The 181,216-nt window shown below is 56.8% G+C and carries 196 protein-coding genes, 1 tRNA gene, 3 pseudogenes and 1 riboswitch (1 of these 201 only partly in view); of the genes and pseudogenes, 89 read left to right on the top strand and 111 right to left on the bottom strand.

Going from position 1 to position 181,216, the window contains the following annotated elements; translation table 11 throughout:
• The 3 genes from FHS21_RS07045 to FHS21_RS07035 form a co-directional block, all read left to right on the top strand.
• A partial coding sequence (locus FHS21_RS07045; protein WP_183661477.1) for a GFA family protein occupies positions 1-401 on the top strand: 401 nt, incomplete at its 5' end.
• Positions 402-1,028: 627 nt separating this feature from the next.
• Positions 1,029-1,193 carry a hypothetical protein gene (locus FHS21_RS07040; protein ID WP_162701864.1) on the top strand — a complete coding sequence of 55 codons (165 nt, stop codon included), beginning with the start codon at positions 1,029-1,031 and terminating at the stop codon, positions 1,191-1,193.
• A gap of 315 nt (positions 1,194-1,508) precedes the next feature.
• Entirely contained in the window at positions 1,509-3,017 is a 1,509-nt protein-coding gene (locus FHS21_RS07035) for an AMP nucleosidase (RefSeq protein WP_112528091.1), read from the top strand.
• A gap of 3 nt (positions 3,018-3,020) precedes the next feature.
• On the opposite strand, the gene FHS21_RS07030 is transcribed toward FHS21_RS07035, so the two are convergent.
• Positions 3,021-3,788, bottom strand: coding sequence for a VOC family protein (locus tag FHS21_RS07030; RefSeq protein WP_112527607.1), 768 nt, complete (start codon positions 3,786-3,788; stop codon positions 3,021-3,023).
• Between the two features lie 90 nt (positions 3,789-3,878).
• Here FHS21_RS07030 and FHS21_RS07025 point away from each other — a divergent pair, with 90 nt between their 5' ends.
• Entirely contained in the window at positions 3,879-4,325 is a 447-nt protein-coding gene (locus FHS21_RS07025) for a MarR family winged helix-turn-helix transcriptional regulator (protein WP_112527605.1), read from the top strand.
• A gap of 2 nt (positions 4,326-4,327) precedes the next feature.
• Here the strand turns inward: FHS21_RS07025 and FHS21_RS07020 are convergent, their stop codons facing one another.
• Positions 4,328-4,684 carry a VOC family protein gene (locus FHS21_RS07020; protein ID WP_112527603.1) on the bottom strand — a complete coding sequence of 119 codons (357 nt, stop codon included), beginning with the start codon at positions 4,682-4,684 and terminating at the stop codon, positions 4,328-4,330.
• A 493-nt stretch (positions 4,685-5,177) separates the two neighbouring features.
• Here FHS21_RS07020 and FHS21_RS07015 point away from each other — a divergent pair, with 493 nt between their 5' ends.
• Positions 5,178-6,185, top strand: a complete 1,008-nt coding sequence (locus tag FHS21_RS07015) for an endonuclease/exonuclease/phosphatase family protein (protein ID WP_183661475.1) — start codon at positions 5,178-5,180, stop codon at positions 6,183-6,185.
• Here the strand turns inward: FHS21_RS07015 and FHS21_RS07010 are convergent.
• Complete coding sequence (locus tag FHS21_RS07010; protein WP_183661473.1) at positions 6,173-7,840, bottom strand: electron transfer flavoprotein-ubiquinone oxidoreductase; 1,668 nt, start codon at positions 7,838-7,840, stop codon at positions 6,173-6,175. The two genes, FHS21_RS07015 and FHS21_RS07010, sit on opposite strands and share 13 nt — an antisense overlap.
• A gap of 257 nt (positions 7,841-8,097) precedes the next feature.
• Here FHS21_RS07010 and FHS21_RS07005 point away from each other — a divergent pair, with 257 nt between their 5' ends.
• The 3 genes from FHS21_RS07005 to FHS21_RS06995 all read left to right on the top strand — a co-directional run bounded on the left by FHS21_RS07005 (position 8,098) and on the right by FHS21_RS06995 (position 10,929).
• Complete coding sequence (locus FHS21_RS07005; protein ID WP_246410874.1) at positions 8,098-8,709, top strand: hypothetical protein; 612 nt, start codon at positions 8,098-8,100, stop codon at positions 8,707-8,709.
• 51 nt (positions 8,710-8,760) lie between these two features.
• Positions 8,761-9,588 (top strand): uracil-DNA glycosylase, encoded by an 828-nt coding sequence (locus tag FHS21_RS07000; protein WP_183661471.1) that lies wholly within the window; start codon positions 8,761-8,763, stop codon positions 9,586-9,588.
• Between the two features lie 93 nt (positions 9,589-9,681).
• Positions 9,682-10,929 (top strand): MFS transporter, encoded by a 1,248-nt coding sequence (locus FHS21_RS06995; RefSeq protein ID WP_112527595.1) that lies wholly within the window; start codon positions 9,682-9,684, stop codon positions 10,927-10,929.
• 3 nt (positions 10,930-10,932) lie between these two features.
• Here the strand turns inward: FHS21_RS06995 and FHS21_RS06990 are convergent, their stop codons facing one another.
• Positions 10,933-11,847: a DMT family transporter gene (locus tag FHS21_RS06990; protein WP_112527593.1), complete on the bottom strand. Its 915-nt coding sequence runs from the start codon at positions 11,845-11,847 to the stop codon at positions 10,933-10,935.
• A gap of 263 nt (positions 11,848-12,110) precedes the next feature.
• Here FHS21_RS06990 and pepN point away from each other — a divergent pair, with 263 nt between their 5' ends.
• From pepN to FHS21_RS06970, 4 genes are all read left to right on the top strand, one after another.
• A complete protein-coding gene (gene pepN, locus FHS21_RS06985; protein ID WP_183661469.1) occupies positions 12,111-14,756 on the top strand; it encodes an aminopeptidase N in 2,646 nt (881 codons plus the stop codon).
• Between the two features lie 252 nt (positions 14,757-15,008).
• Positions 15,009-17,330: a PAS domain-containing sensor histidine kinase gene (locus tag FHS21_RS06980; protein WP_112527589.1), complete on the top strand. Its 2,322-nt coding sequence runs from the start codon at positions 15,009-15,011 to the stop codon at positions 17,328-17,330.
• Between the two features lie 83 nt (positions 17,331-17,413).
• The gene (locus FHS21_RS06975) at positions 17,414-17,887 is read left to right on the top strand and encodes a hypothetical protein (RefSeq protein WP_183661467.1); all 474 of its coding nucleotides are present in this window, start codon (positions 17,414-17,416) and stop codon (positions 17,885-17,887) included.
• Entirely contained in the window at positions 17,884-18,159 is a 276-nt protein-coding gene (locus FHS21_RS06970; RefSeq protein ID WP_183661465.1) for a cupin domain-containing protein, read from the top strand. The genes FHS21_RS06975 and FHS21_RS06970 overlap by 4 nt, the downstream gene beginning before the upstream one ends.
• 5 nt (positions 18,160-18,164) lie before the next feature.
• Here the strand turns inward: FHS21_RS06970 and FHS21_RS06965 are convergent, their stop codons facing one another.
• The 7 genes and pseudogenes from FHS21_RS06965 to FHS21_RS31150 form a co-directional block, all read right to left on the bottom strand.
• Positions 18,165-21,140 (bottom strand): bifunctional [glutamine synthetase] adenylyltransferase/[glutamine synthetase]-adenylyl-L-tyrosine phosphorylase, encoded by a 2,976-nt coding sequence (locus FHS21_RS06965; RefSeq protein ID WP_183661463.1) that lies wholly within the window; start codon positions 21,138-21,140, stop codon positions 18,165-18,167.
• Positions 21,137-22,537 carry a sensor histidine kinase gene (locus FHS21_RS06960; RefSeq protein ID WP_112527583.1) on the bottom strand — a complete coding sequence of 467 codons (1,401 nt, stop codon included), beginning with the start codon at positions 22,535-22,537 and terminating at the stop codon, positions 21,137-21,139. Before FHS21_RS06960 ends, FHS21_RS06965 begins: the two co-directional genes overlap by 4 nt.
• Complete coding sequence (locus tag FHS21_RS06955) at positions 22,534-23,223, bottom strand: response regulator transcription factor (RefSeq protein WP_183661461.1); 690 nt, start codon at positions 23,221-23,223, stop codon at positions 22,534-22,536. The genes FHS21_RS06960 and FHS21_RS06955 overlap by 4 nt, the downstream gene beginning before the upstream one ends.
• A gap of 155 nt (positions 23,224-23,378) precedes the next feature.
• A complete protein-coding gene (locus FHS21_RS06950) occupies positions 23,379-24,920 on the bottom strand; it encodes a Do family serine endopeptidase (protein WP_183661459.1) in 1,542 nt (513 codons plus the stop codon).
• 137 nt (positions 24,921-25,057) lie between these two features.
• On the bottom strand, positions 25,058-25,639 hold the full coding sequence (locus FHS21_RS06945; RefSeq protein ID WP_112527577.1) for an invasion associated locus B family protein: 582 nt from the start codon (positions 25,637-25,639) through the stop codon (positions 25,058-25,060).
• A 7-nt stretch (positions 25,640-25,646) separates the two neighbouring features.
• On the bottom strand, positions 25,647-25,796 hold the full coding sequence (locus tag FHS21_RS31470; RefSeq protein WP_376772067.1) for a YadA-like family protein: 150 nt from the start codon (positions 25,794-25,796) through the stop codon (positions 25,647-25,649).
• A gap of 320 nt (positions 25,797-26,116) precedes the next feature.
• A pseudogene (locus tag FHS21_RS31150) lies at positions 26,117-28,111 on the bottom strand (hypothetical protein); the annotation flags it as partial.
• A gap of 463 nt (positions 28,112-28,574) precedes the next feature.
• Here FHS21_RS31150 and FHS21_RS06935 point away from each other — a divergent pair.
• Together FHS21_RS06935 and FHS21_RS06930 are read left to right on the top strand one after the other, a co-directional pair.
• A complete protein-coding gene (locus FHS21_RS06935; protein WP_183661455.1) occupies positions 28,575-29,465 on the top strand; it encodes an MBL fold metallo-hydrolase in 891 nt (296 codons plus the stop codon).
• Between the two features lie 102 nt (positions 29,466-29,567).
• Positions 29,568-30,137 carry a cytochrome b gene (locus FHS21_RS06930; RefSeq protein WP_112527571.1) on the top strand — a complete coding sequence of 190 codons (570 nt, stop codon included), beginning with the start codon at positions 29,568-29,570 and terminating at the stop codon, positions 30,135-30,137.
• 3 nt (positions 30,138-30,140) lie between these two features.
• On the opposite strand, the gene FHS21_RS06925 is transcribed toward FHS21_RS06930, so the two are convergent.
• The 11 genes from FHS21_RS06925 to FHS21_RS06875 all read right to left on the bottom strand — a co-directional run bounded on the left by FHS21_RS06925 (position 30,141) and on the right by FHS21_RS06875 (position 39,999).
• The gene (locus FHS21_RS06925; protein ID WP_112527569.1) at positions 30,141-30,617 is read right to left on the bottom strand and encodes a cytochrome c-type biogenesis protein; all 477 of its coding nucleotides are present in this window, start codon (positions 30,615-30,617) and stop codon (positions 30,141-30,143) included.
• Positions 30,614-32,605, bottom strand: a complete 1,992-nt coding sequence (locus FHS21_RS06920; RefSeq protein ID WP_183661453.1) for a heme lyase CcmF/NrfE family subunit — start codon at positions 32,603-32,605, stop codon at positions 30,614-30,616. Before FHS21_RS06920 ends, FHS21_RS06925 begins: the two co-directional genes overlap by 4 nt.
• Positions 32,602-33,045 carry a cytochrome c maturation protein CcmE gene (gene ccmE, locus FHS21_RS06915; protein ID WP_112527565.1) on the bottom strand — a complete coding sequence of 148 codons (444 nt, stop codon included), beginning with the start codon at positions 33,043-33,045 and terminating at the stop codon, positions 32,602-32,604. The genes FHS21_RS06920 and ccmE overlap by 4 nt, the downstream gene beginning before the upstream one ends.
• Positions 33,045-34,214: a c-type cytochrome biogenesis protein CcmI gene (gene ccmI / locus FHS21_RS06910; RefSeq protein ID WP_112527563.1), complete on the bottom strand. Its 1,170-nt coding sequence runs from the start codon at positions 34,212-34,214 to the stop codon at positions 33,045-33,047. Before ccmI ends, ccmE begins: the two co-directional genes overlap by 1 nt.
• A gap of 103 nt (positions 34,215-34,317) precedes the next feature.
• The gene (locus FHS21_RS06905; protein WP_183661451.1) at positions 34,318-34,647 is read right to left on the bottom strand and encodes a hypothetical protein; all 330 of its coding nucleotides are present in this window, start codon (positions 34,645-34,647) and stop codon (positions 34,318-34,320) included.
• Between the two features lie 460 nt (positions 34,648-35,107).
• Positions 35,108-36,136, bottom strand: coding sequence for a hypothetical protein (locus FHS21_RS06900; protein WP_183661528.1), 1,029 nt, complete (start codon positions 36,134-36,136; stop codon positions 35,108-35,110).
• A 114-nt stretch (positions 36,137-36,250) separates the two neighbouring features.
• Positions 36,251-36,688 (bottom strand): RT0821/Lpp0805 family surface protein, encoded by a 438-nt coding sequence (locus FHS21_RS06895; RefSeq protein ID WP_112528087.1) that lies wholly within the window; start codon positions 36,686-36,688, stop codon positions 36,251-36,253.
• Positions 36,689-36,760: 72 nt separating this feature from the next.
• Positions 36,761-38,062, bottom strand: a complete 1,302-nt coding sequence (locus FHS21_RS06890) for an ATP-binding protein (RefSeq protein ID WP_183661524.1) — start codon at positions 38,060-38,062, stop codon at positions 36,761-36,763.
• A 136-nt stretch (positions 38,063-38,198) separates the two neighbouring features.
• On the bottom strand, positions 38,199-38,870 hold the full coding sequence (locus FHS21_RS06885; protein WP_112527557.1) for a response regulator transcription factor: 672 nt from the start codon (positions 38,868-38,870) through the stop codon (positions 38,199-38,201).
• A gap of 25 nt (positions 38,871-38,895) precedes the next feature.
• On the bottom strand, positions 38,896-39,147 hold the full coding sequence (locus tag FHS21_RS06880) for a hypothetical protein (protein ID WP_112528083.1): 252 nt from the start codon (positions 39,145-39,147) through the stop codon (positions 38,896-38,898).
• Between the two features lie 285 nt (positions 39,148-39,432).
• On the bottom strand, positions 39,433-39,999 hold the full coding sequence (locus tag FHS21_RS06875) for a hypothetical protein (protein ID WP_183661449.1): 567 nt from the start codon (positions 39,997-39,999) through the stop codon (positions 39,433-39,435).
• Between the two features lie 666 nt (positions 40,000-40,665).
• On the opposite strand from FHS21_RS06875, the gene FHS21_RS06870 reads away from it, so the two are divergent.
• The gene (locus FHS21_RS06870) at positions 40,666-41,091 is read left to right on the top strand and encodes a hypothetical protein (RefSeq protein WP_183661447.1); all 426 of its coding nucleotides are present in this window, start codon (positions 40,666-40,668) and stop codon (positions 41,089-41,091) included.
• A 476-nt stretch (positions 41,092-41,567) separates the two neighbouring features.
• Here FHS21_RS06870 and FHS21_RS06865 read toward each other — a convergent pair whose 3' ends face one another.
• Positions 41,568-42,200: a LysE family translocator gene (locus tag FHS21_RS06865; protein WP_112527551.1), complete on the bottom strand. Its 633-nt coding sequence runs from the start codon at positions 42,198-42,200 to the stop codon at positions 41,568-41,570.
• A gap of 268 nt (positions 42,201-42,468) precedes the next feature.
• Between FHS21_RS06865 and FHS21_RS06860 the strand changes: the two genes are divergently transcribed.
• The 3 genes from FHS21_RS06860 to FHS21_RS06850 are packed head-to-tail and all read left to right on the top strand — an operon-like array spanning position 42,469 to position 45,775.
• Positions 42,469-44,616 carry a transglycosylase domain-containing protein gene (locus FHS21_RS06860; protein ID WP_183661445.1) on the top strand — a complete coding sequence of 716 codons (2,148 nt, stop codon included), beginning with the start codon at positions 42,469-42,471 and terminating at the stop codon, positions 44,614-44,616.
• Between the two features lie 36 nt (positions 44,617-44,652).
• Positions 44,653-45,237, top strand: coding sequence for a DUF1214 domain-containing protein (locus FHS21_RS06855; RefSeq protein ID WP_112527547.1), 585 nt, complete (start codon positions 44,653-44,655; stop codon positions 45,235-45,237).
• Positions 45,230-45,775 (top strand): DUF1254 domain-containing protein, encoded by a 546-nt coding sequence (locus FHS21_RS06850; RefSeq protein WP_112527545.1) that lies wholly within the window; start codon positions 45,230-45,232, stop codon positions 45,773-45,775. The genes FHS21_RS06855 and FHS21_RS06850 overlap by 8 nt, the downstream gene beginning before the upstream one ends.
• A gap of 43 nt (positions 45,776-45,818) precedes the next feature.
• Here FHS21_RS06850 and FHS21_RS06845 read toward each other — a convergent pair whose 3' ends face one another.
• Together FHS21_RS06845 and FHS21_RS06840 are read right to left on the bottom strand one after the other, a co-directional pair.
• Positions 45,819-47,129 carry an MFS transporter gene (locus FHS21_RS06845; RefSeq protein WP_183661444.1) on the bottom strand — a complete coding sequence of 437 codons (1,311 nt, stop codon included), beginning with the start codon at positions 47,127-47,129 and terminating at the stop codon, positions 45,819-45,821.
• A 155-nt stretch (positions 47,130-47,284) separates the two neighbouring features.
• On the bottom strand, positions 47,285-47,476 hold the full coding sequence (locus tag FHS21_RS06840; protein WP_112527541.1) for a hypothetical protein: 192 nt from the start codon (positions 47,474-47,476) through the stop codon (positions 47,285-47,287).
• Between the two features lie 313 nt (positions 47,477-47,789).
• Between FHS21_RS06840 and FHS21_RS06835 the strand changes: the two genes are divergently transcribed.
• Entirely contained in the window at positions 47,790-48,749 is a 960-nt protein-coding gene (locus FHS21_RS06835) for a DUF2336 domain-containing protein (RefSeq protein WP_162701862.1), read from the top strand.
• Here FHS21_RS06835 and FHS21_RS06830 read toward each other — a convergent pair.
• The 5 genes from FHS21_RS06830 to FHS21_RS06810 form a co-directional block, all read right to left on the bottom strand.
• Positions 48,746-49,093 carry a DUF1491 family protein gene (locus tag FHS21_RS06830; protein ID WP_112527537.1) on the bottom strand — a complete coding sequence of 116 codons (348 nt, stop codon included), beginning with the start codon at positions 49,091-49,093 and terminating at the stop codon, positions 48,746-48,748. The two genes, FHS21_RS06835 and FHS21_RS06830, sit on opposite strands and share 4 nt — an antisense overlap.
• A 223-nt stretch (positions 49,094-49,316) precedes the next feature.
• The gene (locus FHS21_RS06825; protein ID WP_183661442.1) at positions 49,317-50,126 is read right to left on the bottom strand and encodes a peptidoglycan-binding domain-containing protein; all 810 of its coding nucleotides are present in this window, start codon (positions 50,124-50,126) and stop codon (positions 49,317-49,319) included.
• 37 nt (positions 50,127-50,163) lie between these two features.
• On the bottom strand, positions 50,164-51,972 hold the full coding sequence (locus FHS21_RS06820) for a PAS domain-containing sensor histidine kinase (RefSeq protein WP_183661440.1): 1,809 nt from the start codon (positions 51,970-51,972) through the stop codon (positions 50,164-50,166).
• 332 nt (positions 51,973-52,304) lie between these two features.
• Positions 52,305-52,631 carry a MocE family 2Fe-2S type ferredoxin gene (locus FHS21_RS06815; RefSeq protein ID WP_112527531.1) on the bottom strand — a complete coding sequence of 109 codons (327 nt, stop codon included), beginning with the start codon at positions 52,629-52,631 and terminating at the stop codon, positions 52,305-52,307.
• Positions 52,632-52,651: 20 nt separating this feature from the next.
• The gene (locus tag FHS21_RS06810; RefSeq protein WP_183661430.1) at positions 52,652-53,710 is read right to left on the bottom strand and encodes a fatty acid desaturase family protein; all 1,059 of its coding nucleotides are present in this window, start codon (positions 53,708-53,710) and stop codon (positions 52,652-52,654) included.
• Positions 53,711-53,839: 129 nt separating this feature from the next.
• Between FHS21_RS06810 and FHS21_RS06805 the strand changes: the two genes are divergently transcribed.
• The 3 genes from FHS21_RS06805 (at position 53,840) to FHS21_RS06795 (ending at position 55,998) form a co-directional block, all read left to right on the top strand.
• Positions 53,840-54,871 (top strand): LacI family DNA-binding transcriptional regulator, encoded by a 1,032-nt coding sequence (locus FHS21_RS06805; RefSeq protein ID WP_183661428.1) that lies wholly within the window; start codon positions 53,840-53,842, stop codon positions 54,869-54,871.
• A gap of 170 nt (positions 54,872-55,041) precedes the next feature.
• Positions 55,042-55,500, top strand: a complete 459-nt coding sequence (locus tag FHS21_RS06800; RefSeq protein ID WP_112527527.1) for a DUF5330 domain-containing protein — start codon at positions 55,042-55,044, stop codon at positions 55,498-55,500.
• Positions 55,501-55,557: 57 nt separating this feature from the next.
• Positions 55,558-55,998 (top strand): SufE family protein, encoded by a 441-nt coding sequence (locus tag FHS21_RS06795; RefSeq protein WP_112527525.1) that lies wholly within the window; start codon positions 55,558-55,560, stop codon positions 55,996-55,998.
• Here the strand turns inward: FHS21_RS06795 and FHS21_RS06790 are convergent.
• Entirely contained in the window at positions 55,995-56,645 is a 651-nt protein-coding gene (locus FHS21_RS06790) for a DUF6456 domain-containing protein (RefSeq protein ID WP_210283387.1), read from the bottom strand. The genes FHS21_RS06795 and FHS21_RS06790 overlap by 4 nt on opposite strands.
• Before the next feature lie 138 nt (positions 56,646-56,783).
• Positions 56,784-57,239 carry a helix-turn-helix domain-containing protein gene (locus FHS21_RS06785; RefSeq protein ID WP_112527521.1) on the bottom strand — a complete coding sequence of 152 codons (456 nt, stop codon included), beginning with the start codon at positions 57,237-57,239 and terminating at the stop codon, positions 56,784-56,786.
• Between the two features lie 257 nt (positions 57,240-57,496).
• On the opposite strand from FHS21_RS06785, the pseudogene FHS21_RS30585 reads away from it, so the two are divergent.
• A pseudogene (locus FHS21_RS30585) lies at positions 57,497-57,685 on the top strand (cytoplasmic protein); the annotation flags it as partial.
• Positions 57,686-57,887: 202 nt separating this feature from the next.
• Here FHS21_RS30585 and FHS21_RS06780 read toward each other — a convergent pair.
• Entirely contained in the window at positions 57,888-58,325 is a 438-nt protein-coding gene (locus FHS21_RS06780) for a Ros/MucR family transcriptional regulator (protein ID WP_112527519.1), read from the bottom strand.
• Between the two features lie 396 nt (positions 58,326-58,721).
• On the opposite strand from FHS21_RS06780, the gene msrB reads away from it, so the two are divergent.
• The 4 genes from msrB (at position 58,722) to FHS21_RS06760 (ending at position 62,441) form a co-directional block, all read left to right on the top strand.
• Positions 58,722-59,126 (top strand): peptide-methionine (R)-S-oxide reductase MsrB, encoded by a 405-nt coding sequence (msrB, locus tag FHS21_RS06775; protein WP_112527517.1) that lies wholly within the window; start codon positions 58,722-58,724, stop codon positions 59,124-59,126.
• 88 nt (positions 59,127-59,214) lie between these two features.
• Positions 59,215-61,320 (top strand): S9 family peptidase, encoded by a 2,106-nt coding sequence (locus FHS21_RS06770; protein WP_112527515.1) that lies wholly within the window; start codon positions 59,215-59,217, stop codon positions 61,318-61,320.
• A gap of 121 nt (positions 61,321-61,441) precedes the next feature.
• On the top strand, positions 61,442-61,963 hold the full coding sequence (locus FHS21_RS06765) for a hypothetical protein (RefSeq protein WP_183661426.1): 522 nt from the start codon (positions 61,442-61,444) through the stop codon (positions 61,961-61,963).
• 139 nt (positions 61,964-62,102) lie between these two features.
• Positions 62,103-62,441 carry a metallophosphoesterase gene (locus FHS21_RS06760; protein WP_112527511.1) on the top strand — a complete coding sequence of 113 codons (339 nt, stop codon included), beginning with the start codon at positions 62,103-62,105 and terminating at the stop codon, positions 62,439-62,441.
• Positions 62,442-62,558: 117 nt separating this feature from the next.
• On the opposite strand, the gene FHS21_RS06755 is transcribed toward FHS21_RS06760, so the two are convergent.
• Entirely contained in the window at positions 62,559-63,272 is a 714-nt protein-coding gene (locus tag FHS21_RS06755) for a L,D-transpeptidase (RefSeq protein ID WP_112528079.1), read from the bottom strand.
• A 411-nt stretch (positions 63,273-63,683) separates the two neighbouring features.
• On the opposite strand from FHS21_RS06755, the gene FHS21_RS06750 reads away from it, so the two are divergent.
• From FHS21_RS06750 to FHS21_RS06740, 3 genes are all read left to right on the top strand, one after another.
• Positions 63,684-64,562 (top strand): branched-chain amino acid aminotransferase, encoded by an 879-nt coding sequence (locus FHS21_RS06750; protein ID WP_112527509.1) that lies wholly within the window; start codon positions 63,684-63,686, stop codon positions 64,560-64,562.
• Between the two features lie 166 nt (positions 64,563-64,728).
• Positions 64,729-65,328 carry a superoxide dismutase gene (locus tag FHS21_RS06745; RefSeq protein ID WP_112527507.1) on the top strand — a complete coding sequence of 200 codons (600 nt, stop codon included), beginning with the start codon at positions 64,729-64,731 and terminating at the stop codon, positions 65,326-65,328.
• Positions 65,329-65,626: 298 nt separating this feature from the next.
• A complete protein-coding gene (locus tag FHS21_RS06740; protein WP_112551597.1) occupies positions 65,627-66,448 on the top strand; it encodes a hypothetical protein in 822 nt (273 codons plus the stop codon).
• 108 nt (positions 66,449-66,556) lie between these two features.
• Here the strand turns inward: FHS21_RS06740 and FHS21_RS06735 are convergent, their stop codons facing one another.
• The 3 genes from FHS21_RS06735 to FHS21_RS06725 all read right to left on the bottom strand — a co-directional run bounded on the left by FHS21_RS06735 (position 66,557) and on the right by FHS21_RS06725 (position 69,093).
• Entirely contained in the window at positions 66,557-67,591 is a 1,035-nt protein-coding gene (locus FHS21_RS06735; RefSeq protein WP_162701860.1) for an ATP-binding protein, read from the bottom strand.
• Positions 67,592-67,794: 203 nt separating this feature from the next.
• Complete coding sequence (locus FHS21_RS06730; RefSeq protein ID WP_112527499.1) at positions 67,795-68,337, bottom strand: putative pterin-binding protein; 543 nt, start codon at positions 68,335-68,337, stop codon at positions 67,795-67,797.
• Between the two features lie 111 nt (positions 68,338-68,448).
• On the bottom strand, positions 68,449-69,093 hold the full coding sequence (locus FHS21_RS06725; protein WP_112527497.1) for a response regulator: 645 nt from the start codon (positions 69,091-69,093) through the stop codon (positions 68,449-68,451).
• 511 nt (positions 69,094-69,604) lie between these two features.
• Between FHS21_RS06725 and FHS21_RS06720 the strand changes: the two genes are divergently transcribed.
• The 7 genes from FHS21_RS06720 (at position 69,605) to xth (ending at position 74,731) form a co-directional block, all read left to right on the top strand.
• Positions 69,605-69,883 carry a hypothetical protein gene (locus tag FHS21_RS06720; protein ID WP_112551595.1) on the top strand — a complete coding sequence of 93 codons (279 nt, stop codon included), beginning with the start codon at positions 69,605-69,607 and terminating at the stop codon, positions 69,881-69,883.
• Positions 69,884-70,166: 283 nt separating this feature from the next.
• Complete coding sequence (locus FHS21_RS06715; RefSeq protein ID WP_183661422.1) at positions 70,167-70,376, top strand: hypothetical protein; 210 nt, start codon at positions 70,167-70,169, stop codon at positions 70,374-70,376.
• Positions 70,377-70,815: 439 nt separating this feature from the next.
• Positions 70,816-71,061: a hypothetical protein gene (locus FHS21_RS06710; RefSeq protein WP_162701859.1), complete on the top strand. Its 246-nt coding sequence runs from the start codon at positions 70,816-70,818 to the stop codon at positions 71,059-71,061.
• A gap of 284 nt (positions 71,062-71,345) precedes the next feature.
• Complete coding sequence (locus tag FHS21_RS06705) at positions 71,346-71,792, top strand: c-type cytochrome (protein WP_112527489.1); 447 nt, start codon at positions 71,346-71,348, stop codon at positions 71,790-71,792.
• A gap of 8 nt (positions 71,793-71,800) precedes the next feature.
• Entirely contained in the window at positions 71,801-72,727 is a 927-nt protein-coding gene (locus FHS21_RS06700) for a cytochrome c (protein WP_112527487.1), read from the top strand.
• Positions 72,728-72,859: 132 nt separating this feature from the next.
• Positions 72,860-73,828, top strand: a complete 969-nt coding sequence (locus FHS21_RS06695) for an aliphatic sulfonate ABC transporter substrate-binding protein (RefSeq protein WP_112527485.1) — start codon at positions 72,860-72,862, stop codon at positions 73,826-73,828.
• 132 nt (positions 73,829-73,960) lie between these two features.
• Positions 73,961-74,731, top strand: coding sequence for an exodeoxyribonuclease III (xth, locus tag FHS21_RS06690; RefSeq protein ID WP_112528077.1), 771 nt, complete (start codon positions 73,961-73,963; stop codon positions 74,729-74,731).
• Positions 74,732-74,786: 55 nt separating this feature from the next.
• On the opposite strand, the gene FHS21_RS06685 is transcribed toward xth, so the two are convergent.
• From FHS21_RS06685 to FHS21_RS06675, 3 genes are all read right to left on the bottom strand, one after another.
• Positions 74,787-75,503, bottom strand: coding sequence for a LysR substrate-binding domain-containing protein (locus FHS21_RS06685; protein ID WP_162701858.1), 717 nt, complete (start codon positions 75,501-75,503; stop codon positions 74,787-74,789).
• A gap of 80 nt (positions 75,504-75,583) precedes the next feature.
• Positions 75,584-79,357, bottom strand: a complete 3,774-nt coding sequence (locus FHS21_RS06680) for an autotransporter domain-containing protein (RefSeq protein ID WP_183661420.1) — start codon at positions 79,355-79,357, stop codon at positions 75,584-75,586.
• 186 nt (positions 79,358-79,543) lie between these two features.
• Complete coding sequence (locus FHS21_RS06675) at positions 79,544-81,073, bottom strand: helicase HerA-like C-terminal domain-containing protein (protein ID WP_112527477.1); 1,530 nt, start codon at positions 81,071-81,073, stop codon at positions 79,544-79,546.
• A 327-nt stretch (positions 81,074-81,400) separates the two neighbouring features.
• Between FHS21_RS06675 and FHS21_RS06670 the strand changes: the two genes are divergently transcribed.
• Entirely contained in the window at positions 81,401-81,766 is a 366-nt protein-coding gene (locus FHS21_RS06670) for a DUF2267 domain-containing protein (protein WP_112527475.1), read from the top strand.
• A 53-nt stretch (positions 81,767-81,819) separates the two neighbouring features.
• Here the strand turns inward: FHS21_RS06670 and FHS21_RS06665 are convergent, their stop codons facing one another.
• Positions 81,820-82,584 carry an SDR family oxidoreductase gene (locus FHS21_RS06665; RefSeq protein ID WP_112528075.1) on the bottom strand — a complete coding sequence of 255 codons (765 nt, stop codon included), beginning with the start codon at positions 82,582-82,584 and terminating at the stop codon, positions 81,820-81,822.
• A 187-nt stretch (positions 82,585-82,771) separates the two neighbouring features.
• Between FHS21_RS06665 and FHS21_RS06660 the strand changes: the two genes are divergently transcribed.
• The 5 genes from FHS21_RS06660 (at position 82,772) to FHS21_RS06640 (ending at position 88,016) form a co-directional block, all read left to right on the top strand.
• On the top strand, positions 82,772-84,214 hold the full coding sequence (locus FHS21_RS06660; protein WP_112527473.1) for a methylmalonyl-CoA mutase family protein: 1,443 nt from the start codon (positions 82,772-82,774) through the stop codon (positions 84,212-84,214).
• A gap of 1 nt (position 84,215) precedes the next feature.
• The gene (scpA, locus tag FHS21_RS06655; protein ID WP_112527471.1) at positions 84,216-86,348 is read left to right on the top strand and encodes a methylmalonyl-CoA mutase; all 2,133 of its coding nucleotides are present in this window, start codon (positions 84,216-84,218) and stop codon (positions 86,346-86,348) included.
• A 1-nt stretch (position 86,349) separates the two neighbouring features.
• Positions 86,350-87,342 carry a magnesium transporter CorA family protein gene (locus FHS21_RS06650; protein ID WP_112527469.1) on the top strand — a complete coding sequence of 331 codons (993 nt, stop codon included), beginning with the start codon at positions 86,350-86,352 and terminating at the stop codon, positions 87,340-87,342.
• 72 nt (positions 87,343-87,414) lie between these two features.
• Positions 87,415-87,636, top strand: coding sequence for an AbrB/MazE/SpoVT family DNA-binding domain-containing protein (locus FHS21_RS06645; RefSeq protein ID WP_106715755.1), 222 nt, complete (start codon positions 87,415-87,417; stop codon positions 87,634-87,636).
• Positions 87,633-88,016 (top strand): type II toxin-antitoxin system death-on-curing family toxin, encoded by a 384-nt coding sequence (locus FHS21_RS06640; protein WP_112527467.1) that lies wholly within the window; start codon positions 87,633-87,635, stop codon positions 88,014-88,016. Before FHS21_RS06645 ends, FHS21_RS06640 begins: the two co-directional genes overlap by 4 nt.
• 54 nt (positions 88,017-88,070) lie before the next feature.
• On the opposite strand, the gene greA is transcribed toward FHS21_RS06640, so the two are convergent.
• Complete coding sequence (greA, locus tag FHS21_RS06635; RefSeq protein WP_112527464.1) at positions 88,071-88,544, bottom strand: transcription elongation factor GreA; 474 nt, start codon at positions 88,542-88,544, stop codon at positions 88,071-88,073.
• Between the two features lie 81 nt (positions 88,545-88,625).
• Here greA and FHS21_RS06630 point away from each other — a divergent pair, with 81 nt between their 5' ends.
• The gene (locus FHS21_RS06630; RefSeq protein WP_183661412.1) at positions 88,626-89,969 is read left to right on the top strand and encodes a TIGR03808 family TAT-translocated repetitive protein; all 1,344 of its coding nucleotides are present in this window, start codon (positions 88,626-88,628) and stop codon (positions 89,967-89,969) included.
• Here FHS21_RS06630 and FHS21_RS06625 read toward each other — a convergent pair.
• The gene (locus tag FHS21_RS06625; protein WP_112527460.1) at positions 89,962-90,981 is read right to left on the bottom strand and encodes an asparaginase; all 1,020 of its coding nucleotides are present in this window, start codon (positions 90,979-90,981) and stop codon (positions 89,962-89,964) included. The genes FHS21_RS06630 and FHS21_RS06625 overlap by 8 nt on opposite strands.
• Positions 90,982-91,074: 93 nt before the next feature.
• Here FHS21_RS06625 and FHS21_RS06620 point away from each other — a divergent pair, with 93 nt between their 5' ends.
• A complete protein-coding gene (locus FHS21_RS06620) occupies positions 91,075-91,815 on the top strand; it encodes a DUF3750 domain-containing protein (RefSeq protein WP_312879846.1) in 741 nt (246 codons plus the stop codon).
• A gap of 6 nt (positions 91,816-91,821) precedes the next feature.
• Here FHS21_RS06620 and FHS21_RS06615 read toward each other — a convergent pair whose 3' ends face one another.
• On the bottom strand, positions 91,822-92,988 hold the full coding sequence (locus tag FHS21_RS06615) for an acetyl-CoA acetyltransferase (protein WP_112527458.1): 1,167 nt from the start codon (positions 92,986-92,988) through the stop codon (positions 91,822-91,824).
• A 195-nt stretch (positions 92,989-93,183) separates the two neighbouring features.
• Here FHS21_RS06615 and betC point away from each other — a divergent pair, with 195 nt between their 5' ends.
• From betC to betB, 3 genes are read left to right on the top strand one after another with little or no spacing between them, the layout of a single operon-like run.
• On the top strand, positions 93,184-94,704 hold the full coding sequence (gene betC / locus FHS21_RS06610; RefSeq protein ID WP_112528071.1) for a choline-sulfatase: 1,521 nt from the start codon (positions 93,184-93,186) through the stop codon (positions 94,702-94,704).
• A gap of 14 nt (positions 94,705-94,718) precedes the next feature.
• On the top strand, positions 94,719-96,368 hold the full coding sequence (betA, locus tag FHS21_RS06605; RefSeq protein WP_183661522.1) for a choline dehydrogenase: 1,650 nt from the start codon (positions 94,719-94,721) through the stop codon (positions 96,366-96,368).
• 28 nt (positions 96,369-96,396) lie between these two features.
• Positions 96,397-97,860, top strand: a complete 1,464-nt coding sequence (gene betB / locus FHS21_RS06600) for a betaine-aldehyde dehydrogenase (protein ID WP_112527456.1) — start codon at positions 96,397-96,399, stop codon at positions 97,858-97,860.
• A gap of 10 nt (positions 97,861-97,870) precedes the next feature.
• Here betB and FHS21_RS06595 read toward each other — a convergent pair whose 3' ends face one another.
• Positions 97,871-100,117 (bottom strand): AGE family epimerase/isomerase, encoded by a 2,247-nt coding sequence (locus FHS21_RS06595; protein WP_162701856.1) that lies wholly within the window; start codon positions 100,115-100,117, stop codon positions 97,871-97,873.
• Positions 100,118-100,312: 195 nt separating this feature from the next.
• On the opposite strand from FHS21_RS06595, the gene FHS21_RS06590 reads away from it, so the two are divergent.
• A tRNA-Pro gene (locus FHS21_RS06590) sits at positions 100,313-100,389 on the top strand.
• 69 nt (positions 100,390-100,458) lie between these two features.
• Positions 100,459-100,800, top strand: coding sequence for a hypothetical protein (locus tag FHS21_RS06585; RefSeq protein WP_183661410.1), 342 nt, complete (start codon positions 100,459-100,461; stop codon positions 100,798-100,800).
• Positions 100,801-101,228: 428 nt separating this feature from the next.
• On the opposite strand, the gene FHS21_RS06580 is transcribed toward FHS21_RS06585, so the two are convergent.
• Positions 101,229-101,405 carry a hypothetical protein gene (locus FHS21_RS06580; protein ID WP_183661408.1) on the bottom strand — a complete coding sequence of 59 codons (177 nt, stop codon included), beginning with the start codon at positions 101,403-101,405 and terminating at the stop codon, positions 101,229-101,231.
• 433 nt (positions 101,406-101,838) lie between these two features.
• Between FHS21_RS06580 and FHS21_RS06575 the strand changes: the two genes are divergently transcribed.
• The 5 genes from FHS21_RS06575 (at position 101,839) to FHS21_RS06555 (ending at position 106,377) form a co-directional block, all read left to right on the top strand.
• Positions 101,839-102,165 carry a hypothetical protein gene (locus tag FHS21_RS06575; protein WP_183661406.1) on the top strand — a complete coding sequence of 109 codons (327 nt, stop codon included), beginning with the start codon at positions 101,839-101,841 and terminating at the stop codon, positions 102,163-102,165.
• A 47-nt stretch (positions 102,166-102,212) separates the two neighbouring features.
• On the top strand, positions 102,213-103,277 hold the full coding sequence (ligD, locus tag FHS21_RS06570) for a non-homologous end-joining DNA ligase (RefSeq protein ID WP_183661511.1): 1,065 nt from the start codon (positions 102,213-102,215) through the stop codon (positions 103,275-103,277).
• A gap of 625 nt (positions 103,278-103,902) precedes the next feature.
• Complete coding sequence (locus FHS21_RS06565; protein WP_183661398.1) at positions 103,903-104,331, top strand: response regulator; 429 nt, start codon at positions 103,903-103,905, stop codon at positions 104,329-104,331.
• Positions 104,332-104,663: 332 nt separating this feature from the next.
• Entirely contained in the window at positions 104,664-105,305 is a 642-nt protein-coding gene (locus FHS21_RS06560; protein ID WP_183661396.1) for a hypothetical protein, read from the top strand.
• A 4-nt stretch (positions 105,306-105,309) separates the two neighbouring features.
• Complete coding sequence (locus FHS21_RS06555; RefSeq protein ID WP_183661394.1) at positions 105,310-106,377, top strand: helix-turn-helix domain-containing protein; 1,068 nt, start codon at positions 105,310-105,312, stop codon at positions 106,375-106,377.
• 77 nt (positions 106,378-106,454) lie between these two features.
• Here the strand turns inward: FHS21_RS06555 and FHS21_RS06550 are convergent, their stop codons facing one another.
• The 14 genes from FHS21_RS06550 to FHS21_RS06485 all read right to left on the bottom strand — a co-directional run bounded on the left by FHS21_RS06550 (position 106,455) and on the right by FHS21_RS06485 (position 116,268).
• The gene (locus tag FHS21_RS06550; protein WP_183661392.1) at positions 106,455-106,658 is read right to left on the bottom strand and encodes a hypothetical protein; all 204 of its coding nucleotides are present in this window, start codon (positions 106,656-106,658) and stop codon (positions 106,455-106,457) included.
• Positions 106,659-106,805: 147 nt separating this feature from the next.
• Positions 106,806-107,291, bottom strand: coding sequence for a hypothetical protein (locus FHS21_RS06545; protein WP_183661390.1), 486 nt, complete (start codon positions 107,289-107,291; stop codon positions 106,806-106,808).
• Positions 107,276-107,557 carry a hypothetical protein gene (locus FHS21_RS06540; RefSeq protein ID WP_183661388.1) on the bottom strand — a complete coding sequence of 94 codons (282 nt, stop codon included), beginning with the start codon at positions 107,555-107,557 and terminating at the stop codon, positions 107,276-107,278. Before FHS21_RS06540 ends, FHS21_RS06545 begins: the two co-directional genes overlap by 16 nt.
• Before the next feature lie 14 nt (positions 107,558-107,571).
• Entirely contained in the window at positions 107,572-107,751 is a 180-nt protein-coding gene (locus FHS21_RS06535; protein WP_210283385.1) for a hypothetical protein, read from the bottom strand.
• 49 nt (positions 107,752-107,800) lie between these two features.
• Positions 107,801-108,226 (bottom strand): hypothetical protein, encoded by a 426-nt coding sequence (locus FHS21_RS06530; protein ID WP_183661384.1) that lies wholly within the window; start codon positions 108,224-108,226, stop codon positions 107,801-107,803.
• Positions 108,226-108,858 (bottom strand): lysozyme, encoded by a 633-nt coding sequence (locus tag FHS21_RS06525; protein ID WP_183661382.1) that lies wholly within the window; start codon positions 108,856-108,858, stop codon positions 108,226-108,228. Before FHS21_RS06525 ends, FHS21_RS06530 begins: the two co-directional genes overlap by 1 nt.
• The gene (locus FHS21_RS06520) at positions 108,755-109,078 is read right to left on the bottom strand and encodes a DUF7940 domain-containing protein (RefSeq protein ID WP_183661380.1); all 324 of its coding nucleotides are present in this window, start codon (positions 109,076-109,078) and stop codon (positions 108,755-108,757) included. The genes FHS21_RS06525 and FHS21_RS06520 overlap by 104 nt, the downstream gene beginning before the upstream one ends.
• Before the next feature lie 456 nt (positions 109,079-109,534).
• Positions 109,535-110,026 (bottom strand): DUF4376 domain-containing protein, encoded by a 492-nt coding sequence (locus tag FHS21_RS06515; RefSeq protein WP_183661378.1) that lies wholly within the window; start codon positions 110,024-110,026, stop codon positions 109,535-109,537.
• Between the two features lie 9 nt (positions 110,027-110,035).
• Positions 110,036-111,175, bottom strand: a complete 1,140-nt coding sequence (locus FHS21_RS06510) for a hypothetical protein (RefSeq protein WP_183661526.1) — start codon at positions 111,173-111,175, stop codon at positions 110,036-110,038.
• Positions 111,175-111,423 carry a hypothetical protein gene (locus tag FHS21_RS06505; RefSeq protein ID WP_183661377.1) on the bottom strand — a complete coding sequence of 83 codons (249 nt, stop codon included), beginning with the start codon at positions 111,421-111,423 and terminating at the stop codon, positions 111,175-111,177. Before FHS21_RS06505 ends, FHS21_RS06510 begins: the two co-directional genes overlap by 1 nt.
• 63 nt (positions 111,424-111,486) lie before the next feature.
• A complete protein-coding gene (locus FHS21_RS06500; protein WP_183661375.1) occupies positions 111,487-114,561 on the bottom strand; it encodes a phage tail protein in 3,075 nt (1,024 codons plus the stop codon).
• Positions 114,561-114,989, bottom strand: coding sequence for a DUF6950 family protein (locus tag FHS21_RS06495; RefSeq protein WP_183661373.1), 429 nt, complete (start codon positions 114,987-114,989; stop codon positions 114,561-114,563). The genes FHS21_RS06500 and FHS21_RS06495 overlap by 1 nt, the downstream gene beginning before the upstream one ends.
• The gene (locus FHS21_RS06490; RefSeq protein ID WP_183661371.1) at positions 114,986-115,612 is read right to left on the bottom strand and encodes a hypothetical protein; all 627 of its coding nucleotides are present in this window, start codon (positions 115,610-115,612) and stop codon (positions 114,986-114,988) included. Before FHS21_RS06490 ends, FHS21_RS06495 begins: the two co-directional genes overlap by 4 nt.
• A complete protein-coding gene (locus FHS21_RS06485; RefSeq protein WP_183661369.1) occupies positions 115,612-116,268 on the bottom strand; it encodes a hypothetical protein in 657 nt (218 codons plus the stop codon). The genes FHS21_RS06490 and FHS21_RS06485 overlap by 1 nt, the downstream gene beginning before the upstream one ends.
• A gap of 39 nt (positions 116,269-116,307) precedes the next feature.
• Between FHS21_RS06485 and FHS21_RS06480 the strand changes: the two genes are divergently transcribed.
• Complete coding sequence (locus tag FHS21_RS06480) at positions 116,308-116,676, top strand: hypothetical protein (protein WP_183661367.1); 369 nt, start codon at positions 116,308-116,310, stop codon at positions 116,674-116,676.
• Here FHS21_RS06480 and FHS21_RS06475 read toward each other — a convergent pair whose 3' ends face one another.
• From FHS21_RS06475 to FHS21_RS06455, 5 genes are read right to left on the bottom strand one after another with little or no spacing between them, the layout of a single operon-like run.
• Positions 116,677-118,896: a phage tail length tape measure family protein gene (locus tag FHS21_RS06475; RefSeq protein WP_183661365.1), complete on the bottom strand. Its 2,220-nt coding sequence runs from the start codon at positions 118,894-118,896 to the stop codon at positions 116,677-116,679.
• Between the two features lie 2 nt (positions 118,897-118,898).
• Complete coding sequence (locus tag FHS21_RS31770; RefSeq protein WP_446686526.1) at positions 118,899-119,267, bottom strand: phage tail assembly chaperone; 369 nt, start codon at positions 119,265-119,267, stop codon at positions 118,899-118,901.
• On the bottom strand, positions 119,267-119,683 hold the full coding sequence (locus FHS21_RS06465; protein WP_183661361.1) for a hypothetical protein: 417 nt from the start codon (positions 119,681-119,683) through the stop codon (positions 119,267-119,269). Before FHS21_RS06465 ends, FHS21_RS31770 begins: the two co-directional genes overlap by 1 nt.
• A 50-nt stretch (positions 119,684-119,733) precedes the next feature.
• Positions 119,734-120,225: a phage tail tube protein gene (locus FHS21_RS06460; RefSeq protein ID WP_183661359.1), complete on the bottom strand. Its 492-nt coding sequence runs from the start codon at positions 120,223-120,225 to the stop codon at positions 119,734-119,736.
• Between the two features lie 59 nt (positions 120,226-120,284).
• Positions 120,285-120,707 (bottom strand): phage tail terminator-like protein, encoded by a 423-nt coding sequence (locus FHS21_RS06455; RefSeq protein ID WP_183661357.1) that lies wholly within the window; start codon positions 120,705-120,707, stop codon positions 120,285-120,287.
• A 16-nt stretch (positions 120,708-120,723) separates the two neighbouring features.
• Here FHS21_RS06455 and FHS21_RS06450 point away from each other — a divergent pair, with 16 nt between their 5' ends.
• The gene (locus FHS21_RS06450) at positions 120,724-120,933 is read left to right on the top strand and encodes a hypothetical protein (RefSeq protein ID WP_183661355.1); all 210 of its coding nucleotides are present in this window, start codon (positions 120,724-120,726) and stop codon (positions 120,931-120,933) included.
• Here FHS21_RS06450 and FHS21_RS06445 read toward each other — a convergent pair.
• Positions 120,911-121,357 carry an HK97 gp10 family phage protein gene (locus FHS21_RS06445; protein WP_183661353.1) on the bottom strand — a complete coding sequence of 149 codons (447 nt, stop codon included), beginning with the start codon at positions 121,355-121,357 and terminating at the stop codon, positions 120,911-120,913. The two genes, FHS21_RS06450 and FHS21_RS06445, sit on opposite strands and share 23 nt — an antisense overlap.
• Entirely contained in the window at positions 121,357-122,403 is a 1,047-nt protein-coding gene (locus FHS21_RS06440) for a phage minor head protein (protein ID WP_183661351.1), read from the bottom strand. The genes FHS21_RS06445 and FHS21_RS06440 overlap by 1 nt, the downstream gene beginning before the upstream one ends.
• A 115-nt stretch (positions 122,404-122,518) precedes the next feature.
• Between FHS21_RS06440 and FHS21_RS06435 the strand changes: the two genes are divergently transcribed.
• Positions 122,519-122,734 carry a hypothetical protein gene (locus FHS21_RS06435; protein ID WP_183661349.1) on the top strand — a complete coding sequence of 72 codons (216 nt, stop codon included), beginning with the start codon at positions 122,519-122,521 and terminating at the stop codon, positions 122,732-122,734.
• Between the two features lie 328 nt (positions 122,735-123,062).
• Here the strand turns inward: FHS21_RS06435 and FHS21_RS06430 are convergent, their stop codons facing one another.
• The 10 genes from FHS21_RS06430 to FHS21_RS06385 all read right to left on the bottom strand — a co-directional run bounded on the left by FHS21_RS06430 (position 123,063) and on the right by FHS21_RS06385 (position 130,911).
• The gene (locus tag FHS21_RS06430) at positions 123,063-123,425 is read right to left on the bottom strand and encodes a hypothetical protein (protein ID WP_183661347.1); all 363 of its coding nucleotides are present in this window, start codon (positions 123,423-123,425) and stop codon (positions 123,063-123,065) included.
• A 1-nt stretch (position 123,426) separates the two neighbouring features.
• Positions 123,427-123,918 (bottom strand): DnaT-like ssDNA-binding protein, encoded by a 492-nt coding sequence (locus FHS21_RS06425; RefSeq protein WP_183661344.1) that lies wholly within the window; start codon positions 123,916-123,918, stop codon positions 123,427-123,429.
• A gap of 54 nt (positions 123,919-123,972) precedes the next feature.
• A complete protein-coding gene (locus tag FHS21_RS06420) occupies positions 123,973-124,263 on the bottom strand; it encodes a hypothetical protein (RefSeq protein ID WP_183661343.1) in 291 nt (96 codons plus the stop codon).
• A gap of 57 nt (positions 124,264-124,320) precedes the next feature.
• Positions 124,321-125,379 carry a major capsid protein gene (locus FHS21_RS06415; RefSeq protein ID WP_183661341.1) on the bottom strand — a complete coding sequence of 353 codons (1,059 nt, stop codon included), beginning with the start codon at positions 125,377-125,379 and terminating at the stop codon, positions 124,321-124,323.
• Positions 125,380-125,392: 13 nt separating this feature from the next.
• A complete protein-coding gene (locus FHS21_RS06410; RefSeq protein ID WP_183661339.1) occupies positions 125,393-125,842 on the bottom strand; it encodes a hypothetical protein in 450 nt (149 codons plus the stop codon).
• A 2-nt stretch (positions 125,843-125,844) separates the two neighbouring features.
• The gene (locus tag FHS21_RS06405) at positions 125,845-126,840 is read right to left on the bottom strand and encodes a hypothetical protein (protein ID WP_246410869.1); all 996 of its coding nucleotides are present in this window, start codon (positions 126,838-126,840) and stop codon (positions 125,845-125,847) included.
• A gap of 114 nt (positions 126,841-126,954) precedes the next feature.
• A complete protein-coding gene (locus FHS21_RS06400; protein WP_246410868.1) occupies positions 126,955-128,349 on the bottom strand; it encodes an anti-CBASS protein Acb1 family protein in 1,395 nt (464 codons plus the stop codon).
• Positions 128,346-129,698 carry a DNA-packaging protein gene (locus FHS21_RS06395; RefSeq protein ID WP_183661337.1) on the bottom strand — a complete coding sequence of 451 codons (1,353 nt, stop codon included), beginning with the start codon at positions 129,696-129,698 and terminating at the stop codon, positions 128,346-128,348. Before FHS21_RS06395 ends, FHS21_RS06400 begins: the two co-directional genes overlap by 4 nt.
• Complete coding sequence (locus tag FHS21_RS06390; protein WP_312879845.1) at positions 129,616-130,086, bottom strand: terminase small subunit; 471 nt, start codon at positions 130,084-130,086, stop codon at positions 129,616-129,618. The genes FHS21_RS06395 and FHS21_RS06390 overlap by 83 nt, the downstream gene beginning before the upstream one ends.
• Positions 130,087-130,680: 594 nt before the next feature.
• Positions 130,681-130,911 (bottom strand): hypothetical protein, encoded by a 231-nt coding sequence (locus FHS21_RS06385; RefSeq protein WP_183661335.1) that lies wholly within the window; start codon positions 130,909-130,911, stop codon positions 130,681-130,683.
• 246 nt (positions 130,912-131,157) lie between these two features.
• Here FHS21_RS06385 and FHS21_RS06380 point away from each other — a divergent pair, with 246 nt between their 5' ends.
• A complete protein-coding gene (locus FHS21_RS06380) occupies positions 131,158-131,349 on the top strand; it encodes a hypothetical protein (RefSeq protein WP_210283381.1) in 192 nt (63 codons plus the stop codon).
• A gap of 55 nt (positions 131,350-131,404) precedes the next feature.
• On the opposite strand, the gene FHS21_RS06375 is transcribed toward FHS21_RS06380, so the two are convergent.
• From FHS21_RS06375 to FHS21_RS06365, 3 genes are read right to left on the bottom strand one after another with little or no spacing between them, the layout of a single operon-like run.
• Positions 131,405-131,608 (bottom strand): hypothetical protein, encoded by a 204-nt coding sequence (locus FHS21_RS06375; protein WP_183661331.1) that lies wholly within the window; start codon positions 131,606-131,608, stop codon positions 131,405-131,407.
• Positions 131,605-131,745 (bottom strand): hypothetical protein, encoded by a 141-nt coding sequence (locus tag FHS21_RS06370; protein WP_183661329.1) that lies wholly within the window; start codon positions 131,743-131,745, stop codon positions 131,605-131,607. Before FHS21_RS06370 ends, FHS21_RS06375 begins: the two co-directional genes overlap by 4 nt.
• A 21-nt stretch (positions 131,746-131,766) precedes the next feature.
• Positions 131,767-132,147 (bottom strand): hypothetical protein, encoded by a 381-nt coding sequence (locus FHS21_RS06365; protein ID WP_183661327.1) that lies wholly within the window; start codon positions 132,145-132,147, stop codon positions 131,767-131,769.
• A gap of 46 nt (positions 132,148-132,193) precedes the next feature.
• Between FHS21_RS06365 and FHS21_RS06360 the strand changes: the two genes are divergently transcribed.
• Positions 132,194-132,418 carry a hypothetical protein gene (locus tag FHS21_RS06360; RefSeq protein ID WP_183661326.1) on the top strand — a complete coding sequence of 75 codons (225 nt, stop codon included), beginning with the start codon at positions 132,194-132,196 and terminating at the stop codon, positions 132,416-132,418.
• A 214-nt stretch (positions 132,419-132,632) separates the two neighbouring features.
• Here the strand turns inward: FHS21_RS06360 and FHS21_RS06355 are convergent, their stop codons facing one another.
• From FHS21_RS06355 to FHS21_RS06270, 19 genes and pseudogenes are all read right to left on the bottom strand, one after another.
• Entirely contained in the window at positions 132,633-133,283 is a 651-nt protein-coding gene (locus FHS21_RS06355; RefSeq protein ID WP_183661324.1) for a DUF6362 family protein, read from the bottom strand.
• Positions 133,280-133,495: a hypothetical protein gene (locus FHS21_RS06350; protein ID WP_183661322.1), complete on the bottom strand. Its 216-nt coding sequence runs from the start codon at positions 133,493-133,495 to the stop codon at positions 133,280-133,282. Before FHS21_RS06350 ends, FHS21_RS06355 begins: the two co-directional genes overlap by 4 nt.
• Positions 133,492-133,947 (bottom strand): hypothetical protein, encoded by a 456-nt coding sequence (locus tag FHS21_RS06345; protein WP_183661319.1) that lies wholly within the window; start codon positions 133,945-133,947, stop codon positions 133,492-133,494. Before FHS21_RS06345 ends, FHS21_RS06350 begins: the two co-directional genes overlap by 4 nt.
• Complete coding sequence (locus FHS21_RS06340) at positions 133,940-134,137, bottom strand: hypothetical protein (RefSeq protein WP_210283379.1); 198 nt, start codon at positions 134,135-134,137, stop codon at positions 133,940-133,942. Before FHS21_RS06340 ends, FHS21_RS06345 begins: the two co-directional genes overlap by 8 nt.
• Before the next feature lie 2 nt (positions 134,138-134,139).
• The gene (locus FHS21_RS06335) at positions 134,140-134,439 is read right to left on the bottom strand and encodes a hypothetical protein (RefSeq protein ID WP_183661314.1); all 300 of its coding nucleotides are present in this window, start codon (positions 134,437-134,439) and stop codon (positions 134,140-134,142) included.
• The gene (locus tag FHS21_RS06330; protein WP_183661311.1) at positions 134,436-135,896 is read right to left on the bottom strand and encodes a DnaB-like helicase C-terminal domain-containing protein; all 1,461 of its coding nucleotides are present in this window, start codon (positions 135,894-135,896) and stop codon (positions 134,436-134,438) included. Before FHS21_RS06330 ends, FHS21_RS06335 begins: the two co-directional genes overlap by 4 nt.
• 13 nt (positions 135,897-135,909) lie before the next feature.
• Positions 135,910-136,659, bottom strand: a complete 750-nt coding sequence (locus tag FHS21_RS30580; protein WP_246410867.1) for a hypothetical protein — start codon at positions 136,657-136,659, stop codon at positions 135,910-135,912.
• Positions 136,660-136,681: 22 nt separating this feature from the next.
• Positions 136,682-137,143, bottom strand: a pseudogene (locus FHS21_RS31465) (DNA cytosine methyltransferase); the annotation flags it as partial.
• A gap of 2 nt (positions 137,144-137,145) precedes the next feature.
• The gene (locus FHS21_RS06320; RefSeq protein WP_183661304.1) at positions 137,146-137,721 is read right to left on the bottom strand and encodes a RuvC family protein; all 576 of its coding nucleotides are present in this window, start codon (positions 137,719-137,721) and stop codon (positions 137,146-137,148) included.
• A complete protein-coding gene (locus FHS21_RS06315; protein ID WP_183661301.1) occupies positions 137,718-137,996 on the bottom strand; it encodes a hypothetical protein in 279 nt (92 codons plus the stop codon). Before FHS21_RS06315 ends, FHS21_RS06320 begins: the two co-directional genes overlap by 4 nt.
• Positions 137,993-138,565: an MT-A70 family methyltransferase gene (locus FHS21_RS06310; protein WP_183661298.1), complete on the bottom strand. Its 573-nt coding sequence runs from the start codon at positions 138,563-138,565 to the stop codon at positions 137,993-137,995. The genes FHS21_RS06315 and FHS21_RS06310 overlap by 4 nt, the downstream gene beginning before the upstream one ends.
• Positions 138,565-138,822, bottom strand: coding sequence for a hypothetical protein (locus FHS21_RS06305; protein WP_183661295.1), 258 nt, complete (start codon positions 138,820-138,822; stop codon positions 138,565-138,567). Before FHS21_RS06305 ends, FHS21_RS06310 begins: the two co-directional genes overlap by 1 nt.
• A 103-nt stretch (positions 138,823-138,925) precedes the next feature.
• Positions 138,926-139,540 (bottom strand): helix-turn-helix domain-containing protein, encoded by a 615-nt coding sequence (locus tag FHS21_RS06300; RefSeq protein ID WP_183661292.1) that lies wholly within the window; start codon positions 139,538-139,540, stop codon positions 138,926-138,928.
• A 344-nt stretch (positions 139,541-139,884) separates the two neighbouring features.
• On the bottom strand, positions 139,885-140,433 hold the full coding sequence (locus FHS21_RS06295; RefSeq protein ID WP_183661289.1) for a hypothetical protein: 549 nt from the start codon (positions 140,431-140,433) through the stop codon (positions 139,885-139,887).
• A 96-nt stretch (positions 140,434-140,529) separates the two neighbouring features.
• Positions 140,530-140,916, bottom strand: a complete 387-nt coding sequence (locus tag FHS21_RS06290) for a hypothetical protein (protein WP_183661286.1) — start codon at positions 140,914-140,916, stop codon at positions 140,530-140,532.
• Between the two features lie 138 nt (positions 140,917-141,054).
• The gene (locus tag FHS21_RS06285) at positions 141,055-141,237 is read right to left on the bottom strand and encodes a hypothetical protein (protein ID WP_183661283.1); all 183 of its coding nucleotides are present in this window, start codon (positions 141,235-141,237) and stop codon (positions 141,055-141,057) included.
• Entirely contained in the window at positions 141,234-141,431 is a 198-nt protein-coding gene (locus FHS21_RS06280; protein WP_183661280.1) for a hypothetical protein, read from the bottom strand. Before FHS21_RS06280 ends, FHS21_RS06285 begins: the two co-directional genes overlap by 4 nt.
• Positions 141,428-141,616 carry a hypothetical protein gene (locus FHS21_RS06275; protein WP_183661277.1) on the bottom strand — a complete coding sequence of 63 codons (189 nt, stop codon included), beginning with the start codon at positions 141,614-141,616 and terminating at the stop codon, positions 141,428-141,430. The genes FHS21_RS06280 and FHS21_RS06275 overlap by 4 nt, the downstream gene beginning before the upstream one ends.
• Positions 141,613-141,840, bottom strand: coding sequence for a carph-isopro domain-containing protein (locus tag FHS21_RS06270; RefSeq protein ID WP_183661275.1), 228 nt, complete (start codon positions 141,838-141,840; stop codon positions 141,613-141,615). Before FHS21_RS06270 ends, FHS21_RS06275 begins: the two co-directional genes overlap by 4 nt.
• Positions 141,841-141,943: 103 nt before the next feature.
• Here FHS21_RS06270 and FHS21_RS06260 point away from each other — a divergent pair, with 103 nt between their 5' ends.
• The 19 genes from FHS21_RS06260 to FHS21_RS06175 all read left to right on the top strand — a co-directional run bounded on the left by FHS21_RS06260 (position 141,944) and on the right by FHS21_RS06175 (position 154,073).
• Positions 141,944-142,783 carry an XRE family transcriptional regulator gene (locus tag FHS21_RS06260; protein WP_281385965.1) on the top strand — a complete coding sequence of 280 codons (840 nt, stop codon included), beginning with the start codon at positions 141,944-141,946 and terminating at the stop codon, positions 142,781-142,783.
• 620 nt (positions 142,784-143,403) lie between these two features.
• Positions 143,404-143,622 carry a hypothetical protein gene (locus FHS21_RS06255; protein ID WP_183661272.1) on the top strand — a complete coding sequence of 73 codons (219 nt, stop codon included), beginning with the start codon at positions 143,404-143,406 and terminating at the stop codon, positions 143,620-143,622.
• Positions 143,619-144,026, top strand: coding sequence for a hypothetical protein (locus FHS21_RS06250; protein WP_183661270.1), 408 nt, complete (start codon positions 143,619-143,621; stop codon positions 144,024-144,026). Before FHS21_RS06255 ends, FHS21_RS06250 begins: the two co-directional genes overlap by 4 nt.
• Positions 144,023-144,145, top strand: coding sequence for a hypothetical protein (locus FHS21_RS31145; RefSeq protein ID WP_281385964.1), 123 nt, complete (start codon positions 144,023-144,025; stop codon positions 144,143-144,145). The genes FHS21_RS06250 and FHS21_RS31145 overlap by 4 nt, the downstream gene beginning before the upstream one ends.
• Positions 144,142-144,351: a hypothetical protein gene (locus FHS21_RS06245; RefSeq protein ID WP_183661267.1), complete on the top strand. Its 210-nt coding sequence runs from the start codon at positions 144,142-144,144 to the stop codon at positions 144,349-144,351. Before FHS21_RS31145 ends, FHS21_RS06245 begins: the two co-directional genes overlap by 4 nt.
• A gap of 3 nt (positions 144,352-144,354) precedes the next feature.
• A complete protein-coding gene (locus FHS21_RS06240) occupies positions 144,355-144,507 on the top strand; it encodes a hypothetical protein (protein WP_183661264.1) in 153 nt (50 codons plus the stop codon).
• A complete protein-coding gene (locus tag FHS21_RS06235; RefSeq protein ID WP_246410859.1) occupies positions 144,507-145,550 on the top strand; it encodes a hypothetical protein in 1,044 nt (347 codons plus the stop codon). Before FHS21_RS06240 ends, FHS21_RS06235 begins: the two co-directional genes overlap by 1 nt.
• 14 nt (positions 145,551-145,564) lie before the next feature.
• A complete protein-coding gene (locus FHS21_RS06230) occupies positions 145,565-146,593 on the top strand; it encodes a PD-(D/E)XK nuclease-like domain-containing protein (protein WP_183661257.1) in 1,029 nt (342 codons plus the stop codon).
• Positions 146,593-147,282, top strand: a complete 690-nt coding sequence (locus tag FHS21_RS06225; RefSeq protein WP_183661254.1) for an exonuclease domain-containing protein — start codon at positions 146,593-146,595, stop codon at positions 147,280-147,282. The genes FHS21_RS06230 and FHS21_RS06225 overlap by 1 nt, the downstream gene beginning before the upstream one ends.
• A complete protein-coding gene (locus FHS21_RS06220; protein WP_183661251.1) occupies positions 147,282-148,400 on the top strand; it encodes a recombinase RecT in 1,119 nt (372 codons plus the stop codon). Before FHS21_RS06225 ends, FHS21_RS06220 begins: the two co-directional genes overlap by 1 nt.
• Positions 148,393-149,049: a hypothetical protein gene (locus tag FHS21_RS06215; protein WP_183661248.1), complete on the top strand. Its 657-nt coding sequence runs from the start codon at positions 148,393-148,395 to the stop codon at positions 149,047-149,049. Before FHS21_RS06220 ends, FHS21_RS06215 begins: the two co-directional genes overlap by 8 nt.
• Positions 149,046-149,324 (top strand): hypothetical protein, encoded by a 279-nt coding sequence (locus FHS21_RS06210; protein WP_183661244.1) that lies wholly within the window; start codon positions 149,046-149,048, stop codon positions 149,322-149,324. The genes FHS21_RS06215 and FHS21_RS06210 overlap by 4 nt, the downstream gene beginning before the upstream one ends.
• On the top strand, positions 149,324-149,803 hold the full coding sequence (locus tag FHS21_RS06205; protein WP_183661241.1) for a hypothetical protein: 480 nt from the start codon (positions 149,324-149,326) through the stop codon (positions 149,801-149,803). The genes FHS21_RS06210 and FHS21_RS06205 overlap by 1 nt, the downstream gene beginning before the upstream one ends.
• Positions 149,803-150,207, top strand: a complete 405-nt coding sequence (locus FHS21_RS06200; RefSeq protein ID WP_183661238.1) for an HNH endonuclease — start codon at positions 149,803-149,805, stop codon at positions 150,205-150,207. The genes FHS21_RS06205 and FHS21_RS06200 overlap by 1 nt, the downstream gene beginning before the upstream one ends.
• A 50-nt stretch (positions 150,208-150,257) precedes the next feature.
• Positions 150,258-150,551 carry a DfrB family trimethoprim-resistant dihydrofolate reductase gene (locus FHS21_RS31460; RefSeq protein WP_183661506.1) on the top strand — a complete coding sequence of 98 codons (294 nt, stop codon included), beginning with the start codon at positions 150,258-150,260 and terminating at the stop codon, positions 150,549-150,551.
• A 192-nt stretch (positions 150,552-150,743) separates the two neighbouring features.
• Entirely contained in the window at positions 150,744-152,084 is a 1,341-nt protein-coding gene (locus FHS21_RS06190; RefSeq protein WP_246410857.1) for a site-specific integrase, read from the top strand.
• A gap of 344 nt (positions 152,085-152,428) precedes the next feature.
• The gene (locus tag FHS21_RS06185) at positions 152,429-152,674 is read left to right on the top strand and encodes a YMGG-like glycine zipper-containing protein (RefSeq protein ID WP_112527454.1); all 246 of its coding nucleotides are present in this window, start codon (positions 152,429-152,431) and stop codon (positions 152,672-152,674) included.
• A 350-nt stretch (positions 152,675-153,024) separates the two neighbouring features.
• The gene (locus FHS21_RS06180; RefSeq protein WP_112527452.1) at positions 153,025-153,489 is read left to right on the top strand and encodes a mobile mystery protein A; all 465 of its coding nucleotides are present in this window, start codon (positions 153,025-153,027) and stop codon (positions 153,487-153,489) included.
• Positions 153,489-154,073: a mobile mystery protein B gene (locus tag FHS21_RS06175; RefSeq protein WP_112527450.1), complete on the top strand. Its 585-nt coding sequence runs from the start codon at positions 153,489-153,491 to the stop codon at positions 154,071-154,073. Before FHS21_RS06180 ends, FHS21_RS06175 begins: the two co-directional genes overlap by 1 nt.
• A 179-nt stretch (positions 154,074-154,252) precedes the next feature.
• On the opposite strand, the gene FHS21_RS06170 is transcribed toward FHS21_RS06175, so the two are convergent.
• Positions 154,253-155,311, bottom strand: a complete 1,059-nt coding sequence (locus FHS21_RS06170) for a LacI family DNA-binding transcriptional regulator (RefSeq protein ID WP_112551588.1) — start codon at positions 155,309-155,311, stop codon at positions 154,253-154,255.
• Between the two features lie 219 nt (positions 155,312-155,530).
• Between FHS21_RS06170 and FHS21_RS06165 the strand changes: the two genes are divergently transcribed.
• The 5 genes from FHS21_RS06165 (at position 155,531) to FHS21_RS06145 (ending at position 160,938) form a co-directional block, all read left to right on the top strand.
• Entirely contained in the window at positions 155,531-156,520 is a 990-nt protein-coding gene (locus tag FHS21_RS06165; protein ID WP_112528065.1) for an autoinducer 2 ABC transporter substrate-binding protein, read from the top strand.
• 70 nt (positions 156,521-156,590) lie between these two features.
• Positions 156,591-158,099: a sugar ABC transporter ATP-binding protein gene (locus tag FHS21_RS06160; protein ID WP_112527446.1), complete on the top strand. Its 1,509-nt coding sequence runs from the start codon at positions 156,591-156,593 to the stop codon at positions 158,097-158,099.
• Positions 158,092-159,087, top strand: a complete 996-nt coding sequence (locus FHS21_RS06155) for an ABC transporter permease (protein WP_112527444.1) — start codon at positions 158,092-158,094, stop codon at positions 159,085-159,087. Before FHS21_RS06160 ends, FHS21_RS06155 begins: the two co-directional genes overlap by 8 nt.
• The gene (locus FHS21_RS06150) at positions 159,084-160,079 is read left to right on the top strand and encodes an ABC transporter permease (protein WP_112527442.1); all 996 of its coding nucleotides are present in this window, start codon (positions 159,084-159,086) and stop codon (positions 160,077-160,079) included. Before FHS21_RS06155 ends, FHS21_RS06150 begins: the two co-directional genes overlap by 4 nt.
• Before the next feature lie 4 nt (positions 160,080-160,083).
• Complete coding sequence (locus FHS21_RS06145) at positions 160,084-160,938, top strand: sugar phosphate isomerase/epimerase family protein (protein ID WP_112527440.1); 855 nt, start codon at positions 160,084-160,086, stop codon at positions 160,936-160,938.
• On the opposite strand, the gene FHS21_RS06140 is transcribed toward FHS21_RS06145, so the two are convergent.
• Genes FHS21_RS06140 through FHS21_RS06125 form a run of 4 tightly spaced genes read right to left on the bottom strand, consistent with a single transcriptional unit; the run spans position 160,931 to position 164,275 of the window.
• On the bottom strand, positions 160,931-161,713 hold the full coding sequence (locus FHS21_RS06140; protein ID WP_112527438.1) for an ABC transporter ATP-binding protein: 783 nt from the start codon (positions 161,711-161,713) through the stop codon (positions 160,931-160,933). The two genes, FHS21_RS06145 and FHS21_RS06140, sit on opposite strands and share 8 nt — an antisense overlap.
• Entirely contained in the window at positions 161,710-162,510 is an 801-nt protein-coding gene (locus tag FHS21_RS06135; protein WP_112527436.1) for an ABC transporter ATP-binding protein, read from the bottom strand. The genes FHS21_RS06140 and FHS21_RS06135 overlap by 4 nt, the downstream gene beginning before the upstream one ends.
• The gene (locus FHS21_RS06130; protein WP_246410855.1) at positions 162,507-163,307 is read right to left on the bottom strand and encodes an ABC transporter permease; all 801 of its coding nucleotides are present in this window, start codon (positions 163,305-163,307) and stop codon (positions 162,507-162,509) included. The genes FHS21_RS06135 and FHS21_RS06130 overlap by 4 nt, the downstream gene beginning before the upstream one ends.
• An 11-nt stretch (positions 163,308-163,318) precedes the next feature.
• Entirely contained in the window at positions 163,319-164,275 is a 957-nt protein-coding gene (locus tag FHS21_RS06125; protein ID WP_376772070.1) for an ABC transporter permease, read from the bottom strand.
• 156 nt (positions 164,276-164,431) lie between these two features.
• Between FHS21_RS06125 and FHS21_RS06120 the strand changes: the two genes are divergently transcribed.
• Both FHS21_RS06120 and FHS21_RS06115 read left to right on the top strand, forming a co-directional pair.
• Positions 164,432-164,692, top strand: a complete 261-nt coding sequence (locus tag FHS21_RS06120; protein ID WP_112527430.1) for an antitoxin — start codon at positions 164,432-164,434, stop codon at positions 164,690-164,692.
• Complete coding sequence (locus tag FHS21_RS06115; protein WP_112527428.1) at positions 164,689-165,093, top strand: type II toxin-antitoxin system VapC family toxin; 405 nt, start codon at positions 164,689-164,691, stop codon at positions 165,091-165,093. Before FHS21_RS06120 ends, FHS21_RS06115 begins: the two co-directional genes overlap by 4 nt.
• A 7-nt stretch (positions 165,094-165,100) precedes the next feature.
• Here the strand turns inward: FHS21_RS06115 and FHS21_RS06110 are convergent, their stop codons facing one another.
• The 5 genes from FHS21_RS06110 to FHS21_RS06090 all read right to left on the bottom strand — a co-directional run bounded on the left by FHS21_RS06110 (position 165,101) and on the right by FHS21_RS06090 (position 174,712).
• On the bottom strand, positions 165,101-166,717 hold the full coding sequence (locus FHS21_RS06110) for an ABC transporter substrate-binding protein (RefSeq protein ID WP_112551584.1): 1,617 nt from the start codon (positions 166,715-166,717) through the stop codon (positions 165,101-165,103).
• 13 nt (positions 166,718-166,730) lie between these two features.
• Positions 166,731-167,858, bottom strand: coding sequence for a pyridoxamine--pyruvate transaminase (gene ppaT / locus FHS21_RS06105; protein ID WP_246410853.1), 1,128 nt, complete (start codon positions 167,856-167,858; stop codon positions 166,731-166,733).
• Positions 167,859-168,066: 208 nt separating this feature from the next.
• A complete protein-coding gene (locus tag FHS21_RS06100; RefSeq protein ID WP_112527424.1) occupies positions 168,067-168,945 on the bottom strand; it encodes a transglutaminase family protein in 879 nt (292 codons plus the stop codon).
• 12 nt (positions 168,946-168,957) lie between these two features.
• Positions 168,958-171,354, bottom strand: coding sequence for a circularly permuted type 2 ATP-grasp protein (locus tag FHS21_RS06095; protein ID WP_112527422.1), 2,397 nt, complete (start codon positions 171,352-171,354; stop codon positions 168,958-168,960).
• A gap of 22 nt (positions 171,355-171,376) precedes the next feature.
• Positions 171,377-174,712 (bottom strand): transglutaminase family protein, encoded by a 3,336-nt coding sequence (locus tag FHS21_RS06090; protein ID WP_112551583.1) that lies wholly within the window; start codon positions 174,710-174,712, stop codon positions 171,377-171,379.
• A gap of 536 nt (positions 174,713-175,248) precedes the next feature.
• Positions 175,249-175,462: riboswitch (cobalamin riboswitch) on the top strand.
• 273 nt (positions 175,463-175,735) lie between these two features.
• Between FHS21_RS06090 and FHS21_RS06085 the strand changes: the two genes are divergently transcribed.
• Genes FHS21_RS06085 through FHS21_RS06075 form a run of 3 tightly spaced genes read left to right on the top strand, consistent with a single transcriptional unit; the run spans position 175,736 to position 178,503 of the window.
• Positions 175,736-176,542, top strand: a complete 807-nt coding sequence (locus FHS21_RS06085; protein WP_112527418.1) for an ABC transporter ATP-binding protein — start codon at positions 175,736-175,738, stop codon at positions 176,540-176,542.
• Positions 176,542-177,489 carry an ABC transporter substrate-binding protein gene (locus FHS21_RS06080; RefSeq protein ID WP_112527416.1) on the top strand — a complete coding sequence of 316 codons (948 nt, stop codon included), beginning with the start codon at positions 176,542-176,544 and terminating at the stop codon, positions 177,487-177,489. The genes FHS21_RS06085 and FHS21_RS06080 overlap by 1 nt, the downstream gene beginning before the upstream one ends.
• 39 nt (positions 177,490-177,528) lie before the next feature.
• Positions 177,529-178,503 (top strand): FecCD family ABC transporter permease, encoded by a 975-nt coding sequence (locus tag FHS21_RS06075; RefSeq protein WP_183661500.1) that lies wholly within the window; start codon positions 177,529-177,531, stop codon positions 178,501-178,503.
• Here the strand turns inward: FHS21_RS06075 and cysQ are convergent.
• On the bottom strand, positions 178,500-179,300 hold the full coding sequence (gene cysQ, locus FHS21_RS06070) for a 3'(2'),5'-bisphosphate nucleotidase CysQ (RefSeq protein WP_183661235.1): 801 nt from the start codon (positions 179,298-179,300) through the stop codon (positions 178,500-178,502). The two genes, FHS21_RS06075 and cysQ, sit on opposite strands and share 4 nt — an antisense overlap.
• A gap of 167 nt (positions 179,301-179,467) precedes the next feature.
• Positions 179,468-181,216 carry the 3' portion of a bifunctional sulfate adenylyltransferase/adenylyl-sulfate kinase NodQ gene (gene nodQ / locus FHS21_RS06065; RefSeq protein ID WP_112527414.1) on the bottom strand. It continues 201 nt past the right edge of the window, so 1,749 of the gene's 1,950 nt are visible here — the last part of the coding sequence; its start codon lies off the right edge, out of view; its stop codon occupies positions 179,468-179,470.

The following is a 181,216-nucleotide window of genomic DNA, read 5'->3' as shown; positions in this document are numbered from 1 at the left end:
TTCATTTTGCCGCCTTCTCTACTTCGTGGGTTAACGCACCACAACATTGGCACATTGCGATGCCGTCAGGGGAGGGCGGCAACCATCCCATCTCGTTTTGCGCAAAAACTCGCTTTTGGAAGGCATTTGTTGACGAAAATGCCCTTCGGGTAACCTCCGGCTCAAATTATTTGACTGAATACCAGTTTGGCAGCGGAACCATCGTCCATTTCTTCTGCCGGACGTGTGGCGTTAAACCCTTCGGTCGTGGTGAAACAGCGGATATGGGTGTGTTCTACGCGATAAACATCGCCTGCCTGGACGATTTGATGCCTGACGAGCTGTTGAACGCTCCCGTTGAGTACCAGGATGGAAGGCACGATCATTGGGAGCGTCAACCTGCAGAAATTCGCCATTTATAAAAAAATCGCGCAATACCAGTTACGTCATGGGTTGCCCCATTTTCTTAAAATTCAATCGATTTAGACTAAGGTATAATTGCGGAAATTCGCGATATCTCTTATCAATCAGCTTTCAGCGTGTAGTTGTTTCGAAATGCCGAATATTGAAGTTCTTTTATCTTGTATTGTTGAGTCATCGTCGTTTGTGTGCATCCTCCCTGCATATAAAGCCTGAGTGAAATTCTGGGAGGCCAAGAATAGAAAAAGTATTGTCTATTTTATTCGTTGGTACGTCGCCTGCCTGGATTGAACAATGCAAGACCAAGACGCCTGGACAGATCCTTCGCTGGTCACGGGCAAAAAGACAGGCAGTCATGGTTGTCCCTCCATGGCTGCCTTTTTCTTTCAAGGTTTTGAAGAGTTGAGCAAAGATTTCCTGCCTCTCGTCGCCGTCCGAACAAGAGCCTTTCTTGCTTGGATAGAGGGCCCGCGCCTCGATTAATTCGCGAGCGGCCCCTACGAACTGAGAAATCACACTTCCGGTTGAACGCGCGATGAACGAACGCATCAGCTTTCGTTCAGACCGGTTGGGCCATTGTCTCGAAATCAACAATGCCAAGGCGCATCGGGACAGGGAGTAAGGGGATCATGATACAATTCACCGCAAATTTATCGCTGCTTTTTCTGCGTGCGCTAATTTTCTCTGCCATTCTCGTCGGTCCTGTCGTGGCTTTTGCCGCAAGCTATGAAGGGCGAAACCCATCAAATGGCGGCATAGGGCTTGTTCTCCTCGTCAGTCTGCAGAGAGTTTAGAGCGGTTTGCAATCATATTGAATCATCCTGCCGGAGGGAATTTGGTTCAAGGTCGAGGGGTTTGGCGAGGCCGATGCCTTTCCATCGGACAAAGCCAAAACCCGAAGGATTTGGAGCAAATTCACCCGGCCCTTCGGGTTTCCGGCTGGCGGCCAACCACTTTGTCAGGCGGCGTCGGACGATGGAAACACATCGACCTCACCACCTTCCGCGTGGATTGTCTCGCCATCCGAGAAACAGGATCGATCCAATATGATTGCAAACCGCTCTAAGACACCGCTTTTCAAGTGTCATGCTATGTCACTATATTGGGGCATGGACAAAAGAATCGGAACCAAGAAGCCCACCGCCATCAGCATGCCCAGCCATGTCGAAGCGAAAGAATTCATTGACGCCAAGGCAGCCGTCCAGGCGCTCAGCGTGCTGTATGAACGCAATACAAAGTTTCTACGTGATGCCTTCGATAGAGTTGCGCGAGGCGAAGAACGCGACACCATGCATTTCCGCGCTTTCTATCCGGAAGTGCGTCTTTCAACATCAAGCTATGCGCAGATCGATTCCCGCCTGGCGTTCGGCCATGTGTCGGCACCCGGTCAATATACGGCGACCATCACGCGGCCGGATCTGTTCGACAACTATCTCGAGGAGCAGATAAGGCTGTTGATCCGCAACCATGGCGGTCCCGTGACGGTACAGGAATCCACGACGCCGATTCCCATTCACTTCGCCTTCCTTGAGGGCACCCACGTGGAATCATCCGTAGCGGATGCATTCACCCGTCCGCTTCGCGATCTCTTCGACGTACCGGATCTCGCAGCGACGGATGATCGCATTGTCAACGGCGAATATGAAACGGACGACCTCGACAGTATCATGCCTCTGTCGCCGTTTACCGCGCAACGCGTCGATTATTCCTTGCACCGGCTCTCGCACTACACGGCGACGCGACCGGTGCATTTTCAGAACTACGTGCTGTTCACCAACTACCAGTTCTACATTGACGAATTTTGCGCATTGGCGCGCGGACTGATGGCGGAAGGCGGCGGCAGTTATGAACGCTTCATCGAGCCGGGTAACCTGATCACCGAAGCTGGCAATGATGCACCGACGTCGGGCGTGCCGATCGGCCGGCTGCCGCAGATGCCTGCCTATCATCTCGTGCGCGGCAATGGGTCCGGAATTACGATGGTCAATATCGGTGTAGGCCCTTCTAACGCCAAGACGATTACCGATCATATCGCCGTGTTAAGGCCGCACGCCTGGCTAATGCTTGGCCACTGCGCCGGGCTGCGCAATACGCAAGCGCTTGGCGACTATGTATTGGCTCATGCCTACGTGCGCGAAGATCACGTGCTGGATGACGATTTGCCGGTTTGGGTGCCTATCCCTGCACTTGCCGAAGTGCAGGTCGCACTTGAACAAGCAGTTGCGGAAATCACCGGGCTCGAAGGGTATGATCTGAAGCGCATCATGCGTACCGGTACCGTGGCAACGATCGACAACCGCAATTGGGAGCTGCGCGACCAGCGTGGCCCCGTTAAACGGCTGTCGCAATCGCGCGCGATCGCGCTCGACATGGAATCGGCGACAATTGCAGCGAATGGTTTCCGCTTTCGTGTGCCATACGGAACGCTGCTATGCGTCTCGGACAAACCGCTACACGGCGAGTTGAAGCTCCCCGGCATGGCAACCGAGTTCTATAAACGTCAGGTGGCGCAGCATTTGCAAATCGGCATTCGTGCTTTGGAGAAGCTGGCCGAGATGCCCCCCGAGAAACTGCACTCCAGAAAGTTGCGCAGTTTTTACGAGATGGCGTTTCAATAGAACTTATTTGCGAGGTCCAAGAAGGGCGAAAGACACGCCTTGCGGGTCGAGCGCCTGCAAAACCCACTGCTCGCCGGGAACTTCCATCGGCCCGAAGACAACCTTGCCGCCCTTGTCCTTGATCCTCGATTCAGCGGCGTTAATATCGTCCACGCAGATATAATAACACCAGGCTGGACGGGTTGACGGCTCAGGATTGTTCATCATGGCGCCAAACATTTGGCCGTCGCGCTCCACGATCTGGTATGTGCCCATGCCGCCCATGTCCATGGCTTCGCCCTTGGTCCAGCCAAATAAGCCGGAATAGAATTCAAAGGCACTCTTCCAGTTGCTGGTGTTCAATTCGTGCCAGCCAACGGTACCCGGTGCAGGGGGCTTAGGATTGTCACCGCGATCTTGCATCGAGGGCTTGAACAGAGTGAACGGCGCGCCCTGCGGATCAGCAGCGATCGCGAACCTGCCGACTTCCGGTATATCCTGCGGTTCAACCGTTATCTTGCCTCCCGCATCCCTTACGCGGGCGGCAAACTGATCGACGTCATCGACCGCAATATAGCCGGACCACATTGACTCGACGCCGGTATTGCAACCTTCCGGCGTTGTCATCATACCGGCAACCGGGGCCTCACCGACTTTCAGCAACGTGTATTTCATTTGCGGATGGCCAGCGTCTTGAGCACTCCAACCGACGACATTGCTGTAGAAGCGCTCGGCAGCTTCTGCATCGCTGGTCATCAGTTCGTACCAAACAAAATTACCGGAATTGGACATGATAGCTCCTCCTTCTCATGATCGACCGGATTGTACAGATGGCTTGTGATTGAATATTGACAATTATGTTGATATCAACATATATAGGCCATGTCAAAGCCGATTTCAGTTCCTTACGAAACAACGATCCATGTTCGCGATACGTGCCTGTGTCTTGCTGTGCAACGCGCGGCGCGCGCCCTCGCCCGGCGCTTTGATGAAGCGTTGCGGCCATATGATCTCACCAACGGACAGTTTTCGCTATTGATGTCGCTGAACCGGCCGACGCCGCCCAACCTGAGCTCCGTCGCCTCATTGCTCGCGATGGATCGAACCACACTTACCGCGGCCCTCAAGCCGCTGGAGCGCCGTGGCCTGGTGAGGGTCGTGGTCGATCCTGCTGACAAACGCGGCCGCCTCATGGCACTGACGCCGGATGGTATGCACCTGCTTTCGGAAGTCGTGCCGATATGGAAGAAGTCACATGGCAAACTTGAAGAACTGCTCACAGATGGCGAGCATGATCGACTTTTAAATGGCTTGAAGAAGCTCCTGTGATCTCAATCGACAGCATGCGTCAAGATGTTGACCAGTCGTCCGGTTGGGTCGCGGACGTAGAAACGCCGGACGCCCCAGGGCTCATCTGCGATATCATATGCGATCTCATAGCCGGCTGTTCTCGCTCGCTCATAGACCATATCGACATCGTCCACTTCGATCGAAATGTCGGGCACAGGAGTGCCTGACCCTCCTTCGCTGGCGATGCTGATCTGCGGCCTTGCCGGAATGTCGGATGCAAATGTCAGTATCCATCCATGATCCATGACGACTTTCAGTTGCAGCAAGTTTTCGTAGAATTCACGAACGCTGCCGGGATCAGGGCATGCGAAATTTGGAACGATGCGTTTTACGATCACGGGACACCCTCCTCAAGGTTGAGTCTCGTCCGAGATCTCACACTAATCATCTCTGTCATGCGCCTAAAGTCCAAAACGCCGCTGCTTGGAAATAATGGGAAAGCTGCTATATTCCATTTTGGAGTGAGGAGCGGATTTTCACCCGCCCCTCGTTTTGCTGACTAGTTGAATTGAACCCGGATGCTGAGTGACCAGCTTATCCGGGTTCTCTTCATTGTCAGTGTGACGCTAAACGGTAAAAACCGCATAGTTCACCTCCAAGTTTCAAAGGCAAGGCTTTGCCGGAGTCGGAGTAGCCAATCTTCCCCGATGTACCGGTTCACTCAATACGTGCCGCTTCTGCCTAGAGAACCCTCCACACATGGCTGGAATTGTCGCAGACCACAACGAATGCAGGGTTGCATAAGAGGCCGGTTAACGGTGCTGCGGGTTGTCCCTAGATCACTAGCGCTGCCATCTTGATTGCGTCGCAATTGCCGGTTTAATGCGGAGCATGACGACAGAGAACAAGCTATCGTGGATAAGACTTGCCGCAGTATTGATACCGGTGATGTTTTCGGTACCGCTGGTACTGGGATTTTTCGGTGCGGCCCATCCGCTGTTCGATTCCTTTGCGCATTTCCGCATGCATCTTGCAGTGCTGATGGCCATATCGGCCATCCCAGCCCTTATTCTTGGACTGTGGCGAGAAGGTTTGATGGCAATGGTGTTGGCACTGACCGCACTTGGTTCAGTGCTTGTTCCCTCCCCTGCACCTTCCGCAGAGGCTGAAACAGCCCAGCCGGAATACAAACTGATGCAACTGAACCTGCGCTATGACAATCGTCACCAGGCTGATGTCCTTCGCTTGATCGCGCAAGAAGCCCCCGATGTCATCACTTTGCAGGAAGTATCCACTGCGTGGCGCCCAAAACTGAAAGCGATCGAAGCACGCTATCCCTATAATCTTTACTGCCCTAACCGCAGCCACATTGGCGGCGTTGCAATTCTCTCCCGCCGCCCGTTCGCCCTCGGAACCACGCCACAATGTGTCGACAGTCTGATCGGTCTCGCACGCGTTGATTTCGGGGGACGCAGCGCCATTGTTACCGCCATCCACCTCGACTGGCCTTGGCCCTATGGCCAAGCCAGCAACGTTGCGACGATCGAGCCCTACCTCGAGCGGCTGCAAGGTCCAATGATCATTGCCGGCGATTTCAACGCGACATCCTGGAGCCAGACGCTGAAAACCATCACCGAAGCGAGCAAGACATTGTCAGCCGAAGGCTTACGCCCGAGTTGGCTCGTCAACGGCACATTGGCGCATGCGGCGCGCTGGGTTGGCCTGCCGATCGATCACATCCTCGTTTCGGACCGAATTATCCAAACGCGAGTCGAAACACTACAGCCTGTCGGCTCGGATCATTTGCCGCTCCTGCTTCGCTTTACGATCAGCGGCGTTGATGACAATGGCGGTCCAGATCAACAAACAGTACTGAGGCAAGGCAATTACATATTCTGATAGACCGGTCCTTCGCCGCCCTGTGGTGGCACCCAGTTGATGTTCTGATTGGGGTCCTTGATATCGCATGTCTTGCAGTGCACGCAGTTCTGCGCGTTGATCACGAACTTCGGCCCGGTTGCCTCCTCGACCCACTCATAGACACCGGCCGGGCAGTAACGTGCCGACGGTCCCGCGTAGACTTCGAGTTCAGAGCTTTTCTGCAGGTCCATATCTTTGACAATCAGGTGAACCGGCTCGTTTTCCTCATGGTTGGTATTCGACAGGAACACCGAGGACAGGCGGTCGAAGGTCAGGACGCCATCGGGCTTTGGATAGGCGATTGGAGTGTATTTGCTCGCAGGTTCGAGCGAGGCCGCGTCGGACTTGCCATGTTTCCACGTGCCGAAGGGCGACCAGCCGCCAAAGATCGTGTTGAGCCACATATCGAGACCGCCGAGCATGACACCGCCGATTGTGCCGAGCTTCGACCACATGGGCTTGACGTTACGCACACGCTTCAAATCCTTGCCGATCTCACTTGAGCGCCAAGCGTTCTCGTAAGCAATAAGCTCGTCATTGGCACGCCCGGCGGCGATCGCTTCCGCCACATGTTCGGCGGCCAGCATGCCGGAGAGCATGGCATTGTGCGAACCCTTGATGCGCGGCACGTTGACGAAGCCAGCCGAGCAGCCGAGCAGTGCTCCTCCGGGGAAGGACAGTTTCGGCACCGACTGCCAACCGCCTTCAGTGATCGCGCGTGCACCATAGCCCAGGCGCTTGCCGCCTTCGAAGAGGCCCCGGATGGACGGATGGGTCTTGAAGCGCTGGAACTCCTCGAATGGCGAAAGGTAGGGATTCTTGTAGTTGAGGTGCATGACGAAGCCGACGGCGACCGTGTTGTCCTCAAGGTGGTAGAGGAATGACCCGCCGCCCGTCTTCATGTCCAGCGGCCATCCGAACGAATGCTGCACCAGGCCCAGCTTGTGCTTTGCCGGATCAACCTGCCACAATTCCTTCAATCCGATACCGAATTTCGCCGGCTCCTTACCTTCATCGAGCTTGAATTTGTTGATCAATTGCTTGGCGAGCGAACCGCGCGCGCCTTCCGCGATCAGGACATATTTGCCAAGGAGAGCCATACCCCGCGTGTAGGCTGGTCCGGGACTGCCATCCTTCTCGATGCCCATGTCACCGGTGGCAACACCGACAACAGCGCCGTTGTCGTCGTAAAGCACTTCCGAGCCGGCAAAGCCGGGGTAGATTTCTACGCCCAGTTCTTCCGCCTTGGTGCCAAGCCAGCGGCAGACATTGCCCAGCGAGACAATGAAATTGCCATGATTGTTCATCAAAGGCGGCATAGCGAAATTCGGGAGACGCACCGAGCCGGAATGTCCGAGAACCAGAAAATGATCGGCCGTAACCGGCGTCTTGAAGGGATGCCCTTCTTCGTCGCGCCAGCCCGGCAGGAGCTTGTCGACGCCGATCGGGTCGACCACGGCGCCCGAAAGGATGTGCGCACCGACTTCGCCGCCCTTTTCCAGAATTACAACCGACAATTCCGGATTGATCTGCTTAAGCTTGATCGCTGCGGATAGACCAGCCGGCCCTCCTCCAACTATGACGACATCAAACTCCATGCTCTCGCGCTCTGGAAGTTCGGTTACCTCGCTCATGCAATCCTCCTAAGAATCATTCCCGTAAGCACTTTTGTGCAGTATTTTCCCGATTTGTAGCGCAACAATAGCCATATGACATAGACAGTCATGCATTCCAGATGCGGCCAATTGCCCCCATTTCACGACGGTTGGCGGAATCTAAATTACTTTAACGTAAACGTCAATATTTTGCACTTTCACAGATTGTTTGCACGGGATGCGGTTTCAGTCATAATTCAGCTTATTGTCTCGCATGCCAACCGATGGGAGACCTGATGAAACGATACCGCACGGACTGGATGCTGCGTGGCATGATGGCCATCTGCATGCTTTTCGTCGGTTACGTTTCGAGAGGATCGGCACAAGAAGATCCGCGGCTTTGGACTGCGGGGCCTTACTCATTTTCCGATGAGCTTGGCGGCTTCATCATTCGGTCCATCAGTGGCACAGGAACGATGCAGGATCCAATCATCCTTACGGAAGAATTCCCCTCGGTAACGCCAACCACACTCATCATTCGCACCGAAAAAGTAGCGCAACTTAACCCGAGCGAGGATGCCGGGATTCTATTCTATCTGCGCGTCCGGGCCACCAACAGCAGCGGTCATCCCTGGGTCGAGTTCGAGTTTGAACTGCAGGAACAGCTTAACGTGCCAAGCGATTATGGCGATGGTCTTTCCTTCTACCAGCCAGGTGACAAGAGGGGCATGATCAAATCGACCGGTTACGGCACTTTCAGCGACGACTTCGAGCCCTATGATCGTATGGTGTTCCGGGATGGCAAGATCGATCCCGGTTTTGGTGCGAGCTTTGATTTTCCTATTGCTGACTTCACACCCAAACGCGTGTTTTATCTGGTGCAGGAGCCACGCATTCCTTCCTCCTGACCTTGCAATTGTGCCGGCAATTTGCGACTTCAGAGACAAAAGGATTATCGCTTGACCAATTTGCGCGAACTGCTGCATTTCTATGCCGAGGCCGGCGTCGATACGCCGCTCGAAGATGCGCCGGTCGACCGCTTCTCCCAAGTCGAGACAAAGCGTGTTGCGGCTTCGCCCGCGCAGGCCGTTCGACCTTCCCAGCAGCAGCGACCTGAACAACCGGCAGCTAGCCAACCGGCTCCATCCATCCTCAGCAAGACCTCAGTCCCCGACGATGCCAAAATCGCGATGGCGCGGCAGATGGCTTCAAGTGCTGCTACGCTGGAGGAACTGCGCGAGCAGCTCGCCGCATTCGACGGCTGCAACTTGAAATTCACTGCCAAGAACCTCGTGTTCGCCGACGGCAATCCTGCGGCTCCGATCATGTTCGTGGGTGAAGCACCGGGCCGTGAGGAAGACCTCGAAGGTGTTCCTTTCATCGGCCGTTCGGGGGAACTGCTCGATCGCATGTTTGCGGCCATCGGCCTTGACCGGACCAGCGTCTATATCGCCAATACCATTCCATGGCGTCCACCTGGCAACCGCACGCCAACGCCGCTTGAAACGGAGATTTGCCGCCCATTCTTCGAGCGCCAGATTGAGCTCGCCAATCCAAGGCTGCTCGTCGCGCTCGGTGGCCCGGCCGCCAAAGCGCTTACCAATGCGACGGAAGGTATCTTGCGCCTGCGCGGAAACTGGAAAGCCCATTTGACCACATCCGGCATCCAGATTCCGGTAATGCCGACACTGCATCCTGCTTATCTTCTGCGAAATCCTGCCCAAAAGCGCTTCGCCTGGCGCGATTTCGTCAGCGTCAAAATGCGGTTGCGTGCGCTGACCGATTAGATTGGCGCAAAACTGGAATGCCGGTGTCGTAATCTTTCGCTTGTATGAGCACTGAAACCTGTAGTTTCGGGCATTGAAACGCAGGATACATATATGTTTCGCCAGCTCTTGCCGATCGCGGCGTTATTGACCAGCACCTTTCTGATGCTGACGGCAGGGGGCCTGGCGGGAATCCTGCTCCCCTTGCGCGCGGGCATGGAAGGCTGGTCGCCAACGACCGTCGGCTGGCTTGGAACCGGCTACGCGCTGGCATTCACCGGCGGCTGCATCATCGTTCCGCGCCTCGTGCGCCGCGTTGGCCATGTGCGGGTCTTTGCCGTGCTGCTCACGCTCCTCAGCATGTCGATGCTGATGCACGGTCTGATCATCGATCCCTGGGCCTGGACGCTGTTTCGGGCGCTGGCCGGTTTTTCATTGGCCGGCAGTTACATGGTGATCGAAAGCTGGCTGAACGAGCGCGTCACCAATTCGACACGCGGCATGGTGTTTTCGATCTACATGATTGTTTCCATGCTCGGACTTCTCGTTGGCCAATATATTCTGCCGTTCGGCGATCCGGCGACACAGGCTTTGTTCATGATCGGGGCGTTGATCTATGCTGGCGCCCTGGTGCCGACAGGCCTTTCAAATGCACAGTCTCCACGTCCTCTGACGCAGGTATCGCTGGACCTTCCCGGGCTCTACCGGAAGTCACCCGCCGCGTTGATTGGATCGCTGCTGGCGGGGATCATCGCCGGCGCCTGGAACTTTCTTGCGGCTATCTATGGCCGCGAAATCGGCCTGTCGACTTTCGGCATTGCGACGATGATCGCGAGTTCGATGATCGGTGGAGCGATCTTCCAGTACCCGATCGGCCGTGTCTCGGACTTCGTCGACAGGCGCTACGTAATGGTCGTCGCCGGGATCGGCGGTGTTGCGATATCGCTGACGATGATTATGGTTCAGCCCACTACGCCGTGGGTGGTCTATACATTGATGTTTGTTTTCGGGACGGTGCTGTTTCCGATCTATTCGCTCAACGTGGCGCATGCCAACGACTTCGCCGAACCCAGTGAGTTCGTCAAGATTTCCAGCGGACTGCTCATTGTTTACGGCGTTGGCAGCATGATCGGCCCGCAGATCGCCGGGCGGTTGATGGATCTGAATGGCCCTTCGGGTTTCTTTGTCACGATGGCAATCAGCTATGCGGCCTATGGTTCCTATGCGTTCTGGCGCAGCCTTCGCCGTGCGTCGCAAGCTCCCTCAGAGCGTCCCGATTTCGCCATTCGCCCGCATGACCGGCCGCATACTCCGGAAACATTCCAGCTACACCCCCTGAGCGAGGCGGCGCAGGAAGAATAGTGGTCATCCCTGCGGTGTAGAGACCTTGCGGGCGCGAGCCCGGGCGAGCCCAAGCCGATGCTCACGGTATATGATGAAGATGCCGGCGCTGATGACGATTGCTGCTCCGGTAATCATCTCCGCTGTCGGGATGTCACCGAACAGCAGATAGCCGAGGGCGAGCCCCAGCAACATGGACGTATATTCGAATGGAGCAATCGCCGACATGTCGGCATGTCGATAGCTCTCCGTGAGAAGAATTTGCGCGACACCGCCGGCTATCCCGGCGAAGATCAGACAGGTCGCCTGAAAGGCAGTCGGCCAGACCCAGCCAAACGGAAGGCTGACCAGCGCAATGACGCTTGAGGCGATGGAGAAGTAAACGACGATAGTCGGCGTGCGCTCCGTTTGAACCAGCTTGCGCACGAGCAGCATGGCAATGGCGGCGAGTCCTGCACCGCCCAGTGTCGCCAACGCGCCGACAGCCTGATCCGCGCCGAACTCGGTTTCCCCGGTAAAGAACGACATGCGCGGCCAAAGGATGATGACGACGCCGACGAGACCAAAGCACACTGCCGACCAGCGATAGAGCCGCACCGTTTCGCGCAGGAAAATTGCACTGCATACGACCGTCAGCAGCGGCGTCGCGTAACTGATTGCGATGGACTCAGGCAAAGGAAGCTTGGTCAGACCATAAAAGCTGAGGCTCATGGCGCTAACGCCGACGAAGCCGCGCCAAAAATGGCTGAAGGGCTCGCTCGTCTTGAATGCCACAGCCATCTGTCCCTGCCACGCGATGAAGGCAATGACCGGAAAAATCGCAAAGAAGGAGCGGAAGAACACCAGTTGGCCCGCCGGAATACCGTCAGATGCTTTCAAGAGGCTCGACATGCAGACGAATACGCAGACCGAAGCGACCTTGAGGCCAATTCCCAGCATGACATTGGTGCTGCGCGCACGATCTGCGACAAGTGGTTCACCATCTCGCGGGTGAACGATAGTGGACACGGTTTTACATCCTGGAAGAAAGAGTGGTCGGCGGCGGTATGGAATTGTAAACTGATATATCTTTAGGATGGTTTAAGCGGCCACACCAGTGGGCAATCATTCACGTTGCGTTTGTGAACCAAACAAATCGGCATTTGTTGTGCCCCACAAGAAAGATCGATAGGGTCCCCGCCATCAATAAGGACAGTTAGACCATGCGTACCGATACCGGCCAGGTTTTTCATCTGGAAGATTACAAGCCCACCGATTTTCTCATTCCCGAAACCCACCTCGATTTCAGTCTCCATCCCGAGCGCACAGTCGTCAAATCCACACTGCAGATCGAGCGCAGGGAGGGTGTTGCATCGGACGCTCCTCTCATTCTGGACGGCGACGACCTCAAGCTGGTTGATATCCGCCTCGACGGCGCCGTTCTCGGCGACAATGCGTACATAGCAACGCCGGATCGTCTCGAAATTCGCGGCTTGCCGGAAAATGGCGCCTTCACGCTCGAAATAACCACGGAGATCAACCCGACGACCAATCGGCAGTTGACCGGCCTTTATCGGTCGAGCGACGTTTATTGCACCCAGTGCGAGGCAGAAGGTTTTCGCCGCATCACCTATTTTCTCGACCGGCCGGACATGCTCTCCGTCTACACGGTCCGCATCGAAGCCGACAGCAGCGAAGCACCATTGCTACTGTCGAATGGCAATCCCAAAGATAAGGGCAAACTTACCAACGGCCGGCATTTTGCCGTCTGGCACGATCCGCATCCGAAGCCAGCCTATCTGTTCGCGCTTGTTGCCGGCGATCTTGGAGTGATCACCGATACCTTCACAACCGCTTCCGGGCGTCACGTCGATCTCGGCATCTATGTCGAGCATGGCAAGGAGCGCCGCGCGCTTTATGCCATGGATGCGCTGAAGCGTTCGATGAAATGGGACGAGGATGTCTTCGGCCGTGAATATGATCTCGACGCTTTCAATGTCGTCGCGGTGTCCGATTTCAACATGGGCGCCATGGAAAACAAGGGGCTCAACGTCTTTAACGACAAGTACGTGCTAGCCGACCCAGACACCGCGACCGATACGGATTATGCCGGGATCGAAGCGGTGATCGCCCACGAATATTTCCACAATTGGACAGGAAACAGAATCACTTGCCGCGACTGGTTCCAGCTTTGCCTGAAGGAGGGGCTGACCGTCTACCGCGACCATGAGTTTTCCGCCGACATGCGTTCGCGCGCCGTCAAACGCATCGCCGAGGTGAAGGGCCTCAAGGCGCATCAGTTCCCGGAAGATGCCGGGCCCCTCGCCCACCCGGTGCGTCCGCGCCAGTTCCGCGAGATCAACAATTTCTACACCTCGACCGTCTACGAAAAAGGTTCCGAGGTGGTCCGTATGATCCGTACCATTCTCGGGCCGGAACTCTTCCGCAAGGGCATGGACCTCTATTTCGAGCGCCATGATGGCGATGCCGCGACCATCGAGGATTTCATCAAGGTCTTCGAGGATGCGTCGGGCGAAGATCTCAGCCAGTTTGCGCTCTGGTACGACCAGGCCGGAACTCCCAATCTCGCCATCACCTACGACTATGATCAGGCAACCAAAACCTTCGAGATCGAGATCGAGCAGTCGCTGAAGCCAACACCGGGCCAGACTTCGAAAAAGCCGATGCACATCCCCGTGCAGTTTGCGCTGCTCGGTGCAAAAGGTCGTGAGCTCAGGCCGCGCTCAGCCAAGGGTGGTCTGGTCAAGGACGACGTCATCCATCTGCGCAAGCGAAAGGAGCGCTTCAGCTTTTCCGGTATCCTGGAACGCCCAGTCCCTTCACTGCTGCGCGGCTTTTCGGCACCGGTGACGCTTACCAGCGAATTGACCCGAACCGACCTCGCCTTCCTCGCCCGCAACGACGGCGATGAGGTGACGCGCTGGCAAGCCCTTACCCAACTGCTCAACGCCAAGCTGACGAGCAATGCCAAACGCGTCCGCGGCGGCAAGCCGGCGACAATCGAGAACTCGTCGATCAAGCTCCTCGGCGAGATCGCCTTTAACGTAACGCTGGATGAGGCGTTTCGGGCGCTGTGCCTTAGCATCCCGTCCGAAAGCGACATTGCGCGTGAACTTGGCGCGAATATCGACCCGGATGCTATTCTTGGCAGCCGTGATGCATTGATCAGCGCCGTGGCCGAAGCACATGCGGGGAAGTTCGCGCAAACTTATAGCGAGCTCGCGCAGGAGGGCTCGTTCAAGCCGGACGCGGCCGGAGCGGGCCGCAGAGCGCTGCGCAACGTGCTGCTCGATTATCTGAGTGTCGCCGAGGGTAGTTCAAAGCGGGCCGCGACGCAGTTCAAAAACGCCGACAATATGACAGATCGGGCGGCTGCGCTCGGTGTGCTCGTCCAGCGCTTTGGCGACAGCGATGCGACAAACCATGCGCTGCAGGCCTTCGAGGCGCGTTTCGGCAATGATCCGCTCGTCATGGACAAATGGTTCGTGGTGCAGGCGATGCAGCCGGGAAATGGGGCGCTGGACAAGGTGCGCGAGTTGATGACTCACCAGCTGTTTTCGCTCGACAATCCCAATCGCACCCGGGCTTTGATCGGCGCATTTTCCAGCGGTAATCAGACGGGCTTCAATCGCGCCGACGGCGCCGGCTACAAGTTCTTCGCCGAGACAATCCTGACCATCGACAAAAAGAACCCGCAGCTTGCCGCACGGCTTCTGACGGCGATGCGCTCGTGGCGATCGTTCGAACCAGTGCGACGTGAACATGCACGTGAATCACTGGCGACCATCGCTAGAGAGACGGGACTTTCGGCCGACGTGCGGGACATTGTCGAGCGGACGCTGGCCTAGAGAGGGCGTCTGCGGGTTATCCACTGCCCTGTTTATTCATCGTCCTCGGGCATCGCCCGAGGGTATCTTGAGTCATTTCAAGGAGTTATGACTCGTCGTCTGATTATAGTTTTGGCCCGCCATAAGTATTGATAAATATTTAACAAAGGGACTAGACACGCAGAATCAGTTTTGATTCACTACAGGTGCTTCGGATGTGCGGCGTGCCGAAGCAAATCACTGATTACAAAGGTAAAATGAGGGGGCCAGTCGATGGCAAATGCGGACGCGTATCGCGCGCCGACGGGGAAGAATTATGCCAAAAGCCGGAGCGATGCGCGGGGGCGCAACCGGCTTTCGGGTCACATAAAACTTCTCGCCGATCCCGCCTATGGCAAGCTGCTTGCCGCCGAACCCTATCTGCGTCGCGCAATCCCACCCCTCATCATCATCTTCCTGCTCGCACTTGCGCTCGCGCGCTCCATGTCACTTCTCAGTTGGCGTGACGACACGGAGCGCACAGCCCGCGCAGCCTTGTCCATGGCAGCAACCCATGTGGCGAGCGTTATCGACAATCGCATGAATGGCGGCCAAAAACTGAGCGCGGGTGACCTGCAGAACATCATCGGCGAAATCCGCGCCAACGATCTGATCCCATCGGGCATGTGGTTCGCAATCGCGAATGATGAAGCGAACATCGTGGTCTCATCCGATGGCGGTGACTATTGGCGCAACAAGAATCTCGAGCGTTTCGTCACCGAAGGGCAACCGCTTTTCCTCTTTGGAGACCGGGCCGGCGCAATGCCCGTAAAAGTTGAAGGCACGCCTGCCCTCGCCGCGTTCAGCCGTTCGGGCAACGGCGCCTATTCAGTCTTTGTCATGCACCCTGTCGAGGCCGTCTTCGCCGACTGGCGTCGTGTCGTCTCGATCAACGTCACGATGTTCGCCGGCACGGCAACGATTATGCTTATCGTTCTTTATGCCTATTTCAGCCAGGCGGCTCGCGCACAGGATGCGGACGAGCTTTACCAGCACACGCAAGCACGGGTGGACACGGCACTGGCGCGCGGCCGCTGCGGGCTGTGGGACTGGGACATGGCGCGCGGGCGCGTCTACTGGTCGCGATCAATGTATGAGATGCTCGGCTACGAGGCTTACGACGCCATTCTCTCGCTCGGCGATATATCGTCGATCATCCATCCAGACGACGACAAGCTGTACAGCCTTGCGGCGCAGGTGGCAGCCGGCGAAATAAGCCAGATGGACCGCGTCTTCCGCATGCGCCATGCGGAAGGTCATTGGGTATGGATGCGGGTGCGAGCGCAGGTTGCAGATGCAAATGTCGGGGATCTGCATCTCGTCGGCGTCGCCGTCGATGTCAGTGAACAGCACCGTTTCGTTCAGGCGACAGCACAGGCCGATCAGCGCATCCGTGAAGCGATCGAAAGCATCTCGGAGACCTTCGTTCTGTGGGATGCCGATAACCGCCTGGTCATGTCGAACAGCAAGTTCAACGAATATTCAGGGCTCGCCAATGAGTGCCTGCTGCCAGGCATCGGTCGCGAGGAGCTCGAGCCACGGATCCGCGCTGTCGCCCTGGAAAAGCGAATGGCCAATGAACACGGTCGCAATGGCGCGCTGACGTTCGAGCGGCAGCTGGCCGATGGCAGATGGCTACAGGTCAACGAGCGCCGCACGCAGGATGGGGGCCTCGTGTCTGTCGGTACCGATATCACCCAGTTGAAAGTGCATGAAGAACGATTGGTGGATAGCGAGCGCCGCTTGATGGCGACAATTCACGATCTGAGCCTTGCGCGCAAATCCGAGATCGAACGTACGCTGGAGCTTACGGAACTCAACAGCAAATATGCTGTCGAGAAGGAGCGTGCAGAAGCGGCAAACCGGGCAAAGTCCGAATTCCTCGCCAACATGTCACACGAATTGCGCACGCCGCTCAATGCCATTATCGGCTTCTCGGAAATCATGCATTCCGGAACATTCGGCGCGCTCGGCTCCGACCGTTATGTGGAATACGTCCACGACATCCATACCAGCGGCAACTACCTTTTGAACGTCATCAACGACATACTTGACATGTCAAAGATCGAGGCCGGGCATTTCTCGCTGGATCGCGAGGAGATCGATCTTTGCCCGCTCATCCGCGAGACCGTGCGCGTCGTGTCGCTGCAGGCACAGGAAAAGGACGTTAAGGTCGATACCAGGATCGCGGAAAGCGTTACACTCAATGCCGACCGCCGTGCCATAAAACAGATATTGATCAATCTATTGTCGAATGCCGTGAAATTCACCGATACGGGCGGGCGTATTTCCGTTCGCGCGCGAAAAGTATCGGGTGCGCTTGTCTTCACTATCGAGGATACCGGCTGCGGTATTCCCAAAGAAGCGCTGAAGAAAATCGGCCAACCCTTTGAACAGGTTGAAAATCAATTCACAAAATCCCACGCTGGTTCAGGATTGGGCCTCGCCATTTCTCGTTCGTTGACCCAACTACATGGTGGAGCATTGAAGATACGTTCCACCGAGGGTGTCGGTACAATCGTTTCGGTGCGCATTCCGGAAAGAACAGACGGGTAACCCCCGTAACTAATACTTTAGAATTAGTTGCTAGCTAGTCCTAATGAGCGTATTCTCAATCGAAATATTGAGGGAGGTGTGCCATGCCGAAGAAGTTCGCATGTATGCTTTTCTTGACGTGCGCTGTTGCCCTCCCTCCACCTATGCCGGTTGGGGCACAACAAGCAGCGCCAAGCGAAGTCATAGAAGGTGTTTGCGACGTTCCAACAGCCATTAAAGAGAATTGGGATGTCTGGTATGAAATCACTGCCGTCAAGGGAAACGGGCTGTTTCCCATCCATGTGCACGATGGCATTGAATGTGTGACGACGATCAAGGGCACCGGATTTTGGTGGACCGCCGATAAAGGCGGTACCACAACGAAGGTTCCGACGCAGCAGACCTTCTTGATACCTGACCTTACGGTTCACACCGGAGGAAATATGGATCAAGGCGAAATGCATTATCTGTCTACACACATAATGCGAGCGGGTGCACCTTTCCGCGACATTTGCACTGCGCTCGGCGCACCGACAAGCATGATCGTTAATGTCATTCGTCAAATCCGTTCAAGGTGATTTTTCGTAATCAGAAACCCATCGACGGTCCGTACAAGGTCAAGCAGAGTATCAAAACACTGCCCACGGGAGCCAGTGATACGGTTCGCGGCAACGAGCCCATTTACGTCGCTGCCGTCGATGGCGCACTTGTCTTGAAGTCGGGCAGCGATACACGAACGCTGCAAGTCGGCGAAGGATTTCTGGTTGCCGCCGGTACAACCGTCATAGTGGGTAATACGGCCGAGGGCAAAGCTCGATTGGCCATACTTGAAGTAACGCCCGCAAGCTGACGTTATTAGGTGGAGCGTGCGCGCTGTATGCGGTTTGCTGCAAGCAGAGCATCGAATGTCTTCCGCACCGATTGTGCGGTCTCCGCCAGCTGGCTTTCGACACGTTCCATATCGGGCAGATCACAGGCGCGGCAGAGCAATTCAGACAGTCCGGGCGGGAAATCCTCGCGCTTGACGTCGCCGTTCAGGCACAGGCGAATGATCTGGGTGATGCCCGTATAAAGATGAGCCGCTTCGACGAGGTTGTCGGTCACGGCTGGATCGGCGAAGTCCGGCTTCAACTTCTCAAGGACCTCTGCCGTGGGTTGCGCATTCGCTGGCCCGTCGACATTCCCCGTCAGCACGGCAAACTGGGCAATGAATTCAATATCGATGATACCGCCGGCAACGAGCTTCAAATCCCACGCATCGCTCGGCGGCTTCTCTGCCTCGATCATCGCGCGCATATCCACGACATCCTTGGCGATCTTTGCCGGATCGCGAGACATGGCCAGGATATCGCTGACGTCCTCTTCAATTTCGGCGAACAACGTCTCATCGCCGGCAACCGGCCGGGCGCGGGTCAACGCCATATGCTCCCAGGTCCATGCATCATTTAGCTGGTATTTGCGAAAGGCGTCGATGTGAGTGGCGACCGGACCCTTGTTGCCGGATGGGCGCAGGCGGAAGTCGACCTCGTAAAGCACGCCTTCCGACGTTGGCGCGGACAATGCCGCAATCAGTCGCTGGGTAAGACGCATATAGTACTGCGAGGGCGCGAGCCCCTTCTCCCCATCCGACTCCTCGGCATGCTCATCGTGGTCATAGAGCAGGATGAGATCGACATCAGACCCCGCGGTCAGTTCCCGGCTGCCAAGCTTCCCCATGCCAAGAATGGCAATGCGCCCGCCACTGATCGTGCCATGTTTGCTGGCAAATTCGTCCATGACGGCCTTGAGGGCTCTGTCGATGACAAGATCGGCCAGATGCGAGAAGGCTTTGCCGGCCCGTCCACCGCTAATCGCGCCTGTCAACAGCCGGATACCGATGAGAAAGCGATGCTCGGCCGCAAAGATACGCAGGCGATCAAGAATGTCTTCGTAAACTTTGCAGGGGCCGAGAAAGCTCTCCAGCCGTTCGGCCAAGTAGGCGCGCGTCGGTACATCGGCGAAGATTGCGGGATCGAGCATGCCGTCAAAAATATGCGGCTTGCGGGTGATGATGTCGGCGAGCCGCGGGGCAGCGCCCATGATCAGCACCAACAGGTCGAGCAGGCGTGGATTGGATTGCAGCAGGCTGAACAGCTGGATGCCCGCCGGCAGGCCCTTGATCATCCCGTCGAAACGCATCAGCGCCTCGTCGGCGCGGCTGGTCGCGCCGAAGGCCTTCAGCAGCACCGGCGTCAACTCGGTCAGACGCTCGCGTGCCTCTGCCGATTGTGTCGCGCGGTAGCGCCCGAAATGCCAGGTGCGGATCACCCGGCAGATATCGCTCGGCCGCTCGAAGCCGAATTTCTCCAGCGTCTTCAATGTATCAGGATCATCGACGTCCCCGGTAAACACCAGATTGCCCGCCTCGGCCGTCAGGTCCTGTGCCTGTTCGAACAGCGCGGCGTAGTGGGTTTCGACAGTCTTAAGGGCCGCTCGAAAATCCTCGGCGAAGGTCTCGCCATCCTTGTAACCCATCATGTGGGCGACACGCAGAAAGTTCTCGTCGTCGTCCGGCAGCATGTGCGTCTGCTCGTCGGCGATCATCTGGATGCGGTGCTCGACATCACGCAGAAAACCGTATTTCTCCGCCAGCGTGTCGCGCGCCTCCTCGCTGATCCAGCCGAGGCCATGCAGCGCGCCAAGCATATCGACAGTGCTGGAACCGCGCAGTTGCGGGAAGCGGCCACCGGCGATCAATTGCTGCGTCTGTACGAAGAACTCGATCTCGCGAATGCCGCCGCGTCCGAGTTTCACATTGTGACCGCGCACGGCAATCTCGCCATGACCCTTGTGCGCATGGATCTGCCGCTTGATCGAATGGACGTCGGCAATCGCTGCATAGTCGAGATATTTGCGCCAGACGTACGGCGCAAGCTCTGCCACGAATCGCTTTCCCGCATCGATGTCGCCTGCTACCGGCCGGGCCTTTATCATGGCGGCGCGTTCCCAGTTCTGGCCGCGACCTTCATAATAGTTGAGCGCGGCAACAACGGGGATGGCGAGCGGTGTTGAACCCGGATCGGGCCGCAGCCGCAGATCGGTGCGAAAGACATAGCCGTCGGCGGTGCGGTCCTGCATGATGCGCACCAGACGCCGCGTCAGCCGTGAAAAGGTCTCGACACATTCGTACGGATCAGTGATCGCCGGGCTCTGTTCGTCGATGAAGACGATCAGGTCGATATCCGAAGAATAATTCAACTCGAATGCGCCAAATTTCCCCATCGCGAGAATGATCCAGCCTGAACCGTTCGCCGGATGGGTCGGGTCGAGCAGGCTGAGCTTGCCCGCCTCATGGGCATCGCGCAGCAGGAGGCGCACCGCCGCGCCAAGACATTCTTCGGCAAGTCGGGAGAGCCACAGCGTCGTCTCCGAGGTCGTAAACTGGCCGGACAAGTCGCCCAATGCGATGAGCACATGGCCTTTGAGCTTTGCTTGCCGAAGCGCAGTCATCAGGCCGGCTTCGGTGACATCGTCGCCCTCGCTCGTCGCCGCAATTTCCAGCATCAGCGCTTCTAGGCGCTTGGACAGCGGCATCTCGAACAGTGGTTCGATGATTTGGGGGCGACGTAAGAGAATGGCGCGCAGATAGGGGGAGAGGTCGAGGACTGCTGCAACAAAGGCAGCGGCAGGCTTGCTGGCTGTCAATGTACCGACGCCGGCACATTCCTTTTCCGAGGCGCGCGCGAGGAGGTCGCGGAGCAAAGCTTTGGCATTCTGCGTATCCAATGGTTCCAGATCACGCAAGGTCTGCGCAAAGAAAGGTGCGTCAGCGCCCGCCGCTCCGGAACTCATGCATTCTCCTCTCCCACCGGAAAAACGAGGACAGCCCGCAGCCCCGGCGCATTGTCAGTCAACTCCAATGTGCCACCGTGCAATTTCATGACGGCCTTGGCAAGACTGAGACCCAATCCGGACCCCGGTTGCGAACGGCTTTCCTCCAGACGCACAAAGCGTTCGGTCGCTCGGGCCACCTGATCTGCGGGAATTCCTGGACCGTTATCGGCGACAGTAACCCTGACCTTGTCATCGTGCTTTTCCACTGACAGCGTTACTTCAACCGGATTATCGCTGACGCTCGCATATTTGATGGCGTTGTCGACGAGATTGGAAATGGTCTGGCCGATCAGCTCGCGGTTCGCATTGACAAGCGTTTCGTCGATCGGTCCTAGCGCAAGCTTGACGCCCGCTTCCTCAGCCGAAGGCTCGTATAACTCGAAAACGTCTTCGACAATTGTCGATAGTGCAATCCGCTCCATCGTCTCGGTCGAATAGCCGGATTCGAGGCGCGAAATCATCAGAATGGCATTGAACGTACGGATCAGCTGATCGGAGTCGCTGATCATGCCTTCCATGGCGGCGCGATAAGCCTTCGTCGTCTTGGCGCTGGAAAGCGCAGATTCAGCGCGATTGTGCATACGCGTCAGCGGCGTCTTCAGATCATGGGCGATGTTGTCCGAAACGTGCCTGACGCCTTCGTTCAATTCCTGAATGCGCGCCAGCATCCCGTTGAGATTTTCCGACAGGCGGTCGAACTCATCTCCGGATCCGCTCACGGGAAGCCGCCCGGCCAGATCGCCGCCCATAATGCGCTGCGAAGCGACCGATACTTCGTCAATACGCTGTAGCGCACGCCGCCCGACGAAGAACCATATCAAGAATGCACCGACACCCATGATGCCGAGCGCGGCCATGAGCGCGCGGCGTACGACGAGCCGGACCTGTTCCGGCTCGCCCAGATCTCGGCCCACCATGACCCTGATGCCATTTGGCATGACAATGACCCTGGCAATGGCCGTATGGACCTGCGGATCGCTACCCTCATTGTAGCGCTCATAGGTGATGGGTCGCTCTATCCAGCCCTCTGTCTGCAAAACGCCGACCTCGATGCTCTGGACATTACCGGCAACTATGCGCCCTGCGGGGTCCGTTACGAGATAGAGGTAAGCGCCCGGCTGACGTCCGCGCCGATCGATCGTTCGCACGAGGCCCACAATGCCGCCCCGTTGATAGACCTGACCGATACTCTCGATTTCTTCATTGATGGCCGTCTCCGTCTGTGTCGTCAGAAGCCGGACGGAAGAACTGGTGATATAGAATACCAGCACGAGCGCGCAGATCGTGAATAGTATGAGATACAGCGCTGACAGCCGCACGGCTGTCATTTTCATCATTGCACGAAAACGGCTCATGCATTGGTACCGGCAGCCGCCTTCAGCATATAGCCGGCTCCACGCACCGTGTGCAGAAGGGGCGTTTCGAAGCCCTTTTCGATCTTGCCCCGCAAGCGCGAGACATGCACATCGATAACGTTGGTCTGCGGATCGAAGTGATAATCCCAGACATGCTCCAGTAGCATTGTTCGAGTGACGACCTGTCCGGAATGGCGCATCAGATATTCGAGCAGACGGAATTCGCGCGGCTGGAGGATAATGACCTGACCGGCCCGCTTGGCGGTGTGCGACAGGCGGTCGAGTTCGAGATCGCCAACGCGATAGACCGTTTCCGCCTCTTTTGGGCTCGATCGCCTTTGCAGGACTTCGATGCGAGCCAAGAGCTCGGAGAAGGCGTAAGGCTTGGTAAGGTAATCGTCGCCGCCAGCCCTGAGGCCGGTGACACGATCATCGACTTGACCGAGAGCAGAGAGGATCAGCGCCGGCGTATCATTGCCTTGGGCGCGCAGAGCTGCGACCACGGATAGACCATCGCGGCGCGGCAGCATGCGGTCAACGACCAGGGCATCGTAAGTTCCCTGCTCCGCCAGTGCATAGCCGGTTTCGCCATCGCCAGCGATATCGGCCGAATGCCCCGCTTCGGCGAAAGCCTTCTCCAGGTAACGGGCCGCTTCGCGGTCATCTTCGATCACAAGAATCTTCATGGCAGTACATTAAGCCGGTTTTGGTGAATGAGTGAAGTATCGCACATCGCAGAAAGAAAAGCGGGCGGCAGATTATCGAAGGATCTGCCGCCCTTTTGTGCTTTGGCGCTAGCGGGGGTGGATGCAGCGCCGCCGCAACCCTTATCTCGTGTGGATCAACCCTGGTTGATAGGCAGAGCCACAAACCGCGACTGGTCGTTGGTCTGCACCTGGAGAAGAACGGCTTTACGCCCGGTCTTCGATGCATCTGCAATCGCCGTTTCAATTTCCGCACCGGTCTTCACCGGCTTGTTGTTGACCGAGACAATGATATCGCCTGTCGTGATACCCTTGTCGGCAGCATCGCCCTGGCGGTCGATATCCGTCACCACAACGCCCTTGCCATCATCGGATGGCATGACAGTCAGGCCGTAATCGTCGAGCGCCGAAGGTTTTGCCTGTTCTTCCTGCTGCGGAGCAGCATTGGCCTGCTGGTCGTCCTGCGGATAAGGCTTGATCGCAACATTGATCGACTTCGCCTCGCCCTTGCGCCAGACGGTGAGCTCGGCATCCTTGCCGGCAGCGATTGCCGCAATCTTCTTGGCAAGATCACGCGGATCAGAGACCTTGTCACCATTAACTGCGGTGATCACATCGCCAGCGGCGACACCGGCTTTGGCTGCAGGACCATCGGCCTGAGGCTCGGCAACAAGTGCGCCTTTTTCTTCAGAAAGGCCAAGCGATTCAGCAATTTCCTTGCTGACTGGCTGGATCTGAACACCAATCCAGCCACGCGAAACCGTGCCGGTCTTGATCAGCTGATCGACAACATTCTTGGCGGTCGTCGCCGGGATGGCAAACGCAATACCAACACTGCCACCCGAGGGCGAGAAGATCGCCGTATTGATGCCGACAACTTCACCGTTCAGGTTGAAGGCTGGACCGCCGGAATTGCCGCGGTTGACAGCAGCGTCGATCTGCAGGAAGTCATCATAAGGACCTGCACCGATGTCGCGGCCGCGGGCCGAGACGATACCAGCCGTCACAGTGCCGCCAAGGCCGAACGGATTACCAACAGCCACGACCCACTGTCCGACGCGGACCTGGTTGTCGTCACCGAAGTTTACATAGGTGAATTTGCGTTTGTCATCGACCTTGAGCACCGCGAGATCCGTGCGCTTGTCCTTGCCGATCAGCTTGGCATCAAGCTCGGTGCCGTCATTGAGGACGACGGTATATGCCGAACCATCTTCAACCACGTGATTGTTGGTGACGAGATAGCCGTCTTCAGAGATGAAGAAGCCGGAACCCTGTGCGGTCGGACGAATGCGGTCCGGGCGGTTTTGGTCGCGTTGCGACTTACGCTGTTCCATACCGCGCTTTCCCTGCTGACCCTGCTGGCCCTGGCCAAACTCAAAGAAGAAACGCTTCATGGGATTGTCATCGGGAAGCTGATCCATCCCGGGAAAGCCCGTGCCGTCATCGGCGGTATCATGGACCGCGCTCTTGACGCGAACGCTGACGACAGCGGGGCTGACCTTTTCGACAACATCGGCGAAGCCGGGCTGCTGGGGAGCATCTACACGCACGGCCTCAGCCTGCGCCGGGACAATGGCGCTGAGCGGTCCGGTCGCCAGAAGCCCCCCGACGAGAGCCGAGGACAACAGGGCGGCGGCAATGCCCGCGCGGTAAACAGAGGACTTACGAATGTTCGGCATGAATGTATCTCCTTGGACATCTGATCGATCTTGGATCGTCTTGTAATACCAGTGATACAGATAGGAAGGTTACGTCGCCATTTCCGCATTATGACAAATTTGTAAGGTTCTGCGGAAGTTGGGGCAGCTTCACGCAATCACTTTATTGCGGCAAGCGCTGCCGATAGGCCTTTCAAGGGCGCTTCGAAGACAAGGGGCACTTCCGCGGTATCTTTATAAAATACCTGCACGTTTGCCTCTTTGGCGATTTGCTCACGCAAGACTGGACCGACCGGTAAATATGTCACGCAAACATTGGCATCGCAGGCATTGGTAGCGATCATGACCGGTTCTTTTCTTGCAGGGAAGGTCAGGCTTATGGGCTTCTCAGGGCCAAGTCCTGGGCGGGTTCGCAGGATCATCATCGGTTTGCCGCCCTCGGTGGCCGCCAGCGACCAGCTAAAAACGAACCGGCCCTCGCCGTCCAGAATTGTCTGAGTGATATTGCAAATTTTCTTCTTGGCCTTGAGGTTTTCATCGCACCGCAGTTCCCAGTTTTCGAAGGGCTGGATCGTGCGGCGATAGCGACCGAGTTCTGCTCCCTGCGGAACGCTCACCTCGGACGGCTTGATGCTGTAACCGGAATTGGAGAACTCCTGTCCGGCCGCGGGTGGGCACGGCAAACCGGACAGGAGCAGGCAAGCCAGGAAAATGGGGCGTTTCATAGCTTGCCTGATCATGATGAGCTCAATTCAGCGTGAAGCTGATGCCTGCGCCGACACCGAATTCGCCGCCGCTCGCAGCGCCGGAAACGTTCGCCCGCACCTTGCCGCTTTCGCTGGTATACCCGGCACCGAATGCCGCAGCGCCCTGCCCTCGCCAGGCACCGCCGCCCATTGCGACGCTGATCTTGCCTGGCCTGTTGTCGTAACGAAGCGAGGATGCAGCCAGCCCGATCGCCGCCGCCTGCCGTGCTTCACTGCGTACCGAACCAATATCCGAGGAAAGTTCGGCAAACCTTTCGTCCGTGTATTGCTTGGACTGGTTGAGCGTGTTCGCAGCTGCACTACTGGTACGTTGTCCGTATAACTCTTCGACTGGTCCAGATACTCGTTGTATTGGTTGGTGATCTTGGCAGTTTGCTCCTGCACGGTATTGAGCTTGTACTTGGCGGTATTGTCGTCGAGCGTCTTCATCTTTTCGTTGGCGGCATTCAGCTGCGCACCATTGACAGCGTCGGTGGATGTCGCATTCACAGCGCCCTGCTGGAGATTGGTGATCTTCGTGCCGCCAGTCAGTCCGCCATCCGAGGATGTCGGACCCTCCAGCTTGATGAGCGTCTTGGGATCGCCGGTCTTGCCATCATACGTGACAGCTCGGTCAGTGACGTTTGTGATGTTGGTGATGTCAGTCCTGATATTCTTGACGTCGCCTTCAACATTCGTGACGCGAGTGTCGATCTTGGTGATGTCCGTCTTGATGTTGTTGACATCTCCCTCAACAGTCGTCACGCGGTTCTCAACACCCGTCACGCGATTCTCGACATCAGTCACTCGATTGTTCGTGTCGTTCAACTGCGAGCCATTGACGGCATCGGTTGATGTTGCGCTCACGGTACCGGCCTGCAGGTCGGTAATCCGGTTATTGCCACTAACTGCTCTGGTGGCTATGTCCGTATGGCCGGCCGTGAACGCTTTCTTGCTTTCGTCCCAGATCAGCGCGTCATTGCCCAACGCGTTGAGCTTATCAGTGATGCCGTCGGTTTTCGCGTTGACAATCCTGACGCTGTTGTCGAGCCCGCCAAGCGCATCGCCGACATTGTCGTGATCCTTGCTGGTTAGCGTCCCATCCTGGTTGATGACAGTTATTCTGTAGCTCGGGCCGGTAAACACGCCGTTTGCATTCCAGCCCGCGCCGCCGCCAAAAGAACGCGCGATGTCGAATATCTGCGAGCCGTTGATCGCCTCCATCGAGGTTGCGTTGACAGCGCCATTGCCGAGATTTGACATCACTGTGCCATTTGCCCCGGCACCGGCGAGCTTTACCTTGCCGTAATCGACAACTTCGCCTGCGTCGAGCTCACCGTTGCCGTTCTTGTCATCCCAAACGTATTTCACGGCCACATCGCCAAGCTTTTTTTCGGCGTCCGCCAGACCTTTCAACTGCCCGACATTGACCGCGTCCGTATCGTCCGTGCCCGCCTTGACATTGGCGATCTTGCTCGTCGTTTCCGTACCATGCTGTGCCGAGAACGCTCCGGCGGCCGGATCCCACTGCAGTGCATCGTCGTCCAAATGATCAACTGATTGGATAAGGTCAACAATATTGTCCTCGGCGTAGTTTATCCGTGTCTCATTCGCTGTCACCCGCCCGTCAACCGTCTTCAACTGGCCGACATTGACCGCATCCGTATCGTCGACGCCTGCCGACAGATTGATCAGCCTGCGTGGCCCTTTTTTGCCGGCGGTTGTGCCCGCAATATCGATTGCCCCACCATCGAGGCCCTTGGCAACAGTGATGTTTTCACCCCCGGCAGCCTGCTGCACGAGTCCCGCCTTCCCGTTCGTAATATTGTTGATATCGCCGGTATTCTTGCTGATATTTGTCTCGTTGACAGTCACTCGGCTCCCCAATGTGCCGAGGGCCGAATTGGTGGCAAAGAGCTGGGAGCCGTTGACGCCGTCTGTACTCACCGCATTGATCTGGCCAGCAGCCATATTGGTCAGTTGCCGCTTTTGGATTGCGTTGCCGATACTGATTTGGCTGTAGGCTGAATTGCCCGCGAAATTATATTGGTTGCCATTGATCGTCACATTTGCCGTTGAAACAGCAGCAGTGTCTGTGACCGAATTAAAGCCGATCGCCACACCACCAAGGAGATATGCTTTCGCATAGGCGCCAAGGGCGACCGCACCGGTCATCTTGTCTTCCGCGAGAGCCCCGAACCCGATCGCGATCGTGTCCTGCTCGAGGGCCTTTGTTCCTGCACCAATTGCAATTGCCCTCAGATCCGTATCCGGCTTGTCGGTTTCCAAGGCACTGCCCGCCGGTGCTACAAAACCCGCCTGCGCATCGCGGCCGATAGCAATATTGTCTTTCGACGTACTCTGTGCACCGTTGCCGACAGTGACTGAATCGAGACCTGTCCCTTTGGTATTCGCATCGCCCAATACGATAGGCTTGCTTGCTTGGGCATGCGCCGTCCCGATCATTCCCGTCATCAGGGCGAACCCCAGACTGCACGCTGCGAACGTTTCGACAAAAACCGGCAGGCACTCTGACTTCGAATATGAACTTAATCCAAATATCAATTTTCTCATTATCAATCTCTCTAAAATATTTAATGTAAATAATATGTGCGCGTTAATGGTGTAATTCCGAAATATACAACAACTCTTAGGTGTATATATCGGTGCTTACATGTTAAATCGTGATGTGAGCCGAAAAATTTTGGGCGGCTGTATATATTACTGATGTAATATTTAAACTTCTGTGTCGCTCAGATAGAGCAATCTGATATATGACGCAACGAAAATAATTAGTTTACACGCGTAATTTTTTATTTTCTGACGATATATGATCTGTTGTTGCGCCAATCCATATACTGTAGGTTGAATCCTTCGCCTTTCGCCGCGAAGTTCGGTTAGCATTGTCATCATTTGGAGTTTAATCATCATGCCGCCGCTCGGATCGACTATGCGCGTTCACCAGCCCTATCCGGGGGTTCTCGCCTTCTATGACGGCAGGATCGACGGAGCGCGGGCCTATTCCGATGCACCCAACTGGCTTGACGACGGCGCCTATTCGCTGGGCGTTTGTTCCTACGCGATCGTGTCTGGCGATGAAGCGCTGGTCTACGACACCAGCATTTCGCTGCCCCATGCGAGGATTATCCGCAAGACGCTAGAAGATCTCGGGGCCAGCAATATTCGGGTTGTGCTCAGCCACTGGCATGTGGATCACGTAGCCGGGAACGAAGTCTTTGCCGACTGCGAGATCATCGCTAACGAGTTGACCTTGCAGGCAATGAGCGCCAATCGCGACCGGCTAGAAAATGACAACCCGCCAATCAAACCGCTCATCATGCCGAACAGCACCTTTGAGACAGAACTGAACTTGGAGGTCGGCGATATCGATGTGGAACTGCGTCACGTCGACATTCACAGTCATGACGGGACGATGCTAATCCTGCCGCAACGCAAGCTGATGCTGGCCGGCGATGCGCTCGAAGAGCCGATCACTTACGTCGCCGAACCGAAACGGCTGGAGCATCATTTGCGTGATCTGGAGCGCATGGCGACGTGGGATATCGAGAAAATCCTGCCCAATCATGGTGCGGAGGAAATGATCATTGCGGTCGGTTACGGACCGGAATTGATCGCGGCCACACGCAATTACGTAACCAAGTTACTGCGCCTACGCCATGAACCGGAACTGGCAAAACAAGAGCTCCGTACCTTCGTCGCGGAGGATTTCGTCGCGGGTGTGATCAGCTATTACGCGCCCTACGAATCCGTTCACGCACGCAATGTCAGTGTGATCTTGAAGGGCTTCGAGGAAGCCTGATTTCGCCGCAAACCATTACAAATAATACATTTTACATTCTCGCCCGAATAATCGACGGTTTTAGGTGTTCTATTTTACACTGCGATTTCAGGAGTATATATCATGCCAAATCCGGGTGTCCGCACCGCAGCCGCTCAATCAACGCGGCAGGTTTATGACAGGGGGACGATAATCCTGCATTGGCTGACAGCGGTCCTGGTGGTTTCGCTTTTTGCCAGCGCCGAGACGTGGTGGTTTTTACCAAGAGGAACTGCACTGCGCGAGGAATTGCAAACGCTGCACATTTCGCTCGGGATTTCGCTCGCCGCCACTATAATCATGCGCATCGTCTGGCGCTTGGCCCAAGGACGTCGGCTGCCACCAGCAACGACCGGTCTTCAAGCAATGATTGCCAAGACTGTCCATATCGCGCTTTACATTTTGCTGTGCCTGCAAGTGGCACTCGGCTTCCTGTTCCGCTGGGTGCAGAACGAGCCTTTCGCCTTCTTTGGCCTCTTCACCATCCCACACGTCGCACTGGCGCCAGGCCTGCGGTCAACTTTTGGCTGGCTGCACAACAACGTCGCCTGGGCGATCATCATTATCGCCGGAATTCACGCCCTCGCCGCGCTATTGCATCATTACGTGCTGAAGGACCGCGTGCTAACGCGCATGTTGCCCGCGAAGGGCTGACGATCAATCGCCCGATGCAACGAAGAGCTTCTTCAGTTGCTTCTTCTCGTTCTCTGAAAGCGGCGTCGTTTCCACAGAACTCGTGCGGCGGCGCCGGATCGACAGAATGATTGCAACGCCGCCAGTCAGCAGAACGACGATAGGGAACCCCCAAAGCAACAGCGTGCTCGTCTGCAAGCGCGGCCTGAGCAGGACGAACTCGCCGTAGCGCGCGACAAGGAACTCAACTACCTGCTCGTCCGTATCGCCAGCCACCAGCCTTTCGCGAACCAGGACGCGTAGATCGCGAGCGAGATCGGCATTGGAATCGTCGATGGATTCGTTCTGGCACACCATGCAGCGCAATTCGGCGGAGATGGTACGTGCGCGCTTTTCGAGCACGGGATTGGACAGCATTTCGTCGGGCGACAGGGCTTGCGCGCCGGTCGCAGCAAAGCAAAGTGCCAGGCCGAGGGCCAGAGTTGCAAACAGCGGTCTCATGAGATGGCTCGTGCCGGTCTCGGCTTGCCCAATTTAGACTTGGCGGGTGCGCCGATGCGCAGACGCCGGTCAAGCAATGACATGCCACCACCAATCATCATTACCACGCCACCAAGCCAGATCAGCGTCACCAGGGGCTTCCACCAGATCCGGACCACGATACCGCCATCCTTGGCCGCATCGCCGAGCGAAACATAGAGTTGGCTGAACATGAATGTCTTGATGCCCGCCTCGGTCGTCTGCATCTTGCGAACGGGAAAGAAACGCTTGGCCGAGACAAGATCGGTCACCGGCTGCCCCTCGTCGTTCAGGATCGTGAACTTGCCTTGGTCCTCGGTGTAGTTCGAACCTTTGACAGCATCGACACGATCAAACCGGAGCGTATATCCACCAGCCCGAATGCCGTCGCCCGGCTTCATCACCAATACGCTTTCGGTTGCAAAGGTCGTCGTAGCAACGATGCCAAGAAGCGTGATGCCAAGTCCGAAATGCGCAAAGGCGGTGCCAAATACCGAGCGCGGCAGACCCGTGATACGCTGTGCCATCCCGCGAAGTGAGGTCTTGCCGATCCCGGCCTTGAGCGACAGATCGGTCACTGCGCCGAGCATCAGCCAAACAGCAAGGCCGATGCCGAAGGCGGCGAGCACCCCAGATGCCGAGGTCTTGTAGAGCACGAAGGCGACGACAAGCAGCGCTACGAAAAACGCCGTCATCAATCGCTGCGCTACAGCGAGGATATCGCCGCGCTTCCACGCCAGAAGCGGCCCGAATGGAACGGCCGCTAGCAGCGGGATCATCAACGGACCAAATGTCAGATTAAAGAACGGCGCGCCGACGGAGATCTTCTCGCCGGTCAGCGATTCCAGCAGCAGAGGATAGAGCGTGCCGATCAGTACGGTAGCGGCGGCGGTGGTCAGAAACAGGTTATTGAAGACCAGCGCGCCCTCGCGCGAAATCGGCTGAAACAGCCCACCGGGCGCCAGCGTCTGCGCCCGCCAGGCGAAGAGCGCCAGCGATCCGCCAATGAACAGCACAAGGATTGCGAGGATAAACAGGCCGCGTCCCGGATCGGTGGCGAATGTATGGACTGAAGTCAGCACGCCCGAGCGAACGAGGAATGTACCGAGCAGCGACAGCGAGAAAGTGAGTATGGCGAGGAGAACGGTCCAGATTTTCAGCGCCGATCGCTTTTCCATGACCAGCGCCGAATGCAGCAGCGCTGTACCCGCGAGCCAAGGCATGAACGACGCGTTTTCGACCGGATCCCAGAACCACCATCCACCCCAGCCGAGTTCGTAGTAAGCCCAATAGGAACCCATGGCGATACCGCCGGTCAGGAATATCCAGGCGGTCAGTGTCCAGGGACGTACCCAGCGTGCCCACGCCGCATCGATGCGGCCGTCTATCAGAGCTGCAACCGCAAAGGAGAAGCAGACCGAGAAACCGACATAACCGAGATAGAGCATGGGCGGGTGTATCGCGAGGCCGATATCCTGGAGGATCGGGTTCAAATCCTGACCTTCGATGGGCGCCGGATTGAGCCGCGCGAACGGATTGGACGTGCCAACGATAAACAGCAGAAAAGCGCTGCCGATCCAGGCTTGCACGCCAAGGACGTTGGCTTTTAGCGTTGGCGGCAGATTATTGCCGAAGAAGGCGACGAGCGCAGTGAAGAAACTGAGGATCAAAACCCAAAGCAGCATCGAGCCTTCGTGATTACCCCACACACCCGTGAATTTGTAGAGCAGCGGCTTTTGCGAGTGTGAGTTCTCAAAGACGTTCTGCACGGAAAAGTCGGAGAGAACGTGCGCGGAGGTCAGCGCCGCAAAAGACAGGGCAATCAGGGCAAACACAGTAAACGATGCCGGCACTGCAACAGCCATCATGCGATCGTCATTGCGGCGTGCGCCAAGCACAGGCAGGACAGCCTGGATAATCGAAAGCGCCAGTGCCAGCACCAGGGCGAAATGTCCGAGTTCGACGGTCACTGCTTGCTCCCTCCCTGCCAGACGCCCTTGGCTTTCAGACTATCGGCAACTTCCTTCGGCATATAGTTCTCATCGTGTTTGGCGAGCACACTGTCGGCCACAAACGCGCCGCCGGGCGTAAACTTGCCTTCGACAACAACGCCCTGATCTTCACGGAAAAGATCCGGCAGGATCCCATCATAGGTTACAGGAACGCTTTTGACATGGTCGGTGACGGAAAAACTGATCCTCGTGCCATCGCCGCGCACGACGCTGCCCTTTTCGACCAGACCACCGAGGCGGAAGCGCGACTCCGATTCAACATCGGACGTCTGGATGTCGGACGGCATGCGAAAGAATGCGATCTTCTGCTGCAGCGCGAATAGCACCAGCGCCGCTGCAACCGCCAGGACGAACAGCCCTCCCCCGATCACCGAAAGCCGCTTCTGTTTGCGCGTCATCAATTGTTCTCCGGTTGGTCCGGTTCGTCGGCAAGGCCAAGCTCGTTGGCCACCGCATCGAGCCGCGCAAGCTTGTCTGCACTCAGCACCTTTCTCGCCCGGCCCAGCGCTTCCAATGCATCATTGGGCCGGTTGAGAACCACATAGGATCGGACAAGCCGCTCCCAACCTTCGATATCATCAGGCGATTGTTTCAATTTTTCGGCAAGGTTCGCAACCATGCCCTCGATCATCGCAGCGCGGTCCTGGTTGTTCATGCCCGCAGCAGCCTCGACCTGCGAGGCGTCCGGACCAGTTTTCTCGACGTCGCTGACGTCCGGCGCATCGCCGGCGATCTCATGATCGAGCCTCGTCAAGGCGGCCTGCGCCTGGTCCCGCCACGGAACATCCGCGGGCGCTTCCGCCAGCAACTTGCGGATCAGGTCACGCGCCTCTGGCAGGCGGCCCTGCTGCATCCAGCCATCAATGATATAAAACTGCGGCCGCATGTCTTTTGGATCAAGCGTCATTGCGCGCTTGAAGGCTTCCTCCGCGCGGGCGGTGATCTTACCACCAGTCTCCGCAGTCAAGGCTTGACCCAGGCCGAGTTGCCGGCCTGCACTGTCACCATTCAACCTTATGGTGTTTTGATACGCGGCAACCGCATCTCCGGGCCGTCCCATACGCAAATAGATGGGCGCCAAGACTTCCCAGCCCTGCCCGTCATCGGGATTGAGCGCGAGATGCGCTTCAGCGCGTGCAATCAATTCGGCTGGCGTACTCTGATCCGCCGGCTTCGCAAGCCGTTCCGCCAGTGGTTGAGCCGGCAAATCCGGAGATCCGAGCTTGGTGTATATACCCCACGAAATCAAAGGGATGGCAAGAACTGTTGCGAGCGTGAGCCATTCGCGAGTCGCGCTTTTCGTTGGCCGGACAATCGCCTTGTCGTCCTCCACGGCCTTGGCCGATTTGAGAAGGCGGCGGCCGATTTCGGCGCGTGCCTGTTCGCTGCTGACGGGGTCGATAAGACCGCGCTTTTCATCGGCGTCAAGCTCGCGCAGCTGATCGCGATAGACCTCGACATCATATTGATTGTCCGACACGGGCGCTTGAACGCGTCGCGTCAATGGCAAAAGCACAAGCAGCGTCGCAACTACGGTCAGAACAGCAGCGGAAATCCAGAAAACCATGGCTGAGACATACCCCCACCCCCGCGTAAAATCCAAATGGATTTAAATTGATAGGGCAATTCGCCGCAAAGGTTGGCGGCGTTCATGGCTCCATCGACCCACCTCAGTCTTTGGGATCCCATTGCTCCGTCCGCAATTTCACAAAAACATCCGATCTGGATTCAACAGCAGTCAGGTACCGCGGGTAGCGGTAAGCATCAGATATGTAAAGTAATAATGGAAAGTCAGAAAAATTATACTCCATGACTTCACCATCTTCTTGATCTTCATTGTATCTTAAATAAAAATTCCTTTCAGGAAATGGTAGGCAATAATAATGCCCCCAATTAAAGCTTTCCCGCGCCTCAAGCTCTCTACCCAAAATCTCCTCAATAATTTCCTTTATTTCCTCAATGTCCTCGGAATGTATCCCAAACAAAATATCCGCTTGCACTGCGTGCCCCTTATGGCTCAATCCACAACTCTATTCTCCGCGTGGTTGCCATTGATTTGTTCGCAATTTGACGAAAACGTCCGACCTGGCCTGAATTGCAGCGAAATACTCTGGATATTTATTGACATCTTCTATATACAGAACGATAGGATACTCAGGGAATTCTTCCTCTTCAATTTCACCATCTTCGATATTCGCATTGTGTCTTAGGTATAAATAGTCATCAGGAAAAGGTAGACTGTAGTACTCCCCCCATATGAAGCCCCTCTCTCGCTTGAAGTTTTCTGCTAAGTATATCTTCAAGTATTTCCTTTATCTCCTCCATATCTTCGGTTTTAATACCAAAGAGCACGTCCGTTATCATTGCTTTTTCCTACGGTTCGATCCTCAATTCCAATCTTACATACTCGCCCGGTCGCAACGCCACATCCTGTTCCGAGCGGTAAATCATGAAACTGACTTACCGCCCTGTTTGGGCATGGAGAGAACGCTTCAGGTTTCCAATCCCCAATATGTCCAGAACCTCCTTTTTCAGTGGCGCACTCCGCGTCCTTTCCGTCCGCATTGGAACACCCAAATCGCTCAGTCTCCGCCACATGGACGGACTGACCAATGCGAGGTCGTAGTCACTACGATAGGCACCATCGAAGGGTGAATTCTGATTGAAATTTCGCCCTGTCACGGCACTGCCGCGCATAAAAACACGCACATCCTTATAGCCCGCATCGCGAAGGCCGTCTCTTATACTTTGGCGGAATCCCGTATAGTTTTGCGCAGTGCGAAAGCCATAGGGTGTCCATTCATAAACCGGTTGTGCACCGCGCCCAAGCTCCATCATCCGATAATCCGCTTCGCGGGTTATGCGCTCATTGTTACGGATTTCACCTTCGGCGCTGTCATAGAGGCCAGGTTGTGGCTTCCAGTTTGGATCGCGCTCCTGTACCCGGCGCACCGCCGCCTCAGCATTCATCGCTGAGAGTTGGATACGTGTCTCTTCCTGCGGCGTCGTTTGAATGCGCCGTCCGCCAATCATCCGGCCGGATGACGATCCGCTCCGCCGGCCACCACCACCCGTTTGCGCAAGTTGAACCGACGTCCCATCGGGCGTTGTCGGGCCGGTCTCCGGCTTCTTCGCAATCGCGCCACCAAACCGCCCGCGACCGGAGACGAGCCGGGAACCGCCCGCTGCGCTTCCCCCAGTTCCACCACTTCCTCCACCGTCGTCCGTCCACTGTCCGCCATCGGGGTTGCCGGCGGGCACGCGTGGTTGGTCCGGGCGATATTTCAATGCAAACCAGAGCTGGAAAGGCTCGTAAAGCGTCGACCAGGATTTCAGCTCACAATTTTCTGCCTCTAGATTTGCTATCCATTGCCGGTTGTCCCCGCTTGGATTTGCCAGCTTCAAGGCAGCAAGCAAAACCTCATTCGCCTTGATGTTCGATAATATGCGGAGTTGGTAGGAATACCCGTTCAATGCTGAAGCAGCCATGAATGAAGCCCTGAAATAACGGAGAAAAAGATCGAATAAATGCAATCAGCCGCGAGGGGTGCTCGCGGCTGATTTCGTCCGACTAAAAAGTGATGGACTAGGGGCGTCCGGACCTTAGGTCAGAGGCGTCCAGCTGCCGTCCTCGTTCCGGCAAGCAGTACCACGTGCTGATTGCGGTGTGCCGTCGATCCGCACCGTATGCGTGTATTGCCGGCAATTTTGCGAGCCGACCTGATATGGCTGCGCCGCGACGACTTCACCGGAGTGGCTGCCGCTGCTGTTTTTCCATTCGACCGTCTTGCCGGCAGGAGAATATTCAAGCGCCTGGTATTCGGCCTGCAGGGCCCGCTTGCGATCCGATGCATCCAGAGATGGATTGTTTCCGATCAAACCATTGCCGAGCGCTGCGAGAACCCCCGTTGTGGCGGCTTGTTTCGAGCCACCGGTCAGTTTGCTCAGCGTGCTTCCGCCATTGCTCTTGGGCGCCGACGTCGTGGAACATCCGGCTAGAACAACGACGGCAAGCAGGGAAATGACTATATGGAATTTCATCATCGGTCCGTTTAAGGTGTCCTTTATAGTGGCCTTTTATGGCCTGATTAGTCGCTCGCTTGCAAGCTCGATTCAGGTAGCCGCAACCGGAAGTGTCAGCCGCGCTGCCAGACCACCGAGCTCGGGGCTCCGCTCCAGCCGCAGCGTACCGCCATATTCCCGGACCGTGTCGTTGACGATCGAGAGACCGAGGCCTGTCCCCGGCTTGCTCTCATCCAGTCGCTTGCCGCGTGTCAGCGCGTCCTTGATCTGCCTTGGCGCAAGACCGGCCCCATCGTCCTCGACGCTGATCTCAAGCCCGCTATCCACCTTCGCGAGCGTAAGCCAGATAACACTGCGGCCCCATTTTCCTGCATTTTCCAGAAGGTTGCCGACGACTTCTTCGAGATCTTCCTGTTCACCGGCAAAAATCGCATCATCCATGTAATTGTTGAACTGAACATCCATTGAAGGATTGAGTTTCGTGGTGACCCGCACCAGGCGGGTGAGGATCGGGGTGACCGGCGCACGAAATACCACGCTGTCGCGCTGTGCGGCTATGCGCGCGCGCTGGAGATAGTGCTGCACCTGGACCTGCATCGCCTCGCTCTGCTCGGCGACAATTCGCCCTTCGCTCCCGCCGATCGTCCGGCTTTCATTTACCAGGACGGAGAGCGGCGTTTTGAGCGAATGCGCCAGATTGCCGACCTGAGTGCGCGATCGCTCCATGATGCGGCGATTGTTGTCGATCAGCGCGTTCATTTCACGCGCGAGCGGCGCGATTTCGTCGGGCAGACGTTCATCCAGCCGCGAAACCTTGCCTTCGCGGATATCGGCGAGGGAACGGCGAACACGATCGAGCGGCCGCAGACCGAACAGGATCACGGCCGCGTTGATCAGCGTGCCGCCAAGCGCAAATATACCGAGGTAAAAATAAAGCGTGTTACGGAAATGGGCAATTTCGCCTTCAACCTCGCTCAGATTTCCCATAACCCTGAACCGGGCAACGCGATTTTCCGCGTCGAGAACAACTTCGGTTTCGACGACGGAAAGCTGCTGGCCGTTGGGACCTGGTTCTATATAGGAGCGTTGAAACGACGTATCGAAGGGAACATTGAGTGTCGAGGGCGAGTCTATCTCCCTGTCACCCAGCGAGACAGATTTGAGCGAACCCTTCAGATTGTCGGCCACCGGTTCGACCGACCAATACCAGCCGGAAAGCGGGCTCGAATAACGAACCTCCCCCGGATCTGGACGGCCGGCAAGCGTGCCGTCATTGACGCTGACCGAAGCGATCACGCTGAAGAGATGGGCGGAAAGCAGCTGCTTGAAGCTCTGGAGGCGCGATTCGCCATAGATCGTCGAAATGATGGTGGCAATGGCAACGAAGGAGATAATGGTCCACAGCGTCGAGAGCATGATGACGCGCAGCGACAGGGAACGCAGGCTGGGAAGATAGCTGCTCAGCGGGATTGTCACACGTCGTCCTGCCTTTTGATGGCGTTCAGGAGGGTGGAATCGCCAAATGTCCCTATGACTTTATGTCTTGCGATTTGATCCTGTATCCCATACCGCGGATCGTCTCGATAAGATCCATACCCATTTTCTTGCGCAAACGGCCAACAAACACTTCTATCGTATTGGAATCCCGATCGAAATCCTGATCATACAGGTGCTCTACCAGCTCGGTGCGGGACACCACCTCGTCCATGTGATGCATGAGGTAGGACAATAACCGAAACTCGTGCGAGGTAAGCTTCAGTGTAGTACCATTAACTGTCGCCTTCGAGGTCTTGGTGTCGAGCCGCAGTGGCCCGCAGGTGATTTCCGACGAAGCATGCCCCGCAGCGCGCCGGATGAGAGCCCGCAAACGCGCCAGAACTTCCTCGATATGAAATGGCTTGGCGACATAGTCATCGGCACCCGCGTCGATACCGGCGACCTTGTCGCTCCAGCGGTCACGCGCGGTGAGGAGTAGGACGGGCATAACGCGCCCATCCCTACGCCATTTTTCAAGGATGGTCAGTCCATCCATTTGCGGCAGGCCAATATCGAGTACCACGGCGTCATAAGGCTCGGTATCGCCAAGAAAGTGGCCCTCCTCGCCGTCGGAAGCCTTGTCGACCACATAACCAGCATCGGTCAAAGCTTCGACAAGCTGGCGATTAAGATCACGATCATCTTCGACGACGAGTATTCTCATGCAGGATTTCCCTTGCCGGCGCGGATCAGTTTGCTGGTACGGCGACTTCCACACGGCGCGGACGTTCGCCATCCTTGCCGGGGATCAGAACCACCACGACGCAGACTTCCTTGCCGTTCTGCACAACCGAGGTGGCCCGCGCAAGTGTCCCGCCTTGCGAATCGGCCACCCGTTGTCCCACAGAGGAGCAATCTGCAGCAAAGGCAGTGCCGGCGTTGAGGACGCCAGCGACCGAGATCAGGCCCGCAAGGGGCAGGGAGATAAAGAGGTGTTTCATCATGGCGTCATTATTATCGGTTGCTGTCTGAACGATGCATGAACGTTTGGTAATGTGACTGTCAGAATTGCCACAAGTTCACGCCTTTTAACATCATATTTCTCAACAACCCCTAAAATAAAATATTTCTTTATTTCAAGACCTTGTCGGTCAGATATATCTCAAGGTAACGGTTCAAGGTAACAAAACCGCCTCAAAGCGGTGATGTTTTTGCCCCATTTCGTTACCTTCGAAACGACCATTTTGTCGCACCTTACAGCCTCGACCTATTTTGCTTTCCCCCAGTTATTCTGGATGTACGGTCGGCAAGTATGCTTTGTATGCTTCGAGGGGTGGTGGCAACCCACGGTCATAGGCGTATCTGTCGAGCACCGATTGTCCGAGCAAGCCAGAATAAAAACTATTCTCGTCAAGCGCGGTAAAGAATCGTTCCGTCTGCGCTAACTTTCCCGTTTCTGTCGAAAACCACAACTTGGTTACGGCCTTGTCGCCATAGCGCTGCCAATCGGTTTGGAAGACCGTCGTATCATTTCCGGCCATGGTCTCAGTGCCAAGTTTTGTGCAATTTTGAAAGACCGACCGTCCATCATCGGTATGATCGAGCGTTCCACGCCTGTATGAGAGCCAAGGAAAGTATGGCCTGCGGACGTAGATGGTCTGGTCATAATAAAAGGTCCGGAGCCATAGCTTCCCGCTATCCTGACCCTTTCCAGTAACGGTTGAAACCGTTTGGTAGCGTCCGGTGTTTACGGCGTGTTCGTAGGCCCCGTTTAGTTCAGCACACGTACTATCGTCCGCCCATGCGCTTGCAACTCCAGCCAAAATGCAAAGCCATACCCAAATCAATTTCATTAACTACCCCCCGCCCTATCTTTGACGACGCTTTCCTCGGCAATGATTACCTAGTTTCCCGGCGAAGACTTAGGTGAAGGCCCGATTGTGGCGAGCCAGTCGTCACGGCATCATACCGGCTCAAGAAGGCGGCCGCCGCTTTCCTTGAACCTCCCTCCCGCCGCTGTCGAGGAACCCCTCTCCCAGTGGCGGTTTTTTTGTGCAATGGTGACGTGCTTCACCTATAGCTGAGGATCACAAAGCCTGCGAGTACTTGCGTGGTCCGGTCGGTCCAACTTTTAGGGGATGTGTGTCGCCTTGACTTTCATGTGTTCCTGATTTGACCAGCGGCAAATCTGGAGATGTTCGCGGTTCGTTTGAGGATGTTCAGCGGCGGCTTACCAAAAAGGAGTAAGTTTCGGGGCAAGGCATTTTATGTTGCCGGTTCCGGCGATCTGCGAAAGAGACATGCGACAGGCTTGAAGGCCTGAGATCAGCGCTTGAAATTGTTCGGCGTCGCTTGGCATCGCAATGAGATACACCCGATGTTGAGCGGCGGCAAGCAACTGCCGCAATGAGCGGCGGCATCGGAGGAACGCTAATGTGGATTGTTCCCATATGCCACTAGACGCAGTACTCCCATTAGACCAACACTTGCGCGTCCCTCCAACAACTGAGTCGTACCCCATGACATTTCCCACGCTTCTCTCAGAGAGCGAAAAGGAAGCAGCCGCGCTGAACGCTAAACTTGTCACGGAAATGATGCTTGAGATTCAGTCGGCGGCTTTTGGACATACGACCGCGTACACGGCGGTGATCGTATTTGGCGGCTATGCCGGTATTTTCACAATCTGGTCGAATACGAAAGACCACCTTTCGCACACGCTCGCCAACTGGGTTGGTTTGCTGTTGGGAGTAAGTATCTTTTGCTTCGTACTTTTCGAAGTTTTCAAGATGCTGGCAATAGCGCGGGAAATGATGAAATTTCGAGTCCTGATTGTGAATGAGTACCCGCCAGCGGTTCTCCTAGCAAAACGAGCCGCGTTAGCCAAAGAGTCAAACATATTCTTCCAGGGGTCTTCGTTCCGATTTGGTATGCGGTCTTGGTTATAACGATTGTCACGGCCATCGGCGCAGCGGTACTGCTGTTCTGGGCTTTCGCGTCGTCTCTCTTGGGCTTCGTAGGAGATATTCCAGCCACGAAACCATAGACTCTCCCGATTCCGCGCAAGATATACTGCGATGAACAGGGGATGACGTGGTTTCCGGCATTGCGTTTGTGTGGGTAAAAACATCCAAATAACAAGGCGGCGGTGATTCTGCAAAAACCACCACCGCTTTATGTAAACCCAGCCTAGGAGGGCTTGGTCTTGGAGTACATGACCAGAACCTACAGGACAACCGTTACGCAGTCAAGGATTATTTTCCTAGTCTGGATCTTTTTCTTATTTGCGCTTGGCTGTGTTGAGATTCAGGTCAGGACGCGACGAAAATGGTGATTTTCCAGAACCGGAGCGCAGCGTACTTTAAGGTACGTGAGCACCGGATCGCAGAAAAGCGCCATTTGCAGGCCCGTCCTGGCGTGAATATCACGCTGCTGCCTTTTTCCAGCCGAGAGCCAAGAGCCCTGCCCCGATCATCAACGATCCGCCTGTCTGGTTGACGATACGCTGGACCTTCGGCTTGCGGATGGTCTGACGCGCCATCGATGCCATCACGGCGTAGGTTGCGGCATTCAGCGTTGCGAGAACGAGGAAGGTCGTTTCGAAGATCACCATCTGCGTGAATATCGGGCGGGTCGTATCGAGGAACTGCGGCAGGAAAGCCACGAAGAAAATAATGCTCTTGGGATTGAGGGCAGTGACCACGTAGGCGTGGAGAAAGATGCGGTGGGCCTTCTCGTTCTTTTCCGGCGTTTCGCCGGTTTCAGGATTGGCGATCGGCGCACGCCAAAGCTTGATGCCAAGATAGATAAGATAGGCGGCACCAACCCATTTCAGCACGGTGAAGATCGCTGCCGATGCCGCAAGCAAGGCGCCCAGGCCGAGCATGGAGGCAGTCATCGCGGTGAAATCACCGAGCGCAACACCCGCAACCGTCGCCGCTGCAAAGCGTCGGCCATGGCCAAGCGCATAGGAGATGACGAGAAGGATCGTCGGACCTGGAATAGCGAGAAGAATTGCCGATGCGGCAACGAATGCCAGCCAATGCTCAATGGACATGCCTATGCTCCCACTTGGAAAAATGACACCAATCCACCGGACAGGCGCAATTGCAAGTGGAAACTTTTTGGCAACAGTCCCGGTCAAATCTCCATATCGGAAGCGCTTGCCCTTGTGACATTAATCACAAAGGCGGTATTCTTTTTGAGGGACGAAATGACCATATTAGAGCTTAAACAGCCGCTTCAAGAAGCTGTTAAGTGATATCCGCTAAACCATGTGCCTTCAGGGGCAAGCATGGCTTAGCACAGGGCAGGCAAGAAGTTTGATGAACGCGCCAAGGCCGGACAAGAAACGCAAGCGATTCAAGGTCTCGCCGCTGCTTGGGCTTGATGCCTGGATCGATTCGACCCTTTACGAAACGCGCTTTCGCCTTGCAGAATTCTGGGAAGACACCACCATCTTCTTCCGCCGCTTCCATGTCACGGGCTGGCGTCGCACTATATTCGAAGTTCTGGGCGAAGCATTCACCTGGGGTACAGTCGGTTCCGTGCTCATGCTGACGCTGGCCATCCCGGCCTTTCACGAGACGGAAAAGAACTGGCGCACGCGCGATGACTTTGCCGTGACGTTCCTCGACCGCTACGGCAACGAGATCGGCCAGCGTGGTATTCTGCACCGCAGTGCCGTACCCATTGACGAATTGCCGGACCACGTCATCAAGGCCGTCCTTGCAACGGAAGACCGCCGCTTCTTCGACCATTTCGGCATTGATTTCCTCGGGCTGTCGCGCGCCATGACGGAAAACCTGCGCGCCAATTCCGTTGTCCAGGGCGGCTCCACCATTACCCAGCAGCTGGCGAAAAATCTGTTCCTCAACAACGAGCGGAGCCTTGACCGCAAGATCAAGGAAGCTTTCCTTGCCCTTTGGCTGGAGTCGAACCTAACCAAGAAGGAAATCCTGCAGACATATCTCGACCGCGCCTATATGGGCGGTGGAACGTTCGGCATCGCGGCAGCTTCCGAATTCTATTTCGGCAAGAGCGTCAAGGACGTCAATCTGGCGGAGGCGGCAATGCTGGCCGGGCTTTTCAAGGCGCCAGCGAAATATGCGCCGCATGTCAACCTGCCGGCAGCGCGTGCCCGCGCCAACGTGGTGCTCACCAATCTCGTCCAGGGCGGATTGATGACCGAAGGCCAGGTGGTCGGCGCACGGCGCAATCCCGCAACCGTGGTCGATCGCGGCCGCTCGGAAAGCCCGGATTATTTCCTCGATTGGGCCTTCGATGAGGTCAAGAAGGTCGCGCAGAAAATGCCGACCCATACGCTCGTCGTCCGCACTACGCTCGATACGGGAATCCAGAAAGCAGCGGAGGAATCCGCGGAATATCATCTTCGCCAGTTTGGCAAGGAATATCACGTCACCCAGGCTGCAATCGTTGTGCTTGAAAACAACGGCGCTGTCAGGGCGATCGTCGGCGGCCGCGACTACGGCGAAAGCCAGTTCAACCGCGCCACAGCCGCGCTGCGGCAGGCGGGTTCGTCGTTCAAGCCCTATGTCTATGCTGCCGCCATGGAAAAGGGCATGACCCCGAAGACGCTGGTCTCCGGTGGCGCGGTTTCATGGGGCAACTGGTCGCCGCAGAATTACTCGCGCCAGTATCTGGGCAAGATCGACCTGACCACCGCACTGGTCAAATCCATCAATACAGTCCCCGTGCGGCTCGCCAAGGACTACCTGACCACTGCCCCCATCGTAGCCTTGACCAAGGCGTTTGGCGTTGAGTCGCCGATCAGCTCGCACAAGACCATGGTGCTGGGCACCTCTGGCATGACCGTCATGGATCAGGCAACCGGTTACAACGTCTTCGCGACCGGTGGCATCGCCGGCATGCGTCATCCGTTCACGCAGATCTTAAGCCAGAATGGCGATGCCCTGTGGGATTGGAAGAAGGATGGCGTGAAACCGCACCGGGTTCTTTCGAAAACGGCGGCAGACAACATGAATATCATGCTGTCGCAGGTGCCGGAATGGGGCACTGGCCGGCGTGCCGCTTTGCCGATGACGCGCGCGGCGGGCAAGACCGGCACGACGCAAAGCTATCGCGATGCATGGTTCGTTGGTTTTACCGGCAACTACACGGCCGCAGTCTGGTTCGGCAATGACAATTTCACGCCGACCAAGGAATTGACGGGCGGCATCCTTCCGGCAATGACCTGGCAGCGCTTCATGAACTATGCACATCAGAACATCGATCTCAAAGCGATCCCGGGCATCGATCCAACCATGCCGAAGCAGGACAAGGTGGCGGCCAAAGCTGAGGAGGCCGTTGACGACGACGCGCTGAAAGCGGAAGAGCGGCCACGGGTTCTTTCAGGCGCCACCGCGACGGCCATCCGTGAAATCGGCCAGGCGCTGAAAGCCGCGCCGCAGCTCAAACTGCCGATCCTGCCCTCGAAAGTCTCCGCACTTTGATTGCATGCCCCAACACTCGCGTGTACTTCTGATTCGATGTTTCGAAATGTTCTCCTCGCCCTCATTGCGCTTGTGATTGCTGTCGGCGGCGGCACGCTGAGCGCATGGTACGCGGTCAACCGTTTCGATGGCTTTGGCGCGCTGACCGTCGGCCAATGGACCGGGCATCCGGAAGCAGGTACCCTCCTCTCCGATCCTTATGCCAAGGCGCGCGCCGCCCGCGAAGGCGCCTTTCCGCTTGGGTCCGCCGAGGGCCTCGCCTTTTACGCCTATGATGATAATCAGGGCCAGGCACTCGACCGGCGCTGCTCCTACAGGATCGAAGGCAATAGCCCCAATTCGCGTTTCTGGACGCTCTACGCGGCCGACCGATCGCTCATCGCACTTGACCCAGGTAAGGACCGCCTGCCTGCGCTGCATTCGCGGCAAATACTCCGCCAGGAGAATGGCCAGTTCGTGGTGCTCGTTTCGCCCAAGGCGCAACCGGGAAACTGGCTTGCCACGATGGGCGCCGGCCGGATGGTGCTCGTGATGACCCTCTATGATACGCCTGTCGGCAGCAATTCGGGTCTCGTCGACATGACATTTCCGGCGGTCACGAGGATCAGCTGCGATGGGTAAGCTTTTTCGCGCCCTGCTCTTTGGTCTCATCGGAGCCGGCATCGTTCACATCGCGGTTGTCCTGCTCGTGCCCTTCTATTCCGATCGCAACGCCTGGTCGCGCATTTCCGCCTATGGCGATGACTGGCAATTCCATAGCGTGACTCGGGACCGGGCGCCGGGAACCGTGCCGCTAGCCTTCGATCCACTGTTTCAGGCAGCAGCCTGCCGTTTCGATATCGAGGATCTCCCCGCCCACATCACCGGCGTCGGCACGACACCTTATTGGTCAATCTCCGTCTACAACCGCCAAGGCGAAAACATCTATTCGATCAATGATCGCACCGCGATTGCCGACCAGCTCGATCTGGTCATCGCGACACCGCTGCAGATGATCGAACTCAACAAAACCAAGCCCGCAGCGGCGGAAAACTCCGTGCTTATCGAGGCCGACATGGACGAAGGCTTTGTTGTCATCCGCAGTTTCGTGCCGGATGAGTCCTGGAAGGAAGAAGTCGGTTCCTTCCTGCAGAGTGCCAGCTGTACACCGCTGCTTTGACCGGCAGCGGCCTGAGGTCGCTGCCAGTTTCACGAAAGAAGCGCTACTCCTCCAGGGGCTTGTGGGCTGTTTCGCGCGCAAGCAACAGCACCAATCCCGTCACGCAAGCCGCACCCGCTACGTAGATCGAGATGGCGTAGGAGCTCGAATAGCTTTTGAACAGCGCCGCCATAATCAAGGGAGCGAATCCACCGCCGATAATCCCGGCAAAAGTATAAGCGAGCGATGCGCCGGTGAAGCGGATCCGGGTCGGGAATTGTTCGATGATGAATAACGCCTGCGGACCGTAAAGACACGCATGCACGATCAGTCCACCAACGGAGGCGAGCACGATCGCCAGGGTCTGCGTCGTGTCGAGCAGCGCGAACATAAGGAAAGCCCAGACTATTGTGCTCACGACACCGAGTGCGAGCACCGGTCGCCGTCCCCAATGATCGGATAAGATCGCAAAGAGCGGAACGGCCAGCGCATTGAACCCCGTACCTATCAAGAGAGCCATCAGGGCCGTGGACTTCGGTAGTTGCAGGACGGTGGTCACGTAGGTCAGCGTGAAGACAACGACCAACCCGTAGAGCACGTCGCCGCCGATGCGCGAACCGCCGGCCAGCAAAAGGCGGCGCCAATGATTGGTGACGACCTCCTTGATCGGCGCCTTTGCCTTGGTATGCGCCTCTTCGAGCTGCTTGAACATCGGCGATTCCTCGACGCCGCTGCGAACCCACAGCCCAAACGTGACCAAGGCAAGGCTGAGAAGAAAAGGGACGCGCCAGCCCCATGCGAGGAAAGTTTCGTTGTCCATGAGCGACGTAAAGCCATAGATCAGGCCGGTCCCAAGAAGGGTGCCCAGGGCGGGTCCCATCTGTGTCCACGAGGCATTGAGTCCCCGCTGGTCCTGCCGTCCATGCTCGACTGCCAGCAAGACCGCGCCCGCCCATTCGCCGCCGAGAGCAACACCCTGCACGAAGCGCAACGTTATCAGCAGCAGCGGCGCCAGTATTCCGGCGGAGCCATAGGTCGGCAGCAGGCCGATGGTCGCAGTCGTTAGCCCCATGATGATCAGCGTTATCACAAGGACGGCGCGGCGGCCGATCTTGTCGCCGAGGCGGCCAAAAAACAGGCCGCCGAGCGGGCGTGACAAGTAACCGATCGCGTAGGTGGAAAATGCCAGCATCGTGCCGACCATGGGATCGACGCTCGGGAAGAACAGCTGGCTGAAGACCAGCGCCGCCATCGTGTTGTAGATGGTGAAATCGTAATATTCCAGCGTCGTACCAACCATGCTGGCAAGGGCTAGACGCTTTGGATGAGCTGAAGGTAAGCCAATACTCTCGGCGGTGCCGGTAATTGATGACATTGAAAATCTCTCTGTTGAAATGGTGTAAGAATAAATTTAGCGCGCGTAATAATCCGCAATAGGATAGGCAGCCGCCATTCGTGTCAAGCACGCGAGTGCGATAGAAGCTGATTTAATAAGCAAAGATGCGAGTTGCTTGAATAACGAGCAGCAGTTCAGCCCGGCTGCGGCATCGTATCGAAATATCTGCGCGGTGATTTTGGTTTGACGCGCTTTGGCGCTTCCGGTGCATAACGCTCGTAGCGCACGCCGGGAAAAATCGTGATTTCGGCAGTCGTCTGCCGTTCGTTGTCTGCAATGGTGCGGCGCTTGTTTGCGCTGCCTGGAAATGTGATGACCAACCCCATATCGCCCATCCGTTTTAGGATGTGTCGAAATTCGCGATCATGACGTGGCGAAAACGGTGGTTTTCGAGAACCGGAGCGGAGCGTACTTGAAGTACGTGAGCACCGGATCGCAGAAAAATGCCGTTTGCAGGCCGTCATGGCGTGAACATCAACGCATCCGAGTTCGTTGATCTCCTTGATACGCCGATGCTTACGCGCGCACGATTTGCGCCATAATTTTCATTAGCCCACCGATGGTTAACGGGTTGCTAACGCTTCAAGGCTAATTTTAGCCATTGTTTAACCTCGTACTGCGTCTCGTGGAGTTGTGTTCGTGAAGTATCCTGAGTTTCGGGCGCTTGAAGACCGCAGTAGCGGCAGCAAGGCTGACGATCTCCTCACCGCGTCGATTACTGCCTTCTGCTGCGTCGCAAGACCGGCAAAGAGCGATGCGCAGCAGCTCGAGGATCTCGCAGTCCCGCTCCTCGCCCTCGCCTCGCAGCGTGTGCGGCGCCATGCGGCCGCCGCCCTGTCGGAATTTTCCCACGCACCGAAACGGCTTGTCATCGCGCTCGCGGAGGACGAGGTGGATATATCTGCGCCGCTTCTGCTGCGCTCGCCGGTTCTGAATACGTCTGACCTGATCGACATAATCGCGCATAAGGGCCTTGGCCATGCGCGGGCGATCGCGCGGCGCGAGATCACCGATCCCGAACTTCTGCGCGTGCTGCATGGGTTCAATGACCCGGCCATTGAACGTGCTTTGACGTCTCAATCGAATTTCGCTCATGGCAGGGAAAGCGACATGCCAGATACCCTGCCGACCCAGGAATCGCCACGCCTGCGTGAAACGCGTGAGGCTTTGAAGGCGCTGATGCGGGACAGCGATGCCGGCTTTTCCAGCGATCAGGCTTTGGCCGAACATCTTGTCGATGCGGCTCTTCTCGACCAGACGACCTTCTTCGAACAGGAATTTGCCAAGGCCCTTGACCTCGATACCGACAGTGCAAAACGGATCATCGGCCATGGCCTGAATGCAGAACTGACGATCGCGCTGGCGTCTCTCGGGCTTTCTGCCGAGGCCGCACATCTCGTCCTCACAGGGCTGTTCGGCCTCGTGCACAAGGATCTGCATTCGCTGCGCCTCTTCGTGCAATCCTATCGCCAGATTGATCAGGAAAAAGCCGAGGCGACCGTCGAGCGCTGGAAGGCCAAGGAAAACTCGCTGAAACTACGGCAGAAACTGCGCGAGATGGCCGCGGACTTCGAGAACGGCGCCCGCAAGGTCTCCTAGTCTTTCGCCACCGGAAAAAGTTCGGATCGATCCCCACGATAATCCTCGATCTCGACGATCCACAAATCCCGATCCCAGCGCTTCTGCTTTTCCAGATCGTCATTGATTTCCATTTCAGCCACGCGGGTATTCAATGGCGTAAACAGCCGCTCATCGGGCTTGGTTTCATCGTAGACCATTTGCGGTGCGGGTCCGAAGAGATCATAGGAGCCATCCGCATTGCGGAACTTGATGAAAATTGCGCCCGCTTCCGCCGCGCCCTTGTTGCTCAACGCAGCGAACGCACCTGTACCGTTGACACGCCTGACCAGTGCAGCAACCCAGAATTCAGATGTCAGGCGCATGCGGTTTCTCTCAATTCGGGCGATGCAGTCGATGCCGATTATCTCTCCCCTTGTGGGAGAGAAAGGATTTACCTGGATTTAGCCTCTTTGCTAAATCCTTGGAAAATCCAAGTGAGGGGATAGTTCAATGAAGCAAATCCCCTCTCTGGCGATTTCTAGCACTTAGCAAGGGCTAAGATGCTGAAATCGCTTTCTCCCCCACAAAGGGGGAGATAGCCAGAGCTTAATTTATTAAACCTATTTCCTGCATCTTGGCGAGCAGCTTTTGATCCGGCTCGCCGGTCACCGGCAGGCGGAACAGCTTCTGGAATTCGCTCACAGCACTTTTGGTGGAGGCGCCAACCTTGCCGTCGATCTCGACCATATCATTGCCGAATGCACGAAGGCCCGCCTGAACCCGTACAATCTCTGCGGGCGACAATCCGCCAGCGCTCGCGACGGCTGCATTGTCCTGCGCCGGACTGGTGGAAACCTTTTGGATTGTTGCTTTTTCTTGCGTCTGTTCCGGCTTTTTCTCCGGTATGGCAATGCTCGCGGTGGTTTCGCTGGCATTGTCAACAGCCTGCTCGGGCTCGATACCCATGGCAGCCGTTGCCTTGCGATAGGCATCGATAGCGGCACGAGTGCCTTTGCCGGAAATGCCGTCGACAGTGCCGCTATAAAAACCGAGCGCCAGAAGTTTCTGCTGCAGTTTGGCAACTTCCGGATCGCCACCTGGCGCGAGAACCGGGTCGCCATTGATCGCGGCGGCAATCGGGTCGGGGCTCTGCGGAATTGGAACAGATTTTACCTCGCGAATGGGCGCATCGGCTGATTGTGCCTGCGAGGTACCGCCCGGCAAGGAAATATTGCTTTGCTTGACCGGTTTGAAGACGAGTTCCGGCCGCGTGCGGAAGAACACGCCCTCGTGTACATGCGGCTGATACCAAAGCGCATTGGCGGAGATGAAGCCGAGCGTCACCAGAAAGGCCGTGGTGCCGCCGGCAATACCGGGATTGCTGGCGATCAGACTGCCGGTTGCGAAAACAGCCACGGCGAACTTGCCCCGCCTCGGGGCGCGCCGCTTTTTGCTAGGCCGACTTACGGGCTTCCCCATGGGAACCTCCCTCGATATCGCTTTCGATCTTGAATTCGACAATGTTCGCCTCGTCCGAAAAATGTTCGATCACGGGACCGTCCAGGGGAATGCGCACATCGACGACCGTGCCCTGCCCTGGAATACTTTTGATCCTCAATTCGCCGTCATGCAGCCCGACAAGACCTTTGACCGTGGCAAGGCCAAGGCCCGTACCTTCGTGGTTGCGCGTGTAATCGTTCTGCACCTGCCGGAATGGCTGGCCCAAGGTCTTCAGATCGGCTTCTGCAATGCCGATGCCCGTATCACTTACGGAGAAGGCCAGCATGTTGTCTTCGATCAGTGCATCGATGGTGACGACGCCGCCGCTTTCGGTAAACTTGATGGCGTTTGAAACGAGGTTGATCAGCACCTGATTGATGGCGCGGCTATCGGCAACGACATTGCCGATGCGCGGGCTGACACGGTCGCACAGCGTCACGCCTTTTTGCGAGGCCTGATGCGCCATCATGTCGTGCACCATGGTCACGGCATTCTTGAAGGCGAAGCTCTCCGTGAAGATCGGATAGGTGCCCGCCTCGATCTTCGACACGTCGAGAATGGCGTTGACGACCGAAAGGAGATGATTGCCTGACTGGTTTACAAGCTCCACATATTCGCGTTGACGTCCGTCCGGCAGCTTGCCGCAAATCTCCTGCAGCAACACATCGGAAAAGCCGATGATCGAGTTCAGCGGTGTGCGCAGCTCATGGCTGACCGAAGCAAGGAAACGACCCTTGGCGATTTCAGCTGTTTCGACCTCACGGCGCGCAATTATCAGCGCATTGCGGTCAGCGACAGCCTGCGAAATATCGGTCGCGACAACGACAAAACCTGTCTCCCGGCTGTGCGGAACGGCGCGCAGGCGATAGGTGGCGAAGCGCACGCTATGGGCGTGTTTCGACGTCGCGCCCGGTGCGACGCAGCGCAGCTTGATCTCGGCTGTCGCACTCGAAGCGCCGCTCTTCATATCCGACAGGAAACTCAAGAACTGCACGCGATCCGACACGTGCACGCGGTCGAGCAGAGGCGTGCCAATCAGGAGATTGCGTGCGATGCCGAACTGGTCCTGCGCATTGGGCGACAGCGAGACAATGAGCCCGTCCGCTCCGAGACTGAACACGACGCCATCGATAGCGTTCTCGAGATCGGCCACGCGATCATCGCGGCGGGCAGCAGCGGTGCGGGCAGCGAGAGTGCCAGCGGTTCTGACAATGAGCGTCGCCAGATAACCCAATGAAGCAAGCAGCACCAAGGGCGACAATGTCACGCTTTCACCTGCCCGCATCGCAACGACGAAGAGTGTTGCAAGCACCCCGGCGGCAATACCAGCCGGCAGGCGAATGGATTTCTCATTACGGCAGACAAACCAGGTTTCGAGAGGGATAGCCGCGGCCATGATCCAGAGCAGCAAATTCGTCGATGGTGCGGTGACACTGATTGCGGTGACAGACAGAGAATAGGCCAGAAGCGCGCTCACGCCGACCGATGCGCTGTTCTTCGATACTGAAAGCGCACCGCAAAAGATCATCGGAAGCGCCAGAACGCCGGCAACCAAGCTCAACATCGCGTCGAGTTCACCCGCGATCGAGTGGCTGGAGGTCAATGCGATAGCCAGCATCAGCGGCATGCCGAGAAACGCGCCGGCCATGCGCGCGTCCCGCTCGGCGGTGGCACCACCAGCAGCGGACGGACTGACCCAGCGCTTGCACAGGCGTTTGTAGCCTGCCGCAATTCTGGATTGTGTGACGGAGTGAATCGGCACCAACTTTTTCCTGCTTTCCGCGAAATCCGGCCGGAGCCGGATAAGTCGCGGTCATTTCCCGAATGTTCTCTGCAACATTCCTGTCGGCGTTAACTTTTGCAGATGAGGCTTTAAGGAAAGGATAAAGCGGGGCCGCCGGACGCCAAGCGAACCGTGTTTCAAGCGATTGTGACGGTCATGGTAAATGAAGGGTTTCGGCTTTGAGCAGCTTTGCCGTCCGAATCGTAAACCATCGGTTTCGCGAACCGCTTTTGAAAGCAGAGGGCGCCGCAGGGACTGTAGGGTTTCGTCAGGACCGACGCGGACGCTGGCCTCGCCTGGGGAAAACGTCGTTACAAGGCAATCAGGATTTTGCCGTCTTCGACTTTCACCGGGTACGTCCTCAGATTGACGCAGACGGGCGCGCCCTTGGCCTGGCCAGTGCGATAATCAAAGCGTCCATTATGCTTGGGACATTCGATGACATGATCCATCACCAGTCCGTCGGCAAGATGGACCTGTTCATGGGTACAAAGCCCATCGGTCGCATAATATTTGTCTTCTGGTGAACGATAGATGGCGAAGGTCCTGCCGTTGTAATCGAAGCGAACGACATCCTCCTCATCGATATCGTCGGCCTCGCAAGCCATAATCCAGTTTTCGGTGTCAACGCTGCTCATTATTTTCCTCCTCGGTTGTTTTATTCTGCGGCCACGGCGTGCATCGGCAGCGGACGGCGGACGTACCAGCTCGGGTCTTTCACTTGTCGCAAGACGGCTGGAATGATTTCCGCATAGCAGGCCCACAAGCCCTCGTAGGCGGGCGGGCACTCGTCCTTGATCATCTCATGCAGCTTGGGAAGATTATAGAACGGCACCATCGGGAACATGTGATGTTCGACGTGGTAGTTCATGTTGATATACATAAAGCGGAAGACCGGATTGGTTTTCCAGGTGCGCGTGCTCAGACGATGATCGCGAATATCCTCCTGCATGCCGGCGTGCTGCGTGAGGTTGAAGAACTGGGCCATGAAGCCACCGTAGAAACGGGGCAGCACCACGAACATCGCCGGCAGTATCGATTGCGTCAAAACGCATGCAACGATGACAGCAATGAATACCGCGACAAAGGCTCGCGATGACCAGAAGACCTTGCGTTTCTCCTCCTCTGGAATGAAGTGGCGTCCCTCCTCGTTCAGGTTTCCGAACGCATGACGCACGATAGAGGCGATCTGGGTCAGTCCCGACTTGATGAAGAAGAGGTCAAGGAACATGCCAAGAATGTCGGGCGGCCGTGGCACGGCAATTTCCGGGTCGCGGCCGACGAAAAGCGTTTCCGTGTGGTGGCGCGAATGGCTCCAGCGCCAGTAATGCCCCTCATGCAAGGTCATGAAGCCGTTCAGATGATAGAGAATCTCGTTGATCCGGCGCGTCTTGAACGGGGTGCCATGGGATAGCTCATGCGCATGATGGTCGGCCATGGAATAGACCAGCCCGTAGACAATGAAGGCCGGAATGCACCACCAGGTACCCCATGTCAGGTAGGCTACGATCCCGGAACCGACGAGAAGCGCCAGCCAAATTCCGAAATGTCGTAGACCTGCTGCATCGGACCGCTTGATGAGTTGCTTGAATTCCTTCCGATCCACCTTCGCCGAAAACCATTCGGCCTCGACCTTCTCCTCGAAGGCATCGCCCGTTATGACAGCGGCAGCGTCGGCGTTGCCCACCAAGGCATAACTTCGAATTTCATCACGCATTTCGGCCTCCCTGACGAACCCGGAAAATACGTCGACAGACACGCTCATACAATTGCGATGAAATATTTCCTTTCAAAAACTGTCCGGTTAAGCAATAATTACATGAAAGAATTCTTTCATTGAGGTCACATGCGCCGTCCCAACATGACCACGCTCGCAAAAGAAGCCGGAGTCGGCCTTTCTACAGTCGATAGGGTGTTGAACGGCCGTGCGGATGTGCGGGCGGAAACCGCCAGCCGCGTTTTGGAAGCAGCCGAGAGAATCGGGTTCTATGCCACGCCGCTGCTGCGCCAGCGGTTGAAGACCGACGTACCCCAAAAGACTTTCGCGTTTCTTCTCCAGCAGAAGACGACAGCCTTTTACGAACTACTGGGAACTGCACTCCGGGAGGCCGTTGAAAGCAGCCCCTCGATCCGTGGAAAAGCGATCGTCGAGTTCATGGATGACCTCACGCCCGGAGCCGTCGCCGAGACGCTAAGACGCGTTGGTCGTGGCGCTGACGGCGTCGCCATCGTCGCAGCCGACCATCCGAGCGTCACGTCCGCCATCGACGAACTGGCGGCCAGACACATCCCGGTCATCGCGATGATTTCGGATCTGACTGCTCCATCGCGCTCCGGTTACGTCGGTCTCGACAACAGAAAGGTCGGCCGAACTGCAGGCTGGCTTCTTGCCAACATGATCAACGCCCCGTCTTCGGTGGCAATTTTTGTCGGCAGTCACCGCTATCTCTGCCAGGAAGCCTGTGAGATTGGCTTTCGAGCCTTCCTGCGCGAGAATGCTCCACATCTTCATCTTCTCGAACCAGTCGCTACATTCGAGAGTGACCAGTATGCGTTCGAGGCAACCCTCGACCTCGTAAAGAAACATGAAAGCGTCAAAGGCGTCTATGTCGCCGGAGGCGGTATCGGAGGAGTGATGGCGGCAATGAAAGAGCTTGAGGCCGACAAGCGCCCTCAGGTTATCGGCCACGATCTAACGCAAGCGACAAGTGCTGGCCTCGTCAGCGGCGCGCTCAAGGCGGTCCTTTCTCATCCCATTAAAGAAATTGCCAAGGAAACTGTAGAAACCCTTATCGCCCGCACCTCAGCGGCGCTCGATGCACCAGGCATCACGCACCGAATTCTGCCGATGCAGATATTTACACCAGAAAGTGTCTAGGAACGTTGTTCCGGGCCAGATGACCTCAACCCCGCCTACCCTCAGCAGTTATTAATTGTTCGTTTCTATGATCGTTCAAATGCAGAAATGCGTTTCAACGGGTTTTTGCCGGATCTGTGTCAGTGTCCACCACGAAGGGTTGAATAGCGACGCTATAGAGGACTGCTGAAATGTTCTTTCTGATCAGGTTTGCGATCAAGTTCTGCTTCTGGATGATGCTGATTTCCTTGTTCATTCCCGTGGACTCGAAAGATCAGCCGCAGGGAGGTGCCCAGCCCGGCCCGATCGAGGCGTTACTGGCTGCGCAGGAGACGATCAGCGATCTCAGCGATTTCTGCACCCGCAAGCCACAGGCATGCGAAACCGGCAAGGCCGCACTCTCCAATGCCGGCGTACGCGCGGGCGAGGTCGCGAAGGTCGGCTATGAGTATCTCGATGCGCGCATGGGCGAGAATCCGAAGAAAACCGGCGCGCAAAACACCGACACAGAATCCGGCCAGGGAGACGCCATAAAAGCGAAACTGCGTGAAATGGCCTTGCGCGAAATTCTCGATGCCGCCACCCGCCAGCGCGAACAGGCGAACGAGGTCGACGACAAGACCCAGACCGGGACCGTTTCCCGCAAGTGATCGAGCTTTTTCGTTTCAGGCGGTGACGTAGAGCATTCAAATCACTATATGTGATGCATGGCACAGACAATTGACGATATTTTTGGCGATTTCGACTTTCTCGATGACTGGGAAGATCGCTATCGCTATGTCATCGACCTCGGCCGCGACCTGAAGCCTTACCCGGAAGAGGCGCGGGATGCCGCTCACAAGGTCAGGGGCTGCGTCAGCCAGGTGTGGCTGAAGAGCACGCTTAACAGTGACACCGATCCTGTCATCGAGTTCGTTGGCGATTCCGACGCGCATATCGTGCGCGGTCTCGTCGCCATCATGATGGTGCTCTACTCGGGCAAACGCGCTTCCGAGATCATGGCGATCAACCCCGAAGCCATATTGAGGAAACTCGGCCTCGACGAACATCTGACGCCGCAGCGGTCCAATGGCCTGCGCGCCATGATCGGCCGCATCCGCGGCGAAGCGCAGAATGCCCTCGCCCCCGCCGAGGTCACGCAGCATTAATTTCGAATCTCGGGCCGGTAATCCTCCGTCCCCCAGTGGATAACCCGCGGGTTTCTTCGTGCAAGCGCGGGCGGGTGATAGTGCCGGTCGAGTACCGCCAGCGCAGTTTTCAGGATGAGTTTTGCCGAACGCACCGGCCATCGCCGTTCGCGTTCAACAGTCTCCAGCCCTTTCAAAAAACAGCAAACGTCGATCAGCACGCCGGACAGTTCCGGTCCGACCGCCTCCAATGCCCGCTCGACACGCTGGCGGGCCGCGAGTGCCGCATCGGTGATCTCGAGCACACCATTGTCGCGTGAACCGGACCCGGTTACATCCCAGTTGACGCCGATCGAGGGCATGAGATTGCCGAGTGTAAAATCGGATCGCAGTCGCTCGCCCGCCTTGAACGCCTCATCGTCGATCAGCGGCAGACCCTTTGCATCCTTGCGATTACGCAGCAGCGACAGCGGCGACTCCGCGTCATTGCTGCGCACCCGCATCGACCCGCTCTTATCGGCAACGGCAATTATCGCTTCGCTCCGATGCTGCCAGGCGTAAGGGTCATCTGTACATTCGAGACGGCGAAGCCAGGTGCGCCCCGCATCGCTGATCGATATCTTGCCTTTGCTCAAAGCCCCGAGACCTTGGCTCAGCGTGACCTTCACAACGTTTCGTGTAGCGGAAATCGTGCCGTATGCGCCGCTTCCAGCACCAGCTTGTCAGAACTTTGTGTCTCGTCGATTTGGCGGCACCTTTGGCGATAAAACGCAGCAGCCGAGCAATCTCCTTGTTAGCTGGTTCAATCACGCGCGCAATCTCCCGCTTTCCACGTAGGCTACCCGAATGATATTTTCGATCGTCTGGATGATCCGGTCGAATTCCAGATCCTCGCGCATATCCTCGACCAGATGACAAGCATGATTGACCGTGCTGCGGTCGCGGCCGAAGGCGCGCCCCACCTCGCTCATGGTCAATGCCAGTGTGACATGCGCCACATACATGCCGACCTGCCGCACCCTTGCCACTGAACGTTCGCAGCGCGAATGAGAACGCAGATCCCGGCCGCTCACATTGAAAAAAGCCGACAGAATATCAAGGACTCCGTCGCATAGCTGAAAAAGGCGCTCATCCACCGGCGCTTCCTCATCGACGACCATCAGCGCAGGCCGCTTGAAACGGCATCGTCTCGGCTTCAGCGTATCGGTGACGGCCCGGGCTTCGGCTCCGGAGCGGATCAGACGGGGCAAACTCGAAGACATTCTCACTCCACTTTGATTATAGGAATATCTTCTTATATCGAAGTGGACAAGGGCGTGGATAAGTTTTCCCGCACCCTCTTATTAACCACCTGATATCAATTGTGTTTTTGTTTTACTATCGATTTTCATAGGACTCTTATCCTACATCGTCGGTATTTGCCCATACTGCGTCTATCCCTCAACAAGGAATGGACGCATGTGGGCAATCGATTGGACCAAAGCGCGTTTATCACGGCAAAGGATAAGTATGCCAGCGTCTGGCGCTGCAGATACTCTGCAACGCCGATCTGGATGGATTGATTGCGCAAGATGATGAGACAAAGTCTCATACATGCAGGCGGCTGAAGCGCCTGATCGAGCGTGAGCGCCTAAAAGGCGTCAAGGGCCATTGGAGCTACGATCTCAATCGCCACATTGGGTTGAAACAGGCACTCGATACGTTGAAGTCATCGATGCGGGAAGACCGCAGTCAGTCAATGATCGTCACCGGAGATCATACCCGCAAACGCGAAACGGCGCCTCTCAGCGCCGCTTCGTCATTATATCATAGACCTGCTCAGCGATCTCTTCCGCTTGCACCAAGATGCGGAAGCATCGGAAACGCGTAAAACCGGCGCATCAGATGTGCATCAGGGTTAGCAAAGGTCTTTAAGCGGCCTTCTTGCGCTTGCGACCCAGGCCCATATTCTTTGCCAGGCGCGAACGGGCTGCTGCATAATTCGGAGCGACCATCGGATAGGAAGGATCAAGGTCCCACTTCTCACGATATTGTTCAGGAGTCAGGTTGTAGTGCGTCATCAGATGACGCTTCAACGACTTGAACTTTTTGCCGTCTTCGAGGCAGACAATAAAATCATCCGCGACAGACTTTTTCGGATTGATAGCTGGCTTGGGTTTTTCCTGGATGGCAGTTACGGCTTCCAGACCACCGCCAACCCGGCCAAGGGCTGCATGAACATCAGAGATGAGACCGGGCAGATCGCCGGCCGGCACTGAGTTGTTGCTCACATAAGCAGCAACCAATTCCGCTGTGAGTTCCAGCAGCACGTCACTACCAGTTGTGTTTGAATTGTCGAACGTGGTCATCTAAGTCCAATTCCTTCGTCTAATTTGAAATCTGGATAGGTAGATTAAAATCACCAATATAAAGTCGATAACAGGCGAAGTCTCCTACGCCATTGGTAACAATCTATTCCGGATTTCGTTGAAAATGTCAAATCAATACTTTGCCTACGAAAGAAATATTTCAAATAATCCCCAAGGTAGAGATTAACCGTAAGCAGTAGGAGATAGACCCAAGAAAGCCGGAACCTGAATGCCCACGCAGTAACAAAAATGCGTATGCAAAAGGATTTGCGCCATACCACTAAGACAAAAAATGGCAAAAATGAGGAATGGGGCGCAATACTTGAAGCATTCTATAATAACAGATATTGCGATGTGTAGTGTTCATCCCTACATTTGCGTAAAAAGGAACCAACGATGAACACAAAGACATTCAAGGTCGTTAAAACGGACGCCGAGTGGCGCGAACAGCTCACGCCGGAGCAATATCAAATCACCCGAAAACACGGGACGGAGCGCGCCTTTTCAAGTCCGAACTTCGATAGCAAACTCAAGGGATTATACAAGTGCGTTTGCTGCGATCGTCCGCTCTATCGTTCTGAAACCAAATATGAATCCGGCACAGGCTGGCCAAGTTTCACTGCCCCGATCGAACCTGATGCGGTCAATGCGATCGAGGATCGCTCCTATGGAATGCTGCGCACCGAAATAAAATGTGCGGATTGCGATGCGCATCTCGGCCATGTTTTCCCGGACGGCCCTCCCCCCATTGGCTTGCGCTATTGCATGAATGGCAACGCGTTAGTCTTTGATCAGGATTGACCAGCCCGCAACTTGCTTTACACCTTTTAATGATTGCCCCCTCCGGCGGATTGTTGCATCCGCCGGTTCATCCCTTGAAAGTTTTTCCATGACCGATACGCCCCGTTTTTTGAGCATCCCTGCGCCGCAATCCGAGAAGCACCCCATATCCGATACGCGGCACGGCATCACCCGTACAGACGATTACGGCTGGATGCGCGCTGACAACTGGCAGGATGTTTTTCGCGACCCTTCCACGCTGGATCCGGCGATTCGCATCCATCTCGAAGCGGAAAACGCTTACCAGTCATCGCTGATGGCCGACACCAAGGATCTTCAGGTGAGGCTTTTTGACGAAATGAAGGGCCGGATCAAGGAGGATGATTCGTCGGTTCCATCCAAAGACGGACCTTACGCCTACGGAACCTCCTACAAGACCGGCGGCCAGCAGCCCCGCTTTTTCCGCACGCCGCGCGATGGCGGTGACGAGACCATGCTGCTTGACGGCGATCTCGAAGGCGAAGGCAAGGCCTATTTCCGCCTTGCCTCGGCGGATCACTCTCCCGATCACAGCAAGATGATCTGGGGCTTCGATGACAAGGGTTCAGAGTTCTTCACGCTGAAGGTGCGTGACCTCGCGACGCTGCAGGACACCACCGAGACGGTCAGTGATACGTCCGGTGGTGGCGTGTGGAATGCCCAGTCGAATGGCTTTTATTATACGCGCGTCGACGCCAATCATCGGCCGTCCCGCCTGTTCTACCATAAGCTCGGCCAGCCCGAGAGCGAGGATCGCCTGATCCACGAGGAGAAAGACCCGGGTTTCTTCCTCGGCGTCGGCGGCAGCACGCTCAATGATTTTGTCTTCATCGATATTCACGATCACGAAACCTCCGAAATGTGGCTGCTGCCAGCCAATGACGATACCGCCGAACCGAAACTCGTCATCGAACGGCAGACAGGCGTCGAATACGGCCTCACCGAGGGCGGCGATGTCTTCTACATCCTTACGAATGCCGATGGCGCCAAGGATTTCAAGATCATGAGCGCGCCGGTGAATGCGCCGGAAAAGGCCAACTGGACCGAGATCGTTGCCCACAAGGCCGGACGCCTGCTCCTCGGTCACTCGGCCTACAGCAATCATCTGGTCTGGCTCGAGCGTGAGAACGGACTGCCGCGCATCATGATCCGCGACCGCCATTCGGGCGAGCAACATTCGATATCGTTTGATGAAGAAGCCTATGCGCTTGGTCTGCAGGGCAGCGCCGAATATGACACGGAGATCATCCGCTTTTCCTATTCGTCCATGACCACGCCGACCCAGCTCTATGATTACAATATGCGCACGCGCGAGCGCACGCTTCTAAAAACGCAGGAAGTACCCTCCGGGCACAATCCGGACGATTACATCACGCGCCGCCTGCTCGCCCCTGCTCCCGATGGCGAGATCGTTCCGATCTCAATCGTCTATCATCGCGACACGAAGATCGATGGCTCGGCGCCATGCCTGCTTTACGGCTATGGCTCCTATGGCATCACCATTCCGGCAAGCTTCAACACCAATTGCCTGTCCCTCGCCGACCGTGGCTTCATCTATGCCATCGCCCATATTCGCGGCGGCAAGGACAAAGGCTATGACTGGTACGAAAACGGCAAGCGTCTGAAGAAGAAGAACACCTTCACCGATTTCATCGCCGCGTCCGAACACCTCGTCGCGGAAGGGTTCACCAGTCACGACCGCATCGTCGCGCAAGGCGGTTCCGCTGGAGGTCTGCTGATGGGTGCCATCGCCAACATGGCGCCAGGCAATTTTGGCGGCGTCATTGCCGAAGTGCCCTTCGTCGATGTCATCAATACCATGCTCGACGACACGCTGCCGCTCACCCCGCCGGAATGGACCGAATGGGGCAATCCTATCACCTCGGCCACCGACTACGCCTACATGGCCTCCTATTCGCCCTACGATAACATCGTCGCGCAGGATTATCCGCCGATCCTTGCCGTCGCTGGCCTCACCGATCCGCGTGTGACCTATTGGGAACCGGCGAAATGGGTGGCAAAGCTGCGGGACTTCAAGACGGACGGCAATCCGGTGCTTTTCCGCATCAACATGGATGCGGGACACGCCGGTGCCTCGGGGCGCTTCTCGCGATTGGAAGAGGTCGCCTATGTCTATGCCTATGCGCTGAAACTGGTCGGAAAAGCCGGCGTTTGAGCTGAAAGGACGTGCACGTGGCGCTCGCCGCGTCCGGCCTCTCGTAACTGTAACGTACTGTCCTTCGCCCGTCCTGCATGTCAACTTCTCCCTGGGATCGCATTCCCCAGGGAGAGGTTCGATGTTCGAAGAAACCAGAAAATGTACAGACCGCAGAGGCGGCCTGTTTATAACCATGCTTTGTATGGCCGGCGTTTTCGCCGGTGCCGCAGCTGCCCAGCAACCAACCGCAGCGCAGCAAAGCGCCATCAAATCCGCCTGCCGATCCGATTTCATGGCGCAATGTTCGGGTGTGCAACCGGGAGGCAAAGCCGCGCTCACCTGTCTGCAGCAGCATAACTCGTCACTTTCGGCCGCTTGCCAGTCGGCACTAGCGGCGCTCGGAGGAGGCAAGTCAGCGCCGGCAGCATCTTCAACCGGCACGGCAACCGCCCCAGCCGCAACCGCCCCCGCTGCTGCCGCTCCCAACCCGTCCTTCACGCCGCGTCAGGAGATGATGATCGTGCGCCAATCGTGCGGCCCTGATTTCCGGAGGTTGTGCAGCTCGGTCGCCTTGGGTGGCGGGCGCGGTATCGCATGCTTGCGGAACAATCTCGCCCGCTTGTCACCGACCTTTCAAAAGGTGCTGACAGCAGGGCGCTAGCCGTTTCACATTACCTTCACTTCGCCGTGCTGCGGCGTCCGCGCACTTACCTGCGCGTCGAAATGAGCTATAAATACACGACGCCCGCGCGGGGGATTCGGACGCTTGGTTTGTTCTTGAATAGCCTCGGAGATTATAGATGAAGAGAAGCGCGTTCGCCCTGTTACTCGGCCTTGGTTTCCTAGCGCAGCCGGTGCTCGCTCTCACGGATATGTCGCAGGTGCAGGCGGCGGTTCGCAAGAATGTCAGCGAATATGCCGGTCAGCGCTGCAACACGCCGCCGCGCGGCTCCGGGATCATCCTCGGGCAATATACTGGCACGACAGACAACCCGATCCTTTCCATGGGCGGTGACAATACGACGGTCTCGTTCTTTCGTTGCTTTACTTCCATGCAGGAGTGCCAGGGCTGGCTCTACACCTTGCGCAGCAAATATACCGATGGAAATTCAGTGCTGATCAGTTGCAAGAAAAGATAGGTTTACCGCGAGGCTCACAGCGCCAGACGTAGCTCCTCACTCCGGCATAGAGCCGGCAAAGAAAAAAGGCCGATGGAGCGATCCACCGGCCTTTTTGATCTGATATCGAGCGTAAACTTATGTCACCAGAACCGGCGTCTTGTTCGGCACACGGTCATAAAGGTCGATGATGTCCTGGTTGATCAGGCGCACGCAGCCGGATGACACGGCCTTGCCGATCGACCACCACTCCGGCGAGCCGTGCAGGCGGTAGAGCGTGTCGACGCCATCCTTGAAGAGGTAAAGCGCGCGGGCACCGAGCGGATTTTTCAGTCCCGGCTGCATGCCGCCATTTCTGGCACTGTATTGCACCAGTTCCGGCTGGCGGGCGACCATCTCATCTGGCGGCGTCCACGTCGGCCAGTGGCGCTTCCACTGGACGACGGCGCGGCCCGACCAGGCGAAACCTTCCTTGCCGATACCGACGCCGTAGCGGATCGCCTGTCCGCCTTCGCGCACCTGATACAGGAACTTGTCGGTCGTATCGACGACGATCGTCCCCGGCTGTTCGCCGGTCGGATCCTGCACGATCTGCCGAAGATAGCGCTTGTCCATCTTTTCGATCGGGATTGCCGGTAGTTGATAGCCATCGTCTTCGCGTGCCGAATACATGGATTGAAACGAAGCGAAAGCCGGGTCGACATCCATTTGCGGCGTCGAGAGGGGATTGCCATAGTCATCGACCTGGATGACTGGCCTGTCGTCGCGGATCTGTGCGCAGCCTGCGAGACCGGCTGCGGCGGTTGCAGTCAATGCAGCCAGAAAGCCGCGACGGGAAAGTGTGTTTTGCATCATTGAACCAGGTTGGTGACGGGATGGGGAAACGCGAAGTTGCGCCGCCTAAACGCACAATGAATATGGCGGCTAACCGTTGACAATAGGGCGCAAACAAGGCGGCGCGCCGACTGTTGCCGCGCCGCAACAAAAAGCCCATACGCAATGGAATTGGTCGTTCAACTTCGGATAAACACTTTGTGAGAACGCCGGTTTTCTCTCCCCTTGTGGGAGAGAAAGGATTTTCCTGGATTTAGCCTCTTCGCTAAATCCTTGGAAAATCCAAGTGAGGGGGTAGTTCAGTGAAGCAAATCCCCTCTCTTGCGATTTCTAGCACTTAGCAAAGAGGCTAAGATGCTGAAATCGCTTTCTCCCCCGCAAGGGGGGAGATAAGGTGGCAAAAATTACCAGCGGGACGGAATCAGTATCATGGCGGTTAATACTCAAGCCCAAACAGTGACATGGACCTATGTCGATGGCGACTGGTACGAAGGAAATGTTCCCCTGATCGGCCCGCGCAGCCATGCGATGTGGCTGGCCTCGACGGTCTTCGATGGCGGGCGCTGGTTCGAAGGGGTTTCGCCCGATCTCGACAAGCACGCGGCCCGGGTCAACACATCGGCGATCGCCATGGGGTTGATGCCGACCATGAGCACCGAGGAAATCATCGGCCTTGCCAAGGATGGCCTGAAGAAATTCGACGGTAACGCGGCCGTCTATATCCGCCCGATGTACTGGGGCGAGCATGGCGGTTATATGGGCGTCCCCGCCGATCCGGATTCAACCCGGTTTTGCCTTTGCCTTTATGAAGCGCCGATGATCGAGCCGAGCGGTTTTTCGCTCAGTGTCTCGCCATTCCGCCGCCCGACGTTCGAGACCATGCCGACCAACGCAAAGGCGGGCTGTCTCTATCCGAACAACGCAAGGGCAATTCTTGAGGCCCGCTCGCGCGGTTTCGATAACGCGTTGGTGCTCGATATGCTAGGCAATGTCGCCGAGACCGGCACGTCCAATATTTTCATGGTCAAGGACGGCCATATTTTCACGCCGGCGCCCAATGGAACATTCCTTTCGGGCATCACCCGTTCGCGCACGATCGATGTGCTCGCCGATTATGGTTTCCGCACAACGCAGACGACATTGAGCGTGCAGGATTTCCTCAATGCCGACGAGATTTTCTCGACCGGGAACCATTCGAAGGTCGTTCCCGTTATCCGTATTGAAGACCGCGATCTTCAGCCGGGTCCGATCGCCAAAAAAGCCCGGGAGCTTTATTGGGAGTACGCGCACTCCACTCCGAAAATTTAGCTCTCGAATTGGCCGGATCTGAAAAATTGATCCGGTTCGCATTGCTCCTGAAGAAATACGGACCTATGTAACGAACGCAGGTTTTGTCAGGATTGGCGACCATCCCATTCCGGGGCCCCTCCCGGGTAACCAATCCGGTCACAATTGAATCGAAGAGGAGACTTCCATGGCTTTCGAATTGCCCGCACTGCCGTATGATTACGATGCGCTCGCACCCTATATGTCGCGCGAAACGCTCGAATATCATCATGACAAGCACCACAAGGCTTACGTTGACAACGGCAACAAACTGGCTGCAGAAGCCGGTCTCGAAAATCTTTCGCTCGAAGAGATCGTCAAGCAGTCCTACGGCAAGAATGCCGGCCTCTTCAACAATGCCGGCCAGCATTACAACCATCTGCATTTCTGGCATTGGCTGAAGAAGGGCGGCGGCGGCAAGAAGCTTCCGGGCGCACTCGAAAAGGCTATCGAATCCGATCTCGGTGGCTACGACAAGTTCCGCACCGATTTCATCGCTGCCGGCACCACACAGTTCGGCTCCGGCTGGGCCTGGCTCTCCGTCAAGGACGGCAAGCTGGAAATCTCGAAGACGCCGAACGGCGAGAACCCGCTGGTTCATGGCGCAAAGCCAATCCTCGGCGTCGATGTCTGGGAGCACTCCTATTACATCGATTATCGTAACGCCCGCCCGAAATACCTGGAAGCGTTCGTCGATAATCTGATCAACTGGGAATATGTCGAAGAACTCTACGGCAAGGCCAAGTAAGCGGCCTCTCAATCACATAAAGGCCCCGCTTCGGCGGGGCTTTTTTATGAGCTAGTCGATTAATCGCATGCCGGCCGTCTTTGCCGCTTTTGCATCGAAGGTTGCCATATAGGTACATTTTGCATTGTCGCAACTGCGTTCGATCAAACAATCGGCAAAGTCTGCATTCGACGATGCAAATGCCCGAAGGGCTCTCCTCCATACCCCGCGTATGAGACCATTTGTTAAGAAGACAGATGCGGAGGTATGGGCTAGGTTGTTCTGGATTCTCGCCTGGAATGAGACCATTAACAAACCAATGCGCCCGGCATCAGCTCCCAAAATAGTGCTCATTCTTGGCAGCGCACCGGATGCCGTGCGATCGCGTGAGTGGCAGCGTGCGCCGTTCGATGCGATCGTCGCGATCAACAACGCCTGGCGGGTGCGCGACGATTGGAACTACCTTGTCCACGCCGGCGACTTTCCGCAGAGCGCAATGCCCGTGCCGGATTTGGCGCGCGACCGTAAGATCCACACAGCGTCCGATTATGTTCCTGCACAAAATGCCTATGGCGGCTTCGTCTATGCGGGTGCGACGATGTCCCTGACGTCAGCCTACTGGGCCTTGCACAGGCTCAAACCGGATGTACTCGCATTCCTTGGCTGTGACATGAACTACGACCAGGCGGGGCCAACGCATTTTTATGGCTATGGCAATGCGGATCCGCTGCGCCCCGATGTGACGTTGCAGAGCCTCGAAGCAAAGACGGGACGGCTGATGATCTCGGCAGCACGGCAGGGCTGCATTTGCGTCAATCTTTCCCGTCTGGACACAAGCCGGCTGGTTTTTCCACGTGTCGATATCGACGAGCTTGCAGAGTGGTCGCCGAGAGATGCACAGCTCCGCATCGACAGCGTCTTGCGGCAGGTCGATGAGGCACAATTGCTGCGTGCCGAAATCCGCGAAAGAACGCTGGGCTATTATTTCCCAAGCGGTGAGTATTGGCTGTTTTTGGACCAGATCGACGCCCGCGAACTCCGATGCCTCGATGATTTGTGGCTGGCCGCGCTTGGCCGCAAAGAGACTGCCCCTACACCTGAATGCTCAGAGACCGTTTGGAAAGTTGCTGCGGCGAGGTAGATGGCGTGGTTTTCGAGAACCGGAGCGGAGCGTACTTAAGTACGTGAGCACCGGAAGCGCAGAAAATCACGTCAGATGACCGCCGCAGTAGAGTTTCCAAACGGTCTCTCAGATTGAATAGTAGATTCTGACCGAAGTTCCCTTGCCGGGCGTTGAACTTATATCCAGCCTCCCTGCCATGGTCTTCATGAGTTCAACGCAGTTGGTGAGTCCAAGGCCAACATGTCCGCCGGCTTTGGTGGAGAAGAATGGCTGTTTTGCCTTGGCCAAGAGATCCGGGCTCATTCCTCCCCCATTGTCGCTGACGGTCAGGATCAGTTGTGAGCGGCGCAGGAACCGCCGTCGCACGGTTCCGGTGATGGCGATCATGGGGTCGGTGCGTCCGGCAACCGCATTGACAGCATTCAGTACGAGTTCGTCCAGCAGCAAGTGGAACTGCGATGCGGGAACATTAACAGCGCGCACCTCGTCATCGGCGTTTACATTCAGCGTGTTTTTGCTGTTCGTGACTATATTGTTGATGATCTGGCCGAGTGGTGCGGGCGGCACCTTGGCGCGGGCATGGCCTATCATCATCAAGCCTTCATTGATCGAATCGAGCTCCGCTATTGTTCGCACGGCAGCATTCGTCATTTCGGATGGCGGCGCCGAATGCCCGTTCAGGTAGCCCAGAAAAAGGCGCAAGGCGGCGACCCGCGTTCGGGTCATATGGGCGAAGAGTAACGAAAAAGACCTGATGTGCTGATCTTTCTCCCAACTGATTTTATTGTGTTGCCAGATGGCGATGATGCTCAGAATGAGCGCTGCAATAGCGCCAAAGAGGACGAGCATGTTGTGTGCCGCATCGGTGGCGATTTGCGCGGTCGCACTCAGACCCTGGCTATAATCGACTGTCACGCTGGCCAGGCGAACAAGATAGCCGTCGACAGTCGTGATGGATCCGAGGGCCTGTTCATAGTTCCCGCCATGCATGGCTACGGGCACGACCGTAAGGTCGATCGCTTCGATTGCATGGTGCAGGATGGCCATGTTTGGCGGCTTGATGAATGCGGCTGCGTAGTCGAGGCTTGCTATCAACTTCAGATTGAATCGCAACAATCGAAGATCTTGCAACAATCGGGGGTCATTTTTCCCCGTGCTCATGGACAGTTCCAGATAGCCGCTTATGCGGGCGGCCTTTTCTCTCGATTGCGCCAATCGCCATCGGATTTCAGAGGCTTGGCTAAGCGTGACTTCTGTTTGTTGCCTATAGGTGTCTGTGCGCAAAATCGACCAGACACTGAGACATAACGAGATGAGGAGACCTACACAGAGGAAGTACGGCAGGATCTGGCGTATCGCGCACCTCATCGGCTGGGACGCACATTTACGACAAACCACACCCAAATGGACTTGCGGCTTAGAATGTAGGAGGAGGGAAGATCGTCGAGCGGCCAGACCAGATAAAATGGCCCGCCATCGTCGATCGATAGCGGCCTGTACAATTGGCCATCCTTACAAAGACCGCTTGCCCTGTCCTCTTCGGCGCACTGCTGTTCGATGGCCACCATGGGTGAAAAAGCATCGATCTCTTTGCTCGTCACCCTTGCGATGAAGTCATTATAAGCGACAACTTCGAATTCTTTGACATCAGCAAGGTGGCTCCTGGCGAGTATGTCTTTGAGCAGAGGGCCGCGAAAGATCGTCTTTTGGCCTTTTTTGCTCCAGGGTGTCGCCGTTGTTCGCTCGTGCAGATCAAACCCGCTGCGCAGCTGCTTTTCCGTATATGTCGCGGTTTTTCCAGTTGCCTGTTCAATCGTCAGAATGTTCGGATCAGGAGATTGGGATCTCGCAATGGTGGGATGTCCAAGCAGGGCCAACCACAAAATGACTTTAAAAAAATCTTTCATAAAAATGCACCCAAACCGGTCCGCATTCTGACTATGACGGCGACTGCGAGCCGGTGCTGAAATAGACTGATAAAAATCAAATATCGAAATAACAGGTAAGAATAAGCCACACTACAGTGATTCCGGCAACTGGCCGAACTTCAAAAGTTTGGCCCGGGCGCGCTTGTAATAGCGCTCCGCAGAGGCCGCATCGATATTGAGATGCTCGCCAAGCTGATCGTAGATCGCCTTGCGGCTGATATTTGCCGGCCTTTGCATCATCCACTGGACAAGCTCCTGTTCCCTTGGAGAGAGCACCGCGTGGTAGACTTCCGGCGACATGCTGGTCTCGTGCATCAAGCCGACACAACATCCATGATCTGCTATCGACTGCAGAATCGCCGTCATGGTGCCGGGCTTGAGGCTGTTTTTGGCAATGTAGCCGGCTACGCCAATAGTCCGGACCTCTTCCCACTCCTGTGCACTCTCGGCGCCGGTAATAACGATGTGTATCGCAGCGGGCGTTCGTTCAACCACGGTGCTTATAGTCTTCAGTCGATCCATCTCGGACCGGGGATCGTAGCCTGGCAGCCCGGGATCGATGAGAATAAGTGCAAACTGATTGGCCTCGATCAGCTCCAGCGCTGTGGCGATCGTTGCGGCGGCGTGGACGACACAGGCAGGAATCGCGGCTTGCAATTCATGCACAAGTGCGAGGCGCATCAAATGCTGGTCTTCGACGATTAATACGTCCTGTAATGAATGCTTTGTTGTCAAAAAAAAACTTTCAAAATAAGTGCTTTAATTCAAAGTACTTTTTGTAGCCCGATTCGGCTTCGTGCAAATAGGGACAGCGCCGTCACTTTCGTCGCGAGACGTGTCGTGCGAAACGGTACCGATTGCGATTGACTTATTGTTAACCATCACGTAGCAGGGCATTCATCCTGACGACTTGATATGAAACACACTATTCAAACTATAACCACTGTAATATCAAAGTGTAGAGGCCGGCGAACCGGAGCATATTAAGGTATATTTTGACGCGAAAGCGTCGCGCAGAGTTTATTTTGTTTATTTTATTGGAACATTTATATGGGAATCGATCTATTATTTAACGACGTGAATTCAATTCATTGTCCTGATTTGTCCCCCGACCATGGGGACAGCGCTGTCACTTTCGCCCGCCAGCGATTCGCGTCAAGACGCCGGGATGAAAGCAAACCCCATTTTTCAAGCGCCGCGACTATCGACGCCCCCTGCCATTAACGACAACTCCACGGAGGCCAAGATGGAAAAGATTCTATTGATGATCGCCATTGATTATCATGAACAGGCTCGGGCTGAAGTCGCTCGACTTGTTCTTTCATGCACCAGACTCAAGGCAGCAGGCGTCGACACCGAGCTGCTCGATAAGCGTCTCGAGACAGCAAGGGAAGTCGAACGGTGCATCAGAGATGAAATGCTGCGCTGCCCCACAGAATATATTGAGAATGCTGCCGCCAAGGTCGTGCATCTACGCCGGACCTTTACGCAGGACCATGCGACAAGCGAGGCGGGTGGGCGCTAATTCTCCCATAACTATCCTGGCGGCAATTGTCGCTTGTTGCACAGAAGTGGCCCCGTCATTGGCGGGGCCGCTTTGCATTCATCACTTCGAAAAACGTGTGACCAATCCATTGCTGCAGTAACGAATCCCCCGCCCTATTTGAGAAACATTTCAGAAACGAAACACCACATGCGGGAAATAGCGCCGAAACATCCGCATCGGATAAAGAGGCAGGTGGAACGATTCTACACCTGCGCGTTGCAGTCCCTCCTCCTCTGTTACCCACCAAAGGAAACCCAAGGATATGAAAACGTCTCTTTACTCAGCTCTCGGCCTCGCTATCGCCCTCGCCGTCTCCGCACCAGTGCTTGCCACGAGTGCAAGCGCTGCTGAACCGATCCATCACAGGCACCACCGCGTCTATCATCATCATCATCATCATCACGTCGTGCATCATCCAAAGCATCATGCATGGCACAAGCATCATGGAAAGCCCGTCTACAAACACGCATAAGACAGAACATACAAACATATGGGCCGGTTATCAGTTGATGATGACCGGCATCTTCATTGCACACTGCCCGGAGACCATTTGGACGCTCCGGCGGCCGCAGAATCGCGAACGAACCGCCCGGATATGCGTGCTTTTTCACGCATTGGAACAACACGTTCTCAAAAGTGATCGCCCCTTTTTGATCCCTGCCCCATTGCTGACCGTTATTCATCCAAGGTTCAGAGAATTGGACTTATGTCTAATATCTCAGGGACGTTTAAGTGTTGAAAGCCTTTGGCAAAAGCGGGGGCTTTCACTGGAGGTACAATGAGAAAGTTGATTTCAGCCCTAAGCGCGGTTTTGGTGTCGATCGGGACACTTGTACCAGTCGAAACGGCCAGCGCCGCGCCTATGACCATTCAGCAGCCAGTCGAGACCTCGAAGGCTGCTCAGAACCCAAATGTCGAAACCGTCCGCCATCGTGACCGGTGGGACCGCCGGCATCATCGCCGCTGGGACCGCAGGCACTACGGTTGGGAACGCAGGCATCATCGCCGCTGGGATCGCAGGTACTATGGTGACCGGTATTACCGCCGCCCCTACTACCGTGATCGCCCATACTATCGAACCTGGGATGACCCTTACCGTTACCGCAGGAGCGGGATCTATTTACAGTTCTGACAACATGACCAGCCCCGGCGTCTGACGCCGGGGCTTTTTGCTTTAGGGGTTGTTGAGATTCATGCTATGACGCGGCGAAAATGGTGGTTTTCGAGCATCGGAGCGCAGCGTACTTCAAGGTACGTGAGCACCGGAGCGCGGAAAAACGCCATTTGCAGGCCGTCAGAGCGTGAATACCGATAGGCCCTAACTGCTGACAAACGAAAATGTGATCGAAACGACCGCGTGCTTTTCGCAATGTATAATCTAGAGTGCCCACCGGAAGCCCTTGAAGCCACAATACTTTAGCCACAAGAGTCGGAGACACCCATGAACAGACTGATTTCGTTTGCTGCGGCGCCTTTGCTTGCCATCGCACTTTCGGCACCGGCAAGCGCCGATGCGCTCGCTGACCGCCAGGCGCTCATGAAGGATCAGGGCAAGACCGTCGGCAGCATCACGCCGATCATCAAAGGCGAAAAGCCGTTCGACGCCGATGCGGTAAAGGCCGCGCTGGTACACCTGAACGAGGATGCGCAGAAGATCGATGTGGCGACGCTGTTCCCAGCGGGCTCGGACCAGGGCAAGACCACCGTTTCGCCAAAGATCTGGGAAGACAATGCCGGCTTTGTCGCCGCCGTAGCGAAATACCAGAAAGACGCAGCCGCGGCAGCCGAAGCCAACCCGACGGACCTCGATAGCTTCAAGGTCGTCTTCAACCAGGTAGCCGAGAATTGCGCTTCCTGCCACAAGGCATTCCGCATCAAGAAAGACTAGGTAAAAGGATGATGCGCAAGCTCGCATTGCTCATCATCATTCTGGCACTGATTGGCGGGGCCGGGTTCTGGCTGCTCTCGGCACCCTCCCATGTCGATCCGGCAAAGCTTGCCGCGGTAGCTCCCGGTGATCCACAACGTGGCATGGGCATCTTCTGGCAAGGAGGCTGCGCCTCCTGCCATGCAGCCCCGGGTGCCAAGGGCGATGCACGGCTGGTGCTGGCGGGCGGTGTCAACCTCGTCACGCCGTTCGGCACCTTCGTAACGCCAAACATTTCCCCATCGAAGCAAGGCATCGGCGACTGGTCCTTCTCCGATCTCGCCAATGCGATGATGGAAGGCGTCTCGCCAGATGGCAGGCATTTTTATCCGGCCTTCCCGTATACATCCTACGCGCGCATGCAGGTGCAGGATATTGCCGATCTCTACGCTTTCCTGAAGACCCTGCCGCAGTCCGACAATGTCGCCGGGCCGCACAAGCTAGGTTTTCCTTTCAACATCCGGCGCGGCATTGGTCTGTGGAAGCGGCTTTTCCTTTCGCCGCAGCCGGTCCTCACGCTGGCCAATGCCACCGATGTGATCAAGCGCGGGCAATATCTGGCGGAAGGCCCGGGCCATTGCGGCGAATGCCATACTCCCCGCGATGTCATTGGTGGGCCGGACAACACGCAATGGCTGGCGGGCGCCAAGGCGCCGGAGGGCAAGGGCGTCATCCCGAACATCACCGGCGGCGAAGGCGGCATTGATTCCTGGTCCGAAAAGGACATTTCCTATGCGCTGGAGAGCGGTTTCACGCCGGATTTCGACTCGCTCGGCGGCTCGATGACGGATGTGGTCCTCAATATGGCGCATCTCGAGCCTGCGGATCGTGACGCAATAGCCGCCTATCTCAAGGCTGTGCCCGCGCATCCGAATGGGTTTCCGGCGGCGAAGTGATTTCGCCGCCTACGCCAAAACAGGCATGATTTTCCCCATCCCCGCGATTGTTCGCACGTTCTGACGTCGCCGACGCTGATCCATTGCGCCATCCTTTGTCGGAGCCAACGTTATTGGAAAGGGATGCCTCGCATGATCAATCGCAGACAAACTCTCGCTTTTCTCGGTGCTGCCGCCGCTGCAACGACGTTGCCCTTCGCAGCACATGGAGCTTCGGAATCGCCAAAAACACTCCGCATCGGCTGGCAGAAAAATGGCGTCCTGGCACTGGCCAAAGGCAACGGCGCGTTGGAAAAACGTTTCGAACAGCGCGGCATCGATGTCAGCTGGTCGGAATTCTCTTCCGGTCCCCCGCTCCTCGAGGCACTCGGCGCCGGGGCTATCGACTTCGGCCCGACAGGCGATGTGCCTCCGCTTTTCGCGCAGGCGGCGGGCGGAAATCTGGTCTATGCCGGAACCTATCGGGGCCCACCGGCGGGTTCGGCCATTCTGGTCCACAAGGATTCACCATTGCAGTCCATAGCCGATCTCAAGGGCAAGCGCGTCGCCTTCAAACGTGGTTCCAGCGCCCACAATTTCACGGTCAAAGCTTTGCGGACGGCCGGGCTGTCCGTGACTGATATCGTTGCATCCGACCTTTCCCCTCCCGACGCGGCCGCTGCCTTCACTGCAGGTCAGATCGACGCCTGGACAATCTGGGATCCCTATTTTGCCGTGGCCGAGAAGCGTCCGGAAGCGCGGGTGCTGGCAACGGGGAAAGGCATCGTCGAGTCCTGGTCGTTTTTTCTCAGCAATGGCGAGTTTGCTGCTTCGCATGGGGATGTTCTGGCGGATGTCCTCGATGAGCTGACGCTTGTCGGCCGGTCAGCGCAAGACAATCTTGACGAGACGGTTCGGATCCTTGCGAAGATAACCGGCGTGCCGGAGGATATCCAGAAGGTTGTCCTGACGCGCGAGGGAGCGGATCTTGGCAGGGTGGCTGGCGTTACACCGGAAGCCATTGCCTATCAGCAGGCATTGGCCGATGAGTTCTTTGACCTCAAGATCGTGCCGAAGAAGCTCAATGTCAGCGATATCGTATGGCGGGCCAAGCAGGCTTGAGGAACGTCAGGCGCTCTGTGATTTGACGTGACCAGTCGGGCGCAGCTTCCATTGCGCCCGGCTTTATCTCATGATGCAGGCAACGACTCGATGCAACTATCAGAAACGTTTCCGGCTCAGAGCCCGCTCTTGATGAAGATTGCCACATTCAACGTAAACGGCATCAACGGCCGGCTCGCCTTGCTCTTGCGATGGCTTGCAGAAGCTGAGCCGGATGTCGTGTGCTTGCAGGAGCTCAAGGCGCCTCAGGAAAAATTCCCGGAGCGAGCGATCCGCGCCGCCGGATATGGTGCGATCTGGCACGGACAGAAGAGCTGGAACGGCGTTGCCATTCTTGCCAAGGGCACCGAGCCTATCGAGACCACACGCGGCCTGCCCGGAGAACCGGACGATAGCCATAGCCGCTACATCGAAGCGGCCGTGAATGGTGTCCTGATCGGATGCATGTATGTTCCGAACGGAAATCCGTCACCGGGCCCCAAATTCGATTACAAGCTGCGCTGGTACGACCGCCTTTCGCAACGCGCTCAGGAACTGCTTGCGACAGGCGCGCCCATTGTGCTTGCCGGCGATTATAATGTGATGCCGACGGATCTGGATGTTTACAAGCCCGAGCGCTGGACCGACGACGCGCTTTTCCGCCCCGAAGTCAGAGAGGCCTTCGCGAAACTTGTTGCGCAAGGGTGGACCGATGCCATTCGCCACCTGCATCCCGACGAGAAAATCTACACGTTCTGGGACTATTTCAGAAACGCCTGGGGCCGCAATGCCGGCCTGCGCCTCGACCACTTCCTGCTCAGTCCTTCAATCGCCGATCGATTGAGCAGCGCTGATGTCGATCGTCACGTCAGGGGCTGGGACCACGCAAGCGACCACGCTCCCACCTGGATCGTTTTGGATTAACCGCGTCCAAAAGGCAGCAAGCGCAAACCACCCCAGCCTAGCGATGCTGCCCGAACTACATTTGACGACACCGCGCCGTTTTCTCAACCACGCCAAAAAGCCAGGCGACACCCCTGTCCATCATTGCCGCCTTGGTCGCGACGGCGAGAATCTGATCGGGCGGGCGTCCTAGAGGAATCTCGGCAATCTCAAGGTCGAGCCGCCCTGCATACGCCTCCGCCAGGCGTCGGGGTACTGCAGTCGCGAAATTCGTCCCGGACAGCATCAGCATCGCCTGCATGAAGTTTGGTACAGTCAGAGCTACCCTGCGTGAACGGCCAAGCGCAGCGAGATAATCGTCAAACATGCCGTGACTGTCGCCTGTAAGCGATACAACGATATGCTGCATATCGCAGTACTGATCGAGGGAGGGATCTTTGGGATAACCATGTCCTGCCCTCGTCACGATCACGAAACTCTCTTCGTAGAGGGTCGACATCACAAAGCGGGCGGGTACCGATTGAAGCGGCACGATTGCAATATCAAGACTGCCGGCTTCAAGCTCATCGAGCACCGGCTCCCAAGCGGTTTGAAGGCCCCTTGCCCTGTTGGGCGGTAGAAGCTGTCGTACGCCAAGATCGATGCGGGGGGCCAATGATCGGAGAGCATCGAGCAGCGGCGGCAGTAACACTGCCGAGACACCATCCGGTGCGCCAATCGTAAAACGCCGCCGTGATGTCGACGGATCAAAGGCCTCGGCTGTCGAGACAATATCGCCAATGCGAGAAAGCACGTCCGACACCGGTTCCCGCAGGCGCTGCCAAGACGCGCCGGCACAGCCGGCGATTTTACTGGATGAGTGCCTCCATCGCTCTAGAACCTTACCGTCAGATCGGCTTTTACCGCATTGTCGCTGGCGCTGTCCGAAAACTGCCCGTTATAGGTCAGGCCGAGCGTGGTGTTCCTGCCGAATCCCCCCTTCGACGGGCTCAGGATGAAGTCGAACCCCGCCTCGACGATGCCCATATCTTGCGCGACCGGCAGGCCTTTGACGTCAAAGGGCTGGCCACCGGCAAAGGCCAAGCGCTGCTCCGGCGTCACATCGCCGAAGGCATGGCTCCAGCCAAGCAGTCCTCGCGCCGTCAGGCTGATCGTGTCGCCATAAGCAAAGTCATGCGATGCCCGAAGGCCGAGTGTCGTCGTCAGGTCGCTCGTCCCGCCAAGCCCGGTCAGATTGCTGATCCCGCCGCTTTCTTGAAAGCCGTCGCTCTTCAGATGCACGTAGCTTGCCGCGGCGAAGGGCTCGAAATCGGCATAAGCCGTTTTGACCGCATAGCCGAGCTCGCCGAATACCTGCACGGTCTTCGCATCGTAGGAAGCGCTGTGTCTGTTGAGAAGATTGCCGAACACCGCCGTGCGGTCCGTAGAGATCTCATTTTGGGTAAGGGCCGTGCCAAGGCTCAAGCGCAGATTGTCCCACGCGGTACCGCCGTAAAGCCCGATAGAATAGCTGTCGACCGAGGCATTCGAAGCTCGGCTATCGAGCGAGGTGTTGCCATAACCGGCCAGCACACCCATGCGCCAATCATCCACGATCACACCGTCGAGCCCGGTGACGAAGCCGCCGGTATTACGGCTATAGCCCGCCGCATTGCTGTCCCCGCCCGCATGCGCCCATCCGCCATAAGCCTCGCCCCACAGGGCGGTCGTGGCTGGTGCCGGGGCTCCTTCGGCAAGCTCAGGATGTGCGTCAAAGGCATCACTTGCTCTGGCTTTCTTCGACGGAGCGTAAGCCAGCGGTGACGCTATCACCGCCTGCTCCTTGACGGTGACCCCGTCGAAGGCAGCGCGGATACGGTTTTGCGCCGCATTGCCGATCACGTTTGCATCCTTGGCAAGCACGCCGGAAAGCGTCGCATGGGCTTCACCCGAGAGATTATCATAGGGCAAGACTTCGCCGATTACCGAGAACAGCACCGTGTTGAGCAGCGGGTTGCCGAGTTCAAGCTCCTTGATTGCGCCGCCGATGGCGATCTGGTTCGGCGTCTTCGCATCGACGAGAACGAGGTTTTTGACGCGCTCTTTCAGCAAGCGCAGTGCTTCTTCGCGCGCCAGCCGATCCTGTGCATCTTTTCCTTCCTTCGCCAGCCGGTCCCGTTCGTCCCGCCCTGCATCAGTCAGGCCGAAGCCGAGGGTGACTTTGTTCGCATCGCTGTAGTGCAACTCCGCTGTCACGTAATTATACTGCGGCAATACACTGTCAAACCTGCCCGTGACGCCTTTTCCGGCGTTCAGGACCTCATACGACTTGTCCAGGAAAAACCCTTCAATCGTTTTCTGACTCAGGAGCGCCACCTTATTTTCAAGGCGCACGGCAACGATGCCGCCCAGCAGGTTTGCGGTTCCATCGACTTTGAGCAGGTCGGCGCCGCTCGCGTCCCACATGATCCCGATATTCAAGAGGCTTCCCGGATGAAAGGTCGCATCGCCCGTAACGGTCAGAACGCCGATTTCCGTGCCATGGGGCGGCCAGGATTTGACCAGGCCATCATCCTGCTCCTGCGTATGGAACTGACCCGCAGGCGAAACCAAACCGTCCCGGTTGACGACAAGGCTGGCGACCGAGCCGCCCTTGCCACCAAGCTCGCCGCCAGCATTGACCGTCGCATTGCCGGTCATGCCATAGACAGCGGCAAAGCCGCCATTCAAGGTCAGATCGCCAGTTTTGCCGGTCTGGTTGACGCGCAATTCGCCGCCTTGGTTGATCGTCGCATTGGCTGCCGTGCCATCGATCGAAAGCCGACCAGTGTAATTGACAACAGCGTTCGAGGTGATCGAACCGCCCTCAGCAATGGCAAGCTTGCCGCCATCGACGATCGTATCGCCGCGATAGGTGTTCGTGCCGGCAAGCGTCAGCGTGCCCGATCCGGATTTGGTGAGCCCGGCGTCATAGGTCTTGGTTGCGAGATAGGCGGTGCGGGATTCAGTGGACGCGAATTCGGATTTGATAGCCTCTGCCGCCGGCTGAGCAATCAACCTTGCGGTAGCCAGATCATCTGTGTAGCGGGCAATGAAATCGGCATAGTCTGTTTCAGTGCTCCGACGCCGTGTCCATCGGGGATGGGACTTTGCATAGAGCGCGAGCAATACGGACGCCACGGGGTCGGCTTTGGCAGCGGCCAACGCGGCTTGCAATTTCTCGTCTTCGAAGTTTTCCTCTATATTGGCTGCGATCGCTGCCTCGAGCAGTTGTTTGCCTTCCGGTACATCATTGACGAGAGTGCCGGCAAGTGTCTCGACCAGATTGGCGGGAATCCCGTGGTTCAAACCGAGAGCGGTCTTTCTGGCACTCCACGCCGTTACCTCCTGCTGCTCCTCCTTTTGCCGCTGGTCGAGCGCGACTTGCGAAATATCGTTGGACCATGTGTCGGTAACGCCCTCTCCCAGATTGGCGTTGAACCGCGACAGGAACTGCGCCGGGCCATCCATGGCCTTGGCGATATCGATGCGGCCCCAGCCAAACTTGGCGTCGACGCCCGCCTCGCCTATGTCCGTTGCTGTAGTAAGCATGGTCTGACGAATTTCATTATTGCCGAGGCCCGGAAAACGCTGCATCAGCAAAGCCAGCGTCGCGGAAGCATGGGGTGTCGCTGACGATGTGCCGCCAGAACTGGCATACCCATCATCGAGATACGTGCTTATCGAGCCACTGCCGGTGCGGAAATACACCAGTATTTGGCTGCACCGCATTTGTTGCTGGCGCCCAGTTCCTCGGGACTCTCCAAATTGGCAAACGGCGATCCAGTTCTTTTCGAGCTCTGGCCGGTAGTAGGGCAGTATCGGCGTAATTGCGGGATTGGCTGTTCCCTCATTATAGCCAGCGACAACCTGGATCACACCAGCATTTGCGGCATCGGCCATCGCATCCAGATAGGAAGGCTTGGGCGCACGGGAATAAAACCCGTTGAGATAGTCAAAACCGCCTGTAACTCCCGGTGATTGGCCCCAGCTGTTACTGATGATGCGCACACCGGATTTGACCAGCCCTTCCTGCACAAGCTTGAAATATTCGTATGGCCTCGTCGCATATTCCAGATCGTGGCTATCGTCGAGCCCAGTGCTGCCGATCACGAGATCCGCGCTGTAGGCCAGGCCCATCATGCCAGTATGGTCACGCGCTGCGCCAAGAAGCCCGGCCATTTTTGTGCCGTGCCCATCCTTTGGATCATCGCCGCGAATGTCGAACGGTGTTCCGTCGGCATAAGTGCCCGTATAGCTGAGAACCGTGATGTTCTTGTCCCTGAATTCGGGATGACTTACCTTCGTGCCGCTATCAAGGAGGCCGATAAGAATGCCCTTGCCAGTGATACCGCGCGCAAATGCAGCTTCAGCATTGATGGCTGCGAATCCCCATGTTCCCTTGAGTTCCGGATCGTCGCGCCAGCTGTGCATGGCTGCGGCAAGATCGCTTGTGCGAGAGCCGTCCGCGTTGAAATACTTGCCCGCCTCCTGCGCCAAGGCGGGAACTGTTGGCAATGCGATAGCGATCGCAGCTACTGACACAAACGAAAGCAGTTTGCGTCGGGCGCGGTGAAATGAAGGCGATAGCGGAGAACGGGCGGAATCCGCCCCTGAAAATGCATACATGAAAAGCGTCCTTTAAAAAATCAGGCAATATGAAGTGCAATAATAGCTGGCAGATTTTGCGGTTGTATGCCGTTGTGTCAACTGCCTGAATTCGAGGCACGGTTAATTAATATGCATGTTGCAAAAAAACACACAATTTCAGGTTGTTAGATTGACAGTCTAATCGTGAAAATTGCAGACCGGCGCTCACCGTCGGCTCAGGCTACCCAATATCCCGCGCACCAGCGCGCGGCCCAGCGACCCCCCGACGGAGCGGACGACGGATTTCATCGCCGCTTCCGCCACGGTCTGGCGGCCTCTCACCTGGCCTCCACGCGGGCCGGTCTTCGGTTCGCCGCCGAGGAAATCGGGCAGCCGCCAACCGCCCGTGCTATCGGCACTGGCCTCCTGCGCCGCCTCCGCTTCGGTCTTTGTCTGCGCCGCCTTCTTCTGCAAAAGCTCATAGGCGGATTCGCGGTCGACCATCTCGTCATAGAGGCCAGCGACCGGGCTCGCATTGATCAGTGTCTGACGCTCGTCGCTGGTCAGCGGCCCGATGCGTCCTGCCGGCGGGCGGATCAATGTCCGCTGCACCATGGAGGGAACGCCCTTGTCGGCCAGCGTCGAAACCAGCGCCTCGCCGGTGGCAAGATTGGTGATCGCTTCGAACGTATTGAAGGTCGGATTGGCACGGAAGGTGTCGGCTGCGGTCTTCACCGCATTCTGCTCGCGCGGCGTGTAGGCCCGCAGCGCATGTTGCACGCGGTTGCCGAGCTGCGCCAGCACCGTTTCCGGCACATCCAGCGGGTTTTGCGAAATGAAGAACACGCCGACGCCCTTGGAGCGGATCAGGCGCACCACCTGCTCGACGCGGGTCAGCAACGCTTTCGGCGCTTCGTTGAAGAGCAGGTGCGCCTCGTCGAAGAAGAAGACCAGGCGCGGCTTTTCCGGATCGCCGATTTCCGGCAGCTCTTCGAAAAGTTCCGACAACAGCCAGAGCAGGAACGTCGAATAGAGCCGCGGGTTCATCATCAGCTTGTCGGCCGCAAGGACGCTGACCAGACCGCGGCCATTTGTGTCCGTGCGCATGATGTCAGCGATCTTCAGCGCCGGTTCGCCGAAGAATTTCGTGCCGCCCTGTTGTTCCAGCACCAGGAGCGAGCGCTGGATCGCACCGACCGAAGGCTTCGTGACATTGCCATAGCGGGCAGAGATTTCTTCGGCACGTTCCGCGATATTGACCAGCAGCGACTGCAGATCCTTCATGTCGAGGAGGAGCAGCCCCTCCTCGTCGGCGATCTTGAAGGCAATGTTCAAGACGCCTTCCTGCGCTTCCGTCAGGTTCATCAGGCGCGAGAGCAGCAAGGGACCCATTTCCGAAATGGTGGCGCGGATCGGGTGTCCCTGCTCGCCGAAAATATCCCAGAAGATCACCGGTGAGGCAGAATGCTCGTAAGGATCGAGTTTGACGTCGGCGGCGCGCTTGACGAGAAAATCCTTGTCGTCGCCCTTGGCGCCGATGCCCGAAAGATCGCCTTTGATGTCGGCGCAGAAAACCGGAACGCCAGCTTTCGAAAAGCCTTCAGCCAGTACTTGTAGCGTGACCGTCTTACCCGTACCGGTTGCGCCAGTGACCAGGCCATGCCGGTTGCCGAATTTCAGCAGCAAAGATTCCGCCTGCTGATAGGTATCGTCGGGCTTGCGGCTTGCACCAAGGAAAATACTGTCATCGGCCATGTCGTTCGTCCTCGTCGCGACGGTCACTTTATCCACGGTATAAACAGCCAAACTCCACGCGACAATGGCCAAGGCTTTATCGTCTCTGGAAAATTGCCGATGCCCGGCAAATTCCGGAATGCAAATGGAACAGAAAAATACGATTCCTGCACAAGACTTACGTGTTCCCATGCAAGAAAGTGCGAATCTGGCGCAGGAATTTCATCGCCCGATTGCAATTTGATTGTACGAGGTTGAGAGAATGATCCAAATTGACTTAGAGCTTGTGCGGAGGAATATTCCCGCATATTACGTAAACGTAATTCATATCAGACGGGAGATAGAACTATGGATGAACTTATCGCGCGTATTTCCGCCAATGTCGGTACCGATCCGGACACGGCTCGCAAGGCTGTCGGTCTCATTCTGGCATTCCTGCAGAAAGAAGCGCCAGCCGACAAGGTTGACCAGTTGATTGCCGGCGTTCCCGGCGCTGAAGCTGCCATTGCCGAAGCCAACAACAGCGGCGGCGGACTTTCCGGCCTGATGCCGGGCGTCATGGGCCTCGGTTCCAAGCTGATGGGTATTGGCCTCGGCATGGGCGAAATCACCGGCATTTCCAAGGAAACCATTGCTTTTGCTCGTGAAAAAGCCGGCAGCGGGCCAGTCGACGAGGTGGTGAATTCCATTCCGGGTCTGAGCCAGTTCGTTTAAACCGGCCTCATCGCCGATCCTGAGCGCGCGCTTTTCGGCGCGCGGTTTTGTTTTCAGGTCCGGTTGATCGAGACGCCGCCGTCCACCAGCATTGCCGAGCCCGTGGTAAAACTCGACGCATCGGACGCGAGATAGAGCACTGACCTGGCGATTTCTTCAGGCGCTGCCCGTCGCTTAAGCGCATGTAATCCCTCAACAAAAGCAAGCTTCTCCGGCGTATCGACCCAGGCCTCCGCCATGCTGGTTGCGGTTCCGCCTGGCAGAATCGCATTCACTCTGATCCCTTGTGGACCAAGCTCTGCGGCGAGCGTCTTCATCAGGCCGATGACTCCTGCCTTGCTGGCGGCATAGGCCGCGGTGCCCGGCATTCCCACCGTGTGGCCGACAAAGGTCGAAGTGAAGATCAGCGAGCCACCGCCTCGTCTCTGCATCGCAGGGATCTGATATTTCGCTCCGAGAAAAGCGCCCGTCAGATTGACGTTCAGCGCCTCGTTCCAGCCCTCGAACGAGACGTCCGGCGTCGGTCCCATTTCTCCATTTGTGCCAGCATTGTTGAAGGCGATGTCAAGCCCGCCAAAGGAGCTTTCCGCCAATTCAACCAATGACTTGGCATAGGCTTCATCACGGACGTCACCGGCCAGAGCGATGGCTTTTCCACCGTCCGATTCGATCGCCGCGACCAACTTGTCAAGCTCACGCTGGCGTCTTGCGGCCACGATGACATTCGCGCCTTCGGCAGCAAAAAGCCTTGCTGTTTCATAACCGATGCCAGAACTCGCGCCGGTCACGATGGCCGTCTTTCCCAATAGCATGTTCATTGTTTTGACCTTTCGCGTTAAACTTGACACCAGCCTTTCACGCCCGCTCCGCTCCAGCCACCCGAAACCAGACACGACGAAAAATTGGGTGTTTTCAATAAGTTGCGCCAGCGGCACTTTGCTTTGTTGCGAAGCAGCATGACTCCTCCTAAAGTCGCGAAAAGAATGCGCGCAACAGGGAGAAAGCATGGACGCGTCACTGCTCAAGCAAACTGAATTTGCGCCGATTGACCGGGATGGCTGGGTTAAACTTGCGCAAAAAGCCCTAAAAGGCGTGGATTTCGATGAATCCCTGATCTCGAAGACAGACGATGCTATCGCCATCGAACCTCTCTATGAACGCCGCCGCAACGCGCTGCTGACCCCGCGAAAAAATCCCTCGAAGCCTTGGCATATCGTCCAGCGGATCGATGATCCGGATCCGGTTCGTGCCAACAGGCAGCTGTTGGAGGAACTGGAAAACGGAGCCACCGGCATTGCTCTGGTATTCGAGGGCGCCCCGAATGCTTTCGGCTATGGCCTCCCCTCGACGCGTGATGCGGTCGACAAGGTGCTCTACGGTGTTCATCTCGACATGATCCATCTGCGCATGGACGTGCATCCGAAAAGCCGTGCCTGTGCCGACTGGTTCGTGGATTACATGCGTCCCCGGGATGTCAATCCGAAGACGCTGAGCTTCTCGCTTGGCATCGATCCCGCCGCCACTCTGGCGGGGACAGGCCGTCTGCGCATGAGCCTTGCAGCGCTGAAAGCCTCGCTGCCACAATCGCTTTCGGGCTTTTTCTCATCCGATCTGCCTGGAATCGTGCTTGAGGCGGACGGCCGCGTCTATCACAATGCAGGTGCCACCGAGGCACAGGAGCTCGGTGCGATGTTGTCCATCACCACTGGTCATTTCCGGCTGTTCGAAGAGGCGCGTCAGCCCATCGTCTACGCTGCTCCACACATCGGTTTTGCACTTTCGGTCGACCAGGATCAGTTCGTTTCGATGGCCAAGGTCCGTGCGTTACGGCGTCTGTGGGCGCGTTTGCAGGAGGCTTGCGGCAGCATGCGCCCCTCGCAGGCAACGATCCATGCCGAAACATCGTACCGTATGATCACGAGGCTCGATCCCGAAACCAATATATTGCGTAACACGATTGCAGGCTTCGCTGCAGCTGCCGGCGGTGCAGATTCGATTGCGGTTTTGCCCCATACGATCGCCCATGGCTTGCCTGATGCCTTTGCACGGCGTCTCGCCCGCAACACACAGCTTGTCATTGCGGAAGAAAGCAAGCTGGCCTTCGTTGCCGATCCGGCTTGCGGTTCAGGTGCGGTGGAAAGTCTGACGGAGAATCTGTGCGAGGCGGCATGGAAGGAATTTCAGGCGCTTGAACATGATGGCGGCATTCTACAAAGCCTTGTTGATGGCAAGTTCCAGGCCCGTATCATTGCAGCCCGGAATGCCCGAACAGAGGAATACCGTTCCGGCAAACGCGCCATCGTGGGTACGACGCTCTTCCCTGCTCGGCAAGAACGGCCGGTCACCGTGCTTGATGCACCCCACATGCCTTTGCCGACGGATGGCGTCGTTCATTGCGAACCGCTAACCTTCCCGCGCATCGATGAAACCTTGCAGGCCCCAAAATAAAATGAGAATTCCGGACTTCACGAAGATCGATTGGCAAGAGCCGAAGCCCCTCGCCCCAACGCCGGAGGCCGCAGCCTGGATCACGCCTGAGGGTATCCAGGTCAAGCGCTCCTATGGCGATGCGGCGCTGCGCGGGCTGCCGCACCTCGATAGCTTTCCCGGTGCCGCGCCGTTCATCCGTGGTCCCTACCCGACGATGTATGTCCAGCAGCCCTGGACTATCCGGCAATATGCCGGCTTCTCGACAGCCGAGGAATCCAATGCCTTTTACCGGCGCAATCTTGGCGCCGGCCAGAAAGGTCTTTCCGTTGCCTTTGATCTCGCCACCCATCGCGGTTATGACAGTGACCACCCCCGCGTCGCAGGCGACGTGGGGATGGCGGGCGTCGCCATCGATTCAATTCTCGATATGCAACAGCTGTTCGACGGTATTCCGCTTGGCGAAATGACCGTTTCCATGACCATGAACGGGGCAGTGCTGCCAATTCTCGCGCTCTACATCGTTGCGGCCGAGGAACAGGGCGTCAGCCAGAAGCAGCTCGCCGGAACCATTCAGAACGATATTCTGAAGGAGTTCATGGTACGCAACACGTATATCTACCCGCCGCAACCTTCGATGCGGATTGTTTCGGACATCTTTTCCTACACGTCGGAAAACATGCCGAAGTTCAATTCGATCTCGATTTCCGGGTATCACATGCAGGAAGCAGGGGCGACCGCCGACCTTGAGCTCGCGTATACGATCGCTGACGGCATCGAATATGCGCGCGCGGGCGTTGCAGCTGGTCAGGACATCGATAGTTTTGCACCGCGCCTCTCCTTCTTCTGGGCGATCGGCATGAATTTCTTCATGGAAGTCGCGAAGCTGCGTGCCGCGCGCCTGCTTTGGGCCGCGTTGATGAAGAAGAACTTCAATCCGAAGGACGAGCGTTCGCTCTCGCTGCGCACCCATTCGCAAACCTCGGGCTGGTCGCTGACAGCACAGGACCCTTACAATAACATAGTACGTACCATGATCGAGGCCATGGCTTCGACACAGGGGCATACCCAGTCACTGCACACGAATTCGTTCGACGAAGCGCTGGCTCTTCCAACCGATCACTCGGCTCACATTGCCCGCAGCACACAGCTGGTCTTGCAAAAGGAGTCCGGCACGACGCGCGCAATCGATCCCTGGGGCGGCTCATTTTATGTCGAGCGGCTCACGCATGACCTTGCCGCCCGTGCCCTCGCCCACATCGACGAGGTCGAAGCGCTGGGCGGCATGGCCAAGGCCATCGAACAGGGCATTCCGAAGATGCGCATCGAAGCCGCCGCCGCCCGCACACAGGCACGTATCGACAGCGGCCGGCAACCGGTCATCGGCGTCAACTCCTATCGCCCGAGCGAGGATATGGAAGTCGACGTGCTGAAAGTCGACAACGCGGAAGTGCGCGCACGCCAGCTTTCCAAGCTGCAGCAGCTGAAGGGAACACGCAACGTTGCCGCGGTCGATGCAGCCTTGTCTGCGCTGACGGCAGCAGCGAAGGCGGGCAAAGGCAATCTGCTCGACCTGGCGATCCAGGCAGCGCGGGCGCGCGCAACGGTCGGCGAGATCTCGTTGGCGCTGGAGAAGGCCTATGGGCGGCATGTAGCCAACATCCACACGATTTCCGGTGTGTACCGTAAGGAGGCCGGGAAGAACGAAGTCATAGACCGCGTTGAAGCCAAAGCGGCTGCTTACGAAAAACGCACGGGGAGGAAGCCTCGTATTCTTGTCGCAAAGATGGGCCAGGACGGCCACGATCGCGGCCAGAAGGTCATAGCAACTGCCTTCGGTGATCTCGGATTCGAGGTCATTGTTGGCGCCATGTTCCAGACGCCTGAAGAAGTTGCCGACCTCGCCATCGAGAGCAACGTCGATATCGTTGGGGTATCATCGCTGGCAGCTGGACATCTCACACTTGTACCGGAGCTTAAGCAGGCGCTGAAACGCCGCGAGCGGGAAGATACTCTTATTATCGTTGGCGGTGTCATACCGCCGCAGGACTTCGATGCAATCCTCAAGGCAGGTGCAACGGCTATTTTCCCGCCCGGCACTGTAATCGGCGAGGCTGCCGAGAAACTCATCGATACCTTGCTGGATTCATTGTGAAATGATTTATGTCTACGCGCTGCAAGACGACTATCTGATGCCCAGTGCTGCGCTTGCGGGGGCAGAGCTGCCACCCAATGCAGTCTGGATCGACCTTATCAACCCGACGCATGAAGAAGACGTCCAGGTTGAGAACTGGACCAAGGCGACCATACCGACCCACGAGGATATGATCGAGATCGAGGAATCCAGCCGTTTCTACGCCGAGAATGGCGCGCAATATCTGACGGCTTCCATCCTGCACTCTACCGAATTGAAACATCACGGTATTGCTCCGGTATCTTTCATTCTCACAGGAAAGCGGCTTGTCACTGTCCGCTATACCGAGCCGAAGGCGTTCACTCTGTTCATTGGCCGCGCGACCAAACCGGGGAACGGTCTCATCACACCCAAATGCAGCGGCATCAGCATTCTGCTGGGATTGATCGAAGCCGTAACGGACCGGATTGCGGACATTCTCGAAGGTGTAGCTGGCGAAATTGATGTGAATTCTCACGCGATCTTCCGGCGTTCGGAAAATGACAAGCCGATGACAACCAAGAACTTCAGGGACAGTCTCAACAATATCGGTATTCAAGGTGCGTTTCTTTCCAAAATTCGGGAAAGCATCGCTGGCGTCAGCCGCCTCCTCGTTTATACGGCCGCCATTCAGGAGGAGACCCTGAGCAAGAAGGATATACGGGCCACGATCAAGTCGCTGGAGCGCGACACGCAATCGTTGAGCACCTATGTCGATTTCCTTTCCAACAAGGTGACCTTTCTGCTTGATACGGTGGTTGGGCTCATCTCGATTGAGCAAAACGCCATCATCAAGATTTTCTCCGTCGCCGCTGTTGCCTTCATGCCGCCGACGCTGGTCGCATCGATCTACGGCATGAACTTCCATTTCATGCCGGAACTCGACGAGGTCTGGGGCTATCCCATGGCCATCGCCCTGATGATTGCCTCGGCCGTCATCCCGCTCCTGATTTTCCGCAAAAAGGGCTGGCTGTAAGATCACAATCTCCAGCTTGTATGTGTCGTACACTTACGTTATACCTCGCGTTATAACATCGGAGTTAAGGCCATGAACGTAACCGTGAGGAAAATCGGAAATTCGGAAGGGGTTATCCTGCCGAAGGATGTGCTTGAGAGGAACCATCTGAAGGCCGGAGATCAGCTGGAAGTCATTCAAACTGCCGACGGCATAATTTTGAAGCCTACTGACGATTCGTTCGAACGTCAGATGGAAGCCGCACGCAAAATGATGGACAAGTACAAGACCGTTTTTCAAAAGCTTGCTGAATGAGTTGGGAATTCCTTTCCCGCTTGTCAGTGGAAGCAATGCATGCGGAGCAGTTGCATCGTCATGGCGGGGCTCACGGTTTGAGAGACGAAAATGCCCTCGAATCGGCTTTGGCTCGCGCCGAAAACAAATCTAATTATGGCGATCCAGACATAGCAGAGCTAGCCGGAGCTTACATGTTTGGCTTGGCCAGAAACCATGCCTTTGTCGATGGAAACAAGCGTACGGCGCTCGCTGCAGCCCTCGCCTTCCTCGTCATCAACGGCTATGTGCCGACTGCCGATCCCGGTACACTTTACACGTTTGTGATGAACGTCGCCGCTGGCGAAATCGACGAGACCGGCGCAGCAGCCTTCTTTCGCGATCACATCGAGCCGGTATGAAAAACGCTTTAAATTGAATCTCTTGAGGCCCACTGCTCAAAGCAGGATTCAACTTCAAGCTGCAGTATCGATCGCCGTGATTTCCCACTCGCGATCATTCAGCACGAAACTGTCGCCAACAGATTTACCGAACATCGCCTTCGCCATGGGTGACACATGCGAAATCTTGCCATGGCTGGCGTCCGCTTCGTCCTCGCCGACAATTGCCCAGGTTTGTGATTTGTCGTCTTCGTCGGCGATTGTAACTGTCATGCCGAACCGGACCACGTCACTATGCGGATCGGGGCGTGAGACTTCGGCTGATTCCCTGCGTGCGTTCCAGTACCGCAGGTCGCGTGAGGCCCGCGCGATCAGATCGCGGTCAGCCTCGGCGTTGCCTTTGGCCAGCGCCTCATGCGCCGCTGCGAGTTCGGCATCAATGTGAGCGAGGCCCTTCTCCGTCACCAGATTCCGGTGCGGGCTTATGGGGCGCTCGCCGACATCGATCGAGGAGTTGCTATCGTCTTCCTTTGTGAAGGCCCTGCTCATCGAACGAAGGTAGGCCTTGCTAGGCCTCACAGCAAGTGCAATCCTCCAGCGCCCCTCTCATTCTCTTCCGCGGATAACAATATGATCAACCGACGCTTCGTCCTGACCGGTCTGGCCTCGCTTGCCGGCGTCGGCATTCTGCCGCGTACCACGCAAGCCCAGACCACATCAGGAATAATCAACGCTGTGGAATTCGGGTTGACCCCTGGAGGCCCAGACGATCAGACGATCAAGCTGAATGCGTTGCTGACCAAAGCAAGTTCGTCCGGTCAGCAGATATTCCTGCCACCTGGAGCCTATATTGTCTCGGGTCTGCAATTTCCCGCCTATGTCAATCTGCTCGGTGTTTCCGGCAAGTCACGTCTTCTGTTCGGAGGCAAATCTGGTCTGATAAGGGCTAATGGTTCCGACCATATTCAGCTTAACGGTCTTGTCATCGACGGTGACGGCAGGCCTCTAGGTGATAGCGTTCGAGGGCTATTCGAAGCCAGTAACGTTGCTCATCTCGTATTGGATGATTGCCAGATTGTAGGTGCGCGCAAGAATGCCGTGGACCTCTTCAAATGCGGTGGACGTATCGAGGGGACGCGTATCTCGGGCGCCAGCGATGCGGCCATATTTGCTGCGGACTCCACCGGATTGGAGATCACCGGCAATGAGATCCACGATTGCGGTAATGGCGGCATTCTCGTTCAGCGTTACGAGCAAGGCCGAGACGGCACGATCGTTACGAGCAACCGCATTAGCAAGACCAAGGCGGATGCAGGCGGCACCGGTCAGAACGGCAACGCCGTCAATATCTTTCGCGCGAACAATGTCGTCGTTTCCAACAATGTCATCAACGACAGCGCCTTTACCGCGATCCGCGGCAATAGCGCCAGCAATTTGCAGATCACCGGAAACAATTGCAGTGCGAGCGGCGAAACCGCGATTTATTCGGAGTTCGCTTTCGAAGGCGCGGTCATCGCCAACAATCTCGTCGATGGTGCTGCAAACGGCATATCGATGGTAAATTTCGACAGCGGCGGCCGTCTCGGAACCTGCAGCGGCAATTTGGTGCGCAACCTCTCGACCAAGGGCCCGTATCCCGGCGCCTTCGGCATCGGTATCAGCGTCGAAGCCGACATCTCGGTTACCGGCAATGTGGTTGAAAACGCGCCGCTCTACGGCATTCAGCTCGGCTGGGGCGCTTACATGCGCAACGTGATTGCGACTGGAAACATCGTCCGCACGTCAGGCGAAGGTATCTATGTCAGCGTCGTCGAGGGCGTCGGTTCGGCCATCATTTCTGACAACATCATCCAAGATTCCAGGAATGGCGGCATTGTTGGTCATAGTTGGAGTGATGTCACGGTCAAGGATTTGACCCAGAAGAGCGCCCAGATCTACCCAAACCTTGCCGTCGAGCGGAATATCGTCAATTGATATCCGCGTCCGTCAGCGCTTCTGTCGGGCTGATGACACCATAGGTAATGCCGTTCCAGTTGCGCATTTCGCGATCGGCAAACCGGTCGAGCTTAGACTCCAGTTCGTCCTCGTTGCGATAGATCCGGGCGAGAACCGTAGCGATGATTGCCTCGGAGGCCCGTGCGCTCCCGTCATCGCACTTGATAGCGATCCCGAGCCCGAGTTCCGGCAATGCACCGGCGTAGACGCCTTCAGCGCCGCCCTTTACGAATATGCGGTTTGGATCCATCTCCATTAAAACCGTACAGGCGCGATTGGTACCAGCGACATAGTATGGTGCTGCCATCGCCGCATCGACGAGGCGCCGTGCCGCAGCGGCACGAACCGGCTCGAATCCAACCCCCGTCGCCATGCGGGCGAAGCCATGCGCCAGGTTTTTCAATGGAATGGCATAGGTCGGAATCGAACAACCATCTGTCCCGCAGCGATCCAGCGTGTGCGGTGCGCCGGTGACGCTCTGCATGGCATCGCGCACCATATCCTGTTCGGGCGAGCCCAAGGCAGAATAGCCGTGCGTTTCGATGCCAAGATGCCGGCACGTGCACAGGAACCCTGCATGTTTGCCGGAACAATTATTATGCAGCGGCGTCGGCTCCTGGCCACTTTTCGCGAGCGCGATCAGCACGGGCTGCTGCGACGGCCAATGCGAGCCGCATTCAAGTGCCGAAACATCAAGCCCGGCGCGGCCCAGCATATCGGCGGCCTTCGCCACATGTTGCGGCTCGCCCGAATGCGAGGCACAGGCCATGGCGAGTTCCTCATTGCCGAAGCCATAGGCATCCGCCGCGCCGCTCTCGACCAGCGGCAGCGCCTGAATTGCCTTGATCGCCGAGCGCGGAAAGGTCGGTCTCTCGATATCGCCTAGCGAGAAGACGATCCTGCCATCGCCATCGGTCACGATCACCGCGCCACGATGACGACTCTCCACCGTTTCACCGCGAAAAACTTCAACCAGTACCGGATTGCTCATCGTGCCCCACATTCCCCGGGATGTTGACCTAAATCAGCCGGAATCCATGGTGTTATAAGGTGGTCCGTTCCCCTTTCCAATGGAGAAAGCCGCGTGTTCAAATTATTCGTTCGTCTGGCGCTCGGTATCTTCATCCTCTTCATTCTTCCTTCTCTGGCTGCGGCTGGTTGGTGGATGACCCAACATCACGAGGACAACTGGCGCAGCGCTGACTGGAGCTCAAGCGGTGTTATTCCTGCCAAGCCAGAAATCGGTGAGGCGTCAGTCTATATTCTCGCCGCGCGTACTGGCGGCATAAAAGGCGCCCTATCGCTGCATTCCTGGTTGGTAATAAAGCGGGCTGGTATCACAAGCTATGACCGTTATGAGGTTGTCGGCTGGGGAATGCCAGTCCGTAAGAATGCCTACGACGCTGACGGGCGCTGGTATTCCAATGGACCATTTATCGTGCATGAATTTCATGGCGCTGAAGCGGAAATTTTAATCCCGAAGATCCAAGCTGCAATCGAGGCATATCCCTACGGAAAGCCCGGCAACTACACGATCTGGCCGGGCCCGAACTCGAACAGCTTCGTTGCTCATGTTCTCCGTTCCGTTCCCGAAATGGGCATCGTGCTGCCGTCAAATGCAGTTGGGCGCGATTTTCCAACGGATGGCAAGCTGTTCGTGATCGACGATGATTGGGAGAATTTTTACGCCACGCTTTTCGGATATGCTGGCGTTTCCGCCGGTTCTCGCAGCGGATTTGAGATCAATTTCCTGGGCTTGGTGGCGGGTGTGGATGTTTTGAATCCGGGACTCAAGGTTCCCGGATTCGGCAGGGTTGGTTTCTAGCAACCCCTATTTGATCCGCTCCAGCACCGAAACATAATTGGCGACCGCTGCGCCGCCCATGTTGAAAATGCCCGCAAGCTTGGCGCCCGGCACCTGTATGCCGCCGGCTTCCCCGGTCAACTGCATCGATGACAGCACGTGCATCGACACGCCGCTGGCGCCGATCGGATGCCCCTTTGCCTTGAGGCCGCCGGAAGGATTGACCGGCAGGCGGCCATCCATGGCTGTCTGGCCTTCGAGTGCTATCTTGGCGCCCTCGCCCGGTTTCGCCAATCCCATTGCCTCATACTCGATCAGTTCGGCAATGGTGAAGCAATCATGGGTTTCGACGAAGGACAGGTCATCGATGGTCACGCCGGCTTGGTCGAGCGCGCGTTTCCAGCCCTCCGAACAGCCCTCGAACAGCAGGATATCGCGCTTGGAGATCGGCAGAAAATCCTGAACGTGGGCAGCCGCACGAAATGCCACAGCACGCTTCATCTTCAAGGCAGTCTGCGTATCCGTCAGGACCAGCGCTGCCGCACCGTCAGAGACGAGAGAACAATCGGTACGCTTCAATGGGCCCGCAACGAACGGGTTCTTCTCGCTCTCCTGCCGGCAGAAATCATAGCCAAGATCCTTGCGCATCTGCGCATAGGGATTATTGACGCCGTTCTTGTGGTTCTTGGCAGCGATCATCGCCAAGGCGTCGGATTGATCGCCGTATTTCTGGAAATAAGCCGCTGCGATCTGGCCGAAGACTCCGGCAAAACCCGCGGGAATCTCGCCCTCTTCCGGCAGATAGGACGCTTTGAGCAAATTTTTGCCGATTTCCGGACCGGGCGTCGATGTCATCTTCTCGACACCCACGACAAGTACGACCTTGGCGCTGCCTGCGCGAATAGTCTTGATGCCCTGATGCACGGCTGCCGAGCCAGTCGCACAAGCGTTTTCGACACGCGTCGCGGGTTTGAAGCGAAAAGCGTCACTCGCCTGCAAAACCAGGCTGGCGGTGAAATCCTGGGGAGAGAAACCAGCATTGAAATGACCAAGTACGATCTCGTCGACGTCTTCAGGACCAATGCCGGCATGATCGAGCGCCCCCACCGCAGCTTTGACGATCAGGCTTTCGACGGTTTCGCCCTCCAGCTTTCCAAATGGCAGATGCGACCATCCAACGATACAGGCAGTCATTTCCATTCCTCCAAAATCTCTTTCTCTTGAGCTAACCATGAAACCTGCGCGATTCAAGGCAAACATACGAGCGTCGATCGTTTAGGTCAGAAATATCGGTCGTCATGCGGTGCGCAATGGCGTAACTGAAACAGCGACCATCACTACCATATGGAAAATGCCATAGAGACGAATTTTGCCCCTGCCGGAGCCTGCATGCGACCGAACATACTTATTTTAATGGTTGATCAGCTGAATGGAACACTTTTTCCAGACGGTCCGGCGGAATTCATCCATGCACCACACCTGAAGGCATTGGCCAAGCGTTCGGCCCGCTTTGCGAATACGTATACTGCCTCGCCGCTCTGTGCCCCTGCCCGTGCTTCTCTGATGTCGGGTCAGTTGCCATCGCGCACCCGTGTCTATGACAATGCGGCAGAGTTTGTCTCGGATATCCCGACTTACGCGCATCATCTTCGCCGTGCTGGTTACTATACCGGCCTCTCCGGCAAGATGCATTTCGTCGGCCCGGATCAATTGCATGGCCTTGAAGAGCGCCTGACAACAGACATTTACCCGGCCGATTTCGGCTGGACACCGGACTATCGCAAGCCGGGAGAACGCATCGACTGGTGGTATCACAATCTTGGCTCTGTCACCGGCGCGGGTGTTGCCGAGATCACCAACCAGATGGAATATGACGACGAGGTAGCGTTTCACGCACGGCAAAAGCTCTACCAGCTATCGCGTGAATCGGTTGATGCATCGCGCCGGCCATGGTGCCTGACAGTCTCCTTCACTCATCCGCACGATCCTTATGTGGCGCGGCGCAAATATTGGGACCTTTATGAGGGGTCGTCTGCGCTCGATCCGGAGGTCGGTGCCATTCCGTTTGAAAAACAGGATCCGCATTCAAAGCGGCTGCTCGAAGCATGCGAGCATCATTGCTTTGACATCACAGCCGACCACGTTCGGCGGGCGCGTCAGGGCTATCTTGCCAATATCTCCTATATCGACGACAAGGTCGGCGAAATTCTCGAGGTCCTGCAGACCACACGGATGCTGGACGACACGATCATCGTGTTCACGTCAGATCACGGCGACATGCTGGGCGAGCGCGGCCTTTGGTTCAAGATGAACTTTTTCGAAGGCTCGGCGCGCGTTCCGCTGATGATCGCGGGCAAAGGTATCAGTCCGCAATTGATCTCGGAGCCGGTCTCGACACTTGATATCAATCCGACGCTCGGTGCGCTTGCAGGTATCGATATCGCCGAAATCCTGCCATGGACCGATGGCGAGGATCTGACACCTGTCATGCAAGGCAAGGCGCGCGTCGGTCCCGTTCTGATGGAATATGCGGCGGAAGGCTCGAACGCGCCGCTCGTCTGCATCCGCGAAGGCGCCTACAAGTTCGTGCATTGCGAGATCGACCCGCCGCAACTCTTTGATCTTGAATCGGATCCGGATGAACTGACCAACCTCGCGACCAATCCGGCGCGTGCCAAGCTGGTCGCAGATTTCACGGCGAAAGCCCGGAAGCGCTGGGATATGGCTCAGTTCGATGCCGCGGTGCGCGAAAGCCAGGCGCGGCGCTGGGTGGTCTATGAAGCGCTGCGCAACGGTTCATACTATCCATGGGACCATCAGCCTCTGCAAAAGGCTTCAGAGCGTTACATGCGCAATCATATGGACCTGAACGTTCTGGAAGAGAACGCCCGCTACCCGCGCGGCGAGTGAGCATGAAGAGCATTATGGAAGCAGATTTCGTCATCATCGGTTCTGGTTCTGCTGGTTCCGCGATGGCTTACCGCCTATCGGAGGATGGCAAGTATTCGGTGATCGTCGTTGAGTTCGGCGGGACCGACATCGGCCCATTCATCCAGATGCCGGCGGCACTGTCCTTTCCGATGAATATGAGCACCTATGATTGGGGCTTTATGTCCGAACCCGAGCCGCACCTTGGCGGGCGCCGCTTGGTCACGCCACGCGGCAAGGTCATCGGTGGCTCCTCCTCGATCAACGGCATGGTTTATGTGCGCGGCCATGCACATGATTTCGACCATTGGGCGGAAAGTGGCGCAACCGGTTGGTCCTATGCAGACGTGCTGCCCTATTTCAAACGCATGGAGCATTCGCATGGTGGCGAGCCTGGATGGCGCGGCACGGATGGCCCTATGCATATACAACGCGGGCGCCGGGACAATCCATTGTTCCATGCCTTTGTCGATGCCGGCCAACAGGCGGGTTTCGAAGTTACCGAAGACTATAATGGCTCGAAGCAGGAAGGCTTCGGGGCCATGGAGCAAACTATCCACAATGGCCGCCGCTGGTCCGCGGCCAATGCCTATCTTCGCCCGGCGCTAAAACGTAAAAACGTGAGTCTGGTCAATGGTTTCGCCCGGCGTGTGATCATTGAGAATCAACGGGCGGTCGGTGTGGAAATTACCCGGCGCGGCAGGACGGAAATCATCCGCGCCCGGCGCGAAGTAATCGTCGCCGCCTCGTCCATTAACTCACCCAAGCTGCTGATGCTGTCCGGTATCGGCCCCGCCGCCCATTTGAAAGAGCATGGAATCGACGTCGTTGCCGACCGGGCCGGTGTCGGCCAGAACCTGCAGGACCATATGGAGGTGTATATCCAGCAGGAAAGCCTGAAACCGATCACCCTGAATTCCAAGCTCGGGCTCTTCTCAAAGGCGATGATCGGCGCCGAATGGCTGTTCTTCAAGACTGGGCATGGTGCAACCAACCATTTCGAATCCGCGGCTTTCGTCCGTTCGAAACCCGGCGTGGACTATCCGGACATCCAGTATCATTTCCTGCCCGCAGCGATCCGTTATGATGGCCGGGCCGCCGTGAAAGGTCATGGTTTCCAGGCGCATGTCGGTCCGATGCGGTCGAAATCGCGCGGGAGCGTGACGCTTCGCTCATCTGATCCATTCGAGAAACCCAGGATCCTTTTCAATTACATGTCGCATCCCGACGACTGGGTGGATTTCCGCCACGCCGTACGATTGACGCGAGAGATTTTCGGACAGGCAGCACTAGATCCCTATCGCGGCAAGGAGATTTCACCGGGTGCCCATGTGCAGTCGGATGAAGAGATCGATGATTTCCTGCGCGAACACGCAGAGAGCGCTTTTCACCCCTGTGGCACCTGTAAAATGGGCTCGGCAAACGATCCGATGGCGGTGGTCGATCCGCAGTGCCGGGTGATCGGCGTCGAAGGTCTTCGTATTGCGGATAGTTCGATCTTCCCGCGCGTTACCAATGGCAACCTCAACGGCCCTTCGATCATGGCCGGCGAAAAAGCTGCCGATCACATTCTTGACCGCGATCCCTTGCCTCGCTCCAATCAGGAGCCGTGGATCAATCCGCGCTGGCAGGTGAGTGACCGCTAGGCTACAAACAATAACTTAGGAGAACACCATGCGCGCGCAGCCCAAGGCATCGCATTTCATCAATGGCCGCTTCGTCGAGGACAAGGACGGCAAGCCGCTTGATGTGATTTATCCGGCAACGGGGGAGATCATCGCCAGGCTCTTTGGCGCGACACCGGCGCTGATCGAGCAGGCGGTGCAGGCTGCCGCCGCCGCGCAACCAGCTTGGGCTGCACTCAAGCCGGTGGAACGCGGCCGTGTCCTGCGCCGCGCCGCCGATATCCTGCGCGCCCGCAATGCCGAAATCGCTGAACTTGAAACGCTCGATACCGGCAAGGCTATTCAGGAAACGCTCGTTGCCGATCCCGCATCCGCTGCCGATGCACTGGAATTTTATGGCGGCATCATCGCCGGGTTCAATGGCGAGATGATCGAGCTTGGCGGATCCTACGCCTACACGCGCCGCGAGGCTTTGGGGGTTTGCGTCGGCATTGGCGCATGGAATTATCCAATTCAAGGTGCGGGCTGGAAGTCCGCTCCAGCGCTCGCTGCCGGCAACGCCATGATCTTCAAGCCGTCCGAAAACACGCCGCTGTCGGCCCTCGCCCTGGCTGAAGTCTATAAGGAAGCTGGCCTGCCCGATGGTCTGTTCAACGTGTTGCAGGGTTTTGGCGATGTCGGCTCGCAGCTGGTCGATCATCCGCTGGTCGCCAAGGTCTCGCTGACCGGCTCGGTCCCGACAGGCAAGCGCGTGCTGGCACAGGCCGGATCGCATATGAAGCACGCGACCATGGAGCTCGGCGGCAAATCTCCCCTGATCATTTTCGACGATGCCGACGTGGAAAATGCCGTGGGCGGTGCCCTCCTCGGCAATTTCTATTCAACTGGTCAGGTCTGCTCCAATGGCACGCGCGTCTTCGTACAGGGTGGCATCAAGGACCAGTTCCTTGACCGCCTGACCACACGCACGAAGGCCATTCGCCTCGGGGATCCGCTCGATCCGGAAATTCACCTCGGACCACTGGTCAACGCTTCCCAGCGCGACAAGGTCGTGTCCTACATCGAAAAGGGCAAAGCCGAGGGTGCGACGCTGCATTTCGGTGGCGGCGTCCCTCAGATGCAGGGTTTCGAGGGCGGGTGCTTCGTCGAACCGACCATCTTCACCAACGTGACTGACAACATGGTCATCGCGCGCGAGGAAATCTTTGGACCCGTCATGGCAGTCCTTGATTTTCAGGAGGAGGACGAAGTCATTGCCCGCGCCAACGATACGGAGTTCGGCCTGTCGGCGGGGGTATTCACCAAGGACCTGTCGCGCGCGCACCGCGTGATCAGCCAACTCAAGGCAGGCACTTGCTGGATCAATACCTATAATCTTGCACCGGTAGAAATGCCGTTCGGTGGCTTCAAGCAATCCGGCGTTGGCCGCGAGAACGGCCTTGCCGCGCTTTATCATTACAGCCAGATCAAGTCGGTCTATGTCGAAACCGGCAAGGTAGAGAGCCCTTACTAGGGTCAGGCTCCTAAGGCTTCTTGCCGACGTAAGCCACGTATTGCGTCAGCGCGCACACCAGATGATAGAAGATCGAAGCCGGGACGTCTTCGGCTTTGGCTTTTCCCGTCTCATCGATGAGGTCGATCCATAGCCCCTTTGGTGCAGGTTCTATGTGCCAGCGGAAGAGACGGCCTACCCTCGCTTCCACCTCAGGCTTCAGGTCCGGTCCACCATTGCCATCAAGCGCGATGGCGGCCTTGACGGCTTCGGTCTGCGGCCAGCTGCGTGAATTGGTGTCCAGCGGCAAACCGTGACGCGACACAGCATTGTAGGCAAGTTCTGTCGAGCGGTTGAGGCCGTTCGCGATCGCAGACGCATAGAGTTTGCGCCCATAGCGCATGACATCTTTTTGACCCGTAACCCGGGCAAAATCGGACAGGAGCGAAGCCCATTCGAAATGATGGCCAGGTTCCGTCCATTCCCCCTGTTCGCCGGGTGCGCGGGACCAGTCATTGCTGAAATATTCGCCCAGCGTCCAGGTCTCGGCATCGAACATGTGGTGCCGGAACAGATCGACGATTCGCGCAGCCCTTTGAAGATAGTCGCGATTGCCCGTCGCTTCATGCCAGGCGAGGAAAGCTTCAAGCAGATGCATATGCGGGTTGGCCCGCCGCAAGCCCGTATCGCCCGGTGTCTCGAGGAAACCCGTCAGCCGGGCGTCGGCCAGATAATCGTCGATAAACACAAAGGTTTCGGTACCGAGCGCCAATGCCTCCTTGTGGCCCGCCTTGTGCGCATGGGCCAATGCGAGCAATACACATGACTGATCGTAGGCATCCTCGGTAGGATCCAAAACACTGCCGTCTTCGTTGAATGTCTTTGTCCAGCCGCCACGGTCAGTGCGGCCCTTCTTGATGTAGCTGATTCCGTGGTCGATCAGAGCGTTGGCTGGTCCATCCCAGCCCATCTCATGCGCAACCGCAAATGCATAGATCTGCCGGGCCATCGTGCGCATGCGCTTGGTCTTCTTGATGGGAATCGCATCGAAGGAAAGGGCCTCGTGGAAACCACCGTGTCTGTCATCGACACCCACTGTGGACCATAGCGGCAGTGTTTCATCGAAGAGCCAGTGACGAACCCTGTTACCGTAGGCTCCGACATGCGGAAGCCGGTCTTGTGCGGGCGTGAACTTGGTCTCCAGCCGCCCGGTTTTCTCGAGTTGCTCGACAATCTTGCGAACATTCTGGCTCTCGCTAACCGGCGCAACGAAAGTGGCATCCGCCGTGGCGACCACAGCCGTGTCGCGCAGCCCGACTGCGGAAAGCAGACGGCCATCGCTGCGCAGATAGCTATGCTCACAATCGATCGCCACCACATCGCCAACGATCACATTGCCGTTGCCATCGACGGAACCGACTTCCAAAAGGGATTGCCAGGAACCAAGATCATTCCAGCGGAATTTTGCCGGAACGAGTGCAATATCCGAGGCCCGTTCCATGATGGCATAGTCAACCGAAATGGATGGCACAGCGGCGTAAAGGTCATGCGGCAGATACGTGCCGGATATGTTCGTATCCGCCTTGTCGAGCGCGGCAATCGCACCATCCCAGATTTCAGCAGCATGCGACTTGAAGACGTCGCGCATGACACTCGCCCGAAAAAAGAAAATGCCTGCATTCCAGAGGAAATTCCCGGATTCCAGATATTGTTTCGCAGTCTGTTCGTTTGGCTTCTCGACGAAACGCACGACGTCGCGGATATCGCCGGTCTGCAGACTGGTCTCGATATAACCGTATCCGGTTTCTGCGCGATCCGGCTGGATACCGAAGACGACGATCCGGCCTTCGTTGGCGGCACTGATGCCGGATTCGATGGTGTTCCAGAAATCCCGATCGGTGGTTATCTCATGATCGGACGGAACCACGAGCACGAGTTCATCGCCATGTTCGCGCAACGTTATTTCCGTTGCCAATGCAACTGCTGAAGCGGTATTGCGGCCCATCGGTTCAAGGATAGGCCTGCCGCCGCCGAGGTCGACCCCTGCCAGGTCCTGGTTGATGTGGTCCGAATGACGCTCCGACGCCAGCAGATAAACCGGCACGGCACTACCTTCGATCCGGGCGCCCATTCGCTTGACTGTGCGCAGCAGCATCGAGCCCTGCCCGGAAATATTGTGGAATTGCTTGGGGAAATCCTCGCGCGATAGTGGCCACAGTCGGGAACCAACACCGCCACTCATGACAAAGCTGATGATCTTTTGCTTTTTCGCCGCCATCGATCGCATTCCCGCTGCTCAAGTGCCTCAAAACTATGCTTTTCGAATGGATACTAGACTTTCCGCCCCGATCACAGTGCATAAATCGGCTGTTTCGCATGTCACCCGTAGTTCCTGCCGCCATAATTAAAAACGGGCGCAGGAAACAACTTGCAGGCGCTGAAACCGGACGTTATATACCCCGCGTACTGGTCACGGAGTGTAGCGCAGCCTGGTAGCGCACGTCGTTCGGGACGACGGGGTCGGAGGTTCGAATCCTCTCACTCCGACCAGTTGGAACCTGAGTTTTCGATTTCTCAGAAGCATTCACCCCACAGATATCCCCACAGATTGGATTGAGAGTGGCCCATTCGATCACATGGAAAAAGACCGTCATCGGCGGAGAGACTGCAGCCGGTGACTTCGTTGCCGAGGCAGCAGGCTTGACCATTGGTAGGGTAAGGAAGTTCGGTGATGGTCCGCAAAAAGGGAAATGGGAATGGTCGTTCCTGCTCGGCCACAGCGATTTTCGACGAGGCGATTTCAGCGGCGTCGAGGATGAAAAGCAGGAAGCGGCGGACAAGATCAAAACGGCGTTTGCGCGCTATCTCAAATATCCCTCAGACAAGGGTGGCGCGCTCGGTTTGGCGCCGGATCGGTGGCAGTCAGGTTTGAACGCCTATGCCAAGGCAAAGGGTGGTTAGGATTATCTAAGACCTCATCGGGTCAATCTCTGCCCGTTCCAATCTGGCCAGTAGGATCGCAAAAACCTCGTCCGTCGCGATGGGAAAGTGACGAGACCTCATTGCCTCCTGAAATTCGCGGTTCCTCATGCCTAGCCTCAACAGCTTGGCGATCGCCATCCAGTCAGATGTTCGTGATGCCACTGGTTGTCACCCCGGTTATGGTCTGAAACATTCTCGGAAAGGGTTCGTTCCCCATGCGCAAAAATGTCCACTGGTAGACATACGATTGTAGCAAGTAAAATTGAGCGTACACTTCGTTTGAGACGATGTCGGAGGGGTATGAGATGAATAAGCGCCTCGACCACAAACTTGAATGTCCGAATTGCGGAACAATCTATCTGCGCATCCCGGATAACGTGCAAGATCACACCCTGATTCAATGCAGTTCATGTGACAGAGTGCTTGGCAGGTGGCGAGACTTGGAAATAGATTTCCATTCCCAAGGCGGCGGCAGCGGTGTCTTCGAAATGCACGACGGCCAGATCATACGCAGGGAATGATCCTATGCGGATCGATTTCGATGACGATCCAGATGGCCGACCAAGTGTCCTGTCGTTCTGCATTGGTGGCATCTTGTCAGTTTTGATACTTTTCTTAGCGGCGAGCTATGCCGGTTATTTTTGGTGAAAGCCGCAGGTCCCTCTGGGCGTTTTTTCAAGCCGGTCAAATTATTCGAAAGGAAAAATCCTATGCGAATAGATTTCGATAACGGCCCAGAAAACGGGCGGACTGAACTGGCCTTTCACCATTACTTCGCGCTCATTTGTATCGGCCTTGTCCTTGCCGGTGTAGCTTGCCTGTTAATGTGCTTGGAACAAATGGAGCCGATGACTTTTTAAGAACCGCTCATTTGGAGATGGCACTGACGAGTGGTCTCAGAGGTTAGTGCGATCACCGTTTTTTCAATTTCGGCCCGCTACTGCCGACTGACGGAAGCCAGACTCGAATGCTGCAAAGGTAAAGGGCGGGTAACGTCTTTTTGTTGCAGGAGCCAACATGGCCATCGACTGGATATCAACGCTGCAAGAGCAAGCTGAATTTGCAACACGCATAGCGGAGGATGTGACACTCACGCTTCAGTTCCCACAGTTAAGTGATGTCCAGGTTTCCAGGCTTTTCCGGGTCGTTGAACAGGGTGCATCCACTTTTAACCGGATCCTGGAAGAAATGGACAAGGATGACGGTGTTGATGACGACCTTTTCGAAGCAGCCGAAGACATTGCCGACATGTGGACGAAGCTTTCGATTTCAACCGCAAACAAATTACGCTCTCTGAAGGGATTGCCGCCTATAGAGTTTCCGAAGGATGCTAATAAAAATTGACTATCCGCCGTGCGGAACTGATTCCGATCATTTCACGTTCGAATTGGATGGCAAAAAGCTCGACACGCAAATTGAAGACAATCGGACTTCTGACCGATCTCAATGCACCACTCAAGACCCAATCAATAAAACCGCGCGACAAGCGCCAACCGCAGCTTGCGCTTGATCCCATGCCAGCGCGTATTGAACCTCAATTGGCGACGCTCGCCACAAAGGTGCCCAATGGCGGTGGCTGGGCCTACGAAGTCAAATGGGATGGCTATCGTCTTGCAGTACACGCCGAGTCTAACGAAATTCGGATCATCACTCGAGGTGGCCACGATTGGACGCGCTATTTCCCTGCGATCAAGGATGCAGCAAGAGCTCTCGGTCCCGCGAGGTTCATTCTCGATGGAGAAGCTGTCGTGCTCGATGACAAGGGCGTTCCGAACTTTGGTTTGTTGCAACAGGATCTAGGCGGCCGGCGTGCAACCCGCGCTGCTAACAGGGCCGTGCTCTATGCCTTTGATCTGCTCTACTTCGACGGCCACGACCTAACCGGTCTTGAGCTGTCGTCGCGGCGACGTTTGCTCAAAACGTTCCTGGAAGGCGAGACAGGTGCGATACGCCTGTCGGAAGAGATCGAGACCGATGATGGGCCGGCTTTGTTGCGTTCGGCCTGCGCCCATGGCCTTGAAGGGATCGTCGCCAAGCGTAAGGACAGGCCCTATCGATCTGGCCGATCGCTCGACTGGCTGAAAATCAAATGCTCGAACAGCGAAAGCTTCGTTGTCATCGGCTATGAACCATCCCTTCTGGTTCGCGGTAGCATCGCAAGCCTGCTGCTTGCTGCGCGCAAGGACGACGGCTTCGTTTATGTCGGCCATGTCGGCACCGGCTTTTCCACAAAGCTTGCAAGAGACTTGAGGGTTCAACTGGATGGCATGCGCGTCGCCGTTCCGGCAGCTAGCGGCATTAAGGGGAAAAAATACGTTTTCGTGGAGCCAACATTGGTGGCTGAGGTAACCTATGGTTCCTGGACGCATGACGGAAAACTGCGTCATCCATCGTTCAAAGGAATACGAGAGATCGCTGACAACTCTGAAATCTACACGATTGGCGGGAACTCATGACTTTGATGGGAGTTTGAGCGGTGTTGTCCGGCAGACATCACACGCACCTGGCAACAGAGGCTCGTCGTCATTCACCCGCCCTTTCGGGAAACCCCGCGGCGAGCCTCACCTTTTGTTGACCATACAGGCGCACGCTTTTGGGGGCTGACCCTAGTGCCCACTGGGTTGGCACCCGGCCTGCCCTTCGTGTTGTGTATGGTGGCAGGTCGGGACATCGGGCTTGCCCACCGCTGTCCATTTGGAGTTTAATAACTTCCATCTGGCACCGACATCATGTCAGATGGAGGCTCGGCGGATTTACTCCTCTCTAGGATATTGGCACCGCCGAGCCTCTTCCGTTCGGAAAGTGCGCGGTCATGATGACGAAATTGCAGCATTTCTGGATCTTTGGCCTCAAGGGCGATCCCTTATTTGATCGGCATTACACGCCACACGGTCAGACTGAACTGTCTTGAGAGCGTCAAGGATGGGCTGAGTATGTCTCTCGTAAGACGCAAGCTTTAACCGTGATTTGTAAGCCCGCGCCAATTGCGGTACGATCCGCTATCGTCAGCCTAACGGGTTGCTGACGTCGAGAGGTTGATGGTCCGCCATCCTGCTTTCCCCCTTCGCTTGGAGAGCAGTTATGTCGACAGATTCGAACTTCCCTGTTTTGTTGCTCGTTGAAGATGAATATCTTCTTGTACCAATTCTGGAAGATGCACTTTCAGCCGAAGGTTTTAACGTTGTAACTGCCCATGATGGCACCACCGCCCTTCAGGAACTCGAGGCGCGTGCAACAGAGTTCAAAGCCGTGATTACCGACATACGGCTGGGTACTGGCCCGAGCGGCTGGGACGTTGGACGCCGCGCGAGGGAATTAGTGCCGTCTATGCCAGTCATCTACATGAGCGGCGATAGCGCGCACGATTGGTCAGCCAATGGCGTGCCCGAGAGCGTGATGCTGCAAAAGCCATTTGTCGGCGCGCAACTTATCACCGCAGTTGCGACTCTCTTAAACTCAACAAGCGCGACTGAGTCGGTGGCCAATGACCCAACAAAACCTTCGAGCTGATTCCTCGATCGGCCAATCGGTGAGAATCATTTCAGCGGCCTGGAGTGCCGAGGTGACGACGGGCAGCCTTGAAGAAGATATGTCATCTGGCGCTGCACGTTTCGCATTCATCCAGGCGGCCAAGGAAGCTGAAAACTACGTCGATAAGCCGGAAGGTAGGCCTCCGACGGGAAAACTCACAAGATGGCACAAGAGCAGGCCCCGGCGAATGGCTTAGCAATTCGGGGCAGTGATGAGTGTGGGATATCCTCCACATAAACTGGCACGACACTTGACCGCGATAATTTTTTCGTCCACAAACGAGGAGGAAAAAATTATCGTAAGGAATCACGATGCTCGCTGCAAACGTATACGCTGAAGAACGGGATGTGAATACTCGCTTGGCGAGCTTTGGGGTAACCAAAAGCGAACTGATTGAGGTCGTACGTTCCACATTGGGTGAACGCCTTAACTCCGTTGCCGTCGATCCTCTCGGTACCCCCGGCACACTTTCTTATATCGCAGGCACTCGCCATATACGCTGGTTATTCTTGCCCAAGGGTTGGTCAACTGACCGGACCAAAAATATTGAATCGGTTATAAATCCCGCTAACGGCATAAAAATCGCCTATCAGAACGTTGATATGGCTGGGTCACCACACCGTAGTCCCAAGGCAATTGCTGGAAAAAGGGGTGGATCAGCGAGCCTCATTGAAGAAGCGCAGGGGTCCTTGTTTCTTCACGGCGAGCTCCCAGAAGCCGTAGATTTGGCTTCGGTTCGCAGTCTTGGGTCATCCATGTGGTATCTGTGCGTGTCATTCAACGGTGAGGACATCCGGGCTGAATTGTCTTTGCCAGCTTCGGTAAAGGATGGCAATTTTCACGGATTTTTGGAGAGAATATTGCTTCTGCAAAGTGGTGAATGGGCGAAATTTACCATCAATGAAGACAATGATGATACGGTTGAGTTCGAGCCGACAATAGCTCGCAGGTAAGAACATGTTTAATATAGAACGGCTTGAGCAGGCACGGAAACGTCGCCGCTATACGGCGAAGATTCTGGCCGAAAAATCTGGCGTTGCGCCCGTGACGTTGTCACGGGTGATCAATGGCAAACAAACTCCTGACGAACAAACAATCACTCGCTTGATAAAAGCGTTGGATTTCCCAGTGGAATTTTTCGATCAGGACACGGTAGACGAGATAGATGTTTCGGCAGCCAGTTTTCGCAGTTTAACGGCAATGACTGCGAGGGAGCGAGATGCGGCTCTGTCCGCTGGCTCACTGGCATATGAAGTCGCCGATTGGTTGAATGACCGATATCAATTGCCGGTGCCGGACTTGATAGACCTCAGTCACGAGCGGAGCCCGTCCTCAGCGGCCAGGACACTTCGCCAACATTGGACTATTGGTGAAAAACCTATTGGCAACATGATAAAATTGCTCGAATCAAAGGGAATTCGGGTCTTTTCCCTTGCTGAAAGCACAAAAAATGTAGATGCGTTTTCGGTGTGGCGGAATGACGAGCCATATATTTTTCTAAATACTTTCAAGACGGCCGAGCGGAGTCGTTTCGATGCCGCACACGAGTTGGGTCATCTTGTCCTTCACAAGCATGGAGGGCCAAATCAACGCTCTGCCGAAATCGAGGCTAATGAGTTTGCCGGAGCGTTTTTGATGCCGAGCGCAGATGTGCGTTCCCGTCTTCCTTATACGAGAAGTTTGGATCAGATTATCGCGGCAAAGGTTAGATGGGGCGTGTCAGCTGCCGCTCTTTGCTACTCACTGCACAAGATGGGGCTCATTACCGAGTGGCAATATAGGACATTCTGTATCCAATTGAACCAACGGTATCGCAATCTCGAACCAAACGGTATGGAAAAGGAAAAATCTGCGATATGGCAAATGGTGCTCAACGATCTTTGGAGCCAAGGTCAAACGAGGACAAAAATAGCAAGAGACCTCTCCCTGCCAGACGATGAACTGGAGAACTTGATCTTTGGCTTGACCACGAACGTTGTCCCACCGGCTGCAACCGGACGCGCCAAACTTTCAGCGGTAAAATGACAGCGCAAAGCTTGAATGCAAAAAAAGCCCGCCGACCGGAGAACCGGCGGCGGGCTGAAAAGATCGGGCGATGTCCACTACTTGTTGAGTGCATCCTCTGACGCTAATGCATCCTTTGCCAACTCCTTGAGCTCTCTGAGAGAGGTTTGCACGATCCAAACCCCTTCGGAGAGCGCATCGGCCTGGTTCCGGTCCTCGATCGCCTCAACTGCCATACCGACCAGGTCCACGTGCCTTCGCACGAGATTGATCTTGTCGATGATTTCCACTCGGTTATCCATGCCCTGATATCCTTCGCGTCGCTAAGCGGAAAGTCATCACCACAAACCATCGCCGTCAATTGGATGCCCCCGCAAAGAGGCACTATTTCAACAAATCAGCAATTTTCCGAGTCCCTTTCCCGGCAGCCCTGACCGGCGGGGAGATATTTAACTGAACGGAACGACAGTCACGCCTGGCGTTATGTCGAAATAGATCGGCGGCGACGTAAGCTTCACCGGCCAGCCGAGTCTTTGAACCAGGTTGCAGGTGTATTCGATGCTCACTTCGTAGTGAGCCCTGCCGACGGCGGCATTGTCTGGGATGGTGATTGAACGCCGATATGTCTCCCTGCCCTTCCGTGTTCCAGTCCCGACCGTGTAGTTCGTGATCGCGTGACGGTCTCCCACTGAATCCACAAGCCACCGCTTCAGGATCGACGGGCATATCCGCGATCGGACAACCTCGTATTCGATCTCGATAGAACCGCCTTGCGGCACTTCTGACCCTACGGCCGCGGCGCTGACATATGAGATGGGCGGATGCCGGTCAGCAACCATGATCCCGAGACTTATCGCACCATAGAAGGCCAAAGCAGCAAAGAGCGCCATGACACCCTTCGCCCATACGCTCATTGATTTCAGATCTTGAACCATGCAAGCACCTTCAACATTCCTTCCCAGAACATGATTGTTCCGAGGAATATCCCGAGGACGCCGACGATGAGCCATTTGAAGAATTTACCGATCACCTTGGCATTGCGGACCATCACGAATATTTCCGTGACATCTTCCGCCGGCGCGTCTGCGACGACTTCGAGTGTTTCTATGTTTTGCGCTTCAAGTTGCTCAAAGAAGCGCTTGGTTTTGTCGGGTAGCTCTATCCAGCGCTGAACTGCCATTGCATCTTTATCCATTGCCATGCCCTGTCCTGCGCCTACGATGTTTGATCGTCGTGGAACTGCGCGCAGCGATTGATCTTCGCATCGACCTGATCGGCGCTGTATTCCCAACGTTTCTGTGTCCAGCGAGCTTTCTCGCCAAGCTTGGGGATCACGCGACCCATATGCTCTCGACATTCGGGTGGCAGCGTCGGGCGGATTGGTTCGGCCCTCATGATGCCGATGGCCTGGGCGGCAGCGGTCACCCTTGCCGTTTGCTTCTCTTCAGTGGTTTGACAACCAGTCGAGATCATCAGCGCCCCAAACAGCACCATCAGAGCCGGTATCCTTATTGATGTCTTTATCGAGCTTTTCATTTGCAATCCTGTTTGCCTGCGCCGCTGCCGTGGCGCGTTTCTGTGCTTCATCGTAGAGTTGGGATGCCCGAAGGCGCGAACGCCTCTCCTCGGCAAGTTGTGCCTGAAGGGCGGTCTTTTCGGACAGTTCGACGTAACCGGCCCGAGCTGCTGCTGCGGCCTTGGCGGACTCGCTTGCCACCCTGCCCGTTGCAAGCTCGCCGACGATCGGAATGACGCCGATGTAAGGAATGTCGCGAAGGACAGGCATGCCCTCGTAATAGCCGAGCATCCCGAGGAAGATGCAGAGCGGAATGCCGAGGGCGCGAAGGATGGCGACTATTACGGCACTCATTAGAGGCCACTCACGCATAGTTCGGCTTCACCAAGGCGCTGTTTGTCCCCCATCTCACGACGCAGGACCAGGCCATTGACAATGCGACCGCCGGCACGGTTGAACGCCGTCTGTGCTTCACAGGCTTGACGATATTTGCGTGCCGTGGTGAGCCGGGCAGCAGTCGATCGCTTGGCAGCCGAAACACCGAAGTTATAGGCACCGGAAAGCAACGATGCCTGAACCGATACAGGTGCCTCGACATAGCCTTTCACACCGTCGACCAGCGGAAGGTAATAGTCATTGATGACGCGGACCTTCAGCATCGCCAGGCACTCCGCCGGCGTAAAGCTCATGCCGGCCGTGACAGCCTTGCCGTTGATCCGGGTCTCGCCGTAGCAGATATCCCAGATCTTGGCGAAGCTGTCCCAATGGGACTGGAGAACAAGTCCTTCCCACGGAATGATCAGCTTATTGACAGCCAAATCGACAGCAGGCGGGGTGATGCCCTGCTCGATCGCCGTATGAACGCTTGCCGGAGTGATCCGTTCAGGGGAGAAAAACGCCAACCAGCCAGTGGCAGAAGCGGATAAAATAACTGCGGCGATGGCGGCCTTTGCGCGGCTGCTTGACCTGATCTTGTTGATTGGCATCTTCATTACCTTTCAGATTGTTTTGAGCGATGAGGCGGGCAACGAAGGCAGCGGCGACCGCAAAGAGGGTCAGCACGGCAAACAATCGCTGCGGAATTGGGAGAAGGCCGTCGAGCAACGGCAGAGCCGCTTCAATGCCGGACAGCAGACCGGCAAGCAGCATTAGGCGCATCGACCAGGCTTTGCGCAGCACAGATCGCCAGTCGTCTATGAGACGCATGGTCAGTTCCTTTTTGTTGCCATTTTTCTGGAAAAACTACCGAGTGCCGACACCCCCGCGTCGGCAAAGCCTGACAAAGAACTCCACTTCTTTTTCACGCAGGCTGAACGGCCCGATCTGCCGGTTCTTGCGTTTACGGCAGATCGGGCTTTTCTGTCGGCAGAGGGGAACTAATCGACCAGCACTGTGTTAGGCGGCATGTCAGTGAACACAATCGCTGACATTGAGCCTGAAGCCGCCACTTGACCCTTTCATGACGATTCAGGCGAAGCGCCCGGCCGGCTAGTTTTAGCGCTTCTGGTTGGTCGGGCTGCTTCCTACAGGCCGCGTTGAACGCTGCTCTGTTTAAGGTCATTTTCTATTTAGGGATTGTGGTTATGGTGGCGGCGCTGAACGCCCCCAATGTCAGCAGAAGCCCGATTTATCGGTTATTGCGTTTCCGGTAGATCGGGCTTTTTACAGACCGGTAGCAGGCCAATGGCTGTCATCGGCAAAATCGACCGGGATAGGATCGAGGGCCTTTAGCGCCCATGCCGCAGCGTAAACGTCAGACACGAATGCGGAAGATTGCAGAAATAAGTTCACGATCTGCGCAGGCCTTAATTCGTGATCGACGTTATTCCCGTCGCGAAAGACTGTAGTAGTTGTCGTATCGCCCCCCGCGATGCGAAGTTGAGCAACGCTGAGAAGTGCTTGCAGATTTCGAGCGTCCTCATCCCGTCCGGTGACCCGCACGTCGTCAATAGACTTGCCAGCTTCGATACGCCGGTGCCTCTCGGCGTTAACACGTTCACCTGAAATGGCTGGTTTGACTAGCGGCGCGTTAGCCTCCTCAACCATGCTTTCAAGTGTCTGCCCTTCGCGGCCGACGAACAGCCCATCAATCTCATGAAGCCATTGGTTTGCTTCCCCCTCGACAGGGGAAAAATCTTCAATATTGTATGTCATTTTGACCCCTTACACACTGCCGCGCGTGCGGATGAAGACAACCGAAATGCTGATCGAACCGCCCAAGAGGTTCTGGACCTGATAGCGAGTCAGTCCTGGCTCGTAGAAGACGTTCACCGTTCCGGGATTGTTGCCTGCAGTCGTGAAGCCGCCAGTCGTCGTCCCCAATGTAACAACGCCGCCGCCGACAGTAAAAATGGCGACCATGCCGTTGTTCGCCACGTTGACGATGATCACACCAGATCCGTTATTCCATGTCAGTCCCGCACCGTTGGCTAACGTTGCGGCATTGATGGCCTGCAATTGGTAGACCTGTGATCCAGCACCTTGCAAACCCAAAACACCGTTCATAGTATCCCCAGCTCGGTCAACTTTAGCCGCTATCGCCGTCGATTGTGCGGTCGAAACCGGCTTGTTTGCATCGGACGTATTGTCGACATTTCCGAGGCCAATAGAGCCGCGGAGTGTTGTAGCGTTGACATCATCGATCAGGCTTTGGACGAAGGGGGAAAAGCCCAAGGCTGTAAGCTGCGCTGCCGCATCGGCACCCCCCGCTATAGCGCGTCCGGCTGCTGTAAGATCGAACAACGCCGCTGCTGTTCCGCTCGTGAAAAAGATGCCCTTGTTGGCTGCTGGCGTTAACCCAAGCATTGAGCGTGCCCAAGCCTTGAAATCAACCAAATCCATGGTGTTCGCGCCGGTACCGTATGGAAGCTTGTCAGCCGCCATTGTCAGACCGAGAAACGACCGCGCCCATACCTTGAAGTCGACAAGCGCCATGGTGTTCGCGCCGGTGAAATACGGGAGCTTGTCAGCAGCGGCGGTGAGCCCGGAGAACGCCGTCAGGATCGGCTGAGTCAATATCTTACGAACCGCGCCGAGCAGAGCGGAATACCGCGAAGCATCCGCCTGGTAGCGAATCCAATACGACGAACCGGCCGCGAGCGTCGGACCTCGCCAATTGTCCCGCAAGGTGATCGATGTGTCACTGTTGACGCTTTCGATACGGGCGCGTGCATAGCCGTCACTGCCGAAGGTGTCACCGGGCAGAATGCCATATGTCGACCAAAGCGTGCCTACGCCCGTAACGGCTTTGGTGCCGGTCGTGACCGATACCGTGCCGTCTGTGATGTCAGGATTTTCGGCCATCAGTTTGCCTTCCCACCCTTTGACGCGTCAGGCGGCGTCAGCTTGGCAATCTCCTCGCGTACTTCGGCAAGACCGGCTTCAGCTGCTGCAAGCGCTTCGGTCAAAACCTTGACCTGTTCGGCTTCGGTGCGGCGCATCGCCTGGACGCCGAGAACACGCTGGCGATAGAATTCATTGAGTGCCATCGACTCCTCGGCGATATCGGCGATCGTGACTTGGATGTTCTTTTCGGTCATTTGCGAGGACATGGGTTCTCCTTCCCGCGATGAGCGGGTCTGTGCGATATTGAGTGTTGAAGGGCAGTCCCTAGATCAGCGGTTCCACCAGAGGGACGTTAGTTTTACGTTTCTGACATCGGTCAGGCCAGCCGTACCGCCTGGGGATTGAGCAATCCGGTATGTGTTGCTGCCAATGGAATTTTGGCCAAGGAAAAACAGCGTATCGATGATACGAGCCGCGCCAGAGCCGAAGGGGCCGAAGGTCTTGGAAAGCACAACCACGCCGGTCGTGAGATTGGTAACCGTGATCGAAGGACTGCCGCCGCTAGCGTTATAATTGTACGACAAATCAATGTTGAGCTGCATAAGCGAGCGGTTTGAAGCCAGAATATTCAGCGCCCTATCGTAATTGATTTGCCCGCTACCGGGATTGAGGTTGACAGTTGGCGACACGTCACTTTGTGATACGGAATCAATCCCGAGATTTGACGTTCCGACGATCAGCGAGCCGATCACCGCCGAACTGATGTCGACTGCGCCGAGCGTTGCCGAAAGAGCCGCCAAAGTGTTGACCCTTACATCGTCAAGGAACAGCGTGCCGCCGCTGAAGATGAACGGACGGCGTTTCGCCCCCGGCGCGACCATGTAGACGCTGTCAGCGGTAAAGCCTATTTCACTCAACCCGCCCGCAATAGCACTCATGAACATTGCTGCCTGGCTTGGCGCGCCTATTCCCGAGGCCGCAACGCTGAAACCAGCCGTAGACAATGCTCCAGCTTGCGTCGCAACCTGCTCAAACCGGATGATACCGTTAGCGTAGAAGTTGCCAACCCTTGCCTCGTTCACGCTCACCCGATTGGTGACTGCCGTCAATTCCCCGTCGATGGTGCTGACGGAAACCGAGAGCGTGTCGGTGATTGTGGCGAGCGCGCCTAGACCCGTTACCGGATCATTGACTTGCGCGGTCAGTTCAGTGACCCGCAATGCCATTGCAGCCGTTTCGGACGCAATAACTGTAATCGTGTCAGTAAACGACGCAGTGAAGTTGCCGACCGTAGCCGTAATCTCTTTGCGATCTTCGAACGACTGCGCACCGGCCTCGGCAAGCAAGGCTTCAGCCTTTTGGCGTGCTTCAGAGGCGAAGCGCAGCGACTGCCCGATCCATTCCAGCTTGCCGTTGAGGCGAGAGAGAACACCGTCGACCATGCCTGGCAGGTAGATATCGCCTGCGCCGAGAAGAACGTTCGGTGTCGTGACATCGATCAGTCCCGACCATGTGAAGTTCTTGCCGATGTTGGAAACGAAGATTCCGCGAACCAGATAATCCGTATTAGGCGCAAAGACAGCGATAAGCTTGGTCGAATACTGCTCGTCAAGAGGCGCGTCATAAGGCATCTCGCCGTCGAACCAGAGATTGCCGGTATCCTTCTGATAGACCTCTACCCGGATACGGTCGACTCCATCCTGATCGCCAGCATAGAACACCTCGATCGTTGGACGGCGCGGTCCGCTGCCATCATCCAAGGTCGCAGGGAGAGCCTGCCAACCGAACATCGGATGGGAAGGATTGACGATCGGACCGACCGGACCGACCGAAACCGGAACCTGTTCATCAGTCGACCAGTCATAGTCGGACGGATCGATTTCCTTCAGAACCACGAGCTGATTGAAGCTGCGCTCGCCATCGATGCGGACAACAAGGAATTTCTTGTTACTGTAGCCGTTCCGAACCGATGTCCATGACACAACGTCATTCGGCTCTAACGTCCAGGCATCCGGCGGAAGGTAGAACGAATGGACACGGAAGCGCCGATCTTCCTCGATCAGCAGTTTCATCAACCGCTGGACCTGAACCGGAAAAGGAACGGCTTCGAATGTTACGCCCGAGGCGAGCCGACGGTTACCATCTGCTGATTCCAGATCGGTCGAATAACGTGCCGGCGCATCCTTGGTTGCCCATTTCTCCAAAGGTTCCGGATAGGTTGCCTCAATACCGTTATAGGTGGCATCAAGGCCGGGAAACGGCGTGAAGTTCTGACCCTTGGTGACGAGGATATCGTCATCGCTAAACGAATAGACAGCGGCACCAGGCGCGCCGACCAACATCTTGAAGACGCCACCGACCTCGGCGATGCGACCGTTGCAAGCCTTCTTCAGCTTATCAATGACGTCGAGCGGCACCATATCGCAGTTGATCTCGGTACCGCAGCGGAATTGCTTTTCCGAACCGCCACCGGCAAGCGGGATCAGCCGGTCGCATTCATTCGCCGCAACCATCCAGTTCGAAGCGGGCAAGCGAAAGGCCGGAAGGTTCTGACCGCCATAAATCCATTCGGTGCCGTAATAGACGCCGCGGATGATATTATAGATCAGCACGACAGGATTATCAGAAGGTTCCCATGTCGCGCGATTGTCCCAACGGTGCGCGCCTGATCCGCCAGCCGACGAATCCTTGCGAACGTCATACCAAGCGGTGACGGGAGCTTCACAAAGGTATGTCGGCTGGTTCGGGAACAGCTCCTGATTGAGGCGAGCCGTCGCGATGAAATAAGGGCAGCCGCGGCCGATCATCGTTGATTTGTAGGGCCGATCGGGATCCGTGCTGAACTTCGCCAGCAGGAAGGTATCGGCCGCTGTTTGCGTGCCGTCGTAATACTTGAACCAGAGATAATCCTTGCCGTCCTTGCGGAACTCAAGAACAGGATAGCCCTGCTCGACCGGCGTTTCACCCCAGAGGACAGTAACTTTTTGGTCGACAACCCAGAACGCGGGCTGACCAGGCGCGGGAATATTCCCGATCTCAACGACATCGGTCAGGTACGCGTTCGGCGTCTTGCCGTCCTTGCCCCAAGCGCCGATATATTTGCGCTTGCCAGAGGTCGCGGTTGTCCCGGCAGTGAACGACATCGGCTTGTCGTCGCCCATCTGGACCGTAAGCTTCACGCCTTGGGTCTGTGCTGCCTGTTCCTGTTCGCCGAACAGCGCCTGTGAGAGCAGCGAGACGCCATAAGCTATCCCGGCGCCGATCAGGTAGGTAACGACCGCCCCTGCCGTCGTGGCCGCGAATGCGGCGCCGAACAAGGCAATCGTGATCGGCTCCGCATGGGCGAGCGAAAGCCCCGCCAACATGAACCATGCAGCGGTCAGGAAAATACCAATGCTTTTCATTATCCGACCTTGAAGGCTCTCTTGGCTTTGAGCAGATCCATAGTTCCGACCCCTTCGGGGCGAAGCACGAACACGCGCTCACCATTGACGACGCCGAGCGCGAATCCGAACGGGCTATCCATTTCATAGGCGACGATGTCGCCGAGGCTGGCTTCAGACGGATGTATCTCCGGCAGGAACGAAGCGACCAGGTCGGCAAGGTTGTCGAACCCTGCCTTTTTCATGACCTTGAGAGCGCCCTCCGCCGTCTTGTACTTGCCCTGATATTTGACTGTCAGGTCTTCGCCAGTGATGGCATAGACCAGCCGACCGGCAAGACCCGGCCCGCAATCATGCTGTTCAGCCCAATCGAACGGAACGAACTTGATCTCATCGATGGCCGCCTCGAAACGTGAACGCCAATTCGGCAGACGGGTAAGTTCTGTCATGACGCCTTTTGCCCCCATGGTACGTTCCACGATGACAATGTGCTCGAATAGAGCCCCCACTCGTCACCACTGCGCCGCTTCTGACCTTCGAACGAACTCTTGCTCGGATTGGTACGACTCAACATACTGATCGCGTCCGAGTTCAATTCGAGTTGGATCGAACCTTCATCGCCGACGGCCGGCGTATCGAACGGATTGCCGTTGACCTCGCCCATGAAGACGACTTCCGGGTTAGCCGATGCGATCTTAGTCAAAGGGTCGAGTGTGACTTCGTATATGTCCGCCTTGGCGAGCCTCAGATCGTACTCGCGCGCGATCTCCTGAACCGCTATGGCGATTTGAGACAGATCGACGGTCACGGTCTGGATGGTCAGATCAGAGACGCGGGGAATAGGCCCGATGTTGAGGTTCTGCGCACCGATGAAATCGTGATTGACGATCACGCCGGTATTGCGATCGGGAACGCCGATCGTGATTACATCGTCGCCAGACCAGAAGCCGCGATCGAAGGGCAGACCCGTCGACCGACTGATCGCTTCAACCAGGATGAACTGGCGAGGAACCAAGCCCTTATCGCGAGCAGCCGCAAGCGCAGCCGCCATTTCAGCGCTGATGTCTTTCATTATCGCTTCTCGATCACTTTAAAACCGGCGCCCGAGGTCAAGAGCCCTGCCCCTGATCCTGGGTTCGATGTGCCCGGCGAGATGAAAACCTTGCAGGCAGGCTTTGCTAGCGTCACGACATCGTTGATGGCAACGCCGGTCGGTGCATTCGGAAACACCTCGAATGAAGGGGTTATGCCGCCACCGCTTGCCGTCACGATATCGTCGGACACCTCGAGGAAGGCATTGCGGACAGGTGACGTCGCATAGGCGATCTGCAGCTTGTCGGCGAGGGTCAGAACATATCCCGCCGGCAACCCCTTCAGGCTGATCGTGCGCCCGCCGGTACCGACGCTGTTGATCCGAACAGCCGATGCGCCAAGGATCGAACCATCGGGATCCGCTTGCGGGTATTTCGACAACGGATCGTAGAGGAAGAATAGTTCCTGCGCGCCATGCAGTTTGCGAACACGCGCCGCTATCTGCTTCAAATCGTTGCTATCGCCGATGTTCAGTTTGACATCGCCGGTCCAGAGCGGCGGAGCAAGTTCGGCCTGCCAGACACGCCCGTCGCCGGTACCGGACAATTCATCATTGCGCTGAATATCCCAGGTGACGGACTCGATATCGAGCCTATCCGCCAAGACGGAAAGTGCATATGGATAGGTGATTGTCATGAACGGGCCTTCAATGGTCGCATCGGGTGAGGACGAGACGTGAGAAAGTTTGCAATTGGTTGCTTGGTACTTGGTATTTCGGGTTGTGCGATTACTGTTCCGCCAGGCACGACTGACCCTGCAAAATTTCCTGCCGAAAGTGTTCAGAAGGCCGCGACCGTCAGTTTGGTAGAGATCAAACCGGATGGATCTCAATATCTTGGGCCAGTTCAAGCAACATCGTGTCAGCGTTATCAGTGGGAACCTGAACCAACTAACGAGATAGCACTGATGATGATGAAAGTTGCAGCGGCGAACAAGGGAGCCAATACGGTGACATCTGTCACATACACACGTTCCAACATCAACCTAGCGCAGAACTGCTATAACAACATTACAGCCAAGGGGTTGGCCTTTAGAACAAACTAATTAACCTCTCTTCCGAGGTGCCATTTTGATTTCATTCAGCCGGTCGGGCAGTTCCCGCTTGCTAAACGTTTTCACGCGCACGTCTGCCTGTTGAGCCCCGGCTTCTGATCCGGCCTGTCTGGCGATGACAGCGAGCTTGCCGTCATCATCGACCGAGACGCGAACATCGAGAGGGAGAGGTGCATTGCTGTTGGCGCCGCCATTGGAAGCGACACCCAACCGGCCCGAGCTGTCACGCTTGAGCGGCATGATCGCTTCCGGGCCCGCCTCGCCCATCATTCCGGTACCTTTGGCAAAGCGGAACTTGGTCGGGCTGCTGACAACAGAGTTGGTGAAGGCGCCGCCATTGGCGAAACGCTGAACACCGCCGACGTATGCGCCACCATTCGCCATGCGAAGTCCTGCCCATGGATCAGATGCCGCAGAAGAAGCGCCCCCGCCGAATATCTTGGTGAAGATGCCGAGAATACCGCCGCCGATGCCGCCGAGGCTTCCACCTGCCTTGTTGACGCTGAACAGGGCGTTGACGAGATCATCCTGCAGCTTGTCAACGATCTTATCTAGAACGTTCACCGCGGCATTGCCAAACGACTTGAAGAAGCCCTCGCCGCTCTGCAGACCAGACCGGAGATCGGACAGAAAGCCGCCGGTCGCTTCCTTGGCGAAGTCGAGTGCTTCCTTTGCCTTCTTGGTTGCTGCCTCGATCGAGGCCATCTGACCGGCAAGCCCGGACAACTCGGTTTTTTGAGCCGCGGTAAGGGTGATGCCCTTCTGCTGTGCCTGGTTGAGCAGATCAGTCTCGTAGCGCAGTTTCGCCGAAGCTTCCTCGGTTAGTCCTATGGCAGCCTGTTCGGCCTTCAGCGAGGCAATACGGCGTTCCGCGCCCTTGACGATGTCGTCATATTTCTCGGCTTCGGTCTTGCCACCCTTCTTTTTCTTCGACTTATCATCGACAGACAGCAGATCCTTTGCCATCTCCTTGAGCTTGGCAGATGCCGCCGATGCGCCCTTGGCAATGGCTGAACCGAAGTTCCCGACGTAATCGGTGCCTTGAGCGGATTTCATCGCATCAGCGATACCGGCATTGACCGAGTCCGCGGCGCCAGCATAGGGGTTGTCGATGCCACCGAATGAAACCTGTCCGATGTCTTTGAAGGAACCGATATCGACGCCAAGCTCTGAAGCCAACCCGCCGACACTGTTGTAGAGCCCGCCGATATAGGTATTCATCAGCTTGACGACGGAATTGATCATGGATTCAACGCCTTTGATCGTGGCGTTGACGGTCTGGTAGACGATATCGCCGATCGCCGCTGGCAACTGCTTCCAGGTCGCTTTGATGCCCTGATAGGCGCCGACAAACGTTGCGATAAGCGCGTTCACGCCATCTTTCGCAGACTTGACGATATCGAAGCCGAATATCTGAGCAAGTTCATCGCGGAAGATGTTCGCCGCTGCTACGGCAAGGGTAATGCCTAGAATAAAGGCAAGACCGGGATTGGCAGCGGCCATGGCGCTGGCAGCGATGACGGCAGCAACAGCAACCCGCCCGAGTAGTGCAATGACCTGAACGATGCCGCCGATGATCGCAGGCGCGTAGAGCAAGGCAAGCGCAGCGGCAGCACCTATTGCATAGGGTGCTATGACCTGAAGGGAGTCGGCAAGCCCGACGAGAGCAGCGGCCCCGAGCTTTGTCCAGTTGACCATCTGCAACCCGGCAGCGACCGCCGCAACCAATCCGATGGTCGCGAGGCTGACCGGAGAGATGATCGACAGAAAAGCGGAGCCGAGGTTCTTAACGGCTCCGGCTGCACCCATCGGACCGAGTACGGCACCGATCTGCGTACCTTGCTGAAGCGCGATCTGAAGCGGGTTCATCGACATTGCGGCCGAAACGCCGATATCCTGAAACTGCGCGGCAAGGTTCGCAACGTTATGGTTCGCACCGACAAGCTGGCGACCGCTGGCACTGACAGCCGTGGCATGTGCCTTCATTGCGCCTGATGCACGCGTTGCTGCGGCAGCTTCGGCATTGAGAGCGGTAGCATGGGAATTGGCAGCCTGAGACGCCATCGCGCCCGCCTTGCTTGAAACCGGACCGATGGATTCGGTAGCCGCTTCGGCACGTTTAGCAGCACCGGTGAGCCGATCGAGGGCCTTTGCGGTCTGATCGACACCGGATGCTTTGGCCTCGACGCCGAGTGATGCGATATCTGGCATGACTATCCCTTATTGCGCTCTACGACGCGCCGGTTGGCTGCCGCGCCCCTGATCCGAAGCTTGGCTTCCTGTACGTCTGCCGGTGTCGCCTGGCCTTCATTCGCCTCGGGCTTGCCGGTCTTGTTGATGACTGCCAGGACCGCTTGATCCATGCGGCGGATGACCGACAATTCCCATGGATCGATGAGAGCGCCTGTCATCCGGCAGAATGCCTCGACCTCGAGGAAACTGATCGGATTGGCGTTGAAGCCGGTTTCGCGGGAATTGTGGAGTTGAACGAACCAATCCCAGATGTAATCGGTATATTCCGGCGTCTCGGGGATCAGGTCATTCTTGCGGCGCGGGGTGAAATGCGCCCTCGCGAAGCCGATCAGCTCTTCGGCGAGGGCTTCACGAAATGCGCGTCTTCATCCGCGGCTTTGTCGATCTGTTCGGAGATGAAGAAGTAGTCCGGGTTGGAAATGACCTTCAATACGCTCTCCGGCGTGCATTCGACTAGCTTTCCGCCGTTCGTCAGGTTCCACGAGATCACCGAAGCGGCAACGATTTCATTGGTCTTCTCTTCGATCTCTTCGACCGTGCCGACCTTCTTCGGGTTCTTCTTGCCCTCGCGAATGGCAGCATTGGCAAGGCGGCGCTGAACGCGCTTCACCCGTTCCGACCGGTAGGATGCGACCTTGATCACAAGGCCCGTTTTCTCGCCGGTGGAAGGATGCAGGATATCGAGGTCAAAGCCTTCTTCAAGCTTCGCGGCAATACCGTCAAATTGTGAAAGTTCGAATGTCATTTAGAATACTCCGGGGAAGGATGGCCGGCTGTCAGACCGGCCGTTGAGGCTTATGGGAGGAGCGCGGTATCGACGGTGAGGATCGGCGTGGAGATGCCGACATTGAAGGTGCGGCGCAGCACGTTGTCGCCGGTCCCGATGTTCTTGCGAGCCGACATGACCAGACCGCGGAAGTAATCCACGCTGTTCTCATAGAGTTCGCTCGGTGCGTCCTCGTATTCGATCTTGAAGTTGTGCTGGAACTTCGTCTTCTCGGCCGCGCGCATTGCAACCTGGCCGGGATCGAGAGGGTCATCGCCGACAACCATGGCAATGGTACCGGCATCGCGCGCGCCCTTGAGATGGCGAACGCGGCTGTCGCCCAAAGACTGGAACGTCACATCGGCAGATTCATCACCGACTTCGCCGCCGTCTTCGACTTCCTTGATCTCGACCCATGTCAGGGCCTCGAAAGCAGCGATAGCAGCCGCGTCCGATGCATAGCTGATGGCGGTTGTCCCGCCGATGAAATATTTCGCACCTGTTGCCGTGGTGATGGCCATGGGTATTTCCTTTCATGAAAACCCCGGAACGGGGCGGGTTAGACCGGAGTGTCCGGGTTTCAGTTAAAGCTTCGATAGAGGATGGTGACCGGAACGTTCACCTTGTCAGGCTCGATCATGGGAGCGCCGACAGAGGGTTTCGAATAGACCTTCAGCTTGACGCCGGATCCGTAGAGGATCGTTCCCTTGGCGAAGTGTGCAGCGACAAGCCCGGCCGTATTCGTTGGCTTGATGACGCCCTGCCCGACCGGATAAATTGCCATAACCTGAAGGATGCCTTGATGCCGTGCCTTTGCATCATTCGCCAGGCCGAGATTATCGGTCCGGTTGGGAATGAAACCCGCCTTGAGATAGGCAGCGTTCGCCGGAGGCGTGAATGCCAAGCCGGGATAGGAGACAGGCAAAACCGGCGACAGTACCAATGAGGTAAGCCGCGCGAACAGCATCTCGGCGATTGTGGCTTCAACAGTTGCGGCCATCATGATAATCCTTCCGGCAATGGCCGATAAACTGAATGATGAGCAAACCTACGACCGGTTGTATGCTGCCCTCATCGCCCTTGGCGGAGAGGAAGGTCAAACCGTTCGCGGCGATACAAGCCTGAAGGCTGCCAGACAGGCCTTGGTCCTTCTGCAGATGGGTTTGCTCAAGGCGATGGATGACGACAGCGACAGGAACGTAGCTATTAAAGCCCCAGGCGACGTTTGAGTTCGTTAGCCTTCGCCTCAACAATGACATCCCAACGCTGAACGGCTGACCGGACAAACGCATCCGGCGCCTGACCGTTCACCCCGTATTCGCGATGAGCGGCATAAGCAGCGGTGTAGCCGATATAGAGCGTGTCATTGACATCAGCGCCAAGGATCACCGCCTCGATCGATCCTTCGTCATATGCATATTTCTGACCGTCGCCCGGCTTCTTGTTCGAACTGATCGCAGGCATTGAAGCCGTTGAGGCCATCAGCGATGCTCTCAAGAACCCGGTATCAACCCGCATCCGTCCCCCGGCACCGATCGGTGTTTGCATCTCGGAAACAATCTCTTGCACCGATTCTTTGAACACGGCTTCCACCGCGCCGGGGATCTTCTCGGCAAAGGCTGCGACCTGCGCGCTGAACGATAGCTTTGCCATTATGCAGCCCTGAACCTTTCAACGATCGAAGCGAAGTAATCGACCTTGTATTCCAGATGACAGCGGCAGCCCGATATCTCGCTGACCGGTGCCAGCGGATCGCCGGGATAGCGAAGAACGGCACCGGACACGCTTTGAAACACACCGTCGATCTCGGCTGCCTTTCCGTTCAATACCCGATGGGTGTGGCGTACCCGACCGTCACCGGCCGAGCGCCAAATCTTCTTGACGTCGGAAGCAGCGACCTTACCGTTATCGATCTGCTGGCGCATCGCATTCTGTCGAGCCGTGCCAAGCGCTGTCATGGTTTCGGTACGGGCAAGCATTTCGCCGCGAAGTTGAAGCAGGCGATCGGAATAACGGCCGGCGATCCGTGCCACCGTCTCGGCGAGGATCGGCTTGCCTTCCTTGATCGCCTTCAACACGGTAGCGTCGAAGCGCTTGTCCCGGCGCTGCCTCGTCAGGTAGTTGCGCAGAAGCGCGCTATCACCCGAAAGCAGCTCTTGGCGCGCCGAGGTGACAAAACGCTCCTGCGGCGACGTGAGCCCGATTATGCCGCCCTCGCGCCTACCAGATACCCTGTTGATCCGGCCAACCACGTCGAGCGCAGTCGATCGAGGATTTCTGCCTTGCGAAAGGCCGGTCTCAAGTGCCTGGCGGATCGCGACACGCTGATCATCAACGATCCGGGTCACAAGTTGCGCCGAATGATCGCGAAGGAATGCTTCACCCTCCGGATTGCGTACACCGAAGCGGAAGATCACACGATTGCCTTCAGGGTCTTTCAGTTTCGGCAGGTTCTCGACCAGCCTGATTCCGCCCGAGTTGTAGGCTTCGGCAAGTGCCAGTTCCAACGCGGAGAATGCATCCCTATCAAGTTGGATTGCCTCGATCGCGCCGGCTACGTCGCCTTTCTCCAGGCGCTCGACCACGATCCGAAGAGTGATCTGCGATTTGATCGCGTCGATGCCCTGAAAGAAGGCTTCGGCGAGAGCTGCATCGTACTTGTCGAGCAACTGTTCAAAGATACTCCGATTACTGGCCATAGACAGAACTTCTCACGGGTTGAATGCACTTGAGCATTGGCAATTCTCGCCCAATTAAATATCCTTGTCGTCTGCGGGATGGCACACTGACTGCCACCAAGTGTGAGGGGCATCCATGTACGACAGGGAAACGATCAAAGGGCACACTGAGGGATATCATGTTGGTGCCATATTCGAGCTCAGCAACGGCCAGGTTTGGCAGCAGACCAGCGACGAATACGAATACATCTATCAGTTCATGCCTGATGTTTTGCTCGACGTTTCCGGCTTCATCGGGCGACTAAGAATCAATGACATGAACGATTGGGTCAGCGTTAAGCGCATCCGTTGAATTCCACGTTCGCGTTCCGGAGTGGCTTGAACTTCTCGCGGACTGAAGGCGCTGGAGCATAAATGTCCTCTCGACTTGTAACTGGACTTTCGGTTTGTTACTCAACCCGAAAACAGAGGAATGAAATGACGACTTTTACGGAGACCTTTGTACACTTCAGCGATCAACCAACAGGGCGATTTTGCACCGTCACAATGAACGCACTTAAGCTTCCCGTTGCAAAGGTGATCTTTATAGATCCGCCAGTGCCAGATGAAACGGAGGCCGATGAACGAGCCCGAGTACTGGAAATTGCTAAATCCTTGTTCAGCGAAGCAGCATCGAGCCTTTAGGCCCTCACGAAAAGCTTGTGGTAAACAATGGTGTCGGTCGGCTGTAGCGGCGCCACCTTTACGATAGTGTATGACTTGCCGTTGAACACTAGCCTATCAGTCGTGGTTGGCTCTATGGCAAGGCCCTTGGCGGCAACATAGGCGGTGCGATCTGTCGATTTCACGAGAGTGCCGTCGACGTCCTTCAACTCGATGGCCAATATCGCCGCGGTGCATGGCGTCTTCTGAACCGTCGGCTCACCCGGATCATAGACAGGACCGCCGCCGGGAACGTCGCGCCATATCTCGCCGGCGGAGCCGAACTTGTCGAGCAGGCGCAGCGCAGTCGTTTGCTCGCGGGCATAATCGAACTTTGCCATCTCAGCAGCCTATCGACCTGATCAACAGGCAAGGAGCGTTGAGATTGCGCAGATAAGGCGCGAGCATGCCGTCGACGGTCGAGATCAGGGGTGTGATGAATGTCGCTGTCCCATCCGATTGAGCATTGGAGTACTGAACTTCGAGCTCTCCGACCTTCTCGCGCACAATGCCGGTGGAAGCCGATCCGGTAACAACAAGACTGCCCGGATTGGTTGCGTCTGCAAAGGCGGCAAAGAACGAAGCATAGATGACCGCCAGCGGCACGACGTCGGAAGGAATGGCTGTTCCCCTGAGAGAAGCGCCGACGCGCGGCCATGCCCTCTCCTGATCGAAGGAAGCCACAACGCCGATGAACCTATCTCCATAAACAGCGTCGATGTACTGGCTGCCACGCTGGCGCAGCACTTCGGGTGCGGGAGCATCTTCCGGAAGAGTGTAGCCGTTATCGGTCAGCCATGTGGCGAACTGTTCGTTCGAGCCGTATCCAGCCATGTTGCAACTCTCCGGTGAAATGAGGTGCCCGACAGATTACCGCCGGGCAGATGGTTATTCGGCCAGTTTGGCGTCAACCAGTTCTTTGAGCTTTTCAGTCGTGACGTTCCGGGCATATTCGATGCCGAGTTCATCAGCCTGGGCTTTGAGCGCTTCGCGATCGAGGTCGCCGGGAACACCGCCGGCGGCAGGGTTTGTTACAGCGGTCTTGCCTTCGGTCAGGCCGGAAATGATTTCGTAGCGACCGACCCAATCTGTTGGTTCTTCCTTGACGGTCAGCACGGTACCGATGGCAATCTCGCCGTCGACACCGTAAATCCCGCCTTTTGTGATCTTGATCTTCATGTGCTTATCTCCAAGCAACGAGGGGAGGATGCCCCGCCCGGAGGCGAGGCTGGCCGGTTACACGTCTGTCGAGTAGAAGACGCCGGACTTGCCGTTGTAGTCAGCCCGGATTTCGATGCCCATCGCGCCCATGACAAGGAACTGGTAGTTGTCAGTGGGGTTCTGGCGGGTCTTGGCAGTCGTATTGACAGCCATGCCGACGAGCGGACGGATGAACTCAGCGCTCGGCACGAAGCCGAAGAACTGATTGCCCGTAAGCTCGTACGAGACCTCGATCTTGTTGATACGCCGATTGGTGAGCAGGTAGCTCATCAGCGTGCCGCCCTTGAAGCCGGAAGAACCGGAGTAGGAGCGATCGAAGTTCCGCCCGATTTCCGGCGAGACGTAGAGATTGACCTTGCCGGTGATCAGGTTGGCATCGAGCATCGCACCCAAGGTCTGGGAGAAGAATGCATCGATCGCATCCGAAGTGGTGGCGGAAGAGTCGAGATCGATGTTCGCACCGCCTGTCGGCCCGAGGTTGATGACCTTGGACAGAGGGGAAGTACGAATGCCGTAAGCGGTGTACCCGCCGACAACAATGGTTGCATCGCCATTCAGGGCGTACAGAGCCATGTCGCGGCGGATCTTCGCAGTGTGTGCTTCTTGATCATCCGACAATGCGTCGAAGTTTTCAGACTGCAGCGTGTTCCACTCGCGCCATTCACGACCGTATGCAGTCGAGAAGATCGGCACGGGGTTACCGCGATAATCATAGACGACCTTGTCGAGTGGCACCGGCACCTGACCGGACATCGAGCGCGTGACCGAACCTGCATCCGAAGATACGCGGTTCAGGTGAACGAGCTTGCCGATGTTGACCGCCTTTGCAAGCGGCATAAGGTCAGCCATCCATGCCTGGCCTTCGTCGGCGCGCATGACGCGGCGAGTGATGCCATCAAGTTCAAGCCAAGCGTCACGGGGAAGGACTGCCGCGGCGTTGCCGAGCATTTCCCGCATCAGATTGGCGTGAACTTCTTCGGTCCGGTGGAAGTGTTCACGTTCCACCGAGAGCTCGCCCCACCAAGCCGCGTGCGGCCGGGAGTTGGCGACTAGCTGAGAATCAAAGTAGCGCATTGTCGGGCTCTCCTTACGCCGATGCCAGATTGCCCTTGGCCACGCGAGCGCGGACAAGCTGATCTGATCCAGATGTGTTGTTGTAGGCTTCCTCGGCAAAGGCGATGATGCGGTTGCCGGTTGTGGCCAGGACGAACTTGCCCGATGCGTTCGTGGTCAACGCGGCGCCGCGAGCGACGTTGGTTGCCGTCGGAACGCGCACGTTGAAGAACTGCTCATCGAGCATTTCCATGCCAATGACACGGTCACCGGCTGCCCATGCATCGTCAACACCCTTCATTGTCAGGTAGTTATCCTGAGCAATGTAGATCCTGAGGTTGCTGGCGGCGCCGGCCTGGGCGAAGTTCGCACCGGAGTCGACCAGAGCAGTGCCGGGCAGGACAGCAGCAGCGCAGATACGCTCCTGCACCTGGGGCGTGGCTTCCGTAAACGGGCCAGCATAGATTTTGTTATAGCGTGCCATGATTACTTGTCTCCTTCCGGAAGCTTGAATGCAGGCTTGTCAGCGTTGCCGGTAAAGGCACCGTTGAGCGGAGCGGCCTTGCCCGGAGTGGCCTTCTCCGCCAGCTTGCGCGCGGCGTTGAGGGTCAGTTCCTTGGCGCTATCCTCATCGAGGATGTTGGCTTTGACGATCTTCTCGACCAAGCCAGCCAGTTCGGCGTCATCTTTCGCCTTCTGGTTGTTCTGGATCGTGGCCAAATTGTCAGTCAGCGGCTTGACCGCAGTCTGGACAGCGTTGGCGATCGTCTCACCGATCTTGTCGAGTCCTTCCGAGAGGGTATTAACCTTCGCGGAAAGCTCATCGAACTGTTCTTTCGACACAGTCATGTCTGCTTCCTTTCTGTTTGCAACGGGTTCCCGCTCGGAGCTGATCGCCTCGATTATTGCGGACTTCATTCGCTCCCAGACGCTTAGATTATCCTTGCGCCGGAGTGCTTCGACCAAGCGGGTTCCCGCCCAATCGATCTCTTGGTCAATATCGCTGAGCGATGAATTGATGACCGCGATCTCTTCTTTCTCGCCCTTCGAGTTGACCATCATGCCGACGCCCTGTTCAGGGGTAGCAGCGCCCTTCTCGTTGAGGAGGATTGCGTCATGGTCGAACACAAGGTCACGAGCGATATGTGAATAGGAAACGTCGCCGTTTGCCGCCTCAAGCTGGGCCAGAAGGCCGGTCGAGGTGTGGACAGGCTCACCCTTGTCAATGGCAGACAGCACCGCCTTGCCGCCCTCGGAGCGGTTGGCAATCTCGACGTCGATCACCTTGTCGAGGAACACGCGGCCATTCTCGCGTCGCACGTTCTCATTCCATGCCCCGATCCATCCGAGGTTGATGCCCTCGGGGTCGCTGGCCGAGAGGAATACACCGTTGACCATGGGATGACCAAGCGGCGCCGGCGTACGATCGAGGGTGGCAAAGCTCTTCTCGATCTCGTCAGCCGGATACATGATGTCGTTCATCACGACGTTGTCAGGAAGCGTGGCACTCGGGACGATGACCACATCACGGCCGTTGCGCTTTTCCTTGCGGATCGCCGCCGAATTGGCCAGCGACCGGATGTTGATCCGAACAGTTCATAGCGTCTCTTTCTTCGGTGCTGGCTTGCCAGGCAGCGGCGGAGTGGTTGCCGCGGTGCTGTCCTCTTCGGTTGGATCGTCGCGGTACTTCTCCTCATCGGAAAGCGGTTCCATGTCGACGGTCGCGCGGATTTCTTCGGGCGTGAACACGAGTTCCCCGCCGTCCTTCATCTTCTGGTTGGTGTCGGCCATCTTCACCGCCCGTTCGATTTTCTCGGCCATCGAGCTCTCGGTCAGATCGGTCCAGTCGATATGCCAGTCTTGTTCAGGCAGGATCCGGAAGCGTTCCAGCCGATTGATCAGTTCCATGGTGTTCGGAATGACCTGATTGTTCCGGCGGGACATATTGGTCTGTGCCCATTCATCGGCATCTTCCGTGCTGGCACGCTCTCCGGACTGTGACCCGACGAGGATCTTCAGAGGAATTGGCACCGACGCGGCAAAGGACTGCAGCGCTATGGCGAAGAAATGTTCGGGTGAAGGCAGAGTGATGCCGAGCGTCTTGGCTTCCATGCCCTGAAGCATGAGCAGCTTGTCGAATCCCTTCTGCCAGTCACCGACCTGCTCATCCATGCGATCGGCGATCTCATCGAGCGGGACACCCATCGCCTTGGCCATATCCTCAAGCCGAGCTTCCTTGTCGATCTGCAGGACAGGTGACGACTTGGCGTTCTTCCAGAACCCCTCGCCGCCGGCACCGCTGATCTTCTCCAACGTCATCAGATCGTTGTAGCCGGGCTCAAGCAGAGACCGGTTATGGACAGTCCCATCCTTTGACCAGATGATCACTCGATCGGGATGCAACTGGAATTGGCGCTGAACCTTCTGCGATGGATCGACAGAGGATTCGCTGAACTGGAACATCTTGGGATGGCCGTAGTTCTCGGACCGCTCGTCGGTATCCCATTCGGAGACCTGCAATTGGCCTTCCCATGCCGGGATAAGCTCGACCAGTCCCAACGGACCGCCGGGCACGGTATCAACCGGCTCCTGAAAGGTCTTGCTGTCGGCAAGACGGAGGATCACACCGGAGTATCCGCCAACGAGGGAACGGCGATCAGCCTCGGCAAGGTGCTGCCATAGCCGGAGATCGCTGAACCGCGTCCGGATATCCTTTTCCAGCTTGGTCTCTTTGGTGTCCTTGCCCTCGCTGCCGTCACGTTCCTTTTCGAGCAGGAAGGGCATGTCCTGCCAAGTCTTGAGGATCGTCTTCTCTACGCCGGCATGAGCGATGCCGTTGCGCATATACATGTCGTAGAGCTGCTTGAAGTTGAGATCGGTCGGATAACCGAAGTCAGCGTAATGGTTGTGTTTCACCTGGGCGAAGAAGCCCGGAAACATCACGTCCATGCGCCGCGCCACCGCGTTGGTAACCCTTGTGATAGCGTTCATGTACGGTGTCTCTTCTTCAGGATCATGGCGACGGTTTCGGTTTCACCGAGCATCAGTTCGGTTAGGGCCCATACGAGAGCGTCGGCGCGGTCGGGTGACCCCTCGCCTACAAACCCCTCGGGCGCGATCTGGCACATCTGATCTTCCAACTCAGGGAACGATCCGACGTGAGAGACCCGGCCTTGTTCGTAGAGTGCGGCGACAGGTTCAGCCCGAGCGACCTTGCCGCGGCTTGCTGTCACTTCCTTGTAAGGAACCCGGTCATCAGTGGTTCGAATGACATGCTCGACCATGGCGCCGCCGAAGTTGCGTTCAGCCACGATCTTGTCAGCCTCGAATTCCTTGTAGGCTTCGACTGCTCGGCGTCCCCATCCTGCAGGTGACAGTTTGCAGGTCCGATCGGAGAGAACATAAGCCCGTCCGTCTACGCCCTTGCCAGCGATCACAATGCCGATGTCGTCGCCGTCATCCCCCGTACCTTTGGTGCCGGAAGGATCGACTGCAACAACGATGCGCTGCATGTCAGGGGCAGCCCTGACCCGCTTCTTGTCGATCTCGTCTCGGCTCCATAGGGCGCCGGGCAGATCGTCAAGGATCTCGGCATTGAGCTCCTGGCGGCCGAGACGCGTACCTTCGTACTTCTCCTTGACCGTCTTCAGGAACTTCGGAGCGAGATTGCCCGCATTGTCGAAGGTCGAGCCACGCGTGATGACCGTTGTCGGGTCTTTCGCTATCTCCTTGACGAGCGGCAAAGGCTTTGGTGTCGTGGTGATGATGGTGCGCGGGTCATTCCCCAGGCGCAGCCCGAACATCGCCATGTCCCATGTTTCGCGCAGATACTTCCACGCCGCCAGCTCATCGCACCACATGGCCTCATGCTGCGGTCCGCGAAGGCGTTCAGGCTCTTCGGCCGAGAACAGTGTCGCCACCGCCCCGTTCGCCCATGTCACCCGTCGTTTCGATGGCTCATAGGATGGTCGACCAAGCATATCGCCTGATATCGATCGATCCCCTGCCCAACAGACAGAGAGCAGACCGCTTTCACCCTCGACCATGACGTCACGGGCATCGGATGCGGTAGGAGCGACAAGAGCGACACGCTTGCGCCCCGCCTTGATCTGCTCGCGAACCCACTCAGCGCCGGTCCTGGTCTTGCCGAAGCCACGCCCGGCCAATACGAGCCATGTCTGCCAGTCACCCGACGGAGCTATCTGGTTGTCGCGGGCGAAGAACCTCCAGTCATGGATGAGATCGAGACAGTCCTTTTCACTCAGGCTTGCCAGAACCGCCTGTCGTTGAAGTGGTGGAAGCGAGGCGAGAGACGATATGTTGAAGCTTTGATTTCGCATCCGTCACCGTGATATCCCCCGAGATGTCTGCCTCGATCTTGTCTGTGAACAATTTGTGGTATTTGCCGAGCAGTCCCCATGCCGACACACGAGCCCCGTGGGAGGCGCCTTCCCCCTCACGGGTAGCCTCAAGGTAGAGGCCGTCGAGAACGTCCTGCGCCGTTATCTCGGCTTTCTTGACCCGCTTTTGCGCGCCTTCGGCTATCGCAGCGGCAATACCAACATTTACCAACATGCGCGGACCGGCTTTGTTTGCCGTCTTTGCGCTGTAACCGGCCCTGATTGCAGCCTGGGTCGCGTTGAGATCGATCAGATACTCAGCGACGAAACGCTCTTGTTTGGTGTTGAGGGGCACGATTGATCCGGTTAGTTTGAATTCAGTTGTCACCGCTATCCACTGATGATCGCTGGCAGTACTTTTGTCGGCATTGCATCCGCTGGCACACTTGTGAGATATTCGTCTCAACCCAGGCCCCCGAAGGATCTCCGTTTGGACGACGGGACCACCCGGCGGGATACCCTGGCGCCCGTACTGGCCCCTCCTTCACCGGCTCACCGCCGACAAGTAGGATGGATACCCAGAGTCCGACGGGATCTACTGACCGCGGTTTCGAAACGCGGAATGTGGGCCGATGCACTCATGAACGGCGGCTTATCCGTTCGATGGGCATGTTTCACGAAACCTTATGGTCTCGTGGCCACGACGACCGAGGGCTATTCCAATGTGGAAGAAAACCACGGTTCGAATAACGATAACGATCAATCTGGCACCTTGCCTCTTAGGCATCGCCGCCATTTTGAAAGTACTGCTTTAACGCAGGAACGCCGGGAGCAATCTCGGCGTTTTCGTTTTCTGTCTCGCTTACCCATTTCACCGGGTCAAATGACAAGCCCCTTGCGGCCCCGGTTTCCGGCGATCCGGCACGAATGAAAGTCTGTATCCTGTCGCGAGTTGGGCAGGTCGGAATGTCGCCGCAAACCGTTATCGGTATAAGTCGTTGATGCGAGCCTTGTTGAAGTAAAGCTTGCCCTCGACAAATACGAAAGGCTGCACCGGCATGATTGCTTCCGGTCCGCACTCGCCGACAACTGCCTTGATCTCTCGACCAGTCGTGCCAGCCAATTTCACCGGGTCCGCCGGTCGTGGCAGTGCCGCCGCTACGCCAGCGATGGGAGCAAGGCCGATGAATGCGAGGAGTGAGCGCCGGTTCATGAAACCCATCCCCTGATTAGATTGACGAGCCATACAGTTTGCGGCTCTCTGAGCTGGTAAGCAGCCCAATCAACAAGGACAACGAACAGAGCAGGAGCAACCGACTTTGCAGACTTTTGACCCACCCCCAGTGATCGAATGCTGCGACCGTTCCTTGACTGCGTTGACATGACCACAAGTCGTGACTCTTCGCAGCAAACCGGTATAGTTACACCGAGATATGAAATTGGCGGTTGGGGTTGGAACATGTTCGTCGTCGTTGGAGCATTTGGTGTCACTGTTTTCGTCGCCGTCATGACGGTGCTATTCGGTACCATAGGCTCGATTCTCGCGACCGGCGTAGGCATCCCTGTTTTTCTAGCTTGGTTTTACTACCGTACCGACCTGAGGAGCAGGACGGCCAGCAAGGTGAGCAACGATCAGGCGGGCAAAGTATAGAGCTAAGGCCAGTCAAAGCGCTCAGCGCTGTCGCGTTTTCGTCATCGGAGTGCTTTCAGGATGGCGTGAACCACTTGGTTGTGGTTCCAACATCGATGAGCGCGTGAAAGAACGGTGCGTGTGTATCGCCCGTCGCCTTCACACCGATGTACGAGCCGCGATGCTCCTGCCATGTCGCCAGCATCAGACCGTGTTCCTTGTGCGTGACAAGGATCGGATCAGTCATTGCCGGTCCAGGCTCGCCGTTGGTCCATCTCATGAACGCAAATCCATCGGCAGCTTCATGGCGCGAAGTGCTTCCATGGTCACCGGCATGAGTGCCATCTGCTTCTCGTAAGCCTGTTTCGGGTTCGGCTGATTTTTGGCCCAACGCTTCAAAAACTTTTCGGTGCTCATGACATTCTCCGGTTGTTTTGATTAAAGCCATTCGAGCCGGGCAAACTCTTTGTCGCCGGTCATCTTGAAGACTGAGGATTCAGACATGTAATCGCGCGGGTTTTCACCCTTCGACTGCAACCACCGGCATTCGACCGTGATCGCCCCTATTTCGTTCGTCCCGAAGCCGCTCTCATATTGAACCCAATGCGCAAGTTCATGCACAAGCGTTGCCTGATCTTCGAGATTGCCCTCGCGCCAGTCGCGCAACGAAATCACCGGCGGGCGAAAGATGGACCAGCGAAACAGGCCATGACATTCCAGATCAGGCTCGATCCTTATCTCGGGAACGTCTTCCGGGCATTCGTATTTCAGTACATTGGCGGCATAAACCATCAACTCGCGAGCAAGTTCGAGGTTCATGGCCAGCCCTTTAAAGTGATATCGTCGGCCCAACCCGGAGGATGAAATGCCGAAGTCCAAAGTGTCACCAGATCACGAAGTCATTGCCGCGCACATGTCGGCGGTCACCGTAGCTTTTCAGATGCTCGTGGTATGCCTGCAAGACAATGGCGCTCTCCAACCAGGCCAATATCCAGCGGCGCTACACGGCTACATGGAAATGGCGAAGGATAAGGCGGACCCAATGACGCTGGCCATGCTGGACGATTTGCGCCAATCTCTGTTAAATTGAAAAACCCCGCTCAAAGCGGGGCTGTTGCAAGTTTCCCGAAACGGGAGGACCATTATGTCAGCACAAGGCGCAATCACGGCTGCTAGAGCGGCCCAAGGGACACTCGATCCCAATCAACAGGCCCGACAGATAGCATTGGCTCTCGAAGAATTGGCGCGAGCAGTACAGCAACTGCAAAACGATGTTGCATCCCTAAAGCGTCGTTAGCCTTCATTTATGCCGCCTGCTTCTTGAGCGTCGCTGCCCTGCGCTGACGTCTTTGTTCGTTTCGCTTATCAGCCCACGAGAAATCGTGTTTGGCTCCAGCGATGAATGGTTGAAAGGCTTCATCATCAGCCCATGAAGTAATGCCGTTCGATTGGCGTGGGTCTGTGATCGTATCTGCAAAGTAGTCTGTTTCGGGCTCCTCATGCAACAGGCTGTTGCCGCATGATTTGTTATGCAACAATACATTGCCGCCCAGCGCGAATAGTATCGAGACTATTGCCCTGTTTTTTCGACGTCTTCCAGTCTCTGGGTGAATACCCATTCTGAAACATACATCCTTGAAGAATTGCTTACTAGCCATGCAATAGGCCCATTCCGAAAGGCAGCGGCGCTCTGCCTCGTTCTTGACCAGTGCGAGCCAACTAATCGCTTCTTCTGCTTCGGATATCTGCCGGGCAGTCGGCGTGCGGGACAGGCTTTCCCAGAAGTCTTTGCGCTCTTCCGCGAGCCTTTCACTTCCCCAACCATTCTTGTCGGCCTGAGAGTGCAGGTATGGCATAGCCTGGGCCTTGAGACGCTTCGGTCCGACTTGATCGCTGCTATTTCGCGCAATCTCGTATGCCTCGATAAGGCGTTCTGCGATGTCACCTTCGTTCATGGCTTCGACACCTCGCGTTCATAGACAACGATGAGATTTTCATTATCCTTGGTCGGAAGTATCGTGTGGATCCGAGATCCCTGCGGGACAGCCTGACCTTCCAAGAATGCCAAGAGAACTTGATCTACGTTATCGCATCGCGGTGTGATTTCCACTTCGTACTCATGGGTACGTGGGCGACTGAGATACCAGTGCTTTTTTTCTTCTGTCATGGCATCCTCCTGCGATCATCAAATAGGTCTGGCTGCGTTGCCCGAGGTCCGAACCGGCGGTAAATGCGCTCCGTCAACATGCCTGCAAGCGAGTGCCTGAGCTTTACCACACCACGAAGACATTCGTTATTCACGTATTGAAGTTCTCCAACGGGCATTGCATCGAAGCAGGAAAGCCATGCTGTCGTCTCATGCTCCACGAGCTGCGGGAACGCACGGATCAGATCGGACACACACCACAGCGACACAGCATCGAGGCTTGCCCGGTTGTTCTCGGTTTCCGCAAGCGTGGAGAGAACCATGCGCAGATGTCCCTCCCCGTAAGCATTGAGAATATGCAGCAGAGAGGCCACAGCGCGCGTTTCGCCTGGTTCTGGATATTTGCTCTTGCCGATGAGAGAAACGTCGTACTCGGCTGATATGGAGGCAATGCGCGCGTCGATCTCAGCCATCCACCACCTCGAGCGGATATAGATCACGCAACCGACCAAATAGCGGTTCGCCATCCTCGCCAATGCAACTTGCAGGAACAGCGACAAGATTGGTCCTCGGGCGATCATCCAAGGCGGGATCGCCGAAGTTGACGCGATAGCAGACCGCCTCCCAAACGCCGGCATCTGATAACTCGTATGCAAACCACATTCTCACGCTTTTACCGCCTTCCGCTCGATCTTGATCTCTCGACCGTTCATATGGATCGCGCCCCACATCTTTTCAGCCTCTGATTTGGCAGTAGAGAGACGTTCACCGCACCGCTGATAATCTCCGTTGAAATATGCGAGCAGATGCTTCGTGATCGCCTGTTGAGCCAACAGTTCGGACGGGAACACTTCCGGCTTGTCACCCTCGCCCATGACGGGTTTCGGATGGCCATCCTTGGAAAACCGAAGCATGACGCGCCAGCCGCCGGGAACAGGTTGAGAATAGGCACTGTATCGGTTCATTCAAAAAATCCTTCAAAGGCTTCTGGCATGTCGGAAGTGCTGGACGCGAAAGATGTATATTCGGCCTCGAAATTGACCTGCTGGCTTTGGCCAGGTTCACCGCGGCGGCGCTTATGGTTGATGATCCAGGCCTTGCCACGAGAGTTCTCGTAGTCGCGGATCATCTTCTCGCGCTTGGTCGGCTGGCCATCGGTGCGCGGCCGTTCGGGCGGACAGATCGGAATGAGTTCCTTGTAAAGCGGTTCCGGTCGATACAGGGAGAACCAGATATCAAGGTTCTGCTTCACGCTACCGCCGCCGTAGGCATCGCCCATCATCGGCCGAATGGAACCGCCTGTTCTCCAGCGAGCCTTCCACTCGTCGTTTCTCTGAATGAGGGTGACAACGGCGACATCAAGCGATTTGGCGATGGCTTTGAGCCCGCGATAAAGGGCATTGATGCGCTCGGCGAAGATGTCTTTGGGATTCGGCAGCGCGATCATCTTGGCATGATCGATGACAACCAGGTCGAGCCCGACCGACTTCTTCATCGCCTCCATTTTGATGCGAATGTCCGAAAGCGTACAATCGGCAAACCCGACGATGTCGAAGGGTATATCGACCGACTTCATCACTTCAGCCTCGATCCGTTCTATTTCCCTCGTATCCATGGTGTAGGCGTCGAGACGGCCGAGCGGGATCCGGCTGGCTTGTGCCGCGGACTGGAGCGCGGCTTCTTCGTCGGTGACCTCGATCGAGAAGAACGCCGACCTAAACCCGGCAAGAGCGGCATGGCGGCACTGCTGAAGCGCGAATGAGGTTTTGCCTCCGCCTGAATCGCTCATCAGTCCGATGTGATTGCCGCGTCGGATATCGCCGGCAACCATGGTTATCTCCGGCAGGAACCAAGGAATGAGCGATGTGGTCGACAGTGAAGCCCGAGCAACGCGATCAATGGCCTTTGGTAACAACACACCGTATTTGAGCGATCCTGCCCGCTCATTGCCTTCCTGCGCGATCTTGGTCAGTTCATCCGCCATGGATGAGATGATCTTCTCCGGCGTCATATCGACCGGCATGTTGCGCGCCAATTCGTCAAGGTCTTGAGCAACCGATACAAGCCTGCGTCTCGACCACGATTCGATGATAGCTCGGCCGTAATCGTAGGCGTTGATGATGGTGATCGCCTCGGCGCAAAGCCTGGCCATGTATTCCATGACCGTCATGTCGCCAATCTTCAGATCAACAGGCACATAAGATTTGATCGTAACGGGGTTTACCCCGCGACCGCCTGTGATCATCGTCCCCATGGTTTCGTAGAGAAGCTGATGGATCGGCTCGGCGAAATGGGTTGGCTTCACGAAGGCAGCCACCCGCCAATAAGCATCGTTGTTGACGAAGATAGCCCCGAGCAAAGCCTGCTCTGCCTCAATTGCATCAGGTAGCGATGCGCGGATGTTGGTCTGATGCGCGTTCATGCTGACTCTCCCATCATCCGAACAAGGCGAGCTGCGCCGGAGGAGCCTCTTTTGGCGAGGCGAGTTGAGAGAGTGCGAAACGCATACGCTGCTTCCAATGGGACAACTCCATTGCCGAGCATGCGAAGTCGGTCCACGCGAGCAATGTCCAGCCTTGTGGCCAGCCCATCAGCCACTCTACGAAAAGCGGGTTCAAGCTCCGGCGCTCTTTCGAGTGTATCCCGCCAACTGGATAGATCGGATGGACCGGGAGGGAAGAGGCCAACGCCTCCGCCTGCATTGACGTCGTGGGGCCGCCAACGCCCTTCGTTCGGCTCGACGATGTGCTTGTAGCTAGATGACGAATGTTGCGTGCCCGCTTGGTTTCCCACGCCTCGTTGGTTTCTGTCGCGCGTGGCGTCGTCCACATTTCGCCAAGCTGAATCGCCTGCGCTGGCAATGGTATCCCGCCCGCCCCGAAGCTCTGATTTGGGCTGCCCTTCTCCCCGTCCGATGCCCGAGGCGTCGACCAGAGATCGGACGCTTCCTTTGCCTGATGCGTCAACATCCTCTGCATCTTGCCATCGACCGTGCCCGCCGCATCTTCGTTCGCAGATGGCGTCAGCCAGGCTGACGCCTGGAACATCTTTGCTGAGTTCGCCAAGTTCGGATAACCGGACTGCTGGAATTTCTTCTCCGCATACTCCATGCCGCCACGGTCCTGATTGATGTCCGCGACTTGCGGAGTCGGCCACTGCGAGGAGGAAGAAGCGTTCTCTCTCATGCGTTGCGCCAACTTCTGACGCCGTGAACAATCCTCCCTCAACCGTAAAGCCCAATCGGCGAAGGTCTCGCCATACCCGTTCGGCTCCGCCCGAGGTGAGCATGCCGCGGACGTTTTCGATAAGGGCGAACCACGCGCCGGACTGGACGAGGATGCGTCGGGCTGTCGACCAGAGATCGCGTTCGTCTTCTTCGCCGAGACGCTTGCCGGCAAGGCTATGGGGCTGGCACGGGATGCCGCCAATGAGGCCATCCACTGCGCCACGCCACTGTCTGCCGTTGAAGGTTCTGGCATCGCTCCATATAGGCGCTGGAGCCAAGAGGCCCGCTTCCATAGCTGATACCAGTTGCGCGATCGCGAAACCTTCCCTCTCGACCATGCAGACTGTTCGAGCGCCTGGAACTGCCAGTTCGATGCCGAGATCGAGTCCGGCGCCTCCGGTGCAGATGGAGAGGATGTTGAGATATTCGGGACGTAGAGCCACATTCACGCCGCAGCTCCTATTTTCATCATCTTGACGCGATCATGACCGGATCCGGCAAAGGCGATTCCGACGGCTTCGCCCTGATCATCGTTGGTGACTTTGATCTTCAGTTGAGTGCAGCGGTCCCGCGCGGCTTTCTTCCAATCCTTGCGTTCCCATCCCTTATGGGTACCGAAGCCGAGGAAGGCTTTGCGCCAGCTTACAGAGGCGATCGTGTCGAACGGGATGCCATACGCCCCGATGATCGCCGAAGCCGCGCCTACGAGCTGATTGGAGGATATGACCGCATTGAGGCCGGAACCCTTGGCCTCGACTTGCTGCTCCTCGCCCATGAACTTCATGGTGCGCTTTCCGCCGCCGCCCGGTTGTGCCCGGATCGGCCGCTCGATGATGATAAAATCCGGCTTATCCGCCTTGATCAGTCTGACGAGTGCCCGCCCGAGAAAAGCAGCCTTCTCTTCAAATTCTTCGCCCTCGCATTGGATGTGACCGACGCGGATGGCAGCGAGAGAAGCCTGATCGTCGTAATAGGCGAAACCGGTACGGGTAGCGATATCGAGCCCGAGGATCAGGGTCATTTGCCATACTCCGCAGATTGCAGGGAAAAGAAGTCGAGTGCCCGTTCATCTCTGATGATGGTCAGGCTGCGATAGGCGATCTCGCGATTGACGCGGATGAGGCTGTTCGCAAATTGTGCATAGGCGCCGACGGGATGTTCCGATGGACTATCGAATCCGCACTTCTTCATGACCATGTTTCGGTCAAGCCAGTCACCCCGGCGGTCGTAGAAGTACGCCAGCAAGGCGCGATCGAGGGGATTGTCGAGGTTTGATTGATTATGTGCGAGGTTCATGCGGCTTCTCCAAACTTGCCGACTTCTTTGCCCCAGACTGTCCAGCCGGGACGATTCGTGCGGGAAAACAGATCCAGACGATGAGCGCGCGGCATCAATCGTTCTGCTTCGAAGTAGGCTTCCTCGGGCTTGCGGGAGTGTTCACGCGCCTTGCCATGGATGACCGATCGGGTTGATTTGGTGAGTTTGGGTTCGCCGCGTTTGGCGATGATGAAGGGCTCGTGTGAACCGCGAAGCCCGTAGCCGGTGCCGAATGACACCTTGCCGTGCGTCGTCATCTTCACCCATACGCCTTCAGTGCAATACTCGAATCCCCAGGCTTTGACGGTCGTCAGTTGCTGCGGAAGCATCGGAGCGGTACACCAAAGCCATAGGACACAGTTCGGTGCGGCGAGATCCATGACTGGCATGGTGTTGATATCTTCCAGCGCCATGGTGTCGTAATGCGCTTGTGCGCTCTTGCCCTCGCCTTTCGGAGACCTGACAACGAAGCGCCAAGGCGGATCGGCCATGATCATGTCGAAGCTGTGCGGGTTGATATCGCCGAATGGCCAATCGAAGAGGTGCATTACTTGACCACCTCCAACTTGCGCTTGGAGGGCGGCTTCCTCGGGCCGTATCCCTCGCCGAGGACGTGGCTATCCATCGCGTGACCGATTGGCTCACCGGCAAGTTGCTGCTGAACTTTCTCGACACCAACCTCGACTTGCATCTGGTAGACGCGATCGGCGGGGGTATGATCGGAGACGACGAAGAACTCGACAGGCTCATCCGAATAGATCGTGAAGCAGCCCTGCGCATCCATGTTCATGACGACGCGGTTCATACCGGCATCTCGCCCATGGACATGAATCCGAGGACAACGATCCCGATAAGCAGGGAGACAAGAAACAGGGTGACGTATACTTCCCATGGCTTCAGATCGTCGTTCATGCCGACCGCCCTTGCGCCAATGGCGACGTTGCCCGGCGAACGGTCTCGACGGCGTAATCCATAGCCAGCGCCACTTCCTCATTGGTCATCCCGGATGCGTAGAGTGTTCTGGCTTGATCGGGATCGAATGTCTGGTGGCGTGGCTTGTAGGCTATGCCTCGCTTGCGCAGCGCGTGGAGGATGGTTGTATGGTCACGACCGCCCATGATCCTGCCCATTTCGGGAAGGCTGAGTTCGGGTCGTTTGTGATGAAGATCTACGATAGCGTCATATCTGGCCGCTATGATGTTGCGGAACCGGCTATCGCCTTTGATATCGTCCACCGTCAAATTGTGCTTGCGAGCATTGAATTCCACGATCGCCGCACCGATCGGCTTTTCGCTGTTGTACTCGGCGTTTAGGAGCCACAGGTGCAAGCGCTCCCGCTCACAGTCGCTTTTCTTGAGATGATCAACAGCTAGTTTCTGGTCAACCATCTTCTTGATTGACTGATAGGTCGAGAAAACCGTGATCTTTTCGGGATGCAGCCGAGCATCTTCTTTTGCCTGCTGGCGAGCCACGGCTGCCCGATACGCGGGTGTCGCTTCCAGTACACTACCCAACTTCAACATTGATTTGTCTTCCTTTGATCAAGTGCGCTACGTCCGGGAAGAGGATCGCCGCATAGCCGACCGGTGACGCTTCGCGTGTCTGACGGAAGAGCGGGAAGGCTGTCCAAGTCATCGGGCGCAACGCGGGGGGACTTCCTGACCCGATTGTCGTGGCCATAGCGCTTGATGCGCCTTGTTTCGTTCACCTGTTCCCGGCGGCGGTCAGCATATTGAGGATCGAGGCGCATTCGCATTGTGATGCCGTTGGTACCCAACTGATCGCCAATCTCCTTATAATTTAGGCCTTGCGCTTTCAGTTTTCGGGCCAACTCGACATCAATATCCTTACGCGCCACCATGTCGGGTTACTCCGCAGCGTCTGGTTGATTTTCCTCTGAATCGCCCGCAAAGCCTGGATCATTGTCCTGGCTGATGGTGTTCTTCTTTTTCTCCATCGCCGAGACCAGATCATCGGCGAGCGACTTCTGACCTTTGGTCCAGCCCTTCATCCATGCCTGATCTTCAGGTGAACCGGCGCCGTATTCCGAAACGCCGGTCATTCCGGACAGACCGGCGACAAGGCCCTCGGCTTCGATCCGCTCCAGTGCCGGCGCACGATCGACAAACATGTCGGGCTGATACTGGACGGGAAGAGCGAACCATTCGGCGATCTGTGTCATCGACCTGATCTGTCCGGTGATGATCGTCGGATCCTCGATCTCGGCGCAGCGAAGCATGAAATCCAGATCGGAAAGAACGATGCCATCGACCTTGGCGAGCTTTCTGACCCGCTTCCGCTCCTCGTTGGCGAGGTTTACAGCGTTCTGTGCGATCTGAACCGCAGAGAAGTGGTGGAACATGAGCGCGCGGCGCTCGGCATCGGTCAGTTTGTTATTGTCACTCTTCTCAGCCATGCTCATTCTCCATCCTCGATAAGTTGATTTTCAAACTCAGCAGCGAAGATCAGCTCGGCACCCGATGCGGAGAGCTTGCCTCCCCATTTGATGAACTTACGACCGGTCCAGATCCGAACCGATTGCTTGAAGCCGTGCCATAAGGACTGCGTTTTTCTGCTCTGCGACGTAGAGTTCGTGTTTTGCACGCGATAGACTTTCTTCGTTGTGGCGACTTACGGCTTCGCGGATTGTGTCCGCGATATCAGCCGGCACCCGTTTGATTTTCCTCCAGCGAAGACGTTCAACCACCGTAATAGACAGGCCCGCCGCACGTGCTGCCTTGGTGATCTGTTCCTTCGCACTTCCCTCGCCGCCCAAGAACCGGACGGCCGAGGCCATTTCAGATTGGATGACTTCAACTCGATACATTTCTGCCTCGCGCCGTGAGATTTCCGGCTTACGCCGTGAATCTGATTGGTCGCGCCCCTGGATTTCCGACATTTGACAGTCCTTTCGCTCTACATTTTGAGGTGTAGAGCGAGCCCTCTCCGGTCGGCTCGGAATAGGAAGGACACTGAGATGAAACTGCAGCAGGCAAGACGTCGCCAAACAGAGATGCCAGTGCAGTTGGAATTGTTTTCATTTGGAAAGTTTCCCCATCAGGGGAGCCGCAAGGCCGGTAATCACCGACCAAAAAACACCTACAGGCCAAATAACGATGATTGCCCATTCTCTCGGGCCAGGGGCTACATCCCGCCCCACGGCAGCAACAGCGCCGATTAACCCGAGCAAGTAGAGGCTGATCGCGATAGCGGTACTCATGAGAAATCACCGTCCTGCTCATCGAGAAAACGAGAGCGAAACACGCGGTCGCCTTTGCCGCAGGACGCGGGATGAAAACGGACAGGAGTCTGGTCTTTCTTCGGAGCAGCGATCGCTGTCACACCCGCCGGAATGACCTTGACGATTCCGCGCTCGACCGCGTCCTGAACCATCTTGTCCAGATCATCAATCACGATTTCACCACGTATCCGGAGGGATCGATATTGCGGACGTCAGAAGCCTCACCGAACGTACCGAGCTGTTTGGTACGAAACTCACGCGTGCCCTGCGGATCAAACGTTGCGGCAGCTCCAGTCCGGAGCCACGTCGGCGCTTTCGCAGCGGCACGCGCCATCTTTTTCTTGGATTTTCTGCTCACGCTGCCACCTCGGAGGATGGCTCTTCATGATCTTTAAGGAAGTCTGTGACCTCCAAAGCGTCGCCATTCTTTCCGGCTGCTTCGATCAAGGGCAACCAATGCTCTTGCGGTACCTTTCCCCGCTCCTTCCAGCCCTGAACTGTCGAGATCGGGACGCCGAGCGCTCTGGCCGTTTTGGTCAGACCTCCGAACTTGCCGATCACATATTCCGCTGGTGTTTGCATTGGATGATTTTCCCGATGATCATTGTGTGTGCGTACATATACGCATACTTCGTAAATGACGTCAACGTGGAAAACGTAAATCGCATGTGCGTTTATACGCATCATGGATAACAGCCCGGAATCAATAACTGGAAGAGTACGAGCCCTTCGGCTAAAGGCCGGGTTGAGCATGGATGAATTTGCCAAGGCACTTGGCTATAAGAGCGCGTCCAGCGTGCAGCGCTACGAGAGCCCTACCGACTATGCAGGTGGATATTTGAAGCGCGATCTGGTTGCAAAGATCGTGGACGCTCTCGCGGGGAAAGGGAGCCCGGCCATTCGTAAAGAAGAGATATGGGAACTCGCTGGTCCGGAGTTTTCAACTCGACCCGCTTCGCGCCCGCGCCTTGTTCAAAGTTATGATCCTGATGGACCTGAACAGCGGGATAACGACGAACGCATGTCCATAGGATCTGAGACAGGCTTCAACGGTGCGCCAGAAGGCAGCTCGCCTCAGATCGATATAACCGCTGGCATGGGTGCTGGTGGCTTAGCCATTGTCAACGAAGGTGTTCCTGGCAAGCACGGCATGACTTTCTCAGCAGAGAGTGTGAAGGATTATTGGAAGCTTCCACCAGCTATCCTAGTGTCACTCGGTCTCGGCGCGCGGGACATCGCGATTTTCCCGGTGCAAGGCGATTCGATGCAGCCGACCCTCGATGAGGGCGACGTTGTGTTTATCGACACCCGCCACCGTCGGCCCTCGCCTGATGGGCTCTACGCTATTATTGATGAACTTGGCGGATTGGCGATTAAACGCCTTGAGGTCTCCAGCGTTCCTGGCGCTGAAGAAACGCTCGTCTCGGTCATTTCTGACAACCCGCGCCATAAAACAAAAGTTTGGAAGGTCGAAGACCTTTATGTTGTCGGGCGCGTTATGCGCAAATTTGGAACTGTAAAGTGACCCTTTTGAAGGATTCGTGACACAATACGACCTATCAAGACGTTCACCCTCAAGTACGAGAGGTTCCGCCCTTTCGCCCTGCCCGATGCTGGCAAGACGGGATGCTATGAAGTCCGGATATCCTGAGCTGCCTGTTCCACCAGAAGGCCAATCTGTCTCAATTCTTGAAGGTATGTTGCTCAGTTTACTCGTCAGACCGCATCCAAATCATTCAGACGGCGTCTACCCGTCCGGACCGTGTGATTAGACTGGAATCACAAACCGCCTAGGAATTCATGCGCCGGATGATCGGTGCTGCGGGACAATGCCCTGAAAAAGACCGCTGCCTTAGCGCTCCATGTCTCATTTATTGGCGGGAACCTCCGAGCAGACCCAATAAAATCAACACTTCTGCGCCCTGAGCGGGACATTTCCCTTGTACTGGAAATCACCGGCGTGATACTTAAGGGATAGCTTAATGAACGTGCTCAGGCGCCGGTAGGATCATCCCTCCGGCGCTTTTCTTTTACGCGCCGTACGCATGGCGGTCAAATATTTTTACGCACGGTTCGTAAATACTTGTTGTGTTTACGCATGATACGTATACAGTAGGCCCATCGGAACATTCGGGGCTGAACGAAATGACCTCTCCAAAGCAATATATTCTGGGAACGGCGCTCATCATCGCCACTGTCACGGCTGCCCTGCAGCTCTCCGGTTGCGGCACGTACAACACTTGGACGCCACGCGAAGCCGAGACAGCCACGCGCTATTCCTGCGCTGATGGCTATTACAACTGCGATTTGCGGACCAGCAACACCGCTGGCGACAATGGCAAAGCCTCGAGGGTTTCGCGATGAACGTGATCGCTCACAACTTTCGCCGTGCCTCAGCACTCGACCCTACCGGCGACTCCATTGCGCGGGCATTGGCCAAGTTCACCAAGTCGCCGGCTCAGATCGAAAATGAAAAGCGTCTGTTTCGGTTCAGGGAAAAGCGCGATCTGCGGAATCTGATCGGTGCCATCCGCGACGAACGCGATCTGTTGAGCCGTCTGCATTGTGTCGGGCTCGAAGGATTCACTGAACCGCCGGTATCGATCGATCAAGCCTTATCGCGTCTGGAACGCATGTATCGCGTCGAGAAGAGCCACACCGGCACGCCTTTCGCGAGCGGCAATCGGTTCATGGCGATCAAGTCGCGGCTGTTCCTGGCCCGCTTCTTTCGCCGGTTTCACAAGCAGATTTGGGAGTTCGGGGCATGAACTGGATTTTTTACCTCGCGCCCGTCGTGGCCATGATCGGCGGTGTCGTCTCGGTTCTTGGTTTCGCGAACACCATTGAGACCAGCTTTGCAGCTTCCCGTGCGGGGTTCGATCAGTGACCGAGCGCTATCGCGACTTCGACATCCACTACGAGCCGCCGCCGATCCCTGATCGGAGATGGGACTGGCACTACGTCCACGTCGAATATTGCGGCGATGGCGATGACCGCTGCGGAGACGCATCCAGCTTGGTCGAGGCCAAGGGGATGATCGATCTCTGGCACGCCGAGCAAGCGGAAGATTTCAACCACGATATCGGGGAATAACCCATGAACCGCACCTTTGAACAAGAGCCTGACCGCATCCTCATTGTAGATCCGCTGACCGACAACCGGGCCCGCCGCGAAAGCTGGAAGCTTATGGCTGCCATCGCTTTCATGGGGCTGGCCTTCGTCGCCGGATGCCTGGGGAGCGTGTTGTGATGAGCAAGGCAGCAGCAACCGACCTGATTATCAAACTGCCGGCCGTCATGACTGCCGAGACCTTCACCAACGATGAGGAGTTCGAAAAGCTCTATTCCGCGGTGAAGGAAGCCGTTTCAAAGCATGTCCCTGACACATCGACCAAGACTGGCCGGGATGCGGTTAAATCCCTCGCCTACAAGGTTGCCCAAACCAAAGTGGCTCTGGTCAAACAAGGCAAGGCACTGACCGAAGGCTGGCGCAACCAGACGACTAAGGTCAACGCCGCCTGTAACACGATCGAGGAACGACTAGACGCCTTGCGTGACGAGGTTCGCAAGCCCGTCGATGATTGGGAGAAGATCGAGGAAGATCGGGTCGACGCTCACAAAGAGAAACTTCAATCTCTGATCGATCTTTCCAAAGTTGGTCTTGGCCGCACGGTTGCCGAGTATCGCGAATTGCTGGCCACAGCGGAACAGACGCAGCTCGGCGCGACGTGGGAAGAGTTCGCCGCACAAGCCTCTCTCGCTCGTGAAGATGCGATCGAGACGCTGACCCGGATGCTTAAAATCGCGGAAAAGCAGGAAGCCGATGCGGCCGAACTGGAAAAGCTTCGCGCGAAGGATGCCGAACGCGAAGCCGCCGATGCTGAACGCCTGGCTGCAGAGAATGCGGCAAAGGCAGAGGCCGAACAGGCGGAAGCCCGCAAGGTCGAAGACGAGCGCATTGCGAATGAAGCCCGTCAGAAGGCCTTGGACGAGGCCGCCGAGCGTGTAGCGGATGCTGAACGTAAGGCAGCGAAAGCGGACGCGGACGCCAAACAGGCAATCGCCGATGCTGCCGCGAAGGTCGAGGACGATCGCCGCAAGGCAGCCGATGAGCAAGCCGCGGCCGAGGCTGAACAGAAACGCCGAGACGACGACAAGGCACATCGCCAGACGGTCAATAGGGCCATCGTGAGCGAGCTGGTCGATTGCTCGGACATCACCGCAGACCAGGCGCAACAGATCGTCATAGCGATCGTCAGCGGCTTGGTTCCCAACGTCACCCTGAAATACTGATCGGAGACAGAACGATGGAAAAGATCATCGAGACCGACGCCATGCAGTCATTGGGCTCTCTTGCCGACAAGATCGTTGGCGGATTGGCAAAGGAAAAAGTGTGGGATGGAAAACCGATCACGGCGAACGGCACATATGCCGGGATCAAAATGGATGACTATCACAACAATCCCAATTTGTTGGATGGACCGTCGGTTTCAAAGTCCATGCTCAAGCATCTGTTGCCTACCCACGGCGGAAGCCCGAAGGCTTTCTTTGGACGGTGGAAGCACAACCCGGATCATGTCGTACCGAAGTCCAGCCCCGCGCTTGAGTTCGGTAAGGCTGTCCACTTCCTTCTGTTGAGCGAAGGCACGTTCCGAGATCACTACGTCATCCGCCCCGACGAAGCTCCCGATGGCAGAGCATGGAATGGCAACAACAACACCTGCAAGGCTTGGCTGGCAGATCGTGCCAAGGAGGGCATGACGGTTCTCACATCCGATCAGCTTGAAACGATCAAGCGGATGGCCGACGACGCTTCGAAGTATCCCGAAGTGCAGCAAGGCATTCTCAACGGCCGCGCAGAGCGTTCAATGCTTTGGAAAGACCCAAAGACCGGCATCTGGCTTCGTTCGCGTCCTGACGTCATCCCGGCTGCTGACGGTGTGTTTTGCGATTTGAAGTCCACGTCCAGCATGGATGAAGATTTCCTCGAGCGCCAGATATTCGACTGCGCCTATTACCTGCAAGCCGCGATCAATCGCATGGTTTGCCGCGGTCTCGGTGTCCCGTTCGAAACCTTCGCCCTGCTCTATGTCCTCAACGATGATGTGCCAGACACGGCACATGTCGAGATCGAGACCATGACAATCGATCGCGGTGAAGCCTGCGTCCGTTGGTGCCTCGATACGATCCGGCATTGCCTTGATGAAGGCTATTGGCCCGGCCGCGAACCATTCAACCGCGGCGAACGACCAATCCAGATGAAGGTCTGGTCCAAGGACCGCGTAGACCATTTCCTCAACCGACAGGCGCAGATCGCCGAACAGGAAGCAGCATAATGCAAAAGATTCGCGTAGTTGACTTTGAAACGACCGGCCTTCCCGACGATCAGATCAAGGCTATTTGCGAGGTCGGCTGGACCGATCTGACCGCAGATTGGAAGGTATCGGAAACTCGGTCGCTTCTGGTCAATCCCGGTCATCCAATCCCGCCACAGACGCGCGCCGTGCATCACATCTCGGATGCCGATGTCGTCGGCGCGATCGATCCTGGTACGGCATGCATGATGCTTATGGATGGCATGGAAAAAGACGACATCTTTGCCGCTCACAATGCCAAATTTGAACAAGCATTCTTTGGCGGTGGCGGCCGACGCTGGATATGCACGATGCAGTGCGCGAAGCATATTCTTCCAGACGCTCCGGGCTTCTCAAACCAGACGCTTCGATACTGGATGGATATCGACAAAGGGTTTGACGATCCAAGTGCCGCCATGCCTCCGCATCGCGCCGGGCCTGATACCTATGTCACCGCACACATTCTGCATCGGCTCGTCTTGGCAAGGAATCCCGATGAGCTCGTCCGCCTTTCCACTGCGCCGGTTCTGCTGACCAAGGTCACGTTCGGCAAGCACCGCGGACTCCTCTGGAAGGACGTGCCTTGGGACTACCTGAACTTTGTCGCCAACAAATCTGATCTCGGCGCCGACGAGAAGCATACCGCGCGCCATTACCTTGGAGCACGATAATGAACCAGATCGCCCCACGCGAAACATCCATCAATAGCGTATCAGTATCGACCGGAGCCAATGGTACGTCGATCGCGCCGCAGAACCTGGGCGAGGTTGTTCGCTTCGCAGAAGTTATGTGTAAGGCTGACATAGCCCTTCCGAAGCACCTTCGGGGCAATGCCGGCGCATGTATGGCGGTAGCGATGCAAGCGCTGGAATGGCAGATGAGCCCGTTTGCCGTCGCGTCGAAGTCCTATGAGGTCGGCGGGCGGATTGCCTATGAGGCGCAGCTCATCGCCGCTGTCGTCAATACTCGGTCTGGCATTAAGGGAAGGCTCAAGTACCAGTTCGATGGCGGAGGCCCCACGATGACTTGCACAGTCACCGGCATTCTTGACGATGAGGAATGCGTTTACACCTCGCCAGCCGTCGGCAACATCACGGTCAAGAACTCTCCTCTTTGGAAATCGGAGCCGCAGCAGCAGCTTGGATACTTCTCTGCGAGGTCTTGGGCGCGGCGGCATTGCCCGGAGGTCTTGCTCGGCGTTTACGATCGCGACGAAGTCGAAAGCTTTCAAGGCGCTGACAATGCGAAGGACGTCACCCCTCGCCCTTCAATTATGGAGCGTCTGGCCGCCAATAAGCCCCAAGGAGAGCAAGAAGGGTTCGACGCGGCCAATGTGACCCGCGAGACGGATAGCCTTGCCGGTGACGCCACAAACCAGAACACAGATGCATTGAAGCTTGCCCCGAGCGGAGATGCTGGAAGCAGCGCGGCTTCGATAACCGATAACGCTGCTTCCACCAACACCGCGAAAGCGGATCAGTCTGGCGACACTTCGGAAACCTCCGCCGAGGTGTCGCCGGACTCTACTGATCATGATTTCGATGAGACCGAATGGCTGCAGAGCTTTGCTAAGCGAGTCTCGGCTGCGATCGGCAGCAACATAGATCAGCTCGAAACCGTCATCAGTGCCGAACTGGTCGGTGGCCTATCCGAAGATGCCGAAACGCGGGCCGGTGCCATCGTTCGACTGGCAAAGACCGCATGCGGTGATGCCGACAATAAGGCGAACTACGTCAAGATGATCGCGGGTAAAGCCCGTTTAGAGGAAAAGGAGTTGGCCAATGGCTGACCGTCCTAGCCTCTTTTCCGCGAGCATGGTTCAGGCTTTGCTCGCCGGTCGTAAGACCCAGACACGCCGGTTACTGCCGTTGGGCTCGCCGCCAAAGGATTCTGGAAAGCATGTCGTCAAGCAATTGATCCGCCCCTTCGATGCGCCTGCCTTCTATCAGTATGAATGGCGATCAAAGTACGGAGTGTTTTGCGGAGTGGTAAAGCTCCGGATCAATATCGGAGACCGTCTGTACGTTCGCGAGGCGTGGCGAACTCATGCAATGTTCGATGCGATCGCGCCCCGCGACCTTCAAACAAGTTCCATCCACTATATCGCTGATGGTGAAATCGATAGCGGAAAGTACCGACAGGCAATGCACATGCCGCGCCGTCTTTCCCGCCTCACCCTGATAGTCAAAGACGTGCGGGTCGAACGCTTGCAGGATATCAGCGAGAAAGACGCGCTTGCAGAAGGCATCCAAAAGATTGGACGCTTCTACGGGCTGCCTGATTCCGATTGGGATACCGCATCAACTACGTCTGCGATCGACGCATACGGCGCGCTTTGGGATCACATCAATGGCGCCGACGCGTGGGCTGAAAACCCTTGGATTACTGCCATAAGCTTCGACGTCGTCAAGCAGAACATTGACGAGGTGGCAGCATGACGGGCTTGCCAGGATACGACGAGTGGAAACTCGCGAGCCCCGACGATGATCGCGAGATCGATGAATACTGCTCAAACTGCGCTGGCGAAGGTGTCATCTACTGCTGCTTAGACGAGATTGGCTGCGTCGATCCCGAGGGCGGCTGCGATCTATGCGAGCGGGTTTGTGATTGGTGCAAAGGCAGCCCGATCAAGGCAGAATCCGATCCTGACCATCTCCGCGACATCCGAAACGAGGATCGCGAGTTCTTCGACCGCATGGAAGGGGGCGACTGATGGCCTACGCCAAAGACACGACAGTTCCTGTTGCAAAGACCGAAGGCGAGATCAAAGCCATCATCCGGAAATATGGTGCCAGCAGCTTTGCATCTTTTGAAAGCGCAGATCAGGCCGTCATCGCTTTTGAAAAGGACGGCCGGCGTATTGTCCTGAAAATGCCATTGCCGGACAAGCAGAGCCGCGCGTTCACTCATGCGACTTTCGGGGTACGCGGCGTGCAGCGGCGAAGCCCTGAAAGCCAAGGAAAAGCATGGGAACAGGCTTGCCGATCACGGTGGCGGGCACTGTTCCTCTGCATCAAGGCAAAGCTTGAAAGTGTTGAAGCTGGCATCGAAACATTCGAAGACGCGTTTCTTGCCCACGTCCAGATGCCAGACGGACAGACCGTCTCAGAGCATGTCCGCCCGCGTATCGCAACTGCCTACGAAACCGGTTCAATGCAGCCGCTATTGCCCGGCCCGCGGGGTGACCGGTAATGGCCCGCAAGGTCGCAGAGTGGATCGGCAAGACCGATAATACCAAAGCGCCCCCGCGGGTTCGCCAACGCATCTATGACCGGGACAAGGGTTCCTGCTATCTGTGCAAGACCAAGATCAAGATCGGCGAGACTTGGGAAGCCGATCATGTAATCGCCCTGATCAACGGCGGATCGAACACTGAAGGCAATCTCGCGCCGGCGCATTCGCATTGCCATCTTAAGAAAACGGCATTGGACGTGAAGGAAAAGTCCAAGGTCGCCAAGGTCCGGGCAAAGCATACCGGCGTTAAGCGACCGAACGGCGATATTAGGTCTCAGGGCTTCGCGAAGAGCGCCAAGGTTCACGCGCCTAGTTCGAAGTCCTTGCCGCCTCGCAGGCTTTATCAGGAGCGCACATCATGAGCGGGAGCAATACCGGACTGATTGAACGATTGCGCGATCTAGCAGCTGACATGCCGCGGACCGTCACTTCTGACGCATTGAATGACGCTGCCAATGCCCTCTCCACCCTCAAACCAGAGGGCGAGCAGATAAGCGGGGAGGCAGCGGAGCGCCGGTTCAAGCTCGGTGACCGCGTGCGCAAGATCAAGGGCTCATCATGGCAAGGCGTAGTCGTAGGCTTCTACAGCACCAAACTGACGCCAGTAGGATACAACGTTGAAAGTGAGCGTGAACCTGGGTCAGTCCAGCTTTATCCTGAAGCTGCCTTGGAGCCGGTGGATAGCGGGGATAAGACGCATGAATAGCGCCCCTGCGCCAGGAACCTACACTGAAGATACGCCCCTGCGGCTTGATATAGCGGCAAGGATAGCATTCCCTGACGGCTCGATCGGCCCGCCCGGATTGCGAAAGGAACGTGATGCAGGGCGTCTTGAGACGGAAATGATCGCCGGGAAAGAGTTTGTCACCCTGGCGGCAATCGCAAGGATGAGAGAACTATGTCGCGTAAGTCGAAAGGAGCGCGCATCGAATGGCGCGACGAGAGCAGAAAAGCCGATGGCTCGCTTCGCAACCGCGCAGGCTGGTTCATCCGGGATGGATCAAAGTTCATCAGCACTGGCGGCGGCGAGACGGATCGCGGAAACGCTGAGAAAGCCCTCGCGGCCTACATCGCCGAAAAATACCAGCCATCAAGAGAACGGGGACGTGATTCCGCTGCGATCCTGATTGCGGATGTCGTTTCCGTATATCTGACAGAAGTCGCGCCGAAACACTCCAACCCGCATGAAACCGCTGCTCGGCTCGACAAGGTTCTCGACTTCTTCGGCGACAAGAAACTCGACCAGATCAATGGTCATCTCTGCCGAGCCTATAACGATTTCCGGCGGGAGAAGTGGAACGCCGAGAAACGCCAGTTTGTGAAGGACTGGAATGCATCTGTCGAGGCCGAGCTGAAAGCCGGTGTTAAGTCACGGCGCAAGATAAAGCCCGAATGGGAAGATCAGGACGTCACAGCGGCAACACGGCGCCAGCTTGAAGATCTCCGATCCGCAATCAACTATTACAAAGATGAGGGATACGCGACGGTAGCACCGACGGTTTGGCTGCCTGAGAAGCCCGGTGCCCGCGACCGCTGGTTGACCCGTGCCGAAGCGGCAGCTCTCATTCGTGCCGCATGGCGCATGACGCAGTCATGGAAGGGGCAGGAGTCGAAGCGGCGTACCGGTCGGCACCTTGCGCGGTTCATCCTCATTGGCCTCTATACGGGCACGCGTAGCGCCGCGATATGTGGCGCAGCGATCCGACCAACGATCGGGACCGGCTATGTCGACCTCGATCGCGGTGTGTTCTACCGGCGCGCGCCAGGCACGAAGCAGACCAAGAAGCGGCAGCCGGCAATTCCGATTCCGCAAAGATTGCTTGTTCACCTGAAGCGCTGGCGCGACATGCCAGCTGATCTAAACGATCCAGAAGGGCCAAAGATTTCACAAAGCTATGTAGTCGAGTGGAACGGTAAGCCGGTGACCAGCGTCAAGAAGAGCTTCCGAGCGGCATGTAAGGCTGCCGGGCTTGGCGAGGATGTGATGCCCCACATTCTCAGGCACACCGCTGCAACCTGGATGATGCAGGCCGGTGCGGAAGTATGGGAAGCAGCCGGGTTCCTTGGAATGACCGTCGAGACGCTGGTAAACACCTATGGGCACCATCATCCAGATCATTTGCAGGAAGCAGCCAACGCGATATCCTCCCCACAGAAACCCCACAGAAAAGCCGGAAATAAAGCAGAACATACGGCTTCGAACGTGACGCCAATTACAGTAAAACGGCGGGTTTCGTAGAAGCGCCGACCGTTCGGGACGACGGGGTCGGAGGTTCGAATCCTCTCACTCCGACCAGTGAAAACGAGTAGCTGGCTACCTCTTCCCAAATCCCACAGCAGCGATTGTTCATTTCCGCCAGCGTGGGGCGCGCCATTGGCTGGATCGTCAACCCTTTCACCGCTCGTACTACGCTAACCTTCAAACGCCTCAACTGGACGCGGATCGCCAAGACATGGCCCACTGCGCTGCGGATTTCAGCACTATTGCCTAACGTGGTTTTTGCGACGTAAGATATTTACGGCTTCGCTATTCCAGCGTGGGGGCCAAGCAAGATTGTGGAATCGCAAAGGGGGATTGTTGATATGCGAACATTAATTGCTGCTGTGGCGGCATTGTTTATGCTTTCGGCCTGCACGACGACAGAAAAAGACCTCAGTATTGGCACGGTGGCGGGCGCAGCAATCGGCGGAATCGCTGGTGGCGGCAGAGGGGCTTTGATTGGCGCCGGGGCTGGCGCTCTTGGCGGACTGTTGGTTCGAAATCTGCGAAACGGCAACTGTCAATATCGTAACAGTCGCGGTCATATTTATACAGCCCGTTGCAGGTAGTCCCGATAACGGGGGGTATCTCTCAGCCACTCTGCTCCAAGCTGCCTAAACACACTTCATCAAGACTTTGACGCCCCGCTTCGGTGGGGCGTTATTCGTTCACGCGGCCAGTAGTTTGATATCCGCCGCTGATACGCTTTTGGTCCGGTCAAGCGCGTTGTCACTCGTGCAATGCTTGGCTTTCCTGCAGGCTGCGATGCGAGCTACGTATATCGATTGATATCCATTTTGAGATAATATGGATATCAATTAATATTCCTAGTATGCCTATTTGCATATTAATGTATTGACTTTTTTATGATAATGTATATCAACTGATATCTTTCTGCGCGGATGATAAGGCAAATAGCATGAGTGTGAAAGACACAGCAAAGCGTCAATATAAGAAATTGGTCGATACTGCGTTGCGGCAAATAAGTGCCCTCCGCGTTCCCCCTGAAGGGTGGATTGCAACGGTGCGTAAGGCATTGTCCATGAGCGGTCCACAGCTTGCTAAAAGAGCAGGAATCACTAGAGCCGCCGTTTATCAAGCCGAACGAAACGAACGTGATGGCGCTATTACTCTTAATCAAATGGAGAAAATGGCACGAGCGCTTGGAGGAAAATTTGTCTATGCCATTGTTCCCAATGGAAAGGTGGAAGACGTCATCCGGGCGCAGGCATTACGAAGAGCGGAAGGATTGGTAAGGCGAGCAAGTTCCCATATGGCTCTAGAACTACAATCCCTACCACCAGAGGGCACCCAAACCGAGATAGACCAACTCGCCGACGACCTTATCCGCCGTATGCCTACTGACTTCTGGGAAAGCCGTTAGTGTTTCGAGAACCAGACGGCGCAACGCCGCTTGATCCGGATGAAATCAACGGCCTTAAATTCAAGCACGTTACAACGCGCGGCGAACTCGATGAGTTAGAACAGGCCAACATTGAGCAAGGTCTGTTATGGCTGGGGAGGAGGCGCGGCGGCGATATTCTTACCGATAGTTTCATCCGAACCTTGCATATCCGATTATTTGGGGATGTTTGGAATTGGGCCGGCACTTATCGATTAACCGAAAAGACTATTGGCATTGATCCGCTTCAAATCCCAGTGCAAGTCCAAATGCACCTTGATAATGCCCGTTACTGGGCCGATCATAGTGTCTTTCCTCCGTTGGAGGCGGCAGCACGTTTCCATCACCGTTTGGTGCAAATTCATCCATTTCCAAATGGCAACGGACGGCATACGCGCATTGCCGCGGATGTATTTCTGGAAGACTACTTCGATCACGTTCCCATTGAATGGGCGAATGGCTTTGATCTACAGGCCGATAATGAGCGTCGGGGTAGCTACCTCCTGGCTCTACGAAATGCCGATGCCGGGAACTTTGGCGCGCTTCTCGCTTTCGTCGGCGGTTGACTGATATTGACCCTGACGTACAATACGGCTCGCGATTAGTGAGTTTAACGGGATGATCATCACGATCATCGGCATCCGGACTTTTAAAGTGCTTTACCGCCAGCTTAACCGAAACAAGGGGAATTTCGACCAGCCTTCAAGCATTCCGATTATTATCGTCGTTTCAATCAACGAAGCACCTACGCTATATCCTTGATGGCGTCGAGCGGTCCCTTGAGTGCGGTGCGTGGCGGCACAAGTTCCGGCTGAATGAGGTAAGTCTGCACTGACGGACGGCTCTCCGCCATGATCTCGAACGCCTTCGTGATCATCCCTTCGATATCCTGACGGATCATGATAACCGGGAACGGCAGAAACGATCCGAATGGATCGTAGTCATAGCAGCCAACCACGATATCCATAAAAGCTTCATTCGGATGCTGCGCCATGAAACGCAGAAGGCCTTCGAAATTGATGGACGAATTGATGAACAATCCTCGCGGCAGCTTCCCTTCCCGCTCGTAGAAGCGTTCGAAAGCAATCTGCGCCATGTTGGGGGAGTAGCCGGTCGGTTCTATGCACTTGTCTGAATCGCCCTGCATCAGCTCGCGCTTGATGGCGCGAAATCCGCGAATACGTTCCCGGCTCGCGTGATCGTCGCGCCCGCCAAACAGATAGAGTTCGTCGGGGCCAAGTTTCAGGTCTTCGCTGAAATGGCGAATGATCGCCTCCGTCAGCATGCGCGCACCCTGATAATTATCGCTGATCACGGAGGGCGCCTTGCTGCCTGGCAGATCGATGTTGACGTGCTTGAGGCCGGACCCGATGCAGACGGCATGTACACCGTCAGGATCGGTGGCGCCCGCCACGATCAGCTCGTCAACGGAATAGGAAATCAGCGTTTCCACTGTTCGCCTTTCCTCCTCCGGATCACGGCAAGCACTGACGACGATGGGGCACTGTCCGCGGCTGCGTACGTGCGCCTCGAATGACTGTGCCATCGATGAGAAATAGCGGTTGTCGTGAACCGGCAGCAGAAGGCCGACAAGGCCAGACCTCGAACTCCGCAATCCCCGTGCTTGCAGGTTAGCGGTGTACTGATGCTGATCGGCCAGATCGCGTATCAGTTCAGCTGTACTTTCCTTGATACGGCGCTTGCGCCAGGTGCCGTTGAGAACCGCGCTGACCGTCGATGGCGAACTTCCGGAAAGCACCGAAAGGTCGTAGATCGTCGCCTTTTTCTTCGGCTGATGTTCCATGATTTCTCCTACCGCCAAACACCGCTTGACGAAAGTGGCAAACTAAATGATATTCATTGCACCATCGATTGTGCAAAAATGCAACATCGGTGGTGCAGACATCGCAGCGTGAGGAGGCGGTGATCGAGCGCGGGTTTTCCAGGGCCATTCCGGTTCTGCCAATGACCGCCGCCCGATTGGATGTTAAGCTCCCGTGGGGAGCACATGGAGGAGGAAACAATGAAAAGATTTGTAATCGCCGCCGTTGCGGTATCGCTGTCTTTGGCAGGCGCCTTCACGGCCCTTGCTGCCGACAGCGGCAAGGTTGGAATTGTCGTCAAGATCGGCGGTATTCCATGGTTCAACGCCATGGATGCAGGCATCAAGGAACAGGGCAAAAAGCTCGGCGTCGACGCTTTCATGGTTGGGCCGACAAGTGCCGATCCAGCGCTCCAGGTTCGCGCCATCGAGGATCTGATTGCGCAAGGCGTGAAGGTCATCGGCGTTGTGCCGAACGATGCCAAGGTTCTGGAACCGGTGCTCAGCAAAGCCAAGGAAAAGGGCATCATCGTCATCACCCACGAGTCGCCGAGCCAAAAGGGCGCCGACTGGGATTTCGAACTCGCCTCAGCGACCGGTTTTGGTGAAGCGCATGCCAAGCTCCTCGCAGAAAAGATGGGCGGCAAGGGCGAATATGCCGTTTTCGTTGGATCTCTGACTGTTCCCCTGCACAACGCATGGGCTGATGCTGCCAACGAATATATCAAGAAGAACTATCCAGACATGAAGCTCGTCGGCGAGCGCTACGGCGTTGCCGAGGACGTGGACAAGAGCCGCTCGACGGCGCTCGATCTCATTTCGGCGCATCCCGACCTCAAGGGTTTCCTGGCATTCGGCAGCCAGGGTCCGATCGGCGCGGGTCGGGCTATCGAAGAACGGCGCAAGACCGGCGAAATCTTCGTGCTGGGACCGTTTTCGCCGGGCCAGGGACAAAAGCTCATTAAGTCCGGTGCCATTTCCGGCGGTTTCATGTGGAATCCGAAGCAGGCAGGCGAAGTCTTTGTCACGCTTGCTGACAAGCTGATGAAGGGTGAAAAACTGAAAGATGGTGACGATATCGAAGGTCTCGGTGTAATCCACCCTGACGTCGAGAACCACAACATCATCGTCGACCAGCTTGTGCCGATCAACAAGGAAACCGTGGCCGATCTGGCCAAGATGGGTCTTTGATCAGCACTCGTTCTGCTGCCGGTGCGATTGCACCGGCAGCGTCAAGTCTCCGATTTTGACAGGCACTATAATGGCGGACATTCCGGGCACGGGCGCGAAGCCCCTCTTGTCGTTGCACAATATCAATATGACCTTCGGCGGCATCAAGGCGCTCAAGAATGTGAGCTTCGAAGTGCTGCCGGGTGAAGTCCATTGTCTTGCCGGCGAAAATGGCTCCGGCAAGAGCACCCTCATCAAGATCATAACCGGCGTCTATCGTCCGGAGGACGGCGCCGTCATCGAATATGACGGGCAAACCTATTCGCATATGTCCCCCGTCACTGCCCAAGCCAATGGAATTCAGGTGATCTGGCAGGATCTTGCCTTGTTTCCTGAAATGACCGTTGCGGAAAACATCGCTTTCCAGACCGTGATCGGCCGCTGGCCGCGGTTCGTCAACTATCGCACTATGCGTGATATCGCGGTCAAAGCGCTCCAGCGCCTTGGCGTCGCACTGGATGTCGATGCACCGCTCAAGGACTATTCGATTGCGCAGCGCCAGATCGTTGCTATTGCCCGCGCGCTGGTCGGCGAAGCGAAGCTCGTTTTCATGGATGAACCGACAGCTTCCCTGACGCAGTCCGAAACCGATCATCTGATTGAGATCGTGCGCTCGCTGTCAGCTTCCGGTGTCGCAGTGGTGTTCGTCAGCCATCGTCTGGCCGAAGTATTGGAAATCTCCAACCGACTCACTGTGCTGCGTGATGGCGCCCTGGTCGGCGTTTACCCCGTGGAAGGAATGACGCAGTCACGCGTTACGGAACTCATGACCGGCAAGAATTTTGATCAGCAGGTGCGGGCAAAGTCAGTTCGCGACAATCCGGTCGTTCTCGAGGTCAAAAGACTTTCGCGCCCGGGACAATTTCACGATATTTCGTTCAACGTACGCAGCGGTGAAACGCTCGGCATAACCGGCCTGCTGGGCGCAGGACGAACGGAACTTGCGCTGGCGCTCTTCGGCATGCTCAAGCCCCGGTCCGGCTCTGTATCGTTGCATGGCAAGCCGGTCCGCTTTTCATCGAACCGCGATGCGATCAAGGCGGGGATCGCGTATCTCTCCGAAGACCGCCTGTCGCTCGGGCTCATTCAGCCGCAATCGATCGCCGACAATCTGGTGATAGCCTCCCTCGATCGCATCAAATCCGGCGGGCTCTTGTCCGATGACCGAAAACGCCAGCTGGTTGCCCGGTGGATCGCCGATCTCGGCGTGAAGATCGGCCGGCAAAGCGATGCGGTCTCGACTCTCTCGGGCGGCAACCAGCAGCGGATTGCGATCGCCAAATGGCTGGCCACTGACCCGAAGCTCCTCATCCTCGATGCGCCGACCGTCGGCGTCGATGTGGGCGCGCGCGCCGGCATCTTCGAAATTGTGGCCAAGCTCGCCGAGAGCGGCCTTGCCATCATCCTGATCTCGGATGAGGTTCCTGAAGTCTATTTCAACGCCGACAGAGTCCTGCACATGGCGCAAGGCCAGATTGCCGGATGGTTTGATCCGCAGTCGTGCAGCCTCCAGGACATCGAGGCCGCCGTCTATGCGTAAGCTCGTGCAATCCCACGCCACCGAATTTGCGCTGCTCGCCGTCATAGCGGCCATCTGCGCGGTTCTTTCGCTGACCACGGACAGTTTCTTCTCCCTGGGCAATGCATTCGATCTTTTGAACACGAGTTCCGTCAACATCATCTTTGCCGTCGGGCTTCTGGTCGTGCTGATTGCGGGCGGCATCGATATCTCGTTCGCGGTTGGCGCGTCGGTCGTGCAATATGTTACGGCCCTGATCCTTGGCTATATTGGTGGCGGCGGCTGGATGAGCGGGCTCCTCATCGCCGGCAGCCTCGGCATATTGCTCGGAGCATTCAACGCCTTCCTGATCCATCGTTTCCGCATCATCTCGATCGTCGCCACCATCGCCACCTTTAATATCTATTTCGGGCTGCTGATGTTCTTCACGCAGGGCGTATCGATCTACGATCTGCCCGATTGGCTGACTGACAGGGTGGTGCTGTTCGAACACGAGATGGCCGATGGAACGTGGGCGGAGATAACCTTGCCCGTCCTTGTCATGGTAATCTGCGTCGCTGCGACATGGCTGTTCATAACCCGAACCACGACCGGGCGGCAGCTATACGCCTTCGGTGATAATCCGGAGGGCGCTCGCCGCTTCGGCATCAATATCGGCGCCATGCAATTCATCGCGTTCGGATGGCTCGGAATGATGGCTGGAATCGCCGGTTTGATCCAGGCGCATTATGCGCAGGAGGTCGTGCCGAACGCACTGTACGGCCGGGAACTCGACGTACTGGCGGCGGTCGTCCTTGGTGGCGCGAGGCTTGGCGGCGGCAAGGGATCGGTTCTCGGCTGCGTCCTTGGCGTCCTTCTTATCGCCATCACCCAGAATGGATTGAACCTACTCGGCGTATCGCCGTTCGCCTTCAAGATGATCGTCGGCGCTATCATCCTCGTCGCCATTACGCTGTCGAACACAAGCATCGAAAAGTTGTTGCCGTTCATGCGAGGAGCCCGCCGATGAACACGGCCGTCACCCGCATCAAAGAGTTTCTCGGCCCCGAGATAGCGGGGCCGGGCCTGGCCTTCGTGGCCGTGATGCTGTTCTTCAGTCTCGCGTCTCCGCAATTCCTCAGCTCTGCAACGTTCGGATCGGTGGCGTTCCAGCTGCCTGAACTCGGCCTGCTCACCCTCGCAATGTTGCTTCCGGTTTTGACCGGCGGCCTCAACCTCGCAATTACTTTCACGGCGAACCTCGCGGGTCTGACTGTCGCCTGGGTGCTTCAAGTCAATGGCGGTGTGGACGCAGGCATGGCTTCGTTTGTTCTTGGATGCATCCTGGCAATCGCCGTGGGCGCTGCGACAGGTGTCGTGATGGGTCTGGTGATAGCCTATACGCGCGCTCATCCCATTCTCGTCTCGCTGTCGATGATGATCTTTGTTCGTGGTCTCGGTGAGTTCTTGACCCGTGGTGGCGATATTTCAGGCTTTCCGGCTTTCCTGCAGCCAATAGGTCACGGCAGCCTCGCCGGCATTCCCATACCCCTCCTGATATTCATCGTGTGCGTACTCGTTTGGCATGTACTTTTGACGCGGCTGAAGCTCGGCTTCAACACCTATATGATTGGCTCCAACATCGACGCGGCGCGCTATTCCGGGGTCAACACCCGCAAGGTGCTTGTGCTGGTCTACACCCTCTCAGGCGCCATGTCTGCGGTGGCAGGCATCATCATGCTGGCACGTTTTAATTCCGTGCGCGTCGGCCATGGCGAGTCTTACCTTTTGATCACCGTGCTCGCCTGCTTCCTCGGCGGTGTCAATCCGTTCGGCGGGTTCGGACGTGTGATTCCGGTTTTCGTCGCCCTGGTGGTGCTCCAGCTTCTCTCGTCGGGGCTCAACCTCATGGGAGCCAACCAGCATCTGGCAACGGCAGTCTGGGGAATCCTCCTGATCGCCGTCATGATCCTGCGTTGGCTCGCCGCTCAGCTCATGATCTTCAATCGCAGAAAAGGATAGGAAAATGTCTGTTCAGGGATTTGGCGTTCACACCAGCATGTGGACGATGAACTGGGACCACGCCGGTGCGGAGAAAGCCATTGCGGCAGCGGTGAAATACAAGATGGATTTCATCGAGATCGCACTGCTCAACGCTCCGGCCGTCGATGCAGCGCATACGCGCGCGCTTCTGGACAAGCATGAACTGCCGGCAGTCTGTTCGCTCGGGCTGCCCGAATCCGCCTGGGCCTCCGTTCGTCCCGACGCTGCAATCGAACACCTCCGGGTCGCCATCGACAAGACCGCCGAAATGGGCGCCGTGGCGCTTTCAGGCGTGATCTTTGGCGGCATCGGCGAGCGGACAGGCGTGCCGCCGACGGAAGGCGAATATGAAAACATAGCGAGGGTGCTCACGGCGGCGGCGAAACACGCCAAAAGCCGCGGCATCGAGCTCGGCGTCGAGGCGGTCAACCGCTATGAAAACCATTTGATCAATACCGGCTGGCAGGCGGTGCAGATGGTCGAGCGCGTCGGCGCCGACAACATCTTCGTCCACCTCGACACCTATCACATGAACATCGAAGAAAAAGGCGCTGCCAATGGCATCCTCGATGCGCGCGAACACCTGAAATATATCCACCTTTCCGAGAGCGACCGGGGAACGCCGGGCTACGGCAATTGTCCGTGGGACGAGATTTATGCGGCGCTTGCGGCCATCGGCTTCAAGGGCGGACTGGCCATGGAAAGCTTCATCAATATGCCGCCTGAAGTAGCCTACGGCCTGGCGGTGTGGCGTCCCGTCGCCAAGGATGAGGCAGAAGTCATGGGTAATGGCCTGCCCTTCCTGCGCAACAAGGCGGAGCAGTACGGTCTCATCTGATCAATCGGGGCACGGCATCGATCAACACCCGCGTCGCTTCTGCTTGCGGCGCGGCCAGCACCCCTTCCGTGGTGCCGTTTTCGACGATACGGCCTTCATCCATCACGATCATCCGGTCCGCGAATGCCCGCACGACGGCTAGATCGTGCGAAATGAAGAGATAGGCGACCCCGGTCTCATCCTGCAGATCTAGGAGCAGGTTGAGAATTTGCGCGCGTACTAAAACATCGAGTGCCGATACCGGTTCGTCGAGCACGATGAGATCAGGCTTGGTGAGGATTGCCCGGGCGATAGCCACCCGCTGACGCTGGCCACCGGAAAGTTCGAGCGGCAAACGTTGTTTGAACCCGGTGCCAAGACCAACGCGTTCGAGAATAGCGTCAATGGATGCGTCAAAGTCCTTTGGTTCGGCGAGTCCATGTATCCGCAGGGGATCTTCCAGAATGCGGCGGACACTGGCGCGCGGATTGAACGCAGCCAGCGCATCCTGAAACACCATCTGAAATTGCGGACGCATGCGCCGCAGAGCCTCGCCATGCAACCGCGTGATATCCCGCCCATGAAGTTGGATCGAACCCGCCTCCGGGTTTGCAAGCCGCATGATCAGCCGCGCCAGCGTCGTCTTGCCGGAACCCGAAGCACCGACAACGGCCAACGTTTCACCACGCGCGATCGTGAAAGTCACATCCTTCAGTCCCGCCGCGCCGCGATCGCCAAAGCGCCTGGCAAGATTTTTGACCTCCAATACCGGCAATACACGCGAGGTTTCCGTCATTGCAGCTCGCTCGCATCGATCTCGGCTAATCGCTTACGGCGTGGCGTATCCAGCCCGATATGCGTTGCGATCAAAGCTTTCGTGTAAGGATGCTCCGGTTCGCCAAGCACCTTGCTGGCCGAATCCCACTCCACCAGCGTGCCGTTGTAAAGCACGGCAATCTGGTCGGCCCGCTCGGAAGCCAGCGCAATATCGTGCGTGACGAACAGCAGCGTCAGGCCGCTATCGCGCACAAGTTCATCGAGCAGATTGACGATATGTCTCTGGACGACGGTGTCGAGCGCGCTAGTTGGCTCGTCGGCGATGAGCAGTGAGGGATTGCCCGCCAACGCTGCGGCAAGCGCGATGCGTTGCTTTTGTCCGCCGGAGAACTCATGCGGATAGCTGTTGAGCCGCGAGAGTGCCTTTGGGATACGCACACGATCCAGTAGCTCCACCGCCCTGACGCGCGCCGATATCCAACCTGTCCCCTCATGCGTCATCACCACTTCGGCGATCTGGTCGCCTATCTTCATCACCGGGTCGAGACTGCCGCTCGGGTCCTGAAACAGCACGCCAATGTCCTTGCCGAGCTTTGGCGCATGCGAGAATCCTGGAAATTCTATTGCACCCTCTGTTCTTGCCGATTTGGGCAAGAGGCCTGCAATGGTCATGGCGAGCGTGGACTTTCCCGAGCCGCTCTCGCCAATCACCGCCAGCCTACCGCCCTTGGCAAGATCGAAAGATACATCATGCAAGGCAGCGGTCTGACCATAGTTAACTGAAAGATTCCGGACACGCAGGTAAGTCTCTGTCATGGCTGCAATCTTTCGGTTCGTGACAGCCCTCGCCCAAGCAAATGTACGCCCAGAACAGTGACCACCAGAGCGATACCCGGCACGATTGAAAGATATGGCGCGGCCCGCAAGACTGTGCGGCCCTCGGCAATCATGCTGCCCCAGGTCACCCGGTTCGGGTCGCCGAAACCGAGGAACGACAGTGCAGCTTCGATGAGAATCGCGGCGGCGACGGAAATGGCAGCAAGCGATGCGGTTGGTCCGAACGCATTGGGAAGCACTTCGCGAAAGGCGATTTCGAGCGGGCGCATGCCGAGTGTGCGCGCTGCGGCAACAAAATCGCGCTCGCGCAGTGACAGCACCTCGGCCCGCGTTACGCGGGCTGCCTGTGTCCAGGTTCCAAGGCTGATGGCAAAGATCAGCGTCGGAACGCTTGGGCCAGTGACGCTGATTGCTGCCAGGGCCAATAGGAATGCCGGCACGGTCTGGAATGCCTCCGTCATGCGCATCAGCACCGTGTCGGCAAGACCACCCAAATATCCGGCCAGCGTGCCAACGACGCTGCCGACAATCAATGCAACGGCCGCAGAGAAGCAGGCGACCAGCAGTGTCGTGCGAGTGCCATGCAACAGCCCGGCAAAGACGTCGCGGCCAAGCCGATCGGTACCAAGTATGTGTGCACCGGATGCGGAGGGGCGCAGCATAGGCTCGCCGGTAATCGCCAGAGGGTCACCCGGCGCGATCCATGGCGCCAGCAGTGCCATTAGGACAAGGGCCGCGAGCACGATTGCGCCTGCGCGTCCTTCCCAGTTCAGCATCCGCCAAACTCTCATCGCCCAACCCTTAGGCGCGGATCAAGCTTGCCATAGGCGAGATCGACGAGGAGATTGACAATGATCACCGTGATGGCGCTGCACAGTATGACCCCGAGCAACAAGGGTGTATCGCGGCGCGCCACTGCTTCTGCCGCCAATCGGCCGAATCCCGGAATAGCAAACACACTCTCCACCACGACACTGCCGCCCAGCATCGCCGCCGCCTGCAAGCCAAGCATGGTAACCACCGGCAAGACTGCGTTGCGCGCCACATGCCGCCAAACGATCCGCCCCCGGCTCAACCCACGCGCTTTCAGTGCGTTGACGAAGGGATCGCGCCAGATTTCGCTCATCCGGTCGCGCATCAACCGAAGATAAAGCGCGAGGTATACCATGGCGAGCGAGGCAACCGGCAGGATCAGATGCGCGCCGATATCGGCCACGCGTGCAAGACCTGTCTTCCCGGACGCAACTGACTCAATGCCGCCGATTGGCAGCCAGCGCAGATCGACGGCGAAGATCACGATGAGCACAAGACCTAGCCAGAAGCCCGGAACCGCATAAAGGGCGAGCGAACTGGTCGACAAAAAGCGGTCGCGAAACGATCCAGGATCTGCTCCGGCGACGACACCGAGCAGCGATCCAAGGAAGAAGGCAAGCGCCGTGGCCACGCCCATGAGCATCAATGTGACGGGCAAGCGTTCCAGTATGACCGAGGCAACAGGCCGTTCGAAGGCTGTGGACCAGCCAAGATCGCCTCGGGCGAGCGCCGATGCGTAGGCCTTGAAGCGGTAAGCTGGGCCTTGGTCTAGGCCCCATTCCTGGCGCAGTCGTGCAATCTGCTCCGCGTCCATGCTGCCGGATCGCGCCACATAGGAATCAACGGCATCGCCGGACGCCGCCTCAAGCAAAAGGAAGCTCCCAACCAGCAGCACGAACAGAACCGGAAGCGCCGTTGCGAGACGTCTCAGGAAAAAGGAAACGAGAGGCGGCAAGGAGAACTCCGGCTGGCGCGAATACCCGTTGAGTCTAGAGGGATTGCCGGGGAAAAACAAACGAGTTTGCACGAACAGACTAAGTCGTATATACACGTTAGTATATACGCTTCTCGCTTACAGGATGTGCACATGCCGCAGATTGCAAAAGTGTTTAACTCCGGCAATTCGCAGGCCGTTCGCCTGCCGAAAGAATTCCGCTTGAATGTCGACGAAGTTGAAATTTCTCGCGAGGGCGACGCGCTCATCCTGCGTCCCCACAAGACTGGCAAGGAGGCCTGGAGCTCGCTTAAAGCGGCTCTCGACCATGGTTTCAGTGAAGACTTTTTTGGTGATGGGCGCGAGCAACCACCCGAACAGGACCGGCCAGAACTGGACAACCTGTTCAAATGATGCGCTATGTTCTCGATACCAACGCCGTCATTCACTTGGTCTCGCGGAAATCGGACACTTTGGTCCGCCTCATTCTGGAAAAACGCGAAGGGGAGATTGGTATCCCTTCGATTGTCGCTCATGAGCTTTACTTCGGCGTCTATAAAAGCCAGAAAATTTCCTTCAATCTGGAAGCTCTGCGCCTGCTTCTCACTGATTTTCCCATTCTGGAATTCGATCAGGAAGACGCACGCGTATCGGGAGAGTTGCATAGCGCACTCGCTCAAACCGGTGCGCCGATAGGGCCTTATGATGTGCTTATCGCAGGGCAAGCGAAAGCCCGTGACTTGACCGTCATTACCAACAATGTACGCGAGTTCAAAAGGGTGGACGGCCTGAAGGTCGAAGACTGGACAGCCTAGGTTTCCACTACCCCTTCAACCACACATCAGCCCAATTCGAAACCGCCCAGCGCGGATTGTTCGAGACATTCTGCACGCTGTCGCGCGCCACGGTGATGAAGGAGAATTCGGCGACATTGATCAGCGGCAGGTCGTCCGCGACCTTCTTCTGCAACTCTTTGTACAGCCCGGCACGCTTGTCGGCATCGATCTCGGAGGCGGCATCCTTGATCAGCTTGTCGACTTCCGCGTTTGCATAACCATACTGGTTGGAGAAAGGCACGCCCGCTGGCAGGCCGCTTTCGAGCAGGATCGTCGTCGAGATCGCTGGATCGGAACGATAGACCGGCGTCGCGACAGTAATGTCGAAATCATGATCCGTGTAGACCGCCTTCAGATGCGCAGGCGTATCGTTGCTGACGATCTGTGCATCAATGCCGATCTTGGCCAGCGCCTGGCGAAGATAGTCGCCGAATTGCTTGGTTTCATTGAAGAAAGGCGCCGGCAGCAGCTTCAGCTTGAAGCGGTTGCCGTCCACACCGCGTTTGTAGCCAGCCTCGTCAAGCAACGCCTCCGCCTTCGCAGGATCGAAGACGTACTTGGTGACATCAGATTCGAAAAATGTCTTGTCGTAAGCTGGCACCGGCCCCGTCGAGGACTTCGCGTAGCCCAAGAAGATCGTCTTGACGACGAAATCATGATCGATCGCATGCGCCAGTGCCTGACGCACCTTGACATCAGCGAGTTCCTTGCGGCGATGGTTGATTTCGACAATCAACTGATAGGTAAGTCCTTCATAACCGTTAGAGTACACCTTCAGCCCGGGCACCTTGGAGATGCGTTCGAGGTCCGCGAGCGGAACGGCGGAGAATGCCGCGAGCTGGATCTCCTCGGCTTCGAGCGCATTGCCTGCCGCCGCGCGGTCTGGCAGGAACTGATAGACAATCTCGTCGAGGAACGGCTCGTCCTTCCTCCAATAGGCGTCGTTGCGCTTGAGCAGGTAATATTCGCCAGGCTTGTATTCGCCAAACTTGAATGGCCCGGTGCCGACCAGTTTTTGATTGGCCGGATTCTTGGCAATATCCGTGCCCTCATAAAGGTGCTTCGGCACGACCGAGGTGACCACAGGCAGGGCGTTGCGGATGAGCTGGAATGGCGTCGGGTGGGAAAATTTGAATACAACGGTGTGATCGTCCGGCGTCTCGACACTTTCGAGGTTCTTGAACACCACCCGTCCCAGATTCTGCAGCTTCTTCCAGACTTCCAATGCGGAAAACGCCACATCCGCAGACGTGAATGGCTTGCCATCGTGCCAAGTGACCCCTTCGCGCAGTTTGAACGTGGCGGTAAGCCCATCGGCCGATCCTTCCCATGAGGTTGCAAGTCGCGGATCAAGACCATCCTTTCCATCATAGGACTGCTCGGCCAGCGGCTCGATGACCTTGCTGGCGACGAAGAACACACCATTTGAAGCGACGATGGCGGGATTGAGATTTGCCGGTTCGCTATCCCCGGCAACGACGAGACGTCCGCCTTTTACAGGCGTAGCAGTCTGCGCACGAGCCCATTCGGGCAGAACCATCATCGCTCCGGCACTCGCGGTCGTCGCGAGAAAACTCCGCCTGTTCAATAAGATACGGGACATTGTTGCAATCCTCTCAATCAGCAGAAAATGGTTCGGATAGAATCCCGCTCAACGCGGCAATGAATTGTCGAGCGAAGTCAGGCTGTGCCGAAGCGCCCATATGGCCAACACGGAGCACCTTGCCCGCTGTCTCCCCGCGCCCGAGCGAGACAAGAATGCCATGGTCGTGCAACAGGCGATCGCGCAGCGTCACATCGCTGATGTTTTCCGGCACCTTGAAAACGGTCGCCGTGGGAGAGCAGAAAGCTTCTTCCTTTGGCCACAAGGGCAGCCCGAGCTCGAACAGGCCCTTTCGCGTGATCGCTGCGGTCAGCGCATGGCGGGCCCACACGTTTTCGGGGCCCTCCTCCACATAACGGTCGAGCGCGGCGTTCAGCGCATAAATCTCGCCAATGGAAGGCGTAACAGGAAAAGGCTTTCCAGGTTCCGATGCATCCTTCCAGGCAAGGAGGCTGAGAAATGAGTTTACCGGCGCGTCCGGATTGGTTTCGATCTTCGCCCAGGCACGGTCGCTCATCGCAATCAGGCTCAAGCCAGGCGTGCTACCAAGACATTTCGACGGCGACGTGATGAAGATGTCGGCATGCGCTTCCTGGGGATGCACGTTCATGCCGCCGAAGGATGACACGGCATCGACGATGAGGTACGCGCCATGCTCAGCAGTGATCGCACCGATTTCGCCCAAAGGATTGAGCGTGCCGGACGGCGTATCATGGTGGCATAGCGCCATAACCGAGATATCCGGCCGCTTTCTCAATACCTCGCGAATCGCCTGTGGATCGATAACATCATCATAGGGTACGGCGAGCTCGATGACTTCCTTGCCATAGCGTGATGCCCAGATGGCAAAACGTTTGCCGTAAGCACCGGAAACAAGATTGAGGACGACATCGTTTTTCGAAATCAATGCGCCTGCCGCCGCCTCGATACCAAGAATAGCCTCACCCTGCATGATCACCGGAGCAGCATCGCAGCGAAGCGCCTGACGCAGCTTTTCGGTGACGTCCGCATAGAAGATTTGAAATGCCGGGTGATAGTCATAGAGCACCGGCGATCCCAGCGCCGCAAGCACTTCGGGATAGGCGGGAACAGGACCGGTGGTGAGCATCAAGGGCGGAATGGGAAGCATGGTGCAGACCATATTCTCGGGATTTCCAGAAACCAAGAAAAACCGTTTTAATCATCCTATCCGGTCAGCAAATTCATTGTGCGTGGTTCGACAAGCTCACCATGAGGGAAGTGGGCTGGTTTGCAAGCAATCGGTGATGTTGCAGTGTAATCTCCCTGCGATACGCAGCATCCCTCATGGTGAGCTTGTCGAACCACGCACAATGATTCCTGCCATCACCTCACTCCAGCGGGATCACATCGACAGACTGCTTCCCCTTTTGCGAGCCGCTTGTCTTGAGCACGCCCACAATGGGTGACACATCGGAGTAGTCGCGGCCATAGCCAATGGTGATGTGATCGTTCCCCGCAACCATATCGTTGGTTGGATCCAACTCCTGCCATCCGGCTTCCCGTCCGCACCATGCGCGCACCCACGCGTGCATCGCGTCAGCGCCCTCCAGCCGCTCCTTGCCCGGCCGCGGGATTGTTCGCAGAAAACCGCTGACGTAACCGGCCGGAATGCCCAGTCCGCGCAGTCCTGCAATCATCACGTGGCTGAAATCCTGGCACACACCCGCCTTCAGATCGAATGCCTGACGCGCCGTCGTGCGCACGTCTGTCGCGTCACCGTCATAGGTGAAGTCCGCATGGATGCGCTTGTTGAGATCATTGACCACTTCCATCACCGTCCGCGCATCGACAAGGCTTTGCGCGGCGTAGGCCGTGATATCCGGGTCGATCGCTGCATGAGCGCTCGTGGCCAGGAAATGGTGCGGCGCATCGGCGGCAATCGACCAGACGCTGCGTATCTCCTTCCGAAGTCCGGCAAGATCGGGCGAAACATCGAGCATATTCTGCGGCCGCGTCACATTCACCCGTGCCATCATCGTCACATCCAGCGTCTCGTGCGGATTGCGATAGACGATCGAGGTCACGCTGGTGGAGAAAAAGTCCGTAAATTCGGAGCGTTCCGCCGAAACCGGATCGAACGAGAGGCTGGAGGCGACAATGCGTTGAATACCGGGCATCGCCTGCGGCATGACCCGGATGTGGTGCCGCCCACCCGCAGCGGACCGCTCGTAGTCGTAGTGAAGATGAAGGCGGATATTGTAGAGCATACTTACAAGCCTTCACGCAAAATATGTATCAGAGATCATATTGGAAAGATTGCCCAATTCGAATTCTATTGTCTCGAGCTTCTCAGGTGTTAGGTCGTTTGCCTCCATAATCGCAAGCTCCGTATGCAGACGCAGCACTTCCTTGGAAAATAAAGGCATATGGGTGCCCGTATCGCGCGCCGGCAGCAGACCAAACTCCGTCTTAAGCGCGTCGAGCTGGAAGATGATCGAGCGCGGATTGAGTGGATCGAGTCCCAGGAGGTCAAGCACGCTGAGACGGCCTGAATAGACGCTGTACTGGCGCCGATGGGTCATGACACTGTCGCCTATCTCGAGCAGCATTTCCAGCGCACCCTCGGCCGCATCATCCCGCGACAGCGTCGCCAGAATGCGCGTCATCTGGATGCCACGCTCCAGGCGGCGGCCGATTTCGAGGAAGCGCCATCCGGTGAAACGATACATGTTTTCATGCACGAGGCCGGAGAACCCGGCGAGCTTGCGCAGGATAATCGTCATGGCACGCGTGGCGTCATCGCCCGGCGAAACCGCATCGTTAAAACGGTGAATCGTTTTCGACAGGTCGCGCAATGCCAGCCAGCCATCGGGTGAGAAGCGGTCGCGGACGCGGCCTGCGCTGAGCATGGCGCCGTCAATGGAGCGCTGTAGTCCCTTTGGAATCGCCGTATCGAGATTGACGCCAAGCGGCTTCAGGTAGGCGCGCATTTCCACTAGAAGCGGAATTTCCATGTTGGCCGCTTCGGCATAGCGTGCGTGGCAGGCGCGCAGGATCCGCGCTGTCCCTTCAGCGCGTTCTATATAGCGCCCCATCCACATCAGATTTTCGGCAGCGCGGCTAGGCAATGTGCCCGGCACGTTACGCCTGAATGTGTCATCCTCGCGCGGCAGCAATGTATCCTTGGGAACGGATCCACTGCTTGTGATCCAGACATCGGCAGCCTGCCCACCCCGCTGCATGGCAATCGCCGCCGTGTCCATCGTACGTCCAACCCGGGCAAAGCCCCCTGGCATGAAACTCCAGCCATCCTTGTGGCGTGCCGCAAAAACGCGCAGCACGAATGGCCGCGGTTCCAGCTTGCCATTGACATAGACTGGCGTAGTCGAAAGCTTGACTTTTTCCTGGCCGACCAGTCCGCGCCCGTCCTTCTCCAGCCGGGCGAGAAGAGCAGCCTTCGCATCGGCATCAAGCGATGAGCCAAGCATTGTCGCGTCCACATCCTCGAAAGGAAGGCGCGTCGAAAGTGCCGGGCCAACCATCATCTGGTCGAGCCGGTCCATGACATGCTTGCGTTCCTTTTCCTGCCCGCACCACCAGGTGGCGATGCTTGGGAGCGCGAGATCGCGATTATGCAACGCTTTGGAAATTGCCGGCAGAAACGCTAGCAGCGCACGCGTTTCGAGTATCCCCGAGCCGAGCGCGTTGACCAGCGAGACCGATTGCTGACGGAGTGCGCCGACAATGCCGGGCGTGCCGATCCACGAGTCTGTTTTAAGCTCGAGCGGGTCCATATAAGCCGCATCCATGCGCCGCCATAAAACATCGATAGGCTTGAGACCGGAGACCGTGCGCACCATCACCCTGCCCTTGCTGACCGTCAGGTCATCGCCTTCCAGAAGCATGAAGCCGAGATACCGGGCAATATACGCATGTTCGAAATAGGTCTCGTTGTTGGGTCCAGGTGTCAGGATCGCGGCACGCCCCTGCGGATCAGTGACGAGGCTTTGCAGCGAATCGCGGAAATCCTTGAAGAACCCCGCCAGACGGTGCACGTTCATGGCGCCGGAAATATCCGAAAGTGCGCGTGTCGTCGCCACCCTGTTTTCGAGCGCGAAACCGGCGCCGGAAGCTGCCTGCGTGCGATCACCTAGTACCCACCACCGGCCATCAGGCGCACGCCCAAGTTCGAATGCGCAGAAATGCAGGAAATGGCCGCTCGCCGGTTTTACGCCTGCCAGCGGATGCAGGAATTCCGGATTGGACGCAATCAGATCAGGCGGCAATATTCCATCGCGGATCAGTTTTGTCTCGCCATAGATATCCGCGACGATCTCCTCCAGGAGGTCGGCTCGCTGTGTGAGACCGGCGGTGATCGACTGCCAGTCTGCCTCATTGATCAGAATCGGTATATGCGCCAGCGGCCACTCGCGTTCCTGCGTGCCGTTCTCATCGTAGACGCGGTAAAACACACCGGCATCGAGCAAGTACTGGTTGGCGCGGGCAAAACGTGTCGCGAGCTTTTCAGGACCAATCTGGTCGAGCGTATGGAGCAGCGTTTCCCAGCCCGGCCGCACCGCGCCCGATGGATCGATCATCTCGTCTGCTACATCAGGCAGGGGCTTATAGCTTGCAAGCAGGCCAGGAAGCGACTTGGCTTTGTTCACTTGTGACATTGTCGCTTTTCGGTACCTGTGTTCATACCCGCGGCCTTCGCAGATCAAGCGTCATTGGAAACTCGGGCGCAGGCTGTTCCTTTCTGAGCTCATATGCTCCGGCCGTGTGCCCACGCGCCTCAAACCGGGTAAGCCTGCGTGCTTCCGCCTCGTTTGAATTCACCGGAAACGTATCATAGCTGCGGCCGCCCGGATGTGCGACATGATAGACGCAACCGCCGACGGCACGTCCTGACCATTGATCGTAGAGGTCGAACACCAGCGGCGTATTGACCGGGATCATCGGGTGGAGGCCGGATCGCGGCTGCCATGCCTTGTAACGGACACCGGCGACGGCGGTGCCTTGCACGTCGGTCATTTTCAGCGGCACTTCGCGACCATTGCATGCGACGCTGTGGCGGGCAGGATTGAAGCCTTCGACCTTGACCTGAAGCCGCTCGACAGAGCTATCGACGAAACGCACCGTACCGCCAATCGCGCCCTGCTCTCCCATGACGTGCCAAGGCTCCAGCGCCTGGCGCAGTTCAAGCTTGACGCCTTCGTTCTCGATTTCGCCGCAGAATGGGAAGCGGAATTCGAGCTGCGCCTCGAACCATTCCGGGCGGAAATCAAAGCCGTTCTGGCGCAGATCGGCCAAAACATCCAGAAAGTCCTGCCAGACGAAGGCCGGCAGCATGAAACGGTCATGCAGCGTGGTGCCCCAGCGCACAAAACTCCCCTCGATAGGCGTGTTCCAGAACCGCGCGATCAATGCTCGCACCAGCAATTGCTGCGCGAGGCTCATACGGGCATTGGGCGGCATCTCGAATCCACGAAACTCGACCAAACCCAGCCTTCCGGTCGGACCATCCGGAGAAAACAGCTTGTCGATGCATATTTCCGAGCGATGCGTATTGCCCGTCACATCGACCAGCAGATTGCGGAACAGGCGGTCGACGAGCCAAGGCAGCGGCGGCGTGCCCTTGCCGGGTAGCGGCACCTGCGCCATGGCGATCTCGAGTTCGTAGAGGCTGTCGTGGCGCGCTTCATCGAATCGCGGCGCCTGGCTGGTCGGCCCGATGAACATCCCCGAGAACAGATAGGACAGCGAAGGATGGCGCTGCCAGTGCAAGACCAGGCTCTTCAGCAGATCTGGGCGGCGCAAGAACGGACTGTTGTTCGGCGTTTCGCCGCCGACCACCACGTGATTGCCGCCGCCGGTACCGGTATGGCGGCCGTCGATCATGAATTTGTCGGCGCCAAGCCGAGTCTGCCGCGCCTCTTCATAGATCGCCGTCGTTATCTCGACGCATTCGCGCCAGTTCGACGCCGGGTGAATATTCACCTCGATGACACCGGGATCTGGCGCAACGCGAATGACATTGATTCGAGGATCCTGCGGCGGGCCGTAACCTTCGATATGGACCGGCACCCCCAACCTTGCCGCCGCAGCTTCCGCCGCGCCAACAAGTTCGAGATAGTCTTCCAGCGCCTCCACCGGCGGCATGAAAACGCTTAATCGGCCATTGCGCGGTTCAACCGAAATGGCTGTGCGCACAGCGCCACCGATTTCACCTAGCTCCTGTTCGACACGCTCCTGCTGCGTGCCCTCGGCCGCAGTGAACGAGGCCACAGTCTGCGGCGCGTCTCGTGCAGCAAGTCCAGGCTGAGCAGCCGGATCCTGCAGCGGGCCGCGTTCGACAGATGGGTCGACGGGCACGATAAACGGATATTCAGATGGGGGAACATGCGGCAAGGAACCGAGCGGCAGGCGATAGCCAACAGGCGAATCGCCCGGCACCAGAAAAAGCTTGCCACGGCGCGTTGTCCATTTCTCGCTACGCCAGCGCGGCCCTGCGGCAGCCTGGCTGTTCCAGCGCTGCACGGGGAGAACAAAGCCTGTCGGTTCCGTCAAACCGCGCTCGAAGACGCGGGCCATGCGACTGCGCTCTTCCGGATCCTTGAGCTTGGAATTGGAAGGATCAACGTTGGCAGGCAGATTGCCTTCCTTGACGATCCATTCGGCCGGGTCTTCGTAGGCAGGCGTGACCATCTCGTTCTCGACGCCGAGTACCTCGGCCATGCCGGTCAGAAGCTTGCCCGCATCGTCCGGTTTGATCTTTGCCACGCTGTTCTCGGCTGCGATCAGATCCGGATTGACCCAGATCGGCTTGCCGTCCTTGCGCCAGTAGAGGGAGAACGTCCAGCGTGGAAGGCTTTCGCCGGGATACCACTTCCCCTGCCCGTAATGCAGGAACCCGCCCGGAGCGAAGCGCTCGCGCAGGCGGCGTATGAGTTTGTCGGCCTTTTCGCGTTTGGTTGGGCCGACAGCATCGGTATTCCACTCGCCAGATTCGAAATCGTCGATCGATACGAATGTCGGCTCGCCGCCCATCGTCAGGCGCACGTCGCGCTCTTTGAGGAACGCGTCGACCTTGTCACCGAGTGCATCCAGCGCTGTCCAGGATTCATCGGAGAATGGCTTGGTGATGCGCGGGTGTTCGGAGACGCGTGTAACACGCATATCGAAGCCGAATTCGACATTCGCGGGTTCCGCCATCCCCGAGATCGGCGCCGCATTGCGATAATGCGGTGTGGCAGCAAGGGGCACGTGGCTCTCGCCAGTCAACAGACCGGACGTCGGGTCTAGACCGATCCAACCTGCACCCGGCAGATAGACCTCGCACCAGGCATGGAGATCGGTGAAATCCTGGCTCGTGCCGGTGGGCCCGTCCAGCGAAACAAGATCGGGCTTCAACTGGATCAGATAACCGGAAACAAACCGCGCCGCGAGACCAAGATGGCGTAACGCCTGTACCAGTAACCAGCTCGAATCACGGCAAGAGCCTGTACGCACGTCCAGCGTCACTTCCGGCTCCTGCACGCCGGTTTCCATTCGAATGACATAGCCAACTTCGCGCTGGATACGCGCATTGAGATCCACGACGAAATTCACGGTGTTTGTCGGCGTGCGATCGACAGTCGCAAGAAAATTCGAGAGCAGCGGACCGATCGGGTCCGGTTTCAGATAGATCGAAAGGTCATCTTTTATGTCGTCAGGGTAAGCGAAGGGCCAAGTCTCGGCGACGGGTTCTACGAAAAAGTCGAATGGATTGTAGACCGTCATGTCGGCGATGAGATCGACTTCGATCTTGAGTTCCGTCACCGGCTCCGGGAAAACGAAGCGCGCCAGGAAATTGCCGTAGGGGTCCTGCTGCAGATTGACGAAATGATTGGCCGGACTGACCTTCAACGAATGGCTGAGAACTTTGGTCCGGGAATGAGGCGCAGGTTGCAGGCGGATCACTTGCGGCCCGAGCATGATCGGGCGGTCATATTTATAGTGGGTCAGGTGATAGACTGCTGCGTGAATTGCCATGTCGCCTCAAATTTTTTTCTGAAATGCTTGTCCCGAAGAACCGTAGCCTACTCCACGACTTTGTTAAATGTCCCTGCCAATTATTTTAGCACGGAAAAAGTTTGCCGCATAAACGGGCTTGGCCACACAACTTGGAACGCCGTTGCGACCTGACGAATGCAACCCTGCATTCGTTGCCGCCAGGACAGATCACAGTCACCTTCGTCGAGTTTTGTGAGTGAAGCAGAAAACACCGTGCCAGCCGGTGTATCGGAGACGATAGGCCTCTCCGACTAGGGCAAGAGCCTTGCTCGCAAGACAGGGGTGACGCTATGTGGTTTCTACCACTGCGTATCACCCTGGAATTGAAGAAGACCCGGAGCAGCTGGACACTGACTCTCCGGGTCTTATTTCAGTAAACTAGGAAAAGAGGGGCAGGCGAAAGCTTGCCTCTCACTCCAAGACAAAACATAGCATTTCCTTTCATTTTTCCAAGCGTTATCCGCACTTGATTAGTCTGCAGACTATTAAACGGATTGCTTTGGGTGCTTTTTCCACTAATGATCGTCACCGATGGTTTCTCCGGCAAGACAACGCCGGAGATGAAAAGGGAACACGGTGAGGCGTACCCAAAAGGGACCGAGACCGTGGCTGCCCCCGCAACTGTAAGCGGTGAGCGATGCCTGAAGATGCCACTGGTCGAATGATCGGGAAGGCAAGGCAAAGCTGAGACCCGCGAGCCAGGAGACCTGCCATCAATACTGAAATTCGAACCGGACGGGGTGTGCCGGGAGCGATGCGATGTTTCCCGCCGCAACGGTCCCCTTCGCGGGTCTGTGCCTGATGGCGGCGCTGCATTGTCCGTTCCCTCATCCCGTTCCCTAACAGATGGACGGGAATGAATACCCCAAAGATTTTCTCTCGCGTCAGGCCAGTTCTTGCCTTCAGCGCACTGCTCCTCTTTACATACGTTATAACGTTACGTAATGGAGGTGCTGTGCGCTGCTGCTTTTGCGGCGTTTCAGCATCCGGAGAACTCCGCTTATGAGCCATATTGTGCTCAACGCCGACACCGTGACTTATCGCATCGCCGGCGAGACCCTGGTCGACAAGGCATCCTTGACGATCGAATGCGGTGCACGCCTGGCGATCATCGGACCGAACGGTGCCGGCAAGTCGACCTTGTTACGCATGCTGGCAGGTCTTCTCCAGCCGACTTTCGGCGATATCACACTCCGTAGCAAAAGCGTCAGCCATTTGACACCGCTTGAACGTGCCCGGCAGTTTGCCTTTGTCGGCCAGACCGACACGCCGGAGCTCCAGCTTTCCGTCGAAGACTATGTCTCTCTCGGCCGTATTCCGCATGTTGGCACCTTTACCAAGGTACGGGAACGCGAGATCGTGGCCGAAGCATTGCATCGCGCGAAGATCGCGCAGTTTTCGCGACGCGCCATCGGATCGCTGTCGGGCGGCGAGCGTCAGCGCGTACAGTTGGCGCGGGCCATTGCCCAACAACCGGCTGTGCTATTCCTTGATGAACCAACCAACCATCTCGACCCCAGGGCGCGCAGCGAGTTGCTGTCACTGGTCGCCGGACTTGATGTGACGACGATCGCGGTCTTGCACGATCTGCCTTTGGTCGCGCCCTTTGCCACGCATGTCGCGGTCATGCACAACGCCCTTGTAGTTGCCACCGGCACCCCCGATGAAACGCTGACGCCTCGGGTTGTCGGCGACGTCTTCAATCTAGACGTTTTGCGCTTGCGCCATCCATCGCAGAACCGCGACCTCATGGTGTTCGAGACGCCAGAACCATCGCCATCAGTCCATCCCCACGCACGGAGCATTTGATGAAAAAGACAATTCTTGCCCTCGCACTGACCATATTGTCGACGCCTGCGTTGGCATTCCCCGTTACTGTCGAAAGTTGCGGCAAGCCGCTGACTTTCGATGCCGCGCCAAAACGAGCGGTGATCCAGGATCTCAACATGAGTGAAATGGCCTTCGCACTCGACCTGCAATCGTCGATGGTCGGGGTGACCGGCATCACAGGCTGGTACAAGGTGGATGACGCCTTCAAGAAGGAGCTTGGTCAAATTCCGGAACTCGCTTCCAAGGAACCGACGGTGGAAAACCTCGTCGCCGCCAACCCCGATTTCTTCTTTGCCGGCTGGTACTATGGGATGAAACCCGGCGGAGACGTGACGCCGGATACGCTTGCGCCCTACGGCATCAAGACTCTCGTCTTGACCGAGAGCTGCGTGCACCTTGACAAGAATCGCCCCGCCGCCTCGATGGACCTGCTCTACGGCGACATGACAAAACTCGGCAAGATTTTCGGCAAGGAACAGCAGGCCGAGGCACTGGTTGCCGGCTGGAAGACACAGCTTGCGGATATCAAAAAAAGAATCAGCAACAGCGGCGAAACCCGTGTTCTTCTTTATGATTCCGGCGAGGACAAGCCCTTTACTGCGGGCAAGTTCGCGATGCCGACTGCACTCATCAGCGAAGCCGGCGGCACCAACATCATGTCCGACATGGAGACAAGTTGGGGCACGACATCATGGGAAACTGTCGCGGCACGCAACCCGCAATTCCTCATCCTGCTCGACTATCAGGATGGTGCAGGCTATCAAAAGCTGCTCGACTTCCTCAAAGCGCATCCGGCAATGAAGGAAACCGATGCGGTGAAGAATGAGCGTTTCGTGGCACTGCGCTATGCCGAGCTCACGCCTGGTCCGGCCAATATCGAAGCCATCGGCAAGATCGCCAAGGCCATGCATCCGGAAGCTTTCTGAGTGCAAGCCCGACAACGCATTTCGCTCGTGGCAGGGGTGATGCTGGTCATCGCCCTCGCTCTGCTATCCATCGCCTACGGCTCGACTGTCATACCCTTGAGCGATGTGCTGAATGCCTTCGCCCATGCGGCTGGTCTCAGCAATCTGAACACAACGATACCAATCGAACGCATTGTCGTTGATCTGCGCTTGCCGCGCGTCATACTGGCCATCTGCGTTGGCGCCGGGCTCGGCATTGTCGGCGCGATGTTGCAGACGGTAACGCGCAATGATCTCGCCGACCCCTTCCTGTTCGGGCTATCATCGGGTGCCGCAGCCGGTGCGGTTTCGGTGATCAGCATTTTCGGCGACCGCTTCGGCATCTGGACGCTGCCGATCGCTGCCTTCATCGGCGGCATGCTCGCTGCAATCATCGTTCTGCTACTGGTTCGGCGCGTACAGGGTCAGGGACCGGAACGCATGATCCTTGCGGGTCTCGCCGTCTCGTTCCTGTTTGCCGCGATCACCAACTACATGGTGTTCTCCGGTGACCAGCGCGCCGCCCATTCCGTCCTGTTCTGGACGCTTGGAGGGCTCGGCCTCGCACGCTGGGAAAACCTGCCGCTGGCGTTGCTGGGCCTCACGGCGATCCTCATCCACGCGCTCTATAACCACCGCAACCTCGATGCGTTTCTTGCCGGCGAAAATACGGCGGAAAGCTTGGGCATCCGCGTCAACCGTACACGCAATACAGTCTTCATCGTCTGCGCATTTTCAACGGCGATCTTCGTTTCAGTCGCAGGTGTCATCGGTTTTGTCGGTCTGATGATTCCACATATCGCACGGCGCTTTGCCGGACAGCTTCATGCGGGCCTGATCCCCACCTGCGCGCTGCTCGGCGCAACGCTGATCCTCCTGAGCGACCTTGCCGCACGCCTTCTCCTCGCGCCGCAGGAACTGCCAATCGGCATCGTTACCAGTTCCGTCGGGGCGTTCTTCGTGGTGACGCTGCTGTTACGCAAACGGTCGGGCTAGAACCTGCCGCGTGCGACAAAGCTCGGATTGGCGAAGTCCGCATCATTGGCCTGATTGCGGCGGCCATAGGTCAGCGGCTTGCCGTCAAGGGTCAGCGTGATGCCGCCCGCCGCGCGTAGAACCGCATCACCTGCCGCCGTGTCCCATTCCATCGTCCGGCTGAGCCGCGGATAGATGTCGGCTTCGCCGCGCGCCAACAGGCCGAATTTGATCGAAGAGCCAACCGAGACGCAATCGGCGATGGCGAAACCTTTCAGGTATTCGTCGGTTTCCGGCGTACGATGCGAGCGGCTGGCGACGGCAATCATTTCCTCCGGCGCAGTCCGGCACGAAATGCTGTTGCGCGTGGTCACGCTCCCCGTGGAATCGACGGTCACTTCCTGAGCGCCGTTCGGGCCGCCGGTAAACAGCCACCCGCGTACCGGAGCATAGACGATGCCCAGCACCGGAGCGCCGTCTTCGATCAGGGCGATGTTGACAGTGAAATCACCATTGCGATTGACGAACTCGCGTGTGCCATCGAGCGGATCGACCAGATAAAAACGGTCGCCGAGATCACCGGGCACGTGCCCACCGGAAATCTCTTCCTCCGCCACAATCGGAATATCGGGCGTTGCCTGGCGCAGCGCCTCCAGGATGATGGCTTCCGCCGCGCGGTCAGCAGCGGTGACCGGCGACTTGTCGTCTTTCAACGAAACATCGCAGCCTTCTATGTAAATGCGCAGAATTTCGCGTCCGGCAGCAATCGCCGTGGTTTCGAAGGTCTGAAGCAGAGCAGGATAGTTTACGGCGTTCATGCCTTCCCCTCTGGGCTCCTGACCACGGCCGCGGCGAGATTCGCGATCATGCCGCACCGAAAACGGTGGTGTTCGAGCACCGGAGCGCAGTGGACTTGAAGTCCATGAGCACCGGAGCACAGAAAAACGCCGTTTGCAGGCCGGCATGGCGTGAATATCAACATGGCTTAGATCGACCAGGAACTTTGATCGTAGTTAAAGATAATGCCGTGCTCTACAAGGAGCTTTTCAACCTCTGAGGCCAGATCTTCCGTTGTCCGGCCAACTGTCTTCAAATGCAGTTCCGGATTCTCCGGCGCTTCATAGGGCGAGTCTACGCCGGTGAAGTTCTTGATCTCGCCGCGCAGTGCTTTGGCATACAATCCCTTGGGGTCACGTTTCGCGCACTCCTCAAACGGCGTATCGACAAAAACCTCGAGGAATTCACCATCATCCAGCAGTTCGCGCACCATGCGGCGCTCGGAAGCGAACGGCGAAATGAACGATACAAGGACGATCAATCCGGCGTCCGCCATCAGCTTGGCCACCTCGCCGACACGGCGGATGTTCTCAACACGGTCTTCTTCGGTAAAGCCGAGATCGCGATTGAGGCCATGACGGACATTATCACCGTCGAGAATATAGGTGTGCTTGCCGAGTGACGACAGGCGCTTCTCGACCAGATTGGCGATCGTCGATTTGCCGGAACCCGATAGGCCGGTGAACCACACGACTGCGGGTTTCTGATCCTTTTGCGCGGCGCGCGATGCCTTGTCGACATCGAGCGCCTGCCAATGCACGTTGGAAGCACGGCGTAGCGCAAAGTCGATCATGCCAGCGCCGACCGTCGCATTGGTCAGGCGGTCAATCAGGATGAACGACCCTGTCGAGCGGTTCGACTTGTAGGCGTCGAAGGCGATTGGCACCTGCGTCGAGATATTGACGACGCCAACTTCATTCAGGTCAAGCGATTTGGCCGCTTCCTGCGCGAAACTATTGATATCGATTCGATATTTGAGATCGGTAATCGTCGCAGTGACCTGATCGGTTTCCGTCCGCAGGATATAGGATCGCCCCGGGATCAGCGCATGCTCCGCGAACCACACGACGTTGGCGGCAAACTGGTCCGCAACGTCAGGCCGAGCTTCGGGTGCGACCAGCATATTGCCGCGCGAAACCTCGATCTCGTCATCGAGAACGATCGTGACCGCTTCACCTTCGCTGGCAGAGTCCAGATCACCGTCCCAAGTGACGATACGCTTGACCCGTGAAGACTTGCCGGATTTGGCGACGACGACTTCGTCGCCCGGCGCAACGCTGCCCGAGGCAATGGTGCCGGAAAAACCGCGGAAGTCGAGGTTGGGCCGGTTGACGTACTGAACCGGAAAGCGGAACGGACGTGCGTCATCCGCGCTTTCCAACGGCACGTTCTCCAGATGCTGCAGCAGCGCCGGTCCCTTGTACCAGGGCAGGTTGGCCGATGGCCCGATGACATTGTCGCCAAAGCGCGCCGAAAGAGGGATGGCCTGTATTGTCTTGAATCCGAGTTTGCTCGCAAACTCCTGATAATCCGCAACAATCTTGTCAAAAACATCCTGCGAATAGTCCACGAGATCGATCTTGTTGACGGCAAGAATGATGTTGCGAATGCCAAGCAGCGACGCAATGAAACTGTGGCGCCGCGTCTGGCGCAGGATGCCCTGCCGCGCATCGACCAGCACGATTGCAAGGTCCGCAGTCGAAGCGCCGGTTGCCATGTTGCGCGTGTACTGTTCATGGCCAGGCGTGTCGGCAACGATGAACTTGCGCTTCGGCGTCGAGAAAAAGCGATAGGCGACATCGATGGTGATGCCCTGCTCGCGTTCAGCTTCCAACCCGTCGACCAACAGGGCGAAATCGATATCTTCGCCGTTGGTACCGTGCTTGCGACTATCCTT

The sequence above is a fragment of the Phyllobacterium trifolii genome (genome assembly GCF_014192095.1).
GTDB classification, from domain to species: domain Bacteria; phylum Pseudomonadota; class Alphaproteobacteria; order Rhizobiales; family Rhizobiaceae; genus Phyllobacterium; species Phyllobacterium trifolii.
The sequence above is the reverse complement of the archived record's forward strand: the minus strand, read 5'-3'. Positions and strand labels throughout refer to the sequence as shown.

Excerpts from the sequence above, each read along its gene's own strand:
- FHS21_RS06095 (WP_112527422.1), bottom strand. The coding sequence starts at position 171,354 with ATGTCACAAGTGAACAAAGCCAAGTCGCTTCCTGGCCTGCTTGCAAGC.
- FHS21_RS06300 (WP_183661292.1), bottom strand. The coding sequence starts at position 139,540 with ATGTTGAAGTTGGGTAGTGTACTGGAAGCGACACCCGCGTATCGGGCA.
- FHS21_RS06535 (WP_210283385.1), bottom strand. The coding sequence starts at position 107,751 with ATGAGGGCCGAACCAATCCGCCCGACGCTGCCACCCGAATGTCGAGAG.
- FHS21_RS06375 (WP_183661331.1), bottom strand. The coding sequence starts at position 131,608 with ATGAGATGGACCAACGGCGAGCCTGGACCGGCAATGACTGATCCGATC.
- FHS21_RS06260 (WP_281385965.1), top strand. The coding sequence starts at position 141,944 with ATGGATAACAGCCCGGAATCAATAACTGGAAGAGTACGAGCCCTTCGG.
- FHS21_RS06980 (WP_112527589.1), top strand. The coding sequence starts at position 15,009 with ATGGCAAATGCGGACGCGTATCGCGCGCCGACGGGGAAGAATTATGCC.
- FHS21_RS06295 (WP_183661289.1), bottom strand. The coding sequence starts at position 140,433 with ATGGCTGAGAAGAGTGACAATAACAAACTGACCGATGCCGAGCGCCGC.
- FHS21_RS06495 (WP_183661373.1), bottom strand. The coding sequence starts at position 114,989 with ATGACAGAACTTACCCGTCTGCCGAATTGGCGTTCACGTTTCGAGGCG.
- FHS21_RS06630 (WP_183661412.1), top strand. The coding sequence starts at position 88,626 with ATGATCAACCGACGCTTCGTCCTGACCGGTCTGGCCTCGCTTGCCGGC.
- FHS21_RS06440 (WP_183661351.1), bottom strand. The coding sequence starts at position 122,403 with ATGGCCAGTAATCGGAGTATCTTTGAACAGTTGCTCGACAAGTACGAT.
- FHS21_RS06290 (WP_183661286.1), bottom strand. The coding sequence starts at position 140,916 with ATGTCGGAAATCCAGGGGCGCGACCAATCAGATTCACGGCGTAAGCCG.
- FHS21_RS06880 (WP_112528083.1), bottom strand. The coding sequence starts at position 39,147 with ATGAAACACCTCTTTATCTCCCTGCCCCTTGCGGGCCTGATCTCGGTC.
- FHS21_RS06210 (WP_183661244.1), top strand. The coding sequence starts at position 149,046 with ATGACGGGCTTGCCAGGATACGACGAGTGGAAACTCGCGAGCCCCGAC.
- FHS21_RS06430 (WP_183661347.1), bottom strand. The coding sequence starts at position 123,425 with ATGGCAAAGTTCGATTATGCCCGCGAGCAAACGACTGCGCTGCGCCTG.
- FHS21_RS06990 (WP_112527593.1), bottom strand. The coding sequence starts at position 11,847 with ATGCTGGGAATTGGCCTCAAGGTCGCTTCGGTCTGCGTATTCGTCTGC.
- FHS21_RS06100 (WP_112527424.1), bottom strand. The coding sequence starts at position 168,945 with ATGCTCTACAATATCCGCCTTCATCTTCACTACGACTACGAGCGGTCC.
- FHS21_RS06870 (WP_183661447.1), top strand. The coding sequence starts at position 40,666 with ATGACATTTCCCACGCTTCTCTCAGAGAGCGAAAAGGAAGCAGCCGCG.
- FHS21_RS06510 (WP_183661526.1), bottom strand. The coding sequence starts at position 111,175 with ATGGCCGAAAATCCTGACATCACAGACGGCACGGTATCGGTCACGACC.
- FHS21_RS06640 (WP_112527467.1), top strand. The coding sequence starts at position 87,633 with ATGAGTTGGGAATTCCTTTCCCGCTTGTCAGTGGAAGCAATGCATGCG.
- FHS21_RS06450 (WP_183661355.1), top strand. The coding sequence starts at position 120,724 with ATGGCCGATAAACTGAATGATGAGCAAACCTACGACCGGTTGTATGCT.
- FHS21_RS06660 (WP_112527473.1), top strand. The coding sequence starts at position 82,772 with ATGGACGCGTCACTGCTCAAGCAAACTGAATTTGCGCCGATTGACCGG.
- FHS21_RS06160 (WP_112527446.1), top strand. The coding sequence starts at position 156,591 with ATGGCGGACATTCCGGGCACGGGCGCGAAGCCCCTCTTGTCGTTGCAC.
- pepN (WP_183661469.1), top strand. The coding sequence starts at position 12,111 with ATGCGTACCGATACCGGCCAGGTTTTTCATCTGGAAGATTACAAGCCC.
- FHS21_RS06285 (WP_183661283.1), bottom strand. The coding sequence starts at position 141,237 with ATGAGTACCGCTATCGCGATCAGCCTCTACTTGCTCGGGTTAATCGGC.
- FHS21_RS06560 (WP_183661396.1), top strand. The coding sequence starts at position 104,664 with ATGCTCGCTGCAAACGTATACGCTGAAGAACGGGATGTGAATACTCGC.
- FHS21_RS06425 (WP_183661344.1), bottom strand. The coding sequence starts at position 123,918 with ATGGCTGGATACGGCTCGAACGAACAGTTCGCCACATGGCTGACCGAT.
- FHS21_RS06945 (WP_112527577.1), bottom strand. The coding sequence starts at position 25,639 with ATGATCAGGCAAGCTATGAAACGCCCCATTTTCCTGGCTTGCCTGCTC.
- FHS21_RS06485 (WP_183661369.1), bottom strand. The coding sequence starts at position 116,268 with ATGACAATCACCTATCCATATGCACTTTCCGTCTTGGCGGATAGGCTC.
- FHS21_RS06800 (WP_112527527.1), top strand. The coding sequence starts at position 55,042 with ATGTTCTTTCTGATCAGGTTTGCGATCAAGTTCTGCTTCTGGATGATG.
- FHS21_RS06900 (WP_183661528.1), bottom strand. The coding sequence starts at position 36,136 with ATGGCTGCTTCAGCATTGAACGGGTATTCCTACCAACTCCGCATATTA.
- FHS21_RS06130 (WP_246410855.1), bottom strand. The coding sequence starts at position 163,307 with ATGCTGAACTGGGAAGGACGCGCAGGCGCAATCGTGCTCGCGGCCCTT.
- FHS21_RS06180 (WP_112527452.1), top strand. The coding sequence starts at position 153,025 with ATGAGTGTGAAAGACACAGCAAAGCGTCAATATAAGAAATTGGTCGAT.
- FHS21_RS06810 (WP_183661430.1), bottom strand. The coding sequence starts at position 53,710 with ATGCGTGATGAAATTCGAAGTTATGCCTTGGTGGGCAACGCCGACGCT.
- FHS21_RS06960 (WP_112527583.1), bottom strand. The coding sequence starts at position 22,537 with ATGAGCCGTTTTCGTGCAATGATGAAAATGACAGCCGTGCGGCTGTCA.
- FHS21_RS06855 (WP_112527547.1), top strand. The coding sequence starts at position 44,653 with ATGTTTCGAAATGTTCTCCTCGCCCTCATTGCGCTTGTGATTGCTGTC.
- FHS21_RS06965 (WP_183661463.1), bottom strand. The coding sequence starts at position 21,140 with ATGAGTTCCGGAGCGGCGGGCGCTGACGCACCTTTCTTTGCGCAGACC.
- ccmI (WP_112527563.1), bottom strand. The coding sequence starts at position 34,214 with ATGGTTTTCTGGATTTCCGCTGCTGTTCTGACCGTAGTTGCGACGCTG.
- FHS21_RS06740 (WP_112551597.1), top strand. The coding sequence starts at position 65,627 with ATGCGCCCGGCATCAGCTCCCAAAATAGTGCTCATTCTTGGCAGCGCA.
- FHS21_RS06435 (WP_183661349.1), top strand. The coding sequence starts at position 122,519 with ATGTACGACAGGGAAACGATCAAAGGGCACACTGAGGGATATCATGTT.
- FHS21_RS06840 (WP_112527541.1), bottom strand. The coding sequence starts at position 47,476 with ATGGGGTTGGTCATCACATTTCCAGGCAGCGCAAACAAGCGCCGCACC.
- FHS21_RS06320 (WP_183661304.1), bottom strand. The coding sequence starts at position 137,721 with ATGACCCTGATCCTCGGGCTCGATATCGCTACCCGTACCGGTTTCGCC.
- scpA (WP_112527471.1), top strand. The coding sequence starts at position 84,216 with ATGAGAATTCCGGACTTCACGAAGATCGATTGGCAAGAGCCGAAGCCC.
- FHS21_RS06335 (WP_183661314.1), bottom strand. The coding sequence starts at position 134,439 with ATGAACCGATACAGTGCCTATTCTCAACCTGTTCCCGGCGGCTGGCGC.
- FHS21_RS06185 (WP_112527454.1), top strand. The coding sequence starts at position 152,429 with ATGCGAACATTAATTGCTGCTGTGGCGGCATTGTTTATGCTTTCGGCC.
- FHS21_RS06110 (WP_112551584.1), bottom strand. The coding sequence starts at position 166,717 with ATGTCCCGTATCTTATTGAACAGGCGGAGTTTTCTCGCGACGACCGCG.
- FHS21_RS06115 (WP_112527428.1), top strand. The coding sequence starts at position 164,689 with ATGATGCGCTATGTTCTCGATACCAACGCCGTCATTCACTTGGTCTCG.
- FHS21_RS06650 (WP_112527469.1), top strand. The coding sequence starts at position 86,350 with ATGATTTATGTCTACGCGCTGCAAGACGACTATCTGATGCCCAGTGCT.
- FHS21_RS06520 (WP_183661380.1), bottom strand. The coding sequence starts at position 109,078 with ATGCGTCTCATAGACGACTGGCGATCTGTGCTGCGCAAAGCCTGGTCG.
- FHS21_RS06675 (WP_112527477.1), bottom strand. The coding sequence starts at position 81,073 with ATGGCCGATGACAGTATTTTCCTTGGTGCAAGCCGCAAGCCCGACGAT.
- FHS21_RS06155 (WP_112527444.1), top strand. The coding sequence starts at position 158,092 with ATGCGTAAGCTCGTGCAATCCCACGCCACCGAATTTGCGCTGCTCGCC.
- FHS21_RS06580 (WP_183661408.1), bottom strand. The coding sequence starts at position 101,405 with ATGCAGAACGACAGGACACTTGGTCGGCCATCTGGATCGTCATCGAAA.
- FHS21_RS06140 (WP_112527438.1), bottom strand. The coding sequence starts at position 161,713 with ATGACGGAAACCTCGCGTGTATTGCCGGTATTGGAGGTCAAAAATCTT.
- FHS21_RS06235 (WP_246410859.1), top strand. The coding sequence starts at position 144,507 with ATGAGCAAGGCAGCAGCAACCGACCTGATTATCAAACTGCCGGCCGTC.
- FHS21_RS06780 (WP_112527519.1), bottom strand. The coding sequence starts at position 58,325 with ATGACCACGTTCGACAATTCAAACACAACTGGTAGTGACGTGCTGCTG.
- FHS21_RS31470 (WP_376772067.1), bottom strand. The coding sequence starts at position 25,796 with ATGGGCGGCGGTGCCTGGCGAGGGCAGGGCGCTGCGGCATTCGGTGCC.
- FHS21_RS06085 (WP_112527418.1), top strand. The coding sequence starts at position 175,736 with ATGAGCCATATTGTGCTCAACGCCGACACCGTGACTTATCGCATCGCC.
- FHS21_RS06565 (WP_183661398.1), top strand. The coding sequence starts at position 103,903 with ATGTCGACAGATTCGAACTTCCCTGTTTTGTTGCTCGTTGAAGATGAA.
- FHS21_RS06230 (WP_183661257.1), top strand. The coding sequence starts at position 145,565 with ATGGAAAAGATCATCGAGACCGACGCCATGCAGTCATTGGGCTCTCTT.
- FHS21_RS06310 (WP_183661298.1), bottom strand. The coding sequence starts at position 138,565 with ATGCACCTCTTCGATTGGCCATTCGGCGATATCAACCCGCACAGCTTC.
- FHS21_RS06465 (WP_183661361.1), bottom strand. The coding sequence starts at position 119,683 with ATGACATTCGAACTTTCACAATTTGACGGTATTGCCGCGAAGCTTGAA.
- FHS21_RS06255 (WP_183661272.1), top strand. The coding sequence starts at position 143,404 with ATGACCTCTCCAAAGCAATATATTCTGGGAACGGCGCTCATCATCGCC.
- FHS21_RS06490 (WP_183661371.1), bottom strand. The coding sequence starts at position 115,612 with ATGAAAGACATCAGCGCTGAAATGGCGGCTGCGCTTGCGGCTGCTCGC.
- FHS21_RS06345 (WP_183661319.1), bottom strand. The coding sequence starts at position 133,947 with ATGGCTGAGATCGACGCGCGCATTGCCTCCATATCAGCCGAGTACGAC.
- ligD (WP_183661511.1), top strand. The coding sequence starts at position 102,213 with ATGGCAAAAAGCTCGACACGCAAATTGAAGACAATCGGACTTCTGACC.
- FHS21_RS06500 (WP_183661375.1), bottom strand. The coding sequence starts at position 114,561 with ATGAAAAGCATTGGTATTTTCCTGACCGCTGCATGGTTCATGTTGGCG.
- FHS21_RS06875 (WP_183661449.1), bottom strand. The coding sequence starts at position 39,999 with ATGAAATTGATTTGGGTATGGCTTTGCATTTTGGCTGGAGTTGCAAGC.
- FHS21_RS06955 (WP_183661461.1), bottom strand. The coding sequence starts at position 23,223 with ATGAAGATTCTTGTGATCGAAGATGACCGCGAAGCGGCCCGTTACCTG.
- FHS21_RS06355 (WP_183661324.1), bottom strand. The coding sequence starts at position 133,283 with ATGAACGAAGGTGACATCGCAGAACGCCTTATCGAGGCATACGAGATT.
- FHS21_RS06215 (WP_183661248.1), top strand. The coding sequence starts at position 148,393 with ATGGCTGACCGTCCTAGCCTCTTTTCCGCGAGCATGGTTCAGGCTTTG.
- FHS21_RS07015 (WP_183661475.1), top strand. The coding sequence starts at position 5,178 with ATGACGACAGAGAACAAGCTATCGTGGATAAGACTTGCCGCAGTATTG.
- msrB (WP_112527517.1), top strand. The coding sequence starts at position 58,722 with ATGAACACAAAGACATTCAAGGTCGTTAAAACGGACGCCGAGTGGCGC.
- FHS21_RS06410 (WP_183661339.1), bottom strand. The coding sequence starts at position 125,842 with ATGGCACGCTATAACAAAATCTATGCTGGCCCGTTTACGGAAGCCACG.
- FHS21_RS31460 (WP_183661506.1), top strand. The coding sequence starts at position 150,258 with ATGCCGCGGACCGTCACTTCTGACGCATTGAATGACGCTGCCAATGCC.
- FHS21_RS07010 (WP_183661473.1), bottom strand. The coding sequence starts at position 7,840 with ATGAGCGAGGTAACCGAACTTCCAGAGCGCGAGAGCATGGAGTTTGAT.
- FHS21_RS06730 (WP_112527499.1), bottom strand. The coding sequence starts at position 68,337 with ATGAAAGATTTTTTTAAAGTCATTTTGTGGTTGGCCCTGCTTGGACAT.
- FHS21_RS06645 (WP_106715755.1), top strand. The coding sequence starts at position 87,415 with ATGAACGTAACCGTGAGGAAAATCGGAAATTCGGAAGGGGTTATCCTG.
- FHS21_RS06735 (WP_162701860.1), bottom strand. The coding sequence starts at position 67,591 with ATGAGCACGGGGAAAAATGACCCCCGATTGTTGCAAGATCTTCGATTG.
- ccmE (WP_112527565.1), bottom strand. The coding sequence starts at position 33,045 with ATGACGCGCAAACAGAAGCGGCTTTCGGTGATCGGGGGAGGGCTGTTC.
- FHS21_RS07030 (WP_112527607.1), bottom strand. The coding sequence starts at position 3,788 with ATGTCCAATTCCGGTAATTTTGTTTGGTACGAACTGATGACCAGCGAT.
- FHS21_RS07005 (WP_246410874.1), top strand. The coding sequence starts at position 8,098 with ATGAAACGATACCGCACGGACTGGATGCTGCGTGGCATGATGGCCATC.
- FHS21_RS07035 (WP_112528091.1), top strand. The coding sequence starts at position 1,509 with ATGGACAAAAGAATCGGAACCAAGAAGCCCACCGCCATCAGCATGCCC.
- FHS21_RS06385 (WP_183661335.1), bottom strand. The coding sequence starts at position 130,911 with ATGAACCGGCGCTCACTCCTCGCATTCATCGGCCTTGCTCCCATCGCT.
- FHS21_RS06795 (WP_112527525.1), top strand. The coding sequence starts at position 55,558 with ATGGCACAGACAATTGACGATATTTTTGGCGATTTCGACTTTCTCGAT.
- FHS21_RS06765 (WP_183661426.1), top strand. The coding sequence starts at position 61,442 with ATGTTCGAAGAAACCAGAAAATGTACAGACCGCAGAGGCGGCCTGTTT.
- FHS21_RS06545 (WP_183661390.1), bottom strand. The coding sequence starts at position 107,291 with ATGGTTCAAGATCTGAAATCAATGAGCGTATGGGCGAAGGGTGTCATG.
- FHS21_RS06405 (WP_246410869.1), bottom strand. The coding sequence starts at position 126,840 with ATGAACGACATCATGTATCCGGCTGACGAGATCGAGAAGAGCTTTGCC.
- FHS21_RS06190 (WP_246410857.1), top strand. The coding sequence starts at position 150,744 with ATGTCGCGTAAGTCGAAAGGAGCGCGCATCGAATGGCGCGACGAGAGC.
- FHS21_RS31145 (WP_281385964.1), top strand. The coding sequence starts at position 144,023 with ATGAACTGGATTTTTTACCTCGCGCCCGTCGTGGCCATGATCGGCGGT.
- FHS21_RS06850 (WP_112527545.1), top strand. The coding sequence starts at position 45,230 with ATGGGTAAGCTTTTTCGCGCCCTGCTCTTTGGTCTCATCGGAGCCGGC.
- FHS21_RS06930 (WP_112527571.1), top strand. The coding sequence starts at position 29,568 with ATGCCAAATCCGGGTGTCCGCACCGCAGCCGCTCAATCAACGCGGCAG.
- FHS21_RS06250 (WP_183661270.1), top strand. The coding sequence starts at position 143,619 with ATGAACGTGATCGCTCACAACTTTCGCCGTGCCTCAGCACTCGACCCT.
- FHS21_RS06240 (WP_183661264.1), top strand. The coding sequence starts at position 144,355 with ATGAACCGCACCTTTGAACAAGAGCCTGACCGCATCCTCATTGTAGAT.
- FHS21_RS06380 (WP_210283381.1), top strand. The coding sequence starts at position 131,158 with ATGTTCGTCGTCGTTGGAGCATTTGGTGTCACTGTTTTCGTCGCCGTC.
- FHS21_RS06665 (WP_112528075.1), bottom strand. The coding sequence starts at position 82,584 with ATGAACATGCTATTGGGAAAGACGGCCATCGTGACCGGCGCGAGTTCT.
- FHS21_RS06705 (WP_112527489.1), top strand. The coding sequence starts at position 71,346 with ATGAACAGACTGATTTCGTTTGCTGCGGCGCCTTTGCTTGCCATCGCA.
- FHS21_RS06830 (WP_112527537.1), bottom strand. The coding sequence starts at position 49,093 with ATGCGCCTGACATCTGAATTCTGGGTTGCTGCACTGGTCAGGCGTGTC.
- FHS21_RS07025 (WP_112527605.1), top strand. The coding sequence starts at position 3,879 with ATGTCAAAGCCGATTTCAGTTCCTTACGAAACAACGATCCATGTTCGC.
- FHS21_RS06575 (WP_183661406.1), top strand. The coding sequence starts at position 101,839 with ATGGCCATCGACTGGATATCAACGCTGCAAGAGCAAGCTGAATTTGCA.
- FHS21_RS06445 (WP_183661353.1), bottom strand. The coding sequence starts at position 121,357 with ATGGCAAAGCTATCGTTCAGCGCGCAGGTCGCAGCCTTTGCCGAGAAG.
- FHS21_RS06455 (WP_183661357.1), bottom strand. The coding sequence starts at position 120,707 with ATGATGGCCGCAACTGTTGAAGCCACAATCGCCGAGATGCTGTTCGCG.
- FHS21_RS06075 (WP_183661500.1), top strand. The coding sequence starts at position 177,529 with ATGCTGGTCATCGCCCTCGCTCTGCTATCCATCGCCTACGGCTCGACT.
- FHS21_RS06220 (WP_183661251.1), top strand. The coding sequence starts at position 147,282 with ATGAACCAGATCGCCCCACGCGAAACATCCATCAATAGCGTATCAGTA.
- FHS21_RS06895 (WP_112528087.1), bottom strand. The coding sequence starts at position 36,688 with ATGAAATTCCATATAGTCATTTCCCTGCTTGCCGTCGTTGTTCTAGCC.
- FHS21_RS06670 (WP_112527475.1), top strand. The coding sequence starts at position 81,401 with ATGGATGAACTTATCGCGCGTATTTCCGCCAATGTCGGTACCGATCCG.
- cysQ (WP_183661235.1), bottom strand. The coding sequence starts at position 179,300 with ATGAACGCCGTAAACTATCCTGCTCTGCTTCAGACCTTCGAAACCACG.
- FHS21_RS06400 (WP_246410868.1), bottom strand. The coding sequence starts at position 128,349 with ATGAACGCTATCACAAGGGTTACCAACGCGGTGGCGCGGCGCATGGAC.
- FHS21_RS06460 (WP_183661359.1), bottom strand. The coding sequence starts at position 120,225 with ATGGCCATCACCACGGCAACAGGTGCGAAATATTTCATCGGCGGGACA.
- betB (WP_112527456.1), top strand. The coding sequence starts at position 96,397 with ATGCGCGCGCAGCCCAAGGCATCGCATTTCATCAATGGCCGCTTCGTC.
- FHS21_RS06815 (WP_112527531.1), bottom strand. The coding sequence starts at position 52,631 with ATGAGCAGCGTTGACACCGAAAACTGGATTATGGCTTGCGAGGCCGAC.
- FHS21_RS06710 (WP_162701859.1), top strand. The coding sequence starts at position 70,816 with ATGTCGAAACCGTCCGCCATCGTGACCGGTGGGACCGCCGGCATCATC.
- xth (WP_112528077.1), top strand. The coding sequence starts at position 73,961 with ATGAAGATTGCCACATTCAACGTAAACGGCATCAACGGCCGGCTCGCC.
- FHS21_RS06950 (WP_183661459.1), bottom strand. The coding sequence starts at position 24,920 with ATGCCGAACATTCGTAAGTCCTCTGTTTACCGCGCGGGCATTGCCGCC.
- FHS21_RS06615 (WP_112527458.1), bottom strand. The coding sequence starts at position 92,988 with ATGACTGCCTGTATCGTTGGATGGTCGCATCTGCCATTTGGAAAGCTG.
- FHS21_RS06200 (WP_183661238.1), top strand. The coding sequence starts at position 149,803 with ATGGCCCGCAAGGTCGCAGAGTGGATCGGCAAGACCGATAATACCAAA.
- FHS21_RS06530 (WP_183661384.1), bottom strand. The coding sequence starts at position 108,226 with ATGAGTGCCGTAATAGTCGCCATCCTTCGCGCCCTCGGCATTCCGCTC.
- FHS21_RS06720 (WP_112551595.1), top strand. The coding sequence starts at position 69,605 with ATGGAAAAGATTCTATTGATGATCGCCATTGATTATCATGAACAGGCT.
- FHS21_RS06540 (WP_183661388.1), bottom strand. The coding sequence starts at position 107,557 with ATGGCAATGGATAAAGATGCAATGGCAGTTCAGCGCTGGATAGAGCTA.
- FHS21_RS06135 (WP_112527436.1), bottom strand. The coding sequence starts at position 162,510 with ATGACAGAGACTTACCTGCGTGTCCGGAATCTTTCAGTTAACTATGGT.
- FHS21_RS06785 (WP_112527521.1), bottom strand. The coding sequence starts at position 57,239 with ATGTCTTCGAGTTTGCCCCGTCTGATCCGCTCCGGAGCCGAAGCCCGG.
- FHS21_RS06505 (WP_183661377.1), bottom strand. The coding sequence starts at position 111,423 with ATGTCCTCGCAAATGACCGAAAAGAACATCCAAGTCACGATCGCCGAT.
- FHS21_RS06145 (WP_112527440.1), top strand. The coding sequence starts at position 160,084 with ATGTCTGTTCAGGGATTTGGCGTTCACACCAGCATGTGGACGATGAAC.
- FHS21_RS06935 (WP_183661455.1), top strand. The coding sequence starts at position 28,575 with ATGCCGCCGCTCGGATCGACTATGCGCGTTCACCAGCCCTATCCGGGG.
- FHS21_RS06700 (WP_112527487.1), top strand. The coding sequence starts at position 71,801 with ATGATGCGCAAGCTCGCATTGCTCATCATCATTCTGGCACTGATTGGC.
- greA (WP_112527464.1), bottom strand. The coding sequence starts at position 88,544 with ATGAGCAGGGCCTTCACAAAGGAAGACGATAGCAACTCCTCGATCGAT.
- FHS21_RS06475 (WP_183661365.1), bottom strand. The coding sequence starts at position 118,896 with ATGCCAGATATCGCATCACTCGGCGTCGAGGCCAAAGCATCCGGTGTC.
- betA (WP_183661522.1), top strand. The coding sequence starts at position 94,719 with ATGGAAGCAGATTTCGTCATCATCGGTTCTGGTTCTGCTGGTTCCGCG.
- FHS21_RS06805 (WP_183661428.1), top strand. The coding sequence starts at position 53,840 with ATGCGCCGTCCCAACATGACCACGCTCGCAAAAGAAGCCGGAGTCGGC.
- FHS21_RS06680 (WP_183661420.1), bottom strand. The coding sequence starts at position 79,357 with ATGTATGCATTTTCAGGGGCGGATTCCGCCCGTTCTCCGCTATCGCCT.
- FHS21_RS06415 (WP_183661341.1), bottom strand. The coding sequence starts at position 125,379 with ATGCGCTACTTTGATTCTCAGCTAGTCGCCAACTCCCGGCCGCACGCG.
- FHS21_RS06225 (WP_183661254.1), top strand. The coding sequence starts at position 146,593 with ATGCAAAAGATTCGCGTAGTTGACTTTGAAACGACCGGCCTTCCCGAC.
- FHS21_RS06395 (WP_183661337.1), bottom strand. The coding sequence starts at position 129,698 with ATGCGAAATCAAAGCTTCAACATATCGTCTCTCGCCTCGCTTCCACCA.
- FHS21_RS06695 (WP_112527485.1), top strand. The coding sequence starts at position 72,860 with ATGATCAATCGCAGACAAACTCTCGCTTTTCTCGGTGCTGCCGCCGCT.
- FHS21_RS06860 (WP_183661445.1), top strand. The coding sequence starts at position 42,469 with ATGAACGCGCCAAGGCCGGACAAGAAACGCAAGCGATTCAAGGTCTCG.
- FHS21_RS06995 (WP_112527595.1), top strand. The coding sequence starts at position 9,682 with ATGTTTCGCCAGCTCTTGCCGATCGCGGCGTTATTGACCAGCACCTTT.
- FHS21_RS06745 (WP_112527507.1), top strand. The coding sequence starts at position 64,729 with ATGGCTTTCGAATTGCCCGCACTGCCGTATGATTACGATGCGCTCGCA.
- FHS21_RS06515 (WP_183661378.1), bottom strand. The coding sequence starts at position 110,026 with ATGACATACAATATTGAAGATTTTTCCCCTGTCGAGGGGGAAGCAAAC.
- FHS21_RS06080 (WP_112527416.1), top strand. The coding sequence starts at position 176,542 with ATGAAAAAGACAATTCTTGCCCTCGCACTGACCATATTGTCGACGCCT.
- FHS21_RS06550 (WP_183661392.1), bottom strand. The coding sequence starts at position 106,658 with ATGGATAACCGAGTGGAAATCATCGACAAGATCAATCTCGTGCGAAGG.
- FHS21_RS06165 (WP_112528065.1), top strand. The coding sequence starts at position 155,531 with ATGAAAAGATTTGTAATCGCCGCCGTTGCGGTATCGCTGTCTTTGGCA.
- FHS21_RS30580 (WP_246410867.1), bottom strand. The coding sequence starts at position 136,659 with ATGAGAGAGAACGCTTCTTCCTCCTCGCAGTGGCCGACTCCGCAAGTC.
- FHS21_RS06420 (WP_183661343.1), bottom strand. The coding sequence starts at position 124,263 with ATGAAGATCAAGATCACAAAAGGCGGGATTTACGGTGTCGACGGCGAG.
- FHS21_RS06305 (WP_183661295.1), bottom strand. The coding sequence starts at position 138,822 with ATGAACCGCGTCGTCATGAACATGGATGCGCAGGGCTGCTTCACGATC.
- FHS21_RS06975 (WP_183661467.1), top strand. The coding sequence starts at position 17,414 with ATGCCGAAGAAGTTCGCATGTATGCTTTTCTTGACGTGCGCTGTTGCC.
- FHS21_RS06090 (WP_112551583.1), bottom strand. The coding sequence starts at position 174,712 with ATGGCAATTCACGCAGCAGTCTATCACCTGACCCACTATAAATATGAC.
- FHS21_RS06595 (WP_162701856.1), bottom strand. The coding sequence starts at position 100,117 with ATGGCGGCGAAAAAGCAAAAGATCATCAGCTTTGTCATGAGTGGCGGT.
- FHS21_RS07040 (WP_162701864.1), top strand. The coding sequence starts at position 1,029 with ATGATACAATTCACCGCAAATTTATCGCTGCTTTTTCTGCGTGCGCTA.
- FHS21_RS06365 (WP_183661327.1), bottom strand. The coding sequence starts at position 132,147 with ATGAACCTCGAACTTGCTCGCGAGTTGATGGTTTATGCCGCCAATGTA.
- FHS21_RS06555 (WP_183661394.1), top strand. The coding sequence starts at position 105,310 with ATGTTTAATATAGAACGGCTTGAGCAGGCACGGAAACGTCGCCGCTAT.
- FHS21_RS06925 (WP_112527569.1), bottom strand. The coding sequence starts at position 30,617 with ATGAGACCGCTGTTTGCAACTCTGGCCCTCGGCCTGGCACTTTGCTTT.
- FHS21_RS06845 (WP_183661444.1), bottom strand. The coding sequence starts at position 47,129 with ATGTCATCAATTACCGGCACCGCCGAGAGTATTGGCTTACCTTCAGCT.
- FHS21_RS06315 (WP_183661301.1), bottom strand. The coding sequence starts at position 137,996 with ATGAACCTCGCACATAATCAATCAAACCTCGACAATCCCCTCGATCGC.
- FHS21_RS06525 (WP_183661382.1), bottom strand. The coding sequence starts at position 108,858 with ATGCCAATCAACAAGATCAGGTCAAGCAGCCGCGCAAAGGCCGCCATC.
- FHS21_RS06270 (WP_183661275.1), bottom strand. The coding sequence starts at position 141,840 with ATGCAAACACCAGCGGAATATGTGATCGGCAAGTTCGGAGGTCTGACC.
- FHS21_RS06350 (WP_183661322.1), bottom strand. The coding sequence starts at position 133,495 with ATGACAGAAGAAAAAAAGCACTGGTATCTCAGTCGCCCACGTACCCAT.
- FHS21_RS06205 (WP_183661241.1), top strand. The coding sequence starts at position 149,324 with ATGGCCTACGCCAAAGACACGACAGTTCCTGTTGCAAAGACCGAAGGC.
- betC (WP_112528071.1), top strand. The coding sequence starts at position 93,184 with ATGCGACCGAACATACTTATTTTAATGGTTGATCAGCTGAATGGAACA.
- FHS21_RS06120 (WP_112527430.1), top strand. The coding sequence starts at position 164,432 with ATGCCGCAGATTGCAAAAGTGTTTAACTCCGGCAATTCGCAGGCCGTT.
- FHS21_RS06865 (WP_112527551.1), bottom strand. The coding sequence starts at position 42,200 with ATGTCCATTGAGCATTGGCTGGCATTCGTTGCCGCATCGGCAATTCTT.
- FHS21_RS06715 (WP_183661422.1), top strand. The coding sequence starts at position 70,167 with ATGAAAACGTCTCTTTACTCAGCTCTCGGCCTCGCTATCGCCCTCGCC.
- FHS21_RS06750 (WP_112527509.1), top strand. The coding sequence starts at position 63,684 with ATGGCGGTTAATACTCAAGCCCAAACAGTGACATGGACCTATGTCGAT.
- FHS21_RS06170 (WP_112551588.1), bottom strand. The coding sequence starts at position 155,311 with ATGGAACATCAGCCGAAGAAAAAGGCGACGATCTACGACCTTTCGGTG.
- FHS21_RS06370 (WP_183661329.1), bottom strand. The coding sequence starts at position 131,745 with ATGAGCACCGAAAAGTTTTTGAAGCGTTGGGCCAAAAATCAGCCGAAC.
- FHS21_RS06330 (WP_183661311.1), bottom strand. The coding sequence starts at position 135,896 with ATGAACGCGCATCAGACCAACATCCGCGCATCGCTACCTGATGCAATT.
- ppaT (WP_246410853.1), bottom strand. The coding sequence starts at position 167,858 with ATGGTCTGCACCATGCTTCCCATTCCGCCCTTGATGCTCACCACCGGT.
- FHS21_RS06360 (WP_183661326.1), top strand. The coding sequence starts at position 132,194 with ATGCCGAAGTCCAAAGTGTCACCAGATCACGAAGTCATTGCCGCGCAC.
- FHS21_RS06340 (WP_210283379.1), bottom strand. The coding sequence starts at position 134,137 with ATGTGGTTTGCATACGAGTTATCAGATGCCGGCGTTTGGGAGGCGGTC.
- FHS21_RS06755 (WP_112528079.1), bottom strand. The coding sequence starts at position 63,272 with ATGCAAAACACACTTTCCCGTCGCGGCTTTCTGGCTGCATTGACTGCA.
- FHS21_RS06770 (WP_112527515.1), top strand. The coding sequence starts at position 59,215 with ATGACCGATACGCCCCGTTTTTTGAGCATCCCTGCGCCGCAATCCGAG.
- FHS21_RS06760 (WP_112527511.1), top strand. The coding sequence starts at position 62,103 with ATGAAGAGAAGCGCGTTCGCCCTGTTACTCGGCCTTGGTTTCCTAGCG.
- FHS21_RS06885 (WP_112527557.1), bottom strand. The coding sequence starts at position 38,870 with ATGAGAATACTCGTCGTCGAAGATGATCGTGATCTTAATCGCCAGCTT.
- FHS21_RS06150 (WP_112527442.1), top strand. The coding sequence starts at position 159,084 with ATGAACACGGCCGTCACCCGCATCAAAGAGTTTCTCGGCCCCGAGATA.
- FHS21_RS06625 (WP_112527460.1), bottom strand. The coding sequence starts at position 90,981 with ATGAGCAATCCGGTACTGGTTGAAGTTTTTCGCGGTGAAACGGTGGAG.